Source organism: Martinezella lusitana (assembly GCF_010668395.1).
In the GTDB taxonomy this organism is placed as follows: domain Bacteria; phylum Pseudomonadota; class Alphaproteobacteria; order Rhizobiales; family Rhizobiaceae; genus Rhizobium; species Rhizobium lusitanum_A.
In genome coordinates this window covers 109906-337969 of record NZ_WUEY01000001.1, presented here as the reverse complement: position 1 = coordinate 337969, position 228064 = coordinate 109906, and the positions used below count along the sequence as shown (strand labels likewise).

Genomic DNA, 228064 nt, shown 5'->3' with positions numbered 1-228064 from the left:
ATGATTCTCGGGATCTCGCGCAACACCATCAACAACTACATCACCAGCGTCATGCGCAAGACCGCCACCAAGACCCGCTCGGAGGCGATCGCCTTCGCGGTGCGAAACAATCTCGTTTGAAGGCCCACCGGATGCGATATCAGCCAGACAGGACGACGGATACGCCCGGCGAATCGCGGCTTACCCGTTCGGGACGGATTTCTGGCCGCTCCGATCTCTTTCCCAAGCTCGTGTCGATGCAGAAGCTGATCGATGCACAGCATTTCGCGGTCTATCGTCTTCACGGCTCCGGCCTGCCGCACAAGCAGCGGCTGGTATGCGAACTCGACAATTGGGGATCCGCCAATTCCGTCGTCGGCAAGTCCTTCATCGAAGCCTATGGCGAGGCGCTGATCGAGCATATCGACAAATCGCTTCTCCCGCTCATGTGGAATGGACGCGACAGCGACAGCACGGCCGAGACGCCTGACTTTGCCGCCTTCACGCAGCGCCTGAAACCGCATCTCGTGCCTTTCGCCGGCGTGGCCTTTCCCGTGCGGCTGGGAGCGGTGGGCAACGGCTATATCGTTTTCACCGCAAAATTCATGGATCTGACGAGCGATATCATCGTCGAGCTCCATGGTCGCAGCTGCCAGATCATGATGGAGCTTCTGTCGCTGGACGAACGCCGCTCACAGGCGGCCGAAGCGTTGAGCGAGCGTGAGATCGCCTGCCTGCAGCTTGCCGGCGACGGGCGAATCAGCGAGGAAATCGCCGAAAAGCTGGGTCTGTCTGTGCATACCGTCAACGCCTATCTCGGATCGGCGACGATCAAGCTCGATAGCGTCAATCGTATCCAGGCAATCGCAAAGGCGATCCGCTTCGGGTACATAAGCTGACGCTGCCGCACTCCGGGGCATTTAAGGCCAGATGGAAGCGTCTCGAGCAACGCGGCAGAGGCAAACGGAAAGAGCGTCTTAAGTCCCGCTTCAGCCGGACGTAAGACGCTTTCAGAATTTTCAGAATTGGAATTTGCTCAGGTTGCGTACGCCGTTTCGCCGCGGACAAGGTAGCGCGCGTCCCGCAGGCTGCGTGCGAGCAGGGCCGTGTTCTCGTCCGGATCGCCCGAAGCCTTGTCGAAGGCGATGTGGTTGATCTCGATGCCGGCATAGTGTTCCGCCAGCGCAAGCTTGGCATAGATGGTGACGCCGCGGGGCTTGATCTCCAGATCGAGCGTCACTTCCGCCGGTCCACCCCAATCCAGCTTGTAGTCGCCGCCCAGTCCGAAATTGACCGTGCCGGGAAGGAAATAGAGCTCGGCCGCCGAGGCGACGAGGTCAGCCAGATTACCATATCGTTCGAAGCGCAGCAGCGAGATCAGGTCGGCCGCGTCGAGGAGGCGCAGCTCGCTTGCGACGGGGCTGATGGCTTCGGCTAGTATTTGTTCACGTTGGGCAGAGTAGGGGCATTTTTTCATATGGTTTATCTTACCCGTTTTCTATTAGACTGCCCGGCATAGATCCTATGGATGAGCTCGGCGACAGCCTTGTAAAATACTGACGGTATGACGCTATCAACCGAGACTTGCGCAAACATGGAGCGCGCGAGCGGCGGATCTTCGAAAACGGGAATATTGTTGGCCTCGGCTATCTCCCTGATCTTCAAGGCAATCAGGTCCTGGCCCTTGGCAACGACCACCGGCGCGTCGTTTTCCTCGCGCACATAGCGCAGCGCCACGGCGAAGTGAGTGGGGTTGGCGATGACGAGCGTGGCGCGCGGCACCTGCTTCATCATGCGGCGGCGGGCGCGATCGCGTGCGATCGAGCGCTGGCGCGATTTGACGATCGGGTCGCCCTGCGACTGCTTGTGTTCGTCCTTGATTTCCTGCTTGGTCATCTTCAACTGGTCGAACCAGTGGTGCCTGCTCCACAGCAGGTCGGCAATGCCGACCACGGCCGCCGCCATCAGCACGATGATCAGGATGCGCTGGATGATCGTCGAAAGGCGCACGAAGATGGTTTGCGGATCGGACACCATGGAATCGATCGCGTGGAAGAACTGGCTGCGCAGCACGAAAAACATGATGATGCCGACGAGCAGGATTTTTGCGAGCGATTTGCCGAATTCCACCATGCCGGTCGCGCTGAAGATGCGCTTGAAGCCCGACATCGGCGATATGCGCGAAAACTGCGGCCTGATTCGCTCCAGAACGGGCGTTGGCAGATTCTGGAACATCGAGGAGCCGATGCCGAAGACGAAGAAGAGCACCACGGCCGGCAGTATCAGGTTGCCGACCTCCCAGCCGATGCGCGTAAACAGCGCTATGGCGTCCGGGCCGGTCTCGAGCTGCCATTGATCCGGCTTTTCGAAGAGATCGCGCAGAACTTCGCCCATGCGGCCGATTCGCGTCGGCAGGAAGAAAGTGACGTAGATGACCGTTGCCAGCATGGAGGCAAAGAGGGTTGCTTCCCTGGAGTGAGGGACGTTGCCCTTGTCGATCGTATCGCGGAGTTTTTTCTCCGTCGGTTTTTCTGTTTTACTGTCCTTGTCTTCGTCAGCCAAAGCAGCCGCCCTTTGCGAAACGGAAAGAGGCCGCGCATCGTGCGCGGCCCGTCGCTTGTCAGTCTATGACGTTTTAGCTGAGTCGCGGCGAGTTTACGCCGCTTCTTCCACAGGCGTATTTTCCTTGGCCTTGAGCTCGATCTGGCCGGAATTGGCAAGCCGGATCGCTTCCTGGGCGATAGCGCGCCGGGCGATGGCGATTTCGCGCGGATTGATACCGGTATTGCCCATCTGCAGATCGGATTCGATCATGCGGCGCTGGCGCGGGCTGATCGAGGAAAGCACGACCTCGCGGATTTCGTTGCTCGAACCGCGGAGCGCCATCGTAAGGATGTCGGCGGCGATGTCGTTGAGCAGCAGAACGCGGCTCGGCTGCGGCATGCGCGTGAGATCGTCGAAGAGGAAGATCTTCGGGCGAACCTTCTCGACCGATTCCTTGTTGAGCGATTCGAGCGAGCTCAGCAGGGTATCGACCTGCGGCTTGTCGAGCTCGTTCATCAGGTCGGCGACCTTCGTCGAGCCGGAAGCGTTGCGTTCGGCGTCGATCTCCGCCATCAGTCCCAGCACGCGGTTCTCGATGATCTGCGCTGCCTTGGGGCTGACGTCCTTGATGTTGACGGTCCGGTTCATGATGTCGGCGCGCTGCGCTTCGGGGAGCTGCAGCAGGATCTTCGCGCCGAAGGCCGAAGGCATCATGGAGAGCACGTAGGCGAGGGTTTGCGGATGTTCGCGCAGGAAGAACTTGGCGACGAAGACCGGATCGGCTTCGCCCAGACGATCCCATATGGACGTCTCGTAGGCCTGGAAAGCGGTGCGGCGACCGAGCAGGCTGTCGACCTCATCGGGCGTCAGGCCTTCCTCGAGAATGCTCTCGATGGCCTTGGCGTTGTCCATGAGACCGGCGCCTTCGGTGAAGAGATCCTCGAACTCCGCCACGAGTTGCGCCAGTTCGTCCGGCGGAATGAGCCTCAGCGATTGGGCCGAGGCAATGATCATCTGCAACTCGTTCTGCGTAAAATACTTCAGCAGCCGTCCTGCGACCTGTTTTCCCATAGCGAGAAGGACGGCGGCTGCTTTTTCAGTCTGAGTCAACGGTTTCTCGGCAATCGCGCCGCTGAAATCGTCAAAGTCCATCATGGTCTTCGTCTCCATCCCGCAAGGGGGAGTGGGCTCTTCATGAGCCGGTTCAGCTTTTCTTCGTGTTGTAGATTTCAGTGAGCTTGATGCCGAATCTGGTGTCGTCATGTTCCAGAACGGTAATCTCGCCCCGGCCGATCTTGCGGCCGTTCACGGTAATTTCGACGGGTTCGCCGATCTTCTTGTCGAGCGCGATGATCGCGCCCTCGGTCAGGTTCATTAGGCCGGAGACCTGCATGCGGCTGCTGCCGAGCATGATCTGGACGTCGATCGGGATATCCATGATCAGGTCGAGATTGGCGGTCAGCGCGCTGCCGGGAGCCGCGGGCGCCGCCGAAACGTCGCCGAAATCGCCGCCGTCGAAGGCCGGGCCGGCATTGTCGTCGCCGAAATCGCCAAAGGTAGACAGGCCAGTGCCCGCTTCCGCGCCGAATCCATCAGCTTCGAACTCCGGCAGACCGCCGTCGCTATCCTTCTTCAGGACGCCGCGCAGCCCGTCGATGGCTTCGTCCAATGCGGCGTCGCTGCTTGAAATGTCCAGCGATTCGTCGCTGCTTTGCTGTGTCGTCTTCGTAGCCATGAAATCACTATTCCAGTTGAAACTTGCCTCAAGCTGCCGTGGGTGCGCTCACCCGCCGGCTGGTCAATTCATCAGGTGCCGAAGAAGCTCGTCGTCGGAATTTACGTTGTCCTTGACGCGCACCGTATAATTTTCGCCAGAGCGGCCGAATTCGCAGATGTAGAGATCCTTGCTGTTGGCGCTGACCTCGACCCGGACGTCGCCATTATCCATGAAGGGGATGACATCGCCGACCGCGAGCCTGGAGATCGTGTCGAGCGTCAGCGATTCCAGCCGGATTCGCGCCTCGAGGGTCACCTGCGAGCGGCGCACCTGCTCGCTGAGCTGATCCGACCACGACTGGGAGGCCGCCGTCGGGTTCTTGGCGCGGGGCGCGCTGACGACGGTACGAAGCAGATCGCGTTGGGGCACGATGATGACGATCTGGGAAATCGATTTGCCGAGCGCGATCGTCATCGTGATCGCGGCTGCGAAGTAATTGCCGTCGTCGCCGACGGCTGCCGGGCGGTCTTCGATGTTATAGGGCGGATCGAGGTACGGCTCGAAGCCGCCGGATGCGTTGACGGCCGAGCGCAGCACGTTGGCGATCTTTTCGAACACCATGACGGAAAGGTCGAGCTCGATCACGGAAAGCGGCCGGGCAACGGCTGCTTCGATGTCTTCCGGGCGGGCGCCGAGCATATGTTCCATCAGCGTCATGATGAAGCCGGAGCCGCAGCCGAGCATGAAGTTGGGCGCCCAGTTGCGCAGCGAGCCGTTGACGAGGGCATGGCTGCCGCCGAGCCCGGCGACAAGGTCGTTCACGAGGCCGGACTGACAGCCGGCATAGGCGATGTTGATGTCCAGCCCGGTCTCGCTCTTGATGATATCAGGCAGGAATTCCGCATAGACCTGGGCAAAGGCGGTGCCCAGTTTTGCAAGCGTCGCCTGATCCCCGAGATTGCCCGTGAGCTTGGCAAAGAGGGTGCGGTCCATCGTCTGTGCCTTATACGCGTATTGCTGGCTCATGATCGTCAGGCTGCCTTGCTTTCACCGCCGGGGTTCATCATTTCCTGCTCGACGGCGTCGATCGAGGGACGCTCGTAGGAGGAGATGGTCTTGCGGCCGTATTCGAGTGCGACCTGCGGCACCGATCCGTTCATGTAGGCAAGCAGCGTCTGCTTCACGATCACGTAGAGGCGGTGCTGCTTGTTGCGCACGACCTTGATCTGGGAGACCAGCGGTGCGCAGACCGAGTAGGACAGGATGATGCCGAGGAAGGTGCCGACCAGCGCCGAGCCGATGAGGTGGCCGAGCACTTCGGGTGATTCGTTGATGTGGCTCATCGCCTTGATGACGCCGAGAACGGCCGCGACGATACCGATGGCGGGGAAGGAATCGCCCATGATCGTGATCGAGTGATAGGGCTTCATCTTGTCGTGCAGCATGGTGTCGAGCTCTTCGTCCATCAGCGCCTCGATCTCGTGCGAGCGGGCGTTGCCGATGATGATGAGACGGACGTAGTCGCAGATAAAGGCCGTCAGGTCCTTGTTCTTCAGAACCGTCGGAGCGGCCTTGAAGATCGTCGATTCGTCGGGATTGTCGATATGAGCTTCGATCTCGTTGCGCGACTTGGTGCGCAGGTCGCGCATCAGGGCATAGAGCACGCCGAGCGTATCGAGATAGTCGCGCTCCTTCGGCACCTTGTGGCTGAAGGCTTCTCCGAGCGCCTTGCCCGAATCCTTCACGACTTTCATCGGGTTGGCCATGATGAAGCCGCCGATGCCGGCGCCCGCGATAATGACAAACTCGAAGGGCTGGAACAGCGCGCCTACGTCTCCGCCCATAGCCATGAAGCTGCCTATGATGCAGCCGCAGGTCACTACAAATCCGATAATAATATTCATCGTCGGTCCACACCTGAACGTTGCTTCATATGATGAACTAGGGGACCTGCCTTGCGTGAGGCTGTTCGATAGGGCCTCGCTCGCCCTTTTTGCCTTGTCAGCTTCGCACAAGCATAGACCTGCAGGATAGCGGGTAAGGGCATCCATGCCCCGCTAACGAAATGTAGGAGCGCCCGCGGCGTTTCCTTTCCCGTTATTCTCCAATGTCCGGAGGGCGTTGAAAATGCAGTCTGGTATCTATGTCGCGCTGTCGTCGCAGATGGCGCTCGAGCGGCGTCTGACGACAATCGCCGATAACTTGGCCAACGTGAATACGACCGGTTTCCGTGGCACCGAAGTCAAGTTCGATCAGGTTCTCAGCAATACCGAAAACAAGCTCAACGCCAAGGTCGCCTTCGTCTCGCAAGGCAACGACTATCTCTCCACGGACAACGGCGAACTTCAGAATACCGGCAATCTGTTCGATTTCTCCGTCAAGGGCGACGCCTATTTCGGCGTCAACACGCCGGCCGGCCTGGTGCTGACGCGCGACGGCCGTTTCACCATGACGGACAACGGCGCCCTGGTCTCGGTACGGGGCTTCCCCGTGCTCGACCCCGGCGGCGCGCCGATCCAGCTCGATCCGGCCGGCGGTGCGCCGACCGTCTCGTCCGACGGCACCATCACGCAGAGCGGCCGGCGGATGGGGCAGATCGGCCTTTACAGCGCCGATGTCGGCAAGGGGTTCCTGCGCTACGAGAACAGCGGCATCCTGCCGACCGATACGCCGCAGCCGGTGGTCGACCGTTCGAATATCGGCATCGCCCAGGGCTATCTCGAAAATTCCAACGTCAACGGCATGCGGGAAATGACCAACCTGATCGAGGTCAGCCGCGCCTTCGACAACATCAGCACGCTCACCAGCAGCAGTGAAGGCACGCTCACCGACGCCATCAAAACCCTTGGCGGCAGCCAGTAAAGAGGCGGATGATGCTCGAGGATCGGTTGCCGGAGGGCGCCTTGTCGCCAAAGCTTTCGCATATGGCCGTCCTGGCGGGCCAATATGCGATGGCGGAGAATGCCGTGGCCCATGGCGGCCATGTGCGCACCATCGCCGCCGGGCACTATACCGTCGCCGGCCTCTCGAGGCAGGTGCGCCTTGGCGATTTCGTCGCGCATCGTTCACAGACGGGCGTTCATCTCGGCGAGGTCGTCCGCGTCGAGCCGGAGCTTACCTATGTGTGTCCCATCGAGCCGGGCGAGCCGATCGGCATCCAGGATACCATCATCCGCAAGGGTGCCTTCCGCATCGCGCCCGATGACAGCTGGTGCGGCCGTACGATCAATTCGCTGGGCGAGCCGATCGACGGGCTCGGGCCGCTGACATCCGGCCTGGAATCGCGCTCGATCTCCAATACGGCCCCGCCGTCGATGACGCGCAAGCGCGTCGAGACAGGCTTCAAGACCGGCGTCCGCGCCATCGATATCTTCTCGCCGCTCTGCCTCGGCCAGCGCCTGGGTATCTTTGCAGGCTCCGGCGTCGGCAAATCGACGCTGCTGTCGATGCTGGCGAGAGCCGAAGCCTTCGACAAGGTGGTGATCGCGCTTGTCGGCGAACGCGGCCGCGAAGTGCGCGAATTCATCGAGGATACGTTGGGCTCGCACATGCAGAAATCGGTGGCCGTCGTCGCGACCAGCGACGAGAGCCCGATGCTGCGCAAGATGGCGCCGCTCTCGGCCATCACCATCGCCGAACATTTTCGCGACAAGGGCGACAACGTCCTGCTGATCGTCGATAGCGTCACCCGCTTCGCCCATGCCATCCGCGAGGTGGCGACCGCGTCCGGCGAGCCGCCGATCGCGCGTGGATATCCGGCCTCGGTCTTCACCGAGCTGCCGCGTCTTCTCGAGCGCGCCGGTCCGGGACCGGAGGGCACCGGCACGATCACCGCCATCATCTCCATCCTCGTCGATGGCGACAATCACAACGATCCGATCGCCGATTCCACCCGCGGCATTCTCGACGGCCACATCGTTCTGCAGCGCAGTCTTGCCGAAGAAGGGCGCTATCCGCCCGTCGATCCGCTGGCGTCCGTTTCGCGTCTGGCGCGAAAGGCGTGGACGCCGGATCAGGAAAAGCTGGTTTCGCGGCTGAAAGCGCTGGTGCATCGCTACGAAGAGACGCGCGATCTGCGCTTGATCGGCGGTTATCGCCAGGGCAGCGACGCCGATCTCGATATCGCCGTGCGCCAGGTGCCGATCATCTACGACATCCTGAAGCAAACTCCGGGCGAAGAGCCATCTGCCGATGCCTTCACCGATCTTGCGAATGCCCTCAGAAACGCTTCGGGCGGTGCCCCGGTCAGAGGCAAGTGATGGTTGTCCGGAGCATCGCCTCGATTTTGTCTTGTCCGCAGCCGGCCGGATATCGCCGGATTTCATGCCCAACGAGGGACCAAAAGTGAGAGAAACCGACGCAGACGAACCGGTCGCTCCGCCGAAACTGGCGAGAAGGAGAACCGTTACCGACAAGGCTCTGGCCTTTGCGGGACTGGCGCTCGCCGGCGCCTCGGCCTTCTTTCCCTGGTACGTCTTTCTGAACCCGGAAAAGTTCGGCATCCAGGTGGCCGAAGGCGACCGCACGCGCGATCTGCCGAATTGGCCCGGCCGCGCGATCGTCAGCGTGTCGCCGCTCGCCATGGTCAACAAGAATCCGAGCGCGCCGAAGGATCTCATTCCCGATCCTTTGACGACGGCGACGGTCAGCAATACCGGTCGCGAGGATGACAAGGGCGCGCCGGCCGACCAGCAGCCGTTCCCCGGCAAGTCCTCGTTCCACCTGCTGCATGTCGCAAACGGCCGTGCCCTGATCGAGGACGATACCGGCATGTATGTCGTGCGCATCGGATCGGTTCTGCCCGACAACAGCCGGCTGGCTTCGATCGAACAGAGAGACGGAAAGTGGGTCATCGTCACGTCGGCGGGCGATGTCTACGGCAACAACTGAAAATCGCGCAAACGCCTGGATTTCAAGCATTTCGAAGACCTTCACAGGAACGCATTTCCCGCAAGTCCCACGCAAGATTATCCCGCTAGATTCCTAGTGTAAGAACGGAGAGAAGCCCATGCAACCCATTCAGCTCTTTGACCTGGCCTCGCGGCAAGCCGAGTGGCTCCAGGTGCGTCAGGAGGTTGTTGCAGGCAATATCGCCAATGCCAATACGCCGAAGTATCGCGCCAAGGACGTGACACCGTTCCAGGCCGTTCTGGACAACCAGAACGTCAACATGGTTCGCACCAATCCAGCGCATCTTTCGGGCAGCGAATTCAGCACGAGCGGCGACGTCAACGTCGAGGAAGCGCCGCTCAACCAGGAAATTGGCGTTCAGGAGTCGGGTAATACCGTCGGCCTGGAAGACGAGCTCGCCAAGGCCGGTGACATCAAGCGCCAGTACAGCTTGAACACCGCACTCGTAGGCTCCTTTCATCGCATGATGTTGATGACCGTAAAACAATAGATGAAGTGAAGATGTCATGGACCCCTTATCAGCCGCATTGAAGATTGCAGGCTCCGGCCTGGAGGCGCAATCAACTCGTCTGCGAGTCGTTTCCGAAAACATTGCCAACGCCCGTTCGACGGGTGACACGCCCGGCGCCGATCCCTACCGGCGCAAGACCGTGACCTTCGGAGCCGAAATGGATCGCGCCAATGGCGTCACCATGGTCGGCGTCAAGAAGCTCGGCCAGGACACGGGCAAGTTCGTCGAAGAATACGATCCCGACAATCCGGCGGCGGATCAGAAGGGCTATGTCAAGATGCCCAACGTCAACGTCCTCGTCGAGATGGCCGACATGCGAGAAGCCAATCGTTCCTACGAGGCCAATCTGCAGACGGTCCGTCAGGCGCGCGATCTCATCTCCTCCACTATTGATTTGCTGAAGAACCAATGATCGACACGGTTAAGAATGTAGCCTCCCTCTCGGCGACCCGCGGCCTCGGCAGCATCGCCACGGATCTGACCTCCGCCGCTTCCAGCGCGATGAACGCTTCGCCGGCCGTTGCCATGGGCGCGGACGCCGGAATGAGCTTTGCGTCGGTCATGTCGAATGTCGCGAAGGATTCCGTCAACACGCTGAAGGAAGCCGAAAGCGCCTCCTTCGCCGGCATGAAGGGCACGATGAGCACCCGCGAAGTCGTCGACAAGGTCATGCAGGCCGATCAGACCCTGCAGACCGCGATTGCGCTGCGCGACAAGGTCGTGTCCGCATTTCTCGATATTACAAAGATGCAGATCTAGAGCGGGATTCCCCGCTTTACCTACCTGATTTGGCGAAAGCTGCTCGCAAGCCTTTCCACGGCTGCGAAGGTTCCGCCCCAGATGCAAGGACGAAAGCATGAGAGCGCTCGCAATTGCCGCGACGGGCATGGACGCCCAGCAGACCAACCTCGAAGTGATCGCGAACAACATCGCGAACATCAATACGACGGGCTACAAGCGCTCTCGCGCCGAGTTCTCCGACCTTCTCTATCAGACCGAGCGCGCCAAGGGCATCGCCAACAGGCCGAACCAGGCGGTGGTGCCGGAAGGCGCCAATATCGGTCTCGGCGTGCAGACCGTGGCCGTTCGCAACATTCAGGTCCAGGGTGAACTGTCGCAGACCCAGAACGAGCTCGACGTCGCGCTCGTCGGTCGCGGCTGGTTCCAGATCCAGATGCCGGACGGCACGACGGCCTATACGCGCGCCGGCTCGTTCAACAAGAGCGATACCGGCCAGATCGTTACGCCCGACGGCAACGTGCTGGAGCCGGGGATCACCATCCCGAACAACGCCAGCAGCCTTGCCATCAGCCAGTCCGGCGAAGTGTCGGCGATCATCGGCACCGCGACGACGCCGACGGTGCTCGGCCAGCTGCAGATCGCCAACTTCGTCAACGAAGCCGGCCTGCAGCCGATGGGCAGCAACCTCTTCACCCAGACGCCGGCTTCCGGCGATCCGGTCGTTTCCGATCCGAACGAGAACGGCTTTGCCTACCTGAAGCAAAACTACCTGGAATCGTCGAATGTCGATCCGGTCAAGGAAATCACCGACCTGATCACCGCTCAGCGCGCCTACGAGATGAATTCAAAGGTCATCACGACGGCCGACGAAATGGCGCAGATCGTCAGCAAGAACCTGAAGTAGTGGGAAGGACGGGCCGAACATGAGGTTTCGCCGGATGAAAAGCTTAGCAATGGCCTGGTTCGCCGCGGCGAGCCTCTCCGTCCTGTTCGCTTCGGCCGCGCCTGCCGGGGCTGTAGGCGCCGACGGGCCTGGCCTCGGTACTGCCGTGGTGCCGACCGAGACGATCTATCCGGGCGACATCATCAGCAGCGGCCAGCTCGAAGAGGTGGAGGTTACCAACCCCAACCTCAGCGGCGACTATGCCAAGCGGCTCCGCGACGTCACCGGCCTGGTATCGAAGCGGACGCTTCTTCCCGGCCGCACGATTTCCATTTCCGCTTTGCGCCAGCCCTATGCCGTGACGCGCGGCTCCAATGTCCGTCTGGTGATGAGCATGGGCAGCATGACGATCACGGCGGCGGGCACGCCGCTTGACGATGGCGCCGTCGGCGACAATGTGCGCGCCCGCAACATGGACTCGGGCATCATCGTCAACGGCACGGTTCTCGAAAACGGTACGATCCGAGTGGTCGCGAAATGAAACGACTTCGTCAACTTCTAGCAGTCCTGCTTGCATTGCCGAGCCTGATCGTCGCCGAACCGGCGGCGGCCATGCAATCGCGCATCAAGGATATCGCGTCGCTGCAATCCGGCCGCGACAACCAGCTTATCGGCTACGGTCTGATCGTCGGTCTGCAGGGCACCGGCGACGGCTTGCGTTCCTCGCCCTTCACCGAGCAATCCTTGCGCGCGATGCTGCAGAACCTCGGCATCTCGACACAGGGCGGTCAATCCGCGGCCAAGAATACCGCCGCCGTCATGGTGACCGCGAACCTGCCGCCCTTCGCAAGCCCCGGCAGCCGGATCGACGTCACCGTCAGCTCGCTCGGCGACGCGACGTCGCTGCGCGGCGGCACGCTGATCATGACGTCGCTGACCGGCGCGGATGGGCAGATCTATGCAGTCGCGCAAGGTTCCGTCATCGTCTCCGGCTTTCAGGCGCAGGGCGCCGCGGCGACGGTGACCGAAGGTGTGACGACGGCGGGCCGCGTGCCTGGCGGCGCCATCATCGAGCGCGAGCTGCCGTCTCGTTTCAAGGATTCGGTCAATCTGGTCCTGCAGCTGCGCAATCCCGACTTTTCCACCTCGATCCGCATTGCCGACACGGTCAATACATGGGCGACGTCGCGCTACGGCGCCCCGATCGCGGAGGCCAAGGATTCGCAGGAAGTGACGATCGCCAAGCCGAAGATGGCCGACCTCACGCGGCTGATGGCCGATATCGAAAACCTCAACGTCCAGACCGATACGCCGGCCAAGGTCGTCATCAACGAACGCACCGGAACGATCGTCATCGGCGCGGACGTCCGTGTCTCGCCTGTCGCCGTCAGCTATGGAACGCTGACTGTCCAGGTCAGTGAAAACCCGCAGGTCATCCAGCCCGAACCCTTCTCGGATGGTCAGACCGCCATTCAGGACCAGACCGACATCACCGCCACCAAGAGCGGCGGCCGTGTCGCGGTGCTGGAAGGGCCTGACCTGAAGACCCTGGTTGCAGGCCTCAACAACATCGGCGTCAAGCCGGACGGCATCATCGCCATCCTGCAAGGCATCAAATCTGCCGGCGCCCTGCAAGCGGAGCTCGTGCTGCAATGATATCGACCGCCATCGCCAGAAGAATGCTGATCACCTGCGCTCTCGCAACCGGAGCCACGCTGCTGTCGTTCGGCCTGGCGGCCGCGCAGGAGGCGCCGAAGCCGGTCGCCGATCCGGCCACCAGCCAGGATGAGATCCGGCAGTTCTGCACCAATATCGCCGATCCGGCGCGCGACCAGCGCTATCTGCTGCAGAAGCAGGAGCTGGAACAGCTTCGCGCCGACGTCGATCAGCGCGTCGCCACCATGGACAAGCGCAAGGCGGAATATGAGGATTGGCTGAAACGCCGCGACGATTTCCTCAAGACCGCGGATCTCGGCCTGGTCGATATCTACAAGAACATGAAACCGGATGCCGCTGCGGCGAGCCTCAACGATGTCAAGATCACGGTTGCCGCCGCGATCATCATGAAGCTTTCGTCGCGTCAGTCGAGCCTGATCCTCGCGGAAATGGATGCGCACAAGGCGGCGGTCATCACAAACATCATTGCCAGCGCATCCGACCCGAATACATCGAAGTCGAAGGACCCCTCATGAACACGCGTCTTACGGCCGCCTGCACGATCGTCGTCTTTCTCGCCGGTTGCCAGTCGCAGGCCCTTAAGGAAATCGGCAGGGCGCCTGCCATGAGTCCGATCGGCAGCGGCCTGCAATATGCGCAGACGCCGCAAATGCTGCAGTATCCGAAGCGGCCGCATCAGGTCGCGCAGGGCTATTCGCTCTGGAACGATTCGCAGGCGGCTCTGTTCAAGGACTCGCGCGCGCTCAACGTCGGCGACATCCTGACCGTCACGATCCAGATCAACGACAAGGCGAACTGGGACAACGAGACCAATCGCAACCGCACGAACAAGAGCGATATGAACTGGAACATTGCCGCCAAGATCTTCGGCTGGCAGCCCAGCACCAATGCCGACGCAACCTCGGGTTCCGACACGAGCACGGACGCCAAGGGCAAGATGCAGCGTTCCGAGCAGATCAACCTGCTGGTCGCCGTTGTCGTCACCGGCATTCTCGAAAACGGAAACCTGATGATCAGCGGCTCGCAGGAAGTCCGCATGAACCAGGAAATCCGCATTCTCAACGTCGCCGGCATCGTGCGGCCGCAGGACGTCACCTCGGAGAACACCATTTCCTACGACAAGATCGCCGAGGCGCGCATCTCCTATGGCGGGCGTGGCCGTCTGACGGAAATACAGCAGCCGCCGAGGGGGCAGCAGGCCGTCGACCTGCTCTCGCCGCTCTGATCCGATGGCATCGGCTAGTTTGACAACGAACGGATAGGGACATGGCAGCAGCCGCAGACGAACCGGCAAAGAGCAAGGGATCGGCGCTCATCATGATGATCGTCGGGCTACTGGTGCTGACCGTCCTCGGCGGCGGCGGCGGCTGGGTGCTCGGGACCGTCGTTGCGCCGAAGATCAAGGCCGCCACCGCGGCGATCCAGGCGACCGAGAAGGCGGCAGGCGAGGGCAAGCAGGCTGCCGCGGCCGCGCAGGCGAACGGCATCGTCGCGCTCGATCCGATCACGACCAATCTTGCCTATCCCTCGCAGAGCTGGGTCCGGCTCGAACTTGCGCTGGTATTCAAGGGCCCGCCGGACACTCAGCTCGCCCAGGCGATCCACCAGGATATCCTCGCTTACATCCGCACGGTCTCGCTGCAGCAGATCGAAGGCGCCCGGGGCCTGCAATATCTTCGGGATGACATTCAAGAGCGTGTTGACCTGCGCTCGGAAGGACGAGTATCGAAAGTTATGTTCAGAACTTTCGTGATCGAATGAGTCGATTAGCACTTGCCCTGTCAATATTAGTCATTGCTGCATTGTCGCCCGAAATGGCGATGGCGCAGCAATTGTCGCAACAGCTCCCCATCGATCTTCTGAATGTGCCCGTGAACGGCTCGGTCGCCGCCTGGATCATTCGCACGTTCGGGCTTTTGACGATCCTGTCGATTGCGCCCGGCATCCTGATCATGGTGACGAGCTTTCCGCGCTTCATCATCGCGTTTTCGATCCTGCGCAGCGGCATGGGGCTGGCGACGACCCCGTCGAACATGATCCTGCTCAGCCTGGCCCTGTTCATGACCTTCTACGTCATGTCGCCGACCTTCGATCAGGCGTGGAAGGACGGCGTGCAGCCCCTGCTTGCCAATCAGATTTCGGAGGCGGACGCCGTGCAGCGCATTGCCGAGCCGTTCCGAACCTTCATGTCGAACAACACGCGTGACAAGGATCTGAAGCTGTTCGTCGATCTGGCCCGCGAACGCGGCCAGACGACCGTCGTCGACAACAAGATCGACTATCGCGTCCTGATCCCGGCTTTCATGATCTCGGAAATCCGTCGCGGCTTCGAAATCGGCTTTCTGGTCGTCCTGCCGTTTCTGGTTATCGACCTGATCGTGTCGACCATCGTCATGGCGATGGGCATGATGATGCTGCCGCCGACCTCGATTTCGCTGCCGTTCAAGATTCTGTTTTTCGTGCTGATCGACGGCTGGAACCTGCTGGTCGGCAGCCTGGTCCGCTCTTTCCACTGACAAGACAAGCGCAAGACGATCGCCGGAGCTGTGGCCCCGGCGATCGCTGAGCTTTACTCGGCCGCGATCGCCGCCGCGTTCTGGTCTTCTTCCATGAACGGCTCCGTGCGCACCGGCAGCGCCGGCACGTCCATGTGGTCGGGCGCAAGGCCCTGCCTGGCCCGGTCCGCCATCATCTCGAAGGCCGTTTCCAGATGGTGCGTGAAGCGCTCGGCATCGAAAAGCGGCTTGATGTAGCGATTGGTCGCCAGCGTTTCCTTGAACTGCGCGATACGCTCCGGCTGGCCGGCGAGCTGCACCGCCATGTCCTCATAGGCCTTGATGTCCTCGGCCACCAGTTCGGGCAGGCCGATGGCGTTCAGCAGGCTTTCGCTGACGCGCGAGGCGAAGTTGGTGCCCTTCGTGGTGAGGACCGGCAGGCCGCCCCACAGCTGCTCGGACGTCGTCGTGTGACCGTTGACGGGGAATGTGTCTAGGCCGAGATCGGCAAGCTGCTGACGATCGATATGATCCTCGTAGCGAATGCGGGTGGTGAAGACGACGCGCTTGCGGTTGATGCCGCGCGCTTCCATGCGCGACCAGATGTTGGCTTCGGCCCGGGGGCCGTTGCACAGCAGCCAGAGCACGCTGTTCTTGCTGCGCTTGAGGATGTTGCACCACACGTCGACCATCTGCGAGGTGATCTTGCGGTTGCCGTTGAAGGACGCGAAGACGAAGGCGTCCTCGGGCAGCCCGTGCTGCGCACGGGTTGTCGGCCGCGGCTTCGGGCGGTTGAGCGGGTCGTTCGGCTGATAGCACTCGGGCAGGCGGCAGAACTTCTCGTGGAAGTGCTCTTTCGAGCGGTCCGGCAGCACAAGATGATCGCCGATGATGTAGTCGAGGTCGATGTTGACGGTCGTGCCGGGGAAGCCCAGCCACGCGACCTGGATCGGAGCTCCCATGTGGTTGAGGATGAAGGCGCGGCTTCCCTTGGTGTGACCCTTGAGGTCGACGAGGATGTCGATCCCGCGGCTGCGAATGGCCTCCGCCGCCGCCTGGTTGGAAAGGCCGCGTATATCGACCGTCGTCCCCAGTTTTGAGTAGTCGAACGTCTCTTCCTTCTGGTGAGCCAGGTCGGAGTGGTCGAAAAGCGTGATTTCGAACCGGTCCTTGTCGTGCAGCTCCAGAACGCGCTGCATCAGCTTCATCGTCGCATGGCCCGGCCAGAAGTCGGACGAGAGATAGCCGATGCGGATCTTGCTGCCCCAGTTGTGCGGCATCTTCCGGCGGGCCTCTGCATGGCCTTCCGGCAGCGCGACGGTGTCGTGGATGGCGAGCTTGTTGATCGTCTCGTCTCCGCACCAGTGAAGGTGGAAGAAGGGGTTGTCGGGGATGATGTGGTCGAGCTTGCCCTGCGCCAGCGACGTCGTGACGGGCGCCATATGCTTGTCGACGGCCGCCAGATCGGACACCTCGCGCGCAAAGATCAGATAGAGCGCGCGGAAGATGATGTTGTCGGGATGCTTCTTGAACAGGGTCGTGACGATGTGCCGGTTGCTCTCGTCATAAAGATCGTCGGTCAGCAGATTGGCGGCCATCTGGCGATGCTTGATTTCCGGCCCCTCCACGAGCACCGTCTTGAAGCCGGTCAGCAGTTCCTTCTGCTGGCGGCTCAGGAAGATGCGGCTGAGCACGAAGGCAAGATCGGGATCCTTGAAAGCCAGCGGCAGGATGAGGCTTCCGACTGCAAGGGCCTGGTCGTCGTTGCCGCAGTCGCCGTGGAGCAGCAGGGCTTCGCGAAGATAGTCCTCGCGCCGGGGCTTCTGCCGGCCGGCCAGCTCGTAGGCGCTCGCCGCATCCGATCTGAAGCCGAGCTTGAGCAGCGTCTTTGCCAGCAATGCATAGGTCTTGGGGGACCGGTCGACGTTCAGCAGCTCGTTCAGCGTTTCGAGCGCGCGCGTATATTGCCCCTTCTGATAGAAGCTGGACGCTGTCACAAAGGCGTTTTTTGTATTCACGAGCGAGAACTCCGAGCGATATGTTTGATCGGCTCCCCGCCGAAGGTCGAGGGCCGGCATCATGGATTCGCCCTATGATCTCCCACGTAGCTTGCCTGAAACCGAAGCAACGGTTGAAAGCGTCTTTACGCATTCTTAGCCACGTTCCGGAGAGAAAGTTTGCCGCCGCCCCGGATTAAGAAATTCGCAAGCAATGGGTGCGAACTTTCTCGCGACATGACGGGTTTGGTCCTCTAGGAAAATGGATCGAGGGGCATGAAGCTGCTCCGTCATCGCCGGTATACCCAGTCCGGTATGTCCTCCTTTTGTATCCAGTTTCCAGGGGACACCTATGACCAGCATTATCACTAACAATTCCGCAATGGCCGCCCTCCAGACGCTGCGTGGCATCAGCAGCAACCTGCAGGACACGCAGAACGCCGTATCTTCCGGCCTGCGCATCTCCAAGGCTTCCGACAACGCAGCTTACTGGTCGATCGCCACCAGCATGAAGTCCGACGACAGCGCCATGGGCGCCGTTTCCGATGCTCTCGGCCTCGGCGCTGCAAAGGTTGACACCGCATCGACGGCCGTTTCCAGCGCCATCGACATCGTCGGCCAGATCAAGGACAAGCTCGTCACCGCCATGGAAGGTTCGGTCGACAAGAAGTCCGTTCAGGAAGAAATCGGCCAGCTGCAGCAGCAGCTGCAGAGCGTTGCCCAGTCGGCTTCGTTCAACGGCGAAAACTGGGTCATGGCCAAGAGCGGCGACTCCGCTTCGGTCGTTTCGTCCTTCATCCGCGGCACCAACGGCACCGTTTCCGTCAGCACGTCGGCCTACGCCTTCGACACCGGCGCAACCGGCAACGTTCTGTTCGGCGCGAATGCAGACGGCACGATCAACACGTCTTCGGGTATCCTCGGTACCACGAACTCCACGGCCAACGCTTCGGTCTTCAGCCTCGACATCAGCAACATGACCGGCGGCCAGATCTCCAGCGCGCTCAACATGGTTCAGACCGCTCTGAACTCCATGACCAGCCTGGGTTCGAAGCTGGGCTCCATCTCCAGCCGTATCGACCTGCAGACGAGCTTCGCTTCCTCGCTCTCCGACTCGATCCAGTCGGGCGTTGGCAAGCTGGTTGACGCCGACATGGAACAGGAATCCAGCAAGCTTTCCGCTCTGCAGACGCAGCAGCAGCTGGCCATCCAGTCCCTGTCGATCGCCAACTCCTCGACCCAGTCGATCCTGTCGCTCTTCCGTTAATAGGAAGCGCCAACGCAGCGCGTTGGACGACAATCCTAAACAACAAGTTAACCGCGCCTATCTAAGGCGCGGTTTTTTTTATATTTTTTGGCTAAAACCAGTTCAGGTTTTCTTAACCATATTGCTGTTTCTTAGGACCATCGAAGCGGCGAGTTAACCTTAACGGATTTGGTTAACAGGCATGATGCTGAATGCCGTTACCGGTTTTAGGTCCGGAATGTCCCTTATTTAACCACTGCCAAAAGGGGCAAATATCATGACGAGCATTCTTACCAATAACGCCGCAATGGCAGCCCTCCAGACGCTGCGCTCCATCGGCTCGGATCTGCAGCAGACGCAGAACGCCGTATCTTCCGGCCTGCGCATCTCCAAGGCTTCCGACAACGCAGCTTACTGGTCGATCGCCACCAGCATGAAGTCCGACAACAGCGCCATCGGCGCCGTTTCCGACGCTCTCGGCCTCGGTGCCGCCAAGGTCGATACCGCAACCACCGCAGTCACCAGCGCCCTCGACGTCGTCGGCCAGATCAAGGACAAGCTCGTCACCGCCATGGAAGGCTCGGTTGACAAGAAGTCCATCCAGGAAGAAATCGGCCAGCTGCAGCAGCAGCTGCAGAGCGTTGCCCAGTCGGCTTCGTTCAACGGCGAAAACTGGGTCATGGCTCAGAGCGGCGACTCCGCTTCGGTTGTTTCGTCCTTCATCCGCGGCACCAACGGCACCGTTTCCGTCAGCACGACCTCTTACGAGTTCAACTCCGGCGCAACCGGCAACGTTCTCTTCGGTGCGAACAACGGCACGATCGACACGTCTTCTGGTATCCTCGGCACGCAGGACTCCACGGTTGGCGCTTCGGTATTCAGCCTCGACATCACGGGCATGACCGGCGGCCAGATCTCCAGCGCGCTCAACATGGTTCAGACCGCTCTGAACGCCATGACCAGCATGAACTCGCGCCTCGGCTCGATCTCCGCTCGTATCGACCTGCAGACGAGCTTCGCTTCCTCGCTCTCCGACTCGATCGAATCGGGCGTTGGCAAGCTGGTTGACGCCGACATGGAACAGGAATCCAGCAAGCTTTCCGCTCTGCAGACGCAGCAGCAGCTGGCCGTTCAGTCCCTGTCGATCGCCAACTCCTCGACCCAGTCGATCCTGTCGCTCTTCCGTTAATAGGAAGAACCGGCGCAACGCGCCGGTCGATAGCAAGAGACAACACTTCGCCGCGCCTTCTCCGGAAGGCGCGGTTTTCTTTTGATCCGATATGCGATCGCTTCAACTCTTTGTTCTCACGCGATCCCGCACGAAAACCGCGGCGCGCTTTTCCTGGGGTTGCTCTAAAGCGCAGGGCGATCCTTCGGATTCGCTTCTCGCGCTTCAGGTCTTTCATTTTGCGCATGTCGTTATCGCAAAACCGCTGCACACTTTTGCGCGACATGCTTTAGGACGCAATTGCGAGCTCGGCGCCGGCCCGGTCGCGGATGGCATCGACGAAACCGTCGAACAGCTTGCGCATTGCGACTTGCTTGTAGGGATAGACGATGGGATCGTCCATATTGTGGACCACCATCGCAACGTCGAGCTCGAATACCAGCAGGCGGCCGTCGGGAAGCTCGGCGCAATCGATGCCGAAATAATCGAGCCCGATATGGCGGCAGAGAGCTGCGAAGCTTTCCTTGTGGCGAACCGCGAAATCGTGATCGAAATCTTCCATCCACGCCTGTTCGACGGCGCGTTTTTCGGCGCTCTGTCCCATGCCGGCGCTCAGATAGTGCACGATCCAGTGTTCCGAGAGCGCCATATGGCTGGCGAAGGCCCTGCCGTTGATGAAGACGACGCGTTGCTTGTTGTAGAGGCCGTCGGGGCCGCGAAAATCGATGAATGGCGCGACATAGAGCTCGTGGGCAGGCTGCGCCTCAAGAAATGCCGCCAGTCCGGCCGGATCGGCGATGCGCTCCATCCCGTTGCCCGCATGCGTGCTGATGGGGCGAACGACGAGCGGGAACGAAAGGCCCGGAGCGCAATGCTCGAGCTGTCTGGTGCCTGCGCCGACAGCGGCAAGATCGGCGCGCGGCACGCGATGGGTGATGGGCGACAGGATGGACGGCTCGTTGGCCAGCATCGCGCTCACGCCGTCGCGCGTGAGCCCTGCGATCAATGCCGGATTGCGGTTCATGACCACGCCGTCGAATCCGGCAAGCAGCCCTTGCATATGCGCGAGGAGGGGAGCGTTCTCGGTCGATTCCCCGATCGCCATGAAGGCGACGTCATGGTCCGGCAGATCGGCAAGAACAGTGGTTTCCAGGCCGACGTAATGCAGCAACAGCACGCAGTCGCTCCCCGCCAACAGGAAATCCAGCGGCGTATTGGCCATGAAATCGCCTTCCGTGACGAAGGCCAGCAGCCGCGGTCCGGCGCCGTTGCCATGGACGACGCAGAAGTCGCGGCGCAGCTGCACGGCATTCTTCAGGATCTGGCGGGCCTCGTCGCTACGGCCGAGCGTTTGCAGGATGATCGCCATGTCCAGAAGCGCGGCCGCGTCGGTCGGATCCGCCGTTACGCGTTGCATGAGCTCGTTCCACAGCGGCGTCACGTCATGGCCGGCATAGACGAGCGAGACGATTCTCTGCATGCCGAGAATTCGGGAGGGGTCCGGCACGTTCTGGGAAGCCGAACCGGCGATTGGTGCTTTGGTCGTCAGCATTGGGGGAAATCCTGTCGGGAACCGATTGTCAAAACGCTATGAACGAGCGCGTCGATATCCGTCTGCCGTGTCCGATGGTTCACGATCGCGGCCCGGATGGCCGGCTGTCCGTTCAGATGGGTGAGAGACGGGGCGACGCGGCCTTCGGCATGGAGGCGCTCGACGATATGGGAGTTGATGGATGGTGCTGCCGTGCCGTCCGCTCCCACATAGGCGAAGCAGACGATATTGAGGGCAACGGGCGCGAGCAGCTTCAGCGCCGGCTCCTGCTCGATTCGTTGCGCCAGCTTGCGCGCCAGCATGCAGTTGGCGCTCATGGCGTCCCCCAATGCCTTGACGCCGTAGGTCTTCAGGGTGAACCAGGTCTTCAGCGCCCGGAACCCGCGCGACAGGTCCGGGCCGTAGTCGCAGGGCCACCAGTCGCCGCCGGCAAGGCCGGTGGCCGCGCGGCTGAGATAGGCGGCATCCGAAGCAAAGGTTTGCCGTTGCCACTCGCTGTCCCGCACCAGCAGGAAGCCGGCATCGTAGGGCACCTGGCCCCATTTGTGGAAATCGAAGGCGAGCGAATCGCAGCTGTCGATCCCGGCGAACAAGGGCGCCAGGTCCGGGCTCAAGACGCCGAGCGCGCCGAGCGCACCGTCGACGTGAAAATGAAGACCATGGGTATCGGCGACATGCCGCAGGGCGGCGAGATCGTCGACGGCGCCGGTGTTGACCGTTCCCGCGCTGCCGATGACGAGGAATGGCAGGAAGCCCTCCCGCCTGTCGCGCAGGATCGCCTGCTGCAGCGCATCGATATCGATCTGCCCGAGCGCGTTGACCGGAATGCGCCGCAACTGGTCGCTGCCGATGCCGGACATTTCGAAGGCGCGCGGAACGCATCCATGTACTTCGCTCGACGCGTAGGCGACGAGGCGGGATTCGTCGGACAGGCCGGCCGCGCGCACGTCGCGGCCGAGCTTGCGGCATCGGGCGATCTGCACCGCGACGAAATTGGCCTGCGATGCGCCGGTCAGGAATATGCCGCCCGCCGTTTCCGGGAAGGAGAAGATCTGGCGCGTCCACCGGATGATCTGGCGCTCGACTTCGATCGGCATGTGGTCGCGTCCGCCGAGATTGGCGTTCAGGCCACCCGCCAGCATTTCGGCCAGCATGCCGGCGACCGTGCCGCCGCCTTGGACCCAGCCCATGAAGCCGGGGTGAATGTTGCCGCTGCCATAGGGCAGAATATTCTCGCGAAAAATCGCATGGACATCCGCCAGGTCGCTGGCCTCGATGGGTAAGGGCGCATCGAACAGGGCACGGGCCGAAGAGGGCGCATGTTGCCAGACCGGCTTCGCGCCGAGCGTCTGGAGGTGATCGAGCATGTCGTCAAGCATCTGGTGACCCTGCTTGCGCAGGGCCTGCCAGTCGTCGGGGTCGAGGCTCGTTCGCTCATGGCGATCAACCGCCGCTCGCCCGGCGTCCTGCAAACTGAACATCTCAACCTCGTACATGACCGGGCGTAGCGACGCTGTCGTCGGAACGCCCGGCGAAGGCGCCGGCCGCTTCCCGCCCGACATTGGGCGGATCGCCGCTATGCTACGACGCTCAAGATGGCGCGAGGCTGACTTGCCGTCGGTGAAGCACGCCAAATGACGACGTTTGGACGGAAATCCGGCCATGCGCGCACGCTGCGCGGATGAAGCCCCTTCGGCTTCAATGAAAGGTAGCGGAACCGGCGCTTGCGAAATCGGGTGGTCCGATCGGCGGAGCGTATGATTTCGTTAACTTTCGCCGACGGCGTTAACCATTTATTAACCGTATTGTTGTCAGTTGCGGCTAACGCAACGGTTGGTTAACCTCTCCTAACAGGCGGTTAACAAGCATGAGGCTGATTGCCGTTCCCGGCCGCAGACCGGAATGTCCCTTCCAAATTCAGCCACAAGGGGCACCCTTCCATGACAAGCATCCTCACCAACGACGCGGCGATGTCCGCTCTCCAGACCCTGCGCACGATCAACTCCAGCCTGCAGGATACGCAAAGCCGTGTTTCCTCGGGCTACAAGGTCGCCAAGGCCGCCGATAACGCCGCCTATTGGTCGATCGCCACCACCATGCGCTCCGACAACAGCGCGCTGTCCGCGGTCTCCGACGCGTTGGGCCTGGGCGCCGCCAAGGTCGATACCGCCTATACCGCGATGGACAACGCCATCACCGTCGTCCAGCAGATCAAGGACAAGCTCGTCGCTGCAACCGAAAACAGCGTGTCGAAGGCGGATGTTCAGGAAGAAATCACGCAGCTGCAGCAGCAGCTGGAGAGCATCGCCCAATCCGCATCCTTCTCCGGACAGAACTGGATGTATGCGGCCAACGGCGCCTCGGCATCCGTGGTCTCCTCTTTCGTGCGCAACAACAACGGCACGGTTGCCGTCAACAGCACGAGCTACAGCTTCGACACCGGGTCGCAGGGCAACGTCCTGTTCGGCGCCAAGCCCAGCGGCTCGATCGATACCAATTCCGGTATTCTCGGCAGCACGCAGAATATCAGCGGCAAATCCTACTCCGTCTTCAGCCTCGATATCACCAACATGACGAGCGGAGACATCGGCAAAGCGATGAACCTCGTTCAGGGCGCCCTTAACGCGATGACCAGCACGGCCTCGCAGCTCGGTTCGCTCTCCACCCGCATCGACCTGCAGACCAGCTTCGTCTCCACCTTGAGCGATACGATCGATTCCGGTGTCGGCAAGCTCGTCGACGCTGATATGGAAGAGGAATCGAGCAGGCTTTCGGCCCTGCAGACACAGCAGCAGCTGGCGATCCAGTCGCTGCAGATCGCCAACACCAGCGCCCAGAATGTTCTCGCTCTCTTCAAGTGAGCCTTGACTGGAGCTTGCGTTGAAATGGCGCGGCGGCATTTCTCTCTTGTCGTCGCGCATAAGCTTTTGTTAACGTTGCCGGTAATTGATTTGCAGTCTTTGCGCAGGATCCGGCCTTCGTTCTTTGGAGCGGTCGTCGGGTCTTGCCTTAGCGACGGGCCGCGCTGGGAGTTCCCCCCGCTGGTGGGCATGAGGCCAATCGTTGCTGCCGGATAGACCCGGTTTGCCAGTCCCAATGGAACTACGGATTTTCTGATGAGCAATGTGACGACGAATCCTGCCGCGTCAGCGGCGCTGACCGTGTTGCGCGGAATCAATACAGATCTCGGTGTCGTGCAGCAGCAGGTCTCGTCCGGCTTCCGTATCGCGACGGCGAGTGACGATCCGACCTATTGGTCGATGGCAACCACCATGCGCTCCGACCAGAGCAGCCTTTCCACGATCACGGACGCGCTCGGCCTCGGCTCGTCCAAGGTCGACACCGCATCCACCGCGATGGATACCGTCGTCAGCCTTCTGACCCAGATCCAGTCGAAGCTGGTATCGGCAAAGGAGCCGGGCACCGACAAGGATGCCGTTAACGCCGATATCCAGCAGCTCAAGAATCAGTTGCAATCGGTCACGCAGTCGGCTTCCTTTTCCGGCGAGAACTGGCTCTACAACACCAGCCAGCATCCGAGCACGCAGCAGTCGGTGATCAGCAACTTCACGCGAGGCGCGGGCGGGCAGGTCAGCCTTACGACCATCGGCTACGACAGCTCCCAGACGCTGATGATCGACACGGCGGATCCAAGCCGCGGGTTGCTGACCAAGAATGTGGATGCCAGCTCGTTCGACAGCTCGAGCACCAGCGGCAGCACCACGGCCCGCAACTACTATCTCCTGGCGGCCGATACGGGAACGACCCCGGCAGGCGGAACGGAAATCGCCATATCGAGCAGCACGACGGACGACCAGCTGACCGACATGATCAATGTCACCAACTCGCTGCTCAAGTCGGCGACTTCGGCGGATTCGACGTTGGGCCTGATGAAGTCGAACATCGACGATCAATCGGACTATATTTCCAAGCTCAGCGACGCCATCAAGAGCAGCGTCGGCGATCTCGTCGATACGAATATGGAAGAGGCGTCCGTACGGCAAAACGCCCTGCAGACCGCGCAGCAGATGGGTATCCAGGCATTGTCGATCGCCAACAGCATGGCGAACAAGGTGCTGATTCTCCTTCAGTCGAAATAAGGATTCGGCGGCCCGGCTCGATCGACGTCCGATCGAGCCGGGCCGCCCGCATTCATCCTCGCACAAGTTTGACTGCCTACGGTCCTTCGCAATGGCATGGTTGCGCAATGTGCCGGTGACATCAGTCATTTCCGGAGGGCGCAGCCAGAGGACGGAAACCGGAAGCGTGATGATCGACGTTTTGAGAATGGCAATGGATCGGCCCCTTGGCAGCATCGACTTGCAGCGCCCCTGCGGCGCGAATGGGGAGATGCGCGCGTGAGCTTGACACTGTCCCGATATCTCAAGGATTTCAGCGCCGAACAGATCCCGCCGCCCCAGGTCGAGGACATGGCGTTTGCGGAGCCGGCGGATTTTCTCGAAAGCCCGGCGGAACCGCCCGTCGATATCGAAGCCGAGCGTCGGGCCGCCTATGCGGAAGGGCACGACGCGGCGACGCAGGAATTGTCGCATAAACACCAGGCCGAACTCGATGCCATGGCCGAATCGTTTCGTGCCGAAACGGATGCCTTGCGGATACGCTACGAGGAACAGGCGGCGGAGAAGATCGCGGCTGACATGACGCGCATCGCCACCTTGCTGGGGCAGGCGATCAGCGTAGAAGCGGCGGCCATCCTCGCGCCGGTGATGACCGAGACGCTGACGACCAAGGCCGTCGCCGAGCTAGCCGATCTGGTGAAGGCTGCAATCCTCGACGGCAGCGTGGGTCCGATCTCCGTCAGCGGCCCGCGTCATCTCTTCGAGGCTCTTCACACGCATCTCGGCGATGACGGCGCGCTGTTGCGCCATGTCAAAGCGCCGGACGTCGATCTCACGGTCACGATCGGCGAGAGCGTTCTCGTGACCCGGATGTCGGCCTGGGCCGCTAGTCTGAAAGAGATTCTGAAATGAGCGACGGCGATCAAAATCACGGCAAGCACGAGATCATCATCGTCAAGCGCCACGGCGGCGGCGATCATGAAGGCGGACATGGCGGCGCATGGAAGATCGCCTACGCCGACTTCATGACCGCCATGATGGCCTTCTTTCTTGTCATGTGGCTGGTGAATGCCGCCAACGAGGAGACGAAGGCCTCGGTCGCATCCTATTTCAACCCGATCAAGCTGGCTGACGAAAAGCCGACGGAGAAGGGTCTCAAGAAGCCCGTCGATCAGGCTCAGGGCGAAAAGAACCAGCAGAAATCGGACAAGCCGCAGGACAAGCCGAATGACGGCAAGTCGGCCAAGACCGGCGAAGACCTGACATCGACGTCGGGCGATCAGACGAACTACTCCGAGGCCGATTTCTTCGAGAATCCCTATTCGGTCCTGGCTGAAATCGCCCAGGAAGTCGGCCAGCAAGCGAACGTCAGCGCCAAGGGCGAGGGCGGCGCCGCGCAGTCGGGTCCGGCGACGGGCGCAGACGGCGGTCAGGCCTATCGCGATCCTTTCGACCCGGATTTCTGGACCAAGCAGGTTCAGGTTTCCAGCGCCTCCAAGAAGGCGAACGAGGAACAGTCCGCGAAGTCGGATCAATCGCCCAAGGGTGAAGTCGTCGCCTTGTCGAAGGCAACGGCTGCCGACACGGGACAGCCTGCCGACCAGCCGCAGACGCCGGAACAGCAGCCGACTGTGAGCGAGCAGCAATCGACCGGCAAGGCGCAGGGAAAGCAGACGCAGCCCCAGCAGGTCGCCAAGGCCTCCGGGCAGAGCGATGCATCCACGCCCGAGGACAATGCCATTTTGCCGCAGAGCAAGGACGCGACGCCGACAAAGGCGGAGCAGCAGGACGCCAAGGATCTGCAACAGGCAATCCAGGCCGAGATCAAGGGTGTCGCCGGTCAGCTGGCCGAGGGGCTGCAGGTTACCGCGGCGGAAGGCGGAGTGCTGGTGACGATCTCCGATCAGAGCAACGACCCGATGTTCAACATCGGTTCGGCGGTTCCGCGCCGCGAGATGGTGCTGGCGATGGAAAAGATCGGCAAGCTGCTCGCCGAGCGCAAGGGATCGATCCTGGTCCGCGGCCACACGGACGGGCGTCCCTATATGGTCGACGGCCGCAACGACAACTGGCGCCTCTCCCTCGATCGCGCGCAGAGCGCCTATTACATGCTGACCAGCGGCGGGCTGGATGAGAAGCGGATCGTGCAGGTTTCGGGCTTTGCGGACCGGCGCCTCAAATTGCCGGCCGATCCCTTCAACGATGCCAATCGCCGCATCGAGATTCTCATCGCCAATCCTTCGAACCAGGCAGCGACGGATCCTGCGGCTTCGGGCACGCAGACACCCGCCAAGCCCGCTTCGGGCAAAGGCAAGTCCGGCCAAGGCAAGCAGGGATAGTTCATGGTGCGCAAACAGCATCGTCATCACCTTGCGCTTACGCTCACCCTCGGCATGTTGGTGCCGGGGGCTGTGAACGCCGAGGGGCAGGACAACCTGCCGCTCTACAAGATGATGCACTCGCTCGAATTCGTGCAGGATTCCGTGGTCGCGGGCGACAGTTCCGCCGGAGAGATGCAGCGCTTCCTGCTCGCAACCATCGACGAACGCCTGCGCAACGCGGACAAATCCGTTTTCGACGACGGACGCAACGTCGATGCGGCGCTGATCTACGCCATGAGCGGCGGCAACCCCGAGACGCTCGAATATCTGATGTCGCGCGACGTCAACGGCAATTTCGACAATCGCGTTGCCGACGTTCTCAGGAAATATCTGAACGGCAAGGGACTGCTGGTCGTCAACACGCTTGCCGACATCGCCAAGGAATATCGCGACAAGCCGATCGGCCCCTATCTCTCGCTGGTTGCCGGCAACGTCATGTCCGGCAAAAATGCCAAGGCGGCCCTGAAACTCTACGACTGGGCTCGCCTGATGGCCCCCGGCACGATCATCGAGGAATCGGCGCTCCGTCGCTCGCTTGCCCTGTGTGCCGACGCGGGAATGGTGCCGACGGGGCTCGACTATGCGCAGCGCTATACGAGACGCTTCCTGCATTCGCCCTATGCCAGCCAGTTCGCCGATCTTTTCGTGCAGCTGGTGGTCGATCACGATTCGGATATCAAGCAGCAGGACATCATCGATATCCTGTCCTTCATGGACCCGCCCAGACAACGGGAGATCTATCTGCGCATGGCGCGCCGTGCCGCGATCGCCGGCAAGTCCGATCTCGCCGCACTGGCGGCCGGCCGCGCCCAGGCGATCCCCACCACGGACGGCGGCGACGCCTTCGGTGCGCTGGCGAACTTCTATGGCGGCGTGGCGGGTATATCGACCCCTGAACTGAAGTCGGCGATCAACGATGTCGACCAGATGCCGGCGGGAGAGTTGAACGCGCGGGATCGTGCCCTGCGTGATGCGGCGAAGGCCGTGGCGCAGGAGATCATGCGCACGCCCGACCCTGCAAGCCTCGGGCAAGGCAACGTTCCTAACCTGTCCAACCAACAGAATACTGAACACGATGCTGCTGTGACGAATCAAGCGGGAGGCCAATCTCCCGCCACGGCGGGTGTTGAGCAGGGAGCCACGCCGAGCGCGGCTCCCGCACCGGAAGGAGGGCGGCAGGAGGCCGACTCTTCGTTCAACGCATTCGTCACGACGAGCCGCTCGAAGCTGGATGCCATCGACGGCCTGTTGAAGCAGGAAAGTCATTGATCATGAACGACATCGGTGTATCCGGCGCCTCATCCGGGGCGGATGTTCTTGCTGCCGTCAAGGGTGCGCGCTCCTCGAAACAGGACGACGGCAAAGGCTTTATCGATGCGCTGACCAGCTCGCTCGGCAACGGACGCAAGTCCTCCGGCGCGAATGCCGGTCAGGACGCGACGGCCACGGGCACGACAGCCGATGACAATGCGGATGCGGATACCGATACGGCCAAGACGGCGGCGGGCAATTCCGCGGCGATAGCTCTTGCCATCGATGACAGCGCCAATGCCGGAGTTGGTATGATCGACGCGTCCGGAGCCAATCTCGCCGCCCTCGCTGGCCTGACCAAGGGTGCAAAGCCCCCACAGGGCACGACCGCCGCGGCGCTCTCGAAATCTCTCATAGAGCTGCAGAAGGCGGCCTCGGCTGCGGCTGAAGGCAGCGCTGCACAACCAGCCGATGGCGATCAGCCGGCCACGACCACCGATCCTGCCATGCCGGCGGCCGGTGCCGACAAGATACCGGTACAATCGACCGCGGCCGATCAGCTCGCCGGGATGGCGCAGCAACTGGCCGACATAGCCACGACGGACGGTCAGATTGCCCCGGTGAAGGGCGACGACAAAACGCCTGTCGTGAAAGGCGGGAAGAATGCGCAGTCTGCCGACGATGGTAAGTCGACGCCGACGCAAGACGGCCAGGTAGCCAATACGATCTCGGATACCTTGTCCCTGCTGAACGTTCCCCAGCCGGTGGTTGCGGCGCAGGCGGGCGCGATGCCGACCGGTAAGGCCGCTGACGATGCGAAGGTTCAGGGCATGTCGCTCGGCAATGCGGCCCTGTCGGACGATACGGCGGACGCGACGTTGGCGGTGCCGGACGACGCCAAGGGATCAGACGCATCACAGACCTTCCGTCTGACGCGGGCGGATGGCCGTGGCGGCGCGCTCGATCTTTCGATCAGCAAGACCGCGGATGACACGGCGGATGTCAAGGTGGCGGCGCCTGCAGGCGGCGACATGCCGACCGTCACGGTGCTGGATTCCCGCCGCTATCTGGGGCTCGCCTCCAACTCGTCGCTAGTTGCCGGAACGATGGCGGGCGACCGCGAATGGTCGGCGGCGATGCAGCCGGGCTCGGCGCTGTCGAATGCCGCGAACCTGACAAGCACGGGCAAGGTCGTCAACACCCTGAAGATCCAGCTGCGGCCGGACAATCTCGGTGATGTCACGGCCACCATGCGGCTGTCAGGCGATCAGCTGAGCGTCGATCTCAAGGTTCAGACGAGCGAGGCCTACAGGCAGCTTCATGCCGACCAGAGCCGCATGGTCGAGGCGCTGCGAGCCCAAGGCTACCAGGTCGATAACATCACCGTCTCCATGGCGTCCAATGCGGATCAGCAGTCGGATAGCAGTCGCTCGGGATCGAATCAGCAGCAGCAATCCTTGTTGAACCAGGGGCAGGGGGGCGATGCGCGTCCCAAGGGTCAGAACTATTCGGGGCAGCAGGCAAATGGAAACGATGGCAATCGCAGCTCGGGTGAGCGCGGCGTTGAAGACGGTGCTGCCGGTAGCGCTCAGCGTCCTCGCTCTGGCGCGGTTTACCTCTGAGGCGCATGCTTCCGGAAACCCGGCACCGCCCGACAATGGTGCCGCTGGCCTTTGCGAACGCGAAATACAGTCAGCCGCCGCGAAATATGGAATACCGGAAGGGATCCTCTACTCGGTCGGCTTGACGGAAACAGGCCGTAAAGGATCGCTTTACCCCTACGCCCTCAATGTCGAGGGCCGGCCGATCTTCCCGCCATCGGAAAGTGCCGCCCTGCAGGTGTTCGCCGCAGCCAGGCAGAACGGCGCAAAGCTTATCGATGTCGGCTGCATGCAGATCAATCAGTATTTCCATGGTGAAAACTTTGCATCCGTCGACGCAATGTTCGATCCGCGCAGTAACGTCGAGTATGCCGCGAAGTTTCTTCGCAATCTGCATGACAGGCATGAGACCTGGACGATGGCGGTAGCCAGATACCATGCAGGCCCGAACAACGATCCCGCACAGAAGGTCTATGTCTGCCGCGTGATCGCCAATCTGGTTGCCACCGGCTACGGGAAATGGACGCCCAACGCGGCCACCTTCTGTCAGAATTAGACAACTCATAGGTTGTATTCGGCCTCTTGTTAGCCGCCGCTAACTCAATCGAGACTGTTGACTGCCATGGAACTGCCCAAAATGCGCGTGTTAATAATACGCTAACTAACAACTTTTTTATCGGTGTGAAATGCGATGCACCCACTACATCTAGTGCAAATCGCGCCTCTAAAGTTAATCAATTATTAATTTCCGTCACTCATTTCCGACAGTTGTTCGTGATTCGCCCGATTCGTACCCATAGTCCATCGAAACACCACACTGATTCGGAGGCGGACGAATGATCGTAGTGGTTGATGAGCGACAGCTCGTTAAGGACGGATATACATCACTGTTTGGGCGCGAGGGCATCCCTTCCACGGGGTTTGATCCACGCGAGTTCGGCGAATGGGTTACGACGGCGGCAGAGGGCGATATTGCTGCTGTTGAGGCCTTCCTGATCGGCCAGGGCCAGCAGGTGCACGAGCTCCCCAGAGCAATTCGTGACCGGACGGCAGCGCCCGTGATCGCGGTCAGCGATCAACCTTCGCTGGAAGCCACGCTTGCACTCTTCGATTGCGGCGTGGACGATGTCGTGCGCAAGCCCGTTCATCCCCGGGAAATCCTGGCCAGGGCCGCGGCGATCCGCCGTAGGCTGAAGGCGATTAGCAACTATACCGATATCGGACCGATTCGCGTCTTTGCGGATGGTCGTGATCCGGAAATCAACGGATCCGTTTTTGCCTTGCCGCGCCGCGAGCGCCGCATCCTCGAATATCTGATCGCCAATCGCGGTCGCCGGGTGACGAAGACGCAGATCTTCAACGCCATCTACGGCATCTTCGACGAGGAAGTCGAAGAAAACGTGGTTGAAAGCCATATTTCGAAGCTGCGCAAGAAGCTGCGCAAGAAGCTCGGTTTCGACCCGGTCGATTCCAAACGCTTCCTCGGCTACTGCATCGACTGGAGCTGATATCGCCAGTCTCGCATTCAGGATGCTGAATTCATGAACAGGCCCGAGAATCACATGATTCTCGGGCCTGTTCTTTTGCTCCATGCGCATCGGCATTGCCCCGAAGGTGCGTCGTTTCTTACGTTAACGACAGCCGATGCCATGGCTGCGATGCGGCTCCCGCGAAGGGCATTTTCGCGATGATCGGCTTTTCGCCCTCTCAGACAGCTTCACGCAAGGCCCGCCACCTACTCTCAGTCGTATGAAGGATAACGAGGATTCCAGATGAGGAATTTCGGCAAGATGAGGACCGGATTTGCGGAAGCGAACGCACAGGCGATTTGCCTGGGTGCCGCATTTGGCAACGTCGCCAAGGCGATGCCGGTTCGTCGGGCCGTGTTGGCGGGGAAGGGCGTTGCGCATCTTGCGACCGCCGGCTTCGATTCCCTGCACAATGGCATTCTCGTCTTCCAGTATGCTTGCAGACGGTCGTCTTTGGTTCGTTCCAGTGGTCTTCCATCGGGTGCCAACGACAATACGGTCAACTTCGCCGGCCTCACTCTGACAGGCTATTCTGACAATTCCGGCGCGCCATCGGCCATTCTGCGGCGCTAAAACGAATAGGGTATCGAGTCAGTCATGTCGCTCACAACAGCTCTCAATAACGCGCAGGCGATATTCAACAATACCGGCACGCAGAGCAGTGTCGTGTCGAACAATATCGCAAACGCCAGCAACTCGAACTATTCGCGTCGCCAGGCGATGCTGACCACCGACATGGCCGGCGCTCAGGTCGTGAAGATCGACCGCAGCAGCGAGCCGGCACTGCAGAAGGCCTATCTCAGCTCCTCGTCGTCGGACTCGGCGCAGCAGCTGCTTTTGAATGCCTACGGCAATCTCCAGTCGGCAACGCTCGGCGGCAACGACAACGAGATCTCGCCGGCGACCTATCTTTCCGCATTCCAGACGGCGATGCAGACCTTCTCCGGCTCGCCGTCCAGCACGACCGCCGCCCAGTCTGCGATCAATGCCGCGCAGAGCCTGGCCACCTCGCTCAACAACGCGACCTCGGCCGTACAGGACGCCCGCACCGATGCGGACAAGCAGATCAGCTCGGACGTCAGCACGCTGAACAGCCTGCTGAAGCAGTTCCAGACGGCGAATGACGCGGTGAAGTCGGCCACGACCACGGCCGGCCCGACCTCGAGCGCCCTTGCCGATGCGCTCGATCAGCGTGATTCGGTCCTGAACCAGATCTCGCAGATTGTCGGCGTGACCACGGTGACACGCGGCAACAACGACATGGCGCTCTATACGTCGAGCGGCACGACCCTGTTCGAGACCATTCCTCGTACGGTGACGTTTCAGCCGACGAATTCCTATACGGCCAGCACGGTCGGCAACAGCGTCTATATCGACGGCGTTGCCCTCACTCCCGGCCAGGGCGCCAATACGACGGCGCAGGGCAGCCTCCAGGCGGCCTTGCAGGTTCGCGACGACGTGGCGCCGACCTACCAGAAGCAGCTCGACGAGATCGCTCGCGGCCTGGTGACGACGTTTGCGGAAACCAACAGCACCAACTCGACAAAGGCGCCGGGCCTCTTCACCTGGACCGGCGGCACGGTGCCGAGCAGCGCGACGGTCGTCACCGGCCTTGCCGGCTCGATCACGGTCAATCCGGCCGTGGTGACGTCACAGGGCGGCAATCCGAACCTGCTGCGTGACGGCGGCATCAACGGCGCCAACTACGTCGTGAATACAAATGGCGACAGCGGCTACTCGACCCAGCTGGATGCCTACATCACGGCCATGAACACGAAAATGGACTTCGATGCGTCGGCCGGCTCCGATACCAAGGCCAGCCTCATGGATTACGCATCGAGTTCCATCGGCTGGCTCGAAGGGCAGCGCAGCACGGCAACGACCGCGGCCGAAAATACCTCGGCGGCCCTTTCGCGCTCCTCGGGCGCCTATTCGAATGCGACCGGCGTCAATCTCGACGAAGAATTGACGCTGATGATGGATATCGAGCAGTCTTACAAGGCTGGAACGAAGATATTGAACGCTGTCAATGAGATGCTTCAATCGGTACTGGATATTGCGAGCTAAGCTATGAAACTTTCTTTCATTTCGAGCACAGCCATTCAGAACGCCATGCGCCAGACGATCCGTCAGGCGCAGAACGAGATGACGAGTGCCTCGACCGAGGCAACCACGGGTGTCTACGCCGATATCGGCGTTGCACTGGGCAGCAGCACGTCGCTCAGCGTGAACCTGACGCGGGAGGTGTCGCGCATCGACTCCATCCTCAGCAGCAATTCCATCGCGAACCAGCGAATGACCTCCTCGCAAACCGCGTTGAGCGATATGGGAACGCAGGCGCAGAAGCTGATGGATCAGCTGGTGGCGTTGCGCGGCAACACGGACGGCAGCAGCGTGGCGCTGACCCAATCGACGGCAACCTCCACCCTGTCGAGTGTCATCGCGTCCGCCAACACCATGGTCAACGGCGAATATCTCTTTGCCGGCACCAACACCGATGTCCAGCCGATGACGGATAATTCCGCCGCGACGAACACGGCAATCCAGAATGCGCTCACCTCCTACATGGCCGCCCAGACCCCGCCCGTCGCCTCGGCGAGCGATCTGACGGGCGACCAGATGAAGGACTTCATCACCACCAAGGTCGAGCCGATGTTCACGTCCGACAGCGGCTGGGCAAGCTGGTCGAGCGCGTCGGATCAGAACATGACGAGCCGCATCAGCAACTCGGAAGTCGTGGAAACCTCGACGAACTCTAATGCCTCCGGCATGCGCTATCTGGCGCTTGCGACCAGCGTGACGAATGCGCTGATGGGCACGACGCCGGCCTTGGGTTCGGACGCGCTGAATGCGGTGACCGACCAGGCCATCAGCTACGCGCGCCAGGCGGTAGACGGTTTGAACAGCCAGGCAAGCCAGCTCGGCCTGTCGCAGTCGCGTCTGTCGGATGCGAACACGACGCTGAACGCGCAGAAGACCATTCTCAATACCAGTGTCGGCGACTTGACCGGCGTGGACCCTTACGAGGCTTCGACCAAGGTCAACAGCCTCGAGACACAGCTCGAAACCGCTTATACCATTGTCTCCAAGATCCAGCAGTTAAGCCTTGTAAATTACCTTTGATGATCAAAGGAAGGAATGACCAGGAAGGATGCGTGAATGTATCAGTTCTCATATGCGGAAGTCATGCAAGATGCCGTGGCCGACGCCAAGGAAAGAGAACGGCAAGTTCTGGACCGGTCGGTAGCTCTTCTCTCTGCGGCCCGTGATGCGGGGAAATACGGCCGCGAAGCGATCGAGGCTCTCTTCTATACGCGACGCGTATGGGTGAGCTTCGTCGAGGACCTGAAAAGTCCGGAGAACCAGCTCAATGTCGAATTACGTGCCAACCTAATCTCGATCGCAATCTGGATTTTGAAGGAATGCGATCGAATCCGGCGGCGCCAGTCGGAAAATTATCAAGGCATCATCGATGTCACCACCATCATCAGGGATGGACTTAAATGAAAAGTACGCTTCGCATATCGCTCAAAGCCGGGGAAAAGATCTTTATCAACGGGGCCGTCCTGCGTGTCGATCGCAAGGTTGCTCTGGAATTCCTGAATGATGTGACGTTCCTGCTTGAGAACCATGTACTTCAACCCGAAGACGCGACGACTCCGCTGCGCCAGCTCTACTTCATCGCGCAGATGATCCTCGTCAATCCCGAGGGCAAGGAGCAGTCGACGGCCATGTTCCGGAAGTCGATCGTTATGCTGCTGTCCTGCTTCCACAACGAGGAAGTGCTGGCCGAGCTGAAACGTATCGACGGCCTGGTTGCCACCGGCCGCGCCTTCGATGCGCTGAAGGCGATCCGCGGGCTCTACCCGATCGAGGACAATATTCTGAACAATCAGGAAATGCCGGCCGCGACGATCGAGCATATTCGTCGGGAGATCGCTCCATGGCAGCGGTAGACGCCGTCAACAGCAGCAGCGGCAGCTCTTCCAGCGGTTCCTCGCAAAGTGCTGCCGCCGCATCCGCGAGCGCCAGCCTGAACTACAACGACTTCCTGCAGCTTCTCATCGCGCAGATGCAGAATCAGGACCCGACCGATCCGATGGACGCCAGCCAGCAGATTTCGCAGCTGGCGAGCTTCTCCCAGGTCGAGCAGCAGATCCAGACGAACTCGCATCTGGAAACCGTGCTGCAGAACCAGTGGATCTCGCAGGCGTCGGACTATATCGGCAAGCAGATCATGAGTGCCGACGGCAAGACCACGGGCACGATCAAGGAAGTCACCGTCTATACGGACGGTATCATCGCCCAGACCGATGCCGGCGACAAGATCCTGATCCAGGCCGGCGTGACGATTGCCCCGGCCGGCACGACCATTGATACTCCGCCGGCGTCAAGCGATAGTAGCGGCAGTGATTCGTCGGGCACGGATCCGACCAGCGGCTCATGAGGAGCCGCTGAACCGGGAGTGAAAATGTCATGAATGAAGCCGATGCATTGGATATCTTCCAGGCGGCGATCTGGACCGTGCTTGTGGCTTCCGGGCCGGCTGTCGCTGCCGCCATGGTCGTCGGTCTGGTAATCGCCTTGATCCAGGCGTTGACCCAGGTGCAGGAGGCGACTTTGACCTTCGTGCCGAAAATCGTGGCGGTCATGGTCACCATCGGCATTTCGGCTCCGTTCGTCGGTGCGCAGATTTCGATCTTTACCAATCTCGTCTTCTCGCGAATCCAGTCGGGCTTCTAGCGTCAATCCGAAGGCCGGTCCGGCTTTCGGATCGGGCGCATCGATGGCCGCAGGCCATGCTCGCGCAAGCTTCGACTTTTAAAGGTCGGTTCCAATAGGGCAGGCGGGTCAGCCGTTTGCCTCCTCTCATGAAGAGACGGAACCGGTCGATGGCACAACCACCCGCAATAGCACTTCCCAAAGCCAATCCCAGTGTACGTGATATCGGGTTCGCACTCGGCATCATGGTCATCCTGTGCGTGCTGTTTCTGCCGATTCCGCCGTTTCTGATCGACCTTGGGCTGGCCTTCTCGATCGCATTTTCCGTGCTGATCCTCATGGTGGCGCTCTGGATCAAGAAGCCGCTGGAATTCTCGTCCTTTCCGACGATTCTGCTCATCGCCACCATGACGCGTCTGGCGCTGAACATCGCCACGACGCGCGTCATCCTTTCGCACGGTTATGAAGGGCACGATGCGGCGGGCGGCGTCATCGCGGGCTTTTCCAGCCTGGTGATGTCGGGCGACTTCGTCATCGGTCTGATCGTCTTCCTGATCCTCATCACCATCAACTTCATCGTCATTACCAAGGGTGCGACGCGTATCGCCGAAGTCGGCGCCCGTTTCACCCTGGATGCCATTCCGGGCAAGCAGATGGCGATCGACGCCGACCTTTCGGCCGGCCTGATCGACGAAAAGGAGGCGCAGCGCCGCCGCCGCGAGCTCGAGGAAGAGAGCTCCTTCTTCGGCGCGATGGACGGTGCCTCGAAGTTCGTGCGCGGTGACGCGGTTGCCGGCCTGTTGATCACCTGCATCAACGTTTTCGGCGGCATCATCATCGGCTATTTCCGCCATGGTATGCAGATCGGCCAGGCCGCCGACGTCTTCGTGAAACTCTCCGTCGGCGACGGTCTGGTGTCGCAGATGCCGGCGCTTATCGTCTCCCTCGCCGCCGGCCTTCTCGTTTCGCGCGGCGGCACCTCCGGCTCCACCGACCAGGCCGTCCTCAACCAGTTGAGCGGCTATCCGCGTGCGCTCGCCGTCTCGGCGGTGCTGATGGGCATCCTGGCCGTCATGCCCGGCATGCCTTTCCTGCCCTTCGTCTTCCTCGGCGGCCTGATGGCGGCCGGCGCCTGGTTCATCCCGCGCCAGATCGAAGCCGAGAACAAGCTGCGCCGCGATGCCGAAGAGCAGAAGGTGATGCAGACGAAGGAGATGGAAAAGGATTCGGTCAAGTCGGTTCTGAAGACCGCCGAGATCGAACTCGCCCTCGGCAAGATCGTCTCCACCCGCCTGCTCGGCGCCCATCAGGAACTGGCGTTCCGCGTCGGCAAGATGCGCAAGAAGTTCGCAACGCAATACGGCTTCGTCGTGCCGGAGATCAAGGTGATCGACGACATGGCCATCGCCGACAAGTCGTATCAGATCCGCATCCATGGCACGACGATCGCCTCCAACATGCTGCGCGTCGGCGAAGTGCTCGTCGTCACCGGCTCCGGCCGCAAGCCGACCGTTCCGGGCGACGAGATCCGCGAACCCGCTTTCGGCATGCCTGCCGTCTCCGTTCTCGAAGCTTTCACCGAGGATCTGAAGCGCGAAGGCTTCCAGCCGATCGACAACGTTTCCGTCGTCCTCACCCATATGAGCGAAGTCATTCGCAACAATCTGCCGGCGCTTCTCTCCTATAAGGACGTGAAGATCCTGATCGAGCGTCTCGACCCCGAATACAAGAAGCTTGCCGACGAAATCTGCTCGTCGCACATGTCCTATTCGGGCCTGCAGGCCGTGCTCAAGCTGCTGCTCGCCGAGCGTGTCTCGATCCGCAACCTGCATCTCATCCTTGAAGCCGTCGCCGAGCTGGCGCCGCATGTCCGCAAGACCGAGCAGATCGTCGAGCACGTCCGCGTGCGCATGGCGCAGCAGCTCTGCGGCGATCTGGCCGACAATGGCGTGCTGCGCGTGCTGCGACTCGGCAGCAAATGGGATCTGATCTTCCACCAGGCGCTGAAGCGCGACCAGAAGGGCGAAATCGTCGAATTCGACATCGATCCGCGCAGTCTGGAGGAGTTCAGCGAGCAGGCGGGCAAAGTTATCCGTGAATATATGGATCGTGGCATGCCCTTCGTTCTTGTCACGTCGCCGGAAACACGCTCCTATGTGCGCATGATCATCGAACGCCTGTTCGCGACCCTTCCGGTCTTGTCGCATGTGGAATTGGCCAAGGGGATCGAGATCAAGATTCTAGGTTCGATTTCATGATAACCGACCCCCAGGGGACCGTTCTGGCGCTGTTCGTCGCCTTCTGCCGCATCGGCGGCTGCATGATGGTCCTGCCGGGGTTTTCTTCGGGCCGCGTCCCGGCGCAGATCAGGCTGCTGCTTTCGGTGGCGCTCTCTCTGGCGATCCTGCCGCTGCTCTGGAATACGATCTACCCCGAGGTATCGAAGGGCGACGCGAACTTTATCGGCCTCATCTTCACCGAAGCCGTCATCGGATTGATGTACGGGATCATGGCCCGGATCTACACGCTGGGCCTGCAGTTCGCCGGCACGATCATATCGATGCTGATCGGCTTCAACGCGCCGGCCGGCGCCGATATCATCGAAGATTCGAGCGAGACGTCGCTCACGAGCCTCATCAGCTTTTGCGGGCTCATGATCCTCTTCATCCTCGATTTCCATCACTATGTCCTGCAGGCGCTGGTCGATTCCTATTCGATCATTCCCCTGGGCGGCCACATCGAGCCGCGCGCCGCGCTGATCTCCATCACGGATACGCTGGAGACCACCTTCTTCATCATGCTGCGGCTGGCGAGCCCCTTCCTTCTCTATGGCCTGATGTTCCAGATTTCGATCGGCTTCATCAACAAGCTCGCGCCGCAGATCCCGATCTATTTCATCTCCACGCCGTATCTCCTGATGGGAGGGCTGTTCATGCTCTATCTCAGCATCGCGGCGTTGGTCAGTCAGTTTTCCAATTCGTTCCTTACCGTCTTCAACGGGCATTAGCCCGCGAACGGAAAGGGGGCGAAGCCCGATTCGGGCGCAGCCGGCAGGTAGATAGGCGATGGCGGAAAAAAACCGTTCTGAAAAACTGAAGCGGCTGGTCGCGGTGCAGCGCCATCTGGAGCGGATCGCGGAAAACGAGCTTGCCGATACGACGCGCCAGCGCCTTGAGGTTACGGAGTCGATGGAGCGTGTCATGGTCGCCATCGGCTCGGTCGATCCCGTGCACATGGCGTTCTCGATCCATTATGCCGAACGCTATGGCCGCCTGATGATCCGGGACCAGCAGCTCGAAAGCATCCAGACGCTGATCCAGATGAAAGTCCAGCAGGAGCGCACCAAGGCCGACCGGCTGGAAGAGCACATGAAGGACGCCCGCGAGCTCGAAACGCGGGAAGCTGACGACAATGCGGTCTACGACATCATCGATCAGCGCTTCGCCGGCGAGACGCCAGCCTCCAGCAAGGTTCAAAAACCATAATCGCCGCGATCATGGGGCAGGATGCGCATCGTTGGGTTGCCGGCCTGCTCTGACATTTTGATTCGATACGTCCTGAAGTGAGCGCCGTGGCGCCCGTTTCAGGGCGTGCGATAGCAGAAGGAGACGTGACGTGGCTATTTCGCCTCCGAGTGATTTGGTCCTCGATGTCGTCAAGGCGGCAAATCCCGCCGATGTCGAGGCTGCGCAGGCCAAGCTTGCCGCCAACCGGGCCGCCTTTGCGGCCACCAGCCTCGCCGAAAACGGCAACGGCTTCGGCGCGGCCGTGGATGCGATGAACAGCGCCGCCACCCAGGCCGGCCTCGCCAACGCCAATACGCATACAGCGGGCGGAAAGGTGCCGCAGGTCTACCGCAAGTTCGAAGCCATGGTGCTGCAGAATTTCGTGAAGAACATGCTGCCGAGCAGCGAGACCCTCTACGGCAAGGGTTCGGCCGGCGAGATCTGGAAAGGCATGATGGCCGAGCAGATGGGCAACACGCTTGCCAAGAACGGCGGCGTGGGCATCGCCGAGAAGATGTACAAGGAACAGGTCGACAAGATGCGCAATACCGGCGCCATCCACACCGCGACCGATGAGAACGACAAGAAGATGGCGCTCAGCGCGATCACCGATTTTCAGCGCAAGACGCTGGCCGCCAGTGATGCCGACAACGACGGCAACACCAGCATCACCAATCAGAATCCGTTGACGTCCCAGAAAGTATGAGCGAGGTAGCAAACATGGAAATGATGTCGCAGGACTATCGGATCAAGTCTGTGCTTGGCCGCCTTGAGATGATTATCGACAATGAGAACAACCGGATCGGCACCGACCCGGAATTCGATCTCAAGGTATCGAACGCCCACAAGAGCCGTTGCCTCTACGAATTGTCGATGCTGTTCCGCGACACGGATCCGGCCGATCTCGCTTCCGCCCATATCGAGCAGCTGCACGATCTGAAGAAGAAGCTGGTTTTGAACGCCCGCCGTGTCGAAGCTCATCTCGAGGCCGTGCGCGCCGTCGCCGATATCCTCAAGAATGCCGTGCAGAACGCCGATGCGGACGGCACCTATTCGCAGGAGCAATTCCGCGTCCGTGAGGCCGGATGATCAAGCTCGTTCTCACCGGCCTGTGGGTCTGCGCCGTAACATTGGCCTCGGTCTATTTTTCGGTGCAGGTGGCGACGGCGCCCGCGATCAGCCCTGACGACGCCAAGAAGGCGCAGCAGGTGCTCGTCAAGGGCGAATCGATCAACGTTCCCGTCATAGCCAACGGCCAGGTGACCGGCTACTTCCTGACGCGCATCTCCTTCATGATGGAGAAGGGCAAGGCGGCTGCGCTTCAGATACCCCTGCCGGAGCTGACGACGGACGAACTCTTTTCGCTGCTGGTCGGCAACAAGACGATCGACATCGCCAACGCGCAGAATTTCGACGTCGCCGCCTTTCGCACCGACCTGAAGAAGCGGATGAACGAACGGCTCGGGGGCGACTATGTCGCCGACGTGCTGATCGAGCAGCTCGACTACCTCTCCAAGGAAGAGACCCATGGCGGGGAAAGCATCGGCAAGAGAACGGTCAAGCCGGTAAAGATCGTGCAGGATGCGGCAAAGGATAAGGTGCCGGCCGAGTAGTATCGCCCCGGCAACGCCATCGTCCCTGCGACCAAAACATGGCCGGCCATGGCTCACAAGCCGTGCCGCGATTAACAAACCCTTACCGGCCGTCAACAAATCCGATCTTCCTTCCTAACGGAAAGTTGGATTTGTCTTGCTATAAACACCTCCTAGCGATGTCTCGCTGTCGTCTTGCCGATGAACGGTGGATGGGGTATGGCCCCATTGCCACCGATGTCAGGCGCATCAGCGATGTCGGGCTGGAGGTTGTTGGATTGAACCAGGTTGCCGATTTTGCCGTCGTCGCATCCCGCCGCATGATCTTTGATCTGCCGGTCTGCGATCTCGATTGGGACAATGCGCTGACCTTCGTCAGCGAGCTTGCATCCCTGCCGGTCGGGCAGACCTCGATCTCCTTCGTCAATGCCCACAACATGCTGGTGATGCTGCGCGACGAAAGCTATCGCAACGTCCTTGAACGCAATCTGGTGCTCCCGGATGGCGTCGGTCTGGATATCGCCTCGCGCTTCGCTCACGGCGAACCCTTTCCCGCCAATCTGAACGGCACGGATTTCGTGCCCGCGCTGCTGACCTTCATGGAGCGGCCGAAGCGGATCGGCCTCATCGGCGGCAAACGCTCCGTGGTCGAAAAGGCGGCGGAGAAATTTCGCCAGCATGCGCCATGGCACCAGTTCGTCGTCGTTTCCGATGGCTTCTTCAATCCCGCGAGAAGCAATGCCGTTGCGGCGGAAATCGCCCGCCAGAAGATCGACGTGCTGATTGTCGGCATGGGAACGCCGCTGCAGGAAAAATGGGTTGCCGAACATATCGGACCGCAACATGCCCGGCTGGTATTGACCGTCGGCGCTTTGTTCGATTTCGTTTCCGGAACGGTGCCGAGGGCTCCGGCGCTCGTGCGCGCCTTGCGCAGCGAGTGGCTGTTCCGTCTGGTGCTTGAGCCGAGCAGGCTGTGGCGGCGTTACATGCTGGGCGTGCCGCTCTTCCTCTACCAGGTTGCGCGGCATCAGTTCGGCCGCAAGGAGCGCGTCCTTCGCGCAGAGCCGCAGCAGCTGCCGCAGCGGCGCATCACCTCTCGAGATAAATTAGCGAGTTAGTATTTGCGGGTGCCGCGTTAACCCTTTATTCGGCATGAAACTTTAGAGTGGGTTAACCATTTGCATTGGTCCCGGACCATGTGCGCGAGATGACCCGCCATGTTTGAAAGCAAAGCCAGAACCGGATTGTACCCAGACGATGCCGAAAGCTTCGAGGTTTCGCGCCGATCGGATCGGCGTGCGCTTGCCTCCGGGCGCGACGATGATGGTTTCGATGGTCCTGCCGGTCTGCCTGCTGCCAATTCAGACGATCCGCGCGATGCGGAGCTGCGTGCAATCCTGCGCAGAATGCTGGATGGCGATCCCTATCCGGTGTCGGGCCGGAGAGTGCGGGTAGCGACCGGGCCAAAGCAGGCGCAGCCCGGCGCCGAACACATCGATGACATTCGGCCCTCCCGCTTCGCGAAATACGAACAGGCGGGTGAACAGGCATCCGAGCCCGTGCCGGACCTGCTTGAGTTCGTGCCCGATCTGCTCGAAGGCGTGACAGAGCCTCCGCGACAGGCAGCCGCCATCCCCGTCGCCGCCGAACAAGTATCCCGCGCCGGGCATTGGTCTCTCAGCATCCGCGCGCTCGGCTTCGTCGCCGTAACCGCATTGGCGGGAGCTGCCATCCCCACTCTGCTCGCCTCGCCGCCGCTCTATGTCTCGCAGGCCGTTTTGCATGCGGAAGGCGAGGGAGCCGCGCGCCAGGCATTGCTTGCCGTCGCGGCGAAGCGCGCCGTCGCTCCGTCCGTTCTGTCCGACGTCGTCGCCAGGATGAAGCTCGATCGCGATCCGGAGTTCACCGGCGCACGAGCCGGCGCTCTCGGGGTTGCTGCCGAGCTTTTGTCCGGCAGCGGCGGCGCGTCCGATGCGCCCTCCCGCGCGCAGGCGGCCCTGCGCAAAGCCATTGCCGTCGGCACGGACGGCCAGACCGGCCTCATGCGATTGATCGTCACCAGCGGCGATCCTGCCGGGTCGGCCGATATTGCCAATCGGCTGGCTGCCGCCACTCTCAACGACGCCGCTGTCTTGAAGGCCGCCGGCACCTCGCTCGGCGTCGAAACGGCGGTCGACCGCAGCCGCAAGGAATTCGACCGCGCCTCGGCCGCCCTTGCCGAATTCAAGGCGCGCTACGGTGAGGACAAGATTGCCGCCGCACTCGCACTGCAGCAGCAGCGCCAGCAATTGGATGGCGATATCAAGGCGGCCGATCTGGCCGTACGCTCCGCCAGAGCCCGCCTCATGGCGGCGAAATCGGCCACGCCGGCATCCGTGCTGAGCGGCGCTTTGTCGAGGGATCTCTCCTCCGCCGGGCTTGACGATCTGCGGAGCCGTTACAGTGCCGCCAGGGCGCAGCTTTCCCAGCTTTCGGTGCAGCTCGGTCCGCGCCATCCGCGTCTGCTCGCGCAGCAGGCAACCGTCGATGATCTCGCCGCCAATATCCGCAGCCAGTTGCAGCGGCTTGCCGCCAGCGGCGAAGCAGATGTGAAGGCGGCGCTTGAAAAGCAGGCGGCTCTCTCGGCGCAAATGACCGCCGCGGCTCAGAAAGGCGGCGATATCGATCTCGGCCGCCTTGCGCAGCTGCAGGATGCCGTCGCCGCCGCGCAGGGCCGCTATGAGGCCGACCAGCAGAGTGCCGCCCTGACGGCGCCCGACGTCAGGCCGCCGCTGACGGTCCTGTCTCAAGCGGTCGCATCCGCCGCGCCGCTGGACGATCATCTCGCCAGCAATCAGGCAATCGGTTTCCTTGCAGGTCTCGGCCTGGCGCTTTGCGCCGTGTTCCTGCGCAAGGCCTTTGCCGGCGCCGAGCCTGCGCCGGACCATGCGGCCGATGAAAATCTCATGCAGCGGCCTCCTGCTTTGCATCCCGATCAGGGCGTGGAACTTCCGCCATTTTCCGACACCGCGTCCGAACCATCGCTCCTCCTCGCTCCGGAGACTGAAAACCGGCCCGATGTCGCGGATGAGTGGGTCCGTATCCAGCAGGAGCTCGCGTTCCTGCGCGCCAAGGTCGAAACCTATGCCGCACGCAGGCATCAGGAACGCGGCTGATTGCCTCATTGTTTTCCCTTGCAATTACCGCTTTCAGACACCATAGGGCGTTAGCGGGCAAATCCGCCGGGCCGATGGCTTGTAGATTGCCTCCGAATTCATGATCGGGAGACGAGCGTGACGACAGTGATCGACGGGAAGAAAGCGGCTGCTTCGGTGATCGAGGCTGTGAAGGCTGCGGCGGCAGGGCTTGAGAAGGAAGCCGGTGTGAAGACGGGGCTTGCGGTCGTCATCGTCGGTGACGATCCGGCCAGCCATACCTATGTCGGCGCCAAGGGCCGGATGGCCAAGGAATGCGGCTTCAATTCCATCCAGCACACGCTGCCCGCCGAAACGACGCAAGGCGAGCTCGCGAACCTGGTGCAGTCGCTGAACGAAGATCCCTCCATCCACGGCATTCTGGTGCAGCTGCCGCTGCCGAAGCATCTGGATTCGGATGCGATCATCCAGTCGATCCGGCCGGAGAAGGATGTCGACGGCCTGCATGTCGTCAATGCCGGCAAGCTTGCGACCGGCGATCTGGCAACCGGCCTGATCTCATGCACGCCGGCCGGCGCCATGCTGCTGGTGCGCTCCATTCATGGCGAGGACCTGTCCGGTTTGAATGCCGTCGTGATCGGCCGCTCCAACCTGTTCGGCAAGCCGATGGCGCAATTGCTGCTCAACGCCAATGCGACGGTGACGACAGCGCATTCGCGCACGAAGGACCTGGCGTCCGTGGCGCGGGGTGCCGATATTCTGGTGGCGGCCGTCGGCCGGCCGGAGATGGTGAAGGCGGACTGGGTGAAGCCGGGCGCGACAGTCATCGATGTCGGCATCAACCGTATCGATGCGCCGGAGCGTGGCGAGGGCAAGAGCCGTCTGGTCGGCGATGTCGCCTATGCCGAAGCATCCGAAGTCGCTGCAGCCATCACGCCGGTTCCGGGCGGTGTCGGGCCGATGACGATCGCCATGCTGATGGCCAATACCGTCATCGCGGCCCATCGCGTCGCGGGTAAGACGCCGCCGAAGTTTTAAGCCGTCGTCAATCGGGCGGCGCGACGCCGGTCGAGGCGCGAACGATCAATTCCGCTTTCCATAGCTCCTGCGCGGGGAACGTCTCCATGTGTTTGATTTCGCCGATCAGCCGCTCGGCGATGCGCACGCCTGCGGCCCGCAGCGACGAGCGGGTGGTCGTCAGCGGCACGGTGAAGTTTTCCGGCTTGAGCAAGGTCAGCACGTCGTCGTGGGCGATCATCGAAATGTCTTCGCCCAGCCTGAGCTTCGCCTGGTTGATGGCGCGAACGGCGCCGAGCGCCAGCACGGTACTGGAGCAGAGCACGGCTGTCGGGCGTTTCTCCAGTTGCAGGATGCGCTCCATCGCAAGCAAACCCTGTTCGTCGGTCATCGGCGTGTGGCTGACGCAGGCCTCGTCCAGCGTCAGGCCTCGTTCCGCGAGAGCGGCTTCCATGCCGTTCATTCGGCGAATGGCAAAATCGAGAAAGATCGGACCATTGATCAGGGCAAAGCGCCGATGCCCGAGCTGCAGAAGCAGCTTCGTGGCATCATAGAAGGCGGCTTCGTTGTCGAGGTCGAGGAAGGGGTAGTCGGGCTCGGAACCGATCGACCGTCCATGCACGAGGAAGGGAGTGGACAGCGTTTTCAGCATTTCCAGCCGCGGATCGTGTCCGCGCATATAGTTGACGAACAGGGCATCGACATTGCCGCTGGCCGCCAGCCGTTTCAGAGCGCCGACTTCGTCGTTCGGATCGGCAGGGGTCAGCACGAAATGAAAATCGTGGCGCAAGGCCTCTTCGCCGAGCCCCGTCAGGAATTCGCTGAAATGCGCGTCGGAGGAGTTGCCGGGCGACGTCGGCATCACCAGGCCGATCGAGCCGGCCTTGCCGGTCGCAAGCCTCTGCGCCGCTTTGTTGGGGCGATAGCCGGTTTCTCGAACCGCTTTGAGAACGCGTTCGCGAGTCTCGTGATTGACTTCGGGATATCCGTTCAAAGCCCGGCTGACTGTCGTCTGCGACAGCCCGAGCATTTGCGATAGCTGTTTCAGATTCACGGTATTTCGGCTCCTCCAACTGCCTGCCGCTCAGAGCCGAGACCTGCCTCCCGAAAAGTCTCAGGCTTTCAAAGCGCTTTCAAGTATGTAGCAAGAGGTGCCCGCGAGACAAGACGAATAGCGAAATATTCGCTCCTATTTTATGCTGCGGCGCGGTGGAATAGTGTGATTAATAGCCGAAATCTGAAAATCGCTTGACTTTATCCCTCGCGCAATGGATGACAGAGGTAGCCAAAGCGCTTTGAGGAATGGAGCGCGCAGCACAAAACAGTGTTTGGGCTCATGGGTCTTGTTATTTGGGAGGACAACCGCATGAAAAAAATGTTTTTGATGACCGTCGCCGCCGCCGCTCTGATGGCCGGTTCGGCGATGGCGGCCGATCTGAAGTTCCAGCCTGGCCAGGACTCCAAATTCAACTGGAAGAGCTACGACGATTTCAAGGCCGGCCATGCCGACCTCAAGGGCGAAACGCTCACCATCTTCGGCCCCTGGCGCGGCGAGGACGAGGCGCTCTTTACCAGCGTCCTGAATTATTTCACCGAAGCGACCGGCGTGGACGCCAAGTATTCGTCCTCTGAAAACTACGAGCAGCAGATTGTCATCGACACGCAGGCCGGCTCGCCGCCGAACGTCGCCATCCTGCCGCAGCCGGGCCTTTTCGCCAATCTTGCCAGCAAGGGCTATCTGACGCCGCTCGGCGATGATCTGGCCGGCTGGGTCAAGACCAACTACGGCGCCGGCGACAGCTGGGTCGGCTACGGCACCTACCAGGGCAAGGACGGCAAGAGTGCCTTCTATGCCTTCCCCTACAAGGCCGACCTGAAGTCGCTGGTCTGGTACGTTCCGGAAAACTTCGAAGAAGCCGGCTACAAGGTCCCGACCACCATGGAGGACCTGCTCAAGCTTTCGGACCAGATCGTCAAGGATGGCGGCACGCCCTGGTGCATCGGCCTCGGTTCGGGCGGCGCGACCGGCTGGCCGGCAACCGACTGGGTCGAAGACCTGATGCTGCGCCTGAACGCGCCGCAGGACTACGATCACTGGGTCGATAACTCGCTGAAGTTCAACGACCCGAAGGTCGTCGCCGCGATCGAGGAATTCGGCAAGTTTGCGAAGAACCCGAAATATGTCGCCGGTGGCGTCGCGGCCGTGGCCTCGACCGACTTCCGCGACAGCCCGAAGGGTCTCTTCACCGTTCCGCCGAAATGCTACCTGCACAAGCAGGCATCCTTCATTCCGTCCTTCTTCCCGGATGGCACGAAGCTCGGCCAGGACGCGGACTTCTTCTACTTCCCGCCCTACGCCGCGCATCCCGAGCTTGGCAAGCCGGTCGAAGGTGCCGGTACGCTGGCGGCCATCACCAAGGACTCCAAGGCCGCCCGCGCTTTCATCCAGTTCCTGCAGACGCCGATCGCCCAGGAAATCTGGATGGCTCAGTCCGGCTTCCTGACGCCGTACAAGGGTGTGAATACCGCCGCTTATGCCAACGACACCCTCCGCAAGGAAGGCGAGATCCTGACCTCGGCCACCACCTTCCGCTTCGACGGTTCCGACCTGATGCCCGGCAAGATCGGCGCAGGCTCGTTCTGGACGGGCATGGTGGATTTCGTCGGCGGCAAGTCCGCACAGGATGTTGCCGACGGGATCCAGAAGTCCTGGGATGCCATCAAGTAAGACATCGTGACCCAAGCGCCGCCGGTAAAAAACCGGCGGCGTCATCAGCATTCAACGGCGCGCCTTCATGCGCAGCCGATGTCGGACGGGTGGCCTAAATCAGGCAAATTCGGGGAGGGATGAATGTTTTCGCAGATCGTATCGGCGATTGGCGCCATGATATTCGGCGTTGCCGTTTGCGCCGCCTATTTCTGGTTCTCCAACAAGTTCTTGGATTTGATTTTCCCGGCCCGGGAGGGGGACGACGTTCACCAGGCCGCCGTCAACCTCCGGCGCCGCGGCCTCATCCGCCCCTGGCTGTTCCTGGGGCCGGCGCTGATCCTGCTCGTCGTTTATCTGGTCTATCCCGTCGTGGCGACCTTCATCCTGTCCTTCTACGGGCCGGACGGCAGCAAGTTCGTCGGCGGCGCCAACTATATCTGGGCCGTCAACGACACCGAATTCCGCCAGTCCATCTTCAACAACATCCTCTGGCTCGCCGTGGTGCCGGCGGCCTGCACCTTCTTCGGCCTCGTCATCGCCGTCATGACCGACCGCATCTGGTGGGGTAACATCGCCAAGGCCGTCATCTTCATGCCGATGGCCATCTCCTTCGTCGGCGCCTCGGTCATCTGGAAGTTCATCTACGAATATCGCGGCGGCACCGACGCGCAGATCGGCCTGCTCAACGCGATCGTCCAGCTCTTCGGCGGCACGCCGGAAGTCTGGATCACCATTCCCTTCTGGAACAACTTCTTCCTCATGGTCATGCTGATCTGGATCCAGACCGGCTTTGCCATGGTCATCCTCTCGGCGGCGCTGCGCGGAATTCCGGAAGAAACCATCGAGGCCGCCGTCATCGATGGCGCCAACGGCTGGCAGATCTTCTGGAAGATCATGGTGCCGCAGGTCTGGGGCACGATCGCCACGGTCTGGACTACCATCACCATCCTCGTCCTCAAGGTGTTCGACATCGTGCTGACCATGACCAACGGCCAGTGGAACACGATGGTGCTCGCCAATCTGATGTTCAACTGGATGTTCCGCGGGGGCGGCGATTCCGGCCGAAGCGCTGTTATCGCACTCATCATCATGGTCGCGGTCACGCCGATCATGATCTGGAACATCCGCCGTGCAAACGCTGAAACGAAGGGGCGCTGACATGATTGGAAATCTCGGTCGCATCGGTCCCGCCCGCATCTTCGTTCATGCCGCGGTGCTGCTCATCGTTCTCCTCTGGCTGCTGCCGACGCTTGGCATCTTCGTCACCGCGCTGCGCGACAAGGATCAGATCGTCGCCTCGGGCTGGTGGACGGCGTTTGCCGGCTCATCGCAAACGGCAGCCGTCCGTCTCGACGGCCCCGACAAGGCAAAGCAGGATGGCCCCAATTACGTCATCGCCGGCACGGTTGCCGGAGAAGGCAACAGCGGCGCCGGCAGGATCCAGTCCTTCGGCCTGCGCGTGCAGGAGCCGGCAGCCTACAAGGTCGGTTCATCCGCCGATCTCGGCAATGGCGAGACCCTTACCGTCAATGCGGACGGCAGCTATCGCTATCAGAAGACCGGTCCCTTCGAAGCGGATGCGCGCAGCAAGCGCGTCTACCTGACGATCGCCACGCCGCCGCAATTCACCTTCGACAATTATCGCAGCGTGCTGGGCGGCGAGGGCATCGGCCAGTCCTTCATCAATTCGCTGACGGTGACGATCCCCGCGACCGTCATTCCGATCCTGATCGCCGCCTTTGCCGCCTATGCGCTGGCCTGGATGGAGTTTCCCGGCCGCGCGATCCTGATCGCGCTCGTCGTCGGGCTGATCGTCGTGCCGCTGCAGATGTCGCTGATCCCGCTTCTGCGTATCTATAACGAGATCGGTCAGCTCTTCGGCGTGCCGTCGAAGACCTATCCGGGCATCTGGATGGCGCATACGGCTTTCGGCCTGCCGCTCGCCATCTATCTGCTGCGCAATTACATTGCCGGCTTGCCCAGGGAGATCATCGAGTCCGCCCGCGTCGATGGCGCCAGCGATTTCGATATCTTCGTCAAGATCATCCTGCCGCTGTCCTTCCCGGCGCTGGCCTCCTTCGCGATCTTCCAGTTCCTCTGGGTGTGGAACGACCTCTTGATCGCGATGGTGTTCCTCGGTACGGACAAGGATCACCTGGTTCTGACGGCCGCCCTGAACGCGCTGCTGGGCTCTCGTGGCGGCAACTGGGAGATCCTGACGGCCTCGGCCTTCGTCACCATCATTATTCCGCTCCTCGTCTTCTTCGGTCTGCAGCGCTATCTCGTGCGCGGTCTGCTCGCCGGGTCGGTGAAGGGGGGCTGATCCAAGATTATTCCATCGAGACAGGACCTATTCAGATGAGCATCGCTCCTCAAGCAACTTCGGCAGTCGATAAGGACTGGTGGCGCGGCGCCGTGATCTATCAGATCTATCCGCGCTCCTATCAGGACTCCAACGGCGACGGCATCGGCGATCTCAAGGGCATCGCCGTTCGCCTGCCGCATGTCGCCGCACTCGGCGTCGATGCCATCTGGATTTCGCCCTTCTTCACGTCGCCGATGCGCGATTTCGGCTACGACGTCTCCAACTACGAGGACGTCGATCCGATCTTCGGTACGCTGGCCGATTTCGATGCGATGATGACCGAAGCCCATCGCCTCGGCATCAAGGTGATGATCGACCTGGTGATGTCGCACAGCTCGGACCGCCATCCCTGGTTCGTCGAAAGCCGCTCGAGCAAGAACAATCCGAAGGCCGACTGGTATGTCTGGGCCGATGCCAAGCCGGACGGCACGCCGCCCAACAACTGGCTGTCGATCTTCGGCGGTTCGGCCTGGGCCTGGGATCCGACCCGCATGCAATATTACATGCACAACTTCCTGACGTCGCAGCCGGATCTGAACCTGCACAATCCGGAAGTGCAGGACCGGCTGCTGGATGTCGTGCGCTTCTGGCTCGACCGTGGCGTCGACGGCTTCCGCCTCGATACCATCAACTTCTATTTCCACGACAAGGAACTGCGCGACAATCCGGCGCTGGAGCCGGCCCGTCGCAACGCGTCCACCGCGCCGGCGGTCAATCCCTATAATTTCCAGGAGCACATCTACGACAAGAACCGCCCCGAGAACCTGGAATTCCTGAAGCGCTTCCGCGCCGTGCTCGACGAATATCCGGCCATTGCCGCCGTCGGCGAAGTGGGAGACAGCCAGCGCGGCCTCGAAATCGTCGGCGAGTACACCTCCGGCGGCGACAAGATGCACATGTGCTACGCTTTCGAATTCCTGGCGCCCGATGCCTTGTCGCCGGATCGCGTCGAGGAAGTCATGAAGGATTTCGCCGCCGCCGCTCCCGAGGGCTGGGCCTGCTGGGCCTTCTCCAACCATGATGTCGTGCGCCATGTCAGCCGCTGGGGCAATCTGGTGGCCGATCGCGATGCCTTCGCCAAGCTTTATGCGGCGCTGCTGCTGACCTTGCGCGGTTCCGTCTGCATGTATCAGGGCGAGGAACTGGCGTTGACGGAAGCCGATCTCGCCTATCAGGATCTGCAGGATCCTTACGGCATCCAGTTCTGGCCTGAGTTCAAGGGCCGTGACGGCTGCCGCACGCCCATGGTCTGGGACAGCCAGGTTGCCCAGGGCGGCTTTTCCACCGTGAAGCCCTGGCTGCCGGTGCCCGTCGAGCACATCCTGCGCGCCGTCAATGTCCAGCAGGGCGATGAGAATTCGGTGCTGGAGCAGTACCGCCGCTTCCTCGCCTTCCGCAAGCTGCATCCGGCGTTCGCCAAGGGCGAGATCGCGTTCTCGGAGCCGCAGGGCGATGTGCTCGTCTATACCCGCAGCTACGCCGGCGAGACCATTCTCTGCGTCTTCAACATGAGCCCCGTCGAAACGCTGGCCGCCCTGCCTGATGGCAACTGGCAGGCATTGACGGGCCACGGCTTTACCAGCAACAACTACGGCAACAAGATCGATATTCCGGCCTGGGGCGCTTATTTCGCGCGTCTTGCCTGAACCTTTGGGAGGAGGGAGCAAAATGACGGGACTTGTTCTGAAGGATATCAAGAAATCCTATGGCAGCGTGCATGTGCTGCACGGCATCGATCTGCAGATCAACGAGGGCGAATTCATCGTCTTCGTCGGCCCATCCGGTTGCGGCAAGTCCACCTTACTGCGCATGATTGCCGGGCTGGAGAGCATCACGTCGGGCGACATGATGATTGCCGGGCAGAAGGTGAACGAGGTGCCCCCCTCCAGGCGCGGCATTGCCATGGTCTTCCAGTCCTACGCGCTTTATCCGCATATGACCGTCTATGACAACATGGCTTTCGGCATGCGCATTGCCGGGGAGAACAAGCAGGAGATCGACCGTCGCGTCCGCGCCGCCGCCGCCAGCCTGCAACTCACCCAGTATCTCGAGCGCCTGCCGAAGGCGCTTTCGGGCGGTCAGCGCCAGCGCGTCGCCATCGGCCGCGCCATCTGCCGCAATCCGAAGGTCTTCCTGTTCGACGAGCCGCTTTCGAACCTCGACGCCGCCCTGCGCGTCGCGACCCGCATCGAGATCGCCAAGCTCAGCGACTCCATGCCGGAAACGACGATGATCTACGTCACCCACGACCAGGTGGAAGCCATGACGCTTGCCGACCGCATCGTCGTGCTGTCGGCCGGTCGCGTCGAGCAGGTCGGCGCACCGCTCGAACTCTATGAACGGCCGGCGAACCTGTTCGTGGCAAAATTCATCGGCTCGCCGGCCATGAATATCATCCCGGCAACGGTGACGGAGACGGGCGCGACGACGACCGTGACGCTGACGGGCGGCAAGTCGGTGACGATCGACGTGCCGACCGAGGCCTCGGAGAAAGGCAAGACGGCAAGCTTCGGCGTGCGTCCGGAAGATCTGCGTATTGCGACGAGCGACGACTATCTTTTCGAAGGGGAAGTTTCCATCGTCGAAGCGCTGGGCGAGGTGACGCAGCTCTATATCGAGGGTCTGGTCGATGGCGAGCCGATCATCGTCAAGATCCCCGGCATTACCGACATCCAGCGCGGTCAGAAGATGCGCTTTGCTGCCGACCGGCAGAAGCTGCATCTCTTCGACGCCAGCGGCCATTCCTATCGCAAGTAGTAATATAATACCGCTTGCGGGCGGCGCCGGCTCAAACAAGAACGAAGAACAAAATTCATCTTGAGCCGGCGCGCTCAAACCTTCTGTTAAAGACCCGATGCTAGTCTCATCTTCGTAATATACCCCAGGGGTCTACTAAGATGGCTGCGTTCGGCAGGGCTAATTCAGGTCAGCATTTCCTTAACAAAGAAGAATCCTTCATGTATGACCGCGAAGTGCGGTTCCGCATGGAAGACACGATGAACGCGGCACGCCTCGAATACACCGAAAAGGGTGTCATGAACCTGGCGTCGCGCCGCTGCGACATTATCCGCATCTCGCAGAGCAGCGCGGTTCTCGCAATCCTCACCCAGTACAATCTGCCCAAGCAATTCTATCTGGATATCCCGGATGCCCGCATCAGCAAGGTCGGCTGCGTGCTCATGAAGGTATATCCCAACAACACGGTGGAAGTTCGTTTCCTGCGCCTCCTCACGGAGAAGGAAATGAACAAGATCTTCGTCTACAGCACGCACCCGGCCCATAGAAACCGCGTGCTCGACATCCGCGCCTGATCAAACAAGAACGAAAAGGCCCGCGCGATCGAAACCGCGCGGGCCTTTTCGTTTGTCCGATCTCGTCTTAATGGCGGAACAGAACGCTTGCGCCTTGGTCGGCGGGTCCGGCGGCGTGGCGGAAGGGGGCAAAGAGCTCGCGGCCCATGCCGAACTCGTTGTCCGAGAGATCGGCGACGACAGGCTCGCGTTCTGCCATGTCGGCAGCATCGACAAGCACCTCCAGCGTGCCGGCGATCGCGTCGATGCGGATGATGTCACCCTCCTTGATGCGGGCGATCGGGCCGCCGTCGACGGCTTCCGGCGTCACATGGATGGCGGCGGGAACCTTGCCTGACGCGCCGGACATGCGCCCGTCGGTCAGAAGCGCCACGCGGAAGCCGCGATCCTGCAGCACGCCGAGCGCCGGCGTCAGCTTGTGCAGCTCGGGCATGCCGTTGGCCTTCGGCCCCTGGAAGCGGACGACTGCGACGAAGTCGCGGTTCAGCTTCCCGTCCTTGAAGGCCTGCTGCATCTCCAGCTGGTCGTGGAAGATCACGGCCGGCGCCTCGACGATATGGCGCTCTGCCTTGACCGCGGAAATCTTGATGACTGCCTTGCCGATATTGCCGCGCAGCATCTTCAGGCCGCCATTGGCCTGGAACGGCTTGTCGACACCCGCGAGCACCTTCGGGTCATGGCTCTTGTCCGGCGCCGGCTCGCGCACGACGTTGCCGTCGGCGCCAAGCTTGATGTCGACGGAATAGCGGTCGAGACCCTGGCCATAGACGGTGCGCACGTCGTCGTGCAGCAGCCCCTTCTTCAAAAGTTCCTTGATGAGGAAGCCCATGCCGCCGGCCGCGTGGAAATGGTTCACGTCGGCAAGCCCGTTCGGATAGACGCGGGCAAGCAGCGGGATGATGTCGGACAGCTCGGAAATATCCTGCCAGGTGAGCATGATGCCGGCAGCGCGCGCCATGGCGACGATGTGCATCGTGTGGTTCGTCGAGCCGCCCGTGGCATGCAGGCCGACGACGCCGTTGACGATCGAACGCTCGTCGATCATCTCGCCGGCCGGCGTGAACTCGTTGCCCATGGCGGTGATGGCGAGCGCCCGCTTGGTCGCTTCGCGGGTCAGGGCTTCGCGCAGCGGCGTGCCGGGATTGACGAAGGAGGCGCCGGGCATATGGAAGCCCATGATTTCCATCAGCATCTGGTTCGAATTGGCCGTGCCGTAGAAAGTGCAGGTGCCGGGGCCATGATAGGATTTCGATTCCGCCTCGAGAAGTTCTGCGCGGCCGACCTTGCCCTCGGCATAGAGCTGGCGCACGCGTGACTTCTCGTCGTTCGGCAGGCCCGACGTCATCGGCCCGGCCGGAATGAAGACGGCCGGCAGATGGCCGAAGGAGAGGGCGGCGATGACGAGGCCGGGGACGATCTTGTCGCAGACGCCGAGGAAGACGGCGGCATCAAACATGTTGTGCGACAGGCCCACGGCCGCCGACATGGCGATCAGATCGCGCGAGAAGAGCGAGAGCTCCATGCCCGCCTGACCCTGCGTGACGCCATCGCACATGGCCGGAACGCCGCCGGCGACCTGGGCGATGCCGCCGGCCTGCGCCGCTGCTTCGCGAATGATCGCAGGATAGGTCTCGAAAGGCTGGTGCGCCGAGAGCATGTCGTTATAGGACGTGATGATTCCGAGATTGGGCACGCGGTCTCCCGCCAGCGCCTCTTTCTCGGAGGGGGAACAGATGGCGAAGCCGTGCGCAAGATTGGCGCAGCCGAGTACGGAGCGTTGGGCTCCCTTTGTCGCGGCGTTGCGCAGGCGGTCCAGGTAGCGTTCGCGCGTCGGCTTCGAGCGCTCGACGATGCGTGCGGTAATCGCGGAAATGCGGGCGTCAGCGGCCATGGTCGATCTGCCTCCGTCTGTTTTGCGCGATGTCCCGGAAGATCGGCTTCGATCTGGCTTGGTCGGGGACCCGGCGCGGGGTTAAAACGTCAATGCAATGCCGTTGCGCCCGTGAGGGCGCATGGCGCAGCACATGTTGCTGTGTCTTTCAGGGTTCGATGACGAGGCCTGCCGGCCGTGTCACGGAGCCCAATAAATCTCGACCGGAGAGGCGGCCCGGCGCAGCACGGCGCGGATCGGCATCTCGGTCTCCTCGCCGGCCGCTTCGGCCTTGGCGAGGACATCCTTCTTGCCTTCTCCCTCGATATGGAGCACCAGCAATCGGGCATCCTGAAGACTGGAGAAGGTGAATGTCAGCCGCGGCTCGCCGGCACCTTCCGCTTCCATCGTGATGATGCCGCGCGGGGTGTTCGGATCAAGTGCGGTCTGGAGATTGCTGCCGCCGGGAAAGAAGGAAGCCGTGTGGCCGTCATTGCCCATGCCGAGGATGGCGACATCGAAGGGATGGCCGACAGCCTTGGTCTTTTCCGTGGCGATGGCAGCGGCCTCCTCGACGGAAGCCGCGGCCTGATAGAGCGGAAGGAATCTGGCGGCGGCCGCCTTGTCCTTCAGCAGGTTTTCCTGGACGAGCAGGTGGTTCGAGCGCGGATTGTCAGCCGGCACGAACCGCTCGTCGACCAGGGTGATCGTCACCTTGCCCCAATCGATCGAGCGCGATGACAGCGCCTGGAAGAAGGCCTTCGGCGTGGAGCCGCCGGAGACCGCGATGCTCGCGGAGCCGCGCGCGGCGATGCCGGCCGAGAGGGTCTCGGCCACCTTGTCCGCGAGCTTGCCGGCGAGGTCGGCACCATTGGCGAAAGCATGCATATTCGCTGTCATCGTTATCGTCCCGGATTAGATGTCGTCATGCCATGTGCGGCCGTCGCGCTCGATCAGCGCGATAGCCTGGCTCGGACCCCATGTGCCGGCGGTATAGCCCTGCACCTGCTGTCCGGCTTCTTCCCAACCCTTGAGGATCGGATCGACCCATTCCCACGCCGCTTCCACTTCGTCGCGGCGCATGAACAGCGTCTGGTTGGAGCGGATGACGTCCATCAGCAGGCGCTCATAGGCGTCCGGGTTGCGGACGTTGAAGGCCGATGCAAAGCTCATGTCGAGCGAGACGTTGCGCAGGCGCATGCCGCCCGGGCCTGGATCCTTGATCATCAGCGACTGCTTGACGCCTTCGTCCGGCTGCAGGCGGATGATCAGCTGGTTGGCGACAGTGCGGCCGGCGGCCTGATCGAAGATGTTGTGCGGGATCGGCTTGAAGGTGATGACGATCTCCGACATGCGGCCGGCAAGACGCTTGCCGGTGCGGATGTAGAAGGGAACGCCGGCCCAGCGCCAGTTGCCGATCTCGGCCTTGATGGCGACGAAGGTTTCGGTGTTGGAAACGCCGCCTTCGAGTTCATCGAGGTAGCCCTTGACCGGACCGCCCGAGGATGCGCCGGCGCGGTACTGGCCGCGAACCGTCGCCTGTTCGACGTTGGAAGCGTTGATCGGCTTCAGCGCGCGCAGCACCTTGAGCTTCTCGTCGCGGACGGCTTCGGAATCCATCGAGGAGGGGATTTCCATCGCGGTCAGGCAAAGCAGCTGCAGAATGTGGTTCTGCACCATGTCGCGCAGGGCGCCGGCGGTGTCATAGTAGCCGGCACGGCCTTCGAGGCCGACCGATTCCGCCACCGTGATCTGCACATGGTCGATATGGTTGGCGTTCCACAATGGCTCGTAGAGGGCATTGGCAAAGCGCAGGGCCATCAGGTTCTGCACGGTTTCCTTGCCGAGATAGTGGTCGATGCGGAAGATCTGCTCTTCCTTGAAGACCTTGCCGATCGTGTCGTTGAGCTGCAGCGCGGACGCAAGGTCGCGGCCGATCGGCTTTTCGACGACGATGCGGGTCTGCTTGGTAATCAGCTTGTGGTCGTGGATCTTCTGCGAGATGTCGCCGAAGATGCCCGGAGCGACGGCGAGGTAGAAGGCGCGAACGCGGTCCTTGCCCTCATCCAGGATCTTCTTGAGCTGGTCCCAGCCGGCATCGCTGCGCGCATCGACCGGAACGTAGAACAGGCGCGCCAGGAACTTCTTGACTTCCGGCTCGTCATATTCGCCCTTCTTCAGGTGTTCCTTGAGGGCGGCGTCGGCAAACTTGCGGTATTCCTCGTTCGACAGCGCGCTGCGCGATGCGCCGATGATGCGAGTCGGTTCGGAAAACTGGCCTTCGATCTGGCGATGATAAAGAGCGGGCAGGAGCTTGCGCTCGGCAAGGTCGCCGCTGCCGCCGAAAACGACATAATCAAATGGTTCAACAGGAATGATTTGGCTGCTCATGAGCTATCTCTCAATCGGTCTTGGTTGAGGCCTCTTTTAATCTAATCGATTTAAAAAGGCCAGTGTGCATCGCAAAATTCAGACTCGGCCTTTTAGAGCGGATTGCCGACGGAGGAAATCATCTTCCGGTTTCAGAACCTGTCGCGCAACGCGAACCACGAGAGCGCCAGGAACAGCAGAGGCGCCCGCATGCGCGCACCGCCGGGGAAAGGCGGGATCTTCAGCTCCTTGAAGAGATGAAGTTCGTCCGCATTCCCGAGAACCGTTTTCGCATAGAGTTTACCGCAATAGTTTGACAGCATCACCCCATGGCCGGAATAGCCGCCGATGGAGGTGACGCCCGGCATGACCTCGCGCACGAAAGGTTGCCGCGGCATGGTGATGCCGACGGAGCCACCCCAGGCGTAGTCGATGTTTATCTCGCCCAGATCGGGATAGATCTCGGCGATCTGCCGGCGGATGTGCTGCGTTATGTCGCGTGGATTGTCTGATGTGTACGCTTCGCGGCCGCCGAACAGCAGGCGCCCATCCTTCGATTTGCGGAAATAGCGCACCACGAATCGCGAATCTGCGACGGCTTCGTTGCCGGGAAGTACCGTCGGAAAGCGATCGAGCGGTTCGGTGGCGCCGATGAAGGAGCGGATCGGCATGACGTGGCTCGCTGTCACCGGCTCGAGGTTGCCGATATAGCCGTTGCAGGCGATCAGCACCCGGTCGGCGATGATTTCGCCGCCATCCGTTTCGATCGTGGTCTTGCCGCCCGCCTGCCGAAAGGCCTTCGCCTTCGTCATTTCGAAGAGGGCTGCCCCGGCTTCGGTGGCGACGCGGGCAAGCCCGATGAGCAGCTTCAGCGGATGGATATGGCCGGTGCCCATATCCCTGACACCGTAGAGATAGAATTGCGAACCCAGCCGCTCCCGGGTTTCGTCCTGCTCCATGAATTTCATGTGCGGATAGCCGTAACGGGTCGCCGCTATTTCCGCATTGTCCATGTAGTCGCGCTTGTAGCTGCGCTTGTGCGTGACGTTCATCTGGCCCGGCAGGAAGTCGATGTCGATGCCATGTTCCGAAGCGAAATCGAGAAGGTGGTGCTTGGCAGTCTCGGCCAGGTCGAAAAGCGCCTTCGAGCGCTCGTAGCCGATCTTTTCCTCCATCTCCTCGGGCCACCAGCGCTGGCCCGTGCCGAGTTGCCCGCCATTGCGGCCGGATGCGCCGTCGCCGAAGCGGTTGGCGTCGATCAGAACGACGTCGGCGCCGCCCTTGGCAAGGTTATAGGCGGCCTGAAGGCCGGTATAGCCGCCGCCGACGATCGCGACATCGGCCCGGCGCGAGCCGTCGAGCTTCGGATAGCTCGCACGCGGGCCAACGGTCGCCTGATAGAAGGAAAGGCCCGGCGCAATGGGGCTCTGCCATGTTTCCTGCAATGTCATGGGCGATCCCCTCACACGTTGAGCAGAAGGAATTCCCGCTCCCACGGGCTGATCACCTGCATGAAGGTCTCGAATTCGCCGCGTTTGACGCCGGCATAGATGTCGATGAAGTCCTTGCCGAGGACCTCTTCGAAGGCAGGCTCGTCCTCCAGCAGCGCGATGGCTTCCAGAAGGCCGCGCGGCAGGTCGATCGAGCCTTCGTTGGCCGAGTCCTCGGTCGGTGCCGTCGGCTCCACTTTCTTCATGATGCCGAGCAGGCCGGAGGCAAGCGAGGCGGCAAGCGCGAGGTAGGGATTGGCATCGGAACTCGGCAGCCGGTTCTCGACGCGGCGCGCCTGCGGATCGGAAACGGGCACGCGGAACGCCGTGGTGCGGTTGTCGTAGCCCCAGGCATTGTTGACCGGGCACGACATGTTCGGCGCCAGCCGCCGATAGGAGTTCACATAGGGCGCAAGCATGGCGAGCGCATTCGGCACGTAGCGCTGCATGCCGCCGATGAAATGGAAGAACTCCTGCGATGGGCTCCCGTCCGGATTGGTGAAGACGTTCTTGCCGGTCTCGATATTCACGACGGACTGATGGATATGCATCGCCGAGCCCGCCTGGCTCTGCATCGGCTTGGCCATGAAGGTCGCGTAGATGCCGTGCTTCAGCGCGGCCTCGCGAATGGTGCGCTTGAACATGAACACCTGGTCGGCAAGCTCGATCGGGTCGCCGTGGCGAAGGTTGATTTCAAGCTGGGCCGGACCTTCTTCATGGATCAGCGTGTCGATCTCCAGACCCTGCTTCTCCGAGAAATGGTAGATGTCGTCGATCAGCTCGTCGAACTCGTTGATGCCGGCGATCGAATAGCCCTGACCGCCGAGGATCGAGCGGCCGGAGCGGCCTTTCGGCGGATGCAGCGGGTAGTCTGGGTCGTCATTCTTGGCGACCAGATAAAATTCGATCTCGGGGGCGACCACCGGCTTCCAGCCGCGGTCGCGGTAGAGCCCCATGATCTTCTTCAGCAGGTTGCGCGGTGTATAGGACACCGCATGTCCTTCGGAATTGACGATGTCGCAGATCACCTGCGCCGTCGGATCGGTTTCCCAGGGAACGACGGACAGCGTCGAAAGGTCAGGCACCAGCTTCAGATCGCTGTCGCGCGGTTCGTAGCGGAAGCTTTCGGTCTCCTCCGGATATTCGCCGGAAATCGTGTGGCGATAGATCGCCGAAGGCAGCGCCAGCGATGTGTTGGACGTGAATTTCGAGGTCGGCATCATCTTGCCGCGCGGCACGCCGGCAAGGTCGGGCGTGATGCATTCTATGTCTTCGATCCCGCGCGCCCGCAGCCATTGGGCCGCTTCCTTCCAGTTTGCCACGCCGCGTGCCGATCTCAGACTTGGAGGAACCGTAGGGATTTTCGAGGCAGGCACTGAAGCTTTCAGCGGGGTCTTTCTCGCAGGCATAAAACACCGTATTTGGGTTGATCGGTGATTGCATCATAACCGCAGTTTGCCAATTGGCGAGGGGGAAAACCGCCCGGACTTTCGCCATATGATGGAAAAATGAAGAGAGCGAGCGGTGAAGAATGAAGGGTCCAAGCGTGGCTGCCAGATATGATGTGATCGTCCTCGGCGCGGGCGCGGCAGGCATGATGTGCGCCATCCGCGCCGGCCAGCGCGGACGATCCGTCCTCGTGCTGGATCATGCCGGCGCACCTGGCGAGAAGATCCGCATTTCGGGAGGCGGCCGCTGCAATTTCACCAATGTCAATGCCGGCCCGAAGAACTTCCTGTCCGCCAATCCGCATTTCGCCAAATCGGCGCTTGCCCGCTTTACGCCTCAGGATTTCATCGCCTTGGTCGAACGCCATGGCATCGCCTGGCACGAGAAGACGCTTGGCCAGCTCTTCTGCGACGACAGCGCCAAGGATATCATCCGCATGCTGACGGACGAGATGCGCGCGGCCGGAGCGCAATTGCGATTGCGCACCGAGATCGGTGACATCGAGCAAACCTCCGGCAGCTATCGCATCGGAACGTCCGAAGGCGTCTTTGAGACATCCTCGCTGGTCGTCGCCACCGGCGGCAAGTCGATCCCCAAGATGGGAGCCACCGGATTTGCCTATCGTATTGCCGAGCAGTTCGGATTGCCTGTCGTCGAAACCCGGCCGGGTCTCGTGCCCCTGACGCTCGATCCGCAATTGCTCCAGCGCCTGGCACCGTTGTCGGGCATTGCCGCACCCGCCGAGATCCGCCACGGCAAGACGGCATTCCGCGAAGCCCTGCTCTTTACCCATCGCGGCCTCAGCGGCCCCGCCATCCTGCAGATTTCCTCCTATTGGCGGGAAGGCGAGGACATTACCGTGGTGATCGAGCCCGACGTCGATATCTTCGCGCTTCTCAAGAAAGCCAAGCAGGTAAGTGGCCGGCAATCGGCGCAGACGGCTCTTGCGGAGATCCTGCCGAAGCGGCTGGCGCAGCACCTCGTCGAAAGCGAAGGCATCTCGGGCAACATGGCCGATCAATCCGACAGGCATCTGCAGCGGCTTGCGGCAGCCGTCCAGTCCTGGGCGGTCAAGCCGTCGGGGTCGGAGGGCTATCGGACCGCTGAGGTGACGCTCGGCGGCATCGACACCGCCTGCCTCGATTCCCGTACGATGCAGGCAAAGACCATTCCCGGCCTCTTCTTCATCGGCGAATGCGTCGACGTCACCGGCTGGCTCGGCGGCTACAATTTCCAATGGGCATGGGCATCCGGCCACGTTGCCGGCGAAGCGGCCTGAGCCTCAATTTCGAGGCCATGCCGGCACTGCGACAAAATGGAACCTGCCCCTTGGTTCTCGCGTTTTCCTTTCCTACATCTTTAGTGAATACATTGGCAGTTGCCGAAAGTACCGTTTGCCGGTTATCGTGTCAGTGCGAAAATGGGAATATACTCATGAACAGAACACAGCGTCGCGCTCGCGCCATTGCAATCGCTCAGACCCAGGACAACGCCAAGCTCTTGGCGGCAAGGCTATTGATGTTGGCGACCGGCGTTACCGCCGCCTGCATTGCCTATCTCGCCATCCGCGGCTTCTGATCTTCAGCCGCTTTTATGCTCCGGGCCGTCGCAGGACGACGGCTGTTGTTCGCGCACAAATATAGATTTTGGCGCCTGCTTTTCAGCGTTTGATTGTATGCTGCAGGCCACACAACACCCTTATCTGAAAATTAATTAATCACACGGACAATCCCAGCCGATTTATTGGGGCGCTCTACTGCAAGATAGAGCCGAAGCAATGATTGCTTCCTGACATCACTCGGGAACCCCGCCTGCGGATATTTCAAGAACGATGGTTATACATCCGGTCAGCGCCTAGGTGGCGCCGACGGGGAGCGGTGTGTGAGAGGTTTGAGCCACTATGTTCATTGATAAGATATTGTCGCGTTTCAACATCAAGACGAAGGTTCTGATATTCGTCCTGCCGTTCGTCATCAGTATTTCCGCCGTAGGTCTCACCGGGCTTTATGCGTCGGGTCTGCTTCAGGGGCGCATGGAGATTTCCAACAGCGTCCTGCAGTCTCTGACCGGCTTCAAGAATCTTTATGGCTCGATGGACGACTTCCTGCGCATCACCAACGAGCAGCAGCGCGACAAGCTTTATCAGGACATCAAGTCTCAGCAGAGCGTGCTCAATTCGACGCTCGGCCAGCTTGGCCAGGAGGCCGAGGGTCGCGACAACCTGACCGAGGCTGCCGCCAAGACCGCCGACATGTCCAACCTCGTCGGCAGGCTGTGGTCGCTGCATGACCAGGAACTCTCGGTGCGCAAGACGATCGACGACGCGCAGCGCGCGTTGATCAGCGCCCGCTTCAACGTCAACTTCAACAGCCAGCAGCTGGAAGACCAGATGCGCCAGGATCAGGCCGATGCGACCTCGACGCTGCGCTCGGCCGATCGCCTGCTGAAGGGCGGCGACCTGCTGGTTGCCGTCGCCGAGGATTTCAACAAGGCGGCCACGCCGGCAGACAAGGTCAAGCTCCTGAAGGACCGCTTGACGGATCTGAACAGGGCGCAGCGCTCCATCGACCTCGCACTGCCGCAGAATCAAAAGAGCGTCGTTCAGTCGCTCGTGAGCACGATCAAGGATCTCTCCGCCTTCACCGAAAGCACCGACGTCCCGACGGACGACACCGTTGCCAATATCAGCCGGTTGCTTTCGCGCTTTCGCCAGACCTCGACCTATACGCAGCTGACGGCGACGCAGATGATGCGTCAGGCCACCACGAGCTTCGTATCGCTCGACGCCCGCGTCGCGCAGACCAATTCGGTCCTGCAGGACACACGCCGGCTGGAAGACTCGATCTACTCGCTGCAGCTCGTGCTCGCCGATTTCAACGCGAATACCAATAAGGACAACCTCGTCCGCCTGCGCCAGGAAATCTCGAAGCTTGCCGGCGATATCGACACGCTGAACCAGAGCGCCAAGAGCATGGATTTCGCCAACGATATCGATGCCGCCATCCGCCCGGCGATCAAATCCATGGACGATGCCGGCGGCAAGCTGGTCGACACCATCACGCAGCGTATCGGCGAATATGCGAGCGCCCGCCAGCAGCTCGATCAGGTCTGGGGCCAGCTCACCGCCTTTGCCGAAACGCAGAAGCAGAGCGCGGGTAGCGAACGCAACCAGGCGAACTCCATATCCATCCTGGCAACGGCTCTCGGCATCATCCTCTCGGTTGCCGGCGGCATCGCGCTCGTCCTGACCCTGCAGCGCCCGATCGGCCAGATCACCGCCGCCATGCGGCGCATCGCCGATGGCATGCTGGAGACGGCGATCTCCGGCGAACAGCGCCATGACGAAATCGGCGACATGGCCCGCGCCCTCGGCATCTTCAAGGAAAACGCCATTTCGAAGATCCGCATCGAGGAGCAGAGCGACGAAGAGCGTGCCGCGGCCGAACACGAGCGCCAGCGCAACGATGCCGAAAAGCGCGAGCTCGACCGCCAGATCGACTACGCGGTGAGCGAGCTCGCTGCCGGCCTCGAGCGCCTTGCTCAGGGCGATATTTCCGCGACCATCGAGACGCCCTTCATCGGCCGTCTCGAGCAGCTGCGCCAGGACTTCAACAGTTCGCTGTCGCGCCTGCAGCAGACGCTGAGCCAGGTCCGCAGCAATGTCGAGCTGATCCAGAGCAACGGCAATCAGATGGCGGCCTCCGCCGAGAACCTGTCGAAGCGCACCGAGCAGCAGGCGGCGTCGCTGGAGCAGACCGCCGCCGCCGTCGACGAGATCACCGTCACCGTTCGGTCTTCCGCGGAACGTGCCAAGGATGCGGATGCCATCGTGCGCGAAGCCAAGCGCAGCGCCGATGACAGTTCCGTCGTCGTCGGCAACGCCATCGATGCGATGACCCGCATCGAGGACGCTTCCCGCAAGATCGAGCAGATCATCGGCGTCATCGACGAGATCGCTTTCCAGACCAACCTCCTGGCGCTCAATGCCGGGATCGAGGCCGCCCGCGCCGGCGATGCCGGCAAGGGCTTCGCGGTCGTCGCCATGGAAGTGCGCGAGCTTGCGCAGCGCTCCGCCGCTGCGGCGAAGGAAATCAAGGGGCTGATCAACAAGTCGACGCAGGAGGTCAATTCCGGCTCGCAGTTCGTCCAGGAGGCCGGTTCGGTGCTCGCGCAGATCAGCGGCCAGATCGTCACCATCAGCCAGCATGTGGAAATGATCGCGCGCGCCAGCCACGACCAGGCCAGCGCCCTGCAGGAGGTCAATTCCTCGGTCAATCACATGGACCAGATGACGCAGCAGAACGCCGGCATGGTGGAAGAGACCACGGCGGCAAGCCGCGAACTTGCCGGCGAGGCCGACGCCCTGTTGCATCTCATCCAGCAGTTCAAGATCGAGGCCGGATACAGCGCCGGCTATATGCGGGAACAGGCAGCCTGATCGCTGCCATCGTCGTGATCGCAGGCGAACCGGCCGGTCTCCGGCCGGTTCGCCTTTTTCATGGCTGCGCGGCGAAGGCGTAAGCGGGCGACCATCCGCCCGAGCCAATGGAAGAAGAGCAGGGGATCTCGCGCGTAGTCGAGGTAGAACAGATCCTCGTTGCGGCGCCATTGTTCTTCGCGCGCCAGGCTTTGCAGTTCAATGGCCTTGGCCAAAGCAATACCGTCCATCATGAGATGTCTCCGTGTTTTGAGGCATCTCTTCAACTACACATGGGAATTTGCTTTATAAACAGCCGTTTTCGCCCTATGTTTTTCAACTATGAAAAACACGGCATGGGATTCCTACCAGCTCTTTCTTGATGTCGCCCGCGGTGGCGGCTTGACCGGCGCAGTCGCGTCGAGCGGCCTCAGTCCCGCCACGATCGGCCGGCGCATGCTGGAACTGGAAAAGCAGGTCGGCCGGCCGCTTTTCGAGCGCAGCCAGGCTGGTTACGCACTGACGGGCGATGGCCAGGCGCTGTTCGACCAGCTGCTGGAGATGGAAGCCGCCGCCCGCAAGGTCGATAGCTGGCAGCGCGATGCGCAGGGCACATCCATCGTCCGCATCGCCGCCGGCACATGGGTCGGCTGGCTGCTGAGCCAGAACATGCCGACGATCTGTTCGGAGCGCGACGGATTCCGCATCGATCTGCACCTTGGCGAGCGCCGGGCCAGCCTTGCCCATCGCGAGAGCGACATCGGCATCCGCGCCTTCGAGCCAGAGGAGAGCAATCTCGCGGCCATCAAGACCGGCGATGTCGCCTATGCCGCCTATCAGGCCCGCAACATGCGCTTTGCCGGCCCCCAGCGCTGGATCGCGGTGGCGGAGGAGGAGGCGATTTCGGCCTATCTGCGCTGGCCGCATCAGAACCGCCGGGAGGAGATCGCCTTCACCGTCAGCCGCCCGCGTTCGCTGCACGATCTGGTGCTCGCCGGGGCGGGCACTGCCGTTCTGCCCTGTTTCGTCGGCGACCAGGAACCGAGGCTGGAGCGGGTCGGCGAGGAGATCGCGGCATTGCGCCATCGGCAATGGATCGTCATGAACAATGCCGACCGTCACCGCAGGGAAATTCGCACCGTGGTCGACCGCATGGCCAAGCTGTTGAAAAGCCACTCCGAGCTGTTTGCCGGCAAGCGCCCGACCTATCTGTGAGAAACGGGCGGCGATCGGCCGCCGGTTTGCTTGTGCTCAGCGCGCCGCGTCACCCCAGCGATATTCGACGGTTGCGTCGTCCAGCTTCGCCTTCAGCTCGGGATCGAGCTTGAGATCGATTGCCGCGAGCGTGTCGGTCAGCTGATCCGGCCGGCTGGCGCCGATGATGGCGGAGGTGATGACCGGATTGGCCGCCACCCAGGAGACGGCGAGCTTGGTGAGCGACTGGCCGGCCTCCTCGGCGATACCACGCAATTTCTCGATCGTCGCGAATTCGCGTTCATGCCAATAGCGCTGCAGATAGTTGGTCCCGGCGCTGCGCAGCTGCGCGCTGAAGCGGCCCTCCGTCGGCGCGACATCGTGCTTGTGCTTGCCGGTGAGAAGACCGCCGGCGATCGGGTTGTAGGGAATGACGGCGATGCGCTGTTCTTCGGCAAGCGGTAGCAGTTCGCGCTCGATCTGGCGGAACAGGAGGTTGTAGCGCGGCTGCACCGAGACGAAGCGGGCGGTGCGCAGGACGTCGGCGCGGCCGAGCGCCAATGCCAGCCGGTAGGCCAGGAAGTTCGACACGCCGACATAGCGGGCCTTGCCCGAGCGCACGATGACGTCGAGCGCCTCCAGCGTCTCGTCGATCGGCGTTTCGCGATCGTCCGAATGCAGCTGATAAAGGTCGACATAGTCGGTGCCGAGACGCCGCAGCGACGCGTCGATGGCATCGAGAAGGTGCTTGCGCGATGCGCCTTGGTCCCAGGAGGAGGGGCCGACCTTGCCGACGGCCTTGGTCGCGACGATGAAGCGGTCACGCTTGCCCTTCAGCCAGCGGCCGACGATCTCTTCGGTGCGGCCGGCAAGCTGCTCGCCGCCGCCGAGCGGATAGACGTCGGCCGTGTCGATGAAATTGACGCCGGCATCGGTCGCCTTGTCGAGAATCGCATGGGCTATGTCTTCCTGCTCGATCTGCAGGCCGAACGTCATTGTACCCAGGCACAGGCGCGAGACGCTGAGACCGGTATTGCCGAATTTTTGATACTGCATGATGCACCCTTCAACGATGGATTGGGTTTGCCCGCTGGGCGGGGCTGCGAAACGGGCATGAGACTATTCTTGGAGTGAGACGCCGCGATGTTAGCAAAGCTGGTTTGCGCATTCACGCGGGAAGCGGGGCTGGAGTTCACAATCGCGTGCGAACGGTCGGCGTGGCTGTTTGTCGTGCGCTCCACCGTTTCTCCGTAAATCCGCCAAAGCTCATGATGGCTTGCTTTTTCCCCCTTGTGGCCGTCCGATTTCCTTTCTAGTCTAACGGGAAAAACAGAGGGTTGGGTGTCGCCTGGATACCCCTGAACAAAACAGGAGAGACTATGAAGTCCATGTTCGCACGGCTTGCAGCAACGGCTTTCGCGGTCGTTTCGCTGGCGGCGGCCGCTCAGGCAGAAGACAAAGTCGTCAATATCTACAACTGGTCTGATTATATCGACAATTCGATCCTGGACGATTTCACCAAGGAAACCGGCATCAAGGTCGTCTACGATACGTTCGACCAGAACGAGACCCTGGAAACGAAGCTGCTTGCGGGCAAGACCGGCTACGACGTCGTGGTTCCGACGGCCTACTTCCTGCAGCGCCAGATCAAGGCCGGCGTCTTCCAGAAGCTCGACAAGTCCAAGCTGCCGAACCTCTCCAACATGTGGGATACGGTGCAGCAGCGCATCGCAACCTACGATCCCGGCAACCAGTACGCCATCGACTATATGTGGGGCACCAGCGGCGTCGGCTATAATATCGACAAGGTAAAGCAGATTCTCGGCACGGACGAGGCGCCGGATATCAACGTGATCTTCGATCCGGCGCTAGCCGCCAAGTTCAAGGATTGCGGCATCTACGTGCTCGACTCGCCGACCGACGTCATTCCGGCAGCCTTGCGCTATCTGGGTCTCGATCCGAACTCGACCAAGCCGGAGGACTTCAAGAAGGCTGAGGATCTCCTGACCGCGATCCGCCCCTTCGTTCGCAAGTTCCACTCCTCCGAATATATCAATGCGCTCGCCAACGGCGATATCTGCATCGCCTTCGGCTATTCCGGCGACGTTCTGCAGGCGCGCAACCGTGCAACCGAAGCCAAGAACGGCGTGAACATCGGCTACTCGATCCCCTCCAAGGGCGCGCAGATGTGGTTCGACGTCATGGCGATCCCGGCGGATGCGCCGCATGTCGAAGAGGCGCATATCTTCCTCAACTACATCATGAGACCCGAAGTTATCGCCAAGGCCAGCGACTTCACGGCCTATGCCAACGGCAACAAGGCGTCGCAGCAGTTCGTGAGCAAGGACGTGCTCGACGATCCGGCCGTCTATCCGACCGACGCGGTCCGCGAGAAGCTGTTCACGCTGACTCCCTGGGATCCGAAAACGCAGCGCGTGGCAACGCGCTTGTGGACAAAGGTCACAACTGGCCAATAAGTTGAGATGGCCCGGACGGCAACGTCCGGGCCTTTCCTTAAGAGGATAATGCAGGAATCACGAGCGCGCCGGGATGGGGAAGAGCCGGCGCGATGCGCGCCCACCCGGGCATCCATTTGGGGATAGATTATGAAGTCACTCGGTAATATCCGGCGTTCCTTTGCTCCTTGGACCGATCCTTCGGCCAAGCCTTACATTTCCTTCAAGAATGTTACGAAGAAGTTCGGTGATTTCACCGCTGTCGACGACCTCTCCCTGAATATCTACAACCGCGAGTTCTTCGCGCTTCTGGGCGCGTCGGGTTGCGGCAAGTCCACGCTTCTGCGCATGCTGGCGGGCTTCGAGCAGCCGACGACGGGCGAGATCGTGCTGGACGGCCAGGATCTTGCCGGCACGCCGCCCTATCGCCGCCCCGTCAACATGATGTTCCAGTCCTATGCGCTCTTTCCGCATATGTCGGTGGAGAAGAACATAGCCTTCGGCCTGCGCCAGGACGGCATGGCGAAGAACGAGATCGCCGATCGCGTCACGCAGATGCTGAAGCTCGTCAAGCTGGAGCAGTTTGCGAGGCGCAAGCCCAATCAGCTCTCCGGCGGCCAGCGCCAGCGCGTGGCCTTGGCCCGCTCCATCGCAAAGCGCCCGAAGGTGCTGCTGCTCGACGAGCCGCTCGGCGCGCTCGACAAGAAACTGCGCGAGGAAACCCAGTTCGAGCTCATGGACCTGCAGCAGAGCCTGGGCCTGACGTTCGTCGTCGTTACCCATGACCAGGAAGAAGCGATGACCATGGCCGACCGCATCGCGGTCATGAGCCACGGCAAGGTGGTGCAGGTGGCAACGCCGGCCGAAATCTACGAGGCGCCCAACTGCCGCTTCGTCGCCGATTTCATCGGCGACGTGAACATCCTCGACGGCAACGTCACCTCGGCGCAATCGGGCATCGTCGAGATATCGGTCGATTCCGGCTTTACGGTGCGCACCGCTTCGGGCGACGCGCCGTCCGAGGGAAGCCGCGCCAGCCTTGCCATCCGTCCGGAAAAGCTGCGGGTAACGCCGCGTCCGCCCGCCAACGCGTCCCTCAATGCCGCCGAAGGCGAGATCTGGGACATCGCCTATCTCGGCGACATGACGGTTTTCCACGTCAAGCTGAAGAGCGGGCAGGTGGTCAAGGCCTCGTCGCTGAACGCCGTGCGCGCCGTGGAAGAGCCTTTCACCTACGACCAGAACGTCTGGGTCTCCTTCGACGAAAATGCCGGCGTGTTGCTGAAGGATTGACCATGAGAGCGCTCGGTTCCTCCATCTATCAGCGCCTCGTCATCATCGTTCCCTATGCCTGGTTGCTGATCTTCTTTCTCGCGCCGTTCCTCATCGTCTTCCGCATCTCGCTGTCGACGAAGGCCATGTCGGTGCCGCCCTATGATCCGTCCTTCGCCTGGAGCGACAGCTTCGGCGACTGGTGGGACAAACTGCAAGCGATGTCGTTCGACAATTACGTATGGTTGACCGGCGATCCGCTCTACATGAATGCCTATCTGCAGAGCCTGCAGATCGCCGGGATTTCGACGCTGCTGACGCTGATCATCGCCTATCCCATCGCCTACGGCATGGCGCAGGCGCCGCGCACGATCCGGCCCACCTTGCTGATGCTGGTCATCCTGCCGTTCTGGACGAGCTTCCTGATCCGCGTCTATTCCTGGATGTCGATCCTCAGCACGACGGGCCTGCTGAACCAGCTGCTGATGGCGCTCGGCATCATCCACGAGCCGCTGGTCATCCTCAATACCAATACGGCGGTCTATATCGGCATGGTCTATTCCTATCTGCCCTTCATGGTGCTGCCGCTCTATTCGGCGCTGGAGAAGATGGACGGCACGCTGATCGAGGCGGCGCAGGATCTCGGCTGCACGCCGATCGGCGCTTTCTGGCGCGTCACCTTTCCGCTCTCCATACCGGGTGTGGTTGCCGGCTGCATGCTGGTCTTCATCCCCGCCGTCGGCGAATTCGTCATTCCGGATCTGCTCGGCGGTTCGGAAACCTTGATGATCGGCAAGGTGCTCTGGACGGAATTCTACAGCAATACCGACTGGCCGCTGGCCTCGGCGGTGGCGACCATCCTCCTTCTGGTGCTGGTGGTGCCCATCGTGTTCTTCCAGCATTTCCAGGCCAAGGCCGACGAGAAGGGGAGATAGTCGATGATCCGCTGGTCCCGTTTCAACATCGTCTCGGTCACGCTCGGTTTGGCCTTCCTCTACCTGCCGATCCTGCTGCTGGTCATCTACTCCTTCAACAGGTCGCGGCTGGTCACCGTCTGGGGCGGTTTCTCGACGCAATGGTACGTGCATCTTTTCAGCAACGACACCATGCTGAGCGCTGCCTGGCTGACGGTCCGCATCGCGCTCCTGTCGGCGACCATCGCCACGGTGCTCGGCACCATGGCGGCCCTGACCCTCGTGCGCTACACGCGTTTCCGAGGCCGCATCCTGTTTTCCGGCATGATCTATGCGCCGCTCGTCATGCCTGACGTCATCACCGGCCTGTCGCTGCTGCTGCTCTTCGTCACGTCGGGCGTCGATCGCGGTTTCTGGACGATCGTCATGGCGCACACGACGCTGACCATGTGCTTCGTCGCCGTCGTCGTGCAGTCGCGCCTGCTGACCTTCGACCGCTCGATCGAGGAGGCGGCGCTGGATCTCGGTGCTCCGCCGGTGCGGACTTTCTTCGAGGTGACGCTGCCGATCATCGCGCCGGCCGTATTTTCGGGCTGGGTGCTGGCTTTGACCTTGTCGCTCGACGATCTGGTGATTGCGACCTTCGCGTCCGGCGCCGGCGCCAAGACGCTGCCGATGCTGATCTACAGCCAGGTCAAGCTCGGCGTCACGCCGGAGATCAATGCCATCTGCACCATCCTGATCGGCGTCGTCGCCATTGGCGTCATCTGTGCGTCCATCGTGACGAAACGCCGCGAAGTCCAGCGCCAGAGGGACGAACAGGCGGCCGCCGCGGCCTGAGGCGCGGCGGTCCGGACTGTAAGCCCCGGAAGATCATTGCTCCGGCAATGGCTGTATCGGCTTCTGCAACAGCGTCGCGACCGGCGAGACGACCGGGTTAGGCCAGCTGCCCCCGATGAAGAAGGGCAGCATCGGCAGTTCGTCGGCGTCGGAGGGCGAGGTCGCTTCGATTGCGCCCGAGAGCGCCAGGCCATTGGTGCGGAAGGGAACGACGCCATTGAAGGTAATCGTTTCGTTCTGTCCCGCGATCGAGGCATTCTTCACCTCGGCTGACCCCTTCGCAAAGCTTGCGTCGACATTGATGCTGTCGAAATCGAAGGATGCGTCGGCGACATCGCTCATCCGGAAAAACGCCTTCTCGGCCGCCAGCGTCCGGAAGGCGGAGATGTCGAACTGGCGCAGCGACCCCGCCGTCGACGCGAAGTGCAGCGTACCGGCCACGTCGCTGAGCGTGGCGACCCAGATCGGCTTGGAGGTGCTGAGCGCCAGGTCCAGCGACCCTGACGACGGCATCGGCAGCGGGCCTGTCAGCTTCAATCGGGTAAAGAGCCCGCCGAAATCGGCGTTTCGGATGGAAATCTGCAATTTGCCGCCGCCGTCGAAATCACCCGGGGCGACCTCCAGATGTGCGGTCAGCGAACCGTTTTCGAAGCCGCTGTCGCCGATGTCGAACTTCGCCTTGCCGCCCGCCACCAGCAGGCTGGCGCCGATATTCTCGAACTGGAAGGGGCCGAGCGCCGCCTTGTTCGAGGACAGGCGCATGTCGAGGTCGAGCCGCTGCAGCGGATTGCCGTTCAAAAGCGCATCGATCGCGGTTTCGGCCGCAAGACGCATGGAAAAGGCGGCCAGGAACGGATTGAGGTTCATCTGGTCGAAGGCAAGCGTACCGGAGATCTTGGGCTTGCCGGCCGCCGTGTAATTGAGATCCATGACCCCCGAAGCAGCGGAATCGTTGACGTTGAAATTGAGGTTGTTGAAGCGCAGGCCGTTGTCGATCGCGGCGATGTCGGCGCTGAGCGAAACATTCTTCAGCGCATCGGCCGCCGGCAGGCGTTGCCCGCTCCAGGCCAGGAAGGCGGGCACATTCGGCACGCTGAGCTCCAGATTGCCCGAAAGCGCCGAAAAATCCGATATGCTGGTCGTTCCGGCATAGGTCCAGTTGATCAGCGACGAGGCGAAGCTGGTTTTCGCGTCCACGCTCTTGCCGGCGAAGAAGAGCAGCGGTTGAGCGGAGTCGAAATTGAGCTTGATGTCCTGGCCGTTGAAGCGCGCAAGAATGACGGCGGCCATCGGTCGCGACAGCCGCGGCCAGGAGATGTCCGCATTGATGCCGTTGAGCTTGTAGACATCGCCGCTGCGGTCGTCGGTCATCTCGATGCTGCCGTCCTCGATGGTCAGCATGCCGATGGCGGCGTCCTGGTCCTTCCGCATCGTTATGCCTTGGCCGGAGGAGGTCTCGGCCTGCGCGATCGCCTTGGAGAGGCGGCCTTCGTTCGTCCAGTCGATCAGGCCGTTCTCGTCGCGGCGGATATAGAGGATCGGACGCAGGAAATGGAACTCATGAAACCGGGCATGTCCGCGGATGGCCGACAGCAATGAGAAATCCGCCGAGAGACTGTCGACATGGCCGAGGACCTTGCCGTTTTTCGTCGGCTCGCGGATGGTCACCTGATTGAGCGTGACGCGCGCCGTCGGCCAGAATTCCAGCGTCGGATCGCCCTCGATCTGGGCACGATAGCCCGTCCATTCCGAGAGCGCCTTTTCGATGCCGGAACGCACAAGCCCGCTGGAAATGAGGAAAGGCGCGGTCGCTCTGAAGACAGCGAACACGATAAGGATCGTGAGAAGAATGATGCCGGTCGTGCGGGCGACGGCTGGCAGCCAACGCGAGGCCGATCGCATCGTCAACCGCCACTTATTGTTTTTCGAAGCTCTCATGATCCCGTGGGGACTCTCGAACTGATAGGGATGATCTGCCTGCGTTTGCCGGATATAGGAAATGTTTGGCGGATGCAAACACCACGCACTGGCAATAGCCACAACACCGTGATTTTATAATGCGCTGCAGCATCGTTATATAGAACGAAAAGCGGGGGAGAGAAATATGCAGGATCAGCAGCCGCTCTGGACACCATCGGAAGAATCTCGCCGCCAGAGCCCGATGTTCGCCTTCATGCAGGAATGCAACCGGCGTTTCGGCTTGTCCTTGTCCGATTTCGCAGGCCTCCATGCCTGGTCGATTGCCGACCGGGAAAATTTCTGGACTGCGGTCTGGGATTTCTGCGGCCTGAAGGGCGAACGCGGGGAACGGGCGCTCATCCATGGCGACATCATGCTGGAAGCCCGCTTCTTTCCCGACGCCAGCCTGAATTTTGCCGAAAACCTGCTATCGCGGAGCGGCGAGGGCGATGCGCTGGTGTTCTGGGGCGAGGACAAGGTGCGCGACCGCTGGTCGTGGGACCGGCTGGCCGCAATGGTTTCTCGCCTCCAGCAGGCCTATCGTGCCCTCGGCATCGGCAAGGGAGATCGTGTGGCGGCAATGATGCCGAACATGCCCGAAACCATCGCCTGCATGCTGGCGGCCGCGTCGATCGGCGCGATCTGGTCTTCCTGCTCCCCGGATTTCGGCGAGCAGGGTGTCATGGACCGCTTCGGCCAGATCGAGCCGAAGCTCTTCATCGCCTGCAGCGGCTACTGGTATGGCGGCAAGCTGCAGGATGTCACGGCCAAGGTCAGCGCCATAGCGCAGCGCCTGAAGGCCCCTGCCGTCATCGTCCCTTATGCCGGCAGTGCCGGGGCCGTCGTGGCTGCGACGCCGGGCGCAAAGAGCCTCGATGATTTTGTCGCGCCCTTCGAGGCAAAGTCGGTCGAATTCGTCGCGGTTCCCTTCTCGCATCCGTTGTTCATCCTGTTTTCCTCCGGCACGACCGGCGTTCCGAAGTGCATCGTGCATTCCACCGGCGGGGCGTTGCTGCAACTCGTCAAGGAACACCGGCTGCATTGCGGCGTCGTGCCCGGCGAAAAGGTCTTCTACTTCACCACCTGCGGCTGGATGATGTGGAACTGGCTGGTGACCGGCCTTGCCGCCGGTGCGACGCTTTGCCTCTATGATGGATCGCCCTTCGCGCCCGACGGCAACATCCTGTTCGACTATGCGCAGGAAGAGAAGTTCGCGCTGTTCGGCACGTCCGCCAAATATATCGACGCCGTACACAAGAGCGGCCTCACGCCGAAGACATCGCATGACCTGTCGAGCCTGCGGCTGATGACATCAACCGGTTCGCCGCTGTCGCCGGAGGGCTTCACCTTCGTCTATGAGGGCATCAAGGACGATATCCAGCTCGCTTCGATTTCCGGCGGCACCGACATCGTCTCATGCTTCGTGCTTGGCAACCCGCTGCAGCCTGTCTGGCGCGGCGAAATCCAGGGCCCCGGATTAGGCCTTGCCGTCGATGTCTGGAACGACGAAGGCAAGCCGGTGCGCCGCGAGAAGGGCGAGCTCGTCTGCACCAAGGCGTTTCCCTCCATGCCGGTCATGTTCTGGAACGATCCCGAACGCGCCAAATATCGTGCCGCCTATTTCGAGCGCTTCGACAATATCTGGTGCCATGGCGATTTCGCCGAATGGACCGTTCATGGTGGCCTGGTCATCCATGGCCGTTCGGACGCGACGCTCAATCCCGGCGGCGTACGCATCGGTACGGCAGAAATCTACAATCAGGTCGAGCAGATCCCAGAGGTCCTGGAGGCGCTCTGCATCGGCCAGGATTGGGACGACGATGTCCGCGTCGTGCTCTTCGTCCGCCTGGCGCCCGGCGTTTCCCTGACCGAGGATCTGGTCAAGGCGATGAAGACCCGCATTCGCACCGGCGCCTCGCCGCGTCACGTCCCGGCCAAGATCATCGCCGTTACGGATATTCCACGCACGAAATCCGGCAAGATCGTCGAGCTTGCCGTGCGCGAGGTGGTGCATGGCCGGCCAGTCAAGAACAAGGAGGCGCTCGCCAACCCGGAGGCGCTGGACCTTTTTGCGGGGCTCGAAGAACTGAAAAGTTAAGGCAGACCTTAAAACTGAGGGGCAAACGATGACCCCCGTTTGGTAATCCTGCGTTAAGAAAGCTTGGTCAAAGGTAAAGGCCGACTTGAGACCGTTCGCATGAGCTAGAGCGGATTGGAGCTGCCGTTGGCTCCCGAGACATGAAGTTCACCGACTCGAGCTTTCTTTAGGCAGCATCAACTTCAAAGGCAGCGCGATTCGCTGCCTTTTTTTCGTTTCGTCGCCGCGAATCCGCGTCTGCTCTGTACATTAGCCCGTTGAGCAAGTATGTGCACGCCTGAAGAAGAGGTTCGCAACGTGCGAACCACGATGATCGCTGCCCGCTGGCGTGCGAAGAATTCCGAAAGACAGATGATGACTGAATTCGAAGGCATCGCTCCGGCGATTGCTGAGGCTTTGGCAAAGCGCGGTTACGAAACGCTGACGCCGGTACAGAAGGCCATGCTCGATCCTGGCCTTGCCGGCAAGGATGCGCTCGTCTCGGCCCAGACCGGCTCGGGCAAGACGGTTGCCTTCGGCCTGGCGCTGGCGCCCGGCCTGCTCGACGGCGGCGAGCGTTTCGGCCGTGCGGGAGCACCGCTGGCACTGGCAATCGCACCGACCCGCGAACTGGCGCTGCAGGTTCAGCGCGAGCTGGAATGGCTCTATGCGCAGACCGGCGCGACCATTGCTTCCTGCGTCGGCGGCATGGACATGCGCACGGAACGGCGGACGCTGGAACGCGGCGCCCATATCGTCGTCGGCACGCCGGGCCGTCTCTGCGATCACATTCGCCGCAACTCGCTCGACATATCCGAGCTGCGCGCCGTCGTGCTTGACGAGGCCGACGAGATGCTCGATCTCGGTTTCCGCGAGGACCTGGAATTCATTCTGGAAAGCGCGCCGTCCGATCGCCGCACCCTGATGTTCTCTGCGACCGTGCCGCGCTCGATCGCCAAGCTTGCCGAAAACTATCAGCGCGATGCCGTTCGCATCGCCACCGCTTCCGAAGCCAAGCAGCATGTCGATATCGACTATCGCGCGCTGACCGTGGTTCCGAGCGACAGGGAAAACGCCATCATCAACGTGCTGCGCTACTACGAAGCGCGCAACGCCATCGTTTTCTGCTCGACGCGCGCCGCCGTCAATCATCTGACGGCGCGCTTCAACAATCGCGGGTTCTCTGTCGTCGCGTTGTCGGGCGAGCTTAGCCAGAACGAGCGCACACACGCCCTGCAGGCCATGCGCGACGGCCGCGCCCGCGTCTGCATCGCCACCGACGTCGCTGCTCGCGGCATCGACCTGCCGGGTCTGGAACTGGTCGTTCATGCCGACCTGCCGACCAATCCGGATACGCTGCTGCATCGCAGCGGCCGCACCGGCCGCGCCGGCAACAAGGGCGTCAGCGCCCTCATCGTGCCGCTCAGCGCCCGCCGCCGCACCGAGCGCCTGCTGGAAGCCGCCCGCATCCGCGCCACCTGGGCAAAGCCGCCGTCGGCTGACGAAGTGAGCCAGCGCGACGACGAGCGACTTCTTGCCGATCCGGTCTTTACCGGAGCGCTCGGCGAAGATGAGCAGTCGATCGTGCAGCAATTGCTGGAGCGCCATGGCGCCGAGCAGGTTGCCGCTGCATTCCTGCGGCAGTACCGGGCCGGCCACTCCGCGCCCGAGGAGCTGCAGGACGTGCCTGCCGAAGGCGAACGCAAGAAGTCCCGCCGGGACGACTTTCCCGTTACGCCGCGCGATGATGGCCCTTCCGCGGGGCGGAACGATTTTACCGACGGTGTCTGGGTATCGCTTTCCGTCGGCCGCAAGCAGAATGCCGAGCCGCGCTGGCTGATCCCCATGCTTTGCCGCAACGGCAACCTGACGAAGCGCGACATCGGCGCCATCAAGATGCAGCCCGAGGAAACCTTTGTGGAGCTTTCGCCAGAAGGTGCCGAGCGCTTCCTCTCGGCCATCGGCCAGGACAAAACTCTGGAGCGCGGCATCCGCGTCAAGCCGCTCGCCGGCGTGCCGGATTTTCAGCAGGTCAAGCGGGAAGGCGGTTTCGCGAAGAAGAAGCCTTTCGCCGACAAGGGTGCTCGCGCCAACGACGGCCCCAAGCCGAAATGGAAGTCCGATCGCAAGCCGGAGCGGGCGCATTCAGGTGAGGGCGCTGTCTCCGAACGTCCCGACAAGAAGCCCTGGGCAAAGAAGCCCGGTAAGCCGAGTTTTACCAAGAACGACGGCCCACCCAAGGGCGGCGGTCCGAATTCCCGGGCGGCGCGCAAGGCTGCGAAGGTGCGCGGGGAATAAACACCTTCGCCGCGCTCAAGAAAGCGCGGCGTCCCTTCTTGTGCATCCACGTACGCGCCCTTCGCTTTCGATGACCGGCTTGACCGACCGTCTCGCTAATTTCGCGGCAACGGACTCCACTGCTAAAGAGCAACAGGATGGGCGTCAGGAACTACTTGATCGAAGGTGTTTCCGGCACCGGTAAGACGTCGGTCTGCCACGAACTGCGGCGGCGTGGCTACCAGGCCATCAATGGCGATGTCGAGCTGGCTTATCAGGGCGATCCAAAGACGGGAAACCCTTGGATGGGCTCGCTCACGAGCATCATATCTGGAACGTGGATAAACTCGGAGCACTGGTGGCCGACCAAAGCCATGCCGCGACATTCTTCTGCGGCGGCTCCCGAAATTTCCCGAGCTTCATTGATGTGTTCGATCGGGTTTTTGTTCTTGATGTCGACCTAGACACATTGGACAGGCGGCTCGCCGAAAGGCCGGAAACAGAATGGGGAGGAAGATCTGCCGAACGGCAGCTTATTCGGCGCTTGCATGCAACGAAAGAAGATATCCCCCAGTGTGGCGTCGTCATCGACGCCACGATGCCGATTGAACGTGTCGTAGACAGGATTCTGGAAAAGTGCGGCTAGGTCAGCCAGCTGCCTCAACTGCGCGACGTCAGCCAGACACCGACCAATGTCACCGCCAATCCGGCGAACATCGCCGTCGTCAGCGGTTCGGAAAACAGCGCCCAGGCCCAGAGCATGGTCACGGGCGGGCTGAGATAGATAGCCGCGCTGACTTGCGCCACCGGAAAGAGGCGCAGGCTTGTATAATAGATCGAGTAGGCGGCAAAGGTCGCGACCAGCACCAGCCATGTTATGCCGATCGCGAAGCCGCGGGTCAGCGGTGGCGCGAGATCGCCCTGCATCGTCGCGCAGATGCCAAACAGCACCGAGGCCGTGAGCGTGTGGATGCAAAGGCTTTGATGGACGGGCATATGCCCCATCCGCTGCCGCTTGTGCAGAACCGATGCGAAGGCGAAGACCAGCATCGACCCCACGGTCACGCCATAGGCCCAGACGGGCGCTGCGCCGAAGCTGAGGCTGTCTATCGACACGATCAGCACGCCTGTGACCGCGATCGCCGTGCCCAGCCATTGGCGCGCGCTCAGCCGCTCCCCCAGGACGGGTTGCGAAAGCGCCGCAATCGCCAGCGGCAGGAGGTCGGAAATCAGCGCCACCAGCCCCGTCGGCACCCGTTGCTCGATCGCGAGCGCAAAGCCGCCGAGATAGAGGAAAACCGACATCACGCCGAACAGCATCTGTCCGGCTATTGCGCGCAGCCTCGGCCGGGGGTCGATGGCCAGGGCAAAAGGCAGCAGGATCAAACCCGAAACAAGCGTGCGCCAGAATAGGACCAGCATGACGCTGGCCTCCTGGCTGACATAGCGAATGCCGATGAAGCCGGAACTCCAGCTGAAGATCAGCAGCGTCGCCATCACGGGCCAAAGGAAGCGGTGTTGGCTCGGTGCAGGCCGCGATAGGCATTCGTCTGTCATCTGGTTCTCGTCTGGTGGCGCTCGATCGAACGTCTTTCACGGCCCAGCCATAGGCGAGCGCCGGCGCGATGGCACATGACAAATATCGATCGCAACATGACATTTCAGTCTCATGTCTCATGACTATTTGCCAACTGCTGGCGGAACATGCATTCTCTCCCGCAAGATTGTCATTCGAGCTGAACTAGCCATGACCGACTTCACGAGCCGACGCTTGGAAATCGACGCTCTTCGCGCCTTGTGGGCGATCCGCCATCATGGCGGCATCACCCGCGCGGCGGAGGCGTTGGGCCTCTCGCAATCCGCCGTCAGCCACAAGATCAAGCGGCTTGAGACGAGCCTCGATTGCGATCTGCTGAGCCGCAAGCCCGGAGCGTCGATGTTCACCGCGGCCGGGGAGGATCTGCTTGACTATGCCGGGCGCATCCTCAGCCTGCATGACGAGGCGTTGCTGAGCCTGTCGAAGACCTCGCTTGCCGGGCGCGTCGCTCTCGGCTTGACCGAGGATACGACCTGCACCGATCTTGCCCGCATATTGGGGCGTTTTCGCCGCCTGCACCCCAACGTCTCCGTGCGCACCAAGGTCCGCATGAGTTTGATTCTCCGGGGGATGCTGGAGCGGGGAGAGCTCGACGCCGCCATCGTGCAGGTCTTCGCCCATGAGGTCCGGCCGACCGATGCCGTCCTCTTTCGCGAACAGCTGCATTGGGTCAAGCACCCGGACCTTTCTTTGCCGCCGGACGGCCCGGTTCCGTTTCTCTCCTTCGACGATGAGTGCTTCTATCGCCGATGGGCGTTCGATATCGGACAGGACGGCGGCGTCGTCCTTGAAACCGTATTCGAGTGCTCGAGCGCTGCGGGGATTGTGGCGGCCGTTAACTCGGGCCTGGGTGCGGCGCTTCTGAGCAGCCGTCATCTGCAACCCGACATGGAAATCATCACCCATGGTCTGCCGGCGCCGCCCGCCCTGGCTTATGTGGTGCGTCGCGGACGCAAGGTGAGAAACCCCGCGCTCGATACGCTTGTGGCGGAAATCGAGAGCGAAATCAGCCGTTACGGAGGCCTGGCTCTGGCGAGCTAGGCGAACCGGCCTGTCGATCAGGGCAATCGGTGCTTGCGCCGCGCATCATTACCTCGAGCGTTCGCTGGCGTTCGAGAGGGGAAGGCGCTTTTTTCTGTAGATTTGCAGGCTTTGCATGACTGAGGCAGAATGCCGCCCAAGACGAGGCGGCGAAAGGAGCGGCCTACTCATGCTCATCGGTTCATGCCACTGCGGCAAGACGGGCTGGACGCTCGACGGCGATCCGAGGTCGATCACGGCCTGCAACTGCACGCTCTGCCGGCGCTATGGTGCGCTGTGGGCCTATGATTATGAAGGGGAGCGCGTCTCCGTCACCGGACAGACGGCTTCCTATACCCGGGCCGAGGAAAAGCAGCCGTCGCTCGAAATATTGTTCTGCCCGTCCTGCGCCAATGTCTTGAGCTGGCGCGGCCTGCGGCTTCAAAAGGATGGCCGCCGCCGCATGGCCGTCAACCTGCGGCTCGCGCCGCCGGATCTCGTCTCAGGCTTGCCTATCGATCATTTCGACGGGCTCGACACGTTCGAGGACTTGCCGTCCCAGGGCAAATGCGTGCGCGATCTCTGGTTCTGATGGCGAGCCGATCGTCTGTCAGTTCGCCAATACCCTTGGCGAAGGGAAGGTGATCTCGACCAATGTGCCTTCGTTCGGGGCCGAGTTGATGGAGAAGGTCGCCCGGTTGGCGTCGACCATGGCCTTGGTCAGCGGCAGGCCGAGGCCGGTGCCGTCGCCGCGTTTGCGAGAATTGGTGGACACCTGCCGGAACGGCTTCATCGCCTGCTCCAGCTCCGAGCGCGTCATGCCGACGCCCGTATCCCTGATCCGCATCACGACGCTGCCATTGCCCTCATAGGAGGTCGACACGACGATCTGGCCGCCGGATGGCGTGAAGCGGATGGCGTTGGAGAGGATGTTGAGCGCGATCTGCTTGATGGAGCGCAGGTCGGCCACGACATTCGGCACCGCTTGCGACAGCGCCGTGCGGATGATGACGCGCTGGCTGTTGGCCTGTGGCTGCACCAGCGACACGGCTTCGGTGATCGCTTCGTTGAGGCCGACGGAGGCGAAATCCAGGTCCATCTCGCCGGCTTCGATCTTCGAGATGTCGAGGAGATCGTTGACGATGTCGAGCACATGGCGGCCGGAGCGGCCGATATCGGTCGCATATTCGACGTAGCGCGAATGGCCGATCGGCCCGAAGCGCTCGCCGGCCATCATGTCGGAAAAGCCGATGATGGCGTTGAGCGGCGTGCGGATTTCATGGCTGACGCGGGCCAGGAAATCCGTCTTGTGGGCATTGGCGGTTTCGGCGGCGCGCTTGGCGTTGCGCAGCTCTTCTTCGGTGCGCTTCCATTGCGTGATGTCGCGGATGACCGCGCAATAGCCGTTCGAGGAGTTCAGCCGGCCCATGGTCATGAACAGCGGCACGAAGCCGCCGGACGCTTCGCGGCCGATCACTTCGCGCCCGTCGTTGAGCACGCTGGCGACGCCATGGCCCGAAAGGCCGCCGAGATAATCGAGCACCGCCTTCTGGCTCTCATGCGCAAACAGCATGACGAAAGGTTTGCCGCGCGTTTCCTGGTCGTCGTAGTTGAACAGGGCGCTCGCGGAGCGGTTCATCGACCGGATCTCGCCCTCCTGGCCGATGATGATGACGCCGTCCGTCGCCGTCTCCAGCGTCGAGCGCAGTTCCTCGATCTCGACCTGCAGCTTCGCAACCTTTTCGAGGATGCGTTCCGGCCGGGCTTCCTCGGGAACGGGCTGCGGCTGCGGTGCCGGCGGCTCGCTTTTTTCCACCGGCATCAGCGCCAGCATCAAGGCCGTGCCGTCTTCCCAGCGGATCGACTGCAGCCGGGCCGTCACCGGCACCAGCGCGTCGTCGGCGCGCACCACCATCATCGTGCCGGGCCGCTCGGTCTTGTTCTCCAGATCGTTGCGCTGCAGCAGCGCATCGAGGCCGCCGACTTGCTCGAGGTCTTCCAGGCTGTCATAGCCGGTCAGCCGCAGGAATTCCGGATTGCCGTGGATGAGGCGATCGCCGGCGTGGACGAGGACGGCGAGCGGCAGCTGATCGACGATATCGGACGACAAGCCCGTGCGCATTTTCACGCGCGGCGGAATGGCGTTGCTGAGGACATCCAGCGGATCGAAATCCTCTTCCGGCTCGGCGGAAGCGGCAGGGTTCTCCGCATGGGCACCGTCGCCCGCAACGGGAATATCTTCCCCCGTGGTCTCGACCAGCTTCACGATCGGCGGAGGTGCGCTCTCTTCCGCGCGCGCAGCTTCCGTCTGCCGGTCATCGTCATGGCTGTTTTCATCGGTCGTTTCCGTCGCGTCGGACAGGATTTCGTCGGCCGCGTTCGGTTGCGGGGCGATATCGGCATCGTCATCATGCCGCTCGTCGCGGGGCTGCTCCGCGGGCGGTTCCGTGCGTTTGCCGAAGGGCTCGAGCTGCCGGGCAATTTCGCGGAACGCCGCCTGCTCACTGAGCGAAAGTCCGGCCTGTGTCAGTGTCCGGCGCTCGTGCAGCCGAACGACCTTGTCCGATTCACGACGGTTGTGCGTGTCGGAAATCCGCAGGGCAGGCGGTTCGTAATGCGGCGCGGAAGTATCTTCCGCCGCGTCCTGCATCGGGCTTTCGATCTCTTCCGCGGCCTTTGTCGCCGTCAGGGTCTCTTCCGGTTCCTGAGCCGGCGGCTCGTTCGATGCGGCGTCCGTTTCCGCCGCCGCCTCGGCAATAGGGGCCGCCCCATCGGTTTCCCGGCCAACGAGGGCCATGCCGCGTTTCACCGGATCTTCGATGGCATCCGCGAGACGGACGACACCGAAGCCTCTGAAGCCATCGAATTCGCGGCTGCGTGTATAGGTCGGCAAGGCGGCAAGATCGACCGGCACCATCAGGCTCGTGCCTTCCACCGGCCAGTAGATCGTCCGTCCGGACCATGTGTCGCGTCGCGCCAGCAGTTCGGCGATCTTGCCGTCCGGATCGAGATTGAAGCGGTGGGCGACATCGGCGAAGGCGGTGCCGGCAATCTGTGCGGCATGCGGGCCGACCGCATCGGCGAATTCGCGGGAAACCTCGCTGAACTGGCCCGCGGCGTCGATCTTCCAGACGAACCGGGTAGCGCGCCCGTTGCGCTTGAAGCTGAAGCCTTCCTCCGGACCGCTGTCGGTGCCGGCTTGAGCTGTCGGGGAAGGCGGCTCCGCTTCCGTCGTTGTCTCTATTGCAGTGTTGCCGTCGTCGCTCGCCGCGACTTCGGGCTGTTGCTCGTCGGCTTGGGCTGCCGTTTCGGCAGCAGCCCCGGGTGCGCTGTCGGGTGAGGCATGGGTATCCGCATTCACTTCCGCTTCGCTTGAGCTTTCGGCGGTCGGTGCCGGGTCCTGCTGTTCGTCTGCCCGATATTCCGGCGTCTCGTCCAGCTCCTCGATGCCGGCCACCGCATCGATGACGTCGCCGAAGGGCGCTGTCCCCTCGGCTATAGGAGCTGCTTTCGGTGTCTCGTCTGCCGCCGCTGCTTCCAGCTCCTCCCGGGCTTCCTCCGCCTGCGGCTCCACGGTTGCGACGGCGCGCGCGGCGTCGGCCAGGCTTTCCGTGGGGTCGAGATGGCCCAGCACCGTTTCCACCACGAACAGCAGGTGCAGGGCGGGAATTTCCGAGAGCTTGCCGATGGCGGCAGGCAGGTAGCCGCGCCCGGTCGGGATCGGCCGCTTGATCAGCCGGTCCGGCTGCGCGCCGGCCATGGTCGTCAGCATTCGCGCCGTCTGCGGCGTAATATCGAGCGAGCCGAACCGCGTGGATGCGGTGATGATTTCGCCATCGCGGCCGATGACGGCCATATGGGTATCGGGATCGTCGAACCCGTCGATCATGCGCCGGGCACACTCGGCTGCCGCAAGCGGCTTGGAAGAGACCGGAGAGGAAAACAGCACGGCCTCTTCGCCCGCCTGGATGCGGATAAGTTCGACGGCCGCGTTGACGACCGCCCGCTGGAAGCCCGAGGCCATGCGGATCAGGAATGTCCGCTGGTCACCGACCGCGCCGAGACCGCGCGCCGTCGCGTCGATCTGTCGGAACGAGACGTCGCCGGGCTTCGGTCCCTGTTCGACAAAATCATAAATGGCGTCATAGCCGAAAAGGTTGGCACCGGCGCCGTTGGCCCAGAGCACGCGATCCATGCCGGTCGAAAACATGACCATGGCTTCACCGCGCGCAAAGCGCTCCCGAACGCGCGGATGCACGGCAATGTCAATGAACGGATATTGAATTGCGGGCATATTCCAACCTGTTTTGCGGGCGTAACCGCCTCTCTTGCTTTAACAGTTTATTAATATCGGCGCCCCGCTTCCCGGTCCAGCGAAGGGTCCATTTTTCGGCCGAAAAGGTTAACGCGTTGTGCGCTGCAAAAATATATTGCACTGCACAATTTTTTGAACTATATAAGCTGCATAAACTTTAACGACTGGTGCCTCCGGGAGGCCCCCAAAGGAGCGTAATCATGGCTACTGTAAAGAAAGACGACGTTTTTTCAACGGCTGCATTCGACCCGTCCAAGTTCTCTGAATCGTTCCGCGACTTCGCGGAAAAGGGCGCTGCCCAGTCCAAGGAAGCCTTCGCGAAGCTGAAGACGGCGACCGAGGAAGCCGGCAAGACCGTTGAAGCAACCGTGCAGAACGCACAGGCTGGTTCGCTGGAAATCGGCCTCAAGGCAATCGACGTTCTGCGCACCAATGCCGAAAGCTCGCTGGCGCACATGGAAGCCCTGCTTCGCGTCAAGTCCGTTGGCGAACTCTTTGAACTTCAGACCGCTTTCATCCGCAAGCAGGCGGAAGTCACCGTCGAGCAGGCCAAGTCCATTCAGGAAACCACCAAGAAGGTTGCCGAAAAGCTGGCGAAGCCGAGCAAGGACGCTGCCGAAAAGGCAATGGCCTCCTTCAAGGCCTAACGCATTTCCAATACGCCTTCAAAGGCATGAACGCCCCCGTTCCCAGGCGAAAGACCTGGGGGCGGGGCTTTTTATTGCGCGGAGGAGGGATTCAAGCCCCGGCGCGCATCTTGGCTTGGATATCTGCAAAGCTTTTTTATATTGCGGGGAGATAGGACTTGAAATAATTTCAAAGTCCTCGTATGTCACCCCCGTTCGCGGCGACGCGAGCAAGTGCGGTTGTAGCTCAGTTGGTTAGAGCGCAGGTTTGTGGCACCTGAGGTCGGAGGTTCGAGACCCCCCAACCGTACCATTCTCTCCACACAGTCTGTCGGGCATGCGTCGCTGCAATCAGCGGCCGGAGCTTATTGCTTGTCTTTCGGCTTCTTTTCCACATGTCCGGGCGATATCGGATCGCTGGCGGGAAAGGTCTCTTCCAGCGCTTCCTCGAGATAGTCGTCCTGTTCCTTGTGCTCTCTTTTGCTGGGTTTCTGCGGCTTCTTGTCGGTCATCATCCTGGCTCCCTGGCTTTTCCCAAGGATACTAGGCTTCGCCCGGCCTTTGTCCAGCATCGTGCTGAGCGTCGAAAGGCCGAACGGCGTCACTTTCCGTCATGCCGGATTCATATTGGAACCGTGCCCGTTCCCGCCCGTTCTGTTCTTGAGAGCAACGAGACGAAAGGAGCGGACCATGTCTGTACCGAACGAGCCGATCCCAGACTCGCCTCCCATGCCGGAACCCGGCTGGACGCCGAAGCCGCCGATCGAAGAGCCGGAGCCGGACAGATTGCCGGATGAGATTCCCGTTCCCAACCCGGACGAGAACGAGGAGCCGCCGAAGCATGCGGCAGCTTCGGCGGTGCCGCATCCTCCGTCATGGTGGAGCAATTTGCTTCCATGATCCCTGTGAAAGCTAAGCCCTTCCAGTCATGGGGTTATTGCGCGGACGTCACAAAAACATCCGCCGCTCTTCGCTGACAAGCTCCTGCAGGAAATCCGCAACGGTGCGGACGCGCACAAGGTCGCGGGCGCTTTCGTGATAGGTGGTCCAATAGGCGCGCTTGATGGAGACATCGGGCAGGATGCGGGCGAGTTCCGGAAACTGCCGGGCAATATAATCATGCAGGATGCCGATGCCGGCGCCGGAGCGCACCGCTTCCGTCTGACCGATGGCCGTGGAGATTTCAAACGAGGCATCCCAGCTGCGCATGATCTCGCCGGAAAAATTCAGCGAGGCGGTGAAGATCAGGTCTTCGACATAGCCGACGCGCGGATGCAGCTTCAGCGCCTCTACGCTCTCGGGCAATCCCGCCTGTTCCAGATAGGCTTTGGAGGCATAGAGGCCGAGCGTGTAGTCCGTCAGCTTCGATGAGACGAGGCGGCCCTGCTCGGGGCGTTCCAGCGTGATCGCGATATCGGCTTCGCGCTGCGACAGCGAAAAGGAGCGGGGAACGGGCACGAGCTGGATGCGCAGCTCCGGATAACGCGCGATCAGCCGCCCGAGCCGCGGTGCAAGAAAGGATACCCCGAAACCATCGGGCGCGCCGATGCGCACCGTGCCGGTGATGGCGCTGTCGAGATGGCCGACGCTTGCCTGAGCGCGCAGCATCTCGGTTTCCATGCGCTCGGCAGCATGCAGGAAAATCTCGCCTTCCGCGGTCAGGTCGCAGCCATTGGTGCGGCGCACCAGCAGCCGCGTCTTCAGGCGTTCCTCCAGCGTCGTGACCCGCCGTGAGAGGGTTGCATGGTTGACTCCGAGCCGCTTGGAGGCGGCCAGGATCTGGCCCGTGCGCGCCACGGCGAGAAACATGCGGACGTCATCCCAATCCATTTGCACATCCCGGACTTCAATTTTTGCACAACGGTTGCTTATAACAGCTCATTGATTTGTGCAAATTGAAGTGCCATCCTGTCATCACCCAAGAAAACGAGGAGGCACATCCATGCGTGAGATCGGTCATTTCATCGGCGGCAAGCACGTCGCCGGCACCAGCGGACGCACCAGCAACGTCTACAATCCGGCAACCGGCGAAGTGCAGGCGACCGTCGCGCTTGCCAGCGTCGAGGAGCTCCGCGCCGCGGTCGCAAATGCCAAGGCCGCGCAGCCGAAATGGGCGGCCACCAATCCGCAGCGCCGCGCCCGCGTCTTCTTCAAGTTCGTCGAGCTTCTGAACCAGAACATGGATGAGCTGGCTGTCCTGCTCTCTTCGGAGCACGGCAAGACGGTCGAGGATTCCAAGGGCGACATCATCCGCGGCCTCGAAGTCTGCGAATTCGTCTGCGGCATTCCGCACCTGCAGAAGGGCGAGTTCACCGAAGGCGCCGGCCCGTCGATTGACATGTACTCCATCCGCCAGCCTGTTGGCGTCGGTGCCGGCATCACGCCGTTCAACTTCCCGGGCATGATCCCGATGTGGATGTTTGCGCCTGCGATCGCCTGCGGCAATGCCTTCATCCTGAAGCCGTCCGAGCGTGACCCGTCCTTGCCGATCCGCCTCGCCGAACTCATGATCGAAGCCGGTCTGCCGGCAGGCATCCTCAACGTCGTCAACGGCGACAAGGCCGCGGTCGACGCCATCCTGACCGATCCGGATATCGCCGCCGTTTCCTTCGTCGGCTCCACGCCGATCGCCCGCTATGTCTATGGCACGGCCGCCATGAACGGCAAGCGCGCTCAGTGCTTCGGCGGCGCCAAGAACCACATGATCATCATGCCCGACGCCGACATGGACCAGGCCGTCAACGCCCTGATGGGCGCCGGCTACGGTTCCGCCGGCGAGCGCTGCATGGCGGTATCGGTCGCGGTGCCGGTTGGCGAGGACACGGCCAACCGTCTCGTCGAGAAGCTGGTGCCGAAGATCGAATCGCTGCGCATCGGCCCCTATACCGACGACAAGGCCGACATGGGCCCGCTCGTCACCAAGGATGCCTATAACCGCGTCAACGGCCTGATCGACCGTGGCGTCGAGGAAGGCGCCAAGCTGGTCGTCGATGGCCGCGGCTTCAAGCTGCAGGGCTATGAGGACGGCTATTTCGTCGGCGGCACGCTGTTCGACCACGTCAAGCCCGACATGGACATCTACAAGACCGAGATCTTCGGACCGGTTCTCTCGGTCGTCCGCGCCAAGAACTATGAAGACGCGCTCGAACTGCCGATGAAGCACGAATATGGCAACGGTGTCGCCATCTACACGCGTGACGGCGATGCCGCCCGCGATTTCGCCTCGCGCATCAACATCGGCATGATCGGCGTCAACGTTCCGATCCCGGTTCCGCTCGCCTATCATTCCTTCGGCGGCTGGAAGGCTTCCAGCTTTGGCGATCTCAACCAGCACGGCACGGACTCGATCAAGTTCTGGACGCGCACCAAGACGATCACCGCCCGCTGGCCCTCCGGCATCAAGGACGGCGCCGAGTTCGTCATGCCGACGATGAAATAAGCTTTGCTGCTGTGATGATAACCGCCGCCGTCCGACATCTTTCGGGCGGCGGTTTTTTGTTGCGTCTGTTTTCGATCGAGTCATCTTGCCTAAGCCGTCGTTTTCGACTAGAACAAAAAGAGAACAACGGGAGGGCCGCGCAATGTCCGTGACCTATCAGATCGACTATCTTGAATTTCCGTCGAAAGACGGCCTGAAAACCCGCCGCTTCTTCGAGGAAGCTTTCGACTGGAGCTTTGTCAGCTACGGCCCGACCTACCATGTCATCGAGGCTGCCGGCATAGATGCCGGCATCGATGGGGACGCAGGTGAGGCGGCGGGGGCACCTTTGCCCGTCGTGCGCACGACCGATTTGGAAGCCGCCCAGCGCGCTGTCGAGTTCGCCGGCGGTGTCATCACCCGCCCGGCCTTCGATTTTCCCGGCGGCCGCCGCTTCCATTTCCGCGAGCCGGGCGGCTGCGAAATGGCCGTCTGGGTTTCCTCGACGTAGAAGCCGCCTGTGCGGGCATGGCATCAAGGACGCAGTGTCGCGGGCTGAGTTGCGTGCGGATACGCATGGCGCTGTGGATCAATATTTTCCTATTGCTCGGCGTCGATTTTCCTGCTCTCAAATGCAACGGTAAGGCGAGCGGCGTGTGGCGCAACACGTCTCCCGGCGGCCGTTGCCAGAACCGCTTCCTGGAAAGTGCTCGTCCTCTTGTGGGGTGGAGGACCAGAATATGGCAGCTGTTGAACAAAATTATCCGGCGGGTGGCGGATCACTTTTCCAAAGAGCATCTTTTACCGGGAGTGCCTCCGAATATTTCGGTATCTGGATTGTCAATATCCTGCTGACAATCGTGACGCTCGGCATCTATTCCGCCTGGGCAAAGGTACGTCGCAACCGCTATTTCTACGGTAACACGGTCATTTTGGGCCATAGTTTCGAGTATCACGCCCAGGGCAAGCAGATATTGATCGGCCGGCTTATCGTCTTTGGTCTTCTCATCGTGCTGAACATACTTGCGCATGTGGCACCCCTGGCAGTCTTGGCGGTTTGGCCGGTCTTGCTGGTGGTGTTTCCCTGGTTTCTCATGCGAGGACTGCGGTTCAACGCCCGCGTGACAAGCTATCGCAACGTACGTTTTGATTTTGTGGGAACCTATGGCGGCGCGTTCAAGGCGATCTTCCTGGGTGCGGTCGTGACGGTGATATCCGTCGGATTGCTGTCTCCCATTGCCAGCCGCTGGTTCTACAAATATGTCTTTGACAACCTCCGTTATGGTGATCGACCATTTTCGACCGAGCCGCGATTGGGCGCTCTCTACGAGGCATTCTTCACGGTAATCGCGATCGTGATCGCCGCCGTCGTGATCCTGGGACTTTTCGGTGCTGTCGCAGGTGGTTTCGGCGACCGCTCCATTGGTGCGGGAATGGGTAGCATCAGCCTGTGGCATTGGATGGTTGTGCTTATTTTCCCGATCTACATATTCGCCGCGCTCTACTATCGCGCGACGGTGCGCAACATCATCTGGTCGGCCGCAATGCTCGATCATCGCCATCAGCTCAAGAGCGACATCGGTCGTCGGCGCTATGCGTGGATTGCGATTTCGAACGTGGTTGTGACCCTGATAACCCTCGGACTGATGCGCCCCTGGGCGGCAGTCCGCATGCAGGCTTTTCTTGCCGAGCATACTTCTGTCCATGTCGATGGCGAGATCGGTGTCGTCTTCGATCAGATCCGCTCGACCGGCAGTGCCATAAGCGCGGAATATCTCGACATAGACGGATTCGACTTTGGGTTCTGATCAGCAAGCGATCGCGACGGGCGTCTGGCATCCGCCGCATTCCAGCCGGTAAGTTCCAGCCCGTTTGCTGGACATCGGCGGATCGCTCATGGTGCTGTCGGACGAAAAGGAGGATGAAGGCAGGCGGCTTGCCTGGGGTATCCGCGCCGACATCGAGGTCAGCCAGCGTGTCGGTTCCATCCCGCGTCGTATTGTGTTCGGAAATGAATCGGTTTTCGAAACCCGTGATAACGACGCCATCGACGCCTATCTGCGAGGCCGCGGCGAAGGGCGCAGCGGCCTCATTCATGCGCTCGAGATCGTTCGCCCTCGGCTGATCGCCTTCGCTCTGGCGATAATTGTCCTTGCTACGGCAATTTATCACTACGCCTTGCCGGCGTTGGCGGAAGTCGCCGTTGTTGTAACTCCGCCCATAGTCCCGCAGATGATGTCAGCGGGAACGCTGAAGACGCTCGACAAGGTGACCTTCGGCCCCAGCAAGCTTCCGGAGGCGCAACAGGCGGAAATCCGCAATGACTTTGCTCGGCTGGCCGCGAACGCGGAGGGCGGAGCAGGGCGCTATCATCTCAATTTTCGAGACGGCGGCCTTATCGGCCCGAATGCCTTTGCTCTGCCGGATGGCAATCTCGTTCTCACGGATCAACTCGTCGAGCTTGCGGGCGGTGATCGGGAGATGGTTATGGCCGTTCTGGGGCATGAGATCGGTCACGTCGAATACAAGCACAGCCTGCGCCAGCTTTATCGTGCCGCCGGTGTTGCGGGTCTGGTCCTGCTGATTGGCGGCGATGTCGGCTCCGGCGTGCAGGACCTGCTAACGCAAGGCGGTGGCCTGCTTGCGCTTTCCTATTCCCGCGAGGCCGAGACACAGGCCGACCGCCGCTCGGTCGAGCTGATGCAGGCGGCGGGCATGGACCCGGCGGCTCTGTCGCGTTTCTTCGATACTCTCGAAACGAAACTCGACGATCACGGCAGCACAAGTATGCTGGCGACGCACCCAGGCACACCGGAGCGAAAGCAGGCGATCCTTGATTATGCCAGGGAGCTGAAGGAGAAGCAGTCGAAGCCGGGCGTCTGATGCTCTCAGAATAACGTGAATATGAATTTCATATTTTGGAATTGTTCAAAACTGAGAAAGCCACTATATACGGTCCAGCCCCCAAGCAGCCTTGATTCCAGGAGATCGGCATGCGTTTGACAAAGCAGACAAATTACGCGGTGCGCATGTTGATGTATTGCGCCGCCAATGAAGGCTATCTGAGCCGCATCCCGGAAATAGCCAGGGCCTACAGCGTTTCCGAGCTGTTTCTCTTCAAGATCCTGCAGCCGCTGACCAAGGCGGGCCTTGTCGAAACGGTGCGCGGTCGCAATGGCGGTGTGCGCCTCGCCAAACCCGCGGCCGATATCAGCCTGTTCGACGTCGTCCGCGTCACCGAGGATAGCTTCGCCATGGCGGAGTGCTTCGAGGAGGGCGTGGTGGAATGCCCGCTGGTCGATAGCTGCGGTCTTAACTCGGCACTGCGCAAGGCGCTGAACGCCTTCTTCGACGTTCTGACGGAATATTCCATCGACGATCTGGTGAAGGCACGGCCGCAGATCAACTTCCTGCTCGGCCTGACCGACCGGGATCACAAGGTGATTGCCAAGAAGCCGGCGATCGCCGCGCCGGCCGCCTGACGCATCCGTTCCGAAATCGATCATTTTAGGTCCGCAGTTGCCTCCGGCAGCTGCGGATTTTCGTTTGTATTGCCTCGTATACGGGCAACGGGTGGTTAACGGATCGCGAGAAGAAAACGTCAAATCGTTCTGAATCTGCTAAAAAGCAGCAAAATTTTGCCAGAATATTACTAATTCAAAGGTCTTTTCGCCTGAAAATTTCCAAACTCTATAAATTGGAAAAATTTTAGGCGGCGCTTGTTGCTTTCAAACTTAAAATAAAGTTCCATCGGCGCGATCCGAATAGGAACCCTCGTGGTGTCCACGGCTTCAAAAGAATAACAAACCTGGGAAACGATATCATGAAAAAGATTTCTGTCCTGCTGGCAGTGACAGCCTTGACTTCGGTCATGGCAACGTCCGCCTGGTCGAAAACGCTTGTCTATTGCTCGGAGGGTTCGCCGGAAGGTTTCGATCCGGGTATCTACACTGCCGGTACCACGTTCGATGCTTCTTCGCGTACGGTCTACAGCCGCCTCGTCGAATTCAAGCATGGCAGCACCGAGGTCGAGCCCGGCGTCGCCGAAAGCTGGACCGTTTCCCCCGACGGCAAGGAATACACCTTCAAGCTCCGCAAGGGCGTGAAGTTCCAGACGACCGATTTCTTCACGCCGACGCGTGACCTCAACGCCGACGACGTCGTTTTCTCGATCAGCCGTCAGCTCAACACGGACAATCCGTGGGCCAAGTATGTCGCTGGCGGTTCGTATGAATATGCCGATGGCATGGGCTTCCCGAAGCTCATCAAGTCGGTCGAGAAGGTTGACGATCTCACCGTCAAGTTCGTCCTGAACCGTCCGGAAGCTCCGTTCATCGCCGACCTGGCCATGGACTTCGCCTCGATCCTGTCGAAGGAATATGCGGACAAGCTGCAGGCCGACGGCAAGATGGAGCAGATGAACCAGCAGCCGCTCGGCACCGGCCCGTTCACCTTCGTCGCCTACCAGCCGGATGCGGTCATCCGCTACAAGGCGAATGAATCCTACTTCAAGGGCAAGGAAAAGATCGACGATCTCGTCTTCGCGATCACGCCGGACGCATCCGTTCGCGCGCAGAAGCTGAAGTCCGGCGAATGCAACATCATGCCTTACCCGAACGCAGCCGACATCAAGGACCTGAAGGCGGACCCGAACCTCAAGGTTCTCGAGCAGGCCGGCCTGAACGTTTCCTACCTCGCCTACAACACGCTGGTTGCTCCCTTCGACAAGGTCGAAGTGCGCAAGGCGATCAACATGGCCGTCAACAAGCAGGCCATCGTCGACGCCGTCTTCCAGGGCTCGGCCTCGGTTGCGACCAACCCGATCCCGCCGACCATGTGGTCCTACAACAAGGACGTGAAGGACGACGCCTACAACCCGGACGAGGCCAAGAAGCTGCTTGAAAAGGCAGGCGTCAAGGATCTCAGCATGAAGATCTGGGCTATGCCGGTTTCGCGTCCCTACATGCTGAACGCGCGCCGCGCCGCCGAGCTGATGCAGGCGGACCTGGCCAAGGTCGGCGTCAAGGTCGAGATCGTCACCTACGACTGGGCCCAGTACCTGAAGCTCTCCTCCGCCAAGGACCGTGATGGTGCGGCTATCCTCGGCTGGACCGGCGACAACGGCGATCCGGACAACTTCCTTGACACGCTGCTCGGCTGCGACGCCGTCGGCGGCAACAACCGCGCACAGTGGTGCAACAAGGAATTCGACGATCTGGTGAAGAAGGCCAAGCAGACGGCCGACCTCAAGGAGCGCACGAAGCTCTATGAAGAGGCTCAGGTCGTCTTCAAGCGCGAAGCACCATGGATGACCATCGACCATTCGGAAGAGTTCATCCCGATGACGAAGAATGTCTCCGGCTACTCTCAGGATCCGGTCGGCGTTCATCGCTTCGACGGCGTCGATATCGCCGAATAACGAAAAATCTGTGAGAATGCCCGGCCAAGACCGGGCTACCCCGGCGGTCAGGCCCCTTGCCTGACCGCCGGAAAAATTTGGACATCTGCCATGTTGCGATTTCTTTTCAGCCGCCTAGCGGTGCTGATCCCGACATTCCTCGGCGTATCGATCGTTGCCTTCTCCTTCATTCGCCTGCTTCCCGGCGATCCTGTCATGCTGCTGTCGGGCGAACGTGTCATGTCGCCGGAACGTCATGCACAGATCTCCCACGATCTCGGCTACGACCAGCCGATGATCGTCCAGTACGGCAGGTACATCTGGAATGCCCTGCACGGCGACCTCGGCACCTCGATCACGACCAAGCGTGACGTACTGACCGACTTCATGACCTTCTTCCCGGCGACGCTCGAGCTGTCGATCTGCGCCATGATCCTGGCGATCTGTCTTGGCATCCCGGCCGGCGTTTTCGCCGCCGTCAAGCGCGGCACATGGTTCGACCAGAGTGTCATGGGCGTTGCCCTCATCGGCTATTCCATGCCGATCTTCTGGTGGGGCCTGCTGCTCATCATCGTCTTCAACGGCTATCTGCACTGGACGCCGGTTTCGGGCCGCATCGGCCTCATCTACTTCTTCAAGCCGATCACCGGCTTCATGCTGATCGACAGCCTGCTGTCCGGCCAGAAGGGCGCCTTCTGGTCCGCTCTCAATTCTCTGATCCTGCCGACCATCGTGCTCGGCACCATTCCGCTCGCCGTCATCGCCCGCCAGACGCGCTCCGCCATGCTCGAAGTGCTCGGCGAGGACTATGTGCGCACGGCCCGTTCCAAGGGCCTGTCGCCGCTGCGCGTCGTGTCCGTGCATGCGCTGCGCAATGCGATGATTCCGGTCGTCACCACGATCGGCCTCCAGGTCGGCGTGCTGCTCGGTGGCGCCATCCTGACCGAGAGCATCTTCTCCTGGCCGGGCATCGGCAAATGGATGATCGACGCGGTCTTCAAGCGCGATTATCCCGTGGTGCAGGGCGGGCTGCTGCTGATTGCCGGCATCGTCATGCTCGTCAATCTCGCTGTCGACCTGCTCTACGGCTTCGTCAATCCACGCATTCGTCACTAGGAGCGGTCCATGAGCACGGTAAGCGTCAAATCCGACCGTCCTTCCGCTCTCGCGGAGTTCTGGTACTACTTTTCCCGCAACAAGGGCGCCGTCATCGGCCTTGCGATCTTTCTCTTCGTCCTGTTCCTGGCGATCTTCGCCGGCGTGGTTTCGCCGCATGACCCCGATACCGCCTATGGCAGCGCCATGCAGCGCCTGCCGCCGGCCTGGGGTCAAGGCGGCAACAGCAGCTTCCTGCTCGGCACGGATGCCAACGGCCGCGATCTGCTGTCGCGCCTCATCTACGGCACGCGGTTCTCGCTGTTCATCGGCCTCGTCGTCGCATCGCTTTCGGCGATCGCCGGCATCCTGATCGGCCTCGTCGCCGGCTATGTTCGCGGCCGCACCGATACGATCATCATGCGCGTCATGGATATCATTTTGGCGGTGCCGTCGCTGCTGCTCGCCCTGGTGCTGGTGGCCATCCTCGGGCCGGGCCTGACCAATGCGATGATCGCGATCTCCATCGTCAACCAGCCGCATTTCGTTCGCCTGACGCGCGCATCCGTCATGGCCGAGCGTGACAAGGAATATGTCATCGCCTCGCGCGTTTCCGGCGCCGGCCCGCTGCGGCTGATGTTCAAGACGATCCTGCCGAACTGTCTCGGGCCGCTGATCGTGCAGGCGACGCTTGCCTTCTCGTCGGCCATTCTCGATGCCGCCGCCCTCGGCTTTCTCGGTCAGGGCGCCCAGCCTCCGACGCCGGAATGGGGCACGATGCTCGCGGATTCGCGCGAATTCTTCCAGAGCAACCCTTGGCTCGTTACTTTCCCCGGTCTCTGCATCCTGATCACGGTGCTCGCCATCAATCTGATGGGCGACGGCCTGCGCGATGCATTCGACCCGAAGCTGAAGAGGTCGTAATGGCACTCCTCGATATTTCCAATCTATCCGTTGAATTCCAGACTTCGTCCGGCCTGTTCCGGGCGGTCGATGGCGTCTCGCTGAAATGCGACAAGGGAGAAATCCTGTCGATCGTCGGCGAGTCCGGCTCCGGCAAGTCGGTCTCCATGCTTGCCATGATGGGACTTCTGCCCTGGACGGCGAAGATCACCGCCGACCGCATGACCTTCGACGGCAAGGACCTGCGCGGCATTTCCGCCCGCCAGCGCCGCAAGATCATCGGCAAGGATATGGCGATGATCTTCCAGGAGCCGATGTCGAGCCTCAATCCGTGCTTCACGGTCGGCTTCCAGCTCGGCGAAACCCTGCGTATCCACATGGGTCTGGACCGCAAGGCACGCCGCCAGCGCTCGATCGAGCTTCTGAATCTCGTCGGCATTCCGGCGCCCGAAGATCGCCTGTCGAACTTCCCGCACCAGATGTCGGGCGGCATGAGCCAGCGTGTCATGATCGCCATGGCGCTGGCCTGCAACCCGAAGCTCCTGATCGCCGACGAGCCGACCACCGCGCTCGACGTCACGATCCAGGCGCAGATCCTCGATCTGCTCGTTCGCCTGCAGCAGGAGCAGGGCATGGCGTTGGTGCTCATCACCCACGACATGGGTGTCGTGGCCGAAACGGCCGAGCGCGTGCAGGTGCAATATGCCGGCCAGAAGGTCGAGGAGCAGCCGGTCAAGGAATTGTTCCGCGATCCGCATCATCCTTATACGGCAGCGCTGCTCTCGGCTCTGCCGGAGCGCGCCGAAGTCGGCGAGCGCCTGCCGTCGATTGCCGGCGTCGTTCCCGGTCAGCACGATCGTCCGACGGGCTGTCTCTTTGCGCCGCGTTGTTCCTTCGCCACGCCGGAATGCGACAAGGGCGTCAAGCGCCAGGGCGCGGAGCTCGGCCTGACCCTTTGCAACTACCCGCTGGAACATGGCAAGCCGCTTGGCCACCCCGGCATTGCCGCCACGCAAACAGCAGGAGGTGCCGCATGACCGGCGCTGTTCTCGAAGGGCGCGATCTCGCCCGTTTCTACACCGTCAAGCGCGGCAGCTTCAAACCGGAGGCAACCGTCAAGGCATTGAACGGCGTCAGCTTCAGCCTGCAGTCCGGCCGCACGCTGGCGGTCGTCGGCGAATCCGGTTGCGGCAAGTCGACGCTCGCCCGCCTGGTGACGATGATCGAAAACCCGACATCGGGCGAATTGCTGATCGACGGCAAGCCCGCCAAGCTTGGCGACCGCAGCCTGCGCAGCGCCGTGCAGATCGTGTTTCAGAACCCCTATGGCTCGCTGAACCCGCGCCAGAAGGTCGGCTCCATCCTGGAGGAGCCGCTGAAGATCAACACCGATGACGATGCCGCCACCCGCCGCGGCAAGGCCGAAGCGATGATGGCGCGCGTCGGCCTGCGTCCGGAGCACTACGATCGTTACCCGCACATGTTCTCCGGCGGCCAGCGTCAGCGCATCGCCATCGCCCGCGCCCTGATGCTGCGGCCGAAGGTACTGGTGCTCGACGAGCCGGTCTCCGCGCTCGACCTGTCGATCCAGGCGCAGGTGCTGAACCTGCTGATGGACCTGCAGAAGGAAATGGGGCTTGCCTATCTCTTCATCTCGCACGGCCTTTCCGTCGTTCGCCATATCGCCGACGACGTGATGGTGATGTATCTCGGACGCCCGGTCGAGACCGGCACGGCGGAAGAGGTCTTCAGCCGGCCGCGCCATCCCTATACGGCGGCACTTCTGTCGGCGACGCCGATCGCCGACCCGGAACGCGAGAAGAACCGCATCCGCCTGCAAGGCGAGCTGCCTTCGCCGCTGAACCCGCCGAAGGGCTGCCACTTCAATCCACGTTGCTGGCGTGCTCAGGATCAGTGCCGGCAGGTTGCGCCGGAACTGGCGGGCGAGGGAACGCATAAATTTTCCTGTTTCTTTCCGCTGGATTGATCCAAGTTGCGAATCGGGCATGGCCAGCGAGAGCGGTCTTGCCCGGTTCAGTTCAATGATTCCGGACAGGCCCGATGCACGATAACCAAGACACGCCCCTCGCCATCATCGTCATGGGTGTGAGCGGCAGCGGCAAATCCTCGATCGGCGAGGGTGTGGCGGCTCGGCTCGGCGTCCATTTCATCGAAGGCGATGCGCTGCATCCGGCCGCCAATGTCGAAAAGATGAGCAAGGGCATTCCGCTGACCGACGAGGATCGCTGGCCTTGGCTCGAAAAGATCGGCGAGGTGATTACCGCAAGCCTTGCCAAGGGCGAGGGGATCGCCGTCTCCTGCTCGGCGCTGAAGCATTCCTATCGCGAGCGCCTGCGGGCATCCGCCAGCGGCCATCTCTATTTCATCTATCTCGAAGGCTCGAAGGCGCTGCTGACGAAGCGCATGGGCGAACGCAAGGGGCATTTCATGCCGGCCTCGTTGCTCGAAAGCCAGCTGCAGACGCTGGAGGTGCCGACCGGCGAGCCCGGCGTCGTGACCGTCGACATCGACGATACGATCGATGCGATCGTCGATGCGGCCGTCAAGAGCCTCAAGACAATTCTCTGAATCAACGGCTCAGGGCGCGAACCGGTTCGGAGCGTAAGCCGAAATATCGATGAACGGTTTCTCGCCGGTGATGAGTTCGGCAAGCACTCGGCCGGTTACCGGCCCGAGCGTCAGGCCGTGATGGGCGTGCCCGAAGGCAAACCACAGACCGTTGTGGCGCGGAGCCTTGCCGATGATCGGCATCATGTCGGGAGTGCAGGGGCGGGCGCCCATCCAGGGTTCCGGGTCGAGCCGCTCGCCGAGCGGGAAGGCGGCGCGGGCGATGGCTTCGGCGCGATCCAGTTGTACCGGCGTCTTCGGCGCATCGCGCAGAGCAAATTCGGCGCCGGTCGTCAGGCGAATGCCGCGGCTCATCGGCGCCAGCAGATAGCCGCGCTCGGCATCCAGCGTCCAGTTGTTGAGGACGGCATTGCCCTCGGCCGCATAATGCATGTGATAGCCGCGCTTGACCCCAAGCGGAAAGGCGTAGCCGAAGCGTTTCGTCACCAGGTCGGCCCAGGGACCGAGCGCAACGACGACATCCTCCGCCTCGATCGACCCTTCCGCCGTCACCATTCTCCAGGAAGAGCCAGCCATGCCGAGCGAGACCGCATCCCCCGTCGTTACACGGCCGCCGATGCTCTCGAAGTAGCGGCGATAGGCCGCCGTCAGCCCATGCGGGTCCAGAACGGACCAGGGATCGCGCCAGCGCAGGGCGCCGGCAAAGCTGCCTCTCAGATGCGGCTCGGCGGCCGCGAGTTCCGCGCTGCTCAAAGCGTCGGAACCGATCCCGAATTCGCGGTTGAGGCGCTCGGCTTCGGCAAATTCCGCGTCGCGCTTCTCGTTCGACCGGAACAGCTCGACCCAGCCGTTCTTGCGGATCAGTTCCTCGGCATGCGAGGCTTCGATAAGGTCGTTGTGCTCGCTGACGGAATGTTCGATCAGCGGCGCATAGGCGCGCGAGATCATCTCGTGGCGCTTCGTATTGGAGTTCCACCAATAGCGCGCGAGGAAGGCGATCTGTGCGGGCAGGGCGCGCAGATGATAATGCGCATCGACGCGATTGTTGAAGGCATAGCGCAGCAGCAGGCCGAACTGCTGCGGAAAGCCGTAGGGAACGACGCCTTCGCGCTGGATGAGGCCGGCATTGCCGAAGGAGGTTTCCCGGCCGGGCTCCTTCCTGTCGACGAGAACGACCTGGCGGCCCCGCCGCTGGAGATGAATTGCCGTCGAAACACCGACGATGCCCGCACCGAGAACGATTGCGTCCTTTGTCATTTTATCCTGCTATCCGCATGCTCATTGCACGGCCCCGTGGTTCTTCAAGGCTGGCTGCCATTGCCCGGACCGTGCTCTAAGCATCGAAAATGCCTGCCAAATTTCGGCGGCGCAATTGAAAAATGCGATCAGTGCACACTCTGTCGCAAGCAGGCGTTTTCGGCGCGAATGCGGATTGTCAGAATGATGCCGTTCAGCAGCGAAAAGATCGCGGCGTAAAGCGGCATGCCGAAGGCGAGCGGCAATACGGCGATCTCGCCCACGACGATCGCATAGTTCGGATGGCTGAGGAGGCGATAGGGTCCTTTCCTCACGAGAGCCGCGCCGGGCAGAATGATGATGCGCGTCGTCCACCGCTCTTTCAGCGTCGCCAGCACCCAGAGACGTAATCCCTGCAGAACCATGAACAACAGGAACCAGGCGGGATCGACCGGTCTGCCGATGGCCAGCTGCCACAATCCGATCAGCCAGGCTGCGTGCATCGCCACCATGAGGGGATAGTGCTCCGGCGCGTATTCCCGGGCGCCGCGGGCAAGCAGGGCGGCGGTGTTGCGCCGGGCGTAGACCAACTCCGCCAGTCGTTGCAGCGTCACGAATGTCAGAAGCGCGATCGATGGCCACAGCATCAGGCGGCCCTCTTCAGGGTGATGCAGCTTGCCGAGAAGCCCGGGCCCATGGCGAGCAAGACCGAGCGGTCCGGCAATCCCGACGCAATCATGCGCTCCAGCACGAACAGCACGGTGGGGGAGGACATGTTGCCGTAGTCGCCGATCACCTCGCGCTCGACATCGAGAGAGCCGCTTTCGAGGCCAAGCGCGCGCTCGAGAGCCGCCAGCACCTTGGCGCCGCCGGGATGGCAGATGAAGCGATCGATATCCGAGAGCAGAAGGCCGGATCGTTCCAGAATGCCGGCGACGGCACCTCTCAGATGGGTCTCGGCAAAGACCGGCAGCGACTGTTCGAGCACGATGCCGAAGCCGGTGTCGTCGATTTTCCAGCCCATGATGCCAAGGCTGTCGGGAAAGAGGTGTTCGCCGGTTGATTCGATTTCCACGATGCCGCTTTCACCGGCCCGCAGCACGCAGGCTGCGGCACCGTCGCCAAACAGCGCCGTCGCAATGATGTTGGGCCGCGTCAGTTCGTCCAGGCGGAAGGCGAGCGAGCAGAGTTCGATCGCAACGAAAAGGACGACGGCGCCCGGCCGGCTTCGCGCCATTTTCGTCGCGACGGCAAGGCCGGATACGCCCGCCGCGCAGCCAAGGCCGAAGATCGGCACCCGCTCGATATCGCAGCGGAAACCCATCTCGCCGGCAAGCCGCGCCTCCAGGCTCGGCGTCGCAACCCCGGTGGATGATGCCGTGACGATGCAGTCCACCTGATTGGCCTCGACGCCTGCACGCTGCAGCGCCGTGGTCGCACTCCGGCGGAAAAGCTCGGACGCGACCTCCGTATAGGCGCCCATGCGATCCTGCCAGCCATGCGGCTGCTCGAACCAGGAAAGCGGACGAGCGGCGTGGCGTTTGCGTATACCCGCGCTCTCGAATACGCGGGCGAGGTATTTGAAGTCCTGGAAGCGCTGTGAAAACAGGCGGCTCGCCGTCTCGGCGGCCTCCGTCTGGAGAATGATGTTATCAGGCGTTGCGACGGCGAGGCTAAGAAGTTTAACGGTATCGTTCACGGTTTTCTCCTGCGGCCCTTGAAGGGCATGTCGGCGAAAACACGCGATGACGGCGGTCTATTCGATACCGGCGCAGTCACGAAAGAGTGACGGCTGCCAAGCTCGCAATGTACGGAAAAAATTCGTCGCCCGTCCGAATAAAAGGCGCGGCCGGTGTGTTCTCCTCTCGCAACGTTCATTTTGCCAAGGAGACATTCCATGACGACCAAAACATTTCGCCTGGCTTTCATCGCCCTCGGCGCAAGCCTGACACTCGGCGCCTTCGCCGTTCCCGTCTTTGCCGCCGGCGACGATTCGAGCACGACGCCGACCTGCAAGAAGGGCGAGATCTACGATCAGAAGACGAAGAAATGCGTCAAGCAGCAGGGCGCCAACGTCACCGATGAAAATCGCGCCGACTACGCCTATTCGCTGGCCAAGAAGGATCATCGCTATCAGGAAGCCCTGGCGGTTCTGGATACGATGAAGAACCCGAACACGGCCGAGGCGCTGAACTATCGCGGCTATGCCACCCGCAAGCTCGGCCGCACGGACGAAGGCATTTCCTACTACACGAAGTCCGTGGCCATGGACCCGAAATATACGCTGGTTCGCGAATATCTCGGCGAAGCCTACGTCATCAAGGGCCAGATGGATCTCGCCAAGGATCAGCTGAGCACGATCAAGACGCTCTGCGGCAACACGAGCTGCGAGGAATATCGCGACCTTCACGCCGCGATCCTCAATCCTTCCAGCCTCTGAACGCGGGTTCAGATCAACGATGACGACGGTGAGCAGGGAGCTTTGCGAGAGATATGGGAGTGATGCCAGTCGCTCGAGGCGCGATTTCTGCTTATAGTCGGTCCGCAATGGAGCCGCCGAAACGGTCGGCGGCTCCCGGACGTGCCAATGCGGCGGAGGATGCCATAGCGAGTGAAGAGGATATCAGGGCAGGTCTGTCCCAGCACCTGACGCGGCTGTGGCGCTATGCCGTGGTGCTGTCGCGCCAGCGGGACGTCGCCGACGATCTCGTTCAGGCGACCTGCGTCAGGGCCCTGGAGCGGGCGGCCCAGTTTACGGCAGGCACGCGGCTCGATCGCTGGCTGTTTGCCATCCTCCATTCGATCTGGCTGAACGAGGTCCGTTCGCGACGGGTGCGCATGGGGCAGGGCTTCGTGGATGCCGACGAGACGCTGGTTTTCGACGGTGCGCATGAAACCGAAACGCATATTCTGGCCGGGCAGGTGCTGCAGCGCGTGCAGACATTGCCGGAGGCGCAGCGTACCGCCGTGTTCCTGGCCTATGTCGAGGGGCTCTCCTATCGCGAAGTGGCCGAGATCCTGGAGGTGCCGATCGGCACGGTCATGAGCCGGCTGGCTGCGGCGCGGGCAAAGCTCGCGGAGGGCATGGGGACGATGGCCGGCGCCGGGCTTTCCGGGAGCGGGCGACTGGGGAATGGAAATGAGTGAATTGAACAAAGGACAGATGCCCACGGACGAGCAGCTTACCGCCTTCATCGATGGCGAGCTGGATGTGGCCGATTGTGAACGGATCGAACGGTTGATCGCCGACGACGAGCGTGTGGCGGAGCGGTTCGATTTCCTGTCGCGGAGCTCGCTGCCCTTCGCGGAGGCATTCCAGCCGATACTTGCCGAAGCCCCGGCGGCAAAGCTCGAGGCCATGCTTGCGGCCATTCCCTCCGGACGGGAAAGCAATGCACGCTCTGTCGGCTTCGGTCGCCGTGGTTTCCTTGCGGCGGTCGCGGCCAGTTTCGTCGCGGCCATTGCCATAGACCGCGCGGTGATCGACATCGGCCATCGGCTTTCGAAACCGGATGAGGATACCGAATGGCGAGCCGTGGTCGCGGAATATCTTTCGCTCTATACGGCGGATACGCTGAGCGCCCCGGCCGGCGACCATGCGCAGCAGGTCGCGCAGCTGAATGACGTCGGCGCGAAGTTGGACCTGCCGTTGAAGCCGGAAGCCGTTGCCATGGCGGGCGTCGAATTCAAGCGCGCCCAGATCCTGAATTATGATAGCAAGCCGCTGGCCCAGATCGCCTATCTCGATCCGGAAAGCGGCCCCATGGCGCTTTGCATCGTCCAGTCCACCAAGGGGGCATCCGCGCCGGACATGGAAAATCGCCGGGGCATGAATGTCGTCTATTGGTCGAGCCCCACCCATGCCTTCATGCTGATCGGCCATGCGCCGATCGATCGCATGCAGCAACTTGCGGCTGATGTCAGGGCGCATCTGATCGCCTGATGGCTGCTTCCCGCACGTCCAAACCGGCGTGATTCAAAAAGAATTTGGCGAAAACCCTTCCTGCTGGTATTCTTTGCCCAACGAAAATCGAACGAGCGCCAGCTGCATGCCCCAGGGCCTTGCGCGGCGCGGTGGAAAAGATACGTGAGTGACCCCGACAGCGGCTCAGCGCCGCAGGCAGACGGGGCGTCGGCAGCAGAGCGCAGGAAGGGTAAATCCTCCCGGCGCGCGAAGCGTAAGCGTGGCCATGGCCGCCCGAACGCTCATTCTGCGGAGGCCAGCCAGGCAGGCAAGTCCAGCCAGGTGGCGCAACGCCCAGCAGAGGACGATGCCGGCTCACCGGCCCGAAAGCGCAAGCGCCGACGCCGTGCACGCGGCGGAGCCCAAGGTGGTGCGCAACCTGCTTCCCAGACGCAACAACCTTCGTCCGCGCCCGAACACCGGATCGCGGCGGATCACGGCCATCCTTCATCGCACAAGGGCGGCAAGAACCGGCGCAAGCATCGCAGCAAGCGCGGCCTGCAGGGCCGGCCGCTGGCGCATGAGAAGACGGCGCAGGTCGTCGCTCCCGCAACCACGCCTTCAAACGCGCACGCTCCGGCCTATGACGATCACCGTCAGAACCGGCAGTCGCAGCCGCGACGCGAGGGGCAGGGGCAACATCATCATGCCGACGCCGATTCCCGTCCGCTCGACCTCTATGCCGCCCTCGACCTCGGCACCAACAATTGCCGCCTGCTCATAGCGCAGCCGACCCGCCCCGGACAGTTCCGGGTTGTCGATGCCTTTTCGCGGATCGTACGCCTCGGCGAAGGGCTCGGCGCCAGCGGACGGCTATCCGGCGATGCCATGGATCGGGCTGTCGAGGCGCTGCGCATCTGCGCGGCGAAGCTGAAGACGCGCGAAATCCGCCGTATGCGGCTGATCGCGACCGAGGCCTGCCGCGCTGCAGACAATGGCGAAGCTTTCCTCTCGCGGGTGACCGAAGAGACGGGATTGCGGCTGGAGATCATCGATCGCGAAACCGAGGCGCGGCTTGCCGTCTCGGGTTGCTCGTCGCTGGTTGGGCCGGAGGCGCGCTCGGTCGTGCTGTTCGATATCGGCGGCGGCTCTTCCGAAATCGCCGTCATCCGGATCGGCGAGAACCGCTCCAGCCGGCTTGCCAACCACATCACCCATTGGACCTCGCTGCCTGTCGGCGTCGTGACGCTCTCGGAGCGGCATGGCGGACGCGACGTGACGCCGGAGCTGTTCGAGACGATGGTGTGCGAAGTCCAGCGCATGCTCGAGCGTTTCGATTGCCCGCCGGTGTACGGTGCCGCGCGCGACAGCGGCGATTTCCATCTGATCGGGACATCCGGCACGGTGACGACGCTCGCCGGCGTCCATCTCGATCTGCCGCGCTACGACCGGCGCAGGGTCGACGGCGTCTGGCTGTCGGATGACGAAGTGAGCGCGATGCAGGCCAAGCTCCTGTCCTGGGATTTTGCCGGCCGCGCCGCCAATCCCTGCATCGGGCCGGATCGCGCCGATCTGGTATTGGCCGGATGCGCCATTCTGGAGGCGATCCGCCGCCGCTGGCCGAGCCCGCGCATGCGGGTTGCCGACCGCGGCCTGCGCGAGGGATTGCTGACCGACATGATGGCAGACGATGGCGTGTGGCGGCGGGGCCGCGCGCGTCGCGGCGGCCATCGACCGAGGGATATGAAGGGGCCTCAGACGTGACCAAGCCAACCATCGCCGGCAACCGCACGGGCCGTAAGCTCGGCCAGCGCGTCAAGAAGAAGAAGCTGAAAGCTTCCTCGCGCCAATGGCTGCAGCGGCATATCAACGATCCCTATGTCCAGCGCGCCCAGCTTGAAGGTTATCGCGCCCGCGCCGCTTTCAAGCTGCTGGAGATCGACGAGAAGCATCAGATCCTGAAGGGCGCGCGCCGCATCATCGATCTGGGGGCCGCACCGGGCAGCTGGTCGCAGATCGCCGCCAAGGTGACCGGATCGACCGAAGAGGAAATCCGCGTCGCAGCCATCGATTTTCTGGAAATGGCGCCTCTGCCGGGCGTTGCCATCCTGCAGCTCGACTTTCTGGAGCCGGATGCGCCGCAGCGGCTGATCGATGCGGTCGGCGGTACGCCTGATCTCGTCCTGTCGGACATGGCCGCGCCGACCACGGGCCATCATCGCACCGACCATCTGCGCACCATGCATCTCTGCGAAGTCGCGGCGCATTTTGCCGTCGAAGTGCTGGCGGAAGGCGGGCATTTCCTCGCCAAGACGTTCCAGGGCGGTACGGAGCGCGATCTTCTGGCATTCCTGAAGCAGAACTTCCGTCAGGTTATCCATGTGAAGCCGGGCGCCTCCAGAGCAGAATCGGTGGAAATGTTCCTGCTGGCGAAGGGCTTCAAGGGACGCAAGGCCGATGGGGAAGACACGCAGGCTTGATCCCGTTGTCTCTTTCGTCCGATGATGCCGGTTCCCAAGGCATCACGGACGATCAAGACCCCATCATGCTCCTCTACGTAACGCTCGGCTCCAACGACATCTCTCGCGCTCAAGGCTTTTATGACGCCGTTATGCCTGTGCTCGGCTATCGGCGTCAGCGTGAATCGGATGAGGAAATCGGCTATGCCGCCGATGGCGATACGCGTTGCCGGTTCTGGGTGGTCATGCCCTATAATCAGCGAGCGGCAACCATCGGCAATGGCTCAATGGTTGCCTTGCATGCCGAAAGCCGCGCCGCTGTCGATGCCTTTCATGCCGCGGCCCTGGCGCATGGCGGCACGGATGAAGGCAAGCCGGGCCTGCGCTCCTTCCACGCCAGTTTCTATGCGGCTTACGTCCGCGACCCCGACGGCAACAAGCTGAGCGCCGTCTGTGAGAGACCGGAATAGGTCCCGATTGCGCTGAGACGCGACAGGGATGGGCTCATTTTGCAGCAGGCTGCTGCACTTGAGGCTGCGGTTGTGGCTGTGCGGCGGCGACGCGCTTCAGGCCGGCCTTGTGGCCGGACACCATGGCGCCGGCATTGCGATCCATCCGAATGAACGGGATGGTCGCAACGACGGTCAGGATCGAGATGCAGAAGAAGGCGACGTGGAAATCGCTGACCTGCAGTTCCGTGCCGCGGAAGAATGTGGAGGTTTCCAGGATCATCGCAGCCACAGCGACGCCGAGCGCCAGGCTGATCTGCTGCATCACGGAGCTCATGGACGTCGCCTGGCTGGCCTGCTTGTCGCTGATATCGGCAAAGGCGAGCGCGTTGATGCCCGTGAAGAAGAAGGAGCGCGAGAAGCCGCCGACCAGCAATATGGCGATGATGACGAGATGCGGCGTCCAGGGCTGGAAGAGGCCGGTGCAGATCGTCGTGACCGTCGTCACGGCCGCAGCGGAAAGCAGCGCGGTCTTGAAGCCGACCGCGGTAAACACCCGGCGAGCTATGAACTTGGTGGTAATCGCGCCGATCGCCCCGGCAAAGGTGATGAGGCCGGACTGGAACGGATTGAGGCCGAAGCCGAGCTGCAGCATCAGCGGCGTCAGGAACGGCATGGCGCCGATGCAGATGCGGAACAGCGTGCCGCCGGTGACCGAAGCGCGGAAAGTGGTGTTTTTCAGAAGCGACAGGTTGAGGATCGGCGCGGGGTGACGGCGCGCATGCCCGACATAGAGAAAGCCGCAGATGAAGCCGATCACGACGGCCGAGATGCCGATATAGGGCGGCAACGCCGGCAGGCTGATGACGGACATGCCGAAGACCACGCCGGACGCCGCAAAGGACGTCAGCAGGAAGCCGATGACATCGAGCTTCGGCGGCATGGTCGCTTCGACGTCGGGCAGGAAGATCGACGACAGGATGACGCCGAGAATGCCGACGGGCACGTTGATCAGGAAGATCCAGTGCCAGGAGGCATAGGTGGTGATGAAGCCGCCAAGCGGCGGGCCGGCGAGCGGGCCGACAAGGGCAGGAATGGACAGCAGCGCCATCGCGGAAACCAGATCGCTCTTCTGCGTCGTGCGCACCAGCACCAGACGCCCGACCGGCGTCATCATCGACCCGCCGACGCCCTGCAGGAAGCGGGCGAAGACGAATTCCAGCAGGCCGCCGGAAACGGCGCACATGATGGAGCCGATGACGAAGACGCAGATGGCGACGCGGAAGATGTTCTTCGCGCCGAAGCGATCCGCCATCCAGCCGCTGATCGGTATGAACACGGCCAGCGACACCATGTAGGAGGTAAGCGCCAGCTTCAGCGTGATCGGGCCGACATGGAGATCGTTGGCGATGGCCGGCAGCGCTGTCGCGATGACCGTGGAATCCATCTGTTCCATGAAGAGAGCTACGGCGAGGATCAATGGAACGATGCGATTCATAGGCATCTGCCTTGATAGGTCTGTCTTCGGGAAGGCTGCCGCCAAGGGCGGTCAGCCGCTCTGTAGTCCTATGCGAGGCTGCTGCCAATCCCGGATTTTGCTCCATGACTGCTTGGGGATCACGTCTTCGTGATATCCATTGCCGCATGGTGCGGAACGCAAGATTTGACATATGCTAAGAGCATGGAAATGCTAAACGCATAAAACGTCGTTCGGTGTATTAGCGGATTTGGATGGGATTGTCATGACCAAACTTTCGGTCGAGCACGATGACGCCCGATGCCGTTGCTGCCGGCGACGACGATAGGCGCAGCTTACGCTACGCCTCATAACAAGGAGTGAGATCATGACTGCTGTCCCGCCCCCAGAGACGCACCAGTTCAAATTGGGATCCTGTACCGTCACCGCCGTCAGGGACGGCGCCAACGTCATGGACAATCCCTGGGAAATCTTCGGCTCGAACCAGACGCCCGACACCGTGCGTAAACTGCTGGAGCAGAATTTCCTGCCGACGGAAAAGTTCGTCAACAGCTATACGCCCGCCATCATCGATACCGGTTCCGATGTGATCGTCGTCGACACCGGCTTCGGTGAAGCCGGCCGCGCCCGCGGCTTCGGCCGTTTCCGCAAGGGGCTGAAGGCTGCCGGCTACACGCCGGAGCAGGTGACCGTCGTCGCTCTCACCCATCTGCACGGCGATCATATCGGCGGTTTGCTGGAAGAGGGCGCCCCGGCCTTTCCGAACGCCCGCTATGTTGCCGGCGAGATCGAATATGCCTTCTGGACGGACAAGGCGCGCGAGGGAACGCCGGCGGAAGGCGGACAGAAGGCCGTTCTTGCCAATATCGTGCCCTTCGCCGAAAAGATGACCTTCCTGAAGGACGGCGACCAGATCGTCAGCGGCATGACCGCGATGCTGGCGCCCGGCCACACGCCCGGCCATCTCGTCTTTCATCTCGAATCGGACGGCAAGCAGCTGGTCATGACCGGCGATACCGCCAATCACTATATCCTGTCGGTCGGTCGCCCCGATTGGGAGGTCCGGTTCGATGCGGACAAGATGCAGGCCGCGAAAACCCGCCGTCGCATCTTCGACATGATCGCCGCCGACCGCATTCCTTTCCTCGGCTTTCATATGCCTTTCCCTGCCGTCGGCTTCGTGGAGAAGCAGCCGGAAGGCTTCCGCTACATTCCGAAAACCTACCAGCTTGAAATCTGACGCCGGAAGGCCGGGAAGAAGCTTGCGCGCCCGGCATATCTGCCGGACGCTTTTTGCTATTCCCTTCCTGTCATGAACGTGTTACCAGCCCTCGCCAACTTCCAAGCAACACTTGCAAGATCGCCCGGTAGACGATTCGTTCCGGGCTTTCCTGTTTTTCACAGACGAAGGAATTGGCCATGGCACGCATTATTGAAACGTCAACCGGGTTGGATGCGCTGACATTCGACGACGTGCTCCTGCAGCCGGGACACTCCGAGGTCATGCCCGGCCAGACCAACGTAGCCACCCGTATCGCCCAGGACATCGAGCTCAACCTTCCGATCATTTCGGCGGCGATGGATACGGTGACCGAAAGCCGTTTGGCGATCGCCATGGCGCAGGCCGGCGGTATCGGCGTTATCCACCGTAATCTGACGCCGGTGCAGCAGGCCGAAGAGGTTCGCCAGGTCAAGAAGTTCGAAAGCGGCATGGTGGTCAATCCCGTGACCATCGGCCCCGAGGCAACGCTTGCCGATGCGCTCGGCCTGATGAAGGAAAACGGCATCTCCGGCATTCCGGTCGTTGAGAAGTCGCAGCGCCCCGTCGGCATCCTGACCAATCGCGACGTTCGTTTCGCCTCCGACCCCCAGCAGAAGATCTATGAGCTGATGACCCGTGAAAACCTCATCACGGTCACGGACGGCGTGCAGCAGCAGGAAGCCAAGCGCCTGCTCCACAAGCACCGCATCGAGAAGCTGCTGGTCGTGGATGGCGACGGTCGCCTGGTCGGCCTGATTACTGTCAAGGACATCGAGAAGTCGCAGCTTAACCCGAACGCTTCCAAGGACGCACAGGGCCGCCTTCGCGCTGCCGCCGCCATTAATGTCGGCGACGATGGCTTCGAGCGCGCCGAGCGCCTGATCGAGGCCGGCGTCGACCTTCTGGTCGTCGATACCGCCCACGGCCATTCTCAGCGCGTTCTCGACGCCGTCACCCGCGTCAAGAAGCTCTCCAATTCCGTTCGCATCATGGCCGGCAATGTCGCCACCTATGACGGCACGCGGGCGCTGATCGACGCCGGCGCCGACGCCGTCAAGGTCGGTATCGGCCCCGGTTCGATTTGCACCACCCGCATCGTTGCCGGCGTTGGCGTGCCGCAGCTTGCAGCCATCATGTCAGCGGTCGAGGCGGCGCAGGAACAGAACATCCCCGTCATTGCCGATGGCGGCATCAAGTTCTCCGGCGATCTTGCCAAGGCGATCGCTGCCGGCGCATCGGCCGTCATGATCGGCTCGCTGCTGGCCGGCACGGACGAAAGCCCGGGGGAAGTCTTCCTCTACCAGGGCCGCTCCTTCAAGGCATATCGCGGCATGGGTTCTGTCGGCGCGATGGCGCGCGGCTCGGCCGACCGCTATTTCCAGGCCGAGGTCCGCGACACGCTGAAGCTCGTGCCGGAAGGCATCGAAGGTCAGGTTCCCTACAAGGGTTCCGTTTCCGGCGTGCTGCACCAGCTCGCCGGCGGCCTCAAGGCCGCGATGGGCTATGTCGGCGGCGCCGATATCAAGGATTTCCAGCGGCGCGCGACCTTCGTGCGCATCTCCGGCGCGGGCCTGCGCGAAAGCCACGCCCATGACGTCACGATCACCCGCGAAAGCCCGAACTATCCGGGCGCGGGCGGCTGATCGATGGAAGATCGCGCTCAGGGCAACGCCAGGTCCTTGCAGGGCCTGGCGGCTATCCTCGCGGCTCTTTCGCTCGCTCTTTTTGCCTGGATCCAGGCTGGTTTCGTCAGGGCATTCAGCGATGCCGCAGCCGGGCAGTCGATGCTCGACGTGCGCATCGGCGGCTATGAGCGCGACGACGTCATCGCCATGCTGCGCTATCTCAAGGATCATCCCGATCCGGCGACGATCCTGCACTCCATGTATCTCGGACCGGAACTGATCTTCCCGCTGGTGTTGGGTGGATTGCTGTTCTGCCTGATGCGGCTGGTCGGCCCCGGCGGCTTCTTCTTCGGCCGCCCCATTCCGCCCGGCGCGGCGACAGTCATTTTCTGCCTGCCGATCTTTTATACGATTGTCGATTATGCCGAGAATATCGCCGGCCTGATGCTCTACCCGCCGGCAACGCCATCCGATGCCACGATATCGCTGCTGGCGGGCCTGCTTCCGATCATCGTCAGGCTGAAATTCCTGACGCTGGTGGTGACGGTTATTCTACTGGCCCGTTTCGCAATTTTTCGCTACCTGTCGCCAGACGGCTCCAGACCGTCCTGATCGATCCTATCGGCTTTCGGAAATTCTAAAGGAGTTGGCAGCGTGACAGGCTACGAAATGTTCTGGCCCATGGTGGCGCATGCGGTGCTGGTCTTCATTCTTTATGCCCTTCTGGGATGGCGCCGCCGCACCCTGGTAAAGGCCGGCCGCATCCAGCCCGTACAGTTTCGCGAGAACCACGCGGCCAACGAGCCGGCCGAAAGCCTAGTGGTGCGAAACAGCATCGCCAACCAGTTCGAATTGCCCTTGCTCTTTCACGCCTGCTGCATCGTGCTTTACGTTACCCAGGCCGATAATCTGCCGGCCGTGATCCTTGCCTGGATCTTCGTCGCCACGCGCTATGCTCATGCGTTCGTGCACGTCACCAGCAACAACCTGCGCTATCGCAGCCCGCTCTTTGCTGTCGGTTTTCTAGTCCTTGCCGGCATGTGGGTCTGGCTCGGCATCTGGCTCGCCTTCTCCTGATGCCGCGTGCGATGCTGCGGGAAGCAACCTGCGGTAACGTGTTTGTGTTTTTCCTTTACCGTTCCGCGGTCGCTGGCTGACCTATCTTGTCAGCGGGTGGCCTGCCGCACCATGCGGGCTGCCGGGGAAAAATGGGAGAACAGGACCATGAGCACGGAAAAACCCGTTGTGACGCAGGCGATGATCAACGCCTATGACGAATACACGCATCTGACGCTCGATCGTCGGGGTTTCATGGAAAAGCTGACCAGGCTTGCAGGCTCGGCCGGCGCCGCCGCCGCGATCGCGCCGCTGCTTGCCGCCAACAAGGCGAGCGCCGAAGTCGTTTCTGCCGACGACAACAGGCTGGAAGCGAAGGATGTGACTTTTGCAGGCAGCAAGGGTGAGATGAAGGGCTATCTCGTTCGCCCGAAAGACGCGGCCGGCAAGCTCGGCGGCGTCATCGTCATCCACGAGAACCGCGGCCTCAATCCGCACATCCGCGATATCGCCCGCCGCATGGCGCTGGAAGGATTCGTGGTTCTGGCGCCGGATTTCCTTTCCCCGCTTGGCGGCACGCCGGAGGACGAGGACAAGGCGCGCGACATGTTCACCAATCTCGATCCGGCATTGACGGCTGACAATGCCGAGGCGAGCCTGACCTATCTTGCCAAGCTCGACGGGAGCAACGGCAAGGTGGGGGCCGTCGGCTTCTGCTGGGGCGGCGGCCTCGTCAACCGTTTCGCGACCATCTCGCCGGAGCTGAAGGCAGGCGTCGCCTATTACGGCGCGCAGCCGCCGGCAAGCGCTGTGCCCGATATAAAGGCGGCTCTGCTGCTGCACTATGCCGGGCTGGACGATCGCATCAATGCCGGCATCGATGCCTATCGCAAGGAGCTGCAGGCAGGCGGCAAGACCTTCGAGATCTTCGTCTACGACGGGGTCAATCACGCCTTCAACAATGACACCTCGGCTGCCCGCTATGACAAGAAGGCGGCCGATCTTGCCTGGGGCAGGACGGTTGAATTCCTGAAGAAGTACCTGTCCTAGAACGATACGGATAGCCGGCGCCGGGTCGCCGGCGATGCGGTTGACGACGGGGCCGAAACCATGTTCCGGCCCCTGTTCCGGAGTTTGCTTGCGGCTCCTAAGTAATGATTAAAATTGGACTTTTCCCGTTTACGCGCATTGAACGCGTCGAATGTCATAGCGTCTGCGCGCCTGAGCGCCGTTCAGTATGACAATGAAACGGGTAAAGAATGAATTCGAACAACCCTGACCGCGTGACGTTCCGAAAAAAGCCACAGCAGGAGCGAAGCATCCAGCGCGTCGATGCCATCCTGACGGTGGCAGCCGCTCTGATCGCCGAGAAGGGGATCAGCGCCATGAAGATGACGGAACTGGCGGCAGTCGCCGCCATCCCGATCGGCTCGGTCTATCAGTATTTCCCGGACAAGGCGGCAATCGTCAGGGCCTTGCTCGAGCGACACGCCGGTCTCGTCCAGCAGAAGGTCGAGGAATCCTTTGCCGCCGTGACATCGCTCGAACACGCCATCGAACTGGCCTGCGGCATGATCGATTGGTACTACCGCGAATTTCGCAGCGACCCCGCCTATCTCGGCGTATGGCTCGGAACCGAGATCGACAAGGATATCCTGCAGCTGAACATAGCGCACAGCGGCCGTGTCGCCGATATATTCCTGGAGAGCGTTCGGCCATTCCTTCCCGCCGAAAGCCGGATCGACCTGAAGGCGCGGACCCAGCTTTTCAGCCATCTTATCGGCGCATCGGTTCGCTTTGCCGTCATGAGCGACGATGGGATGGCAAGGCGCATGCTTCACGAATGGAAGCAGGTGATTCGCGTCACCCTGCTGGCGGAGCCTGCACCTTAGGAAAGGTCGAAAGCGGTCGGTTGAAACCTGCCGCTCACCAACCCGGCAGGATATGGCTGGCGCGCGGCCTTGAATGATAGCGCGCATAGGTCTTCACGTCGCTATCGAGATCGTCGTCCACCACGGCCGGCGTGATGTTGTCCAGACAGGCCGAGATATGGGCGGTGATCGCGTTCATGAGGGAGGCCGATAGGCCGGCCCGCTTCATGATGCCGATCTGCACCGGCGGCAGCGGCGGGAAGCCGTCTGCCTGGGTCAGTACCTTCATGCCGGTGCGCAACGCCGATTCCGGCATGACCGAAACGGCCATGCCGGCAAGCACCGCTGCGGCAACGACCGTGCAGGACCAGCTGGTGAACAGGATCTGATAGTCTCGGCCGCCGGCATCCAGCGCCGAGCAGGCAAGCTGGCGCCACTGGCAATCGCGCCGGCCGACGGCAAGCGGAATGGGCGCATCGTCGCGCAGCGGATGGTTGGCCGAGCCGACCCAGCAGAGCGGCTCCGTCCGCACCACATCCGACATGCGCTCGCGCGGATTGTGGGTGACGAGCGCTATATCGAGTTCGCCGCGATGCATGCGCTCGCCAAGATCGACCGAGGGTTCGCAGACGATATAAAGCTCGACGTTCGGATGCGTCTTGGCGAAGCGGCCGATGATCTCGGGCATATAGCGGTCGGCATAATCGTCCGGCGTGCCGATGCGCAGCGTGCCTTCGAGCCGGTTGTCGTCGAACGCCGCCATCGCCTCGTTGTTCAGGCGAATGATGCGGCGGGCATAGTTCAACAGCTTTTCGCCCTCTGCCGTCAGGCGGTTGCCACGGCCGTCCTTGATGAAGAGCTGCTTGCCGACACGCTCTTCCAGCCGGCGCATCTGCATGGAAACCGCCGACTGCGTCTTGAACACCCTGTCGGCTGCCTTGGTGAAGCTGCCGGAATCCACGATTGCGATGAAGGTCTGCAACTGATCGATATCAAGCGGCGCGGACATGAGTTCACCTATAAAGGAGTTTGATAGTTATCATTAGAAACATTCGTTGGACTGATCAATAGGGCTTTGGCATCTTCCTAATGCAATTCAGCATACCAATTGAACAGAGACTCCTGTCGAACTCCTCCCCGGCCTGCGCCCCTTTTCCGGTTCATCGGAAAGGGGCTCGGCTGGCGTGTGCCCTAGGGAAAGGAATACGGAAATGCGCACGACAGATCGGACCCTTGACCTCGGCCTGGCAACACCATCGCTGTCGCTGACGGCACGCATGATGCTTGCTCTTGCCAAAGTGGCTACCGTCTGGCGCGCAATCCGAAATCGCCAGGAGATCAGCTATCTGAACGAGCTGAACGACAGCCAGCTGCGGGACATCGGCCTCAGCAGGCAGGATCTGAACGCCGCGCTGACCACCTCGACCTTCTTCGAGGACCCGTCCGGCCATCTGACCAATTCCGCGCGTCGCCGCACGCGCCTCTCCGCCTTCAGCAGCTTCCGAGGCTGATGCCGGACAACAGTTTCCCCGCAGGGTGATAGCCAATAAGCCCTGCCTCTTTCCCGGTGTTCGGCCCAAGGGCCAACACCGGGTTTTTTCTTTTTGGAGATGGTGTTTCCGCCATGCGGCACGCGCGGAAAAGTTGCCTCCAACCGCAATTGTCTTATCTTACCGACTGATCGAAACAGCAGGGATGCGACGATGGCAACGGTGATCTTCTTCCACTCCGTCTATGGCTTGCGCTCGCTCGAGCATGAAGCGGTCGAGCGCGTGCAGGCGGCCGGGCACAAGGCTTTCGCGCCGGATCTCTATGACGGGCTGATTGCCCGGTCGATCGAGGAAGGCTTCGAATTCAAGGACGAAATCGGCTGGCCGACCATCTGCGAGCGGGCGGAATGGGCGCTTGCCGGCCTGCCGGGCTCGACGGTGCTTGCCGGGTTTTCGATGGGGGCTGCCGTTGCGGCGAGCCTCTGGCCCAGGCGGGAGAGGACCGCCGGCATCCTTTTCCTGCACGGACTTGCCGCCATTGCCGACAATGCGCGCAAGGGCTTGCCGCTGCAGCTTCATCTCGCCGATCCGGACCCATTCGAGCCGGCGGAAGACGTCGCCGCCTGGCGGCTGGCAGCCTCCCGATCCGGGATATCGGCCGAGGTCTTCACCTATCCCGGCGGTGGCGGCCATCTCTACACCGATGCCAGCCTGCCCGATTATGACGCCAGGGCAGCCGATCTCACCTGGAAGCGTGTTATTGGTTTCCTTGATGCCATCGACGCCCAGACTTGAACTGAAGCAACTTGTCGCCTAGTTTATAGGCATCAGTGATACCAACAGGATGTGTGCAACAATGGATTCCACCTCGACCGCAATGCCGCTCAGCCTTGCCATCGGGGAAATTCCTGCTCATGCCCATATCCATCGTTCTATCCAATCTTTCGTGGTCCACGCCTGACGGCCGGCCGCTTCTTTCCCATCTCGATCTGAGCTTCGGCGCCGAGCGCACCGGTCTTGTCGGCCGCAATGGCGTCGGCAAGACGACGCTGGTCAGGCTCGTCGCCGGAGACCTGCAGCCGCAATCCGGCAGCATCTCCTTCAACGGCAGGCTTGGGATCCTGCGCCAGAGCGTGCAGGTGCAGGCCGGGGAAACCGTTGCCGATCTTTTCGGAGCGACAGAGGCGCTTGCCGTCTTGAAGCGTGCGGAGGCCGGCGAGGCGACGAATGAAGAACTCGCCACGGCCGATTGGACGCTCGAATCGCGCATCGCCTCGGCGCTCGATCGGGTCGGGCTCGATGTCATCCCGGAGACGCCTCTCGTCACGCTGTCCGGCGGGCAGCGGACGCGCTGCGGGCTTGCCGCCCTCATCGTCGACGATCCCGATTTCCTGATTCTCGACGAACCCACCAACAATCTCGACAGAGAGGGCCGTGCCGCCGTCATCGATCTCCTCGCGAGTTGGAAGGCCGGCGCCATCGTCATCAGCCATGACCGGGAACTGCTCGATACCATGGACGCGATCGTCGAGCTGACATCGCTCGGCGCATCGCGCTATGGCGGCAACTGGAGCCAGTATCGTGAGCGCAAGGCGCTGGAGCTTTCGGCAGCCGAGCATGACTTCGCCGAGGCGGAGAAGCGTGTCGCCGAGGTGGAACGAAGCGCGCAGGCGACAGTCGAGCGGCAGGCCCGGCGGGACAAGGCCGGCCGGAAGATGGCGGCCAAGGGTGGCATTCCGCGCATCATGCTTGGCGGGTTGAAGGAGAGAAGCGAGATGACGGGCGGGGAGAACACCCGGCTTGCCGAACGACGCCGCGCCCGGGCCCTGCAGGAGGCAGCCGCCGCCCGCGAAAAGATCGAGATCCTGCAGCCGCTGACCGTGAAGCTGCCGACATCGGGATTGCCGGCGAACAGGGTCGTCCTGAGGATGGACGGCATCAGCGCCGGCTATGAGCCTGAACGGCCGATCTTGCGCGACTTCGACCTCGTCATCACGGGGCCGGAGCGCGTTGCTGTCACCGGACCGAACGGCTCGGGCAAGACCACGCTGCTGGCGCTGGTTTCCGGCGTGCTGAAGCCCTGGAGCGGAATGGTGCGGGTCGTCTCTTCAGCGCTGCTGGACCAGAGGGTCAGCCTCCTCGACCCATCGCTTTCGATCCGCGACAATTTCCGCAGGATCAACCCGGAAGCCGACGAGAACGCCTGCCGCGCTGCCTTGGCGCGCTTCATGTTCAGGGCCGATGCCGCGCTGCAGATCGTTTCAAGCCTCAGCGGCGGCCAGCTTCTGCGCGCCGGGCTTGCCTGCGTTCTTGGCGGCTCGGTGCCGCCTTCTCTGCTTGTTCTCGACGAGCCGACCAACCATCTCGATATCGATTCCATCGCGGCGGTCGAAGCCGGGCTGCGCGCCTATGACGGAGCGCTTCTGGTCGTCAGCCACGATGACGTGTTTCTCGGCAACATCGGAATAACGAGGCGAATAGAGATGCCCACCCGAGTCGCCTCGACGTCCGAATGATAGCGTCAGGCGTGGCCGGCGCCGGCGATGCGATCGAGTTCGGCAATCGCATCCTTCGGGAGCGTCAGCTCGGCAGCCGCTATATTCTGCTGGAGATGGGCAGGCGATGACGTGCCCGGGATGAGCAGGATGTTCGGCGCGCGATGCAGCAGCCAGGCAAGCGCCACCTGCATGGGCGTCGCGTTCAGCCGCGTGGCAACATCGGAAAGCGCCGAGGATTGCAGCGGCGTGAATCCGCCAAGCGGGAAGAAGGGCACATAGGCGATGCCATCGCGACCCAGCTCGTCGATCAGCGCGTCATCGGTGCGCTGCGCCAGATTGTAGAGGTTCTGCACGCAGACGATGTTCGTGATCCTGCGGCCTTCGGCGACCTGGTCGCGCGTCACGTTGCTCAGTCCGATATGGCGCACCAGACCCTGCCGCTGCAGCTCCGCAAGGATGGCCAGCGGCGCCTCGATCGAGCCTTCGCTCGGGTGATGCGGGTTGAGCATGACACGGAGATTGACGACATCGAGCACGTCGAGCCGCAGGTTGCGCAGATTGTCGTGCACCGCCTGCTTCAGCTCATCGGCGGAGAAAGCCGGCAGCCAGGATGCATCCGCGCCACGCCGCGCGCCGATCTTGGTGACGATGACGAGATCGTCGCGATAGGGGTGGAGCGCCTCGCGGATCAGCTGGTTGGTCACATGCGGACCATAGAAATCGCTGGTGTCGATATGGTTGACGCCGGAGGCGATGGCTTCGCGCAGGACTGCGAGCGCGGTTTCGCGGTCCTTCGGCGGGCCGAACACACCGGGCCCCGCAAGCTGCATGGCGCCGTAGCCGAGCCGTTTGACCTCAAGGTCCCCGAGGGTAAAGCTGCCGGATTGATCGATGCTGGACATGGCTATCTCCTTTCAAGATGAAAGCAGAAATAGGCCGTGTCTCGGTGTGTGATAACCGGGTGCAATGTGCACGGGCTGTGCGGAATTGCGAACAATCGACGTCGGTCAAGGGCGAGGGGGCGACCTCACTCTTGATTCTGCGCCGGCTTGTCCTGCGTCTTCAGATAGTTGTCGAAGATCGCTTCCATGTTCTTCTGATAGTTCTTCTGCACTTCCAGGCCACTGTCGAACATGGCGTTGAACATGTCCGTGTAGGCGGCCATGTCGACCCCGGGGGCAGGCTTGGCCTTCGGCGCTTCCTTTGGCGGTGCAGCCGCCACGGGGAAGTTGCGCATCATGTCCTGAAAGGCCTTGGCAAAGGGATTGTCGAGGAACGGATTGGTCTGCGCCGGCTTCTCGTGCTTGATGCTGTCGGCGCCGAACATCAGTTCCATCGCCTGGGTAAAGGGATTGTCGAAGATGCTCGCCTGCGGTGTCGGCTGCTGCTTCGGCGCAAAGCCGATGCTCTGCAGCCAGCCCTGCATCATTTCGCCCATGGCCGTGTTGAGGAAGGGATTGGCCATCTGCGGTATCTGGCCGCTCGTTTCCTTGAACAGGCCGCCCATTAGCGTGTCGGCCATGGCGGGCAGCATGCGCTTGTAGATTTCCTGACCGATACCGGTCATTTGCGCGGCCTGCGCCGCGATCGCGCGCGAGACGTCCTTGGAGCCGAAGAGTCTCCCCAGCACCGCATTGCCGTCGGCGATGCCCTCGGGCGTGAAGGCCTTGCCCATGTCCTCGAAATATTTGGCATAGTTGCCGGACGCGATGTCCTGCATCACGCCCATGAAGTTATAGGGGTCGGTCGCACTGCGCTTGAAGCCGGAAGAGAAGGCCGGCATCAGCGCGGCCATCGCCTTGGTTGCCTGCTCCTGCGCCAGGTTGAACTGCTTGGCCATGGCCTCCGTGGCGGCGCCATTTTGTGCCTGCATCATCATGTCGAAGAGTGGCAGCATCGAAGTCCCTTTCCCCGCTATGAGGCCGCTTCGGAATCAGGCGGCTCTTGCTTGCCGCAGTATAGCGGGAAAAAAGGGAGCGCATACCGGTTTCTGCCGTCGCACCATCAGGTTTCGACGACGGGCAGTCCGCTATCAGTATTGATATTCCTCGAAGATCGGTTCGACCGACTGGTTCCAGCGGCCGTTGTAGAGCATCAGCAGATCGTCGGCGAGCGTGCCCTTCTTGGCGAGCACTTCGTCGAGCGGCGCAAGGAAGACGGTTTCGTCCTGTCCGTCGCCGTTCAGGCGGGCGCGATTCTTCAGGCCGATACGGGAAATGCCGACCACTTCGCGCGCAACATCCAGCAGGCTATGGCCCTTGATCGCAGCCTTCAGGCCCTCGACCGGCACGACGTCACGCAGCGCGTTGACCTCGTCGAAACTCCAGTCCCTGGTCAGCTCGTCGGCAGCCGTCAGCGCCGCGTCGTCATAGAGCAGGCCGACCCAGAAGGCCGGCAGCGCGCAGATGCGACGCCAGGGGCCGCCGTCGGCGCCGCGCATTTCCAGGAAGCGCTTGAGGCGCACGTCGGGAAACAGCGTGGAGAGATGGTTCGTCCAGTCGCCCATCGTCGGCTCCCAGTCGGCAATCTCGCCCTTCAGCGCACCATCCATGAACTGGCGGAAGGTGACATGCGTACAGTCGTGATAGCGGCCGTCGCGGACGACGAAATACATGGGCACGTCGAGCGCCCATTTTACATAGTCTTCAAAGCCGAAATCGTCGCGGAAGGTGAAGTCGAGCAGACCGCTGCGGCGGTTGTCGGTATCGCGCCAGATGTCACCGCGCCAGGAGGAGAGTCCGTTCGGCTTGCCTTCGGTGAAGGGGGAGGAGGCGAAGAGCGCGGTTGCCAGCGACTGCAGCTTCATCGATACGCGCATCTTCCGGCGCATGTCTGCTTCGGACGAAAAGTCGAGGTTCACCTGGATCGTGCAGGTGCGGTACATCATGTCGAGACCCTTGGTGCCGACCTTCGGCATGTAGCGGCTCATGATATCGTAGCGCGATTTGGGCATGCGTGGTGTTTCGGCCAGGGTCCATTTCGGGCTGCCGCCGATGCCGAGGAAGCGAATGCCCAGCGGTTCTGCGATCTCGCGCACCGTCGCCAGATGGTTGTTCGATTCCTTGCAGGTCTCGTGGATGGTCTCGAGCGGCGCGCCCGACAGTTCGAACTGGCCGCCCGGCTCGATCGAGATGGCGCCCATGCCGGAGGGTTCGCCGAGCCCGATGATGTTGTCGCCATCCATGATCGGGTCCCAGCCGCATTTTTCCTGCAATCCCGTGAGGAGCGCGGAAATGCTGGCATCGCCGAAATAGGGCACGGGGCTGTTGTCGGCGCGGAAGAACACGAATTTCTCATGCTCCGTCCCGATGCGGAATTTTTCCTTCGGCTTGTTGCCGGCGGCCAGATAGGCCGTCATTTCCGAGACCGAGGAGAGCGGAGTCTGGTCGGTAGTATCGCGCGCCATGGTATTACCTTAGATCTCGGAGGAGAACCCGCGCCAGCCGCAGGTCAACAGGAGGGTGATTGACGCGGATTGAGGTACGGTGCAAGTGAATTTCTTTCAAGGGTCGTTCAAAAAAATAGGATTTTATGTCTCGCAAGTGCATCAGGGGCGTGACAGCCGCCGGCACATTTGCACAAGCGTTCAAGACATCGGCTCATTTTCATTAGTAGTTTCGCTTCGACAGACAACCGCCGGAGCATATCGATGGTCGTTCCGAATGGCCTTTACTATTCTATTCTGACATTGCTTCTGACCTCGCTGGTCATCATGGGCAGTCCCGGCCCTTCGACGGTCAGCGCCACGGCAATGGGCGCGGCCTATGGGTTTAGGCGGTCGCTCGGCTACGTCTCCGGCCTTATTATCGGCACCGTGGCGGTATTGCTGGCCGTTGCAGCCGGCGTCGTTGCCATCTTGCTGTCCATCCCGCACGGCGCCCTGGTGCTGACGATCGTCTCGGCCGTCTATATCCTTTACCTTGCCTTTAGGATCGCGACCGCGCCGCCTCTGTCGCGCCGCGACGATCAGGTCGCGGCTCCGGCTTTTTCCGGCGGCTTTCTGCTGGCCGTCGCCAATCCGAAAGCCTATCTGGCGATCGCCGCCGTCTTTGCCGGCGTCAGCCTGTTTCAGGATCGGCGTCTGCTCGACGCCGCCCTCAAGATCGCGCTGCTGACGGCAATGATCGTCGCCATTCACATGCTATGGCTTCTCGTCGGCGCTTCCCTATCCCGGTTTCTTCAAAATCCGAGGATCTCGCGGATCGTCAACGTCTCGCTGGCGATCCTGCTGATCGTTGCGACCGTCGTCGCCGTGGTGGAGTGAAGGCTCAGTTCCAGTCGCCGATCGCCGCCTGGATCACCGCCATGGCGGCAACGGCGGCCGTGTCGGCGCGCAGGATGCGCGGGCCCAGCGGAATGGCGGTGACGAAATCGAGGCTGCGCAGCAGAGCGCGCTCCTCTTCGGAGAAGCCGCCTTCAGGCCCGACCAAGAGCGCCAGATGCTTCTCCTTCACCTGCGTCAGCAGCGGCAGCGGATTCTGGCCGGCATCGCCTTCGTCGCAATAGATGATGCGCCGGTCGCGCGGCCAGCCGGCCAGCAGATCGGTGAGCTTCACCGGCTCCGCCACATCGGGAATGCCGAGGATGCCGCATTGCTCGGCCGCCTCGATGACGTTGGCCCTGACCTTGTCCAGATTGGTGATCTTGCCCTGCACATGCTGCGTCATGACCGGCTGCAGCAAGCCCGCGCCCATCTCGACAGCCTTCTGGACAAGATAGTCCAGCCGCCCGACCTTCAGCGGTGCGAAAAGATAATGCAGGTCGGAGGGAGCCGGCTGCGGCCGCGTTTCCTCGACCGGCGTCAGCAGGATACGCTTGCGGGACGGAAAGGAGACGCCGACCTTCCATTCGCCGTCGCGGCCGTTGAATGCAAGCAGTTCGGCGCCGTCCTCCATGCGCAGCACATTGGCGAGATAGTTGAACTGGTCCTGGTCGGCCTCGATGGCGATGCCTGCCTTGATGTCTGCCGTCACGAACAGCCGCTGCATGCGGAAATTGGCGCGCATGGATTACCCCCTAAAGCGATTCCCAGGAAAAGTGCGCAGTGGTTTTCCGTCCGGAATTGCGTAAAAACAAAGAGATAGAGCCATTCGGATTCCATGGGAAAGCTGAACCGCTCTAAATGAAGAGCGCGACCATAACCCAATATACGGCGGCGGCAAGCAGGGCCGCGACCGGCACGGTGATCGCCCAGGCGGCGATGATGGTCATGAAATGCGAGCGGCGCACCAGGCGCCGGCGATAGGCCTCGTCCGGATTGCGCTCGTCCGCATTGTCCGGTTCGTGCCAGGGGATGCCGGCGGCTTCGGCTCTCTTGCGCATATAGTCGAGACGCCGCCTGGAGCGGCTGGTGGACCATTCGCGGAAGAAGCCGACCCCGAAGACCGCTCCGACGGCGATATGGGTCGAGCTCACGGGAAAACCGAACCAGGCTGCGACGATGACGGTGAGCGCCGCCGACACGGCAACGCAATAGGCCCGCATCGGATTGAGCTTGGTGATCTGCTCGCCGAGCAGGCGAATGAGTCGCGGGCCATACAAAAGCACGCCCACGGAGATGCCGCACGCGCCGATCATGACCACCCAGAAGGGAGCCCTCTGCGTGGTCGCCTCGGCCACCACGCCGAGAGAGCCGCCAAGGCCGATATCGCGAACGATCGCCGCCAGCGGGCCGATGGCGTTGGCGACGTCATTGGCGCCATGGGCAAAGGACATCAGCGCCGCCGAGCAGATCAACGGCAGGCGGAAGAGCTTGCGCAGCGAGCTGTTTTTGTTTTCCAGCCCGGCGGATTGCGCTGCCACCAGCGGCCGCGCGACGAGCCAGGCGATGAGGCCGACGCCGATGCCGATTGCGAGATTCAGCAGTGGCGGTATCGCGTCCTTGGGCTCGAGCTGGACGACGAGATAGCCCGCAAACGCGCCGGCCATCAGCCCGATCAGGATCGGAATCCAGTACCTTGCGGCCGCGATCTTGTCGTCGCGATAGATGATGAAGGTTTCGATGAAGAACAGGATGCCGGCCGCGATGGCCCCGCCGAGGAAGGGTGTCACGACCCATCCGGCGGAGATGGCCGCCAGTATGTTCCAGTTTACCAGTTCCGGGCCGACGGCCGCCGCTCCGGCACCGACCACGGCGCCGACGATCGTATGCGTGGTCGAAACCGGTGCTTTCAGCCAGGTGGCGAAATTGATCCAGAGAGCGGCTGCCAGAAGCGCGGCCATCATCAGCCAGGCGAGCTTGCCGATGCTGATGATGCGGTTCGTGTCGACGATATGCGTCGAGATCGTGTTGATGACCGGGCCGCCGGCAATCATTGCACCGAGGATTTCGAAGACGGCCGCCATGACCAGCGCCTGCGTCATGGTGATCGCGCGGGCGCCGACCGCCGCGCCGACATTGTTGGCCACGTCCTTGGCACCGATGTTCATGGCCATGTAGCCGGCAAGGGCGACGGCGGCAAAGATCAATGTCGCCCGCGGCAGGTCGAGCACGTAGATGCCGGCGAAGACCATGGCCAAGCCGAGGAAGATCAGGCCGATGCCCGGTGCCACCAGACGCCTCGCGACGTGATAGGTCGCGTCCTCGACATAGGTGAACTTGTCGAGGTCCTTGTCGAGCGTCCGTTTTTCTGGCGTGGCCGGTCGGTCGGGCATGCAATTCTCTGGATTAAAACTCTCGTATTGCGCTGCCCGATGCGGCACGCAACATCTGCCTCGTATCCTGGCACAGTTTCTTGTGAGTAATGTGGCTTACTTCGCCTGCGCCGCGGCGGCCGGTTTGACCATCCGCTGGGCGAAGCCGAGAATGATGCCGCTCAGTTCCGGTTCGCGCACGCGCTCGGCCGCTTCCTTGCAGGAAACCCATTCAAGGGAGCGTTCGCCCTTTTCCTTGAAATTCTTGGCGAGTTCGCTGACCTCAAGCGCATAGACCTGCACGCGGCACGGTATCTCGATGCCGTCCTTCAGCAGTTTGTCGTAGCCGAACGAGCCCAGCGGCTCGGTTTCCACCGTGCCGCGCACGCCGGCTTCCTCATAGGCTTCCCGCGCGGCGACCTCGTGGGAGAGCTTGCCCGGCATCGGCCACCCTTTGGGAATGACCCAGCGCCCGGTGTCGCGGCTGGTCAGCAGCAGCACCTCGAGGTCACCCGTTTTCTTCTTCACCCGATAACAGAGCGCAGCATATTGCTGTCGCGGCGGACGCCGAAACATAAGTTGCACATCATTTGCTATACGGCTGAGAAAGGCCAATTGTCGGATCACCTTTTGGAGGTTGGAGTGAAGGATTGATTCTATATTACCATTCTGTGGAAAAAATTTGCGCTCCACAGAATGCCATATGGTATTTCCCCACAAATTTATTGAGTGCTGAGTATGTAAAAAGGCGACGATTTGTCTTCTGATATTCGCCAGCCACTGTACTGAAAGCGACATTGAACAGCATTTTCATGCCGCAGATGACGTGGCTGCTTGAAAACGGCCGTCATCGCACTGGATAGAAAGATAAAACCTTGCCGTCCGAACCCGTTTCATCCCGACGCCTGCCGCCTTTGAACGCGCTGCGCGCCTTCGATGCCGTGGCGCGGCGCGGCAGCATTCTGAAGGCGGCCGATGAACTCGGGGTGGTGCGCGGCGCCGTCAGGCAGCAGTTGAACCTGCTGGAAGCCCATTTCGGCATCGCCCTGTTCGATCGGGAAAACGGCAGGCTGGTGCTGACCGCGAAGGGCAGGGCATTTGCCGATTCCGTCGGTGTCGCCTTCGGTATCCTGACGCGGGCCTCGGCAGAGCTTTCGATTGGAAGCCGCCGGTCCATCCGGCTCGGCGTTCCCTCGGCCTTCGCCGTCTGGTGGCTGATGCCGCGTGTCGCAGATCTGCAGGCAACCCTGCAGGATGTCGATATAGACATCGTGCCGATGGCAACGGTGGAGCCTTTGGCCAAGCGCGCCGATCTGGAGGCGGTGATTATGGGCGGTGAATACAGGCCGACGCGCGATATCACCGCCATTCGCTTCATGGAGGATGAATTCGGCCCGGTCGCTGCGCCTGATGTCGCTGGCCGCCTCGGCCTTTCAGCTGGCGTCTCGGCGCTCGCCGGGGCCGTCGCCCTCTCCAGCCGGTCGGCTCCGAGTCTCTGGAACGACTGGTTTGCGGAAAGCGGCCATGCCTCCGTGCGCTTTGCCGGCAATCGAGAATTCGAGGACCTGCTGCTTGCGATCGGCGCCGCCCGCTCCGGCCTGGGGGTTGCCATTGCGCCGCGCACCGCCATCGGCGACGACATCGATCGCCGCGTCCTGGTTGCGCCCTACGGCTTCATCCGAAGACCGGCGGGCTACAGCCTCAGCATCCGCAGCAGCGATGTGAAAGACCCGGCGCTCGTCCGGCTCGCAGACTGGCTGAGCGTGGCAGGAGCCGAACTGGTTTAGCCAGGCATTGGTATGGCAGATTTTCTGCCATGCAACGCAATGCAATGTCCATCGACAGGCCCTTTGCCATCATGCCAGATCACGGCATCGAACCAGCCGGCAGGAGCGCATCATGGATCAGTCTTCTTCTCTTTCCCGCATTGACTGGGTGGCGCGCAGTTGCCGGCTGCTGGCCGCCACCGCCGCGGAGTTCCGCGATACGAAGCCCTTTGCAGGCCTGACCATCGGCACCGGCATCCATCTGGAGCCGAAAACGGTCGCGCTGCTGATGACGCTGCGCTCCGGCGGTGCCGGCCTCGTCTGCACCGGCAATCTCAACAGCACGCAGCCGGAGACGGTGGACTACCTGCGCGCTCAGGGAATAAAGGTTTTCGCCACGCAGACCCGCAACGCCGATGAGCATGGCGCGAGCCTCGACGCGATCCTTGCGGAAAAGCCGGACCTGCTGCTCGACAATGGCGGCGATCTCTTTGCCCGCGCCGCTGAACGCCCCTATGCCAATCTCCTGGGCGGCACCGAGGAAACGACATCCGGCCGCACGCGGCTGCTGCCGATGCGCGACAGGCTCAACATGCCGATCCTCGTCATCAATGACAGCCCGATCAAGCAATTTGCCGAAAACAAGCATGCTGTCGGGCAGAGCATGTTCGAGAGCTATCTGCGTTTCACAAATCGCTCCACCAATGGCAAACGCGTCACCGTCTTCGGTTACGGCGCCTGCGGCAAGGGCACGGCGGCCTGCTTCCGCAACGCATTTTCCACTGTCAGCGTCGTGGATATCGACCCGGTCACGACACTGGAGGCGCATCTCGACGGCTTCTCGACGCCGCTGCGCGAGGCGGCGATCCGCTCGGCCGATATCCTTGTTACCGTCACCGGCTATGCCGACATCGTTACGGTCGCCGATCTGCCTTTCATCAAGGATGGCGCAATTCTGATGAACGGCGGCCACTTCCCGCATGAAATCGATGTCGAAGGCTTCCGCAACAGTCCCGACGTCACGGGTGTCGATCGCTACGAAGCCGAGCAGATCGAGACGGTTCGCATGCGGGATGGACGCGCCTTCCATATCCTTGGCGGCGGTCATATGGCCAATCTCGCCGGCCCGCGTCCGCTCGGCAATACCGTCGAATCCATGGATCTTGGTTTCGCGCTGCAGGCCCGTTGCCTGGAGCGGGTCGCCAGGGGCGGTCTCGGCGCGGAGTCCTGCGTGATCCCCGTTCCGGGTGACATCGATGCCCTGGTCGCCTCCGCCTACCTCGATCTGGCGCGGTGAGCAATCAGGCTCCGGCCAGCGCCTGCGGCAGCAATCGATCGTAGAGCGCGGCCATCTCGTCGCCGAAGCAGCAGAAAATGATCTCGTCGAAGGCTCCATCCTTGCTTTCGGCAAGAGCGGTTCCGATTGCGATCTCCGCCGCCGGCGCTGCGGGAAAACGATATATGCCCGTGGAGATGGCGGGGAAGGCGACGGTGCCGAGCCCATGCCGCCGGGCAAGGCCGAGGCTGTTGCGATAACAGCCGGCGAGCAATGCCTCTTCGCCATGGTCGCCGCCGTTCCAGACGGGGCCGACAGTGTGGATCACATGCTTCGCCGGCAGGCGATATCCGCCTGTCATCTTCGCTTGCCCGGTCTTGCAGCCGTTCAACGTCCTGCATTCGGCGACAAGGTCGGGACCCGCGGCGCGATGGATGGCGCCGTCCACGCCGCCACCGCCAAGCAGGCTGCTATTGGCCGCATTGACGATGGCATCGACCGGAAGCCGTGTGATGTCGCCGAGAACCACGGTGAAGCGCGTCTTCGCACCGGCGGCAAGATCGGAACGAATGATCTCGGGCGCAGACATGATGATCTCCTCGAGCCTGGAACGGGCCTTCTAACGCTCCCAATAGGGAACGGGCCCGTAAAGTTCCGCAAGAAAGTCGATGAAGACGCGCACTTTCGCCGGCAGGAACTGTCGACTGGGGTAAACCGCCGAAAGCGTGACATTATGCGACCCTTCGTAGGCCGGCAGCACTTGAACGAGGCGGCCGTCGCGCAGTTCCGGGCCGACATCCCAGGTGGACCGCAACGCGATGCCGAGGCCGGCGATGACGGCTTCGCGGACCACCTCGCTGGAATTGGTGATGAGCCTGCCCTCCGGCCGGAAGACCAGGCTTCCCTTCGGCCCGTCCAGCCGCCACGGGTCATGATTGTGCGCCGGCAGGCAGACATGCCGGCGCAGATCTTCGATATCCTGCGGCATCCCATGGGAATCGATGTAGGCCGGCGATGCGCAGAGCACCCGGCGCACCGGCGCGAGCCTGCGGGCGACGAGGCTGGAATCGGTAAGCTCGGCAATGCGGATGGCAAGGTCGAAGCCGCCGCCGACGATATCGACGAATTCGTCGCTGAGCACGAGATTGATCGCCAGCTCGGAGTGGGCCTGCATGAAGGATTTCAGATGCGGCGCGATATGCAGCCGCCCGAAGGACGTCGGCGCCGAGATCTTCAACGTGCCGTACATCTGCGAGGATCGCCCGGCAATATAGGCTTCCGCTTCCTCCAGCCCGGCCAGAATGGCAAGCACGCGGTCGTAGAAACCCTGGCCGGCCTCCGTCAGCGAAATCTGCCGCGTCGTGCGCTGTAAAAGGCGGGTGCCGAGCCTGTCTTCCAGGCGTTTGATGCGCTTGGAAATGACGGCGGGCGAGAACCCGAGCGCGCGGCCGGTCAAAGACATGCTGCCAGTCACGACGACGCTGGCGAAGATTTCGAGATCCCCTAAATTGGTCATGCACAATTATTTCCTATTTTGGAATAAATGCTTATCATTTGCGCCGAATTTTGGAAAGCGCTAAGCCTGTTATGCGCTAAAAGGAGGCAGCGCCCGAAATCGGATGCAGGAGGAGGACGGCATGGCCGAGGCCATTTCATTTCTGGAACCGCGTGCGGATGTTCTGGCTCGCCGTAGCGCCATCGTGGCGGACCTGGCCGATCTCCTGGCGCCGGAATGCCTGATCCACGAGGCGCGCGAGCTCGTGCCCTTCGAAACCGATGCCTTCATCTCCTACCGCCGCCTGCCGCTGGCGGTCGCCTTGCCGCGCTCGACGGTGGAAGTGGCCGCCGTCATGAAATACTGCCATCGCTACGGCGTCCCCGTCGTTCCGCGCGGCGCCGGCACCTCGCTTTCCGGTGGCGCCATCCCGCAGGAAGATGCCGTCGTTCTCGGTCTTTCGAAGATGAACCGTATCCTCGACATCGATTACGCCAATCGCACCGCGACCGTGCAGGCAGGGGTGACGAACCTGCATGTGTCAGAAAGCGTTTCGGCCGATGGCTTCTTCTATGCGCCGGACCCGAGCTCTCAGCTTGCCTGCACCATCGGCGGCAATATCGGCATGAATTCCGGCGGTGCGCACTGTCTGAAATATGGGGTCACCACGAACAATCTGCTCGGCGTCAAGCTGGTGCTGACCGACGGCACCGTCGTCGATCTCGGCGGCAAGGCGCTGGACGCCTCCGGTTACGATCTGCTCGGCCTTGTCTGCGGCTCGGAAGGCCAGCTCGGCATCGTCACCGAGGCGACGGTGCGCCTGATCGCGAAGCCGGAGGGCGCCCGGCCGGTGCTGTTCGGCTTCGATACCTCCGAGGAGGCGGGCGCCTGCGTGGCCGATGTCATCGCAGCCGGCATCATTCCGGTCGCCATCGAGTTCATGGACAAGCCGGCGATCGATATCTGCGAAGCCTTTGCAAAGGCAGGCTATCCGCTCGATGTCGGCGCTCTCCTGATCGTCGAGGTGGAGGGCTCCGAGGCGGAAATGGACGACATGCTGAAAAGCATTGTCGATATCGCCCGCAAGCATGAGGTCAAGACGGTCCGCGAGTGCCAGTCGGCGACGGAGGCTGCCTTGATCTGGAAGGGCCGGAAGTCCGCCTTCGGCGCCACCGGCCGCATTGCCGATTATATCTGCATGGATGGCACCGTGCCGCTCAGCCAGCTTTCCTACGTGCTGAAGAAGACGGCCGAGATCATCGACGGCTACGGTCTGCGCGTCGCCAATGTTTTCCATGCCGGCGACGGCAACATGCATCCGCTGATCCTGTTCGATGCCAACGATCCCGAGGACGCCGCCAAGGCGGAGGCAGCCGGCAACGATATTCTGCGGCTCTGCGTCGATGCCGGCGGCTGTCTCACCGGCGAGCACGGCGTCGGCATCGAAAAGCGCGACCTGATGCGGCATCAATATGCGGATGTCGATCTTGCCCAGATGATGTCGGTCCGTGCGGCCTTCGATCCGGACTGGATCCTCAATCCCTCCAAGGTCTTTCCTCTCGATGGGCGCAACGCCGCATGAACGAGTTCCATCCCGAGACGGAGGCGGAAGCGGCCTCCATCATCAGCGATCATACGGCGCGGGGCGCGGCTCTTGCGATCGTTGGCGGCAACACGCGGTCCGGTTTCGGCAATGCGGTCGCATCCGACGCGCTGCTGTCGTCGCGCGATCTTGCCGGTATCGTCGCCTATAATCCGGGTGAGATGGTGATGACTGCCCGGGCCGGGACGCCGGTGGCGGAAATCGCAGCCGCCCTTGCCGAGGGTGGCCAGATGATGGCGTTCGAGCCGATGGATCATCGGCCGCTGATGGCGACGGAAGGCGAGCCGACGATCGGCGGCATTTTCGCAGCCAATGTCTCCGGTCCGCGCCGTTTCGTCAGCGGTGCCGCGCGCGACAGCCTGCTCGGCGTCCGCTTCGTCAATGGTCGGGGCGAGATCGTCAAGGCCGGCGGGCGGGTGATGAAGAACGTCACCGGTCTCGATCTGGTCAAGCTGATGGCCGGTTCGCACGGCACCCTGGGACTGCTGACGGAGGTGACCTTCCGCGTTCCGCCCAAACCGAAGACGGAAGAAACCGTCGTCGTATCCGGCCTCAACGATGCGGAAGCGGCCAATGCAATGGCCGCTGTCATGGCCTTGCCGCTGGAAGTGTCGGGTGCCGCCCACCTTCCGCTCACGGTCGCCTGGTCTTTTCTCGACGGCAAGCTGCCACGGGGCGAGGCGACGGTGCTGCGCCTGGAAGGTCTTCCCGGCTCCGTCGCGGTCCGGGGGGAGAAGCTCGCCGCAGCGATGGGCCGGCTCGGTTCCGTGACGCGGCTCGAAGAGGAGGACAGCCGCAGGCTCTGGCGGGAAATCCGCGAGGTGAAGCCGTATGCCGATGGCACGTCGCGCCCGATCTGGCGTGTGTCGGTGGCGCCCGGCGTCGGCCACCAGCTCGTCGCGGCCCTTCGCCTGGAAGCAGGCGTGGACGCCTATTACGATTGGCAGGGCGGCCTTGTCTGGATGCGCATGGAAGCGGAGCCGGAAGGCGACTTGCTGCGCCGCTACATTCATGCCCTTGGCGGCGGACACGCGACCCTGCTGCGCGCCACCCCCGCCGCCCGCGCCGAAACTGCCGCCTTCCAGCCTCAGCCCGAAGCGGTGGCGCTGCTTTCGGCGCGTGTGAAGCAAAAGTTCGATCCGGCGGGAATCTTCAATCCGGGGAAGATGGGTTGATGGCGCATTGTCTACGATTGCCCCTCACCCTAGCCCTCTCCCCGCAGGCGGGGAGAGGGGATGACCGTGTTTGCGGGACTTTATCGGCTCAAAAGAGGCTGAGGGATGACGGAGGGTGCGCCCATCCCCTTCTCCCCGTCCATACGGGGAGAAGGTGGCCGCCCTTCGGCAAAAACTCAGGAGGCCGGATGAGGGGCAAGATCTTGCTCAAGTGGGGATGTGTATAAGATGCAAACCAATTTCACTCCCGAACAGCTTGCCGATCCGCATGTGGCGGAATCTGAGGCGATTCTGCGCAAATGCGTGCATTGCGGCTTCTGCACCGCCACCTGTCCGACCTATGTCACGCTCGGCAACGAGCTCGACAGTCCGCGTGGCCGCATCTACCTCATCAAGGACATGCTGGAAAACGGCCGGCCCGCCGATGCCGAAGTGGTCACGCACATCGATCGCTGTCTTTCCTGTCTCGCCTGCACGACAACCTGTCCTTCGGGCGTCGACTACATGCATCTGATCGACCATGCCCGCGCTCATGTCGAGAACACCTACAAGCGTCCGCTGATGGATAGACTGACCCGCAATGTGCTGGCTGCCGTGCTCCCTTATCCCGGCCGCTTCCGGCTGGCTCTGCAGCTGGCGCGCCTCGGCCGGCCATTCAAGGGCATGTTGAAGCGTGTTCCGGCGTTGAAGGCCTTTGCCGCCATGCTCGATCTTGCGCCCCGCAACGTCCCGGCGCCGTCGCCCTTCGCCAAGCCCGGCCGATATGAGCCGCAGGCGGAGCGGCGCGGTCGCGTGGCGATACTGACCGGCTGCGCCCAGCCTGTGCTCGATCCGGAGATCAACGCGGCGACCATCCGTCTGCTGACGCGCCTCGGCGTCGAGGTGGTGGCGCCGGAAGGCGAGGTCTGCTGCGGTTCGCTGGTGCATCACATGGGGCGCGAGGAACAGGCGCTTGCCGCCGCCCGCGCCAATGTCGATGTGTGGATACGCGAGATCGAGGCCGGGGGGCTGGACGCCATCGTCATCACCGCCTCCGGCTGCGGCACGACGATCAAGGATTACGGGCACATGCTGCGCCTCGATCCGGCCTATGCCGAAAAGGCGGCAAAGGTTTCGGCCCTTGCCAGGGACATCACCGAATATCTCGCAAGCCTCGACCTGCCGTCGCATATGCCGCGCGGCGTCACGGTCGCCTATCATTCCGCCTGTTCCATGCAGCATGGGCAGAAGATCACCATGGCGCCGAAGCTGCTGTTGAAGGCTGCGGGCTTTACCGTGCGCGACCCGGCGGAAGGACATCTCTGCTGTGGCTCCGCCGGCACCTACAACATCATGCAGCCGGAGATTTCGGCCGAGCTGAAGGCGCGCAAGGTCAGGAACATCGAAGCGACAAAGGCCGACATCATCGCTACGGGCAATATCGGCTGCATCACGCAGATCGCCACGGGAACCGCCATTCCCATCCTGCATACGGTGGAACTGCTGGATTGGGCCTATGGCGGCGATATGCCGGCAAAGCTGAGAGGGCTGCAGCCAGCCGCCGCTTAATGAAGTCCGCCCGACAGCGGCGACCAGTGCGCTTGCCACTCGACCTCGAACCGATCGGCTGCAATGCGCGTCATGCTGATGCGCTCCTGCCCTTCCTCGAAGAAAATGCCGTCGGCCAGGCCGGCGATGCCGTCGTAAAACGAGCCTTCCACAAGGCTGGTAAGGCGCTGCATGTCTCGTCCGCGCAAGGCAAGATCGGCGACCGACATGCATTGGCGGCGGCCATCGGCAAACACGTCGATGAGCCGCGGGACGTCGCCGGCGACATCGACCTCGTAGTAGACGATGACCGGCTCCTCGCTTTCCGGATGGATCCAGTCGCAGCGGTAATAGTGAAAGCTCATGTGCCGTAGCCTAGCACATTATCCCCCGGGCCTGAACCGGTTTGGAGGTCCCGGCGACGTCGAGAAAGCTGTTTCTAGAAGTTGAACGAGACACCGAAGTTGAGGGCGTGGGTGAAAACCTTCGTCTTCAGCGTATCGCCGCTGTCGATGGAGACGTCGTTTACGAAATTGTAGTTGCCCTTGTATTCGACGAAGGTCGACCAGTGCTTGGCGAACTGATAGCTAACGCCGGCCTGCGCCTGCAGCGAAGCGCCGCCGAATTCGTAGTCGAAGGTGCGGCCGGACGCGCGGGTGACTTCGACATGCGGCACGTTGATACCGGCGCCGAGGCCGACATAGGGCGTCCAGTTGCGGCCTGGATCCTGGAAGCGGTAGAGCGCGTTCAGCGTCAGCATGTTCAGGCCGTCGGTAAATTCGAAATGCGACCAGCCGGGCGTATTGCCAAGATCGCCGTAGACCTTCGCATGCGAGTAGTCCAGCGACACGCCCCAGTTCGGCTTGTCGAACTGGTCGAGCCACCAGATGCCGCGGAAGCCGAAATAGGGCGGCATCTTGAAGGACTTGCCCGACCAGTTGGGGTCGAAATCGGCGCCGTCGGATGTGGTGACGTTGCTGCCTGTCGCACCCTGTACGCCGCCGTAGGCGGAAAATTGCATTTCCGCCGAAGCAGAGCTGGCGGTAAATACCAATGCTGAAATGGCAAACGCGGCAAGAGCCGGCTGCTTGATGCGGAATGCACGATGCATATGAGATCCCCGGATGGCACAGTGCTGCTATCTAAGCGCGCTTCCGTGACACTACTATTGCGGTCACCGGTCGGCAGGCATGGCCTAAGCGGGAAAACTGACGGTCAGCTGAAGGGAAGGGGCGATCTTGCTGCGGCCCGGAGCGATAAGCTTCAGGCTGTAACGCAGGCGCAACAGTGTATTCTCCGCGTGCGGGGTATGGGGAGAGACGCATCGCCGTCCGTCCGGACGCCCGAACCCGCATGGCTGATGCCATGCCGAAGTTCGGCGCGCCCCTCGATGCATGCGGACCGATGCGGGAACGAGGCGATAATTGCCTCGCTCAGCTGCCGAACATCGTTCTCAATATGTCGATGCCGCGATCCTGGAAGCTGACTTCGCCCTGCTTGTTGCCGGGGCCAACGACGATCACCTTGGTGCCGACGGGGACCCGCTCGTAAAGATCGATCACATCCTTGTTCATCATGCGGATGCAGCCGGAAGACATGTTCAGGCCAATGCTCCACGGCTGGTTGGTGCCATGGATGCGGAAGGCGGTGTCGTTGCCGTTGCGATAGAGATACATGGCGCGCGCGCCGAGCGGATTGTCCTCGCCGCCTTCCTGGAAGGCCGGCAGCTTGTGGCCCTTCTTGGCTTCGCGCACCCGCATTTCCGGCGGCGGCGTCCAGCCCGGCCATTCCGCCTTGCGGCCGACCTTGACGACGCCCGACCAGCCGAAGCCGTCGCGGCCGACGCCGATGCCATAGCGTCTTGCGCGGTTGTTGCCTTCGACGAGATAGAGATACTTGTTGTTGGTATCGACAATGACCGTCCCCGGCGCCTCGCTTGTCGCCAGCCGCACCATGCGGCGCTGGAACTGCGGCTTGACCTGCCCCTGCGGCTCCATCGCGACCCGGATCACGTCGCCGCGTGTGGCCGGTGCCGTATAGGGTGCGGAGGCGGTGAAGGCTGCTGCATTCGACGCTGCAAGTAGACACGCCGCAACGACGCCTGTCGCCACGACCGATAATGCTGCTTTCATATGGCATTCCCCTCGTTGAATTCAGTAGGAAACTACCGGAACCGACGAGGGGATCAAGATCAAAATGCCCGATACGAAGAATGGTCGGGTGGAGTATTCATCTCTTCTATCGCTGTTTTGGCTATAGTCCGGACTATAGTGAGGAGCATTCCGGCGCGGCGAACTCGATGGCCTTTCGGCCGGCAATGAGATCGCCGTGCCATTTGCACGGCGGCTCGGATCACATCACGATGACGCGGGTGCCGACCTTTACGCGATTGTAGAGGTCGGTGACATCCTCGTTGCGCAGGCGGATGCAGCCGGAGGAGACGGCGTTGCCGATCGTCCAGGGCGCGTTGGTGCCGTGGATGCGATAGAGCGTGGAGCCGAGATACATGGCGCGGGCGCCGAGCGGATTGGCTTCGCCGCCTTCCATGTGAGCCGGGAGATAGTGACCCTTGGCGGCTTCGCGGGAGACCATTTCGGCAGGTGGCGTCCAGTCCGGCCATTCCTGCTTGCGGGTCACGGTATGGGCACCGGCCCATTCGAAACCGGGCTTGCCGACGCCGACGCCATAGCGCCGCGCCTTGCCGCCGTCCATCACCAGATAGAGGAAGCGGTTGTTGGTATCGATGACGATGGTGCCGGGCTTTTCCTTGGTCTGGTAGTCGACCACCTGAGGCAGGAACTGCGGATCGAGCTGGCCGCGGATGGCCGGATATTGCGGACGGACGACGGCGACCTGCTGAACGATCGGGCGCGAAAACAGGCCGCGCGGCTGAACCACCTGGCGCACTTGCGGATTGGCCTGCTGTTCCATTCTGGGATCGGCCACGCGCCGCGCCATCGGGCGGGGGTAGACGACCGGCTGTACGCTGCCGCCGCCAAGCTGCGTCACCCAGGGAGCGGTCAAGTCGGGGCTGACGATGACGGGCGGCCGCGACTGATAGCGGTCGTTGGCAAAGGCGGTGGAGGCAAGCAGGCTCAGAGCGCCGGCGGCACATAAAATGGCATGTTTCATCATCGGACAAACTCTCTACACATGGGCCGAGGATGGGTGCGACAGCACCCGGTCGAAACCATGGTGCCACTTGCACGCGAGCGAATGGTAAACATCTATTCATCAAAATGCCGCGAAGCCGATAAAGCTTTGTCAGGGTTACCGCCTGGTTTGGAAAGATGGTTTGCAAGTGGTAAATCTGGAATCGGAATGCGCGATCGCCCAAATGCGCCTATGATTTTAAGCGTTTGATTGATCTGGTTTTATCCGATATCTGCATACCGGTTTCCGGTAGCGCACGCTGAAATAGGGGACGAATCGCAAAAATGGCCGAAACGGGCATCATCACCGGGGAAGACGGCAGGGACCGTTGCTTCTGGCACGGCAACCTGCCGGAATACCAGCGCTACCACGACGAGGAATGGGGCCGTCCGGTCGTCGAAGACATCAGGCTCTTCGAGAAGATCTGCCTCGAGGGCTTTCAGTCGGGCCTCTCCTGGCTGACCATCCTGCGCAAGCGCGAGAATTTCCGCGCCGCCTTTGCCGGCTTCGATTTCGAGAAGGTCGCCAGGTTCGATGATGCCGATATCGAGCGCTGCGTCGGCGACGCCGGCATCATCCGCCATCGCGGCAAGATCGTCTCGACCATCAACAATGCCCGGAGGGCTATCGCGCTGCGTGACGAATTCGGATCGCTTGCCCGCTATTTCTGGGGCTATGAGCCGGCTGCTGCCGAACGGCCCGAGATCCTCGACCTTGCGCATCTGCGCGCCAACCCGACGACACCCGTCTCCGTGCGGATCTCGAAGGATTTGAAGAAGCGCGGCTGGACGTTCGTCGGCCCGACCACCGTCTATGCATTCATGCAGGCCATGGGCCTTGTCAACGATCACATCGAAGGCTGCTATTGCCGGAAAGAGGTGGAGGCGATGCGCTGCGCATTGGTGCGGCCATGAGAGCCGCGCTTCTCGGCCTTTCATTGGCGACGCTCGTACTGTTCGGTACCGCGGCCGCCCAGGCTCAAAGCGACACCCAGCAACAGCAGCTGCCGCAGCTCGATCGCGGCGAGAAAATCGAGAAGATCGGCTTTCCGGCCGTTCTCGAGAAGCTGACGGGCTGGACGAAGTTCGGCAAGGGCAAGGTCTATACGCTGCCGCTCAAGAAGGGCCAGCATGTGCGGGTCACCTTCAGCTCCAAAAGCAAATATGCCTATATGGCGATCTTCGATCTTTCCTCGAACGATGACGAATCCTTCTTCGGCACGGATGAGGATGGCAATACGGCCGATGTCACCGTCAACGAGGATACGACCTGGCTGATCAAGCCGTATTATTCGCGCGTCACCCGTCGCCGCGGTCTCGGCGCCCCTTACGAGATCCTTATCGACCCCAATCCGCCGGCCGCGCAACAGGCGCCTGCCGACCAGCAGAAGGACCAGGGGCCGATGCTCTTCCCGCCGCGTTCGAAGCAGGGGCAATAGGGCCTACGACAGCGCCTCGATCACGCTGTACAGCTCGCCGAGATGGCCGATCTTGCGGAAACGCGGCGCTTCGGTCGGCTCCTCGACATGTTCGAACGACCAGGTCAACTCGTGCGGCACGAAGACGCCGTAGCTTCCGGCCGCGAGCGCCGGCACGATGTCCGATTTCAGCGAATTGCCGATCATCATCGCCCGTTCCGGCCCATCTCCCACCTTGGAGAAGATGCGGCGATAGGTGGAGGCGTTCTTGTCCGAGACGATTTCGACCGCATCGAAAAGGTCGCCGAGCCCGGATTGGGCAAGCTTGCGCTCCTGGTCGAAGAGATCGCCCTTGGTAATCAGCACCAGCAGGTATTTGCCCGAGAGCGCCTCCAGCGTCTGGCGGACGTGCGGCAGGGTTTCGACGGGATGGGCGAGAAGATCGCGGCCTATATCGAGAATCTGCGCGATGACGTTGGCAGGCACGTTTCCTTCGGTGATCTCGATGGCCGTCTCGATCATCGAGAGAGTGAAGCCTTTGATGCCGAAGCCATAGTGGCGCAGGTTGCGTTTCTCCGCCTCCAGCAGCCGCGCGGTAATGACGTCGCTGGCGGCGTGATCGGTGAGAAGGGCGGTAAACTGCAGTTCCGTCAGCCGGTAGAATTGCTCGTTCTGCCATAGCGTGTCGTCGGCGTCGAAGCCGATCGTGGTCAGGGGGCGTTGCGTCATCGGTATGTCCGTTCTGCGCATGACATAAAGCCCCGAGTCTATCCTGCAACGAAGCGGAAGCAAGAGCAGGCACCGGTAACCGCATCGTGATCGATCATGGGTCTCGCGTTGAAATCGGATTTCGGTGCATTATGTCGTTGTTGTCTCGATCGACGCGGAGCCAGAGCCGCGTCTCGACGACTGTCTTATGACCTCTCCGCGGTGGCGCCGACAGCGGCTGCCGTGCCGAGGCCAAATTATAGCCAAGAGAATAAGAGTCCACCGGCCGGAAGCATTCTTCCGGCTGACCAAAAGGGAATTTTTCCTATGCGTTACAATCAACTCGGCAATACCGGCCTGTTCGTTTCCGAACTCTGCCTGGGCACGATGACCTTCGGCGAAGCCAATCCCGGCAGCCCATGGGGGGCCATCGCCGACGTCGACCAGGCTATGGCCGACAAGATCGTCGAAAGCTCGCTTGCCGCCGGCGTCAACTTCATCGACACCGCCGACGTCTATTCCTTCGGCAACTCCGAAAAGCTGCTCGGCCAGGCCCTGAAGAACCTCGGCGTTCCCCGCAAGGATGTCGTCATCGCCACCAAGGTCTATGGCGTCATGGGCGACAAGCCGAACGACCGCGGCGCGTCTCGCGGCCATATCATGGACTCCGTGCAGGCCAGCCTCGACCGCCTGCAGACCGATCATATCGACCTTTATCAGATCCATGCCACGGACACCGTAACGCCCATCGAAGAGACGCTGCGGGCCATGGACGATCTCGTTTCGCGCGGTCTGGTGCGCTATGTCGGCGTTTCAAACTGGCAGGCCTGGCGCATCGCCAAGGCGCTGGGCATTTCCGAACGCCGCGGCTTTGCCCGCTTCGAAACGGTGCAGGCCTATTACTCCATCGCCGGCCGCGATCTGGAACGCGATATCGTGCCGCTGATGGCGGAGGAAAAGCTCGGCCTCATGGTCTGGTCGCCGCTCGCCGGCGGCCTGCTGTCCGGCAAGTACGGTCCGGGCGCTCCCGGTAATGGCGAGGGTCGTCGCGCGAGCTTCGATTTCCCGCCCGTCGACAAGGACCGTGCCTGGGCCTGCGTCGCGGCCATGCGCGAAGTGGCGGAAAAGCACGGCTCCAACGTCGCCACCGTGGCGCTTGCCTGGATCCTGGCGAAGCCCTTCGTCACCAGCATCATCATCGGCGCCAAGCGTCTCGACCAGCTCGATCAGAATCTCGCCGCCGTCAGGCTGAAGCTCGATGGCGACGACATCGCGAAGCTGGATCAGGTCAGCGCGCTTCCGGCCGAATATCCCGGCTGGATGCTGGCCCGCCAGGGCGCCCAGCGCGTGCCGCAGCCGTTCGAGCCGAAGGCCTGATGTCATGCAGAGGCCGGGCCGCCGCTCGTCGTGGCGGCCCGGCTGCTATCACAGCTCGATGACGATCTTGCCGAAGGGGCCGCGATCGAGATGGTCGAAGGCTGCCGGAACCTCGTCGAGCGCATAGCGGTGGTCGATGACGGGCTTCAGGCCGATGTTGTCGACCGCGTGTACGAAATCTTCCAGCGCGCGGCGATGGCTGACGCCGATGCCCTGCACGACCGGCGATTTCAGCAGCAGCGGCGCCGACGGGCCGGTGATGTCGAAGCCCTCGAGGACACCGATGACGGAAATCCGGCCATGAGGCGCCACCGCCTTCAGCGATTGGGCGAAGTTCGGCCCGCCGGCAATTTCGAAAATGTGATCGATGCCGCGATCGTTGGTAAGGCGATAGACCTCCTCCACCCAGTCGCTTTTGTTGCGGTCGATGCCGTGATGGGCACCGAGCGCCTTGGCCCGCACGAGCTTTTCCGGTCCCGATGAGGTTACGAAGACCTCGGCTCCCTGCGCGGCGGCGATCTGCAGGCCGAACAGCGCCACGCCGCCGGTTCCCTGCACCAATACGCTGTCACCGGGCTTGACCTTGCCACGCTCGACCAGCGCGAACCATGCCGTCAGGCCGGCACAGGGCAGCGTGCTTGCCTCGGCATAATCGAGGCTCTTCGGCGCCGGCACGAACCAATCCTGCGGCATGGCGATATATTCGGAGAGCACGCCCGGATAGACCCCGCCGAGCGTCTTGTAGGGAGGGTTTCGAGCGTCGCCGAGCGGCTTGCCGTCGATCCAGCCGGGATGGAAAGTGGAAATGACCCGATCGCCGACCGAAAATCTGGTGACGTCGTCTCCCACCGCTTCGACCACGCCTGCCATGTCGGAGGCCGGAACGAAGGGAAACTGGATCGGCAGCCCCATGCCGGTCTCGCGAACGAGCTTGTCGCGATAATTTAGCGAGGCGGCCTTGACCCGCACGAGGACTTCGCCGCGCGCAGGCGTGGGAACCGCCGTTTCCGTAAGGTTCAAGGGAGCGCCGACGGCGATCGTATCGAGGGTCCAGCGCTTCATGGTCTGCGTCATCATGATCTCCTGAGAGGAATAGGAAGCAATGGGCCTACTATATCGTTGCCTCCGCATCGCCAGTGGCGATATTATTTCCGCTAACTGGTTCCCCGAAGGAAGCAATCGTCATGAATGACATGTTCAGCGGCATTCCGGAATTTGTAGAGGCGGTCGAGGCCGGCGGCTTTTCGTCGGCGGCGGCACGCCTGAACCTGTCGCGCTCGGCGATCGGCAAGACCATCGCGAAGCTGGAGAGGCGTCTGAACGTGCGCCTGTTTCACCGCACCACCCGCATGCAGAGCCTGACGGACGAAGGTCAGGCCTTCTACGAGCGCTGCCGCCGGGCGCTGGACGAGATACAATCGGGCGAGGCCATGCTGGAATCGGGCAAACGCGAGGTTACGGGACGCCTGCGCATCTCCATGCCCGTGCTCTTCGGCCGGCGCTGCGCGGCGCCGCTGCTGCTGGAGCTTGCCCGCATGCACCCCAAGCTCGAACTGGATCTCTCCTTCAGCGATCGCGTGGTCGATCTTTTCGACGAAGGTTTCGATCTTGCCATCCGCAACGGCGTGCTGCGCGACGAAGCCGGCCTCGCCGCGCGCAAGATCGCCGTCCATCGCATGATGCTGTGCGCATCGCCGGATTATCTTGCCGCGAGAGGTGCGCCGCGAACCATTGCCGATCTCGATGGTCACGACCTGATCGTCTATGCGAGATCGGGCGAGACGAAGAGATGGGCTCTGCTGGAGAATGACGGCACGGCCGTCGACTATTTTCCGGAAACGCGGCTGCGCCTTGACGATCTGGAGGTCATCGCGGACGCGGCGGCATCGGGAATGGGAATTGCGTGGCTGCCCTGCTGGCTGGTGCGCGACTACGTGGCCGCCGGCACGCTCGCGCCGGCGCTGAAGACTGTTTCCAGCCGCGAGGTCAACGTCTATGCCGTCTGGCCGCAGACGCCGCAGCTTTCATTGAAGATGCGCGCAGTGATCGACCTGCTGGCCGCGCGCCTGCCCGAGGTCATGGATTGAGCGTATGACAATTGGGGCCGTCCCGGATGCGGGCGCCTCGGCGAATACGCGGCTCTGCCTTGCCAATACAGCGCCGTTTCAGACCGGCAGGACAGGCTCTTCTCTCGGCCGTTTCCGGGCGGTGAGAGAGGCGACGCAGACGCCGCCTCTCGTCTTTCGATGAATTACTTGCCGTGCTTCTTCAGCCAGGCTTTCATCTCCTTGATCTCGGCTTCCTGCGCGGTGATGACGCCTTGGGCCAGTTTGCGCAGTTCGGGGTCCTTGCCGTATTTCAGCTCGATCTTGGCCATGTCGATCGCGCCTTGATGGTGCGGGATCATGCCGCGGACGAAATCGGCGTCGGCGTCGCCGCTGTAGGTGAGCATCATGTCCTTGTGCATCTTGCTCATGGCATCGTTGTAAGCCTTGCTGGAAGCGCCCTGGTCGCCCATCGGCTTGCTCATATCCATGCCCGACATGTCGTCGGCCAAGGCAGGAAGGGTGAGGGTGAGGGCAAATAGGCCGGCGAGGATCAGCGATTTAGAAGTAGACATGGGTGTCCTTTCCGTTTCCGGACGGTATCTGAATCCGAGCGGGAGGCCGCTCGCTGGATGGATGCAAATAATCCTCAGGCGAAACGGGGAGGGGGTGCCATCGGCTGCGGACGCGAGCCGGCAAGACGCTGCCCCTGCATGGGCGCCGGATAGGAGAATGTTTGCTTGCCGCTTGCGGCCGCAAGTGCCGGCGTCAAGGCGAGGCAGGCAGCACAGGAGGCCACATGCGCCATCCCGCCAGTACAGGGGTTTTCCGGCTTCTTCCCCTGATGTTCGGCCATATCGCCATGGCCAGCCATTCCGGGCATATCCGCCATGCCTTGATGCATGTTCATGCTCGCAGTCGCAGGCATCGCCGCGGCGGAATCGCAGACAGGACAATTCGCCAGCGCCGGCATGGCACCGTAGAGCAACCAGGCAACCAGCATTGTCAGGATCGCAAGCAAGCGCATGAACAGAAACCTAGCCGTGTAGCCCGCGAAGGCAAGTGCAAACTGCGTCGTCTGGACACTGGCGGCCGATCAGGGCAGCAGTTTGACTTCTTGCAAGATTTCAACCGGAGGAAAGCTCAGACAATCCACCGCGTCGAAGACGAGCGCAAATCGCGCCGGCGTTCCCGCCGCCCATTTCAACGCCTCCTCCGTGGCGCCGGCGGGAATTTTCATTGCAATGGTGCAATGCGGCTGCCAGCGATCCGGACGGGAATGCTCGTGGCAAAGGGCAGGGTCGATCTCATCGTGAATGGCGCTGTGTATCCGCCTCAAGACGCGATCGTCCGCGGGACGTGCCCAAAGCACCAGCATCTCGTTTGGAAAATGGCCGATACCGGAAAATTCAATCGACAGGGGCGGCATCTTGTCGAAGACGTTGCGTGCCGCGGCGAACAGTGAGGGCAAGGCGATGTCCTGATAGACGGCCAGCGTCAGATGCGGCGGATAGTTCAGGGCTTGCATCGACGGAGAGGTTTCGAACCTGCTGGCCTCCTGCCAGAGATTCAAAACCGGAGCGGCGCTGTCATCAGTGCATTTCAAAACGATCGCATATGGCATGGTCTCTATGCCGCCTTCGCTGGTTTTTGTCGGTTTTGTCGGTCGCTAACATATAACAATCCTTGCCGCATTCCGCCCAATCCGCTAGTTAACCGCCACTGTTCCCGTACCGGATTACCCTACAGATGAGCGACAAACAAAAGAAACCGCAGAAGCTCAAGGCCCGCCTGCCGCGTGGCTTTGTCGATCGTTCGGCCAGCGATATTCGCGCCGTCAACGAGATGACCGCAAAGATCCGTAGGGTATACGAGCATTATGGTTTCGATCCCGTCGAAACGCCGCTGTTCGAATATACCGATGCGCTCGGCAAGTTCCTGCCCGACAGCGACCGGCCGAACGAAGGCGTGTTCTCGCTTCAGGACGACGACGAGCAGTGGATGTCGCTGCGCTACGATCTGACGGCGCCGCTGGCCCGCCATGTCGCCGAGAATTTCAACGAGATCCAGCTTCCCTACCGCACCTATCGCGCCGGCTACGTCTTCCGCAACGAGAAGCCGGGCCCGGGCCGCTTCCGCCAGTTCATGCAGTTCGATGCCGATACCGTCGGTGCGCCGGGCGTGCAGGCCGATGCCGAGATGTGCATGATGATGGCCGATACGCTGGAAGCCCTCGGCATCAAGCGCGGCGACTATGTGATCCGCGTCAACAACCGCAAGGTTCTCGACGGCGTTCTGGAAGCGATCGGCCTCGGCGGCGATGACAAGGCCGCCCAGCGCCTCAACGTGCTGCGCGCCATCGACAAGCTCGACAAGTTCGGCCCGGAAGGGGTGGCGCTGCTGCTCGGCCCCGGCCGCAAGGACGAATCCGGCGATTTCACCAAGGGCGCCGGCCTCGATGCCGATCAGATCGACAAGGTGCTCTTCTTCGTCGGCATCAAGGACTACGCCGAAAATGCCGTCCGGCTCGCCGAGCTGGTTGCCGGCACGTCCAAGGGCGTCGAGGGCGTCGACGAGCTGAATTTCATCGGTAGCCTCGTCACCAGCGCCGGCTACCAGGCGGATCGCATCAAGATCGATCCGTCGGTCGTGCGTGGCCTCGAATATTACACCGGCCCCGTCTATGAGGCCGAACTGCTGTTCGACGTCACCAACGAGAAGGGCGAAAAGGTCGTCTTCGGCTCGGTCGGCGGCGGCGGTCGTTACGACGGGCTCGTCTCGCGCTTCATGGGCCAGCCTGTGCCGGCCACCGGCTTCTCCATCGGCGTCTCGCGCCTGATGACGGCGCTGAAGAACCTCGGCAAGCTTGGCGTGGAAGAGGTGATCGAGCCGGTCCTCGTCACCGTCATGGACGGCGATGTCGACGCCATGGGGCGCTACCAGCGCTTCACGCAGCAGCTGCGCGCTGCCGGCATCCGTGCGGAAATGTTCCAGGGCAACTGGAAGAAGTTCGGCAACCAGCTGAAATATGCCGATCGTCGCGGCTGCCCGATCGCCATCATCCAGGGTGGCGACGAGCGCGCCCAGGGTGTCGTCCAGCTCAAGGACCTGATCGAGGGCAAGCGCCTCTCCGGCGAGATCGAGGACAATGCCAGCTGGCGCGAGGCCCGCGTCGCGCAGGATGTCGTGCCGGAGGCAGAATTGGTCGCCAAGGTATTGGAAATACTGGCGGCACAGGCGGAAGACCGGAAGAGGGCGCTCGGGAATGTCTGAGTGCGTGGCTTTGCCCCTCACCCTAGCCCACTCCCCGCTGGCGGGGAGAGGGAACGACCTTTTTCGCAGTAGCCCATCGATTCTCGCAAAGGTTCGGGATGACGGAAAGCGCGCCCATCCCCTTCTCTCCGTCCAAACGGGGAGAAGGTGGCCGACAGGCCGGATGAGGGACTTTGGTAGAGGTCTGATCCCATGCCCCTGATCAACCTCCCGGATTTTGCCGGCGATCTGTTGGACGAGTTTATCGGCCGCCGGACGGAGAGGGTGGATACGCCCATCATCCAGCCGGCCGAGCCGTTTCTCGACATGGCCGGCGAGGATCTTCGCCGCCGCATCTTCATGACCGAAAGCGAGACCGGCGCCAGCCTCTGCCTGCGCCCGGAATTCACCATCCCCGTCTGCCTGCGCCATATCGAAACCGCCACCGGCACGCCGAAGCGCTATTCCTATCTCGGCGAGATCTTTCGCCAGCGCCGCGAAGGCGGCCATGAGTTCTATCAGGCCGGCATCGAGGATCTGGGCGACGGCGATACGGCAAGCGCCGACGCCCGCGCCATCGGCGACGCCATCGGCATCCTGAACCGGCTCGTCCCGGGAAAACCGCTTTCCGTGACGCTGGGCGATCAGGCCGTGTTCGAAGCCGTCGTCCAGGCACTGGGGCTGCCGTCCGGCTGGCAGAAGCGGCTGATCCACGCCTTCGGCAACATGATGCAGCTCGAAACCCTTCTGGCGCGTCTGGCAAGCCCGCAGCCGGTCACCGGCCTCGATGCGCATGTTCTTGATTTTCTCAACCGCGGCGACGAGCAGGGGCTGGTCAAGCACATCGACGCCACCATGCAGGCAACCGGCTATTCCACCAATGCCAGCCGCTCGCCGCAGGAAATCGCCCGGCGCCTCCGCGAGAAGCTGGTCCTGTCGGAAACGCGGCTCGATGACGCCGCCTTCCTCGTGTTGGAGGAGTTTCTGTCCCTGAGCGTGCCCTTGGCGGACGCCTCTGCCACACTGGCAGGCTTTGCCGATGCCGCGGGCCTGAAGCTGGGCAGCGCCCTGGAAAGCTTCGATGCGCGGGTCGCGGCATTGGCCAATGCCGGCGTCGATGCCTCCAAGATCGACTATCGCGCCGCCTTCGGCCGCCCGCTCGACTATTATACCGGCCTCGTCTTCGAGGTGACGGTGGAAGGATCGAGCGCGGTGCTGGCCGGCGGCGGCCGCTTCGACCGGCTGATGACCCTGCTCGGCGCCAGGGACCGTATTCCTGCCGTCGGCTTCGCGCTCTGGCTCGATCGCATCGAAACCGCGAGGGCTGCCCGATGACCATCACCATAGCGCTGCCCTCCAAGGGCCGGATGAAGGATGATTGCGCGGCCGTCTTCGAGCGGGCCGGCATGCCCATCGTCGCCGTCGGCAATGACCGCTCCTATCGCGGCCGCGTCGAAGGCTGGGATGGCGTCGAGATTGCTTTCCTGTCGGCCTCGGAAATCTCGCGCGAGATCGGCAATGGCAGCGTCGATTTCGGCATTACCGGCGAAGACCTCGTGCGCGAGGGCATGGCGGAGGCCGACCGCCGCGTCGAATTCTGCGCAAGGCTCGGCTTCGGCCATGCCGATGTCGTCGTCGCGGTGCCGGAGATCTGGCTCGATGTCGATACCATGGCCGACCTCGGCGACGTCGCCGCCGATTTTCGCACCCGTCATGGCCACAGGCTGACCGTCGCCACGAAATACTGGCGGCTGACGCAGCAGTTCTTCTCCAGCCAGCACGGCATCCAGCTCTATCGCATCGTCGAAAGCCTCGGCGCCACCGAAGGGGCGCCGGCTGCGGGCTCCGCCGATATCATCGTCGACATCACCTCCACCGGCTCGACCCTGCGGGCGAACCATCTGAAGATCCTGTCGGATGGCATCATCCTGCGCTCGGAAGCTTGCCTGGTGCGCGCCCGCAAGCAGAGCCACGACGGCGATCCGATAGTCCAGCGCATCGTTTCGGCCGTGCGCAACGCGCTCTGATTTCTCGGTTCCGTTATTCACGCAAAAAGGCCCGCCGGGATATCGGCGGGCCTTTTGCCTTCGGGGGTATCCGTCGATCAGGCGGCTGCGTAAGCGCCGCGGCGTGCGTCGACCGAGTAGACGCCTGCGCCGTTGATGGCGAGCATGATGTAGGCGCCGGCAAGCGTGATGTTCTTCAGGAAGTTGACGAAGTTCAGGCCGTTGATCCAGCCGTTGGCCGCAGCCGGGAAGTCCGGAACGTTGACGGTCGGCAGGTGGAAGACGACGCCGGTGAAGACGCAGAATGCGGCAAGCAGCCAGCCGACGATGCGGACCTGGAAGCCGATCAGCACGCAGACGCCGGTGATGAACTCAAAAGCGCCGGCGGCGTAGGTCAACAGCGTCGAGGCGGGCAGGCCGGCGCCGGCGATCATGCCGGCGGTGCTTGCCGGATCGGTCAGCTTGCCGAAGCCGGCGAAGATGAACATGAAGGCGAGCAGGATGCGCGCCACAAGGATGATGACATTATTGGTATTGGACATGACGATCTCCAGTGAATTCGGTTCGGATCGAGTGGCGACAATTTCTGGAGCCAGATATTCGTGATTTTCAGGCAATTGAAAAGATAAACAACTGCGCACAATTAGTTCACAAATATTGAACAGTGGCGCGCTGCGATCGCTCTTCCCATATGGGCCGTATCGGTTATGGTGACGCCAATTCAATCGCCAAATCATAGCCTTCAGGAGCAAGACCATGGCCGATCTGTCGTCCTTTCCGATCACGCAACGCTGGCCCGCCAGCAATCCTGACATCATCCAGCTCTATTCGCTGCCGACGCCGAACGGCGTGAAAGTATCGATCGCGCTGGAAGAACTCGGTCTGCCCTACGAGCCGCACCTGATCTCCTTCGGCACCAACGATCAGAAATCGCCCGAATTCGTTTCGCTCAATCCGAACGGCCGCATCCCGGCGATCATCGATCCCAACGGCCCCGATGGGAAGCCGATCGGCCTGTTCGAATCGGGCGCGATCCTGGTCTATCTCGCGGAGAAGACCGGCAAGCTCATTCCCGGCGATGCAGCCGGGCGTTACGAGACGCTGGAATGGGTCTTTTTCCAGATGGCCGGCGTCGGGCCGATGTTCGGCCAGTTCGGTCATTTCTTCAAATTCGCTGCCGAGAAGGTCGCCAACAACCCCTATCCGGTCGAGCGCTATCGCGACGAAGCCAAGCGCTTGTTGAGCGTGCTCGAAAGCCGCCTGGCGGGGCGTCAGTGGATCATGGGAGACGAGTATACCATTGCCGACATCACGACGTTCCCCTGGGTCCGCGGTGTCGACGTCTTCTATGGCGGCAGGGAGGTTCTCGAACTCGAAAGCTTCCCCTTGGTCATGGCCTGGCTGGACCGTGCTCTGGCGCGCCCGGCAAGCCAGCGCGGTCTCAATATTCCGAAGCGTGATTGAAGGTGCCATGGCGCGATGGCGGCGGCTCGGGCCGCCGTTATCGCGGTTCGGCCTACTGCCTACTGCCGGATGGCGATCTGGCTGCCCGGTTCCAGCTTGAAGCGGGGAAACAGGAAGACGCCGACCATGCTGCCGACGTGCTGCTTGTCGGCGGCAACGGATTCACCGACGCAAACGATCGGCTGGCGGTGGCCGTTGGCGCCAAGCGTCGTCGTGGAATAGCAAAAGCAGGAATTGGCGGCCGCCGCCTGTTCGAAAAGATCGAGGATACGCACCCGATCGTGCATGTCGTAACAATGCATCAGGCTCAGTAGGCCGCATTCCGACGCATTCAGGCCATGCAGCATCGTGCTCCATTGTCCGAGCTTGATGATGCCGCTGGAAAGATCGCCGGTCCAACCCTCGGAAATGCAGAACTGCGCCAGGAAGTCGGGATCATTGCCGTCGAACTCCAGCGAGCCGGGTGCGAAGGGTACGGAAAAATTGGCCTTGGCAATCTTGAACAAGATAATCCCCACATGAGCGCATGGCCCCCCGCGCGCTTCACTCGAATTCCTTATATCTTCGGATGGAAGGTCTCCCTGCATGTTCCGCCGCCACGAAAATGCGGAGCCGTAGCTCTGCTGATCCGCTGTCGACGATGCTTTCGGGGTGGCGCTCCAGTCTATGAAGTCATTTCAAGTAATAAATCCGGATAGCGCCGATGCCCAAGGTCATGATCATGCCAAGCCGCAGGTTAAGCGTGTCCAAAAGAAGTAAAAATTACGTGTATTGCAGCTAACTCTCCAAAATCGCTGCGCTGGGAGTTATAGGGGCTTTTTTGAAAACAGCAATGGGCAAGTTGCAAAATTTGCAACATCACGAAAACTTGCGTGCAGTTGCGGTTGTACCATTTCTGCACAATTAAAAAGGGCGGCCCGAGGGCCGCCCTTCATCAATTCCGGATGCCGGATTGAACAGTCTTAATAAGGCTAAGGCCTTATCACATCATGTCCATGCCGCCACTTCAGGCCGCTTGGCGGCCTGAAGCACTAAGAGTGCATGGGCGAAGCTTTATGGACATTCCTGTGATTAGGCCGATGGCCTATCACATCATGTCCATGCCGCCCATGCCGCCCATGCCGCCCGGCATAGCCGGAGCGTCCTTCTTCGGCAGCTCGGCGATCATGGCTTCGGTGGTGATCAGCAGCGAGGCAACCGAAGCTGCGTCCTGCAGAGCCGTGCGAACGACCTTGACCGGGTCGACGATGCCCATGGCGATCATGTCGCCGTAGACGCCCGTCTGAGCGTTGTAGCCCCAGTTGTCTTCGTTCTTGTCGAGGATCTTGCCGACAACGATGGAGGCTTCATCACCAGCGTTTTCAGCGATCTGGCGGCAAGGAGCCTGCAGAGCGCGGCGAACGATGTTGACACCGGCTTCCTGGTCGTCGTTCTCACCCTTGACGGTGATCTTCGTGGAAGAGCGCAGCAGAGCGGTACCGCCGCCCGGTACGATGCCTTCCTGAACAGCAGCGCGCGTCGCGTTGAGAGCGTCGTCGATGCGGTCCTTCTTTTCCTTCACTTCGACTTCCGTCGAGCCGCCGACGCGGATAACGGCAACGCCGCCAGCGAGCTTGGCAAGACGTTCCTGCAGCTTCTCGCGGTCGTAGTCGGAAGTGGTTTCTTCGATCTGGGCCTTGATCTGGGCAACGCGGCCTTCGATGTCGGACTTGGCGCCGGCGCCGTCGACGATCGTGGTGTTTTCCTTGGAGATCGAAACCTTCTTGGAACGGCCGAGCATGTCGAGCGTAACCGACTCGAGCTTGATGCCGAGGTCTTCGGAGATGACAGTGCCGCCCGTCAGGATGGCGATGTCTTCCAGCATGGCCTTGCGGCGATCGCCGAAGCCCGGAGCCTTGACGGCAGCGATCTTCAGGCCGCCGCGCAGCTTGTTGACGACTAGCGTCGCAAGAGCTTCGCCTTCGACGTCTTCAGCGATGATGAGGAGCGGCTTGCCGGTCTGAACGACGGCTTCGAGAACCGGAAGCATGGCCTGCAGGTTCGAGAGCTTCTTCTCGTGGAGCAGGATGAACGCATCTTCGAGGTCGGCGATCATCTTTTCCGGGTTGGTCACGAAGTAGGGGCTGAGGTAGCCGCGGTCGAACTGCATGCCTTCGACGACTTCGAGTTCGGTTTCGGCGGTCTTGGCTTCTTCAACCGTGATAACGCCTTCGTTGCCGACCTTCTGCATGGCTTCAGCAATATCGAGACCGATCTGCTTTTCGCCGTTTGCCGAGATCGTGCCGACCTGAGCGACTTCTTCCGACGTGTTGATCTTCTTGGCCTTGGCCTGGAGATCCTTGACGACTTCGGCAACGGCGAGATCGATGCCGCGCTTCAGGTCCATCGGGTTCATGCCGGCTGCAACAGCCTTGGCGCCTTCGCGAACGATGGCCTGGGCGAGAACGGTTGCGGTCGTGGTGCCGTCGCCGGCGATGTCGTTGGTCTTCGAAGCAACTTCGCGGACCATCTGGGCGCCCATGTTTTCGAACTTGTCTTCGAGTTCGATTTCCTTGGCGACGGTGACGCCGTCCTTGGTGATGCGCGGAGCGCCGAAGGACTTGTCGATAACGACGTTACGACCCTTCGGGCCGAGCGTGACCTTCACTGCGTCAGCGAGGATGTCGACGCCACGAAGCATCTTTTCGCGGGCGCTGCGGCCGAATTTTACTTCTTTAGCTGCCATGTTTGAAACTCCTGAATTCGCGTTTTCCGGGCTTTAAGGCCCGTCAGCTGTATCGGAAAGGGAACCGGCTAAATTAGCCGATGATGCCCATGATGTCGGCTTCCTTCATGATCAGAAGGTCTTCGCCGTTGAGCTTTACTTCGGTGCCGGACCACTTGCCGAACAGAACGCGATCGCCAACCTTGACGTCGAGTGCCACGACCTTGCCGGATTCATCGCGAGCGCCGGAACCGACGGCGACGATTTCGCCTTCCTGCGGCTTTTCCTTGGCGGTATCGGGAATGATGATGCCACCCTTGGTCTTTTCTTCCGACTCGACGCGACGAACGACGACACGGTCATGAAGGGGGCGGAAATTGGTGCTTGCCATTGTCTAATCCCTCGATCAAATGACATTCACGGATCTGCGGGGGATCCGTATGGGCTATTGTTAGCACTCAGCCTCGGCGAGTGCCAGCGACCGTGATTTAGGGGTGGCTTCAGGACGAGTCAAGGACGGCACTGTGAATTTTTTGCGGCGCCCATCCGCTTGTTTCGCAGATGATTAATGGCCGCGGGCCTAGCCTGGGCATATCGTCGGCCGATATCGCTCGCAGCTGGCTTAGAGCAGGGAAGCGACAAGATTATGTCCGGCGCGATCCGCCGACGAGCATGGGGAGTGGCAGCTTTGCGGATCGCAGAGGAAGGAAACGGGCAGGACGGTTCCGTTTCGGCCTTCGATCTTGCCGGAAAACCGTCGCTTTCCGAAGCCACGGGTGTCTGGACCAGGATAGGCTTGCTGAGCTTCGGCGGCCCGGCCGGGCAGATCGCTCTCATGCATCGGATGATCGTGGAGGAGAAGCGCTGGGTCGACGAAGAGCGTTTTCTCCATGCCTTGAGCTATTGCATGCTTCTGCCCGGTCCCGAAGCGCAGCAGCTCGCGACCTATATAGGCTGGCTGCTGCATGGCTGGCGCGGCGGATTGATCGCTGGTCTGCTCTTCATCCTGCCGGGCTTCGCCGTCATTCTCGCGCTTTCCGCCTTCTATGCGCTTTTCCATGATACCGGCCTGCTCGCCACCGTCTTCTTCGGCATCAAGGCGGGTGTGCTGGCGATTGTGCTTCAGGCTTTGATCCGGTTGAGCAATCGCGCGCTCAAGAGCCGGTTTCACATAGGGATGGCGATCGCCAGCTTCGTTTGTCTCTTCGTTTTCGACCTGCCGTTCCCGCTGGTCGTCTTGCTGGCCGGTCTGGCGGGCTACGTGCAGGTTCTCCATCGGGCATGGCACCGGGAGCGATGGCGGCCGCGATTGTCGCTCCAGCCCGCATCGGAGCTTCGTTTCGGCTGGCTCGCGAGCCCTCGGCTTCGCAGGTCCGTTCTGACGATCCTGGGCTGGATACTCATCTGGCAGGCGCCGTTGCTGTTGGTGCATGGCTTGCGCGGTCCGCCGGATATCGTGGCGGAAACGCTCAGCGGGCAGGCGAGCGTGTTCGGCGCCATCTTCTCCTTCTTCTCGCGCATGGCTGTCGTGACCTTCGGCGGCGCCTATGCCGTTCTCGCCTATGTGGCGCAGACGGCGGTGCAGCACTATGCATGGCTGAAGCCGGGCGAGATGCTGGATGGCCTCGCGCTTGCCGAGACGACGCCCGGACCGCTCGTTCTGGTCCTGTGCTTCGTCGGTTTCATGGCGGGCTTCCGAAATCCGTTCGGTTTCGCTCCGCTGTTTGGCGGCTTTGTCGGGGCAAGCCTGGCGGCATGGGCAACCTTCGTACCGAGCTTCCTGTTTATCTTCGCCGGTGCGCCCTACATCGAAAGGCTGCGTGGCCACGCCGGACTTTCCTCGGCGCTCGCCGCCATCACCGCAGCCATCGTCGGCGTCATGGCCAATCTGTCGATCTGGTTCGGGCTGCATGTGCTGTTCGCGAATGTCGAGCGGCTGGTGCTGCTGAGCCGTCGTGTCGGGTTGCAAGGCGGCGAATTCGTCGATTTGCCGATCGCCGGCATGGCGTGGCCGGACTGGAGCAGCCTCGACGTCTCGGCCTTCCTGCTCTTCCTGCTGGCGGCGGTGCTCGTCTTTCGCCAGCGCGCCGGCGTTGCCACCGTGCTCGCCGTATCTGCCGCCGTCGGCTCGTTGCTGCGACTTGCCGGTTGAGCCTTGTGCGCCGCAAAAACCTTGGCCGCCGCTCTTGTAATTTGCCGGCCGGTTTGCGATGTCAGCCCGTGATTTATTTGATGCGAGGACGGCATGGGCAAACGGATCGAAAGCTTTCGCGAGATCGGCGGACTTTATGATGTGGCGCTCTGCGACGTCTGGGGCGTGCTTCACAACGGCGTCACTGCCTATGAGGAAGCCTCGATCGCCCTTGAAGCGGCCCGCGCCGAAGGCGTGGCCGTCGTCCTCATCACCAACTCCCCGCGCGTCGCGCCGAAGGTTGTCGAGCAGCTGCGGGCGATCGGAGTTCCCGATAGCGTCTATGATCGCATCATCACCTCGGGCGATGTGACGCGCAGGCTGATCGCCGAGGGGCCGAAGAAGGTCTTCCTGCTCGGCCCGGAGCGCGACATCGGCATCCTCGAGGGGCTCGACGTGCAGCGTGTAGAAGCCGGCGAGGCGGAAAGCATCGTCTGCACCGGCTTCTTCGATGACGAGACCGAAACGCCCGAAGACTATACCGATATGCTGACAGCCTGGTCGGCCCGCAACGTGCCGCTGATCTGCGCCAATCCCGATCTCGTGGTCGAGCGCGGCCATCGCATGATCCCCTGCGCCGGCGCCATGGCCGGCTATTACGAACGCCTCGGCGGTCAGACGCGCATCGCCGGCAAGCCGCACCAGCCGATCTATGATGCCGCACTTGCCGCAGCGCGCGAGGTGAAGAGCGAATTTCCCCTGTCGCGCGTGGTGGCGATCGGCGACGGCATGCCGACCGATGTGCGCGGTGCGCTCGATTATGGTCTCGATCTTCTTTATATCAGCCATGGCATCCACGCTCGCGAATATGTCGTCGAAGGGCATACGGATGAAGCCGCGCTCGGCGCCTTCCTGGCACGCGAGCAGGCTTCGCCGAAGTGGTGGATGCCCCGCCTTGTCTGAGGAGAGTGGTAGACGATGACCGTTTTCCATCGCAACGAAACCCGCGAACCGCTTCCCGATGCCCTGAAGGGCGGCGTGGTCGCCATCGGCAATTTCGACGGCGTGCATCGCGGCCATCAGTCCGTATTGAAGCGCGCATTGGAGATCGCCAGGGAGCGCGGCGTTCCCGCTCTGGTGCTGACCTTCGAGCCGCATCCGCGCACCGTATTCAAGCCGGATCAACCGGTCTTCCGCCTCACTCCCGCGCCGCTGCGCGCACGCTTGCTGGAAGCGCTCGGTTTCAACGCCGTCATCGAATATCCCTTTGACCGCGCCTTCTCGCAGCGTTCGGCGGATGAATTCGTCCATTCGATCCTGATCGACTGGCTGCATGCCTCCGAAGTCGTCACCGGCTTCGATTTCCATTTCGGTCACGATCGCCAGGGCGGCCCGGCCTTCCTCATGAATGCCGGCAGCCACAATGGCTTCGGCGTAACGCTGATCGATGCCTTCCGCGACGAAAACACCGAGGTCATCTCGTCGAGCCGTATCCGCTCGCTGCTGGCTGAAGGCGAGGTGGCGCAGGCCGCCGGCCTGCTCGGCTATCGCTATACCGTTCAGGCTCCGGTCATCGGCGGCGAGAAACTCGGCCGCACGCTCGGCTTCCCCACGGCAAACATGCAGCTTCCGCCGGAAATATCGCTGAGGGCCGGCATCTATGCCGTGCGCTTCCGCACGGCCGATGGTGCCATCCGGGACGCGGTTGCCAGCTACGGCCGTCGTCCGACGGTGACCGACAATGGAGCCCCGCTGCTCGAGACCTTCGTCTTCGATTTCAGCGGCGATCTCTATGGCCAGATCTGTTCGGTTTCCTTCTTCGGCTATCTCCGCCCCGAACTGAAGTTCGATGGTCTCGATCCGCTGGTTGCGCAGATCCGCAAGGACGAGGATGAGGCGCGCGCGCTGCTCGCCGGCGTCCAGCCGCTCGACGAGCTCGACCGCGTCATCGCCTTCACCTGATTTTATCAGCCGGACTGCGCGCAGGGATTGCGGCAGTGCAGTATCTTTTTGCCTTGAGCGGGTAGAAGGATGCTGCAATGCTCATATTGCAGGGCGCGAGTCGCCGCGCCCGCTTTCCGAAAGGCGCACGAGATGGATAAACGTTTCGGAACGGCGGCCTGCTGGCTGCTCGTCATTCCTTATATTGGTTTGCTTTGGGTCCCCTTTTATAACAGCCACGATCCGGTCTTGCTCGGATTTCCATTCTTCTACTGGTATCAGCTGGCCTGGGTGCCGATCACAGCCATCCTGACGTGGATCGCCTATCGGAGCATGCGCCATGACGACTGAGATCGATCCGACAGCCCTTGCCATTTTCATCTTCTTCTTTGCCCTCGTCACGGTGATGGGGTTCGTCGCCGCGCGCTGGCGCAGGCCGGAAAACCTCGCCCATATCGACGAATGGGGCCTTGGCGGCCGCAAGTTCGGCACCTGGATCACCTGGTTCCTCGTCGGCGGCGATTTCTACACAGCCTATACCGTGATCGCCGTGCCGGCTCTGGTCTATACGGTCGGCGCCTATGGATTCTTCGCGCTGCCCTATACGATCGTGGTCTATCCCTTCGTCTTCATGGTCATGCCGGTGCTCTGGAAGCGGGCGAAGGAGAATGGCTACGTGACCGCGGCCGACGTCGTGCATGGCCAGTATGGTTCCCGCGCGCTGGAACTGGCGATCGCGCTGACCGGCGTCATCGCCACCATGCCCTATATCGCGCTCCAGCTCGTCGGCATGACGGCCGTTTTCAAGTCCCTCGGCCTGCATGGGGAGCTGCCGCTGGCGGTCGCCTTCATCATCCTGGCGCTCTATACCTACTCGGCCGGTCTGCGCGCTCCGGCTCTGATCGCCTTCGTCAAGGACATCATGATCTATATCGTGGTGATTGCCGCCATTGCCCTCATTCCGACGAAGCTCGGCGGCTATGCCAACGTCTTTGCCGCGGCCGATGCGGATTTCCAGGCCAAGGGAGCGGGAAGCCTGGTGCTTGCCGGCAATCAGTATGTCGCCTATGCGACGCTGGCGCTCGGCTCGGCGCTGGCCGCCTTCATGTATCCGCATACGCTGACCGGCATCTTCGCCTCCAGCAGCGGCAACACCATCCGCAAGAACGCCATTCTGCTGCCGGCCTATACGCTGCTGCTCGGTCTTCTGGCCCTGCTCGGCTATATGGGCCATGCCGCCCATCTGAAGCTCGACAGCGCCAACGACGTGGTGCCGGCCCTGTTCCAGACCTTGTTCCCGAGCTGGTTTGCCGGCTTCGCCTTTGCCGCGATCGCCATCGGCGCGCTGGTTCCGGCGGCGGTGATGAGCATTGGCGCCGCCAATCTCTTCACCCGCAACTTCTGGAAGGCCTACGTCAATCCGAACGTCACCGACGAAGGTGAATACAAGGTGGCCAAGAGGACGTCTCTGGTCGTCAAGATCGGCGCGCTGCTGGTCATCATCCTGTTGCCGACGCAGTTCGCGCTCGATCTGCAGCTGCTCGGCGGCATCTGGATCCTGCAGACGCTGCCGGCGCTGGTCTTCGGCCTTTATTCCAACTGGTTCAAGGCGCCGGGCCTGCTGGCGGGCTGGATCGTCGGCTTCTTCGGCGGCACCTATCTGGTCTGGCTCAATGGGCTGAAGCCGTTGCACGCGATCAGCCTGGGCGGTGCGCCGTTCACGGTCTACATCGGCATATTGGCCCTGATCGCCAATATCGTCGTCGCCGTCGTCGTCAATCTGGTGGTGCCCGCCAGAGCCGTCGCCAGGACCTGATCCCGCCGAACACCTTTGGCCGCGGATGGAAACGTCCGCGGCTTTTCTGTGCCTTGCCGGGATTGTTTCCTCTTCCTTTCCTTGGAAAAAACGCCTATGAACCGGCGACCATGACCCAATTTCGGCTGAGCCCATCGATACGAATTATTGGCCCGGCCTTCCGCGCGCTGTAAGCTGCCGGAAGGTCCGGGTTTTTGGCGCCCGTTCCCGAGGCGCTTTCCGCCGCCGAAAAATCCCCATATGGCTGCGCCCCTTCGGCGCAAGACGCCCGAGACACCGAGGCAATTGTCAGAACTATGACCGATACCGCTGAAAAGATGGACTACTCCAAGACCCTTTACCTGCCGGAAACCGATTTCCCGATGCGCGCCGGGTTGCCGCAGAAGGAGCCGGAGCTGGTGAGCCGCTGGCAGGAGATGGATCTCTACAAGAAGCTGCGCGCCTCCGCCGCCGGCCGCGACAAGTTCGTGCTGCATGACGGCCCTCCCTACGCCAACGGCCACATCCACATCGGCCATGCCCTCAACAAGATCCTCAAGGACGTCATCACCCGCTCGTTCCAGATGCGCGGCTATGACAGCAACTACGTTCCGGGCTGGGACTGCCACGGCCTGCCGATCGAATGGAAGATCGAGGAAAAATACCGCGAGAAGGGCAAGAACAAGGACGAGGTTCCGGTGAACGAGTTTCGCCAGGAATGCCGCGACTTTGCCGCCGGCTGGATCAAGATCCAGTCCGAGGAATTCAAGCGCCTCGGCATCACCGGCGATTTCGACAATCCCTATCTGACGATGAACTTCCATGCGGAATCCCGCATCGCCGGCGAGCTGTTGAAGATCGCCCGCACCGGCCAGCTCTACCGCGGCTCCAAGCCGGTCATGTGGTCGGTGGTCGAGCGCACGGCGCTCGCCGAAGCCGAAGTCGAATATGCCGATGTCGAGAGCGACATGATCTGGGTGAAGTTCCCGGTCTCCGAAGGTCCGGCTGCATTGGCCGGAACCTTTGTCGTCATCTGGACGACGACGCCCTGGACGATCCCCGGCAACCGCGCGATCGCCTATTCGTCGCGCGTCGCCTATGGCCTTTACGAAGTGACGGAAGCCGCCAACGATTTCGGCCCGCGCCCCGGCGAAAAGCTGATCTTCGCCGACAAGCTTGCGGAAGAATCCTTCGCCAAGGCGAAGCTGCAGTACAAGCGCCTTGGCGACGTTACGTCCGATGATCTGGCCGCGCTCACCTGCGCCCATCCGCTGGCTTCGCTCGGCTACGGCTTCAAGGTGCCGCTGCTCGATGGCGATCACGTCACCGACGACGCCGGTACGGGCTTCGTGCACACCGCGCCCAGCCACGGCCGCGAGGACTTTGACGCCTGGATGTCGCATGCCCGCGCGCTCGAAACGCGCGGAATCTCGTCGACCATCCCGTTCCCGGTCGACGACGCCGGCTTCTACACCGCCGATGCCCCCGGTTTCGAAGGTGGCCGCGTCATGGACGACAACGGCAAGAAGGGCAACGCCAACGACCTCGTCATCAAGGCGCTGATCGAGACGAACACGCTGTTCGCGCGCGGAAGGCTGAAGCATTCCTATCCGCATTCCTGGCGCTCGAAGAAGCCGGTCATCTTCCGCAACACGCCGCAATGGTTCGTCTACATGGACAAGGACTTTGCGGATGGCTCGACGCTGCGGTCTCGCGCCCTGAAGGCGATCGACAATACCCGCTTCGTGCCTGCTGCCGGCCAGAACCGCCTGCGCGCCATGATCGAGCAGCGCCCGGATTGGGTCCTCTCGCGCCAGCGCGCCTGGGGCGTGCCGATCTGCATCTTCGTCGACGAGCAGGGCAACATCCTGCAGGATGATGGCGTGAACGCCCGCATCCTCGAGGCTTTCGAGCAGGAGGGCGCCGACGCCTGGTTTGCTGAGGGCGCACGCGAGCGCTTCCTGGGCGACAAGGCCAACGAGCCCTGGACGCAGGTCATGGATATTCTCGATGTGTGGTTCGATTCCGGTTCGACCCATTCCTTCACGCTGGAGGACCGTCCGGACCTGAAGTGGCCGGCCGACGTCTATCTCGAAGGCTCCGACCAGCATCGCGGCTGGTTCCATTCGTCGCTGCTCGAAAGTGCGGCGACCCGTGGCCGCGCGCCTTACGACACGGTCGTCACCCATGGCTTCACCATGGACGAGCAGGGCCGCAAGCAGTCGAAGTCGCTCGGCAACGTCGTCGCCCCGCAGGACGTGATGAAGGACGCCGGCGCCGATATCCTGCGCCTCTGGGTCATGACCACGGACTATTGGGAAGACCAGCGCCTCGGCAAGGCCATCATCCAGACGAATGTCGATGCCTATCGCAAGCTGCGCAACACCATCCGCTGGATGCTCGGCACGCTGGCTCACGACAAGGGCGAGGTCATCGCCTATGCCGATATGCCGGAGCTGGAGCGGCTCATGCTGCACCGTCTCGCCGAGCTCGACGAGCTGGTGCGCGAAAGCTACGACGCCTTCGATTTCAAGCGCATCGCCCGCGCCCTCATCGATTTCGCCAATGTCGAGCTTTCGGCCTTCTACTTCGACGTCCGCAAGGATGCGCTTTATTGCGATGCACCGTCGAGCCTGCGCCGCCGCGCTTCGCTTGCCGTCATCCGCTCGATCTTCGATTGCATGGTGACGTGGCTGGCGCCGATGTTGCCGTTCACCACGGAAGAGGCATGGCTGTCGCGCAATCCGTCCGCGGTTTCGGTTCATCTCGAGCAGTTCGTCACCGTTCCGACGGAATGGAAGAACGAAGCCTTGGCCGAAAAGTGGAAGAAGATCCGCTCCGTGCGCAGCGTCGTTACCGGCGCTCTGGAAATCGAACGCAAGGACAAGCGCATCGGCTCCTCGCTCGAGGCCGCGCCGGTGGTTTACGTCGCCGATCCGGAGTTGCTGAAGGTGCTCGAAGGACAGGATCTCGCCGAGATCTGCATCACCTCCGATATCGCCGTTCTGGGCGAGCAAGGCCCTGCCGATGCCTTCCGCCTGGACGACGACGCCAAGGTCAGCGTGGTTCCGAAGCTTGCCGAAGGCCGTAAATGTGCCCGGTCCTGGCGCATCACGACCGATGTCGGCGCGGATCCGGAATACCCCGACGTCTCGGCGCGCGATGCAGCCGCATTGCGCGAACTGACGGCTGTCAACTGAAGAAAGTTACCGGGTGAATTGCCTTTGTGGCGTTCATCCGGTAAAAGCTGCCTGAAAATGGCCTGATTTTTACGGCAGTTGCCGTGAAATGGGGTCCTGTTACGTTTGTTCCGGCATGGCTGGGAAGGGTATTCATGAGAGCGATGCATAAGGTTCGTGTCGGCGTCAGCTTGGCGGCACTTGTGGTTGGCTGCGGCGCGATGTCCGGTTGCCTTAGCAGCCCGACTTACGGCACCGACAAGACGGCAGGCGTGCAGCTTCTGGATGACCTTGGCGATATCGCTTCCGTTTCGGCCATGACGCCGAAGGAAAAGGGTGTGAAGTATCCGAGCCGTCCGGGCCTCGTCTTGCCTGCCGACAAGGACCGCGAAAATCTGACGTCGCCGCAGCAGTCCCTGGCAAACAAGGACAATCCGGCCTGGCTCGAATCGCCGGAAGACGCGCGCAAGCGCCTCGCCGATGAAGCCGACCAGAAGAAGAACGACGTCAACTATCGTTCGCCGCTGGCGCAGGCCGACAGCAGCAGAAACCGCACGACCGAAGCGCAGCAGACGGCAGCATATCGCGCCGCGCGCCAGGATCAGGCAGGCACCTATATCGACCAGCGCCGTTATCTCATCGATCCGCCGCAGGGATATCGCCAGGTGTCCGATCCGAACGCCCTGAACGATCTCGGCACCCCCGAGTCGAAGAAGGAAAAGAAGCGCAAGAAGGATGCGGAGGCTGCGCAGCAGTCCAACAACAGCAGCTGGTGGAAGCCCTTCCAATAAGAAGTTTTCGAAGCGGCGGTCCCAACCGCCGCTTTTTCAATCCTCGGAGCGTTTCGCTTGAAAGAAGCCTCTGAGGATGTCGGCGGATGCGGTCTCGCCGAAGCCGGAATAGACCTCCGGCGCATGATGACAGGTCGGTTGACGATAGAAGCGCACGCCGTTGTCGACACCGCCGCCTTTCGGATCCTCGGCGCCATAGTAGAGACGGCGGATGCGCGCGAACGAAATGGCCGCGGCGCACATGGTACAGGGTTCCAGCGTGACGTAGAGATCGGCGCCTGCAAGACGCTCCTGGCCCAGTTCCTCGCAGGCCAGGCGGATGGCGACGATTTCGGCATGGGCAGTGACGTCGTTGAGTTCGCGGGTGCGGTTGCCTGACGTGGCGATGACCTTGCCGTCGAACACGAGAACGGCGCCGATCGGCACTTCGCCGCGCTCTCCGGCGCGGCGTGCTTCGGTCAAAGCAAGCTCCATGAATTGATTTGTAGCCGCCATTCGAGATTTCCACTTAACCGCAAGGGCGTGACCTGATAGGAACACGCGTTAAAAATTCAGGCAAACAACAAATGACGATGAATGACAAGCCCACGCGGCCTGGGTCTAAACCCTTTGCTCGCGACAAGCAGACGACGAAACGCGATGACGCCAAGCCTGCGAAGGCCGCGGCGGTCAAAGCTGCGGGGGAATCCGCGGTCGAGGATGGAAAGGCCGAGCGCATTTCCAAGGTGATGGCGCGTGCCGGCGTGGCTTCGCGCCGCGATATCGAGCGCATGATCATGGATGGCCGCGTCAAGCTGAATGGCGTGCTGCTCGATACGCCCGTGGTCAACGTGACCCTTTCCGACAAGATCGAAGTCGACGGCATGCCGATCCGTGGCATCGAGCGTACGCGCATGTGGCTCTATCACAAGCCGGCCGGCCTGGTGACCACCAATGCCGATCCGGAAGGGCGCCCGACCGTTTTCGACAATCTGCCGGAAGAGCTGCCGCGCGTCATGTCGATCGGCCGTCTCGACATCAACACCGAAGGTTTGCTGCTGCTGACCAACGACGGCGGCCTGGCACGCGTTCTGGAGCTGCCGACCACCGGCTGGCTGCGCCGCTATCGCGTCCGCGCCCATGGCGAGATCGATCAGGAAGCGCTCGACAAGCTGAAGGAAGGCATTGCCGTCGACGGCGTCCTCTACGGCTCGATCGAGGCGACGCTCGACCGCACGCAAGGGTCCAACGTCTGGATCACCATGGGCCTGCGCGAGGGCAAGAACCGCGAAATCAAGAACGTGCTCGGCGCGCTCGGCCTGGAGGTCAATCGACTGATCCGCATCTCCTACGGCCCGTTCCAGCTTGGAGAGCTGCCGGAAGGTCACGTACTGGAAGTGCGCGGCCGCACGCTGCGCGATCAGCTCGGCCCGCGCCTGGTCGAAGATGCCAAGGCGAATTTCGATGCACCGCTCTATAATGCCCCGGCCGTTGCCGACGCCGAAGAGGCGGATGCCAAACCAGCTCAGGTGGCTAAGGAAGTGCGCCCGAGGCGCGACCGGGAGCGCCCCGAGGACAAGCGCGAGCGCGCCTTGAGCCGTCTCGACACCAAGCGCGACGATCGTCGTGACGAGGGACGCCGCGAAGGTGGCCGCAAAGAGGATGACCGGCCGAAGCGCCCGCCGCTCGGCGCGCGCCGCAACGCCAATGTCTGGATGGCGCCCGGCGCCCGTCCGCTTGGGGAAAAGGCGGCACTGAAGGCTGCCAAGAACGCAAAGACAGCCACGAAGCGCGGCGAGACCGACCGTCCGCAGCGCGGCGGCGGCTTCGACCGTGCTGATGAAGGCCCCCGCGTTCGCGTCAATCGCGTTGACGAGGCGGATGGCGAATGGATCCGTTCGAGCGAGGAAGCACCGCGCAAGGCACGCGGCGATGACCAGGGGACCGACCGCAAGCGTTCCGATCGCCCCCGTGGCGACCGCCCGTTCGGCGATCGTCCTCCACGCGGCGACCGGCCTTTTGGCGACAAGCCCCGCGGTGATCGTCCCTATGGCGATAAGCCCCGCGGTGCGCGGCCGGCGGGCGGTGATCGCCCTCGCGCCAAGTCTTTCGATGGCGAGGCCCGTTCCGAACGTCCCCGTGGCGACCGCCCGTTCGGCGATCGTCCGCCGCGCGGCGACAGGCCTTTCGGTGACAAGCCCCGTGGCGATCGTCCCTACGGTGGTCGTCGGCCCCGCGCCGAAGGGGACGAGCGTCCTCGCGCCAGATCTTTCGATGGCGAACAGCGCTCGGAGCGTCCCCGCGGCGACCGCCCGTTCGGTGATCGTCCGCCGCGTGGTGACCGGCCCTTCGGCGATCGCCCGCAAGGCGAACGTTCCTTTGGTGATCGTCCGGCCGGCAAGCCCTTCGGCAAGAAGCCGGGCGGCGGCAAATCCTTCGGCGGCAAGCCGGGTGGAAAGCCCGGCGGCTCGCGTGGCTTCGGCGGTAAACCAGGCGGCGCAGGCCGCCCGTCCGGCGGTCCGCGCGGCGGTTCCGGCCGAGGTGGTCCCGGCAGGGGCGGCCCCAAGGGCGGCAGGGGTTGACGCGCGGTGAGGATCGTCGGCGGTGAGTTTCGCGGTCGCTCGCTTGCAACGCCGAAGTCGAACGATATTCGTCCGACGGCGGATCGCACGCGCGAGAGCCTGTTCAACATCCTGAGCCACGCCTATCCGGAAGCCATCGACGGCACCCGGATGATGGACGTGTTTGCCGGCACCGGCGCTGTCGGGCTGGAGGCGGCCTCGCGCGGCTGCCGTCATGTGCTGTTCGTGGAAAGCAGCGTCGAGGGCAGGGGTCTTCTCTGGGAAAACATCGATGCGCTCGGCCTGCATGGCCGTACGCGCATGCTGCGGCGGGATGCGACGGATCTCGGCAGTGTCGGCAACCTCGAGCCTTTCGATTTTCTCTTCGCCGATCCGCCCTATGGCAAGGGTTTGGGCGAGAAGGCGTTTGCCGCCGCCGCTGCCGGTGGCTGGCTGGTGCCGGGTGCCCTGGCGATCATCGAGGAGCGCGCCGACGTAACCGTTGCCGCACCGTCGGATTTCCTGTTTCTGGAGGAACGGACCTTCGGCGACAGCAAGATGCATTTCTTCCGTTATCAGCCGCGGACGGCCTGACGGAGGACGGAGAGGCGTATATGGGCGACTATGCTGATTTCGTCGGCAGCGACTATCCGCTTGCCGCCTCCGGCATGCCGAGCGTCGCGGTGGCGTTCGGCTGCGGCGGCGCACGCGGTCTCGCCCATATCCACATCATCGAGGCGTTGGACGAACTCGGCATCCGCCCGGTCGCCATAGCGGGCGCATCGATCGGCTCGATCATGGGCGCGGCCATGGCAGGCGGCATGAGCGGCGCGGAAATTCGCGACCACACGCTCGCGACAGTCGGCAATCGCCCGGCCGTCCTCAACAAGATCTGGAGCTTGCGGCCCGTCAGCATGCGCAGCATTCGCTTCGGCCAGTTCAACCTCGAACGCATCCTGCGCACCTTCCTGCCGCCGGCCATTCCGGAGAATTTCGCGGACCTGCATATCCCGCTGAAAGTGGTGACGACCGACTACTACGATCAGGCCGAGGTCGTGATCGAAAAGGGCGAGCTTTATCCGGTGCTCGCCGCATCGGCCGCCATCCCTGCGGTCTTCATGCCCGTCAAGCTCGGAAATCGCGTGATGATCGACGGCGGCATCATGAACCCGGTTCCCTACGAACATCTTGCCGGGCTTGCCGACGTCATCATCGGCATCGATGTCGTCGGTGGTCCGGAAGGCGACGGCCGGCACATTCCGAACCGGATCGAGAGCCTGTTCGGCGCCGGCCAGCTCACCATGCAGTCCAACATCGCGCTCAAGCTGCGGCTGCAGGCGCCGCAGATCTTCCTGCGCCCGGCCGTCGGTCGCACGGGCGTGCTCGATTTCCTCAAGGCGCGCGACATTCTGGCCATGTCGGCAGGCGTCAAGGACGAGCTGAAATTCGCCCTCGACCGCGTCATCACGGCAAGAAACTAGACAATCCCGGGAAAGCAGCCGCGCAGCTTTCGCATCGGGCCGTAGGACCGATCGGGATCATACCCGCTCCGGCTCTTCCTGCGGCAGGGCAACGAGATCGTCGGCGTCGCTGTAGGTCTCGGCCGATCGCTTCGGCTTGACCAGCGGTTCCGGCTTGACCGGTCGCGAATAGAGCATGTCGGTGCCGGCCTGCAGCCCTTCGCTCACCTGCAGCACCAGCCGCTGCTCGTCGCGCTTGCGGATATCCTCGCCGATCTCGTAGGCCTGCGCCTCGCCGACACCGAGCGCCTCCAAGGTGCGGCGGCCGAACAGCAGACCGGATTCCAGCGTCTCGCGCAGCTCATAGTCCACGCCCTTGCGGCGCAGGTCGATCGAGTGGATGCGGTCGTACGAGCGCACGAAGATGCGCGCATGCGGATAGTCCGTCTGCACGAGCTCGACGATCTTGTCGGTCACCTCACGCTGATGCGTGCTGACGACGACGATCTTGGCGCGATCGATGCCGGCGGAGCGCAGCACGTCCTTGCGGGTTCCGTCGCCGAAATAGATGCGGAAGCCGAAGCTCGACGCCTGGCGGATGCGGTCGGCGGAGAAGTCGATGACGGTGACGTCGCGGCCGCTGGCGAGCAGGATCTGCGCGGCGATCTGGCCGAAACGCGAAAAGCCGATCATCAGCACGTCGGAGCCGGCGCCCTCGAAATCCTCATCCAGCTCCTCCTGCGTGTCACCCTTCACCAGCCGCTTCGCAAGCGCGGAACTGAGTGGTGTCAGCGCCATCGACAGCGTCACGATGGCAATCAGCATCGATGCGGTGTTGGCGGAAAACAGGCCGCCGCTGGCGCTGGCGGCGCTAAAGAGCACGAAGCCGAATTCGCCGCCCTGCGGCAAGAGCCCCGCAATGCGGACGGCATCATTGTGCGATGAGCGCGACACGCGGCAAAGCGCATAGATCACGATTGCCTTGATGACCATCATCACCGGGACGGCGAGCACGATCATGACCCAGTTGTCGAGGATCACCTCGAGTTTCAGCGACAGGCCGACGGCGATGAAGAAAATGGCGAGCAGCACGCCGCGGAAGGGCTCGATATCCGCTTCCAGTTCGTGACGGTAGGAGGATTCCGCCAGCATCACGCCGGAAAGAAAGGCGCCCATCGCCATCGAGAGGCCGGCAAGCTGCATCAGCGTCGCCGATCCCATGACGACGAAGAGGGCGGCGGCAATCATCGCCTCGCGCGCGCCGGTGCGTGCGATCACCTGGAACAGTGGCGTCAGCAGATAGCGGCCGGCGATAATCATCGCCGCCACCGCACCGACGGCGATCGCAAGGCTCGGCAGCGGATTGGCGGTTTCCTTCGCTCCGTCGAGGACCGTAATCAGCGCCAGCAGCGGCACGATGGCGAGATCCTGCAGCAGCAGCATCGAGAAGGAGCGCTGGCCGTACTTCGTGTTGACATCGCCCTGCTGCTCGAGGATCTGCATCGCAAAGGCGGTCGAGGAAAGCGCCAGGCCGAAGCCGATGATGATGCTGCCCTTCCAGCCGGCAATGCCGCCAAGATAGGCTGCGACCGTCAGCGCAAGCCCGCTCAGGACGACCTGCGCCGTGCCGAGGCCGAAAATATCGCGCCGCATCTGCCAGAGGCGGGTCGGCTTCAATTCCAGGCCGATAATGAACAGCAGGAAGACTACGCCGAGCTCGGCGACAGCCAGCACGGCCTCGCTGTCGCCGATGCTGTGAAGTATGGGGCCGATCACCACGCCGGCGGCAAGATAACCGAGCACTGTGCCGAGCCCTAGTTTCTTGAAGATCGGCGCCGTGACGACGGCGCCTCCGAGCAGCAGCAGGGTTTCGGTGAAAAGCGTATTGGGGGCGGACATCGTCTGTTTCTTTCCGTGGGGCAGGCGGTGTTGCGGCGCGCGGTCATGATAAACAACCATGCGTGAAGGGATTAGAACAAGAATCGGCTTTGCCGCCCTTGATGCTTTATGTAGTGCACAATAAATGGAACGCGAAGGAAAGGCCAAGTCATGACCTCAGAAATCGATTCCGCCACTCTGCTTTCCCGTGCCAGCCAATTGATCGATCTCGCCCGGAAAGCCGGTGCGGATGCGGCCGATGCCGTGGTGGTGCGCTCGAGAGCCCAATCCGTCAGCGTCCGCCTCGGCAAGGTCGAGGGCACGGAATCCTCCGAGAGCGACGACTTCTCTTTGAGGGTCTTCGTTGGCAATCGCGTGGCGAGCGTCTCGGCCAATCCCGGCTTCGATCTGAACGCTCTTGCCGAGCGCGCGGTGGCGATGGCCAAGGTTTCGCCGGAAGATCCCTTTGCCTGCCTTGCCGATGAGGCGGATCTGGCCAAGAGCTATCCCGATCTCGAACTGTTCGATCCGACCGAGGTTTCCTCGGAGCAGCTGCGCGAAGCGGCCCTTGCGACCGAGGCTGCGGCGCTCGCCGTTTCCGGTGTCACCAATTCCTCCGGCGCGGGCGCTTCCGCCGGCATGGGCGGCCTTGTGCTCGTCACGTCGCATGGTTTTGCCGGCCACTATAAGGGCTCGCGCTTCGGGCGCTCCGTCAGCGTCATTGCCGGCGAAGGCACCGGCATGGAGCGCGACTATGATTTCGACAGCCGCCTGTATTTCGCCGATCTCGACGCAGCCGAAGAGATCGGCCGCCGCGCCGGTGAGCGAGTCGTCAAGCGCGTCAATCCGCGTCAGGTCCCCACGGACAAGAATGTCACCGTCGTTTTCGATCCGCGCGTCGCGCGCGGTTTCGTCGGCCACATTGCCGGGGCGATCAACGGCGCTTCCGTTGCCCGCAAGACGAGCTTCCTGCGCGACAAGATGGGCCAGCAGGTGCTGAAATCAGGCCTTTCGATAACAGACGATCCGCTGATCGTGCGTGGCCCTTCCTCCCGTCCCTTCGACGGCGAGGGCGTGTCCGGCAAGCGGCTCGTCATGATCGAGGACGGCGTGCTGAAGTCCTGGTTCCTTTCCACGTCGACGGCCCGCGAGATCGGCGGCGGCCTGAAGACCAACGGCCGCGGCGCGCGCGGCGGCACCACGGTATCGCCCACGTCGACCAATCTGGCGCTGGAGCCGGGCGACATTTCGCCGGAGGAACTGATCCGCAACGTCGGAACGGGCTTCTATGTCACCGAGCTGATCGGCCAGGGCGTCAACATGATTACCGGCGAATACAGCCGCGGCGCCACCGGCTTCTGGATCGAGAACGGCGAATTGACCTTCCCCGTGTCGGAGGTGACCATTGCCTCCAATCTGAAGGAGATGTTCATGCGCGTGACGCCGGCGAACGACATCGATCGCGATTTCGGCGTCGCCGCTCCGACGCTTGCGATCGAAGGCATGACGCTGGCTGGCCGCTGAAGCCGAGCGGAGATTGGAACCTGCGAATGATCGATAGCGACAAGGCCGGCCGATTGAGCGATGTGGACCTGATTGTTGAGGCCGCGCTCGAGGCGGGCAGGATCGCTCTCGGTTTCTTCCGGCAATCGCCGGAGGTCTGGTGGAAGAACAACGGCCAGTCCCCGGTCAGCGCCGCCGATTTTGCCGCCAATGAAAGTCTTGCCGCCACCCTGCGTTCGGCACGTCCGGATTATGGCTGGCTTTCCGAGGAGACGGACGATGACGCCGCGCGGCTGTCGCAGGCGACGGTCTTCGTCGTCGATCCGATCGACGGCACCAGGGGCTTTCTCGCAGGCTCGGATCTGTGGTGCGTGAGCGTCGCCGTCGTCACCGACGGGCGGCCCGTGGCGGGGGTTCTGTTCGCGCCGGCGCTGGACGAGCTGTTCGTGGCGACGGCCGGCGGGCAGGCCCTGAAGAACGGCAAGCCGATCAGCGTTTCCCACCGGGTAGGCGACGATGTCCACCGGCTGGCGACCGGCGAGGATATGATCAAGGGCTTCGATCCGGACTTCCGCAAGACGGTCGAGCGGGTGAAGCACGTTCCCTCGCTTGCCTATCGCCTTGCCATGGTGGCGGATGGCCGGCTGGAGGGAACGCTTGTCAAGCGCAACTCCCACGACTGGGATCTGGCCGCGGCCGATCTCATTCTGGAGCGGGCCGGGGGTGCGCTCGTGGATCTTTCGGGCGATGCCCTGCGCTACAATCGTGCCGAGGTATCCCATGGCGAACTTTGCGGGGCATCGGCATCGCAATTGCCGGAATTTCTCCGCCAGCTCTCGCACCGACGAGACGGTTGACCTTTTGGTCAAAATCCCTCAGATGAAGAGCGGAGGGGGATGACAGCAGAAAGAGACGAAAATGACGAATACCAGCAGCCAAAAGCAGCTCCTGCACCTAGTCTTCGGTGGTGAATTGGAAAACCTCGAAGAAGTTCAGTTCCGCAATCTCAATGAGCTCGATATCGTCGGCATGTATCCCGACTATGCGAGCGCGCTGACGGCGTGGAAATCCAAGGCGCAGCAGACAGTCGACAATGCTCATATGCGTTATTTCATCGTCCACCTGCATCGCTTGCTCGATCCGCAGGAAAAGGCGGCATCCTGAGGTCACCTCGCACCAAACTTTGCATTTGATATCTCCATCCGGTGAGGCGTTACCGCTTTAAATCCGGCCATGAAGCAGTATCTTTGACACAATAAGAACGAAAATTCGGCTGTTTATGCGGCCGATTGCAAATCGGGATTTGGCATCGATGATGATCAGCTGGGATGGGAGGCGATCGAAATGAGTAGCCTCAGGGCGCGTCTTGCCTTGAGCGCCTATCGTTTTGGCGGCATCGCCGTCTACCCTTTCATCGGGCCTTATCTCGCGGTTCGCGCGGCAAAGGGCAAGGAAGACGGCTCCCGCAAACTGGAGCGCTCCGGCTATGCGAGCGCCAACCGCCCGCAGGGGCCACTGGTCTGGTTTCATGCGGCAAGCGTGGGCGAGACCTCGGCAGTCATTCCGCTGATCCGTGAAATCCGCCGCCGTGACATTCACGTCATCCTGACGACGGGTACGATCACTTCGGCCAAGGTCGCGGAGCAGCGCCTCGGCGAAGAGGTCATCCATCAATACGTGCCGCTCGACCTCAAGCCCGCTATCAAGCGCTTCCTCGACTACTGGCAGCCCGATTGCGCTATTTTCGCCGAATCCGAGATCTGGCCGACGACCATCCTGGAGCTTGGGCGCCGTCGCATTCCGCAAATCCTCGTCAATGCCCGCATGTCGGATCGTTCCTTTGCCCGCTGGAGCCGGCATCCCTCGCTTGCCGAAGCGCTGTTCGAAAATCTGGCGCTGGTCGTGGCCCAGTCCGATCTCGATGCCGAACGTTTCCGCGATCTCGGCGCGGTGCAGGTGATCAGATCGGGCAATCTCAAGGTCGATACGGACGCGCCGTCCTACGATGCGCCGACGCTTGCGAGCTATATGAAGCAGATCGGCAACCGCAAGACCTGGGCCGCGGTCTCGACGTTCGAGGGCGAAGAGGGCGCGGCTGCGTCCGTTCACTCGATGCTGAAGGAGCACAACGGCCAGCTCACCATCATCGTGCCGCGCCATCCCGAGCGCTGCGACGCGATCGAGGCGATGCTTGTCGAACAGGGTCTTAAAGTGGCGCGGCGCACCCGCAACGATATCCTCTCGCCGGATGTCGATGTCTTCCTCGGCGATACGATCGGCGAGATGGGGCTTTACCTGCGGATGACCGAAGTCGCCTTCATGGGCAAGTCGCTGTTCAACGAAGGCGGCCAGAATCCGCTCGAGCCGGCGATGCTCGGTTGCGCCATCCTGACCGGCGGCCACGTCCAGAACTTCCGCGATTCCTATCAGCTGCTCGCCCGCCGTGGCAGCGCCCGCGTGGTGCGCGACACGGAAATGCTGGCGCGCGGCGTGCATTATCTGCTGACCAACGACACGGCTCGGCGCGGCATGATCGATGCCGGCTTTGCTGCCGTGCATGAAATGCGCGGTGCCCTGGCCGCAACGGTCAAGGGGCTGGAGCCCTACATCAACCCGCTTTCGGTGAAGGCGCGGCTGATGCCGAAGACGATGGCGAATGGATAAGAAGGGAAGAGCATGACGGCGGTCAAGCTGGGAGCGATTGCGGGCATTCTTTTCGACAAGGACGGCACGCTGCTCGACTATGACCAGAGCTGGCTGCCGGTCAATCGCGAGCTTGCAAGGATCGCCGCCAAGGACGATCCGCTTCTGGCCGATCATCTTCTCTCCGCATGCGGCATGGATCCGGTCTCCGGACATATCGTGCCCGACAGCCTGCTGGCAGCCGGCAATACCAGGCAGATTTCCGAGGGACTGGTGGCCGCCGGCTCGAAAATGGATGTCGCGGAGCTGGTGGAAAAACTCGATGCGCTCTTCGCGCACGCGGCCGACTTTTCCTCGCCCGTCACCGATCTTGCCGCCTTCTTCCAGCGCCTGCGCGAGCGGGGCTACAAGCTGGGCGTGGCTTCCAGCGACAACGAGCGCTCCATCCGGCAGACGGCTCGCCGCTTCGGCTTCATCGACTATCTCGATTACATCGCCGGTTACGACAGCGGTTTCGGCACCAAGCCGGAGCCGGGAATGGTGCTCGGCTTCTATGCGGCGACGGGTCTTTCGCCCGCACAGGTCGCCGTCGTCGGCGACAACAATCACGACCTCCATATGGGGCGCAACGCCGGCGTCGGCCTGACCGTCGGCGTGCTGACAGGCACCGGCTCGCGTGAGACGCTGACGGCCGCCTCCGATTATTGCCTCAACGACATCACGGAGCTGGAAAGCCTGCTCATGCCTGTGGCGCAATCGGCCTGACCCTGGCAATGGCTTGCTTTTTCACGCAATCTGGCCTTTCTTGCCGGCTTGTTGCAGGCACAAGTATAGGGCTGGATTAGACGCATGGTATCGGAAGCCCCACCTTTCTGGTGGCGAAAGCCGGATTGGCGTGCCTGGGGGCTCTCACCCTTTTCCTTCCTGTACGGCCGCATTGCCGGGCGTCGAATGGTGAATGGCAAGCGGGCCTCCGTGCCGGTGCCGGTCATCTGCGTCGGCAATTTTACGGTCGGCGGCGCCGGCAAGACGCCGACGGCGCTTGCCCTTGCCCAGGCTGCGAAGGCGAAGGGGCTGAAGCCCGGTTTTCTGAGCCGCGGCTATGGCGGCTCGCTCGATGTGACTACGGTCGTCGATCCCGCGCATCACCACGCCACGGCGGTCGGCGACGAGCCGCTGCTGCTCGCCCGTGAGGCGCTGACGGTCATTGCCCGCCGCCGCGCCGAAGGTGCGGAAAGGCTGGTGCGCGAGGGCGCCGATCTCATCATCATGGATGACGGCTTCCAGAGCGCCCATCTTGCCATCGATTACGCTCTGGTGGTGATCGATGCGACCAGAGGCATCGGCAACGGCCATCTCGTTCCGGGCGGCCCGGTGCGCGCCCCGCTGCGCACACAGCTTCTCTATGCCTCGGCTCTGTTGAAGGTGGGCGAGGGCAACGCCGCCGATCGCGTCGTTCGCCTTGCGGCAAGGGCTGGAAAGCCCTTCTTTGCCGCGAGCGTCAGAGTGCGCGGCCAGGAAGATCTGCGCGGCCGCGGCGTGCTTGCCTTCGCCGGTATCGCCGATCCCGGCAAATTCTTCCGCACGGTCGAGTCGCTCGGCGCGAATATCGCCATACGCCGCAGCTTCGGAGACCATGAACATCCCGGCGAGGACGAAGTCTCAGACATGCTCGACATCGCGTCGCGCGAAGGTCTGGAGATCGTCACGACATCGAAGGACTATGTGCGCCTGATCGGCCATCATGGCCGCGCCAGTGAATTGCTGCGGCGCTGCAGGGTGATCGAGATCGATATGGTCTTCGACGATCCACAGGCGCCGGGATTGATCATCGACAGGGCGGTTGCAGCCGCGCGCGACCGCCGCTTGCGGGAAAAGCAAAGCGGCAAGGCGGTCTAAGATACTGGCAGCTTGGTCAGCGAGAGACGTCAGCGCTTCTGATTGGGAAGCGCGCCGGCGCGCTTCTCGGCCTCGAGCGAGGTGATGACGTCGGCATAGGGCTCCTGCCGGGCAACGCTCCAGTAGCGCAGCTCATCGAGGGCAATGTGCTTGCCGGTCATGGCGCAGACGACGTAGGAGCCCGGCATCAGGATCTGGAAATCGCCGTCGAGATAGCGAATCTTCGCCTCGCGGTTTCCATGTCCTTCGAAAAGATTCATCTGACGCCGTCCTTGATCTCTATCACCTGTTTGCCATACCGCGCCAGGCGGGACTTTTCCAGAGGATTTCCGGGAAAAGTGCGCAGCGGCTTCCAGCTGGAATGCGCGGAGCGCTCAATTGTCCTATAAAGCCGGTCGTTTCAACTGCGCCCGAACAGCCGCTCGATGTCCGAGAGTTTCAGCTCTATATAGGTCGGCCGGCCATGATTGCACTGCCCGGAGCCGGGCGTCGCCTCCATCTGGCGCAAAAGCGCATTCATCTCTTCCGGCCGCAAACGCCGGCCGGACCGCACCGAGCCGTGGCAGGCCATGGTCGCGGCCACATATTCCAGCTTGGCGGCAAGCCCGGAGGCCGTATCCCATTCGGCGATCTCGTCGGCCAGCTGCCGCACCAGTCCTTGCGCATCGACCTCGCCGAGCATGGCCGGCGTCTCCCGCACGGCGATGGCACCCGGGCCGAAACGCTCGATGGCAAGCCCGAGCTCGCCAAGCTCTTCGGCAAATACCATCAATCGGTCGCAGTCCTCCTCGGGCAGGTCGACGATCTCGGGGATGAGCAACACCTGCGACGACAGGCGCTTCGAATGCAGCGCCTTGCGCATGGCCTCGAAGACCAGCCGCTCGTGTGCCGCGTGCTGGTCGACGATCACAAGTCCGTTCTCGGTCTGGGCGACGATATAGTTCTCGTGCAGTTGCGCGCGGGCGGCACCCAGCGGAAACCTCGCCGGTTCCTCGGCACGCACCGGTTCAACAGGTGGCGCTGTCTCGGCGCGGGCGGTGGGCATGACCAGCCCTTCGAAGGCGGCCTGCGGCCTCTCGGCAAATCCATAGCCTGCCGCTGCAGCCTGTCTTTCATAGGGGCGGGACGGCGACGTTTCCGGCGTCCAGGGAGCGGCCGCGGGCGAGGGGCGCCAACCCGGCTGGAATCCGGACCGTCCGGCCGTGAAGGCGCGCAGCATGCCATCCGCCCCGGTCGTTGCGGCACGGTCGCCTTCGCGCGCCAGCGCCTCGCGCACCGCGCCGACGATCAGGCCGCGAACCAGCCCCGGATCGCGGAAGCGAACGTCGGATTTCGCGGGATGCACATTGACGTCGACCAGCGCGGGATCGAGCCTCAGCGAAAGCACGGCGACGGGGTAGCGCCCGGCGGGAATGGTCTCGGCATAGGCGCCGCGAATGGCCGAGAGGATCAGCTTGTCCTGCACCGGCCGGCCGTTGACGAAGGCATATTGATGGGCGGAGTTGCCGCGATTGAAGGTCGGCACGCCGGCAAAGCCGCTAAGGCTCACATCCTCGCGCACGGCGTCGAGCGCGATGGCGTTGTCCTTGAATTCGGCGCCGAGCACCTGCGCCATGCGGGCGAGATGGTCGTCGCCGGTCGCGGGAAACTCCAGCGTCGAGCGGTCGCTGCCCGACAGCACGAAGCGCACGCGGGGAAAGGCGATCGCCATGCGCTTGACGACTTCGGTGATCGCGGCCGCCTCCGCCCTTTCCGTCTTCAGGAATTTCAGGCGTGCCGGTGTTGCGAAGAACAGGTCGCGCACCTCGACGATCGTGCCGGGATTGGCGGCCGCGGGCCGCAGATGCAGAACCTTGCCGCCGGCAACAGCGATCTCCGCGCCGCCCGTTGCGCCTACCCTTCGGCTTGCTATGGAAAGTTTCGCCACGGAGCCGATGGAGGGCAGCGCCTCGCCGCGAAAGCCGAGGGTGCGGATGTCTTCCAGCGTCTCGGAGATCTTCGAGGTGCAATGGCGCCGGACCGCAAGCTCGAGATCCGCCTCTTCCATGCCGGAGCCGTTGTCGGTCACCCTGAGCAGCGCCTTGCCGCCGCCTGCGGTCGCGATCTCCACACGGGTCGCGCCGGCGTCCAGCGCGTTTTCGATCAGCTCCTTGGCGGCGCTCGCCGGGCGTTCGATAACTTCGCCGGCGGCAATCTGGTTGATCAGTGTTTCGGAGAGTAGCTTGATGGTCATGGCGCCATTGTCGTGGATTCGCGGCAGTGTGGGAAGAGGAAAGGCGGCAGCCCGGTCTTCATCCACCCGTTTCCGGCCGAGGCTTTGTTAAGAAATTTAATCAATGTTTAAGGGAAAGATGACAGGTTGCGGGCAGAGAAACTTGAAATGACCGCAGGTGGCGCGTTTCGTGCATGCTGAGGGCTCTTTGATGGCAGGTTGGTGGCCGTCAATTTCCATGAGCCAGGTGCCATTTGCTTCAAGTCCAAGGCCAGCATGCAATTTCCAAAATTTATACCCTAGAGCGAACGCCGCCCTGTCGATTTGCCGTGCTGTAATATAGGTTGAGTGTAGGAATCCAACGAATGACTGCCGAGATTGACAAGGCAGCTTTGGCAATGATGACCGCTGATGCGCCTTTCGGCGGCAATCTGCAGGCAATGCTCTTCGACGTTTTCTGCGATGGCCTCTCCAGCGCCTTTTTCGCTTATGACAAGAACGATCTGCTGCTGTTCGCCAGCCGGCAGATTCTGAATTTCTTTCCGATCCAGCCGGAATTCCTGCAACCCTCGACCCGCCTGCGCGATTTCCTGGGCGCGGTCTTCGATACGGGCATCCGCTATCAGCGCAGCCCGAGCAAAACCGCCGCCAACCGCGACGACTGGATATCGCAGCGCATCGCCACGCATTGGCGCGAGCGATACGAGACGACGGAGCATTTCAGCGACGAGCGCTGGGTGCGGATCATCAAGCGGCGACTGTCGTCCGGCATCGGCTTCTGCATCATATCCGACGTTTCCGAGGTCAAGAAGCGCGAGGAGCAGTGGCGCGTCGACATGGAGCGCGTGCAGCTCACCGAGGATATTCTCGACAACCTGCCGTTCCCGGTTTTCGTCAAGGACCAGAACCTGGTCTACGTCGCCGTCAACAGGGCATTCTGCGACAAATATCAGACCGCGGCGGACGAGGTGCGGGGCCGCAAGAGCATCGATCTCTTCTCCACCGATCTCGCCAACCGCTTTCACGAAAGCGACCGGCATGTGATCGAGACGGGCGAAATGTCGATCTCGCGGCAGCGTCAGATCGCCCGCGACGGCGTCGAGCGCGACATCGTCACCCGCAAGCAGCGCATCGGCAAACCCGGCCGTTATTTCCTGGTCTGCACCATGCAGGACCTGCCGAAGGACGGTGCCGATTTCGACGAATTCACGCTCGCATCGAGTATCAGGGAAAACAGCGATCGCTCCTATCGCCGCGCCTATGTTCCGGTGGCCGCGCTGCAGACCATCTCGCGCCGCCCGGCCGCCATGGAAACCTTCGTTCCGGAAAATTTCAGCGGCCGCAAGGTGCTGGTGGTCACGGCCGATTTTGCCGCCGAAACCGCTGCCCTGAAGACGCTTGAGAAATACGGCTTCGAAGCCTGTGTGGTTCACAACGAGAACGAAGAAGCGGCGTTTCTGGACCTGGCGAGCGCGCATGGCGTCAAGATCGATCTCGTCATCGTCGACAACCAGCTCGGCAAACGCGGCATAGAACTCGCCGAACGGCAGAACCTGACCGCCATGTCGCTGGATGGCTCGCAGCTCGCCACGGAGCTGGCTTTCCTGATCGCGCGTCATTTCAACCGCAACATTCGCGGCGAGCTTGGCGAGTTCATGGAGCCGGGACTTGCGCCGGAATGGCGGCGCGTGAACGGCGACGAGCGCCGTGCGCAGATCCTGGTCGCCGAAGACAACGACATCAACCAGATCGTCTTCTCGCAGATCCTTGAGGGGCTGGGATACAGCTACGTGATCGCCGCGAGTGGCGACGAAGCCGTAAGGCTGTGGCAGGAGCATCGTCCCGAGCTGATCCTGATGGACATTTCACTGCCGGGCCTGAACGGTTTCGAGGCTGCCAGGCTGATCCGCGGTGCCGAGAAGGGAAGCGGATCGCACATACCGATCGTCGGCGTTCTGACCCAGGCTTTCGAGCGGGATCGCAAGGAATGCGTGGATGCCGGCATGGATGACGTCATCCTGAAACCGGTCAGTCCCGACATCATCGAGACGGTGTTCCAGAAGTATATGCGCAGCGCCTTGAAGGCACAAAATAGATAAATGTTACAACGATATCAGCTCCGATGGTAAGTTATCGCCGGCTTCGAATGACTGTCGTCTTGCTATTGTTTGTTAAGACTTAGACGTCATGCTTTTCCCGGGTGGAGAAAAGGTCGGAACCGAATATGAAATCGGCTGAAATGCTGCCAGGGCCAGTTGGTCAAGAGCCGCAGGCAATAGCTTATACCGATCCGCTCACCGGATTGGGCAATCGGCATCGCATGCGCGAGCGCACGCGCGCTCTTTCGCTGGAACGCGCCAGCGATCCCGCGCCATTCACCATCGGCATCGTCAACCTCGATGCCTTCAAGCCGATCAACGACCTGTTCGGCGTCGAGGCCGGCGACGAGATTCTCTGCCAGGTTGCCCACCGCCTCAAGGCTTGCATCCCCGACGGCGCGATGGTGACGCGTCATGACGGCGACGAGTTCGCCTTCGTCCTGCCGCTGGTTTTCGAACGCGTCGGCGCCGAAAAATTCGGGCAGATGATCCGCGAGGTGCTTTCCGCGCCCTACGATCTCGGCGACCGCAACGTTCGCCTTTCCGCCTCCTTCGGTTTCGCCATCCATCCGTTCGCCGGCGAGGAGTTCGACGATCTCCTGAAGAACGCGGAAACCGCGCTTTACCGTTCCAAGCGTCGCGGTCGCGGCCAGATTACCGTCTATTCGAGGGAGATTGCGCAGGAGATGAAGCGCGCGACGCAGCTGGAGCAGGCGTTGCGCAATGCCATCATCTCCGATGCCATCGACGTGCATTTCCAGCCGATCGTTTCGCTCGCCAACAACATGGTTCTCGGTTTCGAGGCACTGGCTCGCTGGAACGATCCGGATCTCGGTTTCGTCTCTCCGGCCGTCTTCGTGCCGCTTGCCGAGGAGCGCGGCTTCATCGACGCGCTTTCCGAAACGCTTCTGCGAAAGGCGGCGGAAGCCGCCCTTTCATGGCCGCGCGAGCTTTTCCTGTCCTTCAATCTGTCTTCGGCACAATTGATGGATCCCGGCACCAGCAGCAGCGTCCTTGCCATCCTCACGCGCGTCGGCCTGGATCCGCATCGTCTCGAGCTCGAAATCACCGAAACTGCCGTCATGAGCTCGGCCGATACGGCTCATCGCATCATAGCTGACCTGCGCGCTGCGGGTGTCCGCATCTCTCTCGACGATTTCGGCACGGGCCAATCGAGCCTCGGGCGACTGCGTGAATTCATCTTCGACAAGGTGAAGATCGACCGGGCCTTCGTCTCGCGTATGAATTCCGATCGGGCATCCGAGCACATCATCAAGGCGGTTCTTGCCATGTGCGAAGGGCTGGAGCTGCGTGTCGTTGCGGAAGGCATAGAGGAACACGCCGAAGCGGCGAAGCTGAAGGCGCTGGGTTGCGCGATGGGGCAGGGGTATTACTTCGGCAAGCCCGCGGACGGCGCCGCGACGCTTCGCTACCTGCAAACCCACTATTTCGAGCCCGGCAACGAACGCGAAATCGCGTAGTTGAAGAAGGACAGTTAAAGAAAACGGCGGCCGGGGAGGTCGCCGTTTCCGTATTTCGTTCGACCGGTGTTTACTTGTTGGTGGTCGACGACGTGGTCGTGCTGTCGGTTCCCGGCATTGTCGAGCTGCCGGCCGAGCTTGCCGCCTTCTCGGACGCCTGCATCGAAAGCGTCTTGAATTCCGGCGCAGCCTTCAGCGATTCGGCCGTTTCGGTGGCCGTCAGCTTCACCGTGCCATCCTGAGCATTCTGGGTGGCGGTGATCTTGTCGAAGGGAACGGCGACGTTTTTCTGGCCTATGCCAAGGAAACCGCCGACGCCGATCACTGCGGCGACGACACCGCCCTGCTTCTGCAGGATCAGGTCGCTGATGCTGCCGATGCTTTCGTTCTGACCGTTATAGACCGACTGGCCCATATAGGTCTTGGCGCTGATCTGGTCCGCCGACTGCGCGGTCAGATAGCCACCGGCCTGCTCCGTGCCCGTCGTTGCGGCTGGAGCCTGCGCGTTATTCTGCGGTGTTGCGCTATCCGGCTTTGCAGCGCCCGGCGTTGCCGGAGCGGATTGCGAGAGCGGCGCGTTGCCGCTGTCGCCGTTCGACGGCTGCTGCGCCTGCGCGAAGGCCATCGGCGAGAGTACGGAGGCCGTGGCGAAGATTGCGCCCGCAGCAACGGAAGTGAAGAGTTTCCCAGTCATCGTGAACCTACCTTTCATTCTGATGGGCATGCTTTATCAAGCGCGCATGCTTACCAGCGCGAGTGGAGTTTTTAAGGACCAGCCATTGTCGTGCCGGTCTTAAAGGCAAATGGCTCAGGCTGGTTTTAGTTCCGTCAAAAGTTGCGGAAAGTCGATGCGGTCGCGCAGGGATTGGAAAAATTATCGTTTAATAACAAAAGACTATTGATTCAAAAAACAACCGTGGGATTGCCCGGATGCCGGGCATGGACCAACGCGGAGACCAGGTTCTTCCGAAGAATTTTGAGGCTGACGCCGCGTTGATCGTCGAGAAAAGCCGCCGGTGCTGGCGGCAAAAGCTTCAATCAAAGCTTGTAGGGAGGATCGAAAACGCCTCTGACCGTGGGGCCGAGCTCCAGAAGCGCGCCAGCCTGCGGCTGCATGGAGCGCGCTTCGTCGTCCAGCCCTTCCCAGGCCGTGGTCACGGCAAGCCGGTCAGCATTCTTGCCGATGAAGGCGGGGCAAGAGGGCTGCATGGCCGGCACGCGGTAGCGCTCGATGCGCAGCCCGTCCGGGCTGTACTTGTCGACGAAGCCGGAGCCCCAGCGCGCATTCCAGATATAGCCGTCGGCATCGCAGACCGATCCGTCGAGACCGCCCGGATCTTCCATGCTGTCGACCATGACGATCGGCTCGCCCGTCGGAAGCCCCGTCTCGGGATCGACGAGCACGCGCATGAGCTGGCTGACGCGGGTATCGGTGAAGTAGCCGATGCTGCCGTCCGGCGAAAAGCAGATGGAATTGGGAATGCTGATCTGGTCGAAGATCTTGGTGACCTTGCCGCCGGCGACATGATAGATGGCGCCCGCCTGCATTTCGGCGCGTTTGCCCATGGTGCCGATCCAGAGCGATCCGGATATGTGCGTGCGCCCGTCGTTGGAACGGTTCTCGGGCTTGTCGGCTTCGATCGCCGCATAAAAGCTCAGCTCGCCGGTGGCGACGTCGCGCAGGAACAGGCCCTGCTCGGTGGCGATCATCTGCCGCTCCGCATCGACGCGGGCCAGCACGCTTGCCATCATCGGCAGCTCGTGAACCTGCTTCTTGCCTGTGGGAAGATGCAGTTCGTGCAGTTCCTTGCCGAGGATGTTGAACCACCAGACGGTGTCCGTATCCGGATCGTAGGTCGGGCCCTCTCCCAGGACGGAGGAGGTGTTGCAGAGAATATTGCCCTGAAAATCATGAATATCGGTCATAGATCAGGCTCCTATGGCTGCATCATAGGCATAAATGGTGGCCTTGGCGCGTTCGGCAACCTCTGCGGCCGTCATTCCCGGCTTGTAAAGACTGGTGCCGAGGCCGAAAGCCAGGATCCCGGCCTTGGTGTAATCGGCGAAATTCTTGTCCGAAACGCCGCCAACCGCGGCGATGACGAGCTCCGGCGGAAGGATCGCGCGAATGGCGGTGATGCCGGATGCGCCGAGCACGCCGGCGGGGAAGAATTTGAGCCCGGTGGCGCCGGCGCGCGCTGCCTGAAGCGCCTCCGTGGCGGTAAAGACGCCCGGCATCGTCACCATGCCCTTGTCGCGGGCGCGGCTGATGACCGCGGGCTCGACATTCGGCGTCACCAGCAGCTTGCCGCCGGCGCCGTCCAGCCTGTCGACGTCTTCGACCGTCAGCACGGTGCCGGCGCCGATCAGGCAATCGGCGGGCGCCAGCTTGGCGGCGATTTCGATGGAGCGGAAAGGCTCCGGAGAATTCAGCGGGATTTCGATGGCGCTGAAGCCAGTCTTGATCAGCGCGCTGACGATATCAGCCGTTTCCTCCGGCTTGATGCCGCGAAGAATGGCGATGAGCGGGCGCTTCATGGGCGGGAAGGGGGTGCGGGTCGTCATCTGCTTTAGCTTTCCTTGGTGAACCAGATCGCCTCGGCCGCGGCGGAAAGCCCGCGACGGACGGCGGCATCGGCGTCAATGGTGTTGTAGGTGAGAGACAGGGCGCGGAACGCGTCCTCGTAGAGAGCCTGGAGGCGGCCGGAGGCGACAAGCGTGATGGCCGCATTCTTCCCGGCCGAAGCCAGTGCGCCGGCGATTTCCGTGCCGATCAGCGTACCCGATATCAGCGCCTGCGCGCCGGCGGCCGTCAGCCCGTTCAGAAGCTGGCCGGAGCGGGCCGTGAACAGCAGGTTGGTGGCAAGCGCCGGCTTGTCCGATGCCGCCTTCAGCGCAGTTTCGAATGTCCTGGTATCGGCGGGCAGGTCGGCGGCGCCGGCAACGGCGTGCGACAGGATGCTGTGCTTGGTAATGACGTCGAAAAGCTCGCCGGTCATGTAGGTCGAGAAGCCCGTTACCTGGCCGTCGAGCACCCGCACCCATTTCGAATGCGTTCCCGGCATGCACACGAGCTGCTCGCCCTTGGCGTCGGCGGGGATCGCGCCGAGCAGCTGCGTCTCCTCGCCGCGCATGACGTCGGGCACTTCCTGGCTGCGTTGCGCCAGACCCGGCAGGATGCGGATGTCGCGCGGCTGTCCGGGGACGGAGACGGCGCCGGTCAGGATGGCGGAAAGCGAGGTCGGCGTATCGATATATCCGGCTTCCACCCATCCCTGCCGCGCTCCGGCCATGCCGCAGACGATGACGGGGATGGCATCGGGCGCGGAGACGGAATCCAGATGTGCCTGCAGAACCGTGTCGAAACCGGTCTGGGCCGCCGTGGTCATGCCTTCGCCGCTGCGGCGCTCCGCCAGAATGCCGCCGTCTTCGCCGATCAGCCACAGGCGGAAACTGCTGGTGCCCCAGTCCACCGCGACATATGCGGGCTTCGTCATGAGAAATGCTCCAAATTTTGCGTTAGAAAATGCCGCCATCGACGGTGATGGCTTGTCCGGTCATGGCGCCCGAGCAGTCGGACGCCAGGAAAAGCACCGGCCCGACCAGATCGTCGGCGCTCAGCACGCGCTTCAGGCACTGCCGATCGACTGTTCTGGCCATGCCGTCCTCGGTCAGCCACAGGTCCAGCTGCCGCTGGGTCACGATCATGCCCGGCAGAACCGCGTTGACACGGACATTCTCGGGGCCGAGGCGTCCGGCAAAGCTCTTGGTCAGTCCGATGATGCCGGACTTGGCGGCGGCATATGAGGAAAGCTGCGGCGGGTTCATCTTGAAGGCGATCGAGGAGAAGTTGATGATCGCGCCGCCGCCCGCGCCGCGCATGCCGGGCGCTGCCGCCTGCGATACGAAGAAGACCTGTTTCAGGTTGATCGCCTGGCTGTTGTCCCAATACTCCTCGGTCATGGTGTCGATGTCGTGCCGGTCGTCCCAGGCGGCGTTGTTGACGAGCACCCGGATCGCGCCGAGATCGGATTCGACGGCCGCGACCGTGCTCTTTATGTCGCGAACATCGCGCAGGTCGGCATGGTAGAAGGCGACCGGATGGGCCGATTGCGCCGAAAGCCGGACGGCGAGCGCCTTGCTGGGTTCCTCGGCAATATCGATGAAGGCGACCTTCGCGCCCTGTTTCGCAAAGCCTTCCACGAGGCTCGCACCGATGCCGGAGCCTCCGCCGGTAATCAGGACGGTGCGGTCTTTCAGATCGGGAAACTGCGCTTGCATCTCAGCCAAGATCTTTCCTCCGGGATAGGTCAATAGTTCCATTATTTGGAACAAAATTTGACTATGTGGAATTATCGGATTACGCTTTCATCGTGTCAAGGATGCGGCAACGCCGCCAGCGATAAATGAAAGGATGCGGACCTGAATTCGGAAGGTGCAAACGCGAACGATCGCCGCGACCGGGAAACCGGCACGCTCGGCAAGCTCGTCTCCCTGCTCGATGTCGTCGCGCTTGCCGATGGCCCCATGCGCTTCACGGACATTCTGTCGCTGTCCGATCAGCCGCGCGGCACGCTGCACCGGCAACTGTCGCACCTCGTCGAGGAAGGGCTCCTCGAGGTCGATCGCGATGGGCGTTATCTCATCGGTCTCAGGCTGTTGACGCTCGCCTCGCGCAGCTGGGCGCGCAACGAGTTCCGCGCCATCGCCGAACCGCATCTGCACCGTTTGCAGGAAGTGACCGGCGAAACCGTGCATCTCGGCGTCTTGCGCGGCGTGGAGGTCATCTATCTCGACAAGGTGGAGGGCCGGCAATCCGTGCGCATGTATTCACAGATCGGCAATGCCTCTCCGGCCTATTGCACGGGCGTCGGCAAGGCGGCCCTCTCGTCGCTCGATGATGCCGAACTTGCCGCAAGGATCGCGGGCCTCGAATTTCGAGCCTATACCGAGCACACGCTTGGCGACGCCTCCGCGCTGCTGTCGAATATTTCCGAGATCCGGGCGCGTGGCTACGCGTTCGATCTGGAGGAGCATGAAAGCGGCATATGTTGCGTTGCCGCCCCAATCTGCTCCGACGATCGTCACATGCTGGCCGGGGTCTCCGTGACCGGGCCGGCTTACCGCGTCACATCGCAGAAGTTGCAGGCATGGGCGCCTTTGGCGGTGGCCGCGGCTGATTCGATCATGATGGACATGCGAAACCGCATGGGCCCCAAGCGTTAGTTTCGCAAATTTCGCGCTACGGCTGTCTAAAGGCCGCCGATTTAATGCTGCTGGCGCCGGATCTTAGCCAAATTGCCCGTTTATCTGGAATTTTACTGTTGAGATATGCGTAAGAGCTGCCATTATCCTCAGGTGATTGCTGGAAATGTGGAGGATTTGGCAAGGTGATGAGACGACATCATAGTAATGGTCATTGATCCATTCACGGTTTTGGAAAACTTATATTTTAGCCGGCGCCTGATATCGGTGCTGCTACGATAATCGCGAGGGACAGGAGACGGAAGTTTCAGATTTTTTCCCTCTTTTACATAAAGAAGACTGATAATGGCGGCATTCGTACAGGCGGGGACGCCCCCTCGCGGCGAGGATTTTATCGAGGAAATCGGCAGGCTTAAGACGCAGTTCGATGTGTTCCGGTTCATGAAGGGGCTGACGGAGGCCTACCGCTGCCGCGCTTTCATGGTGCTCAAATTGCCGCCGATAACCTCCTCTGAATTGCAGAGCAATTCGGTGATCAACAACTGGCCGGCGGAGTTGCTCTCCATCTACGATCAGGAATGCTTGCTGCCGACCAGCCCTGTCCTGCAGCGTTTGCGTCGCTCCACCTTGCCCTTTATCCACGACGTCGCGGCGAGTGCGAATCGCGAGGAGGGCAAGTCACAGCTTGCCGTCGCCTTGTTCGAGCGTTTTCGCATGTCGCGTTTCGTCTATTTGCCCACCCATGACGCTTCCGGTCTTCGTGGCGCAGTTTCCATGGCTGGCGACCGCGATCTGTTTTCGGCCGAAGAGATAAAGGACCTCTTCTACGTCGCCATTCACGTTTTCGACCGGCTCGCCGAAATCCGCAACCTGGATGTGCGCGTCGTCGATGCTCTCACCGACAGGGAAATCGATTGCCTGAACTGGACGGCGGCCGGAAAGACCAGCGCGGAGATAGCTGAAATCCTTGCGCTTTCGGAGCACACCGTCAATCACTATCTCAACCGTGCCACCAAGAAGCTCGATACCGTCAACCGTACGCAGGCCGTTGCCAAGGCTCTACGGGTCGGACTGATCAAGTAATGACTTTTGGCGGGCCGGTGCAGCCGTCTCGGCATCCCGGCCGCAGCCATTCTTCGGCCGCATGGCGATGATCGAGATTTAGGCAGCTTGTGAACGGATTTTGTGCGTTGCGAGCGGAATTGATGACGCGCGCTTCAGCACTCATCCATCATCCGCAAGAGCTTATTCGTCAGGTCATTGATTTACATCGATATTTTTGAGTTCCTGAAAACTGGCACGCTTCCTGCTTGTTAAATGGCAGAGGTCCAGAGGGGACTTTGATAACAGCGCCGATGAAACGAGCGCGGATCGAACAACCGCCGCCGATGCCACGCCACAGCTTCTCCAGGCGAAGGCGTCGGCGGCGGTTGTTGCTTATTTAACACGCTTACTAAGTTCGGATGCGCGGATGGGACGATTTTCGTCCCGTTGCCCTATTCCTTTCCGATGGGTGCTCTATGTCGGCCCGCGAAAACGTCTTCCCCGATTGGGAGAGCGTTGCGGCTGGTAGGGTCATAGATGGACCCGGCGGACCTGCCGGCCGCAACGAAGACGTTTTTTATCGACGGCGTTCCGAATTTCGTTTGGCGAAGTCCTGCCGCTCCACTATCTAAGCCAGAATGATTTCGGGAAGCGCCCGCCCGGGCCGCGCTCTCGATCAAGACCGTGCAGTGAGGGTGGAATGGCAGACATCACCAAGGAACAGGTGCTGGAAACGTTGAAGACGGTTCGCGGCCCGGACCTGGAGCACAATATTGTCGAACTCGGCATGGTGTCGGACGTCTTCATTTCGGACGGCAAGGTCTATTTCTCCATCACGGTTCCCGCCGAGCGCGCGAAGGATCTCGAGCCGATGCGGCTTGCGGCCGAGCGGGTCATCAAGGAAATGCCCGGCGTCAAGGGCGCTCTGGTCGCGCTGACGGCGGACAAGAAGGCCGGCGCTCCAACGGCTCGGCCGACGCCGCCGCAAGCCGCCCCGCATGGCCATTCCCATTCTCGCGCGCCCGCGCCGCAACAGCCGCCTCGTGCTGCCAAGGCCGGCGTTCCCGGCGTCAAGTCCATCATCGCCGTCGCCTCCGGCAAGGGCGGCGTCGGCAAATCGACGACTGCGGTCAACCTGGCTCTGGGGCTGCTCGCCAACGGCCTGCGCGTCGGCATTCTGGACGCCGATATCTATGGCCCCTCGATGCCGCGTCTGCTGAAGATTTCCGGTCGTCCGACCCAGATCGACGGCCGCATCATCAATCCCATGGAGAATTACGGCCTCAAGGTCATGTCGATGGGCTTCCTTGTCGAGGAAGAGACCGCGATGATCTGGCGTGGGCCGATGGTGCAATCCGCGCTGCTGCAGATGCTGCGCGAGGTCGCCTGGGGCGAGCTCGACGTGCTGGTGGTGGACATGCCGCCGGGCACCGGCGACGTGCAGCTCACCATGGCGCAGCAGGTGCCGCTCGCCGGGGCGGTCATCGTGTCGACGCCGCAGGATCTGGCGCTGATCGATGCGCGCAAGGGGCTGAACATGTTCCGCAAGGTCGAGGTTCCCGTCCTCGGCATCGTCGAGAATATGAGCTATTTCATCGCTCCCGATACCGGCGCGCGCTACGACATTTTTGGCCATGGCGGCGCCCGCAAGGAAGCCGAGCGCATCGGCGTGCCGTTCCTGGGCGAAGTGCCGTTGACCATGGGCATCCGCGAGACCTCCGATGCCGGCACGCCGCTGGTCGCCGCCGAGCCGAACGGGGTCGTTGCCGGCATATATCGCGAGATCGCGGCCAATGTCTGGAAGCAGGTGGCAAGCTCCCCGCAGCGCGCCGCGCCGTCGATCGTGTTTGAATAATTCACGAACACATATCTGCTTTCGGTATAGTGACGGATTGTCTTGTCGGCATCCTGTGCTATGACTTCGCAAGATTAGCCAAACTGCGGTGAAAGCGCGCAATGAAGAGGTTGTGACTTGATTCTTTGCGAGCTTTGCTGCATATGCGCCGCCTGCGTGGAACTGGTCGGTCGTTTCCGATGACCACTCTCCGCCGAACGGTGGTTTTATTTCGTCCGAGCAGGCGGTTTCGCCGGGACGGACGAAGGATTGGTACAGCAGCGCAATGGAACGTGAACACGGATTCCCGGCCGGACCGGCGGGATACGACCGGGGTTTTATGAACTTTTTTCATTGGCCATTGGTGAGATCGCGGCGAGTGCGCGCAACGCGCCTTGGCTCCGGTTTCGTTTCCGTCGCTGCAGGAGCAAGCAGTTGATAACTGCCTATTGCTCAGACTCGAAGCCGCTTGAGCTTCCCGATCTTTCGGCTGCAGATCGGCTGCCTGAGAATGCCGTATGGATCGACATGGTCGATCCCTCGCGCGAGGAAGAAGCCGCCATCGAGCGCCTGCTAGGGCTCGAAGTGCCGACACGCGAAGACATGAAGGATATAGAACCGTCGAGCCGGCTCTATATCGAAAACGGCTCCGTTTTTCTGACCGCTTCCTTGTTGTGGAAGGCCGATACCAATCTGCCGATGCTCACCGATGTCGCCTTCATCCTGACGGGAGATCGGCTGGTCACCATCCGCTACGCGCAGCCGAAATCCTTCGCGCTGTTCATCGCGGCCTTGCAGCGCATCCCGCAGGAGCGGCGCACCGGCGTCTCGCTCCTTGCCAAGCTTCTCGAAACGATCGTCGATCGTACCGCGGAGGTGCTTGAACAGACGGTCGCCGGTATCGATATATTGTCGGTGCATGTGTTTGGCGATCGTGTGAAGAAGATCCGCCGGCCGGCAAACTATCTGGAAGAAAAGCTCAAGGACATCGCAGGCTATCACCGCACGCTGAGCAAGGTGCGCGACAGCCTGAGCTCCCTGTCCCGCTTGCTGACCTTCCTTCATACCATTCCCGCCATGCACCAGGACCATGAGGCCAAGGACCTGTGCCGCAACGTTGCGCGGGATGTGCAATCCCTGTCGGAGCATGCGTCGTTCGTCGCAGGAAACATCACCTTCCTGCTCGATGCATCGCTCGGGCTGATCAATATAGAGCAGAACGCCATCATCAAGATCTTCTCGATCGCTTCCGTGGTGTTCCTGCCGCCGACGCTCGTGGCGTCCGTATACGGCATGAATTTCGAGCATATGCCCGAGCTGCATTTTGCCTACGGCTACCCGACATCGCTGTTGTTGATGGTGGTTTCCGCCATCGTTCCGTTTTTCTTTTTTCGCTGGAAAGGCTGGCTCTGAGAGTCTAGTGATCCTGAATGTCTAACGAAACCCATCATTCTCCCGACGGGAAAATGAACGCTCGTAAGCTCGCTTACCTCGCCCTCGGTTCGATCGGTGTAGTCTACGGCGATATCGGCACGAGCCCGCTCTATGCCTTCCGCGAGGCACTGAAGCCGGTGGCCGCCGACGGTCTGACGCGCGGCGAAGTCATCAGCGTCGTCTCGCTGATGTTCTGGACACTGACGATCATCGTCACCATCAAATATGTTCTTTTTCTGCTGCGCGCGGACAATGACGGCGAAGGCGGCACCCTGTCGCTGCTGGCGCTGCTGATGAAGACGGCAAACGGCCACACGGCCGTCCTGATGCTGCTGGGCTTGCTGGGTGCTGCGCTTTTCCTCGGCGACGCGATGATCACGCCGGCGCTTTCGGTCCTCTCCGCCGTGGAAGGCCTGAAACTCGTGACGCCGACATTGTCGGACTATATCGTGCCCATATCGGTCGCGATCATGGCCCTGCTTTTCGCCATCCAGTCGCATGGCACCGGCGCGGTCGCCCGCTTCTTCGGCCCGATCACGGCAATCTGGTTCATCGTCATGGGCCTTGCCGGCATCATGCACATTTCCGATGATTTCAGCATTCTGGCCGCGCTCAATCCCTGGTATGCCGTGAGCTTCCTCGTGCGCGAAGGCTTCCTCGGCGTCGTCGTCCTCGGTGCCGTGTTCCTGACGGTGACGGGCGCGGAAGCGCTGTATGCCGACCTTGGCCATTTCGGCCGCCGTCCCATTCAATGGGCCTGGTTCGTATTGGTGTTCCCGTCGCTGGCGTTGAACTATTTCGGCCAGGGTGCGCTGGTGCTGCGCGAGCCCATGGCCATGTCCGACCCCTTCTTCCTGATGTTTCCGCACTGGGCGATCCTGCCGGTGGTCATTCTCGCCACGATGGCGACGATCATCGCCAGCCAGGCTGTCATAACGGGTGCTTTCTCGCTCACGCGCCAGGCCATCCATCTGGGCTTCCTGCCGCGCATGGAAATCCTGTTCACCTCGGAAACCAATACCGGTCAGATTTTCCTGCCGTCCGTCAACACGGTCCTCTTCTTCGGCGTCATCTTCCTCGTGCTGGCTTTCAAGACCTCGGATGCCCTGGCGACGGCCTATGGTATTTCCGTGACCGGCGCGATGGTCGTGACCTCGATCATGGCGTTCGAATTCGTCCGCGTCCGCTGGAACTGGACGCTGCCGATGGCGGTTGCGGTGCTGGCGCCGCTGCTGATGCTGGAATTCGTCTTCCTTGGCGCCAACCTCCTGAAGATCCACGACGGCGGCTATGTCCCGGTCATGATCGCGACGGCCTTCACCGTCATCATGTGGACCTGGCGGCGCGGCACCGCGATCCTAATGGAGAAGACGCGGCACACGGATATTCCGCTGTCGTCCTTCGTCAGTTCGATCGAGCGCAAGAGCGATCACTCGCCCGCGCATGTGCCAGGCACGGCGATCTTCCTGACGAGCGATCCGGAATCCGCGCCCGCCGCGCTGCTGCACAATCTGAAGCACAATCACGTCCTGCACGACAAGAACGTCATCCTGACGATCCGCACCGTCAACAAGCCGCGCGTCGCCCAGGAAGACCGCTATTCGGTCGAAAAGGTTTCCGAGCGCTTCTCGCGCGTCGAACTACGCTTCGGCTTCATGGAATCGCAGAACGTCTCGCAGGCCCTGGCGACATTGCGCAAGACGGGCCTGAAGTTCGACATCATGTCGACCTCCTTCTATCTCGGCCGCCGCAAGCTGGTGCCGGACGCCAAGTCCGGGATGCCGCATTGGCAGGACCGGCTCTACATCGCGCTCGCCAACGCCGCGACCGATCCGTCCGACTACTTCCGACTGCCGGCCAACCGTGTGGTGGAACTGGGCTCGCACGTCATCATCTGAAGCAGCCGCTTTCGTTGTTTGTCGGCAGGCCCGGGGGATATCCGCCGGGCCTGCCGATTTTTTTATTGCGCAAGTAGCGCATAGTAATATTCAATTTAAAAGGGAAACGGCTCTTTACTTTCGGGGGGATTGCGGATGCTCAAGCAGGCCTTATCTATCGCGCGTAACAATCTGGTTTTTTACGCGGTGTTTGTGATTTGTGCGGTCGGCATGGCCATTCTCGACGAGTACTCCAAGAAATTTGCTTCAACGGGCGCGGTCCTCTTTCTATCGGCTCTGTTGGTGATGAATGTGCAGAATTCTGTTTTGCGGAATCAGAATTTCACGGCCGCGGCGCGAGGCAGAAAGCTTCCGCTTGGAGGATATATGTTCAGAAGCTTTGTCCTCGTCCTACTGGCGTTTATACTGATTATTCCCGCCATATTTTTCCTTTTGCGCGGGGGTGGCGCGAGTAAAGCTCACATCATAATTTGGGTAACGCTCGCATATCTGGTGGCGTTTGCCATTGTTCTTTCACTCCTCGGAACATGGCTGCCGGCAAATATTCACGGCGCGAACGCGACGATGGGGGATGCGCTGCGAAGAGGGGTGGCGCGCTTCCCTTCGACGGTGCTTCTGGTGTTCTTGGGTCTAGCCGTTCCTCTCGTTGCCACGATCATAGCGTTGATACTTGAGGTGTCCTTCGGCAGCGTGGAACTGATCACGGATGGTCATCTGAATATCGCTGCCATTCTGCTGGCTTTGGTAGCCAACGCTTTCCAGGCTATCGGTTGGACGTACATAGCGGTCTTGCTGGCGCGCAGATATATGGAGGCCGAGCACATCGGCCCCCCTTCAGAGGCTCAAATGCCTGCGGTCTTCCCGTAGATTCCCGACGCATCGCTTTCGGCTCGCCACGTTCGGGATACATTCCCGCCCGAATTAACCATCCATCAAGGTTAATGAGAGATTATTCCGGCTCCTGGTTTCGAGTGCCGTTTGGAGTCCGGTGTTGTCTCGTTCGCGTCATGTCAGTCGAAAATTGCGGTTTCTGCCGCAGAACTGGACTTCTCCAGCCGTCTTCGGGCTCTGTGCCTGGCTGATCTTCCCGTCGGCCGCCGCTTATGGCGATCTTGCCGGCATGCTTGCGGGGATCGACAGGGAAGGGGCCAACTGGCGTATGGTGATGACAAACTCGCCGGCCGGTTCCACCCATCAGGCGGAACTGGCATTCGGCGACGCCAAGGCGTCGGCGGCGATCGGTGATGGCGGGTTGGTCTTGCCGGACGGACGCCGTGTGGCGTTCCAGTCCGAACAGAAGGGCAGCGATCCGCGCCCGGATGAGGACCGTGTCAACCGGCAGGACAAGAAGGGTCGCGTGGTGGCCGTCGCGCCGATGCTTCCGCCGAAGGATTTTTCCGCAGGCTCCGTGTTGCAGCGTGACAGCATGCTGTTCCGGCCGGAATCCGATACCGGCGAGCGTACGGCATTCCTGAAGCCCAAGCTCGGCGGTAAGGAAATCCAGATTGCCACCGCCTTTTACAAAAAGCAGCCGCCGAAGCCGGACGATGGCGTGCCGTCCTATCTCGCGAGTCTCGTGACCAACCCGGATGCCGATGTTCTCGCCGCAGCCTATGCCTCGCCGGCGCCCGATTATGCCCGCGTTTCGCCCTTCGATTCCATTCTTGCCAAGGATCAGGATGGCGAAGGCCGCTTCGTGCCGCAGATCGGCCCAGAGGATCATGCCTGGGCCGCCAATGTTCTTCCGCCTTCGGTCTTTTCTTCGGATGAACAGCAGTGCCTTGCCACCGGCATCTATTTCGAGGCGCGCGGAGAGTCGGTGAAGGGGCAGGCGGCAGTGGCTCAGGTCATTCTCAACCGGGTCCGCAATCCCGCCTATCCGAAGACCATCTGCGGTGTGGTCTACCAGAATGAAGACTGGCACAATGCCTGTCAGTTCTCCTTCGCCTGCGACAACGTCAAGGAGAAAGTCAATTCACAGGAACACTGGCGCATTGCCCGTCAGGTGGCCATGGCCGTCACTGCCGGCAAGATCTGGCTGCCGGAAGTCGGCTCGGCCACGCACTATCATGCCGTCTACGTCCGGCCGAAATGGGCGGCCGAAATGGTGAAGGTCGGCCGCATAGGCATGCACATCTTTTATAGGACCTATGGCGGCGGCTGGAGCTGAAGCAATCCGGCCGCTGTTTCGGGGCCGGATGAAAGCTCGCCACACCAGGCAAAAAAGCGACGGAAAAGCATGGGCTGAAGGGGATTCTTCGGCTCACTTTTCGGCTCATAAGGCTCTTTCAGTCTAAGATCATGATTTAATTGGGCTAATTTATGGCTGGACAGATGGTGTCTACGCCTTGACTATGCTTTTTCCTAAAACTATGTTGCGCGCGACTTCAAAACGGGCCGAAAGGTGGCGAAACCTGCTGTTCGTTTACGCGTTGACCGGGGTGTTGGGATAGCGCGCAACGAAAAGGGGGAGGATGTCACCATGACGGATGATCGCGACGAAGGTCTGGAGCAGCGACGAGCGCAGCTGGGAGCCGAATTGGCGAGCAAGCGCGCTGCGGTGAGAGAGGATGAACGCGGGGAGATTCGCGCCGAGGAAGGCCGTAAAGGCTATGCTCAGGCGATGAAGCTTTCCAGTGAATTCATTGCCGCAATCATCGTTGGCGTCGTTCTGGGCTATGTCTTGGACCGTTTTATTGGTACGACGCCGTGGGGCATGATTATTTTCCTGCTTCTCGGATTCTGTGCCGGCGTGCTGAATGTGCTGCGTTCTGCGGGCAAGGTGGCGACACCTGAGCTTGATGAGCGCAAGACGGATAAGAAATGAGCGGAAGCAACGCTGCGGCGTGGTTTCCAAATGAGAGGCATCCGCTCCGACAGGGCGGGAAAATGAAAGAGAACAAGCGGTGGCAAACGGACCTACCCATCAGTTCCTGATCTTCAAGATTATTCCGATCGACATCGGTGGAATTGATTTTTCGTTCACCAACGCTTCCTTGTTCATGGTCGCTTCCGCAGTGCTGTCTGCCGGCTTCCTGTATTATGCCAGCGCACCGCGCAGCGTCATCCCGAGCCGGGCTCAGTCGGTTGCCGAAATGGCCTATGAGTTCATCGCCTCGATGCTGAAGGAAGGGGCGGGAACGAAGGGAATGAAGTTCTTCCCGCTGGTCTTCTCGCTCTTCATGTTCGTGCTCACCGCGAACCTGCTCGGCATGGTGCCTTATTTCTATACGGTCACCAGCCAGATCATCGTCACCTTCGCGCTGGCGTTGCTCGTCATTCTTACCGTTATTCTCTACGGTTTCATCAAGCACGGCTTTGGCTTCCTCAAGTTGTTCGTGCCGCAGGGTGTTCCCGGCATTCTCTTGCCGCTGGTGGTGGTGATCGAAATCATCTCCTTCCTGTCCCGGCCGATTTCGCTCTCCGTTCGTCTTTTCGCCAACATGCTCGCCGGCCATATCACGCTCAAGGTGTTCGCAGGCTTCGTTGCCTCGCTCGGAGCCCTCGGCGCGATCGGCATCGGCGGTGCAATTCTTCCCCTCATCATGACCGTCGCCCTCACCGGTCTCGAATTCCTTGTCGCCTTCCTTCAGGCCTACGTCTTTGCGGTACTGACTTGCATGTACCTCAACGACGCAGTGCATCCGGGTGGCCACTAAGGATAAAGACATTGGCGTCTAAGGGCGTCAGTTATTCACCGCACAACCATTTCAAAGGAGTTCAACATGGACGCGGAAGCAGCAAAGTTCATCGGCGCAGGTTTGGCTTGCTTTGGTATGGCCGGCACGGCTCTTGGCCTCGGCAATATCTTCGGCAGCTACCTGTCCGGCGCACTGCGCAATCCGTCTGCTGCTGACAGCCAGTTCGGCCGTCTGGTATTCGGCTTCGCCGTTACGGAAGCTCTGGGCATCTTCTCGCTGCTCATCGCTCTCCTCCTGCTCTTCGCCGTCTGATATCAGCGGCGTCATAGATCACGGTTCGCGGGCAGCGAGCCGTGATTCTTTGTATTTGCAGACCACCTGGAGGTGAGCATGTTTGTGACCCCGGCATATGCTGACGAAGCACCGCCGGCCGCCGGCGAGGTGCATACGGAAACGGGTGCGCCGAGTGAAGGCCATCACGCCGGCGTTTTTCCGCCGTTTGACCATACGACGTATCCGTCACAGCTGCTTTGGCTGGTGATCACCTTCGTCATCTTCTACGTGGCCATGCAGAAGATCGTCATTCCGCGCGTTGGCAATATCCTTGAAAGCCGGCATGACCGGATCGCCCAGGATATCGAGGAAGCTTCGCGTCTGAAGACCGAAGCCGACGCTGCCGTCGCGACCTATGAAAGCGAGCTGGCCGCAGCCCGCGCCAAGGCAAATTCGATCGGCGCTTCTGCCCGCGATGCCGCCAAGGCAAAGGCCGAGGAAGATCGCAAGGCGATCGAGGCAAGCCTTTCCGAGAAGCTCAAGGCTGCGGAAACCCGCATTGCCGAGATCAAGGAAAAGGCTTTTGGCGATGTTGGTGCGATTGCGGAAGAAACTGCTTCCGCCGTCGTGGAACAGCTGGTCGGCAATGTCGCCGGCAAGGCTGATGTCGCTTCGGCCGTTGCCGCAGCATCCGCGAAGCGGGAGGGCTAAGTTATGACTTTTGGTCTTGACGAAACTTTCTTTGCATTTGTCGCTCTCATCATCTTCATCGGTCTCATCGTCTACCTGAAGGTTCCGGGCATGATGGCGAAGTCGCTCGACGACCGCGCCGACCAGATCCGTAACGAGCTGGCGGAAGCCAAGCGCCTGCGCGAAGAGGCCCAGCACCTGCTGGCCGAATATCAGCGCAAGCGCAAGGAAGCTGAAGCAGACGCAGCGAACATCGTTGCCGCAGCCGAGCGCGAAGCCGAAATGCTGACGACCGAAGCCCGGAAGAAGACCGAGGAATTCGTCGCCAACCGCACGGCTTTGTCCGAGCAGAAGATCAAGCAGGCTGAAGCCGACGCGATGAAGGCGGTTCGCTCCGCAGCCGTCGACCTGGCGATCGCCGCCGCTGAATCGGTTCTCGCGAAGAAGGCCGATGGCCGCGTTCAAAGCGAACTCTTCAACGATGCCGTCAAGGACGTGAAGACGCGCCTGAACTAAGCGCGCGGAAGATCGAAATTCGAAAGAGCCCTGCTTGCGCGGGGCTTTTTTGTTTTTCATCCTGCTTTCCGCAGGTTGACCATGGTTTGCGGCAGATAGCGAAGCCATGGGATCGAGGGGGGGGGCGCGCAGATGCAGTCATCGAGGGACGACGAGCCGTTTCGTCAGGGCGATCTTGTCGTGAGGCCGGTGCGTCCTTGGACGCCGGGCGTGCATGCGCTGCTGGCCGCCTTGCCGCGGTATGGTTTCACCGCGGCTCCGCAACCGAACGGCTTCGACGAGGTCTGGGAGAAGGTTGCCTATCTGCCCGGCGCCACGGGCGATCTCGGCGATAATGGCGAAATGCGCTCCGAGCGGATCCTGCGATCGGCCGCGTTGCTATTGCACCGGTATCATCATAGCTCTGCTCTGGTGCTGCGGGATATTGCCGCCACCCATACATGGCAGCTGCCGCCGCGCCTGCCGTCCGAGATCGTCTGTCATGGAGATTTCGCGCCCTACAATGTCGTCGTCAACGATGGTGAAGTGACGGGGATCATCGATTTCGAGACAGCTCATCCCGGCTCGCGCATTTGGGATCTGGCCTACGCTCTCTATCGCTGGGCTCCGTTGTCGTCAAACGTGGCAGTGGAGGGATTGGATAGGCTTGACGGGCAGATCCGGCGCGCGCGAGCCTTTGTCGATGCCTATGAATTGCCCGTTACCGAGCGCCATGCCCAGCCGGGCGTCATCATCGAGCGGCTTGAGGCACTATTGGCCTTCATGGAGCGGGAAGCCGCGCGCGGCGTCGAACGCTACCGCCGCAATCTGCGGGACGGACACGACCAGATTTACCGCAGCGATATCGCCTATGTGACGGAGCGGTCAGGCGTAATTGCCGCAGGCTTGACCGGGTGACCTCTCAGACGGCTTCCTTGCGCAAGGGGCGGAAGCTCATGCGGTGCAGAGGGCAGGGGCCATGCTGTTCGATGCCGGCGCGGTGCTGAGCCGTGCCATAGCCAGCATGGGCCGCAAAGCCGTACGCCGGGAAGACGACGCCGGCCCGCGCCATCATCCGGTCGCGCGTCACCTTGGCGACGATCGAGGCGGCTGCGATGGAGAAGGAGCGTGCATCGCCCTTGACGACGGCCTTTCCGGGGCAGGCCAGCCCCGCGGGCACATCGAGCCCATCGGTGAGCACATAGCTTGCCGGCATTGCCAGCCCGCAAATGGCGCGTCGCATGGCATCCAGGCTTGCCTTGCGGATGTCGGTGGTGTCGATGCGGGCCGCGCTCGACGAGGCGATGGAGACTGTCGCCGTGGCAAGGATTTCCGCGAACAGCTGCTCGCGTCTGGTAGCGCTCAGCTGCTTGGAATCGTTCAGGCCGTTCGGGATATGCTCAGGGTCGAGAATGACGGCGGCCGCTACGACCGGGCCTGCGAGCGGGCCCCTGCCGGCTTCATCCGCTCCGGCAACCGGCCAGTGGCCGGCGCGGCGGGCGATCAGTTCCAGCTCGAAGGTCGGAACAAGAGGCGCGTCCTCGAATAGCATTGGAGAATCGGGTGATGTGCTGCGTGACATGCGGCGAAGCTGGCACACCACCCGATCTCCTGCAAGCCCCCGGTGGATCAGGGCGGCGAACCTGGGGGGCTTTCTTCCGGCGGGCACAGGGAAAGCCCGCGAGGAAAGGTCAGAGCAACGACAGCTGCACGCCGCTGCCATCCGGCGGCACGAAGAGGTCGTCACTCAAGGCGATATTGCGGCGCGTCAGCTCGAGGCGGCGCGTCGCCATCTCGAAACGGCGGCTGATCTGCCAGGCATAAGGCCCGGCGCCCTTCATGCGCTTGCCGAATTCCGCATCGTAATCCTTGCCGCCGCGCATCGAGCGGATCAGCGACATGACGTGGCGATAGCGGTCCGGATAGTGCTGCAGCAGCCAGTCGCGAAACAGCGGGCTCACCTCCAGCGGCAGCCGCAGGATGACATAGCTTGCCTCCAGGGCACCGGCCGCCTTGCCGGCATCGAGAATGCGCTCGATCTCGTGATCGTTGAGGGCAGGGATGATCGGCGCCACCATGATCGCGGTGCGGATGCCGGCCTCGCTGAGGGCCTGGATCGCCTCCAGCCGCCGTGACGGCGTTGCAGCCCGGGGCTCCATGGTGCGCGCGAGCTTGCGGTCGAGCGTCGTGACCGACAGCGCCACCCGCACCAGGTTCCTGGCGGCCATCTCCTTGAGGATGTCGATATCGCGCATGATCAGCGCCGATTTGGTGACGATGGCGACCGGATGGTTCGCCTTGTTCAACACTTCGAGGATCTGACGCATAATCCGCCATTCCTTCTCGATCGGCTGATAAGGGTCCGTGTTGGTGCCGATGGCGATGACGCGGGGTTTGTAGCCGGGCTTCGCCAGCTCGCGTTGCAGAAGCTTTGCCGCATCCGGCTTGGCGAACAGCTTCGATTCGAAATCCAGCCCGGCAGACAGGCCCATATAGGCATGTGTCGGCCGTGCGAAGCAGTAGATGCAGCCATGCTCGCAGCCGCGATAGGGGTTGATGGAACGGTCGAAGGGGATATCGGGGGATTCGTTGCGGGTGATCGCGGTGCGCGGCTTTTCCACCTGCACCTCGGTCTTGAATGGCGGCAGCTCCTCCCAGCTCTGCCAGCCGTCGTCGAAGGCCTCGCGCTGCTGCGGCTCGAACCGACCGCTGGGGTTCAATCCTGCGCCGCGCCCGCGCCGACGCTCGGCATCGACCCTGAGGCCGGTATCGGCAATCATGGCGTTGGCAACGTCTGCCGTATTGGCAGGCGCGAATGCGGCCTGCCCTGCAAGGGACTGCTCGTTCATCGGTAGCTCCAGGGCGGTTCGTGCCATCGCATGCCGCGTCTAAGATGATTAAATTCCTATCCGACAAACGAGAACATTGCAAGAACAAAAAACTGGAATTGCACAGATCCCGCACCGCTTCTCCGCCAATTTACGGAGTCCATGGAGGCGTTTTTCGCCCATGAATAAGCCTTCGCTCAAACAGACAAACCCAGGGCCTATGCGCTGGCAATAAATTGTGCGCCGCTCTATAAATGGGCAATGTTGACAGTAATCATCGAATGCCAGGATCAGGAGCCCGAGCTGGCGCAGACATTGGCGGCATTGGTGGCAGGCGCGATCGAGGGGCTTGTCTGCGATGTCGTCGTGCTCGATCACGGCTCGCGGGATGGCACATCGCGGGTGGCCGATGCTGCCGGCTGCCGGTTCTATTCGCAGTGGGACATCAAGGATATCTTGCGCTCGGCACGCGGCGAATGGTTGCTGCTGGTCGAGCCCGGCGCCCGGCCGCAAGCCGGCTGGATCGACGAGATCGCAGAGTATGTCTCGCTGAACAAGGCCCCGGCGCGCTTTACCGCATCGCGCGGCTATCGGCGACCATTCCTGAAGCGCATCGGCCGCAGCACACCGCCCCTGGAGCTGGGATTACTGCTGTCCAAGCCGCAGGCGATCGCCACGGCCAGAACCGGCATGCGATTGGCCGAATTCGCAAAAGGCCAGAAGGGCCGAAGGCTGGCAAGCGAGCTCATCCCTTCGTGGGTGGCGCGAGCGGCCCGATAGAGCGTCAACCGCCCCAGATTCCATTTGTAAACCGGCGAATAGCTGTCATAATTTTAACGTGGCGGCACCTTTCGCGTGTCGCGTTGGGCGGCCGACCATGAAGATGCCGGTATGCGGCGGAACTGGTCAGCGGAACTCTCCTTTTCCGCCGAGATTTCGGCGAAAGGAGGTGCGTTATGAAACGCACGATACTCTACCGCCTGATGGCAACGGCCTTGGTTGCCAGTGCAATTCTCTATCCCGGCGTTGCTGCCTCCCAAGCGGCAGTGGCCTGTGCCAAACGCGTCGATATCGTCGCGTTTCTCGGCCATCTTTCCGAAAAATTGTCGGCTGTCGGCAAGCTCGACCCCAACACGATCGTTGAGATCTATGCTGCCGAAAGCGGCAACTGGACAATGATGGTCAGCGATGTCTCCGGCCGAAGCTGCATTATCCTCAGAGGCGACACCTGGGAATCAATTCCTGCGCTTCCGGGATCGAAGGCATAGTAGCTACACATGCCTTGCAGAGATGCGGGATCTATTTCGAACCGGCGCCGCGCCTCAGATGCTCGTCCAGGCGCGGCATGATCTCGACGAAATTGCAGGGCATGTGCCGGTAGTCGAGCTGCGCCTTGAGGATGCCGTCCCAGGCATCCTTGCAGGCGCCGGGAGAGCCCGGCAACACGAAGATGAACGTGGCATTGGCAACGCCACCCGTTGCGCGTGACTGGATCGTCGCCGTGCCGATCTTGTCGTAGGAGATGCGGTGGAAGACCTCGGAAAAGCCATCCATCCGCTTTTCGAACAAGGGCTCCAGCGCCTCGGGCGTCACATCGCGGCCGGTGAAGCCGGTGCCGCCGGTGGTGATCACCACGTCGATGGCGTCGTCCTTCGTCCAGGCTTCCACCTGCGCGCGGATACGCTCCTTGTCGTCGGGGACGATGGCACGGGCCTCCAGCCTATGGCCGGCGTCCGCGATGCGCGCAACCAGCGTATCGCCGGACTTGTCATCGGCAAGCGTGCGCGTGTCGGAAACGGTCAGCACGGCGATGCCAACGGGAATAAAGGGTCTTTCGCTGCCTGAGCCTGCCATCATGCCTCTCCCGCAATCGTCTCCGTTACCTGGAAATACCAGTCCGGCCTCTGCCTGTGAAGCGAGGCGGCGGCGGTCTTTGCCTGTTCCGTGTCGGCGAAGATACCGAAGCATGTCGCGCCGGAGCCGGACATGCGGGTCAGGATCGGGGCCTGACTTTCGATCAGGCCGGAAAGCACCGCAATTTCGGCGCAGATCGAACGCGCCGGTGGTTCGAGATCGTTGCGCAGGGCCTTGATCGTGTCGATCCATTCGCCCTGGCCCTGCGGCATCTGCGATGGAAACAGCAGCGGCGGATTGTCCTTGCGGGACAGTTGGCGGAATACCTCCGGCGTCGACACGCCGATGAGCGGATTGCCGAGAACCACGGGAAAGGAGGGAAACGCCGGCAGCAATTCGATCGCTTCGCCGATCCCGCGCGCCACCAGCGGCCGGCTCGCAAGGCACATCGGCACATCGGCGCCGAGCTTCAGGGCGATGGCCTTGACCGCCTCTTCCGGCAGGTCGAGCTGCCACAGCCGCATCAGCCCGCGCAAGGTGGCCGCCGCATCCGCCGAACCGCCGCCGATGCCCGATGCGATCGGCAGGTTCTTTTCGAGGTGGATATGAACGCCAGCTGCGTCGAAGCCTGCCGCATGAGCGGCCTGCCGCAGCAGATCACGCGCCTTGAGCACGAGATTGTCGCCGGCTTCTACGGAGAGAAGGGGGCCGAAGCGTCCCGAAAGGCTGAATTCGTCATGATTGGCTGCACGAAAGGCAAGACGGTCGCCGTGGCGGGTAAAGCTCACCAGCATGTCGAGCTGATGATAGCCATCGGCCCGGCGGCCGGTAACATGCAGTGCAAGATTGATCTTTGCGGGCGCCTCTTCCGAGAGGTCGAAATCGCCCGCTGCCAAGATCGCGTTCATGAAAAGTCTTAGGACTTCTTGTCGACCGGCGCCGGAGCGTTCGAATCGGGCGACGGGGCCGGTGCCGGGTCAGGCTGCTTGCTCTTATCGACGGTCTTCGGGTCGTTATCGAGCGCCGGCAGGCCCTTTTCGATCTTTTCCTTGATCTTCGGAATATCGGCCTCTTCCGGCTTGGAGGCGAGCGCGCGGTTCCACTGGTAGACGGCCTCGAGCTTGCGGTTCACCCGCCAGTAGGCGTCGCCGAGGTGATCGTTGATCGTGGGGTCGCCGGCCTTCAGCTGTGCCGCCTGCTCCAGCTCGTTCACCGCATCGTCGAAGCGATTGAGGCGGAAATAGGCCCAGCCGAGCGAATCGACGATGTAGCCGTCATCCGGCTTCAGGTCGACGGCCTTCTTGATCATGTCCAGGCCCTGGTCGAGGTTCATGTTCATGTCGACCCAGGAATAGCCGAGATAGTTCAGCACCTGCGGCTGATCCGGATTGAGCTCGAGGGCCTTCTTGAAGTTCGGCTCGGCATCCGGCCACTTCTTCAGCCGTTCATAGGCGATGCCGCGCTGGAAGAACACGGCCCAATCGCTGCGCTTCGGCACCGGGCCGATGATCTGCACGGCCTTGTCGTAGTTCTCGGCCATGGACTGGAAGTCCTTGGCATCGGAAAGAACGCTGCCATAGGCGAGATAGCTGCGGACATCGTTGGGATCGGAATCGATCAGCGCCTTCAGATGCTTGCGCGCATCGTCGACTTTGCCCGCCTGGGCGAGCGCAAGCCCGAGCTGCAGCTCGGAAATGCGGGCCATCGGCGAATCGTCCGGCACCTTCTTGTAGAAGGCGATGGCGCGATCGGTCTGGTCCTGCTTTTCGGCGAGCCCGCCAAGCAGAACCAGCGTGTCGGCTGCTTTCGCGTCGAGCGAATTGGCGATCTGCAGATAGAGCGAGACGACATCCTCGGCGCCGTCGCGGTTCAGCGCCGCGCCGATGGTGAAGAGCACGGCCGCCGCGCCCTCCGTCGCATTGGTGACTTGCTGGTCTGGCGTATCGCCCTTGGTGATGCTGTCGCGCAGCGCATTCAGCGGGGCATAATTGCTGACGAGATTATCGCCGACCGAGATCGCATCCAGAGCCTTCTGCTTGTCGCCGGCCTTGGCTTCGAGACGTGCGAGCGCCATGACGGCGCGCATGAAGGTATCGGGAGCGGTCGCGCCGCCCGTCTTGTCGAGGATGGCGTCGTTCAGGTGCGACCGTGCCGATTTCAGGTCGCCTATCGTGAGCGCGATAGCGCCGGCATGATAATTCTTGAAGATGTTGAACCAGTCCGGACCCTTCATCTTGTCGATCGACGCGATTGCATCCTTGCCGCGGCCGGATCCGGCGCGGGCCCAGGCGGAGAGCAGGTTGGTCATCATCCGGTCGAGATCGTTCGGGCCGTTATATTTGAGGACGTCCTGCGCGGTCCTGTATTCGTGGCGGCGAATGGCATCCATGCCACGGACGATCGTGGTGACGCGCTCGACGGAGGGGTCGCTCTTCAGCTCGTTGGCGTATTTGACGCCTTCTTCCAGATTGCCGTTGAGCAGCAGCGAAATCATCAGCCGCTGGCGGATTTCCGGATTGCTGGGGTCGATCATCAGCGCCTTTTTGTAAAGCGCGATGGCGGTATCGTAGTCATGATCGACATCCGCGGTGCGGGCTGCCAGGAAGGCGCCTGCGAACGTATCGACGCTATCCGGGTCGAAAGTAACCGGGGCGCTGACCTCCGGTGCTGCCGGCTTGTCCTCAGCCCGCGCGACATTCAGGGCGGACACAGAAAGGACCGCCGCCAAGGCTACGCCCGAGAGGAAACGGATGGCAAGTCTCTGCCGCATTAGAAAGCCTTTCATCGAGGGACGGCCAGCGAAGTCGCCGGCGGCATAAAGCATTCGTGTCAACTGATTCACAACAGGATGGCTTTTTTGAAGCGGCCCTGCAACAAATTCGGGTCGCCGCTGTCAATTAACGCGTTCGATGCAGAAGTCGATCACTTCCAGAAGTGCCGATTTCCAGGGCGTTTCCGGCAATGGCGCCAGAGCGTCGCGGGCGATGGTGCCGTAGTGCACTGCACGGGCAATCGTGTCGGCCAGAGCGCCGTATTTCGTGATCAGGCCAAGGGCCTTTTCAAGATTTTCGTCGCTGTTGTTGCCGGTTTCGATGGCGTCGCGCCAGAAGGCGCGTTCCTTCTCGGTGCCGCGGCGATAGGCCAGGATGACCGGAAGCGTGATCTTGCCCTCGCGGAAATCGTCGCCGACATTCTTGCCGAGATCGGCAGCCTTGCCGCCATAATCCAGCGCATCGTCCACGAGCTGGAAGGCGAGGCCGAGATTGGTGCCGTAGGATTTCAGGGCGTTGCGTTCCGCCTTGCCGGCATTGGCGACGATCGGGCCGACTTCGGCCGCTGCGGCAAAGAGTGCTGCGGTCTTGGCGCGGATGACCGAGAGATAATCGTCCTCGGTCGTTTCCATGTTCTTGGAGACGGAGAGCTGCAGCACTTCGCCTTCCGCGATGACGCAGGCGGCCGACGACAGGACGTCGAGCGCTTCGAGCGACCCGACTTCGACCATCATGCGGAACGCCTGGCCGAGCAGGAAGTCGCCGACCAGCACGCTCGCCTGGTTGCCCCAGATCATGCGGGCGGTGGATCTGCCGCGGCGCAGGTCGCTTTCGTCGACCACATCGTCATGCAGCAGCGTCGCCGTATGCAGGAACTCAACCGATGTCGCGAGCTTGATGTGGTTGTCGCCCTGATAGTTGTAGAGCGCGGCGGAAGCGATCGTCAGCATCGGCCGCAAACGCTTGCCGCCGGAGGAGATGAGATGCTCGGCAACCTCGGGAATCATCTGCACGTCGGAGCCGGCCTTGGACAGGATGAGCTGGTTGACGCGTTCCATGTCCGCCTTGGTCAGATCCACCAAAGGCTTGATGGATGCCAGTTTATTCTTGCTTTCTTCAAGCGGTATCACGACGCCCAACGATCCGGACTCCTGTTCATTTTCTGCAAAGCACAATAAGAAGGGGCGAAACAAGCGGCAAGAGGCGAATTGTCTCGTCGCGTAAATTTGACAGGAATTCTAAGGCTTATGCACGAGCTGATCCGCACCAACGATCCAGTCCTTCTCTCATTTGCGGAGAGTCTGATGAAGGATGCCGGGATTCATTGCTTCGTTGCCGACCAGGCCATGAGCATCCTGGAAGGCTCGCTCGGCATGCTGCCACGCCGCTTTCTGGTGGAGGAGGAACGTGCCGGTCAGGCGCGGCGCATCCTCATCGATGCCGGCCTCGGCGACGAGCTGCGCCCGGTGCGCGGCTGAGGTTCGCCATGACCGGCGCTCCCTCCGAAACCATCGATGCCTTCCATCGCGGCGCCTTCCACGTCGTCCAGCCGAAGGGCAGGGGGCATCGTTCCGGCATGGATGCCATGCTGCTCGCCGCGCTCGTGGCCGACGAGCGCGCCATCAGGGTGGCGGATCTCGGCGCGGGTGCGGGCGCCGCCGGAATGGCGGTGGCGTCGCGGCTCGACCGTGCGGAGGTGGTGCTGTTCGAACGCTCGCCCGACATGGCCGAGTTTGCCCGCAAGAGCCTTCTGCTGCCGGAAAATGGCCGCTTCGCCAATCGTGTCTCGGTCATCGAAGCCGACGTGACCCTGACCGGCAAGGATCGTAACGAGGCGGGGCTCGTCGATGACAGTTTTCATCACGTCATCATGAACCCTCCCTTCAACGACGCCAGCGACCGGCTGACGCCCGACGCGCTGAAGGCCGAGGCACATGCCATGACGGACGGGCTGTTCGAGAAATGGATCCGAACGGCGGGCGCGATCATGATCCCCGGCGGACAGCTGTCGCTCATTGCCCGGCCTGAATCGATCGGCGAGATCATCGCGGCCTGTGGCCGGCGCTTCGGCGGCATCGAGATCACGCCGATCCATCCACGTGAAGGTGAGAATGCCGTGCGCATTCTCGTGACGGGAGTAAAGGGGTCGCGGGCGAGGCTCGCGCTGCGCGCGCCGCTCACCATGCACGGCGAGGGGACGCATAAGTTCTCCGATTTCGTCGACGACTTGAACAATGGCCGCGCCGCCTATCCGCGCCGATAGCATACCCGCCCGCTTGGGATCGGGGCATGAAATGCGATCCGCAATGTTGCGTTTGCCGTTTCCATGCATACATCTCGGGGCAGCAAACATCATGATGCAGGGATGACGAATGGTTGGGTTCTTGAGACGCATGCTTCCGAAGCGCTTCCGCAAGGAGCAGGTGATCGTACCGGTGGTCCGTCTGAGCGGCGTCATCTCGTCCGGCGGCGGCCCCTTGCGGCAATCGCTGAATCTGGCCGGTGTGGCGCAGGCGCTTGAAAAGGCCTTCGACATCAAGGCCGCGCCGGCCGTCGCCATCGTCGTCAATTCGCCGGGCGGCTCTCCGGTGCAGTCGCGGATGATCTACAACCGCATCCGCGATCTCGCCGTCGAGAAAAAGAAGAAGGTTCTGGTCTTCGTCGAGGATGTCGCAGCCTCCGGTGGCTACATGATCGCGCTGGCAGGCGACGAGATCATCGCCGACGCCACCTCGATCGTCGGTTCGATCGGCGTGGTCTCCGGCGGCTTTGGTTTTCCGGAGCTCCTGAAAAAGCTGGGCGTCGAGCGCCGCGTCTATACTGCGGGCGCAAACAAGGTGATCCTCGATCCGTTCCAGCCGGAGAAGGAAAAGGACATCGAATATCTGAAGAGCCTGCAGCTCGAGATCCACAAGGTCTTCATCGACATGGTGCTCGAGCGGCGCACCGGAAAGCTCTCGGCGGACGAAACGGTGTTTTCCGGTCTGTTCTGGACCGGCAGTCGAGGGCTGGAGCTCGGTCTCATCGACGGTCTCGGCGACATGCGCCAGGAACTGCGGAGGCGCTTCGGCGACAAGGTCAAGCTGACGCTCGTCACCACGCCACGCAGCCTTTTCGGGCGCAAGGCTCCTGGCGTTTCTCTCTCTGGCATGGACGGAATCGGTGCCGGATTGGCATCCGGGCTTGCGGAAGCGGCAGAGGAAAAGGCATTGTGGGGTCGGTACGGATTGTAAGCGGGAGCGCTGGGTAAATGCCCCAGATCATCTTTTTTGTCATCGCCCTCGGGGGCATCTGGTTCCTGTATCGGCGTTTCGTGCGGGATGCCCAGAGGCTCTCCGAAAAATCCCGCCGCGCCGAAACGGAACGCCGCACCGGGGCCATGGGAACGCTGGTCAAGGATCCGAAGACCGGGGAATACCGCGTGAAGCGGGATGACGAGTAGCGGTGGCGATCAATGATAAGGAACGGCTGAAGGTGCTAACGGAGCTCAGGAGTTTTAAACTGAAGCTACCGGATCATTGGACGTTCAACCGTGACGAGGCTAACGCACGGTTCGATGAAAACGCTAACGTCGTTCCTTTACCCGACTTCCCCAATCCGCGCCGGCATAGCTGATGCAGATGATGTGAACGGTCGCAGTCTGTTCGTTGACCGTGAAGCAGACGACTGCTTTTTCCGCCGCAGGGATGGCGCGTAAACCGGGATAGATGTCGTCGCGCGTGGTTCCGATATGGGGAAATCGGTCAGCGCGTTCAATGTCGTTTCGATTTGTGCGATTTTACTTTCGGCTATGGCATAACCGGCATATTCGCCAATCAGTATCGTTATATTAAAAAGGTCGTCGCGAACGAGGGGGTGTCGACTAACCTCCTACGCCGTTCTGCTTCTCATCCATTTTTCTTCGGATGAGGGTTCGGACGTCGTCGAACAAAGTGTCGCCCTTCAGCGGTATCCATTGATCTTTCGGCAGTTCCATCCGGCGCTGAATTTCATCCGCCATGCCGGACACCGCATCAGTGGACACATCATGAAGATGTCTTATTTGATCGACCTGTTCGATCGCGGCTTCAACGAGGCTGGAAATCGACGGAAACGCGCCCTCCTCGACCATCTTTTCCGCTAGGCGAAGATGGCGTTCAGATAAGGTGATTTCGGTTTTGACGTTTATAATACTTCTCCAGCGCATCGCGAAGACGCATGGTCATATGTATACGTCATCTCTTGACCCTTGTCGTCCATCGTGGCACCTGTCGCGCCAACCGACATCAAGCAGATAGTAGCGGATCCCATGACTGCCAACGTGCCCGACCACATGAACCCGAAGCGCTCCTTTCAGGCGCTGATCCTGACGCTGCACAATTACTGGGCCGACAAGGGTTGCGCGGTTCTGCAGCCATACGACATGGAAGTCGGTGCCGGCACGTTCCATCCGGCGACCACGCTGCGCTCGCTCGGCCCCAAGCCGTGGCGCGCCGCCTATGTCCAGCCATCGCGTCGCCCGTCCGACGGGCGCTATGGCGAAAACCCGAACCGCTTGCAGCACTATTACCAGTATCAGGTCATCCTGAAGCCCAATCCGCCGAACCTGCAGGAGCTTTATCTCGGCTCGCTGAAGGCGATCGGTCTCGATCCGCTTCTGCATGACATCCGCTTCGTCGAGGACGACTGGGAAAGCCCGACGCTCGGCGCATGGGGCCTCGGCTGGGAATGCTGGTGCGACGGCATGGAAGTCTCGCAGTTCACCTATTTCCAGCAGGTTTGCGGTATCGAATGCGCGCCGGTTGCCGGCGAGTTGACCTACGGCCTGGAACGTCTCGCGACCTATGTCCAGGGCGTCGACAGCGTCTACGACCTGAACTTCAACGGCCTCGAGGGCGAAGACAAGATCACTTACGGCGATGTCTTCCTGCAGGCCGAACAGGAATATTCCAGGCATAATTTCGAATATGCCAATACCGAGATGCTGCATCGTCATTTCATCGATGCCGAGAAGGAATGCCAGGCATTACTGGCTGCCGGCGCACCCGGCGACAGCGAAAACCATCGCCTGCACAAGTGCGTCTTCCCGGCCTATGACCAGTGCATCAAGGCGAGCCACGTTTTCAACCTGCTCGATGCTCGCGGCGTCATATCGGTAACGGAGCGCCAGAGCTACATCCTGCGCGTGCGCACGCTCGCCAAGGCCTGCGGCGAAGCCTTCCTGTTGACGGACGCCGGCGGCGCCAACTGGAACCAGCAAGCCGCGTGAGCTTGAAACGCGGCCGGGGCGTGCGCGGTGCGCGCTCCCCGAAAGGCTGCGGTTCGCGGAATATGCTGATCGAACAATCCCGAAGCGGATTTCCCCAGGATTGGACTCTGCGAGCCCGATCAAGGCTCTTGATTGCGTCGAAAGCCGGGTGACATTGCCGGCAAATCTGCCTAGTGTCCCAGCGGTTGCAGCCGCCATGGGGGTTCGGGATGTACATTCTTCTAGCGATCATAGTGCTCGCCGCGCTCTATGTGGTTTTCATCTACAACGGGCTCGTTCGCGCGCGCCAGGTCGAGGAAGAAGCCTGGTCCGGCATCGACGTTCAGTTGAAGCGCCGCGCCGATCTTATTCCCAATCTGGTCGAGACGGTCAAAGGCTATGCCGGCCATGAGAACAAGACGCTCATCGAGGTCACCCAGGCGCGGACTGCGGCGCAGGCCGTGCCCGCTGGCGACGTTGCCGGCCGTGCCGCCGCCGAGGGCATCCTCAGCCAGGCGCTCGGCCGTCTGATGGTCGTGTCCGAGGCCTATCCCGACCTGAAGGCCAATACCGGTTTCGTCGAGCTGCAGCAGTCGCTGGAGACCACGGAAAACGAGATCCAGATGTCGCGCCGCTACTACAACGGCGCCGCGCGCGATCTGAACGTCAAGGTCGAAACCTTCCCCAACAATCTCATTGCCGGCCCTTTCGGCTTCGTCAAGAAGGCCTATTTCGAGATATCAAACGAAGCGGATCGTGCCGTTCCCACGGTAAAGTTCTGAGATTCCCGCTATCGGTTTTTCATGTGAGGCGGTAAAGGAAGCCGACCGACGGCCATCGGCCGCCTTCCTGACTGACCAAAGAGAATGATGATGGGTAGAGCCAAACTCACGATTATCCCGCCTGGCAAGCCGTTGACCGGCCGCGCCATGCCGCCGGGATCGAAGTCAATCACTAACCGCGCGCTGCTGCTGGCAGGCCTTGCCAAGGGCACGAGCCGGCTGACCGGCGCGCTGAAGAGCGACGATACCCGCTATATGGCCGAAGCTCTGCGCGCCATGGGCGTGACGATCGACGAGCCTGACGACACGACCTTCATCGTGACGGGCAGCGGCAAGTTGACCTCGCCGTCCGAGCCGCTTTTCCTCGGCAATGCCGGCACGGCAACACGCTTTCTGACCGCAGCCGCGGCACTGGTCGACGGCAAGGTAGTGGTCGACGGTGACGCGCACATGCGCAAGCGGCCGATCGGCCCGCTGGTCGACGCGCTGCGCTCGCTCGGCATCGACGCCTCGACCGAGACCGGCTGCCCGCCGGTCACCGTCAACGGCACCGGACGCTTCGAGGCAAGCCGCGTGCAGATCGACGGCGGTCTTTCCAGCCAGTATGTCTCGGCACTGCTGATGATGGCTGCCGGCGGCGATCGCGCTGTCGATGTCGAGCTGCTTGGCGAACATATCGGCGCCCTCGGCTATATCGATCTCACGGTTGCAGCCATGCGCGCTTTCGGCGCCAAGGTGGAGCGTGTCAGCCCGGTCGCCTGGCGCGTCGAGCCGACGGGCTATCACGCCGCGGATTTCCTCATTGAGCCCGATGCCTCCGCCGCGACCTATCTCTGGGCGGCGGAAGTGCTCGGCGGCGGCAGGATCGACCTCGGCACTCCGGCGACCGAATTTTCGCAGCCGGATGCAAAGGCTTATGATCTGATCTCGAAGTTTCCGCACCTGCCCGCCGTCATCGATGGTTCGCAGATGCAGGATGCCATCCCGACGCTCGCCGTTCTCGCCGCCTTCAATGAAACGCCGGTGCGCTTCGTCGGCATCGAAAACCTGCGCGTCAAGGAATGCGATCGTATCCGCGCGCTGTCGAGCGGCCTGTCGCGCATCGTTCCGAACCTCGGCACCGAAGAGGGGGACGACCTGATCGTCGCATCCGATCCGAGCCTGGCCGGCAAGGTCCTGCCGGCCGAGATCGACAGTTTCGCCGATCACCGCATCGCCATGAGCTTTGCGCTTGCCGGCCTGAAGATCGGCGGCATCACCATTCTCGACCCCGATTGCGTCGCCAAGACCTTCCCCGCCTATTGGGATGTGCTGGCTTCGCTTGGAGTCACCTACGAAGACTGACGCGTCGTTCCCCAAGGGAACCGGGCGCGGAAACTGTGTTGACGCCGCACGGCGCCCGGGAGGGCGCCGCGGATATTTCTTGGGGGTGTGATGACGCGGCTTTCGGGGCTTCTCCTGGCTTTGTTCCTGCTGCTTTGCGCAACCGCTGCGCCGGCGGCGGAACTCATCACCGGTTTCGATCAGACGATCGCCCTGCATCGCGACGGTTCGATGCGGGTCGTCGAGACGATTGCCGTGAATGCGGAAGGGCGCGCCATCCGACGCGGCATTTTCCGCGATTTCCCGCTGACGTTCACGGATGCCAACGGCCGCGCGGCCGAGGTGGATTTCAAGGTTGTCTCCGTCGAGCGCGACGGGCAGCCGGAGGACTGGCACAGCGGGCGCATCGAGGGCGGCGAGCGCATCTATATCGGCAAGGCCGACCAAAGCCTGAACCCAGGCCCGCACACCTTCCGCCTCACCTATGATACCGACCGCCAGATCCGCTATTTCGACGATCATGACGAACTCTACTGGAACGTCACCGGCAACGGCTGGCAGTTCCAGATCTTGCGGGCACGGGCGACGGTGACATTGCCCGATGGCGTAGCGCCCGTTGAGCTTGCCTATTTCACCGGCCCCCTCGGCGCCAACGGCAAGAATGCAAGCGCGAGCGCGCAGGGCAATACGGCCACCTTCGTCACCACCCAGCCGCTTGCCATGGCCGAAGGCATGACGATTGCCATCAAGCTGCCAAAAGGCTCGATCGAGCCGCCGGGCATCGGCCGGCAATGGAGCTGGTTCCTCCGCGACCATCTCGATACGAGCATCGCCATCGGCGGAGTGATCGTGCTGTTTGCCTATTACATGCGCAGCTGGGTCCGGGTCGGGCGCGATCCGCCGCCGGGCGTGATGGTTCCGCGCTGGGACCCGCCTGACGGCATTTCGCCGGCATTGGTCAACTATATCGACAACAAGGGCTTTGCCAGCTCGGGTTGGACGGCGCTGTCGGCGACGGCGATCGATCTTGCGGTGCGCGGCTATGTCGTCCTCGACGACCTGAAGGAAAAAGTGGTCATCCGCCCCACGGGAAAGGCGGCCGGCAGCAATCTCGGTGGCGGCGAAAAAGTGCTCATGCAGGCTGTCGGTCCGTTTTCCCCGCTTGTCATCGACAGGGAGAACGGCGAGGCGGTGCAGCAGCTCGGCTCGAAGTTCCGCAGCGCTATCGAGCGCCACCATCGCGACGAATATTACAAGGCCAATTCGCTCTACGTCATTGTTGGCGTTTTGCTGTCGGTTCTGATCCTGGCGTCCATCGTCCTCTTCGGGCGCCTGCATGAGAATGCCTTGCCGCTGATCGTGGTGCCAGGATTCCTGTCGGTTTTCGTGACGATTTTTGCGAGTTCGATCGGGCGCAGGTTTCGCAAGCACAATGCCAGCCTCGCGCAGCGGGTTCTTTCGGTCCTGATCTTCGCTTTCTTCGGCTTCGTCTTCGTATCGATTGCCGTCAGCGGCTTTGCCGCAGCGGTCGTGCCGCTATGGGAGGCGGGCTTGCTGCCGCTGTTGGCCGGCATCGTCGGCATCTTCGCCCTCAACGTCGTCTTCTATTTCCTGATGGGCGCACCCACGCCCCTCGGGCGCAAGATGATGGATGGCATCGCCGGTCTCAGGCAGTATCTGACGCTCGCCGAACGAGACCGGATGAACATGCAGGGCGCGCCGCAAATGTCGCCGCAGCATTTCGAAAAGCTGCTGCCTTACGCGGTCGCGCTCGGCGTCGAAAAGCCATGGTCGAGCGCTTTCGAGACCTGGCTCGCGACAGCAGCGGGCGCGACCGCGGCGGCGGCCTATGCGCCGGTCTGGTATTCCGGCAATTTCAACCCCGGCAATATCGGTGGAACCATCGGCGATTTCTCGTCGTCCATGGCCTCCACCATCGCCTCGACCATTCCCGCTCCGGTATCCAGCTCGTCCTCCGCCTTCTCGGGCAGCAGTGGCGGAGGCGGTGGCGGCGGGTTCTCCGGCGGCGGCGGCGGTGGCGGCGGCGGTGGGGGCTGGTAGCTGGCCACCTCCCCCTTGAGAGTGGAGATCGCCGCACAGCGGCAGATGGGGGTGACAATTGGTTGGCTGCGGACGCCGCCGGGATCATCCACCCCCGGCCATCGACGGCCCACCACAAGGGGAGGGCGTTCGTAGCGGCGCATTCCGATCGGCGCTATTTCGCTGATATCGCCTGTCATCGGATCGGTCTGAGTGTCGAGCTGGACGGCAGCCAGCACGCGGAAGACGCGGCGAGACGTTGTGATGCCGAGCGAATGGCCTCTCTCGAAAGCCAGGACTATCTGCCGTCCGATTCTGGAACGCCGAGGTCATGGATGAGACTGAGGCCGTTCCGGATACGATATTTGCCATTGTGCAGCAGCGACAAATTTTGCTAGCAGAGGCCGACCGTTTTCACGCCACTCCGGCACGCCGTGCCGACCCTCTCTCTCAAGGGGAGGGTGAGGAACCTTGACATGCCCGATCTCCTGCTCGAACTCCGCTCCGAGGAAATTCCCGCCCGTATGCAGCGCAAGGCTGCCGGCGACCTGAAGAAGCTGGTGACCGATGCCTTGGTCGAAGCCGGCCTTTCCTATGAGGGTGCCCGGGAATATTGGACGCCGCGGCGCCTCACACTCGACATTCGCGGCCTGACGGCGCGCTCGGCCGACGTGCGCGAGGAGCGCAAGGGACCGCGCACCGATGCCAACGAAAAGGCGATCGAAGGCTTCTTGCGTGGCGCGGGCCTTTCTTCCGTTTCCGAAGCGCAGGTGCAGAGCGACCCGAAGAAGGGTGATTTCTACGTTGCGATCATTTCCAAGCCCGGCCGTGCGGCGGAGGAAATCGTCGCGGCCGTGATGCCGGATATCGTCAGAAACTTCCCCTGGCCGAAATCCATGCGCTGGGGCAAGGCATCGGCCAGGCCCGGCTCGCTGCGGTGGGTGCGTCCGCTGCAGTCCATCGTCTGCACCTTCGGCACCGAGCATGAAGAAACCGTCGTCATCCCCTTCGAAATCGACGGCATCGTTGCTTCCAACGTGACCTACGGCCATCGTTTCCATGCGCCAGGCCCGATCACCGTCAAGCGTTTCGAGGATTATGCCACGAGCCTGGAAAAGACCTATGTCGTGCTCGATGCCGAGCGCCGCAAGGACATCATCCTGCATGACGCCCGCGATGTCGCTTTTGCCAACGGCCTCGAACTGGTCGAGGACGAGGGCCTGCTGGAGGAAGTATCCGGCCTGGTCGAGTGGCCGCAGGTGCTGATGGGCTCCTTCGAGGAAGACTATCTCTCGATACCCTCGGAAATCATCCGTCTCACCATCAAGACCAATCAGAAGTGTTTCGTCACCCGCCCGCAGGTGGGCGAAACCCTGTCCAACCGTTTCATTCTCATCTCCAACATCCAGGCGACGGATGGCGGCAAGGAGATCATCCACGGTAACGGCAAGGTCGTGCGCGCCCGCCTGTCCGACGCGCTGCATTTCTGGAAGCGCGACCAGGGCGATCTGCCCGATCTCGAAACGCTGGAAGCCGCTGCCGCCAAGTTCGGTCTCGACCTGAAGAAGCCGCTCGATCAGCGCATGGCCAAGCTCGACGCGCTTGGTGTTACCTTCCATGCCAAGCTCGGCAGCCAGGGCGAGCGCGTCACCCGCATTCGCGCGCTTGCCGCAGAACTTGCCAAGATCACCGGCGCCGATGCCGCTCTGGTCGATCGCGCCGTCGTGCTCGCCAAGGCCGACCTGCGCACCGAAGCCGTTGGCGAATTCCCCGAGCTTCAGGGCCTTATGGGCCGCAAATATGCGGTGCTGCAGGGCGAGAACGCCTCCGTCGCTGCCGCCATCGAAGATCACTACAAGCCGCAGGGACCTTCAGATCGCGTCCCCGAGGACAAGGTTGCGATCACGGTCGCGCTTGCCGACAAGCTGGACACGCTCGTCGGCTTCTGGGCGATCGACGAGAAGCCCACAGGCTCGAAAGATCCGTACGCACTGCGCCGGGCCGCCCTCGGCGTCGTCCGTATCCTCTTGGAGCGGGGCGTGCGCCTGCCGCTGCTGGCAACGACCAAGGATGCCGATCTGCTCGCCTTCTTCCACGATCGCCTCAAGGTCTACCTGCGCGATCTCGGCGCCCGCCATGACCTGATCGACGCCGTGCTGACGCCGGAGACTGACGATCTGCTGATGATCGCCCGCCGCGTCGAGGCGCTGACCGCCTTCATCACCTCCGAGGACGGCAAGAACCTGCTCGCCGGCACCAAGCGCGCCACCCAGCTTCTGGCCGCCGAAGAGAAGAAGGGCACGGTCGTCGCCGACAGCGTTTCGGAAGCGCTGCTGAAGCTCGACGCCGAAAAGGATCTCTTTGCCGCCGTCAAGGCCGCCTCCGCCGAGGCATCCGATGCGATCGCCAAGGAAGATTTCCGCTCCGCCATGGCAGCCCTTTCCAAGCTGCGCGCGCCCGTCGACCGCTTCTTCGAAGATGTCCTTGTCAATGACGAAGACGCGGCTATCCGCGCCAATCGCCTGGCGCTCCTGCGCCTGATCCGCGAGGCAACCGGCACGGTCGCCGACTTCTCGAAGATCGCGGGATAAGAAAAGGGGCGCGATGACCGGAAAGATCCTCGTCAGCGCCTGCCTTATGGGCCATGCCGTCCGCTATGACGGCAATTCCAAGCCGCTCATCCATCCGGCGATCGATCGCTGGCGCGAGGAGGGGCGGCTGGTGACGATCTGTCCGGAAATGTCCGCGGGCATGGCTGTGCCCAGGCCGCCAGCCGAAATTGAGGGCGGAGCCACCGGCGAAGACGTGCTTGCTGGCACCGCGCGGGTAATGGAGATCGCGGGCGGTGACGTCACGGCGGAATTTCTTCAGGCGGCTGAAAACACCCTCACGCTCGCAGAGGAAACCGGCTGTCGCTACGCCCTGCTGATCGATGGCAGTCCATCCTGCGGCTCGGGCTTTATTTATGACGGCTCATTCTCCGGCACTCGGCAGAGCGGCCGGGGCGTCACGGCGGCGCTGCTCCAGCAGGCCGGTATTGAGGTCTATTCCGATCGCGAGATCGACAGGCTGGTCGAGCGCCTGAAGACGGCGGACTGAAGCAACCAATCGCAGCTTAAACGAAAACCGCCGGACGTGAGCCCGGCGGTTTCTCTTTTCTGATTTATCCAGCTCAGGCGGCCCGGCGACGATGATCCATGACCGGATGGCCATCGTTGACGCGGAAGCCGCGGATGAGCGCCAGCAGATCTTCCGTATCGGCGGCGAGCGTCTCGGCCGAGGCCGTCGTCTCTTCGGCCATGGCGGCGTTCTGCTGTGTGGCGGCGTCGAGCTGGTTCATCGAAGAAGAGATCGAGCGCAGCGTCGTATCCTGCTCGGAGGCGCTGTGGGCGATCTTCGAGACGATTTCGTTGGCGGCCTTGATCTGGTCGGAGATGCGCTTCAGCGCTTCGCCAGCCTCGCCGACGAGGCGAACGCCCTGGTCGACCTGGCCGGACGAGCGGGCGATCTGGTCCTTGATTTCCTTGGCGGCCGCCGCGGAACGCTGGGCCAGTTCGCGCACTTCCTGGGCGACGACGGCAAAGCCCTTGCCGGATTCGCCGGCGCGGGCGGCTTCGACGCCGGCATTCAGAGCCAGGAGGTTGGTCTGGAAAGCGATCTCGTCGATGACGCCGATGATCTTGCCGATCTCCGCCGACGACTTCTCGATGCCGCTCATCGCTCCGATTGCCTGGGCGACCACCGCATCGCTGCGGGACGCTTCGGCGCTGACGGCATGAACGCGCTTGCTGGCTTCATCGGCGCCTTCCGCCGTCTGGCGAACGGCGACGGTAAGTTCGTCGAGCGCAGCCGATGTCTCTTCCAGGCTGGCGGCCTGGCGCTCGGTGCGCTGCGACAGCTCGTTGGAGGCGCGACGGATCTCTTCCTTGCTGAGGCCGATGTCGTTGCCCTTGGCATTGACGCGGCCCATGGCTGCCTCGAGATGCGACAGCGCCTCGTTGAAGTTGTTGCGCAGGCCGGAATAGCTGGCGCCGAGATCGCCGCAACGCACGGTCAGATCGCCGTGTGCAAGTTCCTCGAGCGCCCGGCCGATGACCGAGACGACGCGCGCCTGCTCGCGGGCCTCGTCCTGCTGCTGGCGCATGTTCTGTTCGCGTTCGCTGCTGATTTCGAGTTCCTGTGCGGCCTGACGGTCGGCCAGCATGTGGCGCTCGCGGACCTTTTCCTGCAACGCCTGGGTCGCCTTGGCCATCAGGCCGATTTCGTTGCGCATTTCCGTATGCGGGATGGTCATCTTCACGTCTTCGTCGGCCACGGCCTTGAGGGCGGTATGGACCTCGGCGAGCGGTCGGGTAATGCCGCGGATGAAGTAGAGGGCGGCACCGATGCCGATGACGAAGACAAGGCCGCAGATCAGCAGCGCGCGCCACATCGTCGTGTTGATCTGCTCCTGCAGGTCGTCCATGTAGACGCCGCAGCCCAGCACGATCTGCCAGGGCTCGAAAGCGGCCGAATAGCTGCCCTTCAGGAAGACGTCGCTATCGGGATGGCCGGGCTTGCTCCAGTAGTAGATGGTGCGGCCGCCGCCCTTGATTCCCTTTTCCACCATTTCCTTGCTGAAATAGGTGCCATTCTTGTCGACCTGCGAGGACATGTCCTTGCCGATATTGACCGGGCTTGGGTGAATGCGCTGAACGACGTTGTAGTCGAAGCCGAAGAGATAGCCTGCCGGCGCGAAGCTGACATGCGAGAGGATCTTGAAGGCCTCGGCCTGTGCGGCCTCATGCGTCATTTCACCGGATTTTTCGCGCTGATAATATTGGTCCAGAACGGAGATGCCGGATTCGACCTGCGTACGCAGCATGTCGAAGCGATCGTCATAGATGGAATCGGCCTGCGATTGGATCTGGAAATAGGTGGCCACTGCGAAGGCAGCCATCAGGAGGCCGAGCAGGGCAAACAGTTGATGCGCAATTTTGAGATTCTTCATGATGTCTCCCACAGGTAGGTGATTACCGGTGCGGTATCCTACCGCCTGTGCGATCGCCTGAGAGATCCTCAATACGTTGCCGCCGCTCTGTTGACATGCTGCTGTCCGGTGGCAGTAAAATCGCTATTTATATCTAAGAAAGCTTTAATCTTAGTAGCTTGGTTGTATTCATCAAGCTTTGAAACCGCAGATATGGCCTATCCGCGTCTGCAATATTCGTTTCTGTAAGCGGCGGACTTCAGGAATTGCGGGAGTGATCTGTGGCTAATTTAGATATACTGTATCAATTAAAATATACTTAAAGACAAGATAACCTGTGCCCTTCGCTCGATGAGCGAAAGGCTGTTTCCATACAAGAGAGGTGAAGCGCCTGCCGCTATTGGCGAAGCTGGAAGCTGGAGGTATCGAGCGGTGCAGGCTCGTGGGCTTCGGGGAGGTTCGACAAGGCTGCGGTCTTCGCCGTGATGTCTATGCCATCGACGGGCTCGCCGGCCGCTGACAGGGCCTCCGGCGTCGGCTTGCTGACGAACATGACGGGGGAGCCGCCCATCCAGGCTTCCGTCCGCACGACCCTCTTTTCGCCGTCGATACTGCGCACGACGATGGATTGCGTGCCCGGCGTCAATGTCGGCACGGTATATTCCTTTTCCGCCAGCTTGGGCTTCAGGGGCGGGCAGTCGGCGCATGACTTGTCGACGATGCTGCCCTTGCCGGCGATCATCGTGCCATCCACGGGCTGGATCGACGAGGCCATGGCAGAGTTGCCGGCCAGTACGCATGCCAAGGTCAGAAGGAAGGAACGCATAACAAACAACTCCGTCTATGGTGACGAAGACATTAGCGGGCCTTTATTTCCATCCCGTCAGGAGATTAGGTAAAAATTTAATGGACTTTCGATCGCGGATCCGCCGCGATGTTTACGTCTCGCGCTCGACCGCACGCCAGCCGATGTCGTTGCGATAGAAGCCGTTCTCCCATTTCACCTCGCCGGCAAGGGCATAGGCGCGTTCTTTTGCTTCGCCCACCGTCTTGCCGGTCGCCGTGACATTCAGCACGCGTCCGCCGGTCGCAACCAGCGCGCCGTCCTTCAAGGCTGTGCCGGCATGAAACACCTTGGCGCCTTCGCTGTCTGCCGGGAGCGCCGTGATCGGCGTGTTCTTGGCATAGGAGCCGGGATAGCCTTTCGAGGCCATGACGACGGTCAGCGCCGGATCGTCGCTCCATTCGGCCGTCACCTGGTCCAGCGTGCCGTTGGCGCAGGCAAGGAGCAGCGGCAGCAGGTCGCTCTTCAGCCGCATCATCAGCACCTGGCATTCGGGGTCGCCGAAGCGGACATTGTATTCGATCAGTTCAGGCCCCTTGGCGGTGATCATCAGCCCGGCGAAGAAGACGCCGGAGAAGGGGTGGCCGCTTTCCGCCATGCCGCGCATCGTCGGCTCGATGATCTCCCTCATGGTGCGCTCGACCATTTCGGGCGTCATCACGGGGGCAGGGGAATAGGCGCCCATCCCGCCTGTATTCGGTCCGGTATCGCCATCGCCGACGCGCTTGTGGTCCTGCGCGGTCGCAAGCGCCAGCGCATGCTTGCCGTCGCAAAGGCAGAAGAAGCTGGCCTCTTCGCCGTCCAGATAGGCTTCGATCACCACTTCCGCGCCGGCTTCGCCGAACGCGCCTTCGAAGCAATCATCGATCGCTGCAAGCGCCTCATCGACCGTCATGGCGACGGTGACGCCCTTGCCCGCCGCAAGACCATCGGCCTTCACGACGATCGGCGCGCCTTGAGCGCGGACATAGGCTTTCGCCTTCGGTGCGTTGTTGAAGCGCTGGTACGCTCCGGTCGGAATATCGTAGCGGGCGCAGATGTCCTTGGTGAAGCCCTTCGATCCTTCCAGCTGGGCCGCCGCCGCAGAGGGGCCGAAGACGGCAATGCCCGCGGCGCGCAGCTTATCGGCAATGCCGACAACCAGCGGCGCTTCCGGGCCGACCACGACGAAGTCGATGGCTTTTTCCTTGCAGAAAGCGACGACGGCGTCGTGATTGTCGACATCGAGAGCGACGAGCGTCGCATGCTCGGCAATGCCGGGATTGCCCGGCGCCGCGTAGAGTTCGGTCATCAGTGGCGATTGCGCCAGTTTCCAGGCCAGCGCATGCTCGCGTCCGCCCGATCCGATCAACAGAACTCTCATGGCTTGCCCTTTCGTTGCATCCTTTTGCGCGGTTAAGGGGGGTTGAGCCAAAGGTCAAGCGGCAAATCCTGTGGAGGCGGAGCCTGCAACATTGCCATGCCTTTTTATGTCGCTAAAGCGGAGGCGGCTCTGCCGTCATGCCATCTCCCCGCCCGGATTGGCGTGTTCCGTGCCGAAAACGCTTCTTATGTCCGCGGGATCATGCTTATGGTCCCCTCACGATTGTCCAGTTCAGAGAGACACATGGCCGCTGATATTCGTTCCCTTGCCGCAACCATCGCCGCCGAGATCAACTCCCGCCCGGATCAGGCCAAGGCCGCCATCGAGCTGCTGGACGAGGGGGCGACGGTGCCCTTCATCGCCCGTTACCGCAAGGAAGTGACCGGCGGTCTCGACGACACGCAGCTCCGGACGCTATCGGAGCGCCTCGTCTATCTGCGTGAACTGGAGGCTCGCCGGGCTGCAATCATCGAATCCATCACCGGCCAGGGCAAGATGACCGATGAGCTGATGGGCAAGGTCGCGACCGTTGCCACCAAGGCCGAGCTGGAAGATCTTTATCTGCCCTACAAACCCAAGCGCCGCACCCGCGCCGAGATCGCCCGGGAGCGCGGCCTTGGTCCGCTGGCCGACACCATCCTCGCCGATCGTTCCAAGGAGCCCTCCGCTCTCGCCGAAGGCTTCCTCACCGCCGATGTGCCCGACGTGAAAACGGCGCTGGAAGGCGCGCGCGATATCATCGCCGAAGGGATTGCCGAAAATGCCGACCTGCTCGGCAAGCTGCGCGGCTACATGAAGACGAACGCCACGCTGAAGGCCGCCGTCGTGGACGGCAAGCAGGAGGCGGGCGCCAAGTTCTCGGATTATTTTGCCCATCAGGAACGCTGGGCGACGGCTCCGGGCCATCGTGCGCTCGCCATGCTGCGTGGCTGGAACGAAGAGGTGCTGACGCTGAACATCGAGGTCGATGCCGACGCCGTCTCGCCAAACAAGCCGGTCGAGCGCATGGTCACCGCGGCCTATGACATCGGCGCGAGCCGCCCCGGCGACCGCTGGCTGACGGAGGTTGCGAGCTGGACCTGGCGCGTGAAGCTCTCCATGTCGCTGTCGCTCGACCTGATGCGTGAACTGCGCGAGAGGGCGGAAGAAGAGGCGATCCACGTCTTCGCCCGCAATCTGAAGGATCTGCTGCTGGCCGCGCCGGCGGGATCGCGCGCCACCATGGGCCTCGATCCGGGCATCCGCACCGGCGTCAAGGTTGCTGTCGTCGATGGCACGGGAAAGCTCCTGGAAACGACGACGGTCTATCCCTTCCCGCCCAGGAACGACGTGCGCGGCACGCAGGCGACCTTGGCGGCACTGGTCCGCAAGCACAAGGTCGAGCTGATCTCCATCGGCAACGGCACGGGCAGCCGCGAAACCGAGAAGCTGGTGGCCGACATGCTGGCCGAGCTGCCGGCACCGAAGCCGACAAAGGTGATCGTCTCCGAAGCAGGCGCCTCCGTCTATTCCGCCTCGGAAACGGCGGCACTGGAATTCCCCGGTCTCGACGTCTCGCTCCGTGGCGCCGTCTCCATCGCCCGCCGCCTGCAGGATCCGCTGGCCGAACTGGTGAAGATCGAGCCGAAGTCGATCGGCGTCGGCCAGTATCAGCACGATGTCGATCAGCAGAAACTCTCCCGCTCGCTGGACGCGGTCGTCGAGGATGCGGTGAATGCCGTCGGCGTCGATCTCAATACGGCCTCGTCGCCGCTGCTGGCCCGCGTCTCCGGGCTTGGCCCGTCGATCGCCGATGCGATCGTCAAGCACCGCGACGGCGAAGGCCCGTTCGCGACACGGCGCGACCTGCTGAAGGTCGCCCGCCTCGGCCAGCGCACCTTCGAGCAATGCGCCGGCTTCCTGCGTATTCCGAACGGCAAGGAGCCGCTCGACGCGTCCTCCGTGCATCCCGAAGCCTACGGTGTCGCCAAGAAGATCGTCGCGGCCTGCGGGCGCGACCTGCGCGCGCTGATGGGCGATACGGCAATGCTGAAGGCCGTCGATCCCAGGCAGTTCATCGACGAGAAATTCGGTCTGCCGACCGTGCGGGATATCCTCGCCGAACTGGAAAAGCCGGGGCGAGATCCGCGCCCGAGCTTCAAGACGGCAACCTTCGCGGAAGGCGTCAACGAGATCGGCGACCTCAAGCCCGGGATGCTGCTGGAAGGCACCGTGACCAATGTCGCGGCCTTCGGGGCTTTCGTCGATATTGGCGTCCATCAGGACGGTTTGGTGCATGTTTCCCAGCTCGCGGATCGCTTCGTCAAGGATCCGCACGAGGTCGTGAAGGCTGGCGACGTCGTCAAGGTCAAGGTCGTGGAAGTGGACGTGAAGCGCAAGCGAATCGCCCTCTCGATGCGCAAAGATGGCAGCACTGTGGCGGCCGCATCCGGGCGCGAGTCGCGCGAGCAGGGTGGTGCGCGCAACGCTGGCGTTAAGGGAAATGCCCCGCCGAAGGCCGAGCAGCGGGGTAGTTTTGGTGCTGCTCTGGCCGATGCACTCAAACGAAAATAAGGACTTAGCGGAACTTTATGCAAGAATGTCACACTCTGGCAGAGTTGTTGCCAGAGTGCCAATGACTGAGGAAAGGTGAGCTTGCCACAAGGCTCTGAGGCGCTAAAGTCTGCCTTAATGTCATGTCATAACATTCGGGGCGTCCATGGCGTCGACACTTTTTCCTCTCGTCAAGAAAATCATCCGTAAAGGTTCACTCAAGCTTACGCTCGCATCCGGCGAGACCCATGTGGTCGGCGACGGAACCGGCGAGACGGTGGCTGTCCGCTTTGCCGATCAGCAGGCGGAAGATGCCGTCGCGCGGGATCCGACGCTCAAGCTCGGTGAAATGTACATGGAGGGCCGCTTCATCCTGGAGCAGGGGGATATCTACGAATTCCTCTCGCTGGTGAAGCAGAATACCACCAATGAGATTTTCGATTTCCGCATGGCGGCGCTGCTGATCGGCCGCATCGCCTGGCAGCAGATCAAGAGCCGCTCGCCGATCAACCGCAACAAATACAATGTTGCGCACCACTACGACCTGTCGGCGAAGCTCTTCGATCTCTTCCTCGATGAGGACTGGCAGTATTCCTGCGCCTACTTCAACCCGCCCGGCATCAGCCTGTACGATGCGCAGGTGGCCAAGAAGCGCCACATCGCCGCAAAGCTGCTGGTCGAGCCTGGGCAGAGAGTGCTGGAAATCGGCTCCGGCTGGGGCGGCATGGCCATGTATCTCGCCGAAGCCTATCCCGGCCTCGACGTCACCGGCATCACCCTCAGCGAAGAACAGCTCAAGGTCTCGCGGGAGCGGGCCGCCAAGCGCGGCCTGTCCGATCGCGTCCGTTTCGAGCTGCAGGACTATCGCTACATGACCGGCAGGAAGTTCGACCGCATCGTCTCCGTCGGCATGTTCGAGCATGTCGGCATCGGCGATTACGGCAAGTTCTTCCACAAGGTTTCGGAGCTGCTCGACGACAACGGCGTCATGCTGCTGCATTCCATCGCCCGTCCGAAGCCGAGCTACGCTACCAACGCCTTCATCGAGAAGTATATTTTTCCGGGCGGATACATCCCCTCGATCGGCGAGACCACGCCGCCGCTGGAAAAGGCTGGCTTGCTCACCAGGGACGTCGAAACCCTGCCGATGCATTACGCCTACACGCTGCGGCACTGGCGCAACCGTTTCGTGGCGCGAAAGGCCGATGCCGTCGCGCTCTACGACGAGAAGTTCTTCCGCATGTGGGAGTTCTATCTTGCCGGTTCCGAAATGGGCTTCCGCTGGGACGAACTGTTCATCATGCAGCTCCAGATCACCAAGAACCAGTTCGCCGTGCCGGACAACCGCAACTACATCGCCGAGCGCGAAGCGAAGCTGAAGGAGTTCGAGGCAGGGCGCGCGCCTCTGGAGAAGGTGACGTTCTAAGCCTCGCTCTTATCGTCGTTTGACAACGCCGGACCGTGGAAGCCCATGGTCCGGCGTTTCCGTTCATGCTCTGCCGTGCGGCCGCAGGCTATTTTCCGACGTGGACGATGAATGTGCCGTCCTGCACGGTGCCGTCGGTGTGCAGCCCCGTCAGACGTATGGTGAATTGATCGGTGCCGGCGAAACCGGGGTTCGGCGTGTAGAAGATATTGTTTCCCTGAACCGTCTTGCCCGTACACAGATAGGCTGTGCTGTCCTTCGAAAATTTGGCGACGACGGGACCATGCTCGATATCGACCTTGCCATGCGCAGGCGGCTTGACGACCCCCGTATAGGGGAACCCGGCAAAGGTGCAGTCCTGTTTCACAAGAGATGCGCTGGTAATCTTGGTTTTCTTGCCTGGCGCAATGCGGCCGGAAAACTGGCTTTGCTTGGCTCCGCCGAGCGGGGCGCTGACGCAGCCGGAAAGCGCCAGGCCGGCGCCAAGGATCAGACCTAAGGACATCAGGGATATGGTCTTCATTCGGTTCTCTTTTTGAAAATCGGGGGCTGCGAAAATGGCGGATGAAGGTAGGTCCGCGCCATTACCTGTGATTGAGTAACCTAACCGGCCATGAAATCACCGCGACAGATTGGCGCATCTCCAACGGCGTTTACCGGTGCAACCTGAATTTGACGTTCTTATCGGATTCAGCGTCTTTTGGTTAAGAGAGCGGTAACGCGATCCGCATAGTTTGAGCCAACTCTAGGGCCGCGTGAATGGCCCTTTGTATTGCGTATCATGGAGTTGCATTGTGTTTGCAAAGTCGCGTCTCTTCTTCACCGCCGGTCTTCTTGTCGCCTCCGCCAGCGTGGCCTCTGCCGGGGACGGCCAGTATTTCTGGTCGGGCAACTGGTATCTAAGCGTCGGTGCGGCCGGTTTCTCCGCGCCGAAGTTCGAAGGCGGCAAGCACAACAAGCTGCAATGGTCGCCGCTGGTCTCCATCGGCCGGCAGGGTCCCGGTCCGCGCTTTTCTTCGCGCAACGACAATCCGTCCTTCGCCTTGATCGAGAGCGATGCCTTCCGCATCGGTATCGTCGGCAAGTTCGTGCCGAGCCGCGACAGCAGCGATGGCCACGAGCTGAAGGGCCTGAAGAAGGTCAAGTGGGGTGCCGAAGCCGGTGGTTTTGCCGAGGCCTATCCGACGGACTGGCTGCGCGCCCGCGTCGAACTGCGCCAGGGCATTCGCGCCCATAGCGGCATCGTCGCCGATGCCGCCGTCGATGCCTTTACCGATATCACCCCTGAGCTGCGCCTGTCCGGCGGCCCGCGCATGACGATGGCCAGCAACGACTATTTCAACACCTATTACGGCGTCAATGCGCGCGAATCGGCAGCCTCCGGCCTCAGCCGCTACAATCCGGGCGGCGGCATCAAATCCGTCGGCGTCGGCGGCGCACTGACCTGGAAGGCATCGGAGAACTGGACCACGAGCACCTTCCTGGAATATACGCGGCTCACCGGTCCCGCCGCCGACAGCAGCCTGGTGCGCGAGCGTGGCGACCGCAATCAGCTCCTGATCGGCGTTTCCGCCAGCTACAAGTTCAATTTCACGATGAACTGAGAAATGAGCGGGGCCAGAGCATGATGCCGAAAAGCGCTTGAGCGGCTTTCGGACGACATCATGCTCTAATTCCTTGATTTTAGGGCGGATTCAGATTTTGGGCCGTTTCGGCCCAAAATCATCCGACTCCAAGCCCGCCGCTTGACCTTCCCCGCCGGATGTCACTACTACTCGCCTATGCAAAAGACAGGCGACATCAATGGGCGCGTCGCTGACGCGCCGTCCGGCAACTGGGTCTATCGCGTCCTGCCACCGACGCTGTGGCCATATGCTCAGCTCGCGCGCTGGGACAGGCCGATCGGCTGGCAGCTCCTGATGTGGCCATGCTTCTGGTCGGTCGCGCTTGCGGCCAATGCCTCCGTCGCCATGGGCCGAGGCTCGCCGGGCTTCGTGGTGATCTACCATCTCGTCCTTTATTTCGTCGGCGCGGTCGCCATGCGCGGCGCCGGCTGCACCTATAACGATCTGGTCGACCACGATATCGACATGTCCGTGGCGCGCACGCGTTCGCGCCCCCTGCCGTCCGGCCGCGTGACGCGCAAGCAGGCCAAGATATTCATCGCGCTCCAGGCTCTGGTCGGTCTCCTGGTCCTGCTGCAGTTCAACTGGTTCGCCGTCGTCCTCGGTGTCCTGTCTCTCGCCATCGTCGCGCTCTATCCCTTTGCAAAGCGCTTTACCGACTGGCCGCAGTTCTTCCTCGGGCTTGCCTTTTCCTGGGGTGCCCTGATGGGCTGGGCCGGGCTCTTCGGCAGCCTGTCGCTCGCCTCGATCGTGCTCTATCTCGCCGCCATCCTCTGGACCATCGGTTACGACACGATCTACGCGCATCAGGACAAGGAAGACGATGAGCTGATCGGCGTGCGTTCGACCGCCCGGCTTTTCGGCGACCAGACACGCCTCTGGCTGATCGGGCTTTATGGCGCGACGCTGCTTTTGATGCTGGTGTCCTTCGCGCTCGCCGGAACGAGCTGGCTCGCTTATGTCGGCCTGATCGTCGCCGGCGGCATGTTTGCCTATCAGATCGCCGTGCTCGACATCAACGATGGCGAGCAGTGCCTTGCTTTGTTCAAGTCGAACAACCGGGTCGGGTTGATTATCTTCGCCGGTCTCTTCCTGTCGTTCCTGTTCCTCGTTCCGTAAGGGGAGGAGGCGTCGCAGGACGCGGTTCTCAGGGAGACCTCATGACCTGTGAAATCCGCCGGGCATCCGAGGCCGACGCCGAAGCAATCAGCGCCGTTATTCTCTCGGCACTCCGCGAGACCAACGCCCGGGACTATTCCGCCGATATCATCGCGCGCGTTGCCGAAAGTTTCGGTCCTGCGGCCGTGCGCAAGCTCCTGGAC

At 61.9% G+C, this 228064-nt stretch carries 217 protein-coding genes, 1 tRNA gene and 2 pseudogenes (2 of these 220 running past the window's edge); 152 read left to right on the top strand and 68 right to left on the bottom strand.

From position 1 onward, the window contains the following. Positions 1–120: the 3' portion of a transcriptional regulator VisN gene (visN, locus tag GR212_RS01650; RefSeq protein WP_163984714.1), read on the top strand. 618 nt of this gene lie to the left of the window's left edge; 120 of the gene's 738 nt are visible here — the last part of the coding sequence; its start codon lies off the left edge, out of view; the stop codon is at positions 118–120. An 11-nt stretch (positions 121–131) separates the two neighbouring features. Further along, positions 132–878: a transcriptional regulator VisR gene (gene visR / locus GR212_RS01645; protein ID WP_163984713.1), complete on the top strand. Its 747-nt coding sequence runs from the start codon at positions 132–134 to the stop codon at positions 876–878. A gap of 137 nt (positions 879–1015) precedes the next feature. Here the strand turns inward: visR and GR212_RS01640 are convergent, their stop codons facing one another. The 6 genes from GR212_RS01640 to motA all read right to left on the bottom strand — a co-directional run bounded on the left by GR212_RS01640 (position 1016) and on the right by motA (position 6144). Then, positions 1016–1456 carry a hypothetical protein gene (locus GR212_RS01640; RefSeq protein ID WP_163984712.1) on the bottom strand — a complete coding sequence of 147 codons (441 nt, stop codon included), beginning with the start codon at positions 1454–1456 and terminating at the stop codon, positions 1016–1018. A gap of 5 nt (positions 1457–1461) precedes the next feature. Beyond that, positions 1462–2541 (bottom strand): flagellar biosynthesis protein FlhB, encoded by a 1080-nt coding sequence (gene flhB / locus GR212_RS01635; RefSeq protein WP_163984711.1) that lies wholly within the window; start codon positions 2539–2541, stop codon positions 1462–1464. Between the two features lie 93 nt (positions 2542–2634). Continuing rightward, positions 2635–3678, bottom strand: coding sequence for a flagellar motor switch protein FliG (gene fliG, locus GR212_RS01630; RefSeq protein WP_163984710.1), 1044 nt, complete (start codon positions 3676–3678; stop codon positions 2635–2637). 49 nt (positions 3679–3727) lie between these two features. Beyond that, complete coding sequence (gene fliN / locus GR212_RS01625; RefSeq protein ID WP_163984709.1) at positions 3728–4258, bottom strand: flagellar motor switch protein FliN; 531 nt, start codon at positions 4256–4258, stop codon at positions 3728–3730. Positions 4259–4321: 63 nt separating this feature from the next. Next, complete coding sequence (locus GR212_RS01620; RefSeq protein ID WP_163984708.1) at positions 4322–5266, bottom strand: FliM/FliN family flagellar motor switch protein; 945 nt, start codon at positions 5264–5266, stop codon at positions 4322–4324. Positions 5267–5271: 5 nt separating this feature from the next. Then, positions 5272–6144: a flagellar motor stator protein MotA gene (gene motA / locus GR212_RS01615; RefSeq protein ID WP_113436507.1), complete on the bottom strand. Its 873-nt coding sequence runs from the start codon at positions 6142–6144 to the stop codon at positions 5272–5274. Between the two features lie 223 nt (positions 6145–6367). Between motA and flgF the strand changes: the two genes are divergently transcribed. The 13 genes from flgF to fliP all read left to right on the top strand — a co-directional run bounded on the left by flgF (position 6368) and on the right by fliP (position 15479). Next, positions 6368–7102, top strand: a complete 735-nt coding sequence (gene flgF, locus GR212_RS01610) for a flagellar basal-body rod protein FlgF (protein WP_163984707.1) — start codon at positions 6368–6370, stop codon at positions 7100–7102. Positions 7103–7113: 11 nt separating this feature from the next. Then, complete coding sequence (gene fliI / locus GR212_RS01605) at positions 7114–8499, top strand: flagellar protein export ATPase FliI (RefSeq protein ID WP_163985155.1); 1386 nt, start codon at positions 7114–7116, stop codon at positions 8497–8499. Between the two features lie 85 nt (positions 8500–8584). Next, positions 8585–9130 carry a flagellar protein gene (locus tag GR212_RS01600; protein WP_163984706.1) on the top strand — a complete coding sequence of 182 codons (546 nt, stop codon included), beginning with the start codon at positions 8585–8587 and terminating at the stop codon, positions 9128–9130. 118 nt (positions 9131–9248) lie between these two features. After that, positions 9249–9641, top strand: coding sequence for a flagellar basal body rod protein FlgB (gene flgB, locus GR212_RS01595; protein WP_163984705.1), 393 nt, complete (start codon positions 9249–9251; stop codon positions 9639–9641). A 16-nt stretch (positions 9642–9657) separates the two neighbouring features. Further along, on the top strand, positions 9658–10074 hold the full coding sequence (gene flgC / locus GR212_RS01590) for a flagellar basal body rod protein FlgC (protein WP_163984704.1): 417 nt from the start codon (positions 9658–9660) through the stop codon (positions 10072–10074). After that, positions 10071–10421 carry a flagellar hook-basal body complex protein FliE gene (locus GR212_RS01585; protein WP_163984703.1) on the top strand — a complete coding sequence of 117 codons (351 nt, stop codon included), beginning with the start codon at positions 10071–10073 and terminating at the stop codon, positions 10419–10421. The genes flgC and GR212_RS01585 overlap by 4 nt, the downstream gene beginning before the upstream one ends. A gap of 97 nt (positions 10422–10518) precedes the next feature. Continuing rightward, complete coding sequence (flgG, locus tag GR212_RS01580; protein WP_163984702.1) at positions 10519–11307, top strand: flagellar basal-body rod protein FlgG; 789 nt, start codon at positions 10519–10521, stop codon at positions 11305–11307. A gap of 34 nt (positions 11308–11341) precedes the next feature. Then, the gene (flgA, locus tag GR212_RS01575; protein WP_432444348.1) at positions 11342–11827 is read left to right on the top strand and encodes a flagellar basal body P-ring formation chaperone FlgA; all 486 of its coding nucleotides are present in this window, start codon (positions 11342–11344) and stop codon (positions 11825–11827) included. Continuing rightward, positions 11824–12942: a flagellar basal body P-ring protein FlgI gene (locus tag GR212_RS01570; RefSeq protein WP_163984700.1), complete on the top strand. Its 1119-nt coding sequence runs from the start codon at positions 11824–11826 to the stop codon at positions 12940–12942. Before flgA ends, GR212_RS01570 begins: the two co-directional genes overlap by 4 nt. After that, positions 12939–13478 carry a MotE family protein gene (locus GR212_RS01565; protein WP_163984699.1) on the top strand — a complete coding sequence of 180 codons (540 nt, stop codon included), beginning with the start codon at positions 12939–12941 and terminating at the stop codon, positions 13476–13478. The genes GR212_RS01570 and GR212_RS01565 overlap by 4 nt, the downstream gene beginning before the upstream one ends. Next, the gene (gene flgH / locus GR212_RS01560; RefSeq protein WP_163984698.1) at positions 13475–14188 is read left to right on the top strand and encodes a flagellar basal body L-ring protein FlgH; all 714 of its coding nucleotides are present in this window, start codon (positions 13475–13477) and stop codon (positions 14186–14188) included. Before GR212_RS01565 ends, flgH begins: the two co-directional genes overlap by 4 nt. A 41-nt stretch (positions 14189–14229) precedes the next feature. Beyond that, a complete protein-coding gene (locus GR212_RS01555) occupies positions 14230–14724 on the top strand; it encodes a flagellar basal body-associated FliL family protein (protein ID WP_163984697.1) in 495 nt (164 codons plus the stop codon). Further along, the gene (gene fliP / locus GR212_RS01550; protein ID WP_163984696.1) at positions 14721–15479 is read left to right on the top strand and encodes a flagellar type III secretion system pore protein FliP; all 759 of its coding nucleotides are present in this window, start codon (positions 14721–14723) and stop codon (positions 15477–15479) included. Before GR212_RS01555 ends, fliP begins: the two co-directional genes overlap by 4 nt. A gap of 53 nt (positions 15480–15532) precedes the next feature. Here fliP and GR212_RS01545 read toward each other — a convergent pair whose 3' ends face one another. After that, a complete protein-coding gene (locus tag GR212_RS01545) occupies positions 15533–17476 on the bottom strand; it encodes a glycosyl transferase (protein WP_163984695.1) in 1944 nt (647 codons plus the stop codon). Between the two features lie 331 nt (positions 17477–17807). Between GR212_RS01545 and GR212_RS01540 the strand changes: the two genes are divergently transcribed. Together GR212_RS01540 and GR212_RS01535 are read left to right on the top strand one after the other, a co-directional pair. Continuing rightward, positions 17808–18722: a flagellin gene (locus GR212_RS01540; protein ID WP_163984694.1), complete on the top strand. Its 915-nt coding sequence runs from the start codon at positions 17808–17810 to the stop codon at positions 18720–18722. 256 nt (positions 18723–18978) lie between these two features. Then, positions 18979–19890 carry a flagellin gene (locus GR212_RS01535; RefSeq protein ID WP_163984693.1) on the top strand — a complete coding sequence of 304 codons (912 nt, stop codon included), beginning with the start codon at positions 18979–18981 and terminating at the stop codon, positions 19888–19890. 268 nt (positions 19891–20158) lie between these two features. Here GR212_RS01535 and GR212_RS01530 read toward each other — a convergent pair whose 3' ends face one another. Further along, a complete protein-coding gene (locus GR212_RS01530; protein ID WP_163984692.1) occupies positions 20159–21421 on the bottom strand; it encodes an ATP-grasp domain-containing protein in 1263 nt (420 codons plus the stop codon). Further along, the gene (locus tag GR212_RS01525) at positions 21415–22902 is read right to left on the bottom strand and encodes a pyridoxal phosphate-dependent decarboxylase family protein (protein WP_163984691.1); all 1488 of its coding nucleotides are present in this window, start codon (positions 22900–22902) and stop codon (positions 21415–21417) included. Before GR212_RS01525 ends, GR212_RS01530 begins: the two co-directional genes overlap by 7 nt. Before the next feature lie 459 nt (positions 22903–23361). Between GR212_RS01525 and GR212_RS01520 the strand changes: the two genes are divergently transcribed. The 24 genes from GR212_RS01520 (at position 23362) to folD (ending at position 46254) form a co-directional block, all read left to right on the top strand. Beyond that, positions 23362–24282 carry a flagellin gene (locus GR212_RS01520; RefSeq protein ID WP_163984690.1) on the top strand — a complete coding sequence of 307 codons (921 nt, stop codon included), beginning with the start codon at positions 23362–23364 and terminating at the stop codon, positions 24280–24282. Between the two features lie 255 nt (positions 24283–24537). Further along, complete coding sequence (locus tag GR212_RS01515; protein ID WP_163984689.1) at positions 24538–25521, top strand: flagellin; 984 nt, start codon at positions 24538–24540, stop codon at positions 25519–25521. 258 nt (positions 25522–25779) lie between these two features. Next, positions 25780–26412 carry a hypothetical protein gene (locus GR212_RS01510; protein WP_163984688.1) on the top strand — a complete coding sequence of 211 codons (633 nt, stop codon included), beginning with the start codon at positions 25780–25782 and terminating at the stop codon, positions 26410–26412. Then, positions 26409–27839, top strand: a complete 1431-nt coding sequence (locus GR212_RS01505; RefSeq protein ID WP_163984687.1) for a MotB family protein — start codon at positions 26409–26411, stop codon at positions 27837–27839. Before GR212_RS01510 ends, GR212_RS01505 begins: the two co-directional genes overlap by 4 nt. A 3-nt stretch (positions 27840–27842) precedes the next feature. Continuing rightward, positions 27843–29150 (top strand): chemotaxis protein MotC, encoded by a 1308-nt coding sequence (gene motC / locus GR212_RS01500; RefSeq protein ID WP_163984686.1) that lies wholly within the window; start codon positions 27843–27845, stop codon positions 29148–29150. A 2-nt stretch (positions 29151–29152) separates the two neighbouring features. Beyond that, positions 29153–30754: a flagellar hook-length control protein FliK gene (locus GR212_RS01495; protein WP_163984685.1), complete on the top strand. Its 1602-nt coding sequence runs from the start codon at positions 29153–29155 to the stop codon at positions 30752–30754. After that, entirely contained in the window at positions 30696–31289 is a 594-nt protein-coding gene (locus tag GR212_RS01490) for a lytic transglycosylase domain-containing protein (protein WP_163985154.1), read from the top strand. Before GR212_RS01495 ends, GR212_RS01490 begins: the two co-directional genes overlap by 59 nt. 280 nt (positions 31290–31569) lie before the next feature. Continuing rightward, positions 31570–32241 (top strand): transcriptional activator Rem, encoded by a 672-nt coding sequence (rem, locus tag GR212_RS01485; protein WP_163984684.1) that lies wholly within the window; start codon positions 31570–31572, stop codon positions 32239–32241. Between the two features lie 282 nt (positions 32242–32523). Further along, on the top strand, positions 32524–32835 hold the full coding sequence (locus GR212_RS01480; protein ID WP_163984683.1) for a hypothetical protein: 312 nt from the start codon (positions 32524–32526) through the stop codon (positions 32833–32835). Positions 32836–32859: 24 nt separating this feature from the next. Further along, a complete protein-coding gene (gene flgK, locus GR212_RS01475) occupies positions 32860–34329 on the top strand; it encodes a flagellar hook-associated protein FlgK (protein ID WP_163984682.1) in 1470 nt (489 codons plus the stop codon). Positions 34330–34332: 3 nt separating this feature from the next. Further along, positions 34333–35385, top strand: a complete 1053-nt coding sequence (locus GR212_RS01470; protein ID WP_163984681.1) for a flagellar hook-associated family protein — start codon at positions 34333–34335, stop codon at positions 35383–35385. A gap of 36 nt (positions 35386–35421) precedes the next feature. Next, on the top strand, positions 35422–35769 hold the full coding sequence (flaF, locus tag GR212_RS01465; RefSeq protein WP_034513663.1) for a flagellar biosynthesis regulator FlaF: 348 nt from the start codon (positions 35422–35424) through the stop codon (positions 35767–35769). Continuing rightward, the gene (gene flbT, locus GR212_RS01460; protein WP_163984680.1) at positions 35766–36218 is read left to right on the top strand and encodes a flagellar biosynthesis repressor FlbT; all 453 of its coding nucleotides are present in this window, start codon (positions 35766–35768) and stop codon (positions 36216–36218) included. The genes flaF and flbT overlap by 4 nt, the downstream gene beginning before the upstream one ends. After that, the gene (flgD, locus tag GR212_RS01455) at positions 36206–36709 is read left to right on the top strand and encodes a flagellar hook assembly protein FlgD (protein ID WP_163984679.1); all 504 of its coding nucleotides are present in this window, start codon (positions 36206–36208) and stop codon (positions 36707–36709) included. Before flbT ends, flgD begins: the two co-directional genes overlap by 13 nt. A gap of 29 nt (positions 36710–36738) precedes the next feature. Then, positions 36739–37005 (top strand): flagellar biosynthesis protein FliQ, encoded by a 267-nt coding sequence (gene fliQ, locus GR212_RS01450; RefSeq protein WP_106996636.1) that lies wholly within the window; start codon positions 36739–36741, stop codon positions 37003–37005. A gap of 149 nt (positions 37006–37154) precedes the next feature. Next, on the top strand, positions 37155–39242 hold the full coding sequence (gene flhA / locus GR212_RS01445) for a flagellar biosynthesis protein FlhA (RefSeq protein WP_163984678.1): 2088 nt from the start codon (positions 37155–37157) through the stop codon (positions 39240–39242). Next, positions 39239–39991, top strand: a complete 753-nt coding sequence (gene fliR, locus GR212_RS01440) for a flagellar biosynthetic protein FliR (protein ID WP_163984677.1) — start codon at positions 39239–39241, stop codon at positions 39989–39991. The genes flhA and fliR overlap by 4 nt, the downstream gene beginning before the upstream one ends. A gap of 58 nt (positions 39992–40049) precedes the next feature. Further along, positions 40050–40469 carry a hypothetical protein gene (locus tag GR212_RS01435; RefSeq protein ID WP_163984676.1) on the top strand — a complete coding sequence of 140 codons (420 nt, stop codon included), beginning with the start codon at positions 40050–40052 and terminating at the stop codon, positions 40467–40469. A gap of 130 nt (positions 40470–40599) precedes the next feature. Beyond that, on the top strand, positions 40600–41196 hold the full coding sequence (locus GR212_RS01430; protein ID WP_163984675.1) for a rod-binding protein: 597 nt from the start codon (positions 40600–40602) through the stop codon (positions 41194–41196). 14 nt (positions 41197–41210) lie between these two features. Further along, positions 41211–41579: a hypothetical protein gene (locus GR212_RS01425; RefSeq protein WP_163985153.1), complete on the top strand. Its 369-nt coding sequence runs from the start codon at positions 41211–41213 to the stop codon at positions 41577–41579. Further along, positions 41576–42103: a hypothetical protein gene (locus GR212_RS01420; RefSeq protein ID WP_163984674.1), complete on the top strand. Its 528-nt coding sequence runs from the start codon at positions 41576–41578 to the stop codon at positions 42101–42103. Before GR212_RS01425 ends, GR212_RS01420 begins: the two co-directional genes overlap by 4 nt. Before the next feature lie 257 nt (positions 42104–42360). Further along, a complete protein-coding gene (locus GR212_RS01415) occupies positions 42361–43200 on the top strand; it encodes a WecB/TagA/CpsF family glycosyltransferase (RefSeq protein WP_163985152.1) in 840 nt (279 codons plus the stop codon). Between the two features lie 99 nt (positions 43201–43299). After that, positions 43300–45237 carry a succinoglycan biosynthesis transport protein gene (locus GR212_RS01410; protein ID WP_163984673.1) on the top strand — a complete coding sequence of 646 codons (1938 nt, stop codon included), beginning with the start codon at positions 43300–43302 and terminating at the stop codon, positions 45235–45237. A 117-nt stretch (positions 45238–45354) separates the two neighbouring features. Then, positions 45355–46254 carry a bifunctional methylenetetrahydrofolate dehydrogenase/methenyltetrahydrofolate cyclohydrolase FolD gene (gene folD / locus GR212_RS01405; protein WP_163984672.1) on the top strand — a complete coding sequence of 300 codons (900 nt, stop codon included), beginning with the start codon at positions 45355–45357 and terminating at the stop codon, positions 46252–46254. 7 nt (positions 46255–46261) lie between these two features. Here the strand turns inward: folD and GR212_RS01400 are convergent, their stop codons facing one another. Then, complete coding sequence (locus GR212_RS01400) at positions 46262–47287, bottom strand: substrate-binding domain-containing protein (RefSeq protein ID WP_163984671.1); 1026 nt, start codon at positions 47285–47287, stop codon at positions 46262–46264. Positions 47288–47599: 312 nt separating this feature from the next. On the opposite strand from GR212_RS01400, the gene GR212_RS01395 reads away from it, so the two are divergent. The 6 genes from GR212_RS01395 (at position 47600) to GR212_RS01370 (ending at position 54619) form a co-directional block, all read left to right on the top strand. After that, a complete protein-coding gene (locus GR212_RS01395) occupies positions 47600–48961 on the top strand; it encodes an ABC transporter substrate-binding protein (RefSeq protein WP_163984670.1) in 1362 nt (453 codons plus the stop codon). A 123-nt stretch (positions 48962–49084) separates the two neighbouring features. After that, positions 49085–50101 carry a carbohydrate ABC transporter permease gene (locus GR212_RS01390; protein WP_163984669.1) on the top strand — a complete coding sequence of 339 codons (1017 nt, stop codon included), beginning with the start codon at positions 49085–49087 and terminating at the stop codon, positions 50099–50101. Position 50102: 1 nt separating this feature from the next. After that, positions 50103–51266, top strand: a complete 1164-nt coding sequence (locus GR212_RS01385; RefSeq protein ID WP_163984668.1) for a carbohydrate ABC transporter permease — start codon at positions 50103–50105, stop codon at positions 51264–51266. Between the two features lie 35 nt (positions 51267–51301). Further along, on the top strand, positions 51302–52954 hold the full coding sequence (locus tag GR212_RS01380) for an alpha-glucosidase (protein ID WP_163984667.1): 1653 nt from the start codon (positions 51302–51304) through the stop codon (positions 52952–52954). A gap of 22 nt (positions 52955–52976) precedes the next feature. Further along, a complete protein-coding gene (locus GR212_RS01375) occupies positions 52977–54065 on the top strand; it encodes an ABC transporter ATP-binding protein (RefSeq protein ID WP_163984666.1) in 1089 nt (362 codons plus the stop codon). 200 nt (positions 54066–54265) lie between these two features. Then, entirely contained in the window at positions 54266–54619 is a 354-nt protein-coding gene (locus GR212_RS01370; protein WP_163984665.1) for a hypothetical protein, read from the top strand. A 67-nt stretch (positions 54620–54686) separates the two neighbouring features. Here the strand turns inward: GR212_RS01370 and edd are convergent, their stop codons facing one another. The 5 genes from edd to GR212_RS01345 form a co-directional block, all read right to left on the bottom strand. Continuing rightward, entirely contained in the window at positions 54687–56510 is a 1824-nt protein-coding gene (edd, locus tag GR212_RS01365) for a phosphogluconate dehydratase (RefSeq protein WP_163984664.1), read from the bottom strand. A 180-nt stretch (positions 56511–56690) separates the two neighbouring features. Then, entirely contained in the window at positions 56691–57389 is a 699-nt protein-coding gene (gene pgl, locus GR212_RS01360; RefSeq protein WP_163984663.1) for a 6-phosphogluconolactonase, read from the bottom strand. A gap of 15 nt (positions 57390–57404) precedes the next feature. Next, entirely contained in the window at positions 57405–58880 is a 1476-nt protein-coding gene (zwf, locus tag GR212_RS01355; RefSeq protein ID WP_163984662.1) for a glucose-6-phosphate dehydrogenase, read from the bottom strand. Positions 58881–59011: 131 nt separating this feature from the next. After that, positions 59012–60310, bottom strand: a complete 1299-nt coding sequence (locus GR212_RS01350) for an NAD(P)/FAD-dependent oxidoreductase (RefSeq protein ID WP_163984661.1) — start codon at positions 60308–60310, stop codon at positions 59012–59014. Between the two features lie 11 nt (positions 60311–60321). After that, the gene (locus tag GR212_RS01345) at positions 60322–61758 is read right to left on the bottom strand and encodes a glutamine synthetase family protein (RefSeq protein ID WP_163984660.1); all 1437 of its coding nucleotides are present in this window, start codon (positions 61756–61758) and stop codon (positions 60322–60324) included. A gap of 137 nt (positions 61759–61895) precedes the next feature. Between GR212_RS01345 and GR212_RS01340 the strand changes: the two genes are divergently transcribed. The 3 genes from GR212_RS01340 to GR212_RS01335 all read left to right on the top strand — a co-directional run bounded on the left by GR212_RS01340 (position 61896) and on the right by GR212_RS01335 (position 66236). Continuing rightward, on the top strand, positions 61896–63077 hold the full coding sequence (locus tag GR212_RS01340; RefSeq protein ID WP_348643426.1) for an NAD(P)/FAD-dependent oxidoreductase: 1182 nt from the start codon (positions 61896–61898) through the stop codon (positions 63075–63077). A 155-nt stretch (positions 63078–63232) separates the two neighbouring features. Next, a complete protein-coding gene (locus tag GR212_RS36765) occupies positions 63233–63376 on the top strand; it encodes a hypothetical protein (protein WP_204326221.1) in 144 nt (47 codons plus the stop codon). A gap of 322 nt (positions 63377–63698) precedes the next feature. Then, on the top strand, positions 63699–66236 hold the full coding sequence (locus tag GR212_RS01335; protein ID WP_163984658.1) for a methyl-accepting chemotaxis protein: 2538 nt from the start codon (positions 63699–63701) through the stop codon (positions 66234–66236). Here the strand turns inward: GR212_RS01335 and GR212_RS01330 are convergent. After that, positions 66212–66469: a hypothetical protein gene (locus GR212_RS01330; RefSeq protein ID WP_163984657.1), complete on the bottom strand. Its 258-nt coding sequence runs from the start codon at positions 66467–66469 to the stop codon at positions 66212–66214. The genes GR212_RS01335 and GR212_RS01330 overlap by 25 nt on opposite strands. Positions 66470–66557: 88 nt before the next feature. Between GR212_RS01330 and GR212_RS01325 the strand changes: the two genes are divergently transcribed. Further along, entirely contained in the window at positions 66558–67430 is an 873-nt protein-coding gene (locus tag GR212_RS01325) for a LysR family transcriptional regulator (protein WP_163984656.1), read from the top strand. A gap of 36 nt (positions 67431–67466) precedes the next feature. Here the strand turns inward: GR212_RS01325 and GR212_RS01320 are convergent, their stop codons facing one another. Next, positions 67467–68465: an aldo/keto reductase gene (locus GR212_RS01320; RefSeq protein ID WP_163984655.1), complete on the bottom strand. Its 999-nt coding sequence runs from the start codon at positions 68463–68465 to the stop codon at positions 67467–67469. A 323-nt stretch (positions 68466–68788) separates the two neighbouring features. On the opposite strand from GR212_RS01320, the gene GR212_RS01315 reads away from it, so the two are divergent. The 4 genes from GR212_RS01315 to GR212_RS01300 all read left to right on the top strand — a co-directional run bounded on the left by GR212_RS01315 (position 68789) and on the right by GR212_RS01300 (position 72891). After that, the gene (locus GR212_RS01315) at positions 68789–69886 is read left to right on the top strand and encodes a polyamine ABC transporter substrate-binding protein (RefSeq protein WP_163984654.1); all 1098 of its coding nucleotides are present in this window, start codon (positions 68789–68791) and stop codon (positions 69884–69886) included. Between the two features lie 129 nt (positions 69887–70015). Beyond that, positions 70016–71158: an ABC transporter ATP-binding protein gene (locus tag GR212_RS01310; RefSeq protein WP_163984653.1), complete on the top strand. Its 1143-nt coding sequence runs from the start codon at positions 70016–70018 to the stop codon at positions 71156–71158. 2 nt (positions 71159–71160) lie between these two features. Further along, positions 71161–72072 carry an ABC transporter permease subunit gene (locus tag GR212_RS01305; RefSeq protein ID WP_163984652.1) on the top strand — a complete coding sequence of 304 codons (912 nt, stop codon included), beginning with the start codon at positions 71161–71163 and terminating at the stop codon, positions 72070–72072. Positions 72073–72075: 3 nt separating this feature from the next. Next, entirely contained in the window at positions 72076–72891 is an 816-nt protein-coding gene (locus GR212_RS01300) for an ABC transporter permease subunit (RefSeq protein ID WP_163984651.1), read from the top strand. A gap of 33 nt (positions 72892–72924) precedes the next feature. Here GR212_RS01300 and GR212_RS01295 read toward each other — a convergent pair whose 3' ends face one another. Beyond that, a complete protein-coding gene (locus GR212_RS01295; RefSeq protein ID WP_163984650.1) occupies positions 72925–74829 on the bottom strand; it encodes an AsmA family protein in 1905 nt (634 codons plus the stop codon). Positions 74830–74995: 166 nt separating this feature from the next. Between GR212_RS01295 and GR212_RS01290 the strand changes: the two genes are divergently transcribed. The 3 genes and pseudogenes from GR212_RS01290 (at position 74996) to GR212_RS01280 (ending at position 79850) form a co-directional block, all read left to right on the top strand. After that, complete coding sequence (locus GR212_RS01290) at positions 74996–76948, top strand: acetoacetate--CoA ligase (protein WP_163984649.1); 1953 nt, start codon at positions 74996–74998, stop codon at positions 76946–76948. A gap of 354 nt (positions 76949–77302) precedes the next feature. Further along, complete coding sequence (locus tag GR212_RS01285) at positions 77303–79225, top strand: DEAD/DEAH box helicase (protein ID WP_163985151.1); 1923 nt, start codon at positions 77303–77305, stop codon at positions 79223–79225. A gap of 137 nt (positions 79226–79362) precedes the next feature. Continuing rightward, positions 79363–79850, top strand: a pseudogene (locus GR212_RS01280) (AAA family ATPase). A 14-nt stretch (positions 79851–79864) separates the two neighbouring features. On the opposite strand, the gene GR212_RS01275 reads toward GR212_RS01280, so the two are convergent. Continuing rightward, the gene (locus GR212_RS01275) at positions 79865–80761 is read right to left on the bottom strand and encodes a DMT family transporter (RefSeq protein ID WP_163984648.1); all 897 of its coding nucleotides are present in this window, start codon (positions 80759–80761) and stop codon (positions 79865–79867) included. Positions 80762–80951: 190 nt separating this feature from the next. Here GR212_RS01275 and GR212_RS01270 point away from each other — a divergent pair, with 190 nt between their 5' ends. Together GR212_RS01270 and GR212_RS01265 are read left to right on the top strand one after the other, a co-directional pair. Then, positions 80952–81842 (top strand): LysR family transcriptional regulator, encoded by an 891-nt coding sequence (locus tag GR212_RS01270; RefSeq protein ID WP_163984647.1) that lies wholly within the window; start codon positions 80952–80954, stop codon positions 81840–81842. A gap of 169 nt (positions 81843–82011) precedes the next feature. Then, on the top strand, positions 82012–82413 hold the full coding sequence (locus GR212_RS01265) for a GFA family protein (RefSeq protein ID WP_163984646.1): 402 nt from the start codon (positions 82012–82014) through the stop codon (positions 82411–82413). Positions 82414–82431: 18 nt separating this feature from the next. On the opposite strand, the gene GR212_RS01260 is transcribed toward GR212_RS01265, so the two are convergent. Continuing rightward, positions 82432–86115, bottom strand: coding sequence for an ATP-binding protein (locus GR212_RS01260; protein ID WP_163984645.1), 3684 nt, complete (start codon positions 86113–86115; stop codon positions 82432–82434). A gap of 221 nt (positions 86116–86336) precedes the next feature. Between GR212_RS01260 and GR212_RS01255 the strand changes: the two genes are divergently transcribed. Further along, entirely contained in the window at positions 86337–86783 is a 447-nt protein-coding gene (locus GR212_RS01255) for a phasin (RefSeq protein WP_163984644.1), read from the top strand. A gap of 215 nt (positions 86784–86998) precedes the next feature. Beyond that, positions 86999–87075: transfer RNA gene (locus tag GR212_RS01250), tRNA-His, on the top strand. 52 nt (positions 87076–87127) lie between these two features. Here the strand turns inward: GR212_RS01250 and GR212_RS01245 are convergent. Next, a complete protein-coding gene (locus GR212_RS01245) occupies positions 87128–87277 on the bottom strand; it encodes a hypothetical protein (RefSeq protein WP_163984418.1) in 150 nt (49 codons plus the stop codon). A 175-nt stretch (positions 87278–87452) separates the two neighbouring features. Between GR212_RS01245 and GR212_RS01240 the strand changes: the two genes are divergently transcribed. Then, on the top strand, positions 87453–87662 hold the full coding sequence (locus tag GR212_RS01240) for a hypothetical protein (RefSeq protein ID WP_163984643.1): 210 nt from the start codon (positions 87453–87455) through the stop codon (positions 87660–87662). 48 nt (positions 87663–87710) lie between these two features. Here the strand turns inward: GR212_RS01240 and GR212_RS01235 are convergent, their stop codons facing one another. Then, positions 87711–88592 (bottom strand): LysR family transcriptional regulator, encoded by an 882-nt coding sequence (locus GR212_RS01235; RefSeq protein WP_163984642.1) that lies wholly within the window; start codon positions 88590–88592, stop codon positions 87711–87713. A gap of 112 nt (positions 88593–88704) precedes the next feature. Here GR212_RS01235 and GR212_RS01230 point away from each other — a divergent pair, with 112 nt between their 5' ends. From GR212_RS01230 to GR212_RS01180, 11 genes and pseudogenes are all read left to right on the top strand, one after another. Next, positions 88705–90201, top strand: a complete 1497-nt coding sequence (locus tag GR212_RS01230; RefSeq protein ID WP_163984641.1) for a CoA-acylating methylmalonate-semialdehyde dehydrogenase — start codon at positions 88705–88707, stop codon at positions 90199–90201. A 142-nt stretch (positions 90202–90343) separates the two neighbouring features. Beyond that, the gene (locus GR212_RS01225; protein WP_163984640.1) at positions 90344–90691 is read left to right on the top strand and encodes a VOC family protein; all 348 of its coding nucleotides are present in this window, start codon (positions 90344–90346) and stop codon (positions 90689–90691) included. Between the two features lie 229 nt (positions 90692–90920). Beyond that, the gene (locus GR212_RS01220) at positions 90921–91988 is read left to right on the top strand and encodes a YjgN family protein (protein WP_163984639.1); all 1068 of its coding nucleotides are present in this window, start codon (positions 90921–90923) and stop codon (positions 91986–91988) included. Next, a pseudogene (locus GR212_RS01215) lies at positions 91978–93063 on the top strand (M48 family metallopeptidase). Before GR212_RS01220 ends, GR212_RS01215 begins: the two are co-directional and overlap by 11 nt. Before the next feature lie 110 nt (positions 93064–93173). Then, on the top strand, positions 93174–93662 hold the full coding sequence (gene rirA, locus GR212_RS01210; protein WP_163984637.1) for an iron-responsive transcriptional regulator RirA: 489 nt from the start codon (positions 93174–93176) through the stop codon (positions 93660–93662). A gap of 341 nt (positions 93663–94003) precedes the next feature. Then, positions 94004–95599, top strand: a complete 1596-nt coding sequence (locus GR212_RS01205) for an ABC transporter substrate-binding protein (RefSeq protein WP_163984636.1) — start codon at positions 94004–94006, stop codon at positions 95597–95599. Between the two features lie 90 nt (positions 95600–95689). Beyond that, positions 95690–96694 carry an ABC transporter permease subunit gene (locus GR212_RS01200; RefSeq protein ID WP_163984635.1) on the top strand — a complete coding sequence of 335 codons (1005 nt, stop codon included), beginning with the start codon at positions 95690–95692 and terminating at the stop codon, positions 96692–96694. Between the two features lie 9 nt (positions 96695–96703). After that, the gene (locus GR212_RS01195) at positions 96704–97597 is read left to right on the top strand and encodes an ABC transporter permease subunit (RefSeq protein WP_163984634.1); all 894 of its coding nucleotides are present in this window, start codon (positions 96704–96706) and stop codon (positions 97595–97597) included. Beyond that, positions 97597–98613: an ABC transporter ATP-binding protein gene (locus GR212_RS01190; protein WP_163984633.1), complete on the top strand. Its 1017-nt coding sequence runs from the start codon at positions 97597–97599 to the stop codon at positions 98611–98613. Before GR212_RS01195 ends, GR212_RS01190 begins: the two co-directional genes overlap by 1 nt. Then, entirely contained in the window at positions 98610–99563 is a 954-nt protein-coding gene (locus GR212_RS01185; protein ID WP_163984632.1) for a peptide ABC transporter ATP-binding protein, read from the top strand. Before GR212_RS01190 ends, GR212_RS01185 begins: the two co-directional genes overlap by 4 nt. A gap of 74 nt (positions 99564–99637) precedes the next feature. Beyond that, positions 99638–100165 carry a gluconokinase gene (locus GR212_RS01180; protein WP_163984631.1) on the top strand — a complete coding sequence of 176 codons (528 nt, stop codon included), beginning with the start codon at positions 99638–99640 and terminating at the stop codon, positions 100163–100165. 9 nt (positions 100166–100174) lie between these two features. Here GR212_RS01180 and GR212_RS01175 read toward each other — a convergent pair whose 3' ends face one another. The 3 genes from GR212_RS01175 to GR212_RS01165 all read right to left on the bottom strand — a co-directional run bounded on the left by GR212_RS01175 (position 100175) and on the right by GR212_RS01165 (position 103100). Next, complete coding sequence (locus GR212_RS01175; RefSeq protein WP_163984630.1) at positions 100175–101422, bottom strand: NAD(P)/FAD-dependent oxidoreductase; 1248 nt, start codon at positions 101420–101422, stop codon at positions 100175–100177. A 128-nt stretch (positions 101423–101550) separates the two neighbouring features. Next, positions 101551–102048 (bottom strand): isoprenylcysteine carboxyl methyltransferase family protein, encoded by a 498-nt coding sequence (locus GR212_RS01170; protein WP_163984629.1) that lies wholly within the window; start codon positions 102046–102048, stop codon positions 101551–101553. Beyond that, positions 102048–103100 (bottom strand): 3-oxoacyl-[acyl-carrier-protein] synthase III C-terminal domain-containing protein, encoded by a 1053-nt coding sequence (locus GR212_RS01165; protein WP_163984628.1) that lies wholly within the window; start codon positions 103098–103100, stop codon positions 102048–102050. The genes GR212_RS01170 and GR212_RS01165 overlap by 1 nt, the downstream gene beginning before the upstream one ends. Before the next feature lie 198 nt (positions 103101–103298). Here GR212_RS01165 and GR212_RS01160 point away from each other — a divergent pair, with 198 nt between their 5' ends. The 6 genes from GR212_RS01160 (at position 103299) to GR212_RS01135 (ending at position 108234) form a co-directional block, all read left to right on the top strand. Next, a complete protein-coding gene (locus GR212_RS01160) occupies positions 103299–103841 on the top strand; it encodes a tetratricopeptide repeat protein (protein WP_163984627.1) in 543 nt (180 codons plus the stop codon). A gap of 62 nt (positions 103842–103903) precedes the next feature. After that, on the top strand, positions 103904–104548 hold the full coding sequence (locus GR212_RS01155; protein ID WP_163984626.1) for an RNA polymerase sigma factor: 645 nt from the start codon (positions 103904–103906) through the stop codon (positions 104546–104548). Next, positions 104541–105344, top strand: coding sequence for an anti-sigma factor family protein (locus GR212_RS01150; RefSeq protein ID WP_246725660.1), 804 nt, complete (start codon positions 104541–104543; stop codon positions 105342–105344). The genes GR212_RS01155 and GR212_RS01150 overlap by 8 nt, the downstream gene beginning before the upstream one ends. A gap of 144 nt (positions 105345–105488) precedes the next feature. Next, a complete protein-coding gene (locus tag GR212_RS01145; RefSeq protein WP_163984625.1) occupies positions 105489–107069 on the top strand; it encodes a Ppx/GppA phosphatase family protein in 1581 nt (526 codons plus the stop codon). Further along, the gene (locus GR212_RS01140) at positions 107066–107785 is read left to right on the top strand and encodes an SAM-dependent methyltransferase (protein WP_163984624.1); all 720 of its coding nucleotides are present in this window, start codon (positions 107066–107068) and stop codon (positions 107783–107785) included. The genes GR212_RS01145 and GR212_RS01140 overlap by 4 nt, the downstream gene beginning before the upstream one ends. A gap of 65 nt (positions 107786–107850) precedes the next feature. Continuing rightward, complete coding sequence (locus GR212_RS01135) at positions 107851–108234, top strand: VOC family protein (RefSeq protein ID WP_163984623.1); 384 nt, start codon at positions 107851–107853, stop codon at positions 108232–108234. A 34-nt stretch (positions 108235–108268) separates the two neighbouring features. Here GR212_RS01135 and GR212_RS01130 read toward each other — a convergent pair whose 3' ends face one another. Further along, on the bottom strand, positions 108269–109711 hold the full coding sequence (locus GR212_RS01130) for an MFS transporter (protein WP_163984622.1): 1443 nt from the start codon (positions 109709–109711) through the stop codon (positions 108269–108271). Positions 109712–110057: 346 nt separating this feature from the next. Between GR212_RS01130 and GR212_RS01125 the strand changes: the two genes are divergently transcribed. From GR212_RS01125 to GR212_RS01100, 6 genes are all read left to right on the top strand, one after another. After that, positions 110058–110930 (top strand): MBL fold metallo-hydrolase, encoded by an 873-nt coding sequence (locus GR212_RS01125; protein ID WP_163984621.1) that lies wholly within the window; start codon positions 110058–110060, stop codon positions 110928–110930. Between the two features lie 179 nt (positions 110931–111109). Next, entirely contained in the window at positions 111110–112594 is a 1485-nt protein-coding gene (gene guaB / locus GR212_RS01120) for an IMP dehydrogenase (protein WP_163984620.1), read from the top strand. 3 nt (positions 112595–112597) lie between these two features. Continuing rightward, positions 112598–113188, top strand: a complete 591-nt coding sequence (locus tag GR212_RS01115; protein WP_163984619.1) for a hypothetical protein — start codon at positions 112598–112600, stop codon at positions 113186–113188. A gap of 42 nt (positions 113189–113230) precedes the next feature. After that, the gene (locus GR212_RS01110) at positions 113231–113653 is read left to right on the top strand and encodes an MAPEG family protein (RefSeq protein ID WP_163984618.1); all 423 of its coding nucleotides are present in this window, start codon (positions 113231–113233) and stop codon (positions 113651–113653) included. Positions 113654–113800: 147 nt separating this feature from the next. Then, positions 113801–114682, top strand: coding sequence for a dienelactone hydrolase family protein (locus GR212_RS01105; protein ID WP_163984617.1), 882 nt, complete (start codon positions 113801–113803; stop codon positions 114680–114682). Positions 114683–114891: 209 nt separating this feature from the next. After that, a complete protein-coding gene (locus GR212_RS01100; RefSeq protein ID WP_163984616.1) occupies positions 114892–115524 on the top strand; it encodes a TetR/AcrR family transcriptional regulator in 633 nt (210 codons plus the stop codon). 34 nt (positions 115525–115558) lie between these two features. Here the strand turns inward: GR212_RS01100 and GR212_RS01095 are convergent, their stop codons facing one another. Continuing rightward, complete coding sequence (locus GR212_RS01095) at positions 115559–116512, bottom strand: LysR substrate-binding domain-containing protein (protein WP_163984615.1); 954 nt, start codon at positions 116510–116512, stop codon at positions 115559–115561. 202 nt (positions 116513–116714) lie between these two features. Between GR212_RS01095 and GR212_RS01090 the strand changes: the two genes are divergently transcribed. The 3 genes from GR212_RS01090 to GR212_RS01080 all read left to right on the top strand — a co-directional run bounded on the left by GR212_RS01090 (position 116715) and on the right by GR212_RS01080 (position 119509). Then, positions 116715–117014, top strand: a complete 300-nt coding sequence (locus tag GR212_RS01090; RefSeq protein ID WP_163984614.1) for a DUF1127 domain-containing protein — start codon at positions 116715–116717, stop codon at positions 117012–117014. A gap of 192 nt (positions 117015–117206) precedes the next feature. Then, the gene (locus GR212_RS01085) at positions 117207–117788 is read left to right on the top strand and encodes a dienelactone hydrolase family protein (protein ID WP_163984613.1); all 582 of its coding nucleotides are present in this window, start codon (positions 117207–117209) and stop codon (positions 117786–117788) included. A gap of 119 nt (positions 117789–117907) precedes the next feature. Further along, positions 117908–119509 carry an ABC-F family ATP-binding cassette domain-containing protein gene (locus GR212_RS01080; protein WP_163984612.1) on the top strand — a complete coding sequence of 534 codons (1602 nt, stop codon included), beginning with the start codon at positions 117908–117910 and terminating at the stop codon, positions 119507–119509. Positions 119510–119514: 5 nt separating this feature from the next. On the opposite strand, the gene GR212_RS01075 is transcribed toward GR212_RS01080, so the two are convergent. The 3 genes from GR212_RS01075 to GR212_RS01065 all read right to left on the bottom strand — a co-directional run bounded on the left by GR212_RS01075 (position 119515) and on the right by GR212_RS01065 (position 122897). Next, entirely contained in the window at positions 119515–120393 is an 879-nt protein-coding gene (locus GR212_RS01075; protein ID WP_163984611.1) for an aldo/keto reductase family oxidoreductase, read from the bottom strand. A gap of 125 nt (positions 120394–120518) precedes the next feature. Further along, positions 120519–121388 carry a DUF937 domain-containing protein gene (locus GR212_RS01070; protein ID WP_163984610.1) on the bottom strand — a complete coding sequence of 290 codons (870 nt, stop codon included), beginning with the start codon at positions 121386–121388 and terminating at the stop codon, positions 120519–120521. A 135-nt stretch (positions 121389–121523) separates the two neighbouring features. Continuing rightward, positions 121524–122897, bottom strand: coding sequence for a glutamate--cysteine ligase (locus tag GR212_RS01065; protein WP_163984609.1), 1374 nt, complete (start codon positions 122895–122897; stop codon positions 121524–121526). A 243-nt stretch (positions 122898–123140) separates the two neighbouring features. Between GR212_RS01065 and GR212_RS01060 the strand changes: the two genes are divergently transcribed. After that, entirely contained in the window at positions 123141–123755 is a 615-nt protein-coding gene (locus GR212_RS01060; RefSeq protein WP_163984608.1) for a LysE family translocator, read from the top strand. 4 nt (positions 123756–123759) lie between these two features. Here GR212_RS01060 and GR212_RS01055 read toward each other — a convergent pair whose 3' ends face one another. The 3 genes from GR212_RS01055 to GR212_RS01045 all read right to left on the bottom strand — a co-directional run bounded on the left by GR212_RS01055 (position 123760) and on the right by GR212_RS01045 (position 126739). Beyond that, positions 123760–124497, bottom strand: a complete 738-nt coding sequence (locus tag GR212_RS01055; RefSeq protein WP_163984607.1) for a 16S rRNA (uracil(1498)-N(3))-methyltransferase — start codon at positions 124495–124497, stop codon at positions 123760–123762. Positions 124498–124609: 112 nt separating this feature from the next. Continuing rightward, the gene (locus GR212_RS01050; RefSeq protein WP_163984606.1) at positions 124610–126145 is read right to left on the bottom strand and encodes an inorganic phosphate transporter; all 1536 of its coding nucleotides are present in this window, start codon (positions 126143–126145) and stop codon (positions 124610–124612) included. Positions 126146–126241: 96 nt separating this feature from the next. Then, positions 126242–126739 carry an NUDIX hydrolase gene (locus GR212_RS01045; protein WP_204326241.1) on the bottom strand — a complete coding sequence of 166 codons (498 nt, stop codon included), beginning with the start codon at positions 126737–126739 and terminating at the stop codon, positions 126242–126244. A 260-nt stretch (positions 126740–126999) separates the two neighbouring features. On the opposite strand from GR212_RS01045, the gene GR212_RS01040 reads away from it, so the two are divergent. Together GR212_RS01040 and GR212_RS01035 are read left to right on the top strand one after the other, a co-directional pair. Continuing rightward, positions 127000–127911: a LysR substrate-binding domain-containing protein gene (locus GR212_RS01040; RefSeq protein ID WP_246725659.1), complete on the top strand. Its 912-nt coding sequence runs from the start codon at positions 127000–127002 to the stop codon at positions 127909–127911. 112 nt (positions 127912–128023) lie between these two features. Continuing rightward, positions 128024–129187, top strand: a complete 1164-nt coding sequence (locus GR212_RS01035; RefSeq protein WP_163984605.1) for an adenosylhomocysteinase — start codon at positions 128024–128026, stop codon at positions 129185–129187. A 4-nt stretch (positions 129188–129191) separates the two neighbouring features. Here GR212_RS01035 and GR212_RS01030 read toward each other — a convergent pair whose 3' ends face one another. Together GR212_RS01030 and GR212_RS01025 are read right to left on the bottom strand one after the other, a co-directional pair. Beyond that, positions 129192–129755 (bottom strand): O-acetyl-ADP-ribose deacetylase, encoded by a 564-nt coding sequence (locus tag GR212_RS01030; RefSeq protein ID WP_163984604.1) that lies wholly within the window; start codon positions 129753–129755, stop codon positions 129192–129194. Positions 129756–129785: 30 nt separating this feature from the next. Next, a complete protein-coding gene (locus tag GR212_RS01025; protein ID WP_163984603.1) occupies positions 129786–130682 on the bottom strand; it encodes a LysR family transcriptional regulator in 897 nt (298 codons plus the stop codon). A 121-nt stretch (positions 130683–130803) separates the two neighbouring features. On the opposite strand from GR212_RS01025, the gene GR212_RS01020 reads away from it, so the two are divergent. The 3 genes from GR212_RS01020 (at position 130804) to glcF (ending at position 134987) form a co-directional block, all read left to right on the top strand. Continuing rightward, on the top strand, positions 130804–132243 hold the full coding sequence (locus tag GR212_RS01020; protein WP_163984602.1) for an FAD-linked oxidase C-terminal domain-containing protein: 1440 nt from the start codon (positions 130804–130806) through the stop codon (positions 132241–132243). Further along, complete coding sequence (locus GR212_RS01015) at positions 132240–133439, top strand: FAD-binding protein (RefSeq protein ID WP_163984601.1); 1200 nt, start codon at positions 132240–132242, stop codon at positions 133437–133439. Before GR212_RS01020 ends, GR212_RS01015 begins: the two co-directional genes overlap by 4 nt. A gap of 228 nt (positions 133440–133667) precedes the next feature. After that, on the top strand, positions 133668–134987 hold the full coding sequence (glcF, locus tag GR212_RS01010) for a glycolate oxidase subunit GlcF (RefSeq protein ID WP_163984600.1): 1320 nt from the start codon (positions 133668–133670) through the stop codon (positions 134985–134987). Here the strand turns inward: glcF and GR212_RS01005 are convergent. The 4 genes from GR212_RS01005 to GR212_RS00990 all read right to left on the bottom strand — a co-directional run bounded on the left by GR212_RS01005 (position 134984) and on the right by GR212_RS00990 (position 138101). Beyond that, positions 134984–135331, bottom strand: coding sequence for a DUF6881 domain-containing protein (locus GR212_RS01005; RefSeq protein WP_163984599.1), 348 nt, complete (start codon positions 135329–135331; stop codon positions 134984–134986). The genes glcF and GR212_RS01005 overlap by 4 nt on opposite strands. Before the next feature lie 74 nt (positions 135332–135405). Then, complete coding sequence (locus GR212_RS01000; protein WP_163984598.1) at positions 135406–136077, bottom strand: outer membrane protein; 672 nt, start codon at positions 136075–136077, stop codon at positions 135406–135408. A gap of 322 nt (positions 136078–136399) precedes the next feature. Then, a complete protein-coding gene (locus GR212_RS00995; protein WP_163984597.1) occupies positions 136400–137098 on the bottom strand; it encodes a L,D-transpeptidase in 699 nt (232 codons plus the stop codon). 220 nt (positions 137099–137318) lie between these two features. Continuing rightward, on the bottom strand, positions 137319–138101 hold the full coding sequence (locus tag GR212_RS00990) for a L,D-transpeptidase (RefSeq protein WP_163984596.1): 783 nt from the start codon (positions 138099–138101) through the stop codon (positions 137319–137321). A 302-nt stretch (positions 138102–138403) separates the two neighbouring features. Between GR212_RS00990 and GR212_RS00985 the strand changes: the two genes are divergently transcribed. Both GR212_RS00985 and GR212_RS00980 read left to right on the top strand, forming a co-directional pair. Continuing rightward, positions 138404–139033 carry a DNA-3-methyladenine glycosylase I gene (locus GR212_RS00985; RefSeq protein ID WP_163984595.1) on the top strand — a complete coding sequence of 210 codons (630 nt, stop codon included), beginning with the start codon at positions 138404–138406 and terminating at the stop codon, positions 139031–139033. Next, on the top strand, positions 139030–139557 hold the full coding sequence (locus GR212_RS00980) for a hypothetical protein (protein WP_163984594.1): 528 nt from the start codon (positions 139030–139032) through the stop codon (positions 139555–139557). Before GR212_RS00985 ends, GR212_RS00980 begins: the two co-directional genes overlap by 4 nt. Before the next feature lie 3 nt (positions 139558–139560). Here the strand turns inward: GR212_RS00980 and GR212_RS00975 are convergent, their stop codons facing one another. Beyond that, a complete protein-coding gene (locus GR212_RS00975; RefSeq protein WP_163984593.1) occupies positions 139561–140265 on the bottom strand; it encodes an HAD family hydrolase in 705 nt (234 codons plus the stop codon). Between the two features lie 306 nt (positions 140266–140571). On the opposite strand from GR212_RS00975, the gene GR212_RS00970 reads away from it, so the two are divergent. Then, a complete protein-coding gene (locus GR212_RS00970) occupies positions 140572–141621 on the top strand; it encodes an aldo/keto reductase (protein ID WP_163984592.1) in 1050 nt (349 codons plus the stop codon). A 48-nt stretch (positions 141622–141669) separates the two neighbouring features. Here the strand turns inward: GR212_RS00970 and GR212_RS00965 are convergent, their stop codons facing one another. Further along, positions 141670–142695, bottom strand: a complete 1026-nt coding sequence (locus GR212_RS00965) for a zinc-dependent alcohol dehydrogenase family protein (protein WP_163985147.1) — start codon at positions 142693–142695, stop codon at positions 141670–141672. A 110-nt stretch (positions 142696–142805) separates the two neighbouring features. Between GR212_RS00965 and GR212_RS00960 the strand changes: the two genes are divergently transcribed. Next, complete coding sequence (locus tag GR212_RS00960; protein WP_163984591.1) at positions 142806–143708, top strand: LysR family transcriptional regulator; 903 nt, start codon at positions 142806–142808, stop codon at positions 143706–143708. Positions 143709–143872: 164 nt separating this feature from the next. Here the strand turns inward: GR212_RS00960 and copM are convergent, their stop codons facing one another. The 3 genes from copM to GR212_RS00945 all read right to left on the bottom strand — a co-directional run bounded on the left by copM (position 143873) and on the right by GR212_RS00945 (position 145290). Further along, positions 143873–144241, bottom strand: a complete 369-nt coding sequence (gene copM, locus GR212_RS00955; protein ID WP_163984590.1) for a CopM family metallochaperone — start codon at positions 144239–144241, stop codon at positions 143873–143875. A 74-nt stretch (positions 144242–144315) separates the two neighbouring features. Next, positions 144316–144693, bottom strand: a complete 378-nt coding sequence (locus GR212_RS00950; protein ID WP_163984589.1) for a hypothetical protein — start codon at positions 144691–144693, stop codon at positions 144316–144318. A gap of 69 nt (positions 144694–144762) precedes the next feature. Continuing rightward, positions 144763–145290 (bottom strand): 2'-5' RNA ligase family protein, encoded by a 528-nt coding sequence (locus GR212_RS00945; protein WP_163984588.1) that lies wholly within the window; start codon positions 145288–145290, stop codon positions 144763–144765. 125 nt (positions 145291–145415) lie between these two features. Between GR212_RS00945 and hisS the strand changes: the two genes are divergently transcribed. From hisS to hisG, 3 genes are all read left to right on the top strand, one after another. After that, the gene (gene hisS, locus GR212_RS00940) at positions 145416–146939 is read left to right on the top strand and encodes a histidine--tRNA ligase (protein WP_163984587.1); all 1524 of its coding nucleotides are present in this window, start codon (positions 145416–145418) and stop codon (positions 146937–146939) included. Positions 146940–147131: 192 nt separating this feature from the next. Then, positions 147132–148253: an ATP phosphoribosyltransferase regulatory subunit gene (locus GR212_RS00935; protein WP_163984586.1), complete on the top strand. Its 1122-nt coding sequence runs from the start codon at positions 147132–147134 to the stop codon at positions 148251–148253. Next, positions 148250–148945 carry an ATP phosphoribosyltransferase gene (gene hisG / locus GR212_RS00930; RefSeq protein ID WP_163984585.1) on the top strand — a complete coding sequence of 232 codons (696 nt, stop codon included), beginning with the start codon at positions 148250–148252 and terminating at the stop codon, positions 148943–148945. Before GR212_RS00935 ends, hisG begins: the two co-directional genes overlap by 4 nt. 77 nt (positions 148946–149022) lie before the next feature. On the opposite strand, the gene GR212_RS00925 is transcribed toward hisG, so the two are convergent. After that, positions 149023–149466 (bottom strand): DoxX family protein, encoded by a 444-nt coding sequence (locus GR212_RS00925; protein WP_163984584.1) that lies wholly within the window; start codon positions 149464–149466, stop codon positions 149023–149025. Positions 149467–149680: 214 nt separating this feature from the next. Here GR212_RS00925 and GR212_RS00920 point away from each other — a divergent pair, with 214 nt between their 5' ends. Further along, entirely contained in the window at positions 149681–150388 is a 708-nt protein-coding gene (locus tag GR212_RS00920; protein ID WP_163984583.1) for a glutathione S-transferase C-terminal domain-containing protein, read from the top strand. 59 nt (positions 150389–150447) lie between these two features. On the opposite strand, the gene GR212_RS00915 is transcribed toward GR212_RS00920, so the two are convergent. The 3 genes from GR212_RS00915 to groES form a co-directional block, all read right to left on the bottom strand. Continuing rightward, positions 150448–150894, bottom strand: coding sequence for a hypothetical protein (locus GR212_RS00915; RefSeq protein ID WP_204326220.1), 447 nt, complete (start codon positions 150892–150894; stop codon positions 150448–150450). Between the two features lie 581 nt (positions 150895–151475). Next, positions 151476–153113: a chaperonin GroEL gene (gene groL, locus GR212_RS00910; protein ID WP_163984582.1), complete on the bottom strand. Its 1638-nt coding sequence runs from the start codon at positions 153111–153113 to the stop codon at positions 151476–151478. 73 nt (positions 153114–153186) lie between these two features. Then, positions 153187–153483 carry a co-chaperone GroES gene (gene groES, locus GR212_RS00905; protein ID WP_004109735.1) on the bottom strand — a complete coding sequence of 99 codons (297 nt, stop codon included), beginning with the start codon at positions 153481–153483 and terminating at the stop codon, positions 153187–153189. A 303-nt stretch (positions 153484–153786) separates the two neighbouring features. Between groES and chrA the strand changes: the two genes are divergently transcribed. The 7 genes from chrA (at position 153787) to GR212_RS00870 (ending at position 162929) form a co-directional block, all read left to right on the top strand. Then, the gene (gene chrA, locus GR212_RS00900; RefSeq protein WP_348643434.1) at positions 153787–155244 is read left to right on the top strand and encodes a chromate efflux transporter; all 1458 of its coding nucleotides are present in this window, start codon (positions 153787–153789) and stop codon (positions 155242–155244) included. Between the two features lie 93 nt (positions 155245–155337). After that, the gene (locus GR212_RS00895; protein ID WP_163984580.1) at positions 155338–156186 is read left to right on the top strand and encodes a TIGR01459 family HAD-type hydrolase; all 849 of its coding nucleotides are present in this window, start codon (positions 155338–155340) and stop codon (positions 156184–156186) included. A gap of 15 nt (positions 156187–156201) precedes the next feature. After that, entirely contained in the window at positions 156202–157185 is a 984-nt protein-coding gene (locus GR212_RS00890; protein ID WP_163984579.1) for a bifunctional riboflavin kinase/FAD synthetase, read from the top strand. 132 nt (positions 157186–157317) lie between these two features. Further along, complete coding sequence (locus GR212_RS00885; protein ID WP_047627888.1) at positions 157318–157515, top strand: DUF3311 domain-containing protein; 198 nt, start codon at positions 157318–157320, stop codon at positions 157513–157515. Then, positions 157505–158980: a monocarboxylate uptake permease MctP gene (gene mctP, locus GR212_RS00880; RefSeq protein ID WP_163984578.1), complete on the top strand. Its 1476-nt coding sequence runs from the start codon at positions 157505–157507 to the stop codon at positions 158978–158980. The genes GR212_RS00885 and mctP overlap by 11 nt, the downstream gene beginning before the upstream one ends. Before the next feature lie 296 nt (positions 158981–159276). Next, complete coding sequence (ileS, locus tag GR212_RS00875; protein ID WP_163984577.1) at positions 159277–162159, top strand: isoleucine--tRNA ligase; 2883 nt, start codon at positions 159277–159279, stop codon at positions 162157–162159. Positions 162160–162293: 134 nt separating this feature from the next. Beyond that, positions 162294–162929, top strand: a complete 636-nt coding sequence (locus tag GR212_RS00870; RefSeq protein WP_163984576.1) for a hypothetical protein — start codon at positions 162294–162296, stop codon at positions 162927–162929. A 36-nt stretch (positions 162930–162965) separates the two neighbouring features. On the opposite strand, the gene GR212_RS00865 is transcribed toward GR212_RS00870, so the two are convergent. Further along, positions 162966–163424: a nucleoside deaminase gene (locus GR212_RS00865; RefSeq protein WP_163984575.1), complete on the bottom strand. Its 459-nt coding sequence runs from the start codon at positions 163422–163424 to the stop codon at positions 162966–162968. Positions 163425–163495: 71 nt separating this feature from the next. Here GR212_RS00865 and GR212_RS00860 point away from each other — a divergent pair, with 71 nt between their 5' ends. From GR212_RS00860 to GR212_RS00850, 3 genes are read left to right on the top strand one after another with little or no spacing between them, the layout of a single operon-like run. Beyond that, positions 163496–165490, top strand: a complete 1995-nt coding sequence (locus GR212_RS00860) for a pseudouridine synthase (protein WP_163984574.1) — start codon at positions 163496–163498, stop codon at positions 165488–165490. A gap of 6 nt (positions 165491–165496) precedes the next feature. Next, positions 165497–166063, top strand: coding sequence for a 16S rRNA (guanine(966)-N(2))-methyltransferase RsmD (rsmD, locus tag GR212_RS00855; RefSeq protein ID WP_163984573.1), 567 nt, complete (start codon positions 165497–165499; stop codon positions 166061–166063). Positions 166064–166083: 20 nt separating this feature from the next. Then, positions 166084–166950, top strand: coding sequence for a patatin-like phospholipase family protein (locus GR212_RS00850; protein ID WP_163984572.1), 867 nt, complete (start codon positions 166084–166086; stop codon positions 166948–166950). Between the two features lie 57 nt (positions 166951–167007). Here the strand turns inward: GR212_RS00850 and GR212_RS00845 are convergent, their stop codons facing one another. Beyond that, positions 167008–168828, bottom strand: a complete 1821-nt coding sequence (locus GR212_RS00845) for a monovalent cation:proton antiporter-2 (CPA2) family protein (RefSeq protein ID WP_163984571.1) — start codon at positions 168826–168828, stop codon at positions 167008–167010. 150 nt (positions 168829–168978) lie between these two features. On the opposite strand from GR212_RS00845, the gene GR212_RS00840 reads away from it, so the two are divergent. The 6 genes from GR212_RS00840 to lpxK all read left to right on the top strand — a co-directional run bounded on the left by GR212_RS00840 (position 168979) and on the right by lpxK (position 174852). After that, a complete protein-coding gene (locus GR212_RS00840; RefSeq protein ID WP_163984570.1) occupies positions 168979–170331 on the top strand; it encodes a TldD/PmbA family protein in 1353 nt (450 codons plus the stop codon). A 26-nt stretch (positions 170332–170357) separates the two neighbouring features. Next, entirely contained in the window at positions 170358–171167 is an 810-nt protein-coding gene (locus GR212_RS00835) for a 3'(2'),5'-bisphosphate nucleotidase CysQ (RefSeq protein WP_163984569.1), read from the top strand. 61 nt (positions 171168–171228) lie between these two features. Then, positions 171229–171474, top strand: coding sequence for a DUF4170 domain-containing protein (locus GR212_RS00830; protein WP_163984568.1), 246 nt, complete (start codon positions 171229–171231; stop codon positions 171472–171474). A 180-nt stretch (positions 171475–171654) separates the two neighbouring features. Continuing rightward, positions 171655–172974 (top strand): lipid IV(A) 3-deoxy-D-manno-octulosonic acid transferase, encoded by a 1320-nt coding sequence (waaA, locus tag GR212_RS00825; protein ID WP_163984567.1) that lies wholly within the window; start codon positions 171655–171657, stop codon positions 172972–172974. A 12-nt stretch (positions 172975–172986) separates the two neighbouring features. Continuing rightward, the gene (locus tag GR212_RS00820; protein WP_163984566.1) at positions 172987–173718 is read left to right on the top strand and encodes an HAD family hydrolase; all 732 of its coding nucleotides are present in this window, start codon (positions 172987–172989) and stop codon (positions 173716–173718) included. An 84-nt stretch (positions 173719–173802) separates the two neighbouring features. Further along, positions 173803–174852, top strand: coding sequence for a tetraacyldisaccharide 4'-kinase (gene lpxK / locus GR212_RS00815; protein ID WP_163984565.1), 1050 nt, complete (start codon positions 173803–173805; stop codon positions 174850–174852). A 29-nt stretch (positions 174853–174881) separates the two neighbouring features. On the opposite strand, the gene GR212_RS00810 is transcribed toward lpxK, so the two are convergent. Together GR212_RS00810 and mutL are read right to left on the bottom strand one after the other, a co-directional pair. After that, on the bottom strand, positions 174882–175112 hold the full coding sequence (locus tag GR212_RS00810) for a DUF2093 domain-containing protein (RefSeq protein WP_015338954.1): 231 nt from the start codon (positions 175110–175112) through the stop codon (positions 174882–174884). Between the two features lie 140 nt (positions 175113–175252). Further along, a complete protein-coding gene (gene mutL / locus GR212_RS00805) occupies positions 175253–177085 on the bottom strand; it encodes a DNA mismatch repair endonuclease MutL (RefSeq protein ID WP_163984564.1) in 1833 nt (610 codons plus the stop codon). Positions 177086–177429: 344 nt separating this feature from the next. Between mutL and GR212_RS00800 the strand changes: the two genes are divergently transcribed. Both GR212_RS00800 and GR212_RS00795 read left to right on the top strand, forming a co-directional pair. Then, a complete protein-coding gene (locus GR212_RS00800) occupies positions 177430–179163 on the top strand; it encodes a response regulator (protein ID WP_163984563.1) in 1734 nt (577 codons plus the stop codon). Between the two features lie 125 nt (positions 179164–179288). Then, the gene (locus tag GR212_RS00795; protein WP_163984562.1) at positions 179289–180644 is read left to right on the top strand and encodes a putative bifunctional diguanylate cyclase/phosphodiesterase; all 1356 of its coding nucleotides are present in this window, start codon (positions 179289–179291) and stop codon (positions 180642–180644) included. Positions 180645–180714: 70 nt separating this feature from the next. Here GR212_RS00795 and GR212_RS00790 read toward each other — a convergent pair whose 3' ends face one another. The 5 genes from GR212_RS00790 to GR212_RS00770 form a co-directional block, all read right to left on the bottom strand. Then, positions 180715–181338, bottom strand: coding sequence for a PRC-barrel domain-containing protein (locus tag GR212_RS00790; protein ID WP_163984561.1), 624 nt, complete (start codon positions 181336–181338; stop codon positions 180715–180717). A gap of 344 nt (positions 181339–181682) precedes the next feature. After that, entirely contained in the window at positions 181683–182570 is an 888-nt protein-coding gene (locus GR212_RS00785; RefSeq protein ID WP_163984560.1) for an SMP-30/gluconolactonase/LRE family protein, read from the bottom strand. Positions 182571–182573: 3 nt separating this feature from the next. After that, entirely contained in the window at positions 182574–183209 is a 636-nt protein-coding gene (locus GR212_RS00780) for a 2-dehydro-3-deoxy-6-phosphogalactonate aldolase (RefSeq protein ID WP_163984559.1), read from the bottom strand. Between the two features lie 5 nt (positions 183210–183214). Continuing rightward, positions 183215–184141 (bottom strand): 2-dehydro-3-deoxygalactonokinase, encoded by a 927-nt coding sequence (locus GR212_RS00775; RefSeq protein WP_163984558.1) that lies wholly within the window; start codon positions 184139–184141, stop codon positions 183215–183217. A gap of 22 nt (positions 184142–184163) precedes the next feature. Beyond that, positions 184164–184925: an SDR family NAD(P)-dependent oxidoreductase gene (locus tag GR212_RS00770; protein ID WP_204326240.1), complete on the bottom strand. Its 762-nt coding sequence runs from the start codon at positions 184923–184925 to the stop codon at positions 184164–184166. A gap of 141 nt (positions 184926–185066) precedes the next feature. On the opposite strand from GR212_RS00770, the gene GR212_RS00765 reads away from it, so the two are divergent. From GR212_RS00765 to GR212_RS00705, 13 genes are all read left to right on the top strand, one after another. Then, positions 185067–185870 (top strand): IclR family transcriptional regulator, encoded by an 804-nt coding sequence (locus tag GR212_RS00765; protein WP_163985145.1) that lies wholly within the window; start codon positions 185067–185069, stop codon positions 185868–185870. 324 nt (positions 185871–186194) lie between these two features. Beyond that, positions 186195–186932 (top strand): helix-turn-helix transcriptional regulator, encoded by a 738-nt coding sequence (locus GR212_RS00760; RefSeq protein WP_163984556.1) that lies wholly within the window; start codon positions 186195–186197, stop codon positions 186930–186932. Between the two features lie 661 nt (positions 186933–187593). Further along, entirely contained in the window at positions 187594–188748 is a 1155-nt protein-coding gene (apbC, locus tag GR212_RS00755; protein WP_163984555.1) for an iron-sulfur cluster carrier protein ApbC, read from the top strand. Between the two features lie 414 nt (positions 188749–189162). Beyond that, on the top strand, positions 189163–190140 hold the full coding sequence (locus GR212_RS00750; protein ID WP_163984554.1) for a magnesium transporter CorA family protein: 978 nt from the start codon (positions 189163–189165) through the stop codon (positions 190138–190140). 53 nt (positions 190141–190193) lie between these two features. Next, positions 190194–192059 (top strand): potassium transporter Kup, encoded by a 1866-nt coding sequence (locus GR212_RS00745; protein ID WP_432444346.1) that lies wholly within the window; start codon positions 190194–190196, stop codon positions 192057–192059. A gap of 135 nt (positions 192060–192194) precedes the next feature. Further along, complete coding sequence (locus GR212_RS00740) at positions 192195–192926, top strand: hypothetical protein (RefSeq protein ID WP_163984552.1); 732 nt, start codon at positions 192195–192197, stop codon at positions 192924–192926. 124 nt (positions 192927–193050) lie between these two features. Further along, positions 193051–194229, top strand: coding sequence for a cell wall hydrolase (locus GR212_RS00735; RefSeq protein WP_163984551.1), 1179 nt, complete (start codon positions 193051–193053; stop codon positions 194227–194229). A gap of 312 nt (positions 194230–194541) precedes the next feature. Further along, positions 194542–194886 (top strand): AtpZ/AtpI family protein, encoded by a 345-nt coding sequence (locus tag GR212_RS00730; protein ID WP_163984550.1) that lies wholly within the window; start codon positions 194542–194544, stop codon positions 194884–194886. Between the two features lie 79 nt (positions 194887–194965). Further along, complete coding sequence (locus GR212_RS00725; protein WP_163984549.1) at positions 194966–195718, top strand: F0F1 ATP synthase subunit A; 753 nt, start codon at positions 194966–194968, stop codon at positions 195716–195718. A gap of 66 nt (positions 195719–195784) precedes the next feature. After that, a complete protein-coding gene (locus tag GR212_RS00720; protein ID WP_004109844.1) occupies positions 195785–196012 on the top strand; it encodes a F0F1 ATP synthase subunit C in 228 nt (75 codons plus the stop codon). 78 nt (positions 196013–196090) lie between these two features. After that, positions 196091–196684 carry a F0F1 ATP synthase subunit B gene (locus GR212_RS00715; protein ID WP_163984548.1) on the top strand — a complete coding sequence of 198 codons (594 nt, stop codon included), beginning with the start codon at positions 196091–196093 and terminating at the stop codon, positions 196682–196684. 3 nt (positions 196685–196687) lie between these two features. Further along, positions 196688–197179: a F0F1 ATP synthase subunit B gene (locus GR212_RS00710; protein ID WP_163984547.1), complete on the top strand. Its 492-nt coding sequence runs from the start codon at positions 196688–196690 to the stop codon at positions 197177–197179. 132 nt (positions 197180–197311) lie between these two features. Further along, entirely contained in the window at positions 197312–198076 is a 765-nt protein-coding gene (locus tag GR212_RS00705; protein WP_163984546.1) for a phosphotransferase, read from the top strand. Between the two features lie 4 nt (positions 198077–198080). Here the strand turns inward: GR212_RS00705 and GR212_RS00700 are convergent, their stop codons facing one another. Continuing rightward, positions 198081–198740, bottom strand: coding sequence for a ribonuclease HII (locus GR212_RS00700; RefSeq protein ID WP_163985144.1), 660 nt, complete (start codon positions 198738–198740; stop codon positions 198081–198083). A 109-nt stretch (positions 198741–198849) separates the two neighbouring features. Next, complete coding sequence (locus GR212_RS00695) at positions 198850–200007, bottom strand: PA0069 family radical SAM protein (RefSeq protein ID WP_163984545.1); 1158 nt, start codon at positions 200005–200007, stop codon at positions 198850–198852. Positions 200008–200247: 240 nt separating this feature from the next. On the opposite strand from GR212_RS00695, the gene GR212_RS00690 reads away from it, so the two are divergent. Together GR212_RS00690 and GR212_RS00685 are read left to right on the top strand one after the other, a co-directional pair. Beyond that, positions 200248–200766 carry a glycosyl transferase gene (locus GR212_RS00690; RefSeq protein ID WP_163984544.1) on the top strand — a complete coding sequence of 173 codons (519 nt, stop codon included), beginning with the start codon at positions 200248–200250 and terminating at the stop codon, positions 200764–200766. A gap of 176 nt (positions 200767–200942) precedes the next feature. Continuing rightward, positions 200943–201254 (top strand): hypothetical protein, encoded by a 312-nt coding sequence (locus GR212_RS00685; RefSeq protein ID WP_163984543.1) that lies wholly within the window; start codon positions 200943–200945, stop codon positions 201252–201254. Between the two features lie 31 nt (positions 201255–201285). On the opposite strand, the gene moaB is transcribed toward GR212_RS00685, so the two are convergent. The 4 genes from moaB to GR212_RS00665 form a co-directional block, all read right to left on the bottom strand. Then, the gene (gene moaB, locus GR212_RS00680; RefSeq protein ID WP_163985143.1) at positions 201286–201840 is read right to left on the bottom strand and encodes a molybdenum cofactor biosynthesis protein B; all 555 of its coding nucleotides are present in this window, start codon (positions 201838–201840) and stop codon (positions 201286–201288) included. Then, positions 201840–202748, bottom strand: coding sequence for a 4-(cytidine 5'-diphospho)-2-C-methyl-D-erythritol kinase (locus GR212_RS00675; RefSeq protein WP_163984542.1), 909 nt, complete (start codon positions 202746–202748; stop codon positions 201840–201842). The genes moaB and GR212_RS00675 overlap by 1 nt, the downstream gene beginning before the upstream one ends. 8 nt (positions 202749–202756) lie before the next feature. After that, positions 202757–204610 carry a tetratricopeptide repeat protein gene (locus GR212_RS00670; RefSeq protein ID WP_163984541.1) on the bottom strand — a complete coding sequence of 618 codons (1854 nt, stop codon included), beginning with the start codon at positions 204608–204610 and terminating at the stop codon, positions 202757–202759. 123 nt (positions 204611–204733) lie between these two features. Beyond that, positions 204734–205750: a polyprenyl synthetase family protein gene (locus tag GR212_RS00665; protein ID WP_112795536.1), complete on the bottom strand. Its 1017-nt coding sequence runs from the start codon at positions 205748–205750 to the stop codon at positions 204734–204736. 108 nt (positions 205751–205858) lie between these two features. Here GR212_RS00665 and GR212_RS00660 point away from each other — a divergent pair, with 108 nt between their 5' ends. From GR212_RS00660 to GR212_RS00645, 4 genes are all read left to right on the top strand, one after another. Continuing rightward, positions 205859–206089, top strand: coding sequence for a DUF2007 domain-containing protein (locus GR212_RS00660; protein WP_163984540.1), 231 nt, complete (start codon positions 205859–205861; stop codon positions 206087–206089). 8 nt (positions 206090–206097) lie between these two features. Continuing rightward, a complete protein-coding gene (locus GR212_RS00655) occupies positions 206098–206874 on the top strand; it encodes a tRNA1(Val) (adenine(37)-N6)-methyltransferase (protein WP_163984539.1) in 777 nt (258 codons plus the stop codon). 109 nt (positions 206875–206983) lie between these two features. Further along, on the top strand, positions 206984–207844 hold the full coding sequence (locus GR212_RS00650; protein ID WP_163984538.1) for a S49 family peptidase: 861 nt from the start codon (positions 206984–206986) through the stop codon (positions 207842–207844). A gap of 17 nt (positions 207845–207861) precedes the next feature. Further along, positions 207862–208053, top strand: coding sequence for an NfeD family protein (locus tag GR212_RS00645; protein WP_163984537.1), 192 nt, complete (start codon positions 207862–207864; stop codon positions 208051–208053). A 420-nt stretch (positions 208054–208473) separates the two neighbouring features. Here GR212_RS00645 and GR212_RS00640 read toward each other — a convergent pair whose 3' ends face one another. Beyond that, a complete protein-coding gene (locus tag GR212_RS00640; protein ID WP_246725657.1) occupies positions 208474–208722 on the bottom strand; it encodes a hypothetical protein in 249 nt (82 codons plus the stop codon). Positions 208723–208899: 177 nt separating this feature from the next. Between GR212_RS00640 and GR212_RS00635 the strand changes: the two genes are divergently transcribed. The 7 genes from GR212_RS00635 (at position 208900) to GR212_RS00605 (ending at position 217082) form a co-directional block, all read left to right on the top strand. Continuing rightward, on the top strand, positions 208900–209859 hold the full coding sequence (locus tag GR212_RS00635; RefSeq protein WP_106996775.1) for a glycine--tRNA ligase subunit alpha: 960 nt from the start codon (positions 208900–208902) through the stop codon (positions 209857–209859). A gap of 209 nt (positions 209860–210068) precedes the next feature. Beyond that, on the top strand, positions 210069–210620 hold the full coding sequence (locus GR212_RS00630) for a LemA family protein (RefSeq protein ID WP_163984536.1): 552 nt from the start codon (positions 210069–210071) through the stop codon (positions 210618–210620). An 87-nt stretch (positions 210621–210707) separates the two neighbouring features. Next, positions 210708–211964 carry a 3-phosphoshikimate 1-carboxyvinyltransferase gene (locus GR212_RS00625; RefSeq protein WP_204326238.1) on the top strand — a complete coding sequence of 419 codons (1257 nt, stop codon included), beginning with the start codon at positions 210708–210710 and terminating at the stop codon, positions 211962–211964. 87 nt (positions 211965–212051) lie between these two features. Further along, positions 212052–214004, top strand: a complete 1953-nt coding sequence (locus GR212_RS00620) for a DUF2207 domain-containing protein (protein ID WP_432444345.1) — start codon at positions 212052–212054, stop codon at positions 214002–214004. A 62-nt stretch (positions 214005–214066) separates the two neighbouring features. After that, complete coding sequence (locus GR212_RS37675) at positions 214067–214381, top strand: DUF559 domain-containing protein (protein WP_163984533.1); 315 nt, start codon at positions 214067–214069, stop codon at positions 214379–214381. Between the two features lie 78 nt (positions 214382–214459). Beyond that, entirely contained in the window at positions 214460–216574 is a 2115-nt protein-coding gene (glyS, locus tag GR212_RS00610; protein ID WP_163984532.1) for a glycine--tRNA ligase subunit beta, read from the top strand. A gap of 13 nt (positions 216575–216587) precedes the next feature. Continuing rightward, complete coding sequence (locus GR212_RS00605; RefSeq protein ID WP_163984531.1) at positions 216588–217082, top strand: DUF523 domain-containing protein; 495 nt, start codon at positions 216588–216590, stop codon at positions 217080–217082. Positions 217083–217155: 73 nt separating this feature from the next. Here GR212_RS00605 and GR212_RS00600 read toward each other — a convergent pair whose 3' ends face one another. The 3 genes from GR212_RS00600 to purD all read right to left on the bottom strand — a co-directional run bounded on the left by GR212_RS00600 (position 217156) and on the right by purD (position 221159). Continuing rightward, positions 217156–218973 (bottom strand): methyl-accepting chemotaxis protein, encoded by a 1818-nt coding sequence (locus GR212_RS00600; protein WP_163984530.1) that lies wholly within the window; start codon positions 218971–218973, stop codon positions 217156–217158. Positions 218974–219349: 376 nt separating this feature from the next. After that, positions 219350–219778, bottom strand: a complete 429-nt coding sequence (locus GR212_RS00595; RefSeq protein WP_163984529.1) for a plant virulence effector HPE1-like domain-containing protein — start codon at positions 219776–219778, stop codon at positions 219350–219352. A 112-nt stretch (positions 219779–219890) separates the two neighbouring features. Then, positions 219891–221159, bottom strand: a complete 1269-nt coding sequence (gene purD / locus GR212_RS00590) for a phosphoribosylamine--glycine ligase (protein ID WP_163984528.1) — start codon at positions 221157–221159, stop codon at positions 219891–219893. Positions 221160–221402: 243 nt separating this feature from the next. Here purD and GR212_RS00585 point away from each other — a divergent pair, with 243 nt between their 5' ends. Both GR212_RS00585 and GR212_RS00580 read left to right on the top strand, forming a co-directional pair. Beyond that, positions 221403–223712: a Tex family protein gene (locus GR212_RS00585; protein WP_163984527.1), complete on the top strand. Its 2310-nt coding sequence runs from the start codon at positions 221403–221405 to the stop codon at positions 223710–223712. A gap of 145 nt (positions 223713–223857) precedes the next feature. After that, the gene (locus GR212_RS00580; RefSeq protein WP_163984526.1) at positions 223858–225117 is read left to right on the top strand and encodes an SAM-dependent methyltransferase; all 1260 of its coding nucleotides are present in this window, start codon (positions 223858–223860) and stop codon (positions 225115–225117) included. Positions 225118–225205: 88 nt separating this feature from the next. On the opposite strand, the gene GR212_RS00575 is transcribed toward GR212_RS00580, so the two are convergent. Continuing rightward, positions 225206–225640, bottom strand: a complete 435-nt coding sequence (locus GR212_RS00575) for a hypothetical protein (RefSeq protein WP_163984525.1) — start codon at positions 225638–225640, stop codon at positions 225206–225208. Positions 225641–225911: 271 nt separating this feature from the next. On the opposite strand from GR212_RS00575, the gene GR212_RS00570 reads away from it, so the two are divergent. The 3 genes from GR212_RS00570 to GR212_RS00560 form a co-directional block, all read left to right on the top strand. Further along, positions 225912–226721 carry a MipA/OmpV family protein gene (locus GR212_RS00570; protein WP_163984524.1) on the top strand — a complete coding sequence of 270 codons (810 nt, stop codon included), beginning with the start codon at positions 225912–225914 and terminating at the stop codon, positions 226719–226721. Positions 226722–226898: 177 nt separating this feature from the next. Continuing rightward, positions 226899–227861 carry a 4-hydroxybenzoate octaprenyltransferase gene (ubiA, locus tag GR212_RS00565; protein ID WP_163984523.1) on the top strand — a complete coding sequence of 321 codons (963 nt, stop codon included), beginning with the start codon at positions 226899–226901 and terminating at the stop codon, positions 227859–227861. A gap of 41 nt (positions 227862–227902) precedes the next feature. Beyond that, positions 227903–228064, top strand: partial view of a GNAT family N-acetyltransferase gene (locus GR212_RS00560; protein WP_163984522.1) — the start only. Its footprint extends 294 nt past the window's final position; 162 of the gene's 456 nt are visible here — the first part of the coding sequence; it begins with the start codon at positions 227903–227905; the stop codon falls past the right edge of the window.

Excerpts from the sequence above, each read along its gene's own strand:
- GR212_RS00865 (WP_163984575.1), bottom strand. The coding sequence starts at position 163,424 with ATGGCGGCTACAAATCAATTCATGGAGCTTGCTTTGACCGAAGCACGC.
- GR212_RS01225 (WP_163984640.1), top strand. The coding sequence starts at position 90,344 with ATGTCCGTGACCTATCAGATCGACTATCTTGAATTTCCGTCGAAAGAC.
- GR212_RS00585 (WP_163984527.1), top strand. The coding sequence starts at position 221,403 with ATGGCCGCTGATATTCGTTCCCTTGCCGCAACCATCGCCGCCGAGATC.
- GR212_RS01245 (WP_163984418.1), bottom strand. The coding sequence starts at position 87,277 with ATGATGACCGACAAGAAGCCGCAGAAACCCAGCAAAAGAGAGCACAAG.
- GR212_RS01320 (WP_163984655.1), bottom strand. The coding sequence starts at position 68,465 with ATGCAGTATCAAAAATTCGGCAATACCGGTCTCAGCGTCTCGCGCCTG.
- GR212_RS01385 (WP_163984668.1), top strand. The coding sequence starts at position 50,103 with ATGATTGGAAATCTCGGTCGCATCGGTCCCGCCCGCATCTTCGTTCAT.
- mctP (WP_163984578.1), top strand. The coding sequence starts at position 157,505 with ATGACGACTGAGATCGATCCGACAGCCCTTGCCATTTTCATCTTCTTC.
- GR212_RS01190 (WP_163984633.1), top strand. The coding sequence starts at position 97,597 with ATGGCACTCCTCGATATTTCCAATCTATCCGTTGAATTCCAGACTTCG.
- edd (WP_163984664.1), bottom strand. The coding sequence starts at position 56,510 with ATGGCCGCTGACGCCCGCATTTCCGCGATTACCGCACGCATCGTCGAG.
- GR212_RS00850 (WP_163984572.1), top strand. The coding sequence starts at position 166,084 with ATGGGCGACTATGCTGATTTCGTCGGCAGCGACTATCCGCTTGCCGCC.
- GR212_RS00690 (WP_163984544.1), top strand. The coding sequence starts at position 200,248 with ATGTTGACAGTAATCATCGAATGCCAGGATCAGGAGCCCGAGCTGGCG.
- GR212_RS01030 (WP_163984604.1), bottom strand. The coding sequence starts at position 129,755 with ATGTCTGCGCCCGAGATCATTCGTTCCGATCTTGCCGCCGGTGCGAAG.
- GR212_RS01205 (WP_163984636.1), top strand. The coding sequence starts at position 94,004 with ATGAAAAAGATTTCTGTCCTGCTGGCAGTGACAGCCTTGACTTCGGTC.
- GR212_RS00950 (WP_163984589.1), bottom strand. The coding sequence starts at position 144,693 with ATGCGCTTGCTTGCGATCCTGACAATGCTGGTTGCCTGGTTGCTCTAC.
- GR212_RS00895 (WP_163984580.1), top strand. The coding sequence starts at position 155,338 with ATGGGCAAACGGATCGAAAGCTTTCGCGAGATCGGCGGACTTTATGAT.
- GR212_RS01100 (WP_163984616.1), top strand. The coding sequence starts at position 114,892 with ATGAATTCGAACAACCCTGACCGCGTGACGTTCCGAAAAAAGCCACAG.
- flgH (WP_163984698.1), top strand. The coding sequence starts at position 13,475 with ATGAACACGCGTCTTACGGCCGCCTGCACGATCGTCGTCTTTCTCGCC.
- GR212_RS00980 (WP_163984594.1), top strand. The coding sequence starts at position 139,030 with ATGAGAGCCGCGCTTCTCGGCCTTTCATTGGCGACGCTCGTACTGTTC.
- GR212_RS00965 (WP_163985147.1), bottom strand. The coding sequence starts at position 142,695 with ATGACGCAGACCATGAAGCGCTGGACCCTCGATACGATCGCCGTCGGC.
- fliI (WP_163985155.1), top strand. The coding sequence starts at position 7,114 with ATGCTCGAGGATCGGTTGCCGGAGGGCGCCTTGTCGCCAAAGCTTTCG.
- GR212_RS00745 (WP_432444346.1), top strand. The coding sequence starts at position 190,194 with ATGAACGCTCGTAAGCTCGCTTACCTCGCCCTCGGTTCGATCGGTGTA.
- GR212_RS01480 (WP_163984683.1), top strand. The coding sequence starts at position 32,524 with ATGAGGACCGGATTTGCGGAAGCGAACGCACAGGCGATTTGCCTGGGT.
- GR212_RS01335 (WP_163984658.1), top strand. The coding sequence starts at position 63,699 with ATGTTCATTGATAAGATATTGTCGCGTTTCAACATCAAGACGAAGGTT.
- groL (WP_163984582.1), bottom strand. The coding sequence starts at position 153,113 with ATGGCAGCTAAAGAAGTAAAATTCGGCCGCAGCGCCCGCGAAAAGATG.
- GR212_RS00630 (WP_163984536.1), top strand. The coding sequence starts at position 210,069 with ATGTACATTCTTCTAGCGATCATAGTGCTCGCCGCGCTCTATGTGGTT.
- GR212_RS00760 (WP_163984556.1), top strand. The coding sequence starts at position 186,195 with ATGGCGGCATTCGTACAGGCGGGGACGCCCCCTCGCGGCGAGGATTTT.
- fliQ (WP_106996636.1), top strand. The coding sequence starts at position 36,739 with ATGAATGAAGCCGATGCATTGGATATCTTCCAGGCGGCGATCTGGACC.
- GR212_RS01295 (WP_163984650.1), bottom strand. The coding sequence starts at position 74,829 with ATGAGAGCTTCGAAAAACAATAAGTGGCGGTTGACGATGCGATCGGCC.
- GR212_RS00835 (WP_163984569.1), top strand. The coding sequence starts at position 170,358 with ATGATCGATAGCGACAAGGCCGGCCGATTGAGCGATGTGGACCTGATT.
- flgD (WP_163984679.1), top strand. The coding sequence starts at position 36,206 with ATGGCAGCGGTAGACGCCGTCAACAGCAGCAGCGGCAGCTCTTCCAGC.
- GR212_RS00800 (WP_163984563.1), top strand. The coding sequence starts at position 177,430 with ATGACTGCCGAGATTGACAAGGCAGCTTTGGCAATGATGACCGCTGAT.
- GR212_RS01020 (WP_163984602.1), top strand. The coding sequence starts at position 130,804 with ATGGCCGAGGCCATTTCATTTCTGGAACCGCGTGCGGATGTTCTGGCT.
- GR212_RS00720 (WP_004109844.1), top strand. The coding sequence starts at position 195,785 with ATGGACGCGGAAGCAGCAAAGTTCATCGGCGCAGGTTTGGCTTGCTTT.
- GR212_RS01390 (WP_163984669.1), top strand. The coding sequence starts at position 49,085 with ATGTTTTCGCAGATCGTATCGGCGATTGGCGCCATGATATTCGGCGTT.
- GR212_RS00810 (WP_015338954.1), bottom strand. The coding sequence starts at position 175,112 with ATGAATCTTTTCGAAGGACATGGAAACCGCGAGGCGAAGATTCGCTAT.
- GR212_RS01285 (WP_163985151.1), top strand. The coding sequence starts at position 77,303 with ATGACTGAATTCGAAGGCATCGCTCCGGCGATTGCTGAGGCTTTGGCA.
- GR212_RS01265 (WP_163984646.1), top strand. The coding sequence starts at position 82,012 with ATGCTCATCGGTTCATGCCACTGCGGCAAGACGGGCTGGACGCTCGAC.
- apbC (WP_163984555.1), top strand. The coding sequence starts at position 187,594 with ATGGCAGACATCACCAAGGAACAGGTGCTGGAAACGTTGAAGACGGTT.
- GR212_RS00645 (WP_163984537.1), top strand. The coding sequence starts at position 207,862 with ATGCCCCAGATCATCTTTTTTGTCATCGCCCTCGGGGGCATCTGGTTC.
- GR212_RS36765 (WP_204326221.1), top strand. The coding sequence starts at position 63,233 with ATGAACAGAACACAGCGTCGCGCTCGCGCCATTGCAATCGCTCAGACC.
- GR212_RS01185 (WP_163984632.1), top strand. The coding sequence starts at position 98,610 with ATGACCGGCGCTGTTCTCGAAGGGCGCGATCTCGCCCGTTTCTACACC.
- mutL (WP_163984564.1), bottom strand. The coding sequence starts at position 177,085 with ATGACCATCAAGCTACTCTCCGAAACACTGATCAACCAGATTGCCGCC.
- flgK (WP_163984682.1), top strand. The coding sequence starts at position 32,860 with ATGTCGCTCACAACAGCTCTCAATAACGCGCAGGCGATATTCAACAAT.
- GR212_RS01495 (WP_163984685.1), top strand. The coding sequence starts at position 29,153 with ATGAACGACATCGGTGTATCCGGCGCCTCATCCGGGGCGGATGTTCTT.
- GR212_RS01300 (WP_163984651.1), top strand. The coding sequence starts at position 72,076 with ATGATCCGCTGGTCCCGTTTCAACATCGTCTCGGTCACGCTCGGTTTG.
- GR212_RS01470 (WP_163984681.1), top strand. The coding sequence starts at position 34,333 with ATGAAACTTTCTTTCATTTCGAGCACAGCCATTCAGAACGCCATGCGC.
- GR212_RS00575 (WP_163984525.1), bottom strand. The coding sequence starts at position 225,640 with ATGAAGACCATATCCCTGATGTCCTTAGGTCTGATCCTTGGCGCCGGC.
- GR212_RS01535 (WP_163984693.1), top strand. The coding sequence starts at position 18,979 with ATGACGAGCATTCTTACCAATAACGCCGCAATGGCAGCCCTCCAGACG.
- GR212_RS00670 (WP_163984541.1), bottom strand. The coding sequence starts at position 204,610 with ATGCGGCAGAGACTTGCCATCCGTTTCCTCTCGGGCGTAGCCTTGGCG.
- GR212_RS01240 (WP_163984643.1), top strand. The coding sequence starts at position 87,453 with ATGTCTGTACCGAACGAGCCGATCCCAGACTCGCCTCCCATGCCGGAA.
- fliP (WP_163984696.1), top strand. The coding sequence starts at position 14,721 with ATGAGTCGATTAGCACTTGCCCTGTCAATATTAGTCATTGCTGCATTG.
- GR212_RS01325 (WP_163984656.1), top strand. The coding sequence starts at position 66,558 with ATGAAAAACACGGCATGGGATTCCTACCAGCTCTTTCTTGATGTCGCC.
- GR212_RS00695 (WP_163984545.1), bottom strand. The coding sequence starts at position 200,007 with ATGAACGAGCAGTCCCTTGCAGGGCAGGCCGCATTCGCGCCTGCCAAT.
- flgG (WP_163984702.1), top strand. The coding sequence starts at position 10,519 with ATGAGAGCGCTCGCAATTGCCGCGACGGGCATGGACGCCCAGCAGACC.
- GR212_RS00655 (WP_163984539.1), top strand. The coding sequence starts at position 206,098 with ATGACCGGCGCTCCCTCCGAAACCATCGATGCCTTCCATCGCGGCGCC.
- GR212_RS01530 (WP_163984692.1), bottom strand. The coding sequence starts at position 21,421 with ATGCTGACGACCAAAGCACCAATCGCCGGTTCGGCTTCCCAGAACGTG.
- GR212_RS01570 (WP_163984700.1), top strand. The coding sequence starts at position 11,824 with ATGAAACGACTTCGTCAACTTCTAGCAGTCCTGCTTGCATTGCCGAGC.
- GR212_RS01540 (WP_163984694.1), top strand. The coding sequence starts at position 17,808 with ATGACCAGCATTATCACTAACAATTCCGCAATGGCCGCCCTCCAGACG.
- GR212_RS01150 (WP_246725660.1), top strand. The coding sequence starts at position 104,541 with ATGAGTGAATTGAACAAAGGACAGATGCCCACGGACGAGCAGCTTACC.
- GR212_RS00995 (WP_163984597.1), bottom strand. The coding sequence starts at position 137,098 with ATGAAAGCAGCATTATCGGTCGTGGCGACAGGCGTCGTTGCGGCGTGT.
- GR212_RS01525 (WP_163984691.1), bottom strand. The coding sequence starts at position 22,902 with ATGTTCAGTTTGCAGGACGCCGGGCGAGCGGCGGTTGATCGCCATGAG.
- GR212_RS01425 (WP_163985153.1), top strand. The coding sequence starts at position 41,211 with ATGGAAATGATGTCGCAGGACTATCGGATCAAGTCTGTGCTTGGCCGC.
- hisS (WP_163984587.1), top strand. The coding sequence starts at position 145,416 with ATGAGCGACAAACAAAAGAAACCGCAGAAGCTCAAGGCCCGCCTGCCG.
- GR212_RS00985 (WP_163984595.1), top strand. The coding sequence starts at position 138,404 with ATGGCCGAAACGGGCATCATCACCGGGGAAGACGGCAGGGACCGTTGC.
- GR212_RS01410 (WP_163984673.1), top strand. The coding sequence starts at position 43,300 with ATGTTTGAAAGCAAAGCCAGAACCGGATTGTACCCAGACGATGCCGAA.
- GR212_RS01080 (WP_163984612.1), top strand. The coding sequence starts at position 117,908 with ATGCCCATATCCATCGTTCTATCCAATCTTTCGTGGTCCACGCCTGAC.
- GR212_RS01345 (WP_163984660.1), bottom strand. The coding sequence starts at position 61,758 with ATGCCTGCGAGAAAGACCCCGCTGAAAGCTTCAGTGCCTGCCTCGAAA.
- fliN (WP_163984709.1), bottom strand. The coding sequence starts at position 4,258 with ATGGCTACGAAGACGACACAGCAAAGCAGCGACGAATCGCTGGACATT.
- GR212_RS01055 (WP_163984607.1), bottom strand. The coding sequence starts at position 124,497 with ATGCGCGCCAATTTCCGCATGCAGCGGCTGTTCGTGACGGCAGACATC.
- GR212_RS01170 (WP_163984629.1), bottom strand. The coding sequence starts at position 102,048 with ATGCTGTGGCCATCGATCGCGCTTCTGACATTCGTGACGCTGCAACGA.
- groES (WP_004109735.1), bottom strand. The coding sequence starts at position 153,483 with ATGGCAAGCACCAATTTCCGCCCCCTTCATGACCGTGTCGTCGTTCGT.
- GR212_RS01585 (WP_163984703.1), top strand. The coding sequence starts at position 10,071 with ATGATCGACACGGTTAAGAATGTAGCCTCCCTCTCGGCGACCCGCGGC.
- waaA (WP_163984567.1), top strand. The coding sequence starts at position 171,655 with ATGAGTAGCCTCAGGGCGCGTCTTGCCTTGAGCGCCTATCGTTTTGGC.
- GR212_RS00715 (WP_163984548.1), top strand. The coding sequence starts at position 196,091 with ATGTTTGTGACCCCGGCATATGCTGACGAAGCACCGCCGGCCGCCGGC.
- GR212_RS01290 (WP_163984649.1), top strand. The coding sequence starts at position 74,996 with ATGCAGGATCAGCAGCCGCTCTGGACACCATCGGAAGAATCTCGCCGC.
- GR212_RS00605 (WP_163984531.1), top strand. The coding sequence starts at position 216,588 with ATGACCGGAAAGATCCTCGTCAGCGCCTGCCTTATGGGCCATGCCGTC.
- GR212_RS00640 (WP_246725657.1), bottom strand. The coding sequence starts at position 208,722 with ATGGTCGAGGAGGGCGCGTTTCCGTCGATTTCCAGCCTCGTTGAAGCC.
- GR212_RS01330 (WP_163984657.1), bottom strand. The coding sequence starts at position 66,469 with ATGATGGACGGTATTGCTTTGGCCAAGGCCATTGAACTGCAAAGCCTG.
- GR212_RS00660 (WP_163984540.1), top strand. The coding sequence starts at position 205,859 with ATGCACGAGCTGATCCGCACCAACGATCCAGTCCTTCTCTCATTTGCG.
- glyS (WP_163984532.1), top strand. The coding sequence starts at position 214,460 with ATGCCCGATCTCCTGCTCGAACTCCGCTCCGAGGAAATTCCCGCCCGT.
- GR212_RS00730 (WP_163984550.1), top strand. The coding sequence starts at position 194,542 with ATGACGGATGATCGCGACGAAGGTCTGGAGCAGCGACGAGCGCAGCTG.
- GR212_RS01125 (WP_163984621.1), top strand. The coding sequence starts at position 110,058 with ATGACTGCTGTCCCGCCCCCAGAGACGCACCAGTTCAAATTGGGATCC.
- GR212_RS01135 (WP_163984623.1), top strand. The coding sequence starts at position 107,851 with ATGCTCCTCTACGTAACGCTCGGCTCCAACGACATCTCTCGCGCTCAA.
- GR212_RS01050 (WP_163984606.1), bottom strand. The coding sequence starts at position 126,145 with ATGCCCGACCGACCGGCCACGCCAGAAAAACGGACGCTCGACAAGGAC.
- pgl (WP_163984663.1), bottom strand. The coding sequence starts at position 57,389 with ATGACAGCGAATATGCATGCTTTCGCCAATGGTGCCGACCTCGCCGGC.
- GR212_RS01255 (WP_163984644.1), top strand. The coding sequence starts at position 86,337 with ATGGCTACTGTAAAGAAAGACGACGTTTTTTCAACGGCTGCATTCGAC.
- flgB (WP_163984705.1), top strand. The coding sequence starts at position 9,249 with ATGCAACCCATTCAGCTCTTTGACCTGGCCTCGCGGCAAGCCGAGTGG.
- GR212_RS01105 (WP_163984617.1), top strand. The coding sequence starts at position 113,801 with ATGAGCACGGAAAAACCCGTTGTGACGCAGGCGATGATCAACGCCTAT.
- GR212_RS00650 (WP_163984538.1), top strand. The coding sequence starts at position 206,984 with ATGGTTGGGTTCTTGAGACGCATGCTTCCGAAGCGCTTCCGCAAGGAG.
- GR212_RS00635 (WP_106996775.1), top strand. The coding sequence starts at position 208,900 with ATGACTGCCAACGTGCCCGACCACATGAACCCGAAGCGCTCCTTTCAG.
- flgC (WP_163984704.1), top strand. The coding sequence starts at position 9,658 with ATGGACCCCTTATCAGCCGCATTGAAGATTGCAGGCTCCGGCCTGGAG.
- GR212_RS01375 (WP_163984666.1), top strand. The coding sequence starts at position 52,977 with ATGACGGGACTTGTTCTGAAGGATATCAAGAAATCCTATGGCAGCGTG.
- GR212_RS00625 (WP_204326238.1), top strand. The coding sequence starts at position 210,708 with ATGATGGGTAGAGCCAAACTCACGATTATCCCGCCTGGCAAGCCGTTG.
- GR212_RS01065 (WP_163984609.1), bottom strand. The coding sequence starts at position 122,897 with ATGGCGCGCGATACTACCGACCAGACTCCGCTCTCCTCGGTCTCGGAA.
- GR212_RS01230 (WP_163984641.1), top strand. The coding sequence starts at position 88,705 with ATGCGTGAGATCGGTCATTTCATCGGCGGCAAGCACGTCGCCGGCACC.
- flhA (WP_163984678.1), top strand. The coding sequence starts at position 37,155 with ATGGCACAACCACCCGCAATAGCACTTCCCAAAGCCAATCCCAGTGTA.
- GR212_RS00935 (WP_163984586.1), top strand. The coding sequence starts at position 147,132 with ATGCCCCTGATCAACCTCCCGGATTTTGCCGGCGATCTGTTGGACGAG.
- GR212_RS01620 (WP_163984708.1), bottom strand. The coding sequence starts at position 5,266 with ATGAGCCAGCAATACGCGTATAAGGCACAGACGATGGACCGCACCCTC.
- GR212_RS00700 (WP_163985144.1), bottom strand. The coding sequence starts at position 198,740 with ATGTCACGCAGCACATCACCCGATTCTCCAATGCTATTCGAGGACGCG.
- copM (WP_163984590.1), bottom strand. The coding sequence starts at position 144,241 with ATGTCTACTTCTAAATCGCTGATCCTCGCCGGCCTATTTGCCCTCACC.
- GR212_RS01275 (WP_163984648.1), bottom strand. The coding sequence starts at position 80,761 with ATGACAGACGAATGCCTATCGCGGCCTGCACCGAGCCAACACCGCTTC.
- GR212_RS01370 (WP_163984665.1), top strand. The coding sequence starts at position 54,266 with ATGTATGACCGCGAAGTGCGGTTCCGCATGGAAGACACGATGAACGCG.
- GR212_RS00970 (WP_163984592.1), top strand. The coding sequence starts at position 140,572 with ATGCGTTACAATCAACTCGGCAATACCGGCCTGTTCGTTTCCGAACTC.
- ileS (WP_163984577.1), top strand. The coding sequence starts at position 159,277 with ATGACCGATACCGCTGAAAAGATGGACTACTCCAAGACCCTTTACCTG.
- motC (WP_163984686.1), top strand. The coding sequence starts at position 27,843 with ATGGTGCGCAAACAGCATCGTCATCACCTTGCGCTTACGCTCACCCTC.
- GR212_RS00885 (WP_047627888.1), top strand. The coding sequence starts at position 157,318 with ATGGATAAACGTTTCGGAACGGCGGCCTGCTGGCTGCTCGTCATTCCT.
- GR212_RS01095 (WP_163984615.1), bottom strand. The coding sequence starts at position 116,512 with ATGTCCGCGCCGCTTGATATCGATCAGTTGCAGACCTTCATCGCAATC.
- guaB (WP_163984620.1), top strand. The coding sequence starts at position 111,110 with ATGGCACGCATTATTGAAACGTCAACCGGGTTGGATGCGCTGACATTC.
- GR212_RS01085 (WP_163984613.1), top strand. The coding sequence starts at position 117,207 with ATGGCAACGGTGATCTTCTTCCACTCCGTCTATGGCTTGCGCTCGCTC.
- GR212_RS01175 (WP_163984630.1), bottom strand. The coding sequence starts at position 101,422 with ATGACAAAGGACGCAATCGTTCTCGGTGCGGGCATCGTCGGTGTTTCG.
- GR212_RS00780 (WP_163984559.1), bottom strand. The coding sequence starts at position 183,209 with ATGACGACCCGCACCCCCTTCCCGCCCATGAAGCGCCCGCTCATCGCC.
- moaB (WP_163985143.1), bottom strand. The coding sequence starts at position 201,840 with ATGGCAGGCTCAGGCAGCGAAAGACCCTTTATTCCCGTTGGCATCGCC.
- motA (WP_113436507.1), bottom strand. The coding sequence starts at position 6,144 with ATGAATATTATTATCGGATTTGTAGTGACCTGCGGCTGCATCATAGGC.
- flgA (WP_432444348.1), top strand. The coding sequence starts at position 11,342 with ATGAAAAGCTTAGCAATGGCCTGGTTCGCCGCGGCGAGCCTCTCCGTC.
- GR212_RS01005 (WP_163984599.1), bottom strand. The coding sequence starts at position 135,331 with ATGAGCTTTCACTATTACCGCTGCGACTGGATCCATCCGGAAAGCGAG.
- GR212_RS01035 (WP_163984605.1), top strand. The coding sequence starts at position 128,024 with ATGGATCAGTCTTCTTCTCTTTCCCGCATTGACTGGGTGGCGCGCAGT.
- GR212_RS00960 (WP_163984591.1), top strand. The coding sequence starts at position 142,806 with ATGAATGACATGTTCAGCGGCATTCCGGAATTTGTAGAGGCGGTCGAG.
- GR212_RS01075 (WP_163984611.1), bottom strand. The coding sequence starts at position 120,393 with ATGTCCAGCATCGATCAATCCGGCAGCTTTACCCTCGGGGACCTTGAG.
- GR212_RS00920 (WP_163984583.1), top strand. The coding sequence starts at position 149,681 with ATGGCCGATCTGTCGTCCTTTCCGATCACGCAACGCTGGCCCGCCAGC.
- GR212_RS00795 (WP_163984562.1), top strand. The coding sequence starts at position 179,289 with ATGAAATCGGCTGAAATGCTGCCAGGGCCAGTTGGTCAAGAGCCGCAG.
- GR212_RS00820 (WP_163984566.1), top strand. The coding sequence starts at position 172,987 with ATGACGGCGGTCAAGCTGGGAGCGATTGCGGGCATTCTTTTCGACAAG.
- GR212_RS01220 (WP_163984639.1), top strand. The coding sequence starts at position 90,921 with ATGGCAGCTGTTGAACAAAATTATCCGGCGGGTGGCGGATCACTTTTC.
- GR212_RS01070 (WP_163984610.1), bottom strand. The coding sequence starts at position 121,388 with ATGCTGCCACTCTTCGACATGATGATGCAGGCACAAAATGGCGCCGCC.
- fliG (WP_163984710.1), bottom strand. The coding sequence starts at position 3,678 with ATGATGGACTTTGACGATTTCAGCGGCGCGATTGCCGAGAAACCGTTG.
- flgF (WP_163984707.1), top strand. The coding sequence starts at position 6,368 with ATGCAGTCTGGTATCTATGTCGCGCTGTCGTCGCAGATGGCGCTCGAG.
- GR212_RS01060 (WP_163984608.1), top strand. The coding sequence starts at position 123,141 with ATGGTCGTTCCGAATGGCCTTTACTATTCTATTCTGACATTGCTTCTG.
- GR212_RS01155 (WP_163984626.1), top strand. The coding sequence starts at position 103,904 with ATGCCAGTCGCTCGAGGCGCGATTTCTGCTTATAGTCGGTCCGCAATG.
- GR212_RS00840 (WP_163984570.1), top strand. The coding sequence starts at position 168,979 with ATGACCTCAGAAATCGATTCCGCCACTCTGCTTTCCCGTGCCAGCCAA.
- GR212_RS01315 (WP_163984654.1), top strand. The coding sequence starts at position 68,789 with ATGAAGTCCATGTTCGCACGGCTTGCAGCAACGGCTTTCGCGGTCGTT.
- GR212_RS00860 (WP_163984574.1), top strand. The coding sequence starts at position 163,496 with ATGACGATGAATGACAAGCCCACGCGGCCTGGGTCTAAACCCTTTGCT.
- lpxK (WP_163984565.1), top strand. The coding sequence starts at position 173,803 with ATGGTATCGGAAGCCCCACCTTTCTGGTGGCGAAAGCCGGATTGGCGT.
- flbT (WP_163984680.1), top strand. The coding sequence starts at position 35,766 with ATGAAAAGTACGCTTCGCATATCGCTCAAAGCCGGGGAAAAGATCTTT.
- GR212_RS01565 (WP_163984699.1), top strand. The coding sequence starts at position 12,939 with ATGATATCGACCGCCATCGCCAGAAGAATGCTGATCACCTGCGCTCTC.
- GR212_RS00870 (WP_163984576.1), top strand. The coding sequence starts at position 162,294 with ATGAGAGCGATGCATAAGGTTCGTGTCGGCGTCAGCTTGGCGGCACTT.
- GR212_RS01435 (WP_163984676.1), top strand. The coding sequence starts at position 40,050 with ATGGCGGAAAAAAACCGTTCTGAAAAACTGAAGCGGCTGGTCGCGGTG.
- flaF (WP_034513663.1), top strand. The coding sequence starts at position 35,422 with ATGTATCAGTTCTCATATGCGGAAGTCATGCAAGATGCCGTGGCCGAC.
- GR212_RS00600 (WP_163984530.1), bottom strand. The coding sequence starts at position 218,973 with ATGAAGAATCTCAAAATTGCGCATCAACTGTTTGCCCTGCTCGGCCTC.
- purD (WP_163984528.1), bottom strand. The coding sequence starts at position 221,159 with ATGAGAGTTCTGTTGATCGGATCGGGCGGACGCGAGCATGCGCTGGCC.
- GR212_RS00890 (WP_163984579.1), top strand. The coding sequence starts at position 156,202 with ATGACCGTTTTCCATCGCAACGAAACCCGCGAACCGCTTCCCGATGCC.
- GR212_RS00790 (WP_163984561.1), bottom strand. The coding sequence starts at position 181,338 with ATGACTGGGAAACTCTTCACTTCCGTTGCTGCGGGCGCAATCTTCGCC.
- GR212_RS01180 (WP_163984631.1), top strand. The coding sequence starts at position 99,638 with ATGCACGATAACCAAGACACGCCCCTCGCCATCATCGTCATGGGTGTG.
- GR212_RS01395 (WP_163984670.1), top strand. The coding sequence starts at position 47,600 with ATGAAAAAAATGTTTTTGATGACCGTCGCCGCCGCCGCTCTGATGGCC.
- GR212_RS01200 (WP_163984635.1), top strand. The coding sequence starts at position 95,690 with ATGTTGCGATTTCTTTTCAGCCGCCTAGCGGTGCTGATCCCGACATTC.
- GR212_RS01130 (WP_163984622.1), bottom strand. The coding sequence starts at position 109,711 with ATGAATCGCATCGTTCCATTGATCCTCGCCGTAGCTCTCTTCATGGAA.
- GR212_RS01270 (WP_163984647.1), top strand. The coding sequence starts at position 80,952 with ATGACCGACTTCACGAGCCGACGCTTGGAAATCGACGCTCTTCGCGCC.
- GR212_RS00770 (WP_204326240.1), bottom strand. The coding sequence starts at position 184,925 with ATGCAAGCGCAGTTTCCCGATCTGAAAGACCGCACCGTCCTGATTACC.
- fliR (WP_163984677.1), top strand. The coding sequence starts at position 39,239 with ATGATAACCGACCCCCAGGGGACCGTTCTGGCGCTGTTCGTCGCCTTC.
- GR212_RS01505 (WP_163984687.1), top strand. The coding sequence starts at position 26,409 with ATGAGCGACGGCGATCAAAATCACGGCAAGCACGAGATCATCATCGTC.
- GR212_RS00675 (WP_163984542.1), bottom strand. The coding sequence starts at position 202,748 with ATGAACGCGATCTTGGCAGCGGGCGATTTCGACCTCTCGGAAGAGGCG.
- GR212_RS01195 (WP_163984634.1), top strand. The coding sequence starts at position 96,704 with ATGAGCACGGTAAGCGTCAAATCCGACCGTCCTTCCGCTCTCGCGGAG.
- GR212_RS01015 (WP_163984601.1), top strand. The coding sequence starts at position 132,240 with ATGAACGAGTTCCATCCCGAGACGGAGGCGGAAGCGGCCTCCATCATC.
- GR212_RS01555 (WP_163984697.1), top strand. The coding sequence starts at position 14,230 with ATGGCAGCAGCCGCAGACGAACCGGCAAAGAGCAAGGGATCGGCGCTC.
- GR212_RS00925 (WP_163984584.1), bottom strand. The coding sequence starts at position 149,466 with ATGTCCAATACCAATAATGTCATCATCCTTGTGGCGCGCATCCTGCTC.
- GR212_RS00785 (WP_163984560.1), bottom strand. The coding sequence starts at position 182,570 with ATGACCGATATTCATGATTTTCAGGGCAATATTCTCTGCAACACCTCC.
- GR212_RS00595 (WP_163984529.1), bottom strand. The coding sequence starts at position 219,778 with ATGCGTTCCTTCCTTCTGACCTTGGCATGCGTACTGGCCGGCAACTCT.
- GR212_RS00580 (WP_163984526.1), top strand. The coding sequence starts at position 223,858 with ATGGCGTCGACACTTTTTCCTCTCGTCAAGAAAATCATCCGTAAAGGT.
- GR212_RS00945 (WP_163984588.1), bottom strand. The coding sequence starts at position 145,290 with ATGCCATATGCGATCGTTTTGAAATGCACTGATGACAGCGCCGCTCCG.
- GR212_RS00685 (WP_163984543.1), top strand. The coding sequence starts at position 200,943 with ATGAAACGCACGATACTCTACCGCCTGATGGCAACGGCCTTGGTTGCC.
- GR212_RS01640 (WP_163984712.1), bottom strand. The coding sequence starts at position 1,456 with ATGAAAAAATGCCCCTACTCTGCCCAACGTGAACAAATACTAGCCGAA.
- GR212_RS01515 (WP_163984689.1), top strand. The coding sequence starts at position 24,538 with ATGAGCAATGTGACGACGAATCCTGCCGCGTCAGCGGCGCTGACCGTG.
- GR212_RS01025 (WP_163984603.1), bottom strand. The coding sequence starts at position 130,682 with ATGACCAATTTAGGGGATCTCGAAATCTTCGCCAGCGTCGTCGTGACT.
- GR212_RS00990 (WP_163984596.1), bottom strand. The coding sequence starts at position 138,101 with ATGATGAAACATGCCATTTTATGTGCCGCCGGCGCTCTGAGCCTGCTT.
- GR212_RS01260 (WP_163984645.1), bottom strand. The coding sequence starts at position 86,115 with ATGCCCGCAATTCAATATCCGTTCATTGACATTGCCGTGCATCCGCGC.
- GR212_RS01380 (WP_163984667.1), top strand. The coding sequence starts at position 51,302 with ATGAGCATCGCTCCTCAAGCAACTTCGGCAGTCGATAAGGACTGGTGG.
- GR212_RS01305 (WP_163984652.1), top strand. The coding sequence starts at position 71,161 with ATGAGAGCGCTCGGTTCCTCCATCTATCAGCGCCTCGTCATCATCGTT.
- rirA (WP_163984637.1), top strand. The coding sequence starts at position 93,174 with ATGCGTTTGACAAAGCAGACAAATTACGCGGTGCGCATGTTGATGTAT.
- GR212_RS00975 (WP_163984593.1), bottom strand. The coding sequence starts at position 140,265 with ATGACGCAACGCCCCCTGACCACGATCGGCTTCGACGCCGACGACACG.
- GR212_RS00710 (WP_163984547.1), top strand. The coding sequence starts at position 196,688 with ATGACTTTTGGTCTTGACGAAACTTTCTTTGCATTTGTCGCTCTCATC.
- GR212_RS01000 (WP_163984598.1), bottom strand. The coding sequence starts at position 136,077 with ATGCATCGTGCATTCCGCATCAAGCAGCCGGCTCTTGCCGCGTTTGCC.
- GR212_RS00830 (WP_163984568.1), top strand. The coding sequence starts at position 171,229 with ATGACGAATACCAGCAGCCAAAAGCAGCTCCTGCACCTAGTCTTCGGT.
- GR212_RS01115 (WP_163984619.1), top strand. The coding sequence starts at position 112,598 with ATGGAAGATCGCGCTCAGGGCAACGCCAGGTCCTTGCAGGGCCTGGCG.
- visR (WP_163984713.1), top strand. The coding sequence starts at position 132 with ATGCGATATCAGCCAGACAGGACGACGGATACGCCCGGCGAATCGCGG.
- GR212_RS00740 (WP_163984552.1), top strand. The coding sequence starts at position 192,195 with ATGCTCAAGCAGGCCTTATCTATCGCGCGTAACAATCTGGTTTTTTAC.
- GR212_RS01520 (WP_163984690.1), top strand. The coding sequence starts at position 23,362 with ATGACAAGCATCCTCACCAACGACGCGGCGATGTCCGCTCTCCAGACC.
- rem (WP_163984684.1), top strand. The coding sequence starts at position 31,570 with ATGATCGTAGTGGTTGATGAGCGACAGCTCGTTAAGGACGGATATACA.
- GR212_RS01160 (WP_163984627.1), top strand. The coding sequence starts at position 103,299 with ATGACGACCAAAACATTTCGCCTGGCTTTCATCGCCCTCGGCGCAAGC.
- GR212_RS01420 (WP_163984674.1), top strand. The coding sequence starts at position 41,576 with ATGATCAAGCTCGTTCTCACCGGCCTGTGGGTCTGCGCCGTAACATTG.
- zwf (WP_163984662.1), bottom strand. The coding sequence starts at position 58,880 with ATGAGCAGCCAAATCATTCCTGTTGAACCATTTGATTATGTCGTTTTC.
- hisG (WP_163984585.1), top strand. The coding sequence starts at position 148,250 with ATGACCATCACCATAGCGCTGCCCTCCAAGGGCCGGATGAAGGATGAT.
- ubiA (WP_163984523.1), top strand. The coding sequence starts at position 226,899 with ATGCAAAAGACAGGCGACATCAATGGGCGCGTCGCTGACGCGCCGTCC.
- GR212_RS00775 (WP_163984558.1), bottom strand. The coding sequence starts at position 184,141 with ATGACGAAGCCCGCATATGTCGCGGTGGACTGGGGCACCAGCAGTTTC.
- GR212_RS01235 (WP_163984642.1), bottom strand. The coding sequence starts at position 88,592 with ATGGATTGGGATGACGTCCGCATGTTTCTCGCCGTGGCGCGCACGGGC.
- GR212_RS01310 (WP_163984653.1), top strand. The coding sequence starts at position 70,016 with ATGAAGTCACTCGGTAATATCCGGCGTTCCTTTGCTCCTTGGACCGAT.
- glcF (WP_163984600.1), top strand. The coding sequence starts at position 133,668 with ATGCAAACCAATTTCACTCCCGAACAGCTTGCCGATCCGCATGTGGCG.
- GR212_RS01090 (WP_163984614.1), top strand. The coding sequence starts at position 116,715 with ATGCGCACGACAGATCGGACCCTTGACCTCGGCCTGGCAACACCATCG.
- GR212_RS00705 (WP_163984546.1), top strand. The coding sequence starts at position 197,312 with ATGCAGTCATCGAGGGACGACGAGCCGTTTCGTCAGGGCGATCTTGTC.
- GR212_RS01350 (WP_163984661.1), bottom strand. The coding sequence starts at position 60,310 with ATGACATTGCAGGAAACATGGCAGAGCCCCATTGCGCCGGGCCTTTCC.
- GR212_RS00845 (WP_163984571.1), bottom strand. The coding sequence starts at position 168,828 with ATGTCCGCCCCCAATACGCTTTTCACCGAAACCCTGCTGCTGCTCGGA.